Annotated in this window: 191 protein-coding genes and 9 pseudogenes (2 of these 200 running past the window's edge); 103 read left to right on the top strand and 97 right to left on the bottom strand. The window is 70.7% G+C overall.

Going from position 1 to position 229,517, the window contains the following annotated elements; genetic code table 11:
* A protein-coding gene (locus ACIQU3_RS21420; RefSeq protein WP_403731442.1) for a TetR/AcrR family transcriptional regulator crosses the window boundary here: on the bottom strand, nt 1–216 show its 5' end (the start). 402 nt of this gene lie to the left of the window's left edge; 216 of the gene's 618 nt are visible here — the first part of the coding sequence; its start codon is at nt 214–216; its stop codon lies off the left edge, out of view.
* A 135-nt stretch (nt 217–351) separates the two neighbouring features.
* Between ACIQU3_RS21420 and ACIQU3_RS21415 the strand changes: the two genes are divergently transcribed.
* Nucleotides 352–3,141 carry an AAA family ATPase gene (locus ACIQU3_RS21415; RefSeq protein ID WP_403927108.1) on the top strand — a complete coding sequence of 930 codons (2,790 nt, stop codon included), beginning with the start codon at nt 352–354 and terminating at the stop codon, nt 3,139–3,141.
* A gap of 1,206 nt (nt 3,142–4,347) precedes the next feature.
* Here ACIQU3_RS21415 and ACIQU3_RS21410 read toward each other — a convergent pair.
* Complete coding sequence (locus ACIQU3_RS21410; RefSeq protein ID WP_403927105.1) at nt 4,348–5,037, bottom strand: class F sortase; 690 nt, start codon at nt 5,035–5,037, stop codon at nt 4,348–4,350.
* Nucleotides 5,038–5,140: 103 nt separating this feature from the next.
* Entirely contained in the window at nt 5,141–5,632 is a 492-nt protein-coding gene (locus ACIQU3_RS21405; protein WP_403731433.1) for a sortase, read from the bottom strand.
* Nucleotides 5,633–6,146: 514 nt separating this feature from the next.
* Here ACIQU3_RS21405 and ACIQU3_RS21400 point away from each other — a divergent pair.
* On the top strand, nt 6,147–6,623 hold the full coding sequence (locus tag ACIQU3_RS21400; protein ID WP_403731430.1) for a hypothetical protein: 477 nt from the start codon (nt 6,147–6,149) through the stop codon (nt 6,621–6,623).
* Nucleotides 6,624–7,005: 382 nt separating this feature from the next.
* On the opposite strand, the gene ACIQU3_RS21395 is transcribed toward ACIQU3_RS21400, so the two are convergent.
* Nucleotides 7,006–10,080 carry an NACHT domain-containing protein gene (locus ACIQU3_RS21395; RefSeq protein ID WP_403731426.1) on the bottom strand — a complete coding sequence of 1,025 codons (3,075 nt, stop codon included), beginning with the start codon at nt 10,078–10,080 and terminating at the stop codon, nt 7,006–7,008.
* A 486-nt stretch (nt 10,081–10,566) separates the two neighbouring features.
* Here ACIQU3_RS21395 and ACIQU3_RS21390 point away from each other — a divergent pair, with 486 nt between their 5' ends.
* Together ACIQU3_RS21390 and ACIQU3_RS21385 are read left to right on the top strand one after the other, a co-directional pair.
* Nucleotides 10,567–11,145 (top strand): hypothetical protein, encoded by a 579-nt coding sequence (locus ACIQU3_RS21390; RefSeq protein ID WP_403731423.1) that lies wholly within the window; start codon nt 10,567–10,569, stop codon nt 11,143–11,145.
* 537 nt (nt 11,146–11,682) lie between these two features.
* On the top strand, nt 11,683–12,018 hold the full coding sequence (locus tag ACIQU3_RS21385; protein ID WP_403731420.1) for a hypothetical protein: 336 nt from the start codon (nt 11,683–11,685) through the stop codon (nt 12,016–12,018).
* A gap of 94 nt (nt 12,019–12,112) precedes the next feature.
* Here the strand turns inward: ACIQU3_RS21385 and ACIQU3_RS21380 are convergent, their stop codons facing one another.
* Nucleotides 12,113–12,751, bottom strand: a complete 639-nt coding sequence (locus ACIQU3_RS21380; protein ID WP_403731416.1) for a hypothetical protein — start codon at nt 12,749–12,751, stop codon at nt 12,113–12,115.
* Nucleotides 12,752–12,757: 6 nt separating this feature from the next.
* Between ACIQU3_RS21380 and ACIQU3_RS21375 the strand changes: the two genes are divergently transcribed.
* The 3 genes and pseudogenes from ACIQU3_RS21375 to ACIQU3_RS21365 all read left to right on the top strand — a co-directional run.
* Entirely contained in the window at nt 12,758–13,210 is a 453-nt protein-coding gene (locus tag ACIQU3_RS21375; RefSeq protein WP_403731413.1) for a hypothetical protein, read from the top strand.
* An 83-nt stretch (nt 13,211–13,293) separates the two neighbouring features.
* The gene (locus ACIQU3_RS21370) at nt 13,294–14,688 is read left to right on the top strand and encodes an alpha/beta hydrolase family protein (protein ID WP_403927103.1); all 1,395 of its coding nucleotides are present in this window, start codon (nt 13,294–13,296) and stop codon (nt 14,686–14,688) included.
* A 69-nt stretch (nt 14,689–14,757) separates the two neighbouring features.
* Nucleotides 14,758–15,148 (top strand): annotated as a pseudogene (locus tag ACIQU3_RS21365) (IS701 family transposase); the annotation flags it as partial.
* A gap of 77 nt (nt 15,149–15,225) precedes the next feature.
* On the opposite strand, the gene ACIQU3_RS21360 reads toward ACIQU3_RS21365, so the two are convergent.
* Both ACIQU3_RS21360 and ACIQU3_RS21355 read right to left on the bottom strand, forming a co-directional pair.
* A complete protein-coding gene (locus ACIQU3_RS21360) occupies nt 15,226–16,263 on the bottom strand; it encodes a MerR family transcriptional regulator (protein WP_403927101.1) in 1,038 nt (345 codons plus the stop codon).
* Nucleotides 16,257–17,030, bottom strand: a complete 774-nt coding sequence (locus ACIQU3_RS21355; protein WP_403927098.1) for a HEAT repeat domain-containing protein — start codon at nt 17,028–17,030, stop codon at nt 16,257–16,259. Before ACIQU3_RS21355 ends, ACIQU3_RS21360 begins: the two co-directional genes overlap by 7 nt.
* A 273-nt stretch (nt 17,031–17,303) precedes the next feature.
* On the opposite strand from ACIQU3_RS21355, the gene ACIQU3_RS21350 reads away from it, so the two are divergent.
* The 4 genes from ACIQU3_RS21350 (at nt 17,304) to ACIQU3_RS21335 (ending at nt 21,220) form a co-directional block, all read left to right on the top strand.
* A complete protein-coding gene (locus tag ACIQU3_RS21350) occupies nt 17,304–17,783 on the top strand; it encodes a hypothetical protein (protein ID WP_403731398.1) in 480 nt (159 codons plus the stop codon).
* A gap of 647 nt (nt 17,784–18,430) precedes the next feature.
* Nucleotides 18,431–19,546, top strand: coding sequence for a hypothetical protein (locus tag ACIQU3_RS21345; protein ID WP_403927095.1), 1,116 nt, complete (start codon nt 18,431–18,433; stop codon nt 19,544–19,546).
* Nucleotides 19,547–20,654: 1,108 nt separating this feature from the next.
* Nucleotides 20,655–20,840, top strand: a complete 186-nt coding sequence (locus ACIQU3_RS21340) for a hypothetical protein (RefSeq protein ID WP_403731392.1) — start codon at nt 20,655–20,657, stop codon at nt 20,838–20,840.
* Nucleotides 20,837–21,220, top strand: a complete 384-nt coding sequence (locus tag ACIQU3_RS21335; protein ID WP_403927093.1) for a hypothetical protein — start codon at nt 20,837–20,839, stop codon at nt 21,218–21,220. The genes ACIQU3_RS21340 and ACIQU3_RS21335 overlap by 4 nt, the downstream gene beginning before the upstream one ends.
* Nucleotides 21,221–21,541: 321 nt before the next feature.
* Here ACIQU3_RS21335 and ACIQU3_RS21330 read toward each other — a convergent pair whose 3' ends face one another.
* The 3 genes from ACIQU3_RS21330 to ACIQU3_RS21320 form a co-directional block, all read right to left on the bottom strand.
* On the bottom strand, nt 21,542–22,486 hold the full coding sequence (locus tag ACIQU3_RS21330; RefSeq protein ID WP_403927090.1) for a hypothetical protein: 945 nt from the start codon (nt 22,484–22,486) through the stop codon (nt 21,542–21,544).
* Nucleotides 22,487–23,016: 530 nt separating this feature from the next.
* The gene (locus ACIQU3_RS21325) at nt 23,017–23,676 is read right to left on the bottom strand and encodes an SMI1/KNR4 family protein (RefSeq protein WP_403927087.1); all 660 of its coding nucleotides are present in this window, start codon (nt 23,674–23,676) and stop codon (nt 23,017–23,019) included.
* Nucleotides 23,677–23,712: 36 nt separating this feature from the next.
* Nucleotides 23,713–24,150, bottom strand: a complete 438-nt coding sequence (locus tag ACIQU3_RS21320) for a hypothetical protein (RefSeq protein ID WP_403927084.1) — start codon at nt 24,148–24,150, stop codon at nt 23,713–23,715.
* Between the two features lie 75 nt (nt 24,151–24,225).
* Here ACIQU3_RS21320 and ACIQU3_RS21315 point away from each other — a divergent pair, with 75 nt between their 5' ends.
* Genes ACIQU3_RS21315 through ACIQU3_RS21305 form a run of 3 tightly spaced genes read left to right on the top strand, consistent with a single transcriptional unit; the run spans nt 24,226 to nt 29,149 of the window.
* Nucleotides 24,226–24,615, top strand: coding sequence for a hypothetical protein (locus ACIQU3_RS21315; protein ID WP_403927081.1), 390 nt, complete (start codon nt 24,226–24,228; stop codon nt 24,613–24,615).
* Between the two features lie 7 nt (nt 24,616–24,622).
* Nucleotides 24,623–25,597 carry a hypothetical protein gene (locus ACIQU3_RS21310; RefSeq protein ID WP_403927079.1) on the top strand — a complete coding sequence of 325 codons (975 nt, stop codon included), beginning with the start codon at nt 24,623–24,625 and terminating at the stop codon, nt 25,595–25,597.
* 45 nt (nt 25,598–25,642) lie between these two features.
* Nucleotides 25,643–29,149: a CHAT domain-containing protein gene (locus tag ACIQU3_RS21305; RefSeq protein WP_403927076.1), complete on the top strand. Its 3,507-nt coding sequence runs from the start codon at nt 25,643–25,645 to the stop codon at nt 29,147–29,149.
* A gap of 29 nt (nt 29,150–29,178) precedes the next feature.
* Here the strand turns inward: ACIQU3_RS21305 and ACIQU3_RS21300 are convergent, their stop codons facing one another.
* Nucleotides 29,179–30,438 (bottom strand): tetratricopeptide repeat protein, encoded by a 1,260-nt coding sequence (locus tag ACIQU3_RS21300; RefSeq protein WP_403927073.1) that lies wholly within the window; start codon nt 30,436–30,438, stop codon nt 29,179–29,181.
* A 184-nt stretch (nt 30,439–30,622) separates the two neighbouring features.
* Entirely contained in the window at nt 30,623–32,905 is a 2,283-nt protein-coding gene (locus ACIQU3_RS21295; protein WP_403731365.1) for a collagenase, read from the bottom strand.
* A 713-nt stretch (nt 32,906–33,618) separates the two neighbouring features.
* Between ACIQU3_RS21295 and ACIQU3_RS21290 the strand changes: the two genes are divergently transcribed.
* On the top strand, nt 33,619–33,942 hold the full coding sequence (locus ACIQU3_RS21290) for a hypothetical protein (RefSeq protein ID WP_403731362.1): 324 nt from the start codon (nt 33,619–33,621) through the stop codon (nt 33,940–33,942).
* 224 nt (nt 33,943–34,166) lie between these two features.
* Here ACIQU3_RS21290 and ACIQU3_RS21285 read toward each other — a convergent pair whose 3' ends face one another.
* Entirely contained in the window at nt 34,167–38,435 is a 4,269-nt protein-coding gene (locus ACIQU3_RS21285) for a hypothetical protein (protein WP_403927070.1), read from the bottom strand.
* Nucleotides 38,436–39,091: 656 nt separating this feature from the next.
* Here ACIQU3_RS21285 and ACIQU3_RS21280 point away from each other — a divergent pair.
* The 4 genes and pseudogenes from ACIQU3_RS21280 to ACIQU3_RS21265 form a co-directional block, all read left to right on the top strand.
* Nucleotides 39,092–40,492, top strand: a complete 1,401-nt coding sequence (locus ACIQU3_RS21280; RefSeq protein WP_403927068.1) for an esterase/lipase family protein — start codon at nt 39,092–39,094, stop codon at nt 40,490–40,492.
* Complete coding sequence (locus ACIQU3_RS21275) at nt 40,473–45,860, top strand: tetratricopeptide repeat protein (RefSeq protein WP_403927065.1); 5,388 nt, start codon at nt 40,473–40,475, stop codon at nt 45,858–45,860. Before ACIQU3_RS21280 ends, ACIQU3_RS21275 begins: the two co-directional genes overlap by 20 nt.
* 53 nt (nt 45,861–45,913) lie before the next feature.
* The gene (locus tag ACIQU3_RS21270; RefSeq protein WP_403731346.1) at nt 45,914–46,468 is read left to right on the top strand and encodes a hypothetical protein; all 555 of its coding nucleotides are present in this window, start codon (nt 45,914–45,916) and stop codon (nt 46,466–46,468) included.
* Between the two features lie 628 nt (nt 46,469–47,096).
* Nucleotides 47,097–47,237: pseudogene (locus tag ACIQU3_RS21265) on the top strand (IS630 family transposase); the annotation flags it as partial.
* A 30-nt stretch (nt 47,238–47,267) separates the two neighbouring features.
* On the opposite strand, the gene ACIQU3_RS21260 reads toward ACIQU3_RS21265, so the two are convergent.
* Complete coding sequence (locus tag ACIQU3_RS21260; protein ID WP_403731343.1) at nt 47,268–47,897, bottom strand: NADPH-dependent F420 reductase; 630 nt, start codon at nt 47,895–47,897, stop codon at nt 47,268–47,270.
* Between the two features lie 219 nt (nt 47,898–48,116).
* Nucleotides 48,117–48,347 (bottom strand): hypothetical protein, encoded by a 231-nt coding sequence (locus ACIQU3_RS21255; protein WP_403731340.1) that lies wholly within the window; start codon nt 48,345–48,347, stop codon nt 48,117–48,119.
* A gap of 423 nt (nt 48,348–48,770) precedes the next feature.
* Between ACIQU3_RS21255 and ACIQU3_RS21250 the strand changes: the two genes are divergently transcribed.
* Complete coding sequence (locus ACIQU3_RS21250; protein ID WP_403927062.1) at nt 48,771–49,934, top strand: WD40 repeat domain-containing protein; 1,164 nt, start codon at nt 48,771–48,773, stop codon at nt 49,932–49,934.
* A 266-nt stretch (nt 49,935–50,200) separates the two neighbouring features.
* Here the strand turns inward: ACIQU3_RS21250 and ACIQU3_RS21245 are convergent, their stop codons facing one another.
* The gene (locus ACIQU3_RS21245) at nt 50,201–51,340 is read right to left on the bottom strand and encodes a PucR family transcriptional regulator (protein ID WP_403731334.1); all 1,140 of its coding nucleotides are present in this window, start codon (nt 51,338–51,340) and stop codon (nt 50,201–50,203) included.
* 86 nt (nt 51,341–51,426) lie between these two features.
* On the opposite strand from ACIQU3_RS21245, the gene ACIQU3_RS21240 reads away from it, so the two are divergent.
* Entirely contained in the window at nt 51,427–52,482 is a 1,056-nt protein-coding gene (locus tag ACIQU3_RS21240) for a ferredoxin reductase (protein ID WP_403731331.1), read from the top strand.
* A 7-nt stretch (nt 52,483–52,489) separates the two neighbouring features.
* Nucleotides 52,490–53,608, top strand: a complete 1,119-nt coding sequence (locus tag ACIQU3_RS21235; protein ID WP_403731328.1) for a fatty acid desaturase family protein — start codon at nt 52,490–52,492, stop codon at nt 53,606–53,608.
* Nucleotides 53,609–53,790: 182 nt separating this feature from the next.
* Here ACIQU3_RS21235 and ACIQU3_RS21230 read toward each other — a convergent pair whose 3' ends face one another.
* The 3 genes from ACIQU3_RS21230 to ACIQU3_RS21220 form a co-directional block, all read right to left on the bottom strand.
* Nucleotides 53,791–55,542, bottom strand: a complete 1,752-nt coding sequence (locus tag ACIQU3_RS21230) for a serine/threonine-protein kinase (protein WP_403731325.1) — start codon at nt 55,540–55,542, stop codon at nt 53,791–53,793.
* A 152-nt stretch (nt 55,543–55,694) separates the two neighbouring features.
* The gene (locus ACIQU3_RS21225; RefSeq protein WP_403731322.1) at nt 55,695–56,204 is read right to left on the bottom strand and encodes a hypothetical protein; all 510 of its coding nucleotides are present in this window, start codon (nt 56,202–56,204) and stop codon (nt 55,695–55,697) included.
* Nucleotides 56,205–56,298: 94 nt separating this feature from the next.
* Complete coding sequence (locus ACIQU3_RS21220; RefSeq protein WP_403731316.1) at nt 56,299–56,946, bottom strand: winged helix-turn-helix transcriptional regulator; 648 nt, start codon at nt 56,944–56,946, stop codon at nt 56,299–56,301.
* Between the two features lie 69 nt (nt 56,947–57,015).
* On the opposite strand from ACIQU3_RS21220, the gene ACIQU3_RS21215 reads away from it, so the two are divergent.
* The 4 genes from ACIQU3_RS21215 to ACIQU3_RS21200 all read left to right on the top strand — a co-directional run bounded on the left by ACIQU3_RS21215 (nt 57,016) and on the right by ACIQU3_RS21200 (nt 61,950).
* On the top strand, nt 57,016–57,504 hold the full coding sequence (locus ACIQU3_RS21215; RefSeq protein WP_403731313.1) for a PaaI family thioesterase: 489 nt from the start codon (nt 57,016–57,018) through the stop codon (nt 57,502–57,504).
* 208 nt (nt 57,505–57,712) lie between these two features.
* Nucleotides 57,713–58,423 carry a FadR/GntR family transcriptional regulator gene (locus ACIQU3_RS21210; protein ID WP_403731307.1) on the top strand — a complete coding sequence of 237 codons (711 nt, stop codon included), beginning with the start codon at nt 57,713–57,715 and terminating at the stop codon, nt 58,421–58,423.
* A 207-nt stretch (nt 58,424–58,630) separates the two neighbouring features.
* Nucleotides 58,631–60,085 (top strand): hypothetical protein, encoded by a 1,455-nt coding sequence (locus ACIQU3_RS21205; protein WP_403731304.1) that lies wholly within the window; start codon nt 58,631–58,633, stop codon nt 60,083–60,085.
* Nucleotides 60,082–61,950 carry a GMC family oxidoreductase N-terminal domain-containing protein gene (locus tag ACIQU3_RS21200; RefSeq protein ID WP_403731299.1) on the top strand — a complete coding sequence of 623 codons (1,869 nt, stop codon included), beginning with the start codon at nt 60,082–60,084 and terminating at the stop codon, nt 61,948–61,950. The genes ACIQU3_RS21205 and ACIQU3_RS21200 overlap by 4 nt, the downstream gene beginning before the upstream one ends.
* Before the next feature lie 112 nt (nt 61,951–62,062).
* Here the strand turns inward: ACIQU3_RS21200 and ACIQU3_RS21195 are convergent, their stop codons facing one another.
* Nucleotides 62,063–62,284, bottom strand: coding sequence for a hypothetical protein (locus tag ACIQU3_RS21195; RefSeq protein WP_403731296.1), 222 nt, complete (start codon nt 62,282–62,284; stop codon nt 62,063–62,065).
* A 140-nt stretch (nt 62,285–62,424) separates the two neighbouring features.
* On the bottom strand, nt 62,425–62,604 hold the full coding sequence (locus ACIQU3_RS21190; protein WP_403731293.1) for a hypothetical protein: 180 nt from the start codon (nt 62,602–62,604) through the stop codon (nt 62,425–62,427).
* A 605-nt stretch (nt 62,605–63,209) separates the two neighbouring features.
* Here ACIQU3_RS21190 and ACIQU3_RS21185 point away from each other — a divergent pair.
* From ACIQU3_RS21185 to ACIQU3_RS21150, 8 genes are all read left to right on the top strand, one after another.
* The gene (locus ACIQU3_RS21185) at nt 63,210–64,790 is read left to right on the top strand and encodes a radical SAM protein (protein WP_403731290.1); all 1,581 of its coding nucleotides are present in this window, start codon (nt 63,210–63,212) and stop codon (nt 64,788–64,790) included.
* A gap of 111 nt (nt 64,791–64,901) precedes the next feature.
* Nucleotides 64,902–66,785 carry a carbamoyltransferase C-terminal domain-containing protein gene (locus ACIQU3_RS21180; protein WP_403731287.1) on the top strand — a complete coding sequence of 628 codons (1,884 nt, stop codon included), beginning with the start codon at nt 64,902–64,904 and terminating at the stop codon, nt 66,783–66,785.
* A gap of 47 nt (nt 66,786–66,832) precedes the next feature.
* Nucleotides 66,833–67,765, top strand: a complete 933-nt coding sequence (locus tag ACIQU3_RS21175) for a phytanoyl-CoA dioxygenase family protein (protein WP_403731284.1) — start codon at nt 66,833–66,835, stop codon at nt 67,763–67,765.
* A complete protein-coding gene (locus ACIQU3_RS21170) occupies nt 67,758–69,038 on the top strand; it encodes an MFS transporter (RefSeq protein ID WP_403927060.1) in 1,281 nt (426 codons plus the stop codon). Before ACIQU3_RS21175 ends, ACIQU3_RS21170 begins: the two co-directional genes overlap by 8 nt.
* Before the next feature lie 3 nt (nt 69,039–69,041).
* Nucleotides 69,042–69,977: an NAD(P)/FAD-dependent oxidoreductase gene (locus ACIQU3_RS21165; RefSeq protein ID WP_403927058.1), complete on the top strand. Its 936-nt coding sequence runs from the start codon at nt 69,042–69,044 to the stop codon at nt 69,975–69,977.
* Nucleotides 69,978–70,020: 43 nt separating this feature from the next.
* Nucleotides 70,021–70,938, top strand: a complete 918-nt coding sequence (locus ACIQU3_RS21160) for an Inducer of phenazine A (RefSeq protein WP_403927055.1) — start codon at nt 70,021–70,023, stop codon at nt 70,936–70,938.
* Between the two features lie 10 nt (nt 70,939–70,948).
* Nucleotides 70,949–71,140 carry a hypothetical protein gene (locus ACIQU3_RS21155; protein ID WP_403927052.1) on the top strand — a complete coding sequence of 64 codons (192 nt, stop codon included), beginning with the start codon at nt 70,949–70,951 and terminating at the stop codon, nt 71,138–71,140.
* Between the two features lies 1 nt (nt 71,141).
* Nucleotides 71,142–73,010, top strand: coding sequence for a carbamoyltransferase (locus ACIQU3_RS21150; RefSeq protein ID WP_403927049.1), 1,869 nt, complete (start codon nt 71,142–71,144; stop codon nt 73,008–73,010).
* Nucleotides 73,011–73,198: 188 nt separating this feature from the next.
* Here ACIQU3_RS21150 and ACIQU3_RS21145 read toward each other — a convergent pair whose 3' ends face one another.
* Nucleotides 73,199–73,822, bottom strand: a complete 624-nt coding sequence (locus ACIQU3_RS21145) for a class I SAM-dependent methyltransferase (protein ID WP_403927136.1) — start codon at nt 73,820–73,822, stop codon at nt 73,199–73,201.
* Nucleotides 73,823–73,960: 138 nt separating this feature from the next.
* A complete protein-coding gene (locus ACIQU3_RS21140) occupies nt 73,961–74,662 on the bottom strand; it encodes a family 16 glycosylhydrolase (RefSeq protein WP_403731258.1) in 702 nt (233 codons plus the stop codon).
* A 530-nt stretch (nt 74,663–75,192) separates the two neighbouring features.
* On the opposite strand from ACIQU3_RS21140, the gene ACIQU3_RS21135 reads away from it, so the two are divergent.
* Both ACIQU3_RS21135 and ACIQU3_RS21130 read left to right on the top strand, forming a co-directional pair.
* Complete coding sequence (locus tag ACIQU3_RS21135) at nt 75,193–76,446, top strand: ATP-binding protein (protein WP_403731255.1); 1,254 nt, start codon at nt 75,193–75,195, stop codon at nt 76,444–76,446.
* A gap of 693 nt (nt 76,447–77,139) precedes the next feature.
* Nucleotides 77,140–79,482: an NACHT domain-containing protein gene (locus ACIQU3_RS21130; protein ID WP_403927047.1), complete on the top strand. Its 2,343-nt coding sequence runs from the start codon at nt 77,140–77,142 to the stop codon at nt 79,480–79,482.
* Between the two features lie 329 nt (nt 79,483–79,811).
* Here ACIQU3_RS21130 and ACIQU3_RS21125 read toward each other — a convergent pair whose 3' ends face one another.
* The 3 genes and pseudogenes from ACIQU3_RS21125 to ACIQU3_RS21115 all read right to left on the bottom strand — a co-directional run.
* On the bottom strand, nt 79,812–80,717 hold the full coding sequence (locus ACIQU3_RS21125) for an LppX_LprAFG lipoprotein (RefSeq protein WP_403927045.1): 906 nt from the start codon (nt 80,715–80,717) through the stop codon (nt 79,812–79,814).
* 316 nt (nt 80,718–81,033) lie between these two features.
* On the bottom strand, nt 81,034–82,236 hold the full coding sequence (locus ACIQU3_RS21120) for a heparin lyase I family protein (protein ID WP_403927042.1): 1,203 nt from the start codon (nt 82,234–82,236) through the stop codon (nt 81,034–81,036).
* Between the two features lie 221 nt (nt 82,237–82,457).
* Nucleotides 82,458–82,637 (bottom strand): annotated as a pseudogene (locus tag ACIQU3_RS21115) (IS5/IS1182 family transposase); the annotation flags it as partial.
* A gap of 558 nt (nt 82,638–83,195) precedes the next feature.
* Between ACIQU3_RS21115 and ACIQU3_RS21110 the strand changes: the two are divergent.
* On the top strand, nt 83,196–84,338 hold the full coding sequence (locus ACIQU3_RS21110; protein ID WP_403927039.1) for an FG-GAP repeat domain-containing protein: 1,143 nt from the start codon (nt 83,196–83,198) through the stop codon (nt 84,336–84,338).
* Nucleotides 84,339–84,370: 32 nt separating this feature from the next.
* On the opposite strand, the gene ACIQU3_RS21105 is transcribed toward ACIQU3_RS21110, so the two are convergent.
* From ACIQU3_RS21105 to ACIQU3_RS21075, 7 genes and pseudogenes are all read right to left on the bottom strand, one after another.
* The gene (locus ACIQU3_RS21105; protein WP_403927037.1) at nt 84,371–84,940 is read right to left on the bottom strand and encodes a hypothetical protein; all 570 of its coding nucleotides are present in this window, start codon (nt 84,938–84,940) and stop codon (nt 84,371–84,373) included.
* 132 nt (nt 84,941–85,072) lie between these two features.
* Nucleotides 85,073–86,086, bottom strand: coding sequence for a peptidase (locus ACIQU3_RS21100; protein ID WP_403927034.1), 1,014 nt, complete (start codon nt 86,084–86,086; stop codon nt 85,073–85,075).
* A 34-nt stretch (nt 86,087–86,120) separates the two neighbouring features.
* Nucleotides 86,121–86,648, bottom strand: coding sequence for a hypothetical protein (locus ACIQU3_RS21095; RefSeq protein ID WP_403731234.1), 528 nt, complete (start codon nt 86,646–86,648; stop codon nt 86,121–86,123).
* Between the two features lie 259 nt (nt 86,649–86,907).
* Nucleotides 86,908–87,375 (bottom strand): annotated as a pseudogene (locus ACIQU3_RS21090) (hypothetical protein); the annotation flags it as partial.
* Between the two features lie 4 nt (nt 87,376–87,379).
* A protein-coding gene (locus tag ACIQU3_RS21085) for an IS5 family transposase (protein ID WP_403737808.1) occupies nt 87,380–88,188 on the bottom strand; the annotation gives its coding sequence in 2 pieces (ribosomal slippage) (nt 87,380–87,838 and nt 87,841–88,188; 807 coding nt in all).
* A gap of 39 nt (nt 88,189–88,227) precedes the next feature.
* Nucleotides 88,228–88,542, bottom strand: a pseudogene (locus tag ACIQU3_RS21080) (hypothetical protein); the annotation flags it as partial.
* Between the two features lie 353 nt (nt 88,543–88,895).
* Nucleotides 88,896–89,432 (bottom strand): AAA family ATPase, encoded by a 537-nt coding sequence (locus ACIQU3_RS21075; protein WP_403927031.1) that lies wholly within the window; start codon nt 89,430–89,432, stop codon nt 88,896–88,898.
* A 430-nt stretch (nt 89,433–89,862) separates the two neighbouring features.
* On the opposite strand from ACIQU3_RS21075, the gene ACIQU3_RS21070 reads away from it, so the two are divergent.
* On the top strand, nt 89,863–90,672 hold the full coding sequence (locus ACIQU3_RS21070) for a hypothetical protein (protein ID WP_403927028.1): 810 nt from the start codon (nt 89,863–89,865) through the stop codon (nt 90,670–90,672).
* A 162-nt stretch (nt 90,673–90,834) separates the two neighbouring features.
* Here the strand turns inward: ACIQU3_RS21070 and ACIQU3_RS21065 are convergent, their stop codons facing one another.
* Both ACIQU3_RS21065 and ACIQU3_RS21060 read right to left on the bottom strand, forming a co-directional pair.
* Nucleotides 90,835–92,532, bottom strand: coding sequence for an NUDIX domain-containing protein (locus ACIQU3_RS21065; RefSeq protein ID WP_403927026.1), 1,698 nt, complete (start codon nt 92,530–92,532; stop codon nt 90,835–90,837).
* 76 nt (nt 92,533–92,608) lie between these two features.
* Nucleotides 92,609–93,220, bottom strand: coding sequence for a hypothetical protein (locus ACIQU3_RS21060; RefSeq protein WP_403927023.1), 612 nt, complete (start codon nt 93,218–93,220; stop codon nt 92,609–92,611).
* Between the two features lie 639 nt (nt 93,221–93,859).
* Between ACIQU3_RS21060 and ACIQU3_RS21055 the strand changes: the two are divergent.
* Both ACIQU3_RS21055 and ACIQU3_RS21050 read left to right on the top strand, forming a co-directional pair.
* Nucleotides 93,860–94,440: pseudogene (locus ACIQU3_RS21055) on the top strand (DinB family protein).
* Nucleotides 94,441–94,740: 300 nt separating this feature from the next.
* On the top strand, nt 94,741–95,592 hold the full coding sequence (locus ACIQU3_RS21050; protein ID WP_403927020.1) for a CAP domain-containing protein: 852 nt from the start codon (nt 94,741–94,743) through the stop codon (nt 95,590–95,592).
* 9 nt (nt 95,593–95,601) lie between these two features.
* On the opposite strand, the gene ACIQU3_RS21045 is transcribed toward ACIQU3_RS21050, so the two are convergent.
* The 3 genes from ACIQU3_RS21045 to ACIQU3_RS21035 all read right to left on the bottom strand — a co-directional run bounded on the left by ACIQU3_RS21045 (nt 95,602) and on the right by ACIQU3_RS21035 (nt 97,933).
* Nucleotides 95,602–96,927 carry a sensor histidine kinase gene (locus tag ACIQU3_RS21045; protein ID WP_403927017.1) on the bottom strand — a complete coding sequence of 442 codons (1,326 nt, stop codon included), beginning with the start codon at nt 96,925–96,927 and terminating at the stop codon, nt 95,602–95,604.
* Nucleotides 96,924–97,613: a response regulator transcription factor gene (locus ACIQU3_RS21040; protein ID WP_356447073.1), complete on the bottom strand. Its 690-nt coding sequence runs from the start codon at nt 97,611–97,613 to the stop codon at nt 96,924–96,926. The genes ACIQU3_RS21045 and ACIQU3_RS21040 overlap by 4 nt, the downstream gene beginning before the upstream one ends.
* A 113-nt stretch (nt 97,614–97,726) precedes the next feature.
* Nucleotides 97,727–97,933 carry a hypothetical protein gene (locus ACIQU3_RS21035; protein WP_403927016.1) on the bottom strand — a complete coding sequence of 69 codons (207 nt, stop codon included), beginning with the start codon at nt 97,931–97,933 and terminating at the stop codon, nt 97,727–97,729.
* Between the two features lie 22 nt (nt 97,934–97,955).
* Between ACIQU3_RS21035 and ACIQU3_RS21030 the strand changes: the two genes are divergently transcribed.
* The 3 genes from ACIQU3_RS21030 to ACIQU3_RS21020 all read left to right on the top strand — a co-directional run bounded on the left by ACIQU3_RS21030 (nt 97,956) and on the right by ACIQU3_RS21020 (nt 100,978).
* A complete protein-coding gene (locus ACIQU3_RS21030; RefSeq protein ID WP_403731202.1) occupies nt 97,956–98,225 on the top strand; it encodes a hypothetical protein in 270 nt (89 codons plus the stop codon).
* Nucleotides 98,226–99,225: 1,000 nt separating this feature from the next.
* Complete coding sequence (locus ACIQU3_RS21025) at nt 99,226–100,311, top strand: alkene reductase (RefSeq protein WP_403731196.1); 1,086 nt, start codon at nt 99,226–99,228, stop codon at nt 100,309–100,311.
* 178 nt (nt 100,312–100,489) lie between these two features.
* Nucleotides 100,490–100,978, top strand: a complete 489-nt coding sequence (locus tag ACIQU3_RS21020; protein ID WP_403927133.1) for a MarR family winged helix-turn-helix transcriptional regulator — start codon at nt 100,490–100,492, stop codon at nt 100,976–100,978.
* A gap of 169 nt (nt 100,979–101,147) precedes the next feature.
* On the opposite strand, the gene ACIQU3_RS21015 is transcribed toward ACIQU3_RS21020, so the two are convergent.
* Together ACIQU3_RS21015 and ACIQU3_RS21010 are read right to left on the bottom strand one after the other, a co-directional pair.
* Nucleotides 101,148–102,347, bottom strand: coding sequence for a S8 family serine peptidase (locus ACIQU3_RS21015; protein ID WP_403731193.1), 1,200 nt, complete (start codon nt 102,345–102,347; stop codon nt 101,148–101,150).
* Between the two features lie 1,269 nt (nt 102,348–103,616).
* Entirely contained in the window at nt 103,617–103,940 is a 324-nt protein-coding gene (locus tag ACIQU3_RS21010) for a hypothetical protein (protein WP_403731187.1), read from the bottom strand.
* Between the two features lie 75 nt (nt 103,941–104,015).
* On the opposite strand from ACIQU3_RS21010, the gene ACIQU3_RS21005 reads away from it, so the two are divergent.
* Nucleotides 104,016–104,420, top strand: coding sequence for a DUF6336 family protein (locus ACIQU3_RS21005; RefSeq protein ID WP_403927013.1), 405 nt, complete (start codon nt 104,016–104,018; stop codon nt 104,418–104,420).
* Between the two features lie 178 nt (nt 104,421–104,598).
* Here ACIQU3_RS21005 and ACIQU3_RS21000 read toward each other — a convergent pair whose 3' ends face one another.
* A complete protein-coding gene (locus ACIQU3_RS21000; protein ID WP_403927011.1) occupies nt 104,599–105,123 on the bottom strand; it encodes a hypothetical protein in 525 nt (174 codons plus the stop codon).
* A 155-nt stretch (nt 105,124–105,278) separates the two neighbouring features.
* On the opposite strand from ACIQU3_RS21000, the gene ACIQU3_RS20995 reads away from it, so the two are divergent.
* Both ACIQU3_RS20995 and ACIQU3_RS20990 read left to right on the top strand, forming a co-directional pair.
* Nucleotides 105,279–106,316: a DUF2332 domain-containing protein gene (locus tag ACIQU3_RS20995; protein WP_403927009.1), complete on the top strand. Its 1,038-nt coding sequence runs from the start codon at nt 105,279–105,281 to the stop codon at nt 106,314–106,316.
* A gap of 426 nt (nt 106,317–106,742) precedes the next feature.
* Nucleotides 106,743–107,312 carry a DUF6328 family protein gene (locus ACIQU3_RS20990; RefSeq protein WP_403731173.1) on the top strand — a complete coding sequence of 190 codons (570 nt, stop codon included), beginning with the start codon at nt 106,743–106,745 and terminating at the stop codon, nt 107,310–107,312.
* A gap of 204 nt (nt 107,313–107,516) precedes the next feature.
* Here ACIQU3_RS20990 and ACIQU3_RS20985 read toward each other — a convergent pair whose 3' ends face one another.
* Entirely contained in the window at nt 107,517–109,793 is a 2,277-nt protein-coding gene (locus ACIQU3_RS20985; RefSeq protein WP_403927007.1) for a catalase, read from the bottom strand.
* Between the two features lie 448 nt (nt 109,794–110,241).
* On the opposite strand from ACIQU3_RS20985, the gene ACIQU3_RS20980 reads away from it, so the two are divergent.
* Nucleotides 110,242–111,429, top strand: coding sequence for a spermidine/putrescine ABC transporter substrate-binding protein (locus ACIQU3_RS20980; RefSeq protein WP_403731165.1), 1,188 nt, complete (start codon nt 110,242–110,244; stop codon nt 111,427–111,429).
* An 84-nt stretch (nt 111,430–111,513) separates the two neighbouring features.
* On the opposite strand, the gene ACIQU3_RS20975 is transcribed toward ACIQU3_RS20980, so the two are convergent.
* Entirely contained in the window at nt 111,514–112,950 is a 1,437-nt protein-coding gene (locus tag ACIQU3_RS20975) for a serine/threonine protein kinase (protein ID WP_403927004.1), read from the bottom strand.
* Between the two features lie 131 nt (nt 112,951–113,081).
* Nucleotides 113,082–113,360 (bottom strand): annotated as a pseudogene (locus ACIQU3_RS20970) (aminoglycoside phosphotransferase family protein); the annotation flags it as partial.
* Between the two features lie 538 nt (nt 113,361–113,898).
* Here ACIQU3_RS20970 and ACIQU3_RS20965 point away from each other — a divergent pair.
* The 3 genes from ACIQU3_RS20965 to ACIQU3_RS20955 all read left to right on the top strand — a co-directional run bounded on the left by ACIQU3_RS20965 (nt 113,899) and on the right by ACIQU3_RS20955 (nt 116,903).
* Nucleotides 113,899–115,713: a S8 family peptidase gene (locus ACIQU3_RS20965; protein WP_403927002.1), complete on the top strand. Its 1,815-nt coding sequence runs from the start codon at nt 113,899–113,901 to the stop codon at nt 115,711–115,713.
* A gap of 85 nt (nt 115,714–115,798) precedes the next feature.
* Nucleotides 115,799–116,290 carry a DUF2975 domain-containing protein gene (locus ACIQU3_RS20960; RefSeq protein WP_403731156.1) on the top strand — a complete coding sequence of 164 codons (492 nt, stop codon included), beginning with the start codon at nt 115,799–115,801 and terminating at the stop codon, nt 116,288–116,290.
* Between the two features lie 172 nt (nt 116,291–116,462).
* Nucleotides 116,463–116,903, top strand: coding sequence for an ATP-binding protein (locus ACIQU3_RS20955; RefSeq protein ID WP_403731543.1), 441 nt, complete (start codon nt 116,463–116,465; stop codon nt 116,901–116,903).
* Nucleotides 116,904–116,985: 82 nt separating this feature from the next.
* On the opposite strand, the gene ACIQU3_RS20950 is transcribed toward ACIQU3_RS20955, so the two are convergent.
* Nucleotides 116,986–117,564, bottom strand: a complete 579-nt coding sequence (locus tag ACIQU3_RS20950; protein WP_403731153.1) for a TetR/AcrR family transcriptional regulator — start codon at nt 117,562–117,564, stop codon at nt 116,986–116,988.
* An 81-nt stretch (nt 117,565–117,645) separates the two neighbouring features.
* Here ACIQU3_RS20950 and ACIQU3_RS20945 point away from each other — a divergent pair, with 81 nt between their 5' ends.
* On the top strand, nt 117,646–118,239 hold the full coding sequence (locus ACIQU3_RS20945; protein ID WP_403731150.1) for a dihydrofolate reductase family protein: 594 nt from the start codon (nt 117,646–117,648) through the stop codon (nt 118,237–118,239).
* Nucleotides 118,240–118,309: 70 nt separating this feature from the next.
* Here ACIQU3_RS20945 and tpg read toward each other — a convergent pair whose 3' ends face one another.
* From tpg to ACIQU3_RS20930, 3 genes are all read right to left on the bottom strand, one after another.
* Entirely contained in the window at nt 118,310–118,867 is a 558-nt protein-coding gene (tpg, locus tag ACIQU3_RS20940) for a telomere-protecting terminal protein Tpg (RefSeq protein ID WP_403927000.1), read from the bottom strand.
* A 27-nt stretch (nt 118,868–118,894) separates the two neighbouring features.
* The gene (gene tap / locus ACIQU3_RS20935; protein WP_403731144.1) at nt 118,895–121,192 is read right to left on the bottom strand and encodes a telomere-associated protein Tap; all 2,298 of its coding nucleotides are present in this window, start codon (nt 121,190–121,192) and stop codon (nt 118,895–118,897) included.
* A 113-nt stretch (nt 121,193–121,305) separates the two neighbouring features.
* On the bottom strand, nt 121,306–121,926 hold the full coding sequence (locus tag ACIQU3_RS20930) for a pyridoxamine 5'-phosphate oxidase family protein (RefSeq protein ID WP_403731140.1): 621 nt from the start codon (nt 121,924–121,926) through the stop codon (nt 121,306–121,308).
* A gap of 338 nt (nt 121,927–122,264) precedes the next feature.
* On the opposite strand from ACIQU3_RS20930, the gene ACIQU3_RS20925 reads away from it, so the two are divergent.
* Nucleotides 122,265–122,876: a TetR/AcrR family transcriptional regulator gene (locus ACIQU3_RS20925; RefSeq protein ID WP_403731134.1), complete on the top strand. Its 612-nt coding sequence runs from the start codon at nt 122,265–122,267 to the stop codon at nt 122,874–122,876.
* Nucleotides 122,877–122,878: 2 nt separating this feature from the next.
* Nucleotides 122,879–123,283 (top strand): DUF6069 family protein, encoded by a 405-nt coding sequence (locus ACIQU3_RS20920; protein WP_403731129.1) that lies wholly within the window; start codon nt 122,879–122,881, stop codon nt 123,281–123,283.
* 68 nt (nt 123,284–123,351) lie between these two features.
* Here ACIQU3_RS20920 and ACIQU3_RS20915 read toward each other — a convergent pair whose 3' ends face one another.
* On the bottom strand, nt 123,352–123,768 hold the full coding sequence (locus ACIQU3_RS20915) for an ATP-binding protein (protein WP_403731126.1): 417 nt from the start codon (nt 123,766–123,768) through the stop codon (nt 123,352–123,354).
* A gap of 219 nt (nt 123,769–123,987) precedes the next feature.
* On the opposite strand from ACIQU3_RS20915, the gene ACIQU3_RS20910 reads away from it, so the two are divergent.
* Together ACIQU3_RS20910 and ACIQU3_RS20905 are read left to right on the top strand one after the other, a co-directional pair.
* Nucleotides 123,988–124,353, top strand: coding sequence for an STAS domain-containing protein (locus ACIQU3_RS20910; protein ID WP_403731123.1), 366 nt, complete (start codon nt 123,988–123,990; stop codon nt 124,351–124,353).
* Nucleotides 124,354–124,438: 85 nt separating this feature from the next.
* On the top strand, nt 124,439–125,368 hold the full coding sequence (locus ACIQU3_RS20905; protein WP_403731120.1) for a MerR family transcriptional regulator: 930 nt from the start codon (nt 124,439–124,441) through the stop codon (nt 125,366–125,368).
* Between the two features lie 162 nt (nt 125,369–125,530).
* Here the strand turns inward: ACIQU3_RS20905 and rph are convergent, their stop codons facing one another.
* A complete protein-coding gene (gene rph, locus ACIQU3_RS20900) occupies nt 125,531–128,131 on the bottom strand; it encodes a rifamycin-inactivating phosphotransferase (protein ID WP_403731117.1) in 2,601 nt (866 codons plus the stop codon).
* A gap of 455 nt (nt 128,132–128,586) precedes the next feature.
* Here rph and ACIQU3_RS20895 point away from each other — a divergent pair, with 455 nt between their 5' ends.
* Nucleotides 128,587–130,221, top strand: coding sequence for an ABC-F family ATP-binding cassette domain-containing protein (locus ACIQU3_RS20895; RefSeq protein WP_403926997.1), 1,635 nt, complete (start codon nt 128,587–128,589; stop codon nt 130,219–130,221).
* A 305-nt stretch (nt 130,222–130,526) separates the two neighbouring features.
* Here the strand turns inward: ACIQU3_RS20895 and ACIQU3_RS20890 are convergent, their stop codons facing one another.
* From ACIQU3_RS20890 to msrA, 3 genes and pseudogenes are all read right to left on the bottom strand, one after another.
* Nucleotides 130,527–130,718: a hypothetical protein gene (locus ACIQU3_RS20890; protein WP_403731111.1), complete on the bottom strand. Its 192-nt coding sequence runs from the start codon at nt 130,716–130,718 to the stop codon at nt 130,527–130,529.
* Nucleotides 130,719–130,830: 112 nt separating this feature from the next.
* A pseudogene (locus tag ACIQU3_RS20885) lies at nt 130,831–131,124 on the bottom strand (aldehyde dehydrogenase family protein); the annotation flags it as partial.
* A gap of 74 nt (nt 131,125–131,198) precedes the next feature.
* A complete protein-coding gene (msrA, locus tag ACIQU3_RS20880; protein ID WP_403926994.1) occupies nt 131,199–131,708 on the bottom strand; it encodes a peptide-methionine (S)-S-oxide reductase MsrA in 510 nt (169 codons plus the stop codon).
* A gap of 260 nt (nt 131,709–131,968) precedes the next feature.
* Here msrA and ACIQU3_RS20875 point away from each other — a divergent pair, with 260 nt between their 5' ends.
* From ACIQU3_RS20875 to ACIQU3_RS20830, 10 genes are all read left to right on the top strand, one after another.
* Nucleotides 131,969–132,457 carry a TetR/AcrR family transcriptional regulator gene (locus ACIQU3_RS20875; protein ID WP_403927130.1) on the top strand — a complete coding sequence of 163 codons (489 nt, stop codon included), beginning with the start codon at nt 131,969–131,971 and terminating at the stop codon, nt 132,455–132,457.
* A 326-nt stretch (nt 132,458–132,783) separates the two neighbouring features.
* Nucleotides 132,784–133,293, top strand: a complete 510-nt coding sequence (locus ACIQU3_RS20870; RefSeq protein ID WP_403926991.1) for a hypothetical protein — start codon at nt 132,784–132,786, stop codon at nt 133,291–133,293.
* 400 nt (nt 133,294–133,693) lie between these two features.
* Nucleotides 133,694–135,823, top strand: a complete 2,130-nt coding sequence (locus ACIQU3_RS20865; protein ID WP_403926988.1) for a hypothetical protein — start codon at nt 133,694–133,696, stop codon at nt 135,821–135,823.
* A gap of 97 nt (nt 135,824–135,920) precedes the next feature.
* On the top strand, nt 135,921–137,438 hold the full coding sequence (gene pelF, locus ACIQU3_RS20860) for a GT4 family glycosyltransferase PelF (RefSeq protein ID WP_403926985.1): 1,518 nt from the start codon (nt 135,921–135,923) through the stop codon (nt 137,436–137,438).
* A complete protein-coding gene (locus ACIQU3_RS20855; RefSeq protein ID WP_403926982.1) occupies nt 137,435–138,853 on the top strand; it encodes a hypothetical protein in 1,419 nt (472 codons plus the stop codon). The genes pelF and ACIQU3_RS20855 overlap by 4 nt, the downstream gene beginning before the upstream one ends.
* Before the next feature lie 48 nt (nt 138,854–138,901).
* On the top strand, nt 138,902–139,903 hold the full coding sequence (locus ACIQU3_RS20850) for a GDP-mannose 4,6-dehydratase (RefSeq protein WP_403731091.1): 1,002 nt from the start codon (nt 138,902–138,904) through the stop codon (nt 139,901–139,903).
* A gap of 72 nt (nt 139,904–139,975) precedes the next feature.
* Nucleotides 139,976–140,689, top strand: coding sequence for an NDP-sugar synthase (locus tag ACIQU3_RS20845; protein ID WP_403926979.1), 714 nt, complete (start codon nt 139,976–139,978; stop codon nt 140,687–140,689).
* Between the two features lie 7 nt (nt 140,690–140,696).
* The gene (locus tag ACIQU3_RS20840) at nt 140,697–141,599 is read left to right on the top strand and encodes an NAD-dependent epimerase/dehydratase family protein (RefSeq protein ID WP_403926976.1); all 903 of its coding nucleotides are present in this window, start codon (nt 140,697–140,699) and stop codon (nt 141,597–141,599) included.
* Entirely contained in the window at nt 141,596–142,258 is a 663-nt protein-coding gene (locus ACIQU3_RS20835) for a spherulation-specific family 4 protein (protein ID WP_403926975.1), read from the top strand. The genes ACIQU3_RS20840 and ACIQU3_RS20835 overlap by 4 nt, the downstream gene beginning before the upstream one ends.
* Nucleotides 142,255–143,076, top strand: a complete 822-nt coding sequence (locus ACIQU3_RS20830) for an endo alpha-1,4 polygalactosaminidase (RefSeq protein ID WP_403731078.1) — start codon at nt 142,255–142,257, stop codon at nt 143,074–143,076. Before ACIQU3_RS20835 ends, ACIQU3_RS20830 begins: the two co-directional genes overlap by 4 nt.
* Before the next feature lie 156 nt (nt 143,077–143,232).
* Here the strand turns inward: ACIQU3_RS20830 and ACIQU3_RS20825 are convergent, their stop codons facing one another.
* Both ACIQU3_RS20825 and ACIQU3_RS20820 read right to left on the bottom strand, forming a co-directional pair.
* On the bottom strand, nt 143,233–143,511 hold the full coding sequence (locus ACIQU3_RS20825; RefSeq protein WP_403731075.1) for a GlsB/YeaQ/YmgE family stress response membrane protein: 279 nt from the start codon (nt 143,509–143,511) through the stop codon (nt 143,233–143,235).
* Nucleotides 143,512–143,636: 125 nt separating this feature from the next.
* Nucleotides 143,637–144,452 carry an alpha/beta fold hydrolase gene (locus ACIQU3_RS20820; RefSeq protein ID WP_403926972.1) on the bottom strand — a complete coding sequence of 272 codons (816 nt, stop codon included), beginning with the start codon at nt 144,450–144,452 and terminating at the stop codon, nt 143,637–143,639.
* Between the two features lie 314 nt (nt 144,453–144,766).
* Here ACIQU3_RS20820 and ACIQU3_RS20815 point away from each other — a divergent pair, with 314 nt between their 5' ends.
* A complete protein-coding gene (locus ACIQU3_RS20815) occupies nt 144,767–145,651 on the top strand; it encodes an NAD-dependent protein deacetylase (RefSeq protein ID WP_403731068.1) in 885 nt (294 codons plus the stop codon).
* 59 nt (nt 145,652–145,710) lie between these two features.
* Here ACIQU3_RS20815 and ACIQU3_RS20810 read toward each other — a convergent pair whose 3' ends face one another.
* Nucleotides 145,711–147,687 carry a glycosyltransferase gene (locus tag ACIQU3_RS20810; RefSeq protein WP_403926970.1) on the bottom strand — a complete coding sequence of 659 codons (1,977 nt, stop codon included), beginning with the start codon at nt 147,685–147,687 and terminating at the stop codon, nt 145,711–145,713.
* Nucleotides 147,688–148,212: 525 nt separating this feature from the next.
* On the opposite strand from ACIQU3_RS20810, the gene ACIQU3_RS20805 reads away from it, so the two are divergent.
* Nucleotides 148,213–149,400 carry a type III polyketide synthase gene (locus ACIQU3_RS20805; RefSeq protein WP_403731062.1) on the top strand — a complete coding sequence of 396 codons (1,188 nt, stop codon included), beginning with the start codon at nt 148,213–148,215 and terminating at the stop codon, nt 149,398–149,400.
* A gap of 100 nt (nt 149,401–149,500) precedes the next feature.
* On the opposite strand, the gene ACIQU3_RS20800 is transcribed toward ACIQU3_RS20805, so the two are convergent.
* From ACIQU3_RS20800 to ACIQU3_RS20790, 3 genes are all read right to left on the bottom strand, one after another.
* Entirely contained in the window at nt 149,501–151,657 is a 2,157-nt protein-coding gene (locus tag ACIQU3_RS20800; RefSeq protein ID WP_403926967.1) for a SpoIIE family protein phosphatase, read from the bottom strand.
* Between the two features lie 170 nt (nt 151,658–151,827).
* The gene (locus tag ACIQU3_RS20795) at nt 151,828–153,909 is read right to left on the bottom strand and encodes a SpoIIE family protein phosphatase (protein WP_403926965.1); all 2,082 of its coding nucleotides are present in this window, start codon (nt 153,907–153,909) and stop codon (nt 151,828–151,830) included.
* Between the two features lie 262 nt (nt 153,910–154,171).
* Entirely contained in the window at nt 154,172–155,632 is a 1,461-nt protein-coding gene (locus tag ACIQU3_RS20790) for an MFS transporter (RefSeq protein ID WP_403926962.1), read from the bottom strand.
* Nucleotides 155,633–155,977: 345 nt separating this feature from the next.
* Here ACIQU3_RS20790 and ACIQU3_RS20785 point away from each other — a divergent pair, with 345 nt between their 5' ends.
* Nucleotides 155,978–156,718 (top strand): YoaK family protein, encoded by a 741-nt coding sequence (locus tag ACIQU3_RS20785; protein WP_403926959.1) that lies wholly within the window; start codon nt 155,978–155,980, stop codon nt 156,716–156,718.
* 106 nt (nt 156,719–156,824) lie between these two features.
* Here ACIQU3_RS20785 and ACIQU3_RS20780 read toward each other — a convergent pair whose 3' ends face one another.
* Nucleotides 156,825–157,424 (bottom strand): TetR/AcrR family transcriptional regulator, encoded by a 600-nt coding sequence (locus ACIQU3_RS20780; protein ID WP_403731050.1) that lies wholly within the window; start codon nt 157,422–157,424, stop codon nt 156,825–156,827.
* Nucleotides 157,425–157,594: 170 nt separating this feature from the next.
* Between ACIQU3_RS20780 and ACIQU3_RS20775 the strand changes: the two genes are divergently transcribed.
* Nucleotides 157,595–158,479: an NAD(P)-dependent oxidoreductase gene (locus ACIQU3_RS20775; RefSeq protein WP_403927128.1), complete on the top strand. Its 885-nt coding sequence runs from the start codon at nt 157,595–157,597 to the stop codon at nt 158,477–158,479.
* Nucleotides 158,480–158,540: 61 nt separating this feature from the next.
* On the opposite strand, the pseudogene ACIQU3_RS20770 reads toward ACIQU3_RS20775, so the two are convergent.
* From ACIQU3_RS20770 to ACIQU3_RS20760, 3 genes and pseudogenes are all read right to left on the bottom strand, one after another.
* Nucleotides 158,541–159,749, bottom strand: a pseudogene (locus ACIQU3_RS20770) (acyltransferase).
* Nucleotides 159,750–159,864: 115 nt separating this feature from the next.
* Nucleotides 159,865–160,626, bottom strand: a complete 762-nt coding sequence (locus ACIQU3_RS20765) for a ZIP family metal transporter (RefSeq protein ID WP_403731044.1) — start codon at nt 160,624–160,626, stop codon at nt 159,865–159,867.
* 54 nt (nt 160,627–160,680) lie between these two features.
* Nucleotides 160,681–161,385 (bottom strand): Type 1 glutamine amidotransferase-like domain-containing protein, encoded by a 705-nt coding sequence (locus tag ACIQU3_RS20760; protein ID WP_403731041.1) that lies wholly within the window; start codon nt 161,383–161,385, stop codon nt 160,681–160,683.
* A 402-nt stretch (nt 161,386–161,787) separates the two neighbouring features.
* Here ACIQU3_RS20760 and ACIQU3_RS20755 point away from each other — a divergent pair, with 402 nt between their 5' ends.
* Complete coding sequence (locus ACIQU3_RS20755; protein ID WP_403731038.1) at nt 161,788–162,363, top strand: dihydrofolate reductase family protein; 576 nt, start codon at nt 161,788–161,790, stop codon at nt 162,361–162,363.
* A gap of 25 nt (nt 162,364–162,388) precedes the next feature.
* On the opposite strand, the gene ACIQU3_RS20750 is transcribed toward ACIQU3_RS20755, so the two are convergent.
* The 4 genes from ACIQU3_RS20750 to ACIQU3_RS20735 form a co-directional block, all read right to left on the bottom strand.
* A complete protein-coding gene (locus ACIQU3_RS20750) occupies nt 162,389–162,682 on the bottom strand; it encodes a hypothetical protein (protein WP_403731035.1) in 294 nt (97 codons plus the stop codon).
* 246 nt (nt 162,683–162,928) lie between these two features.
* Nucleotides 162,929–163,372 carry a hypothetical protein gene (locus ACIQU3_RS20745; RefSeq protein ID WP_403731030.1) on the bottom strand — a complete coding sequence of 148 codons (444 nt, stop codon included), beginning with the start codon at nt 163,370–163,372 and terminating at the stop codon, nt 162,929–162,931.
* 175 nt (nt 163,373–163,547) lie between these two features.
* Nucleotides 163,548–164,282 carry a hypothetical protein gene (locus ACIQU3_RS20740; RefSeq protein WP_403731027.1) on the bottom strand — a complete coding sequence of 245 codons (735 nt, stop codon included), beginning with the start codon at nt 164,280–164,282 and terminating at the stop codon, nt 163,548–163,550.
* A gap of 320 nt (nt 164,283–164,602) precedes the next feature.
* Entirely contained in the window at nt 164,603–165,085 is a 483-nt protein-coding gene (locus ACIQU3_RS20735; protein ID WP_403731024.1) for a MarR family winged helix-turn-helix transcriptional regulator, read from the bottom strand.
* Between the two features lie 107 nt (nt 165,086–165,192).
* Here ACIQU3_RS20735 and ACIQU3_RS20730 point away from each other — a divergent pair, with 107 nt between their 5' ends.
* Nucleotides 165,193–165,939, top strand: a complete 747-nt coding sequence (locus ACIQU3_RS20730) for a dienelactone hydrolase family protein (RefSeq protein ID WP_403731021.1) — start codon at nt 165,193–165,195, stop codon at nt 165,937–165,939.
* Between the two features lie 195 nt (nt 165,940–166,134).
* Nucleotides 166,135–166,551, top strand: a complete 417-nt coding sequence (gene coaD / locus ACIQU3_RS20725) for a pantetheine-phosphate adenylyltransferase (protein ID WP_403926956.1) — start codon at nt 166,135–166,137, stop codon at nt 166,549–166,551.
* Here coaD and ACIQU3_RS20720 read toward each other — a convergent pair.
* Nucleotides 166,530–166,826: a hypothetical protein gene (locus ACIQU3_RS20720; protein WP_403731015.1), complete on the bottom strand. Its 297-nt coding sequence runs from the start codon at nt 166,824–166,826 to the stop codon at nt 166,530–166,532. The genes coaD and ACIQU3_RS20720 overlap by 22 nt on opposite strands.
* A gap of 104 nt (nt 166,827–166,930) precedes the next feature.
* Here ACIQU3_RS20720 and ACIQU3_RS20715 point away from each other — a divergent pair, with 104 nt between their 5' ends.
* A complete protein-coding gene (locus tag ACIQU3_RS20715) occupies nt 166,931–167,329 on the top strand; it encodes a nuclear transport factor 2 family protein (protein ID WP_403731012.1) in 399 nt (132 codons plus the stop codon).
* Nucleotides 167,330–167,396: 67 nt separating this feature from the next.
* Here ACIQU3_RS20715 and ACIQU3_RS20710 read toward each other — a convergent pair whose 3' ends face one another.
* Complete coding sequence (locus ACIQU3_RS20710; RefSeq protein WP_403731009.1) at nt 167,397–168,056, bottom strand: maleylpyruvate isomerase family mycothiol-dependent enzyme; 660 nt, start codon at nt 168,054–168,056, stop codon at nt 167,397–167,399.
* A 100-nt stretch (nt 168,057–168,156) separates the two neighbouring features.
* Here ACIQU3_RS20710 and ACIQU3_RS20705 point away from each other — a divergent pair, with 100 nt between their 5' ends.
* From ACIQU3_RS20705 to ACIQU3_RS20695, 3 genes are all read left to right on the top strand, one after another.
* The gene (locus tag ACIQU3_RS20705; RefSeq protein ID WP_403731534.1) at nt 168,157–168,606 is read left to right on the top strand and encodes a MarR family winged helix-turn-helix transcriptional regulator; all 450 of its coding nucleotides are present in this window, start codon (nt 168,157–168,159) and stop codon (nt 168,604–168,606) included.
* Nucleotides 168,607–168,743: 137 nt separating this feature from the next.
* Nucleotides 168,744–169,715: a helix-turn-helix transcriptional regulator gene (locus ACIQU3_RS20700; RefSeq protein WP_403731006.1), complete on the top strand. Its 972-nt coding sequence runs from the start codon at nt 168,744–168,746 to the stop codon at nt 169,713–169,715.
* Nucleotides 169,716–169,810: 95 nt separating this feature from the next.
* Nucleotides 169,811–170,146, top strand: coding sequence for a hypothetical protein (locus tag ACIQU3_RS20695; protein WP_403731003.1), 336 nt, complete (start codon nt 169,811–169,813; stop codon nt 170,144–170,146).
* Between the two features lie 102 nt (nt 170,147–170,248).
* Here the strand turns inward: ACIQU3_RS20695 and ACIQU3_RS20690 are convergent, their stop codons facing one another.
* Nucleotides 170,249–170,557: a hypothetical protein gene (locus tag ACIQU3_RS20690; RefSeq protein ID WP_403731000.1), complete on the bottom strand. Its 309-nt coding sequence runs from the start codon at nt 170,555–170,557 to the stop codon at nt 170,249–170,251.
* 357 nt (nt 170,558–170,914) lie between these two features.
* On the opposite strand from ACIQU3_RS20690, the gene ACIQU3_RS20685 reads away from it, so the two are divergent.
* The gene (locus ACIQU3_RS20685; protein ID WP_403730997.1) at nt 170,915–171,721 is read left to right on the top strand and encodes a restriction endonuclease; all 807 of its coding nucleotides are present in this window, start codon (nt 170,915–170,917) and stop codon (nt 171,719–171,721) included.
* A gap of 411 nt (nt 171,722–172,132) precedes the next feature.
* Nucleotides 172,133–172,558, top strand: a complete 426-nt coding sequence (locus tag ACIQU3_RS20680; RefSeq protein ID WP_403730994.1) for a DUF6003 family protein — start codon at nt 172,133–172,135, stop codon at nt 172,556–172,558.
* A 324-nt stretch (nt 172,559–172,882) separates the two neighbouring features.
* Here the strand turns inward: ACIQU3_RS20680 and ACIQU3_RS20675 are convergent, their stop codons facing one another.
* The 3 genes from ACIQU3_RS20675 to ACIQU3_RS20665 form a co-directional block, all read right to left on the bottom strand.
* Nucleotides 172,883–173,554 carry a hypothetical protein gene (locus ACIQU3_RS20675; protein ID WP_403730991.1) on the bottom strand — a complete coding sequence of 224 codons (672 nt, stop codon included), beginning with the start codon at nt 173,552–173,554 and terminating at the stop codon, nt 172,883–172,885.
* A 304-nt stretch (nt 173,555–173,858) separates the two neighbouring features.
* Complete coding sequence (locus tag ACIQU3_RS20670; RefSeq protein ID WP_403926954.1) at nt 173,859–175,064, bottom strand: glycoside hydrolase family 64 protein; 1,206 nt, start codon at nt 175,062–175,064, stop codon at nt 173,859–173,861.
* An 89-nt stretch (nt 175,065–175,153) separates the two neighbouring features.
* Complete coding sequence (locus ACIQU3_RS20665) at nt 175,154–175,753, bottom strand: DUF998 domain-containing protein (RefSeq protein WP_403730985.1); 600 nt, start codon at nt 175,751–175,753, stop codon at nt 175,154–175,156.
* A gap of 139 nt (nt 175,754–175,892) precedes the next feature.
* Here ACIQU3_RS20665 and ACIQU3_RS20660 point away from each other — a divergent pair, with 139 nt between their 5' ends.
* From ACIQU3_RS20660 to ACIQU3_RS20635, 6 genes are all read left to right on the top strand, one after another.
* Nucleotides 175,893–176,891 carry an anion permease gene (locus tag ACIQU3_RS20660; protein ID WP_403926952.1) on the top strand — a complete coding sequence of 333 codons (999 nt, stop codon included), beginning with the start codon at nt 175,893–175,895 and terminating at the stop codon, nt 176,889–176,891.
* 133 nt (nt 176,892–177,024) lie between these two features.
* The gene (locus ACIQU3_RS20655; RefSeq protein ID WP_403926949.1) at nt 177,025–177,525 is read left to right on the top strand and encodes a hypothetical protein; all 501 of its coding nucleotides are present in this window, start codon (nt 177,025–177,027) and stop codon (nt 177,523–177,525) included.
* 27 nt (nt 177,526–177,552) lie between these two features.
* Entirely contained in the window at nt 177,553–178,356 is an 804-nt protein-coding gene (locus ACIQU3_RS20650; RefSeq protein WP_403926947.1) for a DUF817 domain-containing protein, read from the top strand.
* A gap of 123 nt (nt 178,357–178,479) precedes the next feature.
* Complete coding sequence (locus ACIQU3_RS20645; protein ID WP_403926945.1) at nt 178,480–179,310, top strand: PP2C family protein-serine/threonine phosphatase; 831 nt, start codon at nt 178,480–178,482, stop codon at nt 179,308–179,310.
* A 60-nt stretch (nt 179,311–179,370) separates the two neighbouring features.
* Entirely contained in the window at nt 179,371–180,369 is a 999-nt protein-coding gene (locus ACIQU3_RS20640) for an MASE1 domain-containing protein (protein ID WP_403927125.1), read from the top strand.
* 221 nt (nt 180,370–180,590) lie between these two features.
* Nucleotides 180,591–181,088, top strand: coding sequence for a molybdenum cofactor biosysynthesis protein (locus ACIQU3_RS20635; protein ID WP_403926942.1), 498 nt, complete (start codon nt 180,591–180,593; stop codon nt 181,086–181,088).
* Nucleotides 181,089–181,123: 35 nt separating this feature from the next.
* Here the strand turns inward: ACIQU3_RS20635 and ACIQU3_RS20630 are convergent, their stop codons facing one another.
* From ACIQU3_RS20630 to ACIQU3_RS20620, 3 genes are all read right to left on the bottom strand, one after another.
* On the bottom strand, nt 181,124–181,786 hold the full coding sequence (locus ACIQU3_RS20630) for a YceI family protein (protein WP_403926939.1): 663 nt from the start codon (nt 181,784–181,786) through the stop codon (nt 181,124–181,126).
* Between the two features lie 190 nt (nt 181,787–181,976).
* Nucleotides 181,977–182,831: a transferase gene (locus ACIQU3_RS20625; RefSeq protein WP_403730963.1), complete on the bottom strand. Its 855-nt coding sequence runs from the start codon at nt 182,829–182,831 to the stop codon at nt 181,977–181,979.
* Nucleotides 182,828–184,093 carry a glycosyltransferase family 4 protein gene (locus tag ACIQU3_RS20620; protein ID WP_403730960.1) on the bottom strand — a complete coding sequence of 422 codons (1,266 nt, stop codon included), beginning with the start codon at nt 184,091–184,093 and terminating at the stop codon, nt 182,828–182,830. Before ACIQU3_RS20620 ends, ACIQU3_RS20625 begins: the two co-directional genes overlap by 4 nt.
* A gap of 217 nt (nt 184,094–184,310) precedes the next feature.
* Here ACIQU3_RS20620 and ACIQU3_RS20615 point away from each other — a divergent pair, with 217 nt between their 5' ends.
* Nucleotides 184,311–186,029: a VanW family protein gene (locus ACIQU3_RS20615; RefSeq protein ID WP_403926937.1), complete on the top strand. Its 1,719-nt coding sequence runs from the start codon at nt 184,311–184,313 to the stop codon at nt 186,027–186,029.
* Between the two features lie 113 nt (nt 186,030–186,142).
* Nucleotides 186,143–187,531, top strand: coding sequence for a Tat pathway signal sequence domain protein (locus tag ACIQU3_RS20610; RefSeq protein ID WP_403926935.1), 1,389 nt, complete (start codon nt 186,143–186,145; stop codon nt 187,529–187,531).
* A 137-nt stretch (nt 187,532–187,668) separates the two neighbouring features.
* Here the strand turns inward: ACIQU3_RS20610 and ACIQU3_RS20605 are convergent, their stop codons facing one another.
* The 4 genes from ACIQU3_RS20605 to ACIQU3_RS20590 all read right to left on the bottom strand — a co-directional run bounded on the left by ACIQU3_RS20605 (nt 187,669) and on the right by ACIQU3_RS20590 (nt 192,393).
* Complete coding sequence (locus ACIQU3_RS20605; protein WP_403730951.1) at nt 187,669–188,451, bottom strand: carbonic anhydrase; 783 nt, start codon at nt 188,449–188,451, stop codon at nt 187,669–187,671.
* A gap of 164 nt (nt 188,452–188,615) precedes the next feature.
* Complete coding sequence (katG, locus tag ACIQU3_RS20600; RefSeq protein WP_403730948.1) at nt 188,616–190,841, bottom strand: catalase/peroxidase HPI; 2,226 nt, start codon at nt 190,839–190,841, stop codon at nt 188,616–188,618.
* A gap of 68 nt (nt 190,842–190,909) precedes the next feature.
* Nucleotides 190,910–191,347 carry a Fur family transcriptional regulator gene (locus tag ACIQU3_RS20595; protein WP_366711694.1) on the bottom strand — a complete coding sequence of 146 codons (438 nt, stop codon included), beginning with the start codon at nt 191,345–191,347 and terminating at the stop codon, nt 190,910–190,912.
* A gap of 179 nt (nt 191,348–191,526) precedes the next feature.
* Nucleotides 191,527–192,393, bottom strand: coding sequence for a hypothetical protein (locus tag ACIQU3_RS20590; protein ID WP_403730944.1), 867 nt, complete (start codon nt 192,391–192,393; stop codon nt 191,527–191,529).
* A gap of 161 nt (nt 192,394–192,554) precedes the next feature.
* Between ACIQU3_RS20590 and ACIQU3_RS20585 the strand changes: the two genes are divergently transcribed.
* Nucleotides 192,555–194,000, top strand: coding sequence for a glyceraldehyde-3-phosphate dehydrogenase (locus ACIQU3_RS20585; RefSeq protein ID WP_403730941.1), 1,446 nt, complete (start codon nt 192,555–192,557; stop codon nt 193,998–194,000).
* Nucleotides 194,001–194,048: 48 nt separating this feature from the next.
* On the opposite strand, the gene ACIQU3_RS20580 is transcribed toward ACIQU3_RS20585, so the two are convergent.
* Nucleotides 194,049–197,228 (bottom strand): RICIN domain-containing protein, encoded by a 3,180-nt coding sequence (locus tag ACIQU3_RS20580; protein ID WP_403926932.1) that lies wholly within the window; start codon nt 197,226–197,228, stop codon nt 194,049–194,051.
* Nucleotides 197,229–197,367: 139 nt separating this feature from the next.
* The gene (locus ACIQU3_RS20575; RefSeq protein ID WP_403730935.1) at nt 197,368–198,366 is read right to left on the bottom strand and encodes a helix-turn-helix domain-containing protein; all 999 of its coding nucleotides are present in this window, start codon (nt 198,364–198,366) and stop codon (nt 197,368–197,370) included.
* A gap of 302 nt (nt 198,367–198,668) precedes the next feature.
* On the opposite strand from ACIQU3_RS20575, the gene ACIQU3_RS20570 reads away from it, so the two are divergent.
* From ACIQU3_RS20570 to ACIQU3_RS20550, 5 genes are all read left to right on the top strand, one after another.
* Nucleotides 198,669–198,860, top strand: a complete 192-nt coding sequence (locus tag ACIQU3_RS20570) for a hypothetical protein (RefSeq protein WP_234849300.1) — start codon at nt 198,669–198,671, stop codon at nt 198,858–198,860.
* A 72-nt stretch (nt 198,861–198,932) separates the two neighbouring features.
* Nucleotides 198,933–199,484, top strand: coding sequence for a MauE/DoxX family redox-associated membrane protein (locus ACIQU3_RS20565; protein WP_403730931.1), 552 nt, complete (start codon nt 198,933–198,935; stop codon nt 199,482–199,484).
* 178 nt (nt 199,485–199,662) lie between these two features.
* Entirely contained in the window at nt 199,663–200,217 is a 555-nt protein-coding gene (locus tag ACIQU3_RS20560) for a redoxin domain-containing protein (RefSeq protein WP_403730928.1), read from the top strand.
* Nucleotides 200,214–202,097 (top strand): ABC transporter ATP-binding protein, encoded by a 1,884-nt coding sequence (locus ACIQU3_RS20555; RefSeq protein WP_403730925.1) that lies wholly within the window; start codon nt 200,214–200,216, stop codon nt 202,095–202,097. Before ACIQU3_RS20560 ends, ACIQU3_RS20555 begins: the two co-directional genes overlap by 4 nt.
* Nucleotides 202,097–202,600, top strand: coding sequence for a S26 family signal peptidase (locus ACIQU3_RS20550; RefSeq protein WP_403730921.1), 504 nt, complete (start codon nt 202,097–202,099; stop codon nt 202,598–202,600). Before ACIQU3_RS20555 ends, ACIQU3_RS20550 begins: the two co-directional genes overlap by 1 nt.
* On the opposite strand, the gene ACIQU3_RS20545 is transcribed toward ACIQU3_RS20550, so the two are convergent.
* Together ACIQU3_RS20545 and ACIQU3_RS20540 are read right to left on the bottom strand one after the other, a co-directional pair.
* The gene (locus ACIQU3_RS20545) at nt 202,590–202,763 is read right to left on the bottom strand and encodes a CsbD family protein (RefSeq protein WP_078885282.1); all 174 of its coding nucleotides are present in this window, start codon (nt 202,761–202,763) and stop codon (nt 202,590–202,592) included. The genes ACIQU3_RS20550 and ACIQU3_RS20545 overlap by 11 nt on opposite strands.
* A gap of 141 nt (nt 202,764–202,904) precedes the next feature.
* Nucleotides 202,905–204,590 carry a hypothetical protein gene (locus tag ACIQU3_RS20540; protein WP_403730917.1) on the bottom strand — a complete coding sequence of 562 codons (1,686 nt, stop codon included), beginning with the start codon at nt 204,588–204,590 and terminating at the stop codon, nt 202,905–202,907.
* Nucleotides 204,591–204,721: 131 nt separating this feature from the next.
* On the opposite strand from ACIQU3_RS20540, the gene ACIQU3_RS20535 reads away from it, so the two are divergent.
* Entirely contained in the window at nt 204,722–205,030 is a 309-nt protein-coding gene (locus tag ACIQU3_RS20535) for a family 1 glycosylhydrolase (protein ID WP_403926929.1), read from the top strand.
* A gap of 29 nt (nt 205,031–205,059) precedes the next feature.
* Here the strand turns inward: ACIQU3_RS20535 and ACIQU3_RS20530 are convergent, their stop codons facing one another.
* Nucleotides 205,060–205,551 carry a hypothetical protein gene (locus ACIQU3_RS20530; protein WP_403926926.1) on the bottom strand — a complete coding sequence of 164 codons (492 nt, stop codon included), beginning with the start codon at nt 205,549–205,551 and terminating at the stop codon, nt 205,060–205,062.
* A complete protein-coding gene (locus ACIQU3_RS20525) occupies nt 205,548–207,938 on the bottom strand; it encodes a molybdopterin oxidoreductase family protein (RefSeq protein WP_403926922.1) in 2,391 nt (796 codons plus the stop codon). Before ACIQU3_RS20525 ends, ACIQU3_RS20530 begins: the two co-directional genes overlap by 4 nt.
* A 232-nt stretch (nt 207,939–208,170) precedes the next feature.
* Between ACIQU3_RS20525 and ACIQU3_RS20520 the strand changes: the two genes are divergently transcribed.
* Nucleotides 208,171–208,998: an SAM-dependent methyltransferase gene (locus tag ACIQU3_RS20520; protein ID WP_403730905.1), complete on the top strand. Its 828-nt coding sequence runs from the start codon at nt 208,171–208,173 to the stop codon at nt 208,996–208,998.
* Nucleotides 208,999–209,047: 49 nt separating this feature from the next.
* Here ACIQU3_RS20520 and ACIQU3_RS20515 read toward each other — a convergent pair whose 3' ends face one another.
* Both ACIQU3_RS20515 and ACIQU3_RS20510 read right to left on the bottom strand, forming a co-directional pair.
* Nucleotides 209,048–209,962 carry a helix-turn-helix domain-containing protein gene (locus tag ACIQU3_RS20515; protein ID WP_403730902.1) on the bottom strand — a complete coding sequence of 305 codons (915 nt, stop codon included), beginning with the start codon at nt 209,960–209,962 and terminating at the stop codon, nt 209,048–209,050.
* 151 nt (nt 209,963–210,113) lie between these two features.
* The gene (locus ACIQU3_RS20510; protein WP_234849312.1) at nt 210,114–210,344 is read right to left on the bottom strand and encodes a DUF397 domain-containing protein; all 231 of its coding nucleotides are present in this window, start codon (nt 210,342–210,344) and stop codon (nt 210,114–210,116) included.
* A gap of 230 nt (nt 210,345–210,574) precedes the next feature.
* On the opposite strand from ACIQU3_RS20510, the gene ACIQU3_RS20505 reads away from it, so the two are divergent.
* The 5 genes from ACIQU3_RS20505 to ACIQU3_RS20485 all read left to right on the top strand — a co-directional run bounded on the left by ACIQU3_RS20505 (nt 210,575) and on the right by ACIQU3_RS20485 (nt 216,744).
* Entirely contained in the window at nt 210,575–211,159 is a 585-nt protein-coding gene (locus tag ACIQU3_RS20505; protein WP_403926919.1) for an ATP-binding protein, read from the top strand.
* Between the two features lie 28 nt (nt 211,160–211,187).
* The gene (locus tag ACIQU3_RS20500) at nt 211,188–211,733 is read left to right on the top strand and encodes a hypothetical protein (RefSeq protein ID WP_403926916.1); all 546 of its coding nucleotides are present in this window, start codon (nt 211,188–211,190) and stop codon (nt 211,731–211,733) included.
* A gap of 129 nt (nt 211,734–211,862) precedes the next feature.
* The gene (locus tag ACIQU3_RS20495; RefSeq protein WP_403926913.1) at nt 211,863–214,598 is read left to right on the top strand and encodes a SpoIIE family protein phosphatase; all 2,736 of its coding nucleotides are present in this window, start codon (nt 211,863–211,865) and stop codon (nt 214,596–214,598) included.
* Between the two features lie 128 nt (nt 214,599–214,726).
* On the top strand, nt 214,727–216,091 hold the full coding sequence (locus ACIQU3_RS20490; RefSeq protein ID WP_403926910.1) for an FAD-dependent oxidoreductase: 1,365 nt from the start codon (nt 214,727–214,729) through the stop codon (nt 216,089–216,091).
* A 158-nt stretch (nt 216,092–216,249) separates the two neighbouring features.
* On the top strand, nt 216,250–216,744 hold the full coding sequence (locus tag ACIQU3_RS20485) for a lamin tail domain-containing protein (protein ID WP_403730888.1): 495 nt from the start codon (nt 216,250–216,252) through the stop codon (nt 216,742–216,744).
* A 31-nt stretch (nt 216,745–216,775) separates the two neighbouring features.
* Here the strand turns inward: ACIQU3_RS20485 and ACIQU3_RS20480 are convergent, their stop codons facing one another.
* The 6 genes from ACIQU3_RS20480 to ACIQU3_RS20455 all read right to left on the bottom strand — a co-directional run bounded on the left by ACIQU3_RS20480 (nt 216,776) and on the right by ACIQU3_RS20455 (nt 223,429).
* On the bottom strand, nt 216,776–218,290 hold the full coding sequence (locus ACIQU3_RS20480) for an FAD-dependent monooxygenase (protein ID WP_403730885.1): 1,515 nt from the start codon (nt 218,288–218,290) through the stop codon (nt 216,776–216,778).
* A gap of 108 nt (nt 218,291–218,398) precedes the next feature.
* Nucleotides 218,399–218,773, bottom strand: a complete 375-nt coding sequence (locus ACIQU3_RS20475; RefSeq protein ID WP_031136637.1) for a hypothetical protein — start codon at nt 218,771–218,773, stop codon at nt 218,399–218,401.
* A gap of 59 nt (nt 218,774–218,832) precedes the next feature.
* Nucleotides 218,833–219,354, bottom strand: coding sequence for a roadblock/LC7 domain-containing protein (locus ACIQU3_RS20470; RefSeq protein ID WP_403926907.1), 522 nt, complete (start codon nt 219,352–219,354; stop codon nt 218,833–218,835).
* Nucleotides 219,355–219,392: 38 nt separating this feature from the next.
* Entirely contained in the window at nt 219,393–220,241 is an 849-nt protein-coding gene (locus ACIQU3_RS20465) for a hypothetical protein (protein ID WP_403730878.1), read from the bottom strand.
* Nucleotides 220,238–220,708: a hypothetical protein gene (locus tag ACIQU3_RS20460; RefSeq protein ID WP_403926904.1), complete on the bottom strand. Its 471-nt coding sequence runs from the start codon at nt 220,706–220,708 to the stop codon at nt 220,238–220,240. The genes ACIQU3_RS20465 and ACIQU3_RS20460 overlap by 4 nt, the downstream gene beginning before the upstream one ends.
* Before the next feature lie 312 nt (nt 220,709–221,020).
* The gene (locus ACIQU3_RS20455; RefSeq protein ID WP_403926901.1) at nt 221,021–223,429 is read right to left on the bottom strand and encodes a SpoIIE family protein phosphatase; all 2,409 of its coding nucleotides are present in this window, start codon (nt 223,427–223,429) and stop codon (nt 221,021–221,023) included.
* Nucleotides 223,430–223,580: 151 nt separating this feature from the next.
* Here ACIQU3_RS20455 and ACIQU3_RS20450 point away from each other — a divergent pair, with 151 nt between their 5' ends.
* Nucleotides 223,581–225,044: an aldehyde dehydrogenase family protein gene (locus tag ACIQU3_RS20450; protein WP_403730866.1), complete on the top strand. Its 1,464-nt coding sequence runs from the start codon at nt 223,581–223,583 to the stop codon at nt 225,042–225,044.
* 278 nt (nt 225,045–225,322) lie between these two features.
* Here the strand turns inward: ACIQU3_RS20450 and sigJ are convergent, their stop codons facing one another.
* On the bottom strand, nt 225,323–226,231 hold the full coding sequence (gene sigJ / locus ACIQU3_RS20445; protein ID WP_403730863.1) for an RNA polymerase sigma factor SigJ: 909 nt from the start codon (nt 226,229–226,231) through the stop codon (nt 225,323–225,325).
* Nucleotides 226,232–226,331: 100 nt separating this feature from the next.
* Between sigJ and ACIQU3_RS20440 the strand changes: the two genes are divergently transcribed.
* Both ACIQU3_RS20440 and ACIQU3_RS20435 read left to right on the top strand, forming a co-directional pair.
* Complete coding sequence (locus ACIQU3_RS20440; protein WP_403730860.1) at nt 226,332–226,700, top strand: hypothetical protein; 369 nt, start codon at nt 226,332–226,334, stop codon at nt 226,698–226,700.
* A gap of 566 nt (nt 226,701–227,266) precedes the next feature.
* A complete protein-coding gene (locus ACIQU3_RS20435; RefSeq protein ID WP_403730855.1) occupies nt 227,267–227,869 on the top strand; it encodes an acetoacetate decarboxylase family protein in 603 nt (200 codons plus the stop codon).
* Nucleotides 227,870–227,879: 10 nt separating this feature from the next.
* Here the strand turns inward: ACIQU3_RS20435 and ACIQU3_RS20430 are convergent, their stop codons facing one another.
* A complete protein-coding gene (locus ACIQU3_RS20430; protein WP_403730850.1) occupies nt 227,880–228,065 on the bottom strand; it encodes a YbdD/YjiX family protein in 186 nt (61 codons plus the stop codon).
* Nucleotides 228,062–229,517 carry the 3' portion of a carbon starvation CstA family protein gene (locus ACIQU3_RS20425; RefSeq protein ID WP_403926898.1) on the bottom strand. It continues 734 nt past the right edge of the window, so the window shows 1,456 of its 2,190 coding nt (coding positions 735–2,190); the start codon falls outside the window, past its right edge; it ends in the stop codon at nt 228,062–228,064. The genes ACIQU3_RS20430 and ACIQU3_RS20425 overlap by 4 nt, the downstream gene beginning before the upstream one ends.

Here is a 229,517-nt window from a genome sequence, read left to right as displayed (position 1 = left end):
AGCTGCCAGACCGCGATCGACCGCCTCGGCGAGAAGTTCGGCCTTGTTCCGGAAGTTGCCGTAGATCGCGCCGGTGGAGAGCCCGGCACGACGGGCTATGTCCTGTACCCGCGCACGGTCGTAACCCTGCTCTCCGAATTCGTGAACGGCTGCCTCGATCAGCCGGTCACGGATCTCGGGACCGCACTGCCTTGAGAGGGAATCAGGCTCTGCCACGACCCAAGCGTAACCGCGCAGCGAGGTTCCAAGAGGCCCTGACAGAAAGGCACTTCGGGCCGCACCAGTATTGCGCTCACCCTCGAGAATAGTCATTATTCTCGACCTGAGGCGTCGAGCCGGGAGGCGTGCGTCATGACGTACGGCACCGAGCAACCCCACATCATCGGCAGACAGGCCGAGCGCCGGCAGCTGGCGGCGGCGGTCGAAGCCTGCCGCGGAGCAGGCGGCGGCGCCCTGCTCCTCACCGGTGACCACGGAATCGGCAAGACCGCGCTGCTCCGGTACGCCTCCCACCTGGCCCGTGGCTTCCGCCCTGTCAGGGCCGACGGGGTACCGGCGGAACAGGACCTGGTGTACGGAGCGGTGCAGCGGCTGGTCAGGCCGCTGGCCTCCGACATCCCTCAACTGCCCGCGCGCTCCCGTGAGGTGCTGGAGCGGCTGCTGCTCGGGCACGTCCCGTCGCCCGGGGACCGATCGCTGATCGGCGTCGCCGTTCTGGCGCTCCTGGGCAGGGCGAGCGGCCGCAGTCCGGTGCTGGTCGGCGTGGACGATCTGCACTGGGTCGACGCAGAGTCCCGTGACACCCTCGGTTTCGTAGCCCGCAGGATCAGCACCGAGCGGGTCCTGATACTGGCCGGGACGGAGAGCGACGGGTGCGCCGCCGTGTCGGGGGTGCCGGTGCTCCGTCTGGCGGGCCTGCCCGACCAGGACTGCCTGCGGCTCATCGCACGGATCCGGTCCTCTCCGGTGGCGCTCCCGGTTCGCGAGGTGCTCCTCCACGCAGCGGGCGGCAATCCCCTGAACATGCTGGAGTTGATGCGGACGCTCACACCCGCGGAACTGAGCCAGGTGTCCCGCCTGCCCGACCCCCTGCCCCTGGCACCTCGTCTGGCGCGCCGCCGGCTCACCGAATTGAGCCGGCTTCCCGGCGACTGCCGGAGATTGCTGTTGCTGCTGGCAGCGGAACCGGGCCTGGCCCCCCAGACACTCCTGCGTGTCGCCCAACGGACGAGCATCGACCCGTCGGCCCTGAAACCGGCCGAGACCGCAGGTCTGATCACTGTCTCGAACACCGTGATCTCCTTCCGGCACGACGATCTCGGCCGGGCCATCTACCAGGGAGCGGATCTCGCCGAACGGCACTGGGCGCACGACATGCTGGCTCGAGCGTTCACCGACACCCACGACGATCGTCGTTGCCGGCACGAGGCCGCCCTGTTGTCGGAGCCCAACGCCGAACTGGCCGACGAGCTGGAACGTCAGGCCGTAACCGCCCGTCGGCAAGGCAGCCCGGCCCACGCGGCAGAGCTCATGGAACGCTCGGCCCACCTGACCCCGGAAGACGGCCCCCGGGGAAGCCGCCTGGTGGCCGCGGCCGACTGCTGCCGACACGCCGGGCACCCGCGGCGCGCCGTCCGGCTACTGGAACGCGCGGAGCCGCTGATGGGCAGCGATCAGCCATCCCTACGGGGACACATGACCTACCTGAAAAGCGTGATCGCCCTCCAGCACGCCCCTGCGCCGGATGCCTGCGACGGACTCCTGACCGCCGCCGACCTGCTGGCCGGTGAGGACCCGTCGCTGGCCGTCAAGGCGCTGGTGGCAGCGGGGGAGGCAGGCCTGTACGCGGGAAACGCGGCCTTGCCCGTGCAGGCCGGCCGGCGTGCGCTGGCGGTGCTGAACAGCACGGGACACGAACAGCCGGCGAGCCGGTTGGCCGCCGATGTTCTGCTTGCGGTCGCCGATTCGCTTCAAGGCCGGCTCTCGGCCGCGGTGCCCCGGTTACGTGAGCGTCTCGACACGGCGGCGCAGGTCGACGATCCTCTCCTGCTCGCCTGGGCGTCGCACGGTGCGCTGTTCATCGCCGACGATGCCCGCGCGCGTGCGCTGGCCACCCGAGCGGTGACGCTGGCACGCACGGCAGGTGACACACCCACGATGGCGCACGCCATGCAGTACCTCGCGTACCCGGAATGCTGGCTGAGCGGACCGGAAGCCGCGACGCTCACCGCCGCCGAGGCACTGCGGCTCGCCCGCGAGACCGGCCAGCTCAACTGCGTCCGCAATCTGATGGGGATACTGATGCTCGCGGCCGGGATCACCGGAGACTCGGCGGCCTGCGGGCAGTACGCGGACCGCGTCGTCGGCGAAGCGCAGGCGCACGGCCTGGGCCTCGCTTCCGCCCTTGGCCTGTGGGGACTGGCCCACCTGGATCTCGCCTCCGGAGACTGGGCCGAGGCTGCTGCCAAGCTGCGCCGACTCGCCCGCACGAGGCTCGGACATCCCGGTGTCGCGATCGAGGCGGTGCCCAGTTACGTGGAGGCCGCGGTCCGAGCCGGGGACCGGCCGCGGGCGGAGCGCGCCGCGACGACTTTCGCTCCTTGGGCGGAGGCGATCGGCCGTGGGTGGCCGACCGCGTTGGCGGCCCGGTGCCGCGCGCTGCTGGAAACCGGCGACACCGAGGAACACTTCCGGTGCGCTCTGCGTCTGCACCCGATCGGCGATCGGGAACTGGAACTGGCCCGCACAGGCCTGCTCTACGGCGAGTACCTCAACCGTGAGCGCCGACGCTCGGACGCCCGCGCCCAGCTCCGGGAAGCAGCCGACATCTTCCGCAGGCACGGAGCGCGGCTGTGGCTCGAGCGGACCCGGGCCGAGCTGCGCGCCACCGGGGACGACTGGGATCCCGCGGAGGACGAGTCCCCTGCTCTTGAAGTCCGGTCCGGAACACTGACCTCCCGTCAGCACCAGATCGTCCGGCTGGTAGCCCAGGGCGCGACCAACAAGGAGGTGGCAGCCCGGTTGTACCTGAGCCCCCGCACCGTCGACTATCACCTGCGTCGCATCTTCGAGCGCCTGGGTATCACCTCGCGTGCCGACCTGATCCGCTGGTCCGCAGCCGGCACCGGTTCCGGCACATGATCCCCGGTTGGCCGCCGCGCCGGACTCGAAACCGACTCGGGCCCGTGCTGCTTTCGGACTGCTGTCACTGAATACGCCGGGCCATCCCGGTCCCCCTGCCCGTCAGCCGTTCCAGCGGCCCCCGCCGGAAGAAGCGGGACCAGAGGGTGGCCAGGACGGTGACGGACGCGACGAAGCCGAGCAGAGGCGGTGATGTCCCTGCCGATGAGTGGGTACGACCCCAATGGCTGGAGCTGCCGCCCCTCGGACCGCCGGGTCTCCGCATGGCCTCGGTGTCGAGGCACATGGGCCCGACGGCATGAAGGAAGGTGAGGCGGAGCGCGCGTGAGCCGGGTAGTGGTGGTGGACGGCGAGGCACTGGTCCGCTCGGGCTTCCGACTCATCCTGGGCGCCTCGGAGGACATCGAGGTCGTCGCGACCGCGAACGGCGGCGACGCAGTGGAGCTCCTTCGCCGGGAACGGCAAGGTACGCGGCGCGGCGAGCGACACCGCGTGCGGGGGACGGTTCGCGGGGCGGGTGTCATACAGGGCGCCGGCGCAGGTGGTCGTCCCGGCCCACGGCCGCGGGACCCCGACGAACAGCAACCGCCCCTGCCCGGGGCCGTCGTAGACGAGAGCGTTCCGGCTGCGGTACGGGCCGCCATGTCACGTGCGGCGGGGCTCAGGGCTTCGCGGGTGGCACGTTGGACGAGGTTGTGGACGCGCGCCGCCTGGTGAGGGGTGTTGGGGGTGTGGTCGGCCAGGCTGAGCCGGTGCAGGCAGCGCAGCGTGTCGGTCGCCTCGTCCACCCCTACCGCGCGCGGGGATACATCGAGGTCGGTGCCACCGTCGGGGGTGCGCTGTTCGGTGAGGCAGGCGAGGGCTGGGGGCGAGGTCAGGACGGTGGGCGCCCAGGGGGATGCCGTTGGGGTCGAGCAGGGCCACCAGGTGGAGCATGGGGCGGGCCAGGCCCGTGGGGCGGAGCCGGTCAGCGTGTTCGATGGACAGGGACCAGGTGGCTGCCACCGTGGCGCGGTGGGCGTCGGGCAGGCCGCTGTCCGCAGGGACCAGGTCGGGCAGCGTACAGGCGCGGTCGGCCAGCCGTACGCGGTATGCATCGGGAGCCCTGGTCGTGGTCGAGGGACAGGACCTGCTTCTGACGCGCCGTCACTGGCACCCACCTACCGTCACCGAACCGGCGCATCGCACCGTCGGCCTCTTATGGCGCTATTCCACCGCGGTGAGCGTCGCGTAGACCACGACGTTGCCCCGGTATCCGGTGTGCTCGGCGTAACCGCCCCCACAGGTGATCACCCGCAGCTCGGCCCGCTCGGAGTCGCCGTAGACCTTCTCGCTCGGGAAGCTGTCTTTGGCGTAGACCTCCACGGCGTCGACGGTGAAGACGGCCGTGCGCCGGTCCTCCCGGTCGATCTCGATCGTGTTGCCCTTGGCCAGGGCGCCGAGGCCGTAGAAGACGCCGGGCCTGCCGGTCCGCAGGTCCACGTGCCCCGCGGTGATAGCCGTGCCGACGGAGCCGGGCGTCGTGCCCCCGCCGTACCAGCCGGCGAGGTCGGGCTCGTCGGCGGGCGGGGGGCGCAGCGCCCCCGCCGAGTCCAGGCTCAGGTTCGTCAGTGGGGCGTCGACCTCGATGGCGGGAATCCGGATCCGCAGGGGTTCGGAGGGCCGCAGCGGCTGCATGGCGGAGTCGGCCGCGGCGGTGCGGCCGGCCGAAGGGGCCGCGGGGGCCGCGGGGGCCGCCGGGGCGGAGAAGGCCTGGCCCGCCGAGGGCTGCGGCGGCTGTCCGTCGTGCAGTGCGCCGGTCATCAACACCGTACCCACCACCAGGGTCCAGGTCAGAAGCCTGACCGACGGGATGCACGGGGGCGGGGAAGCGCTGTCGTCGTGTCTGGATGTCATCGCGGTGGTGCCTTTTGCGTACCGTGAGGTGGGTGTCCCCGCCTCACGGCCTCCGGGGCGAAGGGGGCCCGGGGTGCCGTGAGGCGGGGGGGTGGGAGGGCGGTCAGGTGCGGTTCGCACTCGAACGGTGACGCATCCTCACCGTCCACCCGGCGGCAGCCGCGGTGACCAGCGCTCCGCCCAGGGCGAGCTGCAGGGCCGAGTCCCGGGGACTTCCGAATCCGGCTTCGACGGCCCCGTCGGGCTGGCGCTTCCCTAGCTCGTACGAATCCGTGATCTTGGTGCGGGGTGGGCACTTGACGGTGATGGTGTCGGTGTCCGGCAAGGTCCCCTCCGGCAACGTGAACTCGCCGGTCAGCACACCCTTGCTCTCGCCCTCGAAGAGATGGAACTTCCCCGCCACCTCGGACTCGCCCTTGCCGTAGGTCACACCGTCGCCGCAGGCCGCGGTGGAGACCGTGACCTTGGATCCGGGCGAGGCGCCCCGCGACCTGATGTCGAGACCGGAGCCGTCCGCGGCGGCGGCGACCGGAATCTGCAAGGCCAGGGCACCGACCACCAAGCCGATACCGATGCCAATACGTGTGTTGCCCAAGGAATCCTCCAGTGAAAGAGCGTCCGGCCGGCCTGTACGGCGTCTCGTTGTACGTCACTGACGAGGCAACCGACGCTCCGTCACCTCCGCAACACGACGGGTGGCACCTGAGTCGCCCGGGCAGCGGTACTGATCACCCGCACGCGATCATTTGCGCAGGTCACGGAAGTCGCCGCCGCCGCGGCGGAGAGAATGTCAAGGGTCGGCGAACAGGCTAACGAAGTCCCACGGCCGGGGTCGTGTGCCGGGCGGTGGCCGGCGGGGCCGCGACGAGCGGGTCCCGCGATCGAGGCCCGCCCGGCCGGACCGACAGCGTCACAAACCGAGCACACCCTCCACGCTGCCCACCCGGCCGCATCCACCAACTCACCACAACCGTGCTGACCCCGCACAGACGAAAAGCCCGGCAGGGACGATGGTTTCCAGGCCGCCCGCCCCACTGCCCGTCCACGCGGGGAGGTCCACCAGCTGACAAAGATCGGACTGTCAGCCGTGAGTACTAGCGTGTGCGGCTGTGGCTGACATCTTTGAACTCATGCTCACTCTGGAGCTGCGCGACGAATTGTCGGAGGGGGAAGTCGCCGAGCTCCGATGGCACCTCGGGCTGGGCCGCAAGCCGGAAACCCTCAGTATCGTCACCGAGTTCCCATTTGCGGTGGTGGATGATCACGGAAACCTCGTCATCGAGGACGATCCTTATCCTCTTCTGGGTGGCAGCGGCGAGGCATCCAAGGTGGATGGCGCACTTGTCTCGATCCTGCTGCGCAGGCAGAAGACTTCGCTCGGTACCTGGGCTCTGACCAGCCGACAGGAGATCCACCCCGATGAGTTCGAACGCATTGGCGAACTCCTCAGCTGGCTGGCGACCAAGGTCGATGACTCTCACCGGCGCCACGACGGCAGCCTCCACCTGGGATGGACCCGGTTCTGCGAAGAGCACCGGCCCGAGCCGTTGGCGGTGCGTGACAGCACAGTCATCTGGCCGTCGTAGCTGGGTCTCTTCTGTGCCGATTGGGGGTGGCGAGTCGCGCGGAGGAAATCTCACTCCACCTTCAGAGAGAAACAGCAGGTCACAGCCGTCTTCGCATTGTGATTCTCAGTGAACTGAACAGGGCGTTGCCGAGCAGGGGGTGGTGCTCAGGGTCGGAGCACTCGCTGGGCTGCCCGCCTAGGTGGAAGGCGTGCTGCGTGACCTGGACGCTGCTGTGCCTCTGCTCTGGCGTGCGGTTTCCCGTCCACTTGGGTCTCTCTCACCAGTGCGGCCTGACTCGGTGCAGCCATAGCTCAGGTCGATGTGCGTGCCGTCGGTGCGGGCGTTCTTATGGGTGCGCGGGCAGTGCGGCGCGCGGTCCGCACGGCTGGGTCCGTCGTGATCACGGCTGGGCCGGGGGAAGGCCGAACAGGTCGGCGTGGTGTCTGTTCATGTGCTCCCTCACTTCCGCGGGGAGGCAGGAGACCAGGGCCTCCACGATGGGGCGGGCGTGGGAGCCTAGCCGGTCGCGGTCCCGGTCGACCAGGTCGCACAGCAGGGGCAGCAGACGCCGACCCACCGTGACGTCGGGCCCGGCGGTGTTGACTCCTTCGGCGACGCGCGCGTACAACAGTCTGACTTCCTCGTCCGGTAGTGCCGACCCGGCGTCCAGCCAGAGCCGCAGCAGGTCGTGCACGACGGAGGTCGCGGGACGGCCCCCGCCACCGTTGAAGGTGGTAACCAGCGGCCCCAGCGACTCCAGCAGCGGCTGAGCGACCTGGAGCAGCACGCCTTCGGTCGTCCCGGCAGCGAGACGGGCCTTGTGCCACATGTCGTCCCAGTAGGCGACGTGCCAGGTCACATGCCCTGCCTCGCGTGGTGGCACCTGGTACATCCAGTGGGCGTCGACGACTTCGGGGCGTGCGTTGTCGTCCTCCTGCCGCAGGCGGATGTGCAGGTCCCGGCCCGCAGCGTTCCTGACGTGACTGACGTTCAGGGCAAGGGCGAAGTCCGCCCACTCCACTTCCGGTAGCGAGGCGCGCCACAGCAGTGTGTGGGCATGCCAGGCCTCACCGGGGTCGTCCTCGGCGGGGAACAGGGTTGCCGCCGTCGTCTGGCCGGTCAGCAGGACGACCAGCATGACGAGGTTCGCACTGTAGATGCCATGCCGCGAGGAGACACGCATGCGGCGCGGGCTGTACGTCGGGTACGACTGCTTGTCCCTGCGTTCCTCCCGGCTCCGCTCCCAGTGCACGCGCACCACCAGGTCGGCGATCCGCTCCCGCTCCTCCGCCGAGAGCCGGGCGACGCACGCGCGCGCGAATCTCAGCATCTGCCGTGAGAACAAGGGCGCGAACGACACCAGGGCGTAGAGGAGGTCGTCGTCCAGGGGCTCCGCGCTCCGCAGCAGGGCGGGCCGATGGCCGAGGAGCCGTACCAGTTGCTGGACCGCCAGGCGCACGGCGAGGTATTCGCCGAACGTGGCGTGCAGGAACTCGTAGCTGGACAGCCGCTCCCCGTCCCGGATGGACTGGGCCCGCTGGACGAAGAAGAACCGGCCGAGCGCGGCCTCGGCCTGGTCCAGCGGCTTGCGAAAGCTGTCCGACCGTTCCTCGGAGTGTCCGTAGATGGCTCCGAGGTCGTCCTCCAGTTCCTTGCTGGACACCCATTGGCGTCTGCGGTTGAGCATGGAGAAGGCCACGATCGACAGCCGCTGCAACTCGCTTTCGACGCGCTCGTCGATCTGGCTGTCCCAGGGGGCGCCCCCGGCGCTCTTGCGCACCTCTCGCCGTGCGAACGAGATCAGCAAAGCCTCGTAGAGTTCGGCCTCGTCCAGGGGACGGCCGTCCTCGCCCTGGAAATCGTTTCCGGCGCCGTGAAAGAGGGCGAGCATGGTCAGCAGCAGGGGCTGTTCGGCCAGTTTGCGATGCGGTGCCAATAATTCCCAGCTCAGGGTGGACAGTCCACGGGCGAGGAGGCTGCGGGCGTTGCGGTTGTTCCACTGCTGGATCCACACCCTGATCTGGTCCGGCTGGAAGGGTTCGAGCCGGAGGGCGACCGTGCCGGGCGGATGCTGGGCCCGGTCCGCGACCGCGGTCCGGCTGGTCACCAACGCCAGTACAGGCCTGCCCTGTTCGCGCTCCCTCTCCTGGAAGCGGGCGACGCGTGTGAGGAAGTCACTCTGCCGCACTCCGGTGGTCTGCAGGAGTTCGTCGAAGCCGTCCAGCAGCAGGACGGGAACCGCCGTCCCGGCCGAACGGACCAGTTCCGGCCAGCCGACCCGCTCCCCCGTCGCGTCGCGCACGGCCTGTTCCAGCTGGTCCTGGAGGTCGTGGTCGGCCCGCACATCGCGCAGCGCCACCCGCACGGGCAGGAAGCCCGTGGCGGGCAGTCGGGCCGCGAGGATCATGGTGAGGACGGACTTGCCCGCGCCCGGCTGGCCGAGCACCAGCAGCGGAACGTCCCAGAGACCCGGTGAGGTGAGGGCGCCGGCCAGATAGTCCGTCAGGTCGCTGCGTACTGGTATCCCGCCCCACCACCCCTCGTCGGCGGGGTTGTCGCGGTCGCCGACGGCGCGCACCCTGAAGTCGGGGTCCAGGTAGACCTCGTCCAGGGTGGGCATGCTCATGCCTTCGGGAGGCGAGTCGGCGGCGAGGATGCGGCGGCCGAGCGCCGCCTGGTGGGCACGTGCCAGCGCCTGCGCCGCATGCTCCGGGGGGTGGTCAAGAGCAGCGGAGGACGCCAGGATATGTTCCAGTTGCGCGAGCGCCCGGCGCAGCTCGGCCCTCGTGGCCTGGTGCTCCAGCTGACCGGTCCAGTAGAGGAACTCCGGTGCCTCCTGGACGAGTCGGCGGTACAGCTCCTCGTACCGCTCCACCGCGCGGCGCGGCAGGGTCCGGTGCACGGTTTCCGTGGCCGCCTGCCTTTCACGGCTCGGCAGCCGGGCCCACAGGTCGAGTCCCTCCAGGAAGTGCGTGATGCGGCCGCCCAGGGACTCGTACCACTGCCCGAGCGCGACGAGGGTGTCCTCGTAGGGGAGGTGCGGGGCCGGGCAGGGTGCGTCGACCTGGGCCAGGGTCTGCGCCAGCCCCTCCGGTGCGGGCGGCTGGCCGGCCACGAGCCGCATCTGTTCCCGGTGGGTGAGGCGTACGTCGTCCCAGGGGAAGGGGAGTTCCGTCTCCTGGAGCACTTCGAAGAATGCCAGCACGACGATGACCGTGTGGGCCGCCTCCAGCAGCCGGGTGCGCGCCGCGCGCCCGTCGGCGCCGCGCAGGCGGTCCCCCAGGCTCCGGGCCGCCGCACGGCCCAGCCCCAGGATGCGTCCGCGTTCGCCCAGCATGCCGAGCACTTCGCCGCTCAGGCCGCCCGTGGCCAGGTTCAGCGCGCCGCCGACCGCCCGGTCCACGGTGGCCGTCGCGGGGGGATCCTGCCCGAGGAGCACCAGCGCGTCCCCGAACGAAAGCAGCCTGCGCGACACTGTCGCACCCCCCGTGATCGCCCGCGCACCCAAGGTCAGCATCGTGTCACGGCAGCCCCGGCGGGATCAGCGGATCACCAACTTCCGTGCCGGGCGCGGGATGCGGCGAAAGCGGCTCCGGGCGGATTGAGCGTCCGGTTTTGCTCCCAGCCCTCGCGCGCCCCCGGCAGACAAGCACCATGGCTGCCGGGTCGAAACACGTGGGGTGCAGGAACTCGTTGGCGCCGAGACGACAGCGGAGGCCTGCGCAGAGGCATCCGCAGGACAGACGGTGGATGGGAGTGGATGGGCCGGGAAGATCCGGTCATCACAGAGTCGAAGGCGCACGACTATTTCTCCGCCGCCTGGGGCGTCTCCGACTGGTTGGGTGGGAGCTGCGTTGGTTGGCCGATTGCCTGCAGCCTCCGCGACGGAACTCGCCAAGCCTGTCCGCTGGTTGTCACGAGGGGCCGGGACGTTGTCGGTGGCGGCAGGTACGTTGCGATCATGGGTGTCTATCTGGTGAGTGTCGCCGCGCAGGACTGGTCGCAGCCGGGTGAGGACGGGTACGGGGACGTCGCCGCCGCGCTGAACACCGAGCTGGAGCGGCGGGGGCTGCCCCCTTACGAGCCGCGGCAGGCCGCACGGGAGGCACCGGGCTGGTTCGAGGAGAAGGTCAGCCCGTCCATGGACGGCTTCGTGGCGCTGTGCAGGACGCGGCTGACCGACGCGGAGCTGTCGACTCTCCTCGACTGGAGCGTGCTGGTGCCGTTCGCGCTGGAGGAGGAGATCGTGCTCCCCGTCGGCACCGCGTACTCCGGCGAGGAGACAGCAGTCGCCGGCGCCCCGCGGGTGCTCGCCCTGGCCGAGCGGCTGGCCCGTGCCATCGGACTGCCAGTGGACGCGATACCGGCGGGCGAGAACCTCGCACTGAGCCTGTGGTTCCTGGAGGGCGAGGCGGAGCGGACCGCCCCGATGCGGCCGGGACCGTGGGCCCAGGACAAGGACGCGGCCTTCTACGTGGCGCTCTACCTGCGCGCCGCGCAGTACTCCCTGCGGCACGGCTGCCCGATGACCTACGTCTGAGCCACGGTGGCCGACCGGCCGGAGAGGCCGTAACCGGAGAGGCCGTGAACGGTCCGGGTCGGGGCCGTGTCCACCGCGCGCCCGAGCCCCTGTCCTACCGGAACACCGCCGCGTCACATCGCCACCGGGAACCCGGCGCTGCACGCGCCCGACCGACGAGAGGCCCCGCTCCGGCCCCGGGCGCGACGCGGGCCCGTCGAAGGACACCCGGCCCGGCCGTCGGGCTGGACGCCGGTTCGGCGCGGCGGCGCCGGCCGAAGCTCAGCCTTGTACTGGTTCTGGTGCTTGATGGCCTGCTGGGCGGCGAGTTCTTCCATGACCGTCCACGGGATGGCAACCCGTTCGCCGGCAAATGCCGGGATGGCGCGGAGCAGGTCAGAACTGCCGCCCTCCGGGATCGGGTTGCACAAGATGTGGTGTCGAGAATGATCAGCGCGGCTCACCTCTCCCGCCGCCCGGCTGCTGGCGGCTCTGCAGTGCGCGCTGCGTGTCGACACCCGCGGTCATGTCCGGCTGAGGCGAGCCGTGTTGCGGGGCATGCGGCTGCGCCAGAACCACGAGTTGTGGCTGGAGCTGGCCCATGCCGGGTGGCTGGAGCTGCCGGACGTGCGTGCGCTGCCGTGGCAGGTGCGGCTGCTCGATGCCACAGTGCTGGACCAGGCGCCCAGCCGCCGTACCCGCTGCCGTGCTGCCGACTGGGGGCTGCGGCCCGTGCCGTTGGTCCTGCTGGCCACGACGCCCGCACTGCGGCCGCTCTCGTGCCGGCCTCCCACTCCCCCACCGAGATCGAGCACAGCAGCGACATGGACGTCCTCGCCCGGCTGTGCGGGCACTCTGCGCAGCAGGCCGGAGAACTGCTCGACCGGCTGGTGACCACGCGCACCCTGAGGGCATGGCATCACAACCGGGAGACCGAGGAGGTGTTCTGGTAACAACCTTGCCGGCCTCGCAGCCGGGGCCCACGTGGTCATCGGTCGGAGCGGCTGGCGGTCCCGGGGCCCGCGAGCCAGGCAGCGATCCGCTTCTGCAACTCCTTGTCGGCGCGGGGATAGTCCCCATGTGCGTACCATTCCAGGTCTTGCAGGATATTCTCAGAGCGGGCCGGGTGGGCCACCGCACGCACGTCGACACCAATCTCGCCCGTCGAGCAGCCGATGTACACGCTGCTGTCGAGCGCCATCATGGCGAACCCCGGGTGGCCCGCACGTATGCCGAGGAAGGCCGAAGCCGCACCCCGGCCCATGATGTCCCAGCGGTCGAGGAGCCGGACCCGCGTCCAGACCGGTGAGGGGACATGGCGGCCGTAGTGCAGGTACTCCTTCGGCAGAAGGGCCTGGTGCGTGTAGGTGCCGTGAGGAAGCAGGACGAGGAACTCGCGCCGGTGGTCGAAGAGGCCCGAGGAGACCGCCAGGTCATACCAGTCTTCGTTGAGGCGCTCGACGAGCCGTGGGGTTTCGTACGGGTGGGAGAAGCCGCCGACGATGTCCTCGGGACGATATCCGGAGACGAACGGCATCGTGCCGGGCGGCACGGCGTTCGGGATCACCTCGAGGCCGGCCCGCCGCAGCGGCCGGTACATCTTGCGTTCGCGTTCCTGGATACCCACGGGGCAGTGTTCTACCAGGTGTGGCGCGCCAACCATTCCGCGATTGCAGTGGTGGCGGTGTCGAGGAACGCGTGGCCGCGCGTCTGCCATAACGGGCGGCGATGCACCGCCCTGCCCTGTGTGCTGATCGACGAGGACGGCATGATGGGGATCATGGAGTCTCTGGCCGCTGCGGGCCTGCGGATCGTGGACGGGTGCAGCGAGCCCGACGGGCTCATTCCGCCCATCGTCACCGGGCAGGCCCCGAGCTGCCCTCCCGATGAAGCTCGCGTCGAGGCCATGCTCGATGTCCTCGAGCCGCAGTTGATACCCGCCGCCGCCCCTGAGGCCCTGGGCCAGGCAGCAAACTCACCGACCACCGCCCAAGAGACCCGCTACAGGGAAACACCCCCACTGACCCGGCGAAACGTCCCTGTACAGACAAAAAAGTGTGTCCTACGCACCCCGTGCGGCAGCTGACCGGGCCCGCGCGCGGGCCCGTTCGGAGTATGTGAGGGCGCGCCACATTTTCGCGCGGGGTGGAGCGTCGTAGCGTCCCCCGCATGATCGCAAGCACACCGCTCCAGCCTGCTTCCCTCACCCGCCGCGCGGCCCTGACCGGGCTCGCCGCGGGGGCGGGCGCGCTCGCCGTCGGGAGCACCGCTCCTACCGCGGCCGCCGCGCCCACTGCGCCTTCGGCGGCGCCCGATCCGACGCCGGGAGCGATGCGGCTCTTCGCCGATCCCGGCTTCAACTTCGCCGGGTTGCTCGCGTTGGGCGCGGCAGGCATGCGTGCCTCCGAGGTCGGCGAGGTGCTGACCGCGGTCAACGCCATCAATGCGGCGGGGCTGTCCGAGCAGACCTACACCGACACCTTCCGGTCCTGGGGCGACCGGCTCTCCGCTCCCCCGGCCGTGGGCCGGGACGACCGCGGGACGCCGTCGCAGACCCGCCGTTTCCGCTCGCTGCGCGCGGCCCAGTACTACGCCCAGGCGCTGTTCTACGTCCTGGGCACCGACCAGCCCGGTGACGAGGAAGCGGTCTACAAGGCGGGGCGCAGGGCCTGGGACACCTTTGCCCGGCTCTGCACGCCCGCGGCCGTCACCGCCCGGGTCCCGTGGGGCAGGACCCGGCTGCCGCTGTGGTTCTTCCGCCCAGACGGCCCCGCCGAGCGGCGCCCCACTGTCATCCTCACCAACGGCAGCGACGGGCAGAACGTGGACATGTGGACCTACGGCGTGCCCGCAGCCCTCGACCGCGGCTGGAACGCACTCGTCTACGACGGCCCCGGGCAGGGGCAGTTGCTGTTCGTCGAGGAGATCCCGTTCACCACCCGCTGGGAGACGGTGGTCGCCCCGATCGTCGACTGGCTGCTGCGGCGCGAGGACGTGGACGGCCGGCGGATCGCCCTCACCGGCCTCAGCATGGGCGGCAACCTCGCCCCGCGCGCCGCCGCCTTCGAGCACCGGCTCGCCGCCTGTGTGGCGATGCCCGGTTGCCTCAGCCCCTGGCTCGGATTCGACGAGGCGCTGCGTGACATCGTCACACCCGACAAGGAGGAGACCAACCGGGTGTGGAACGAGGACGTCGTCCCGGAGCTGAGCCCGCAGGAGGCCTTCTCGGTCAAGAAGCGCTTCGAGATCTTCGACCGGAAGGCGCTGCGCCAGGCGCGCCGGGGCAAGGTCCTCACCGATATCTGGACACCGGCGCAGGTGGCCATGGGCCTGGACATCACCGGGATCGTCGGCAGGATCAAGGCCCCGACGCTCGTGCTGGACTACGACTTCGAGCAGTTCTACCCGGGCCAGCCGCGGGAGATGTACAACCTGCTGCGCACGCGGCGCGACTACGTCAAGCTGACGAAGGCGACCGGGGCACAGTTGCACTGCTCCCCGATGGCCCCTCAGCAGCACTGCGACGTCGTTTTCGACTGGCTCGCCGACGTGCTCCGCCGTTGAGTGCTCGGGCGTGCGCCCCTGCAGCGTTGTTCGTCGTGATGGGTGGCCAGGTCGATCGCTGGTGTGGTGCTGGGTGCGGCCTTTGGTGATGTCAGGTCGTGCCCAGGTGAAGTGACCGCCCTGCATGAGCGGTTCGCACACTGGTTCGGCAGGTCGGGGCCTCGTGAATCGGCTCCAACCTGTATGCCGGGACTGATTGCTGCGCTGGTGCGGGAGAACGGCTGGACGCCGGCAGAGGCCGGTCATCTAGGGCCCGGACCGGATCCAGCGGATGCTGGACCGGATCGGGCAGGACGCCGAGGAGGCCCTGGACGACGTGCGTGACTACGTCGTGGAACACCTCGGCGACCCGGATGCCGTGCTGATCGTGACGCCGGCTTCCTGAAGAGCCTCCAGTCGGCCGGAGTGCGAAGGCGGCTCCGGGGCCGCCGGCCGCACCGGGAACTGGCAGATCGGTGTTGCCTGTCCCTTCAGCAGGCGAGCCCCTCGGAAGCGCTCTTGAGATGCCACGGCTAACCCCTCGTTCAGGTCCCGCTTTCAGGAATGCCCGTCAGCTTGGTCTTCGAGGGAGCGCTCTTTGAGAACTCCGACAAGCGCCGTGGCAACGAGGGCGACATCGCTGTCGTCGTCGTGGACCAGTTGACGCAGGACCTCCTGCCCGGTGGCACCCGCTAGCTCGACCAGCGCCTGGGCGAGACGGATTCGCGTCGCGGAGTCCGCGGTGGGCGCGGCCAGTTCGTCGACCAAGGCGGTCGTGATCCGGTCCGCGCACCCGGGGTCCAGGGAGAGCATTCCCAGAACCTCCGCCGCGTCCACGTCGTTGCAGCCCTCCACCACCATGCTGACGAGGCAGGGCACGGCCGTGGCCACGCCCTGCCTGCCCAGGGCCAGAGCAGCGTGCCTGCGCACCGTCGTGTCCAGGTCCCCGAGAGCGTGCGTGAGCACCTCGAGAGCGCCCGGAGCCTCGGGCATCTCGGCGATCGCCAGCACCGCTCGTCGTCGGATTCCGGCGTCCTCCGCGTGCGCACCGGCGCGCAGTGTCGCCACGCCGTCGCCCCCCGAACGGGCGAGCGCCCAGCGAAGGGCACCAGCGACGTGCGTGTCGGGCTCGGTCAGGATCGCGCCGGCCAGCAGAACGGCGGGTACCGGCACGTCCTCCGGCCGGGCCAGGACGGCCTGTTGCCTGCGCGCGGCACTGGGCGAGTCGAGTTCCCGCACGAGTTCGACGATGCGCAGCACTTCCTGCCAGTCGGTGGGCGTCGACGCGTCGATCGCATGGAGCCGCTCGAGCAGCTCCTTCTCCCGCGCCAGGCGCTTCTCCGTCTGCCGGATGAGGTCGCTGACCAGGGCGGACGGGGTGAAGGCCGGGTCCTCCAGCGCGCGCCCGATCTGCTTGAGCGACAGCCCGAGGGACCGCAGGCTCTCCACGTGGAAGATCCTGCGGACGTCCTCGGCCGAGTACTCCCGGTACCCACCGACAGTGCGGCCGGTGGGCCGCACCAACCCCAGGGTGTCGTAGTGCCGGAGCATCCGGGCGCTCACCCCGGAGCGGCGGGCCACATCGCCGATCAGCAAGCTGCGCCCTCCGCCTCTGCGCCCTGCGCCTCTACGGTCTTCGCGGCCTCGACCGGCTCGGTCGTATCCGCGGGTCCGGCGGTCTTCGCGGGCCGGGCGCACTCTGGGGGCTCGGTGCGTGCCGACGCCGCCGCGACGGCAGCGGCTCGTTCCGGGCCGAGTGCGACCACGCGCTTCGCCTCGTCGAGGGCCGCGTCGAAATCGGTCTCCGGGTTCTGCCGGAGCAGCTCGGTGGCGCGGGCGTGCGCGGCCACCGCCGGGGCGGTACTCGCCGCGGCCCTCTCCAGTGAGGGGCCGATCACGTCACCGAGGTCCACCAGGGCCCGGCTCAGACTCAGCTGCACATCGCGATCGCCACGGCCGAGCTGCAGAACCAGCTCGGCTGCCAGGTCCTTCTCCTCGTTCTCGGGCACGAGGACGACCGCGACGCGCCACCCCGTCCGCGCGACCTCGTCATCGGCGTCCCGCAGCAGGTCGCGGGTGATCCAGGCCCACGTGCCCGTGTTGCCGATCTTGGAGAGTGTGTGCAGCGCCTGACTGCGGGCCTGGGGACGCTCGGAGTCGAGCTCCTGGCGGATCCGCGGCAGGCTGATCTCCGGAGGGAGACGGGTCAGCGCCCAGGAGAGCATGTCTCGTACGAAGAAGTCCGGCTCGACCGCACACCGTTCGACGAGCGTCTCCAGGAACAAGGGGTCGGGGTTCGAGCCGACCGCCAGGGCCGCCCGAAGCCGGACCGACGAGTCGTCAGCTCCCAGGGCATCGGTCACACGGGTGTTCTGCGAGTTCGCGTCGGTCGGGTTGATCGGGACCACCTCCTGCGCCCAAGTGAAAACCCTGCCACCGTGTCAAGGTCAAGTTCGTGACCCGCGAATCGGGAATCCGCTGGTCACGGACGACAGACCAGCGACTGCTGTGACCGGGGCACTGGCGGCGCCGTCCCTGGGAGCCCGGGGTGACCGGGAACGCCGTCGCCATCCCCACAAGGGAACCGACTACCCGTTCATCCGCGTCAAGCCAAACTGGCAGTGAGGGGAAGAAGCGTGAAGAAGCGAGTCATCCTGCTGTGCGGTGGCGTACTCATCGTGACCGGGATCGCCGCGGCGGTGTGGTGGAACTGGTTGCGGGCACCCTATGCCCTGGCCAATTCACCGACAGTCGATGTGACCGTGCGTGCAGAGAAGTCCGTGTACCCCGACGTACAGGAGACGGCCCAGGAAGTCGACACTCTCATACGGGTCTATGTGCAACGCCTCAAAGACGGCGACGCCCAGGCCCTCGCCGAGCTCGCAGGGCCGGCCTACAAACAGCCCGGACCGGCCGCCGCCAAGCAGGTGCGCGAGTACGGCAAAGCAGCGAGCGGGCAGGTCGAGGTCACTGTGCTGGAGGGGCCCGTCGACTACTTCACCCCCGTGACGGTGGCGTACGAGGAAACCGGGCAGCGGCAGAACTTGCTGTTGGTCAAGGATGACGGACACTGGTGGATCGGCCTCGGCGAAGGCGACCCGGCAGCCGGCAAGTAACGAAACCCGCGGAATCGGCACCGAGGTTGCTTCACCCGAACCTCCGGGCCGTTCACCGTCCCTCCGGCCCCGCCGGGCGCGGTAAGACCATCTTCTTCCCCTCGACCGGCGAATCCACGGGGGACGATCCGTCGGCTGCCATGCGTGGCCGAAGGGGCGGGCAACGAGCGGCCGGATGCTTCACCTCCCGCACCACCTCCACCAGCAGATCGATCAGCTCGGCCCAGATCCGAGCGTTCCTGACCTGCTTGCGGGAGCCCTTTTGGCAGGTGGCGGCATCTTGCGTGCTTCCACGGCATGGCGATGCGCCCGCACGGTCGCGGAGTCGACAGCAATGTCCCAGCCAATGCCGCCGACGGCGCGCTGCAACAGCCCTTCCCACCTCCGCCGAACAGCGATGATGCCGTTCGTGAACTGTCTTGCACGCCCCGTATCGCTCCGACCGGAATCCCGCCACTGCACCCCCGGCCGGATGCGGCACAACACCCCGTGGACCACCCCGAAGGGATCCAGCCGGCCTGGCCGACGCAGGTCGGTTTCGCAGGGTCGCGCAACACCCACCACAGCCTCCAGGCCGTGGTGCAGTCCTCGCTCCCGGGCCGTCGAGAGACAGCGCAGCCGCCGGTGACGCTATACGCTGCGGGCCTGTGACCGGAATCGATCTTGTCAACGGGATAGTCGGGGCCGCCCTCGGCATCATCTTCGCCACACTGTTCCAAGAGCCCTTCCAGAACGCCTGGTTCAGGGTCCGACGCAAATCCGCCACCACGGTGCGCAGCCTGACGTATCGTCCGGGCAGCTCCCCGCTCTCCACATGGACGACCTTCTCGATCGGGCCACTGCACACGTCGGCGCTCATCGTCGAAGGCGACGGCGAACAGGCCATCGCGCCGGAGTCGGTCCGGGTCCAGGTGCTGGACGGGGAGGTGGTACTTCCAGACGACATGGCGCCGTGGCGGACGGAAATCGAGGAGGAAGAACAACAGGCCGAAACAACCGGCACCCGTGTGCGCATCTGGAACGGCCCCCGTTACGCCGTCGAGGGCCTGGAAATCTCCCGCACCAGACTCGAGGAACACCCGGACGTCCGACTGCGGCTGCGCCCCACCGACTACTTCACCTTCCTCGCGGCACAGCAACTCGACCGCAGACTGCCCGACGGGGGCACCCCGAGAGAGCGCTACCTCGACCCCGACCACCCCCTGGCCGCCCCGGCCTTCCTGCAGTGCAGTTTCGGCGTAAACGTAGCCGTGATCACCGCCGACCACCTGCTCGTCATCACCAGACGCGCCGACCACGTACGCTCCGGACCCGGCCTGTGGGGTTCCTCGGTGAACGAAGGACTCTCCCGGCACATCGACTCCGCCGGCCGCAACGCGCCCGACCTGCACGACGTCGCGCGCCGCGGCATGCGCGAGGAACTCTCCCTGGAGCCACACGAATACAAGCTCACCATGCTCGCCTTCGTCCTCGACGTCGAACGCCGGCAGTGGAGCGCCCACTTCACCGCACACCTCACCACCCTGACCGGTCAGGCCCTGCGAACACGCATCGCACACGGCGTCGCGGACCGGTGGGAACACCAAAGCATCGAGTACGTGCCGTTCCGCCCGGCGGACGTGGTGCGCCACCTCCTGCGCCCCGACCGTGTCCGCCGCTGGGCCCCGGTCACCCCTGCCCTGTTCCACCTGGCCCTGGTGCATACGCATGGACGCAGCGCCGTGGAACGAGCCGAGGCCCAGGCCGTCCGCCGGCTGCGCTAGACCGTGACCGAATGCTCGCGGGGGTGATGGTGAGCCTTCCCGCCCTTCGCCAGGCGGGGACGGAGTAACCACCAGGCCCCACCACTCACCTGTGACGCCGTTCGGGATCCTGGGTGAGAGGGAACCGTTTGGGCGTCACGCCATCCCGTCTGGAAGGCGCGCGGGTTTCCTCGTGACCGCACCAGGTGCGTGGAGCACCGCCGCCCTGGTGAGCCCGCTGGTCTCGATCAGTCGCTGTGCAGGGACGGGGCGGTGCTGGGCTGGGAGTCGTTCCTCCCGGCCTGGGAAGCGGGCGGCGCGCCGGAGCCGGACCTGCGCAGGATGCGGACACGACGGATCACTGCCGCAGTCGTGAGGCTCAGGCACAGCAGGGTCAGGGCCGACGTTCCGTACGCCGGCAGATTCGCCGGCGGATTCTCGGCCCAAGCACGGGAGAGGGCCCGGGACGGCTGCTGAGGGTCGTACGTGACGAGCATTGCCTCATCACGGTGGGCATCGGGATACATCCCGGCGTAGTCCGAGATCTTGACCTCTTCTCCGGCCCGAGGGCCGCTTACGAGGCGAACCTTGATGTATTTGGGCCTGGAGTCGACGCCGACGACGGTGGCAGCGGAAGTGACGCCCCTGGAGCGCAGGTCCTCTACCAAGGCGTGTGAAGGGAACCAGAAGGCGGCAGTCATACCGAGGCACAGCAGAGATATGCCGAATATAGCCAGGATCACTCGGCGTTGTGGAGGCTTCGGACGCGGCTTCCACCCCGCTGCCCTGCTGGCCGCCTGGCGTGCCCTTTCCACGTGTGGTGGCAGCTGATACCCGCTGGCCGGGCGCCTGTTCTTCTTTTTAGCCACAGTTGCAAAACCTCGTGAGGATCATACGCTCACCGTATTCGACCTGGTGCAGCCTGGATGAAGGGGCGCTGGAGCGGCTCCGGGGGGCGACGTGGGCAAACAGAAGCATCTCGCCCCGTCCCTGGCCTGGGTGTTCCACTTGCGTCGGAGACGCATGACGGCGGAAACGGCACCGAGTGCGGCGATCGCCGTGACCACGGTTCCAGCCGGGCGAATCGAGCAGCACGAGCCATCCACGCCCTACTGGCCGGGTCCTGGCCATGAGGCGTTTCGAAGATAGCGGCCCGGCAGGCCATGCCATCGGCCTCGTCCACACCGGTGAAGGCCACGACTCCTGCAGCGACCTGTCCCGGGAGCACGTCTGCGGCTCCATCAAGGATAATGCGCGGGCAGCCCACATCCCCCTGGATGAATGGCTGAAGTGGAAGGCCTGGAACAAGCCGTGACAGCACGACATGACATCACGCTCCCCGAGATGCGTGCGGAGATCATCGCATCCGTACGTGCTCTGGCGGATCCGGCGTACCAGCAGCGTGTATGGGTCGACCGCGAGTACCCGTCGGCGGACTACTACGACGACCTCACGTTGACCGTCAACATCCTTTACGACGACACCACGGTGCTCGCCGACCCGCGGACCGCGCTCGGCAGGACCCTGGCCGGCGAGGCGGAGGTCGAGGCCATGAGCAGACTGGCCGGCGAACTGACCGGTGCTCTGGACGAGGTCGGCCGTGACGAGCCGGACGAACGGTTTCTGGCCTCCCCTGCCTGGCCCTCCGTGGTGGGCGCCGCGTCTGCCGCTCTGGAGGTGTTGACGGCCGGGTAGGTGAGCAGGCCACACCGCCCTCCGCGCCCCGTTGGCGGAGGGCGGTAGGTCAATCTCACAGGCTCTCGCCCTTGAGCGGCAGGGGCAGGTGGGAGGAGACCAGGTGCCCGGGCGAGGACTCCGCCCAACGACGGGATCAGTCCCGGCAAGTCGCCGAGCGGATCAGCCTGGGCGCGGCCGCACGCGAGGCGAGCGGCCGCGCCCAGTGCAGCAACGCGCTCGGAAGCCCGCCCCCCCCATCAGCCAGGAGGGGGTCGCTGTGAACTCAGTGCCCGGCACTGCCTCAATCAATGTCGCTGCGAACACGCGGCTCGAGCCCTGTCAGTCCTCTCCGTACCCCGGCCCGTCCGGGGCAGGCGGGAAGGCCAGACCGGTCGGTGTGCTGAGGCCCGTGAAGGCGAGTGTCACCTGTCCTCCTCCCGTCTCGCGGACGCGCACCACACGGTTGTTGAACCCGTCGGCCACGTACAGGTGGCCGTTGCCGTCGAGAGCGAGTCCGAGCGGGGAGTTCAGTCCGGTGACGGGAACAGTGCTCTGCCGTCCGCTTCCGGTGGCGACCTTCACCACGCGGTTGTTGCCGCTGTCGGCGACGTACAGGTCGCCGTCGGTGCCGAGTGCCAGTCCGGTCGGCTGGGAGAGGCCCGTCGTGGGCACGGTCTGCTGGCCGCCGCCGTCCACCGCGACCCTGACGACCCGGTCGTTGACGAAGTCGGAGACATACAGATGGCCGTCGGGTGCCCAGGCCAGCCCCCAGGGGTGCAGCAGTCCCTCCGTGGCCAGCACCGTCCGGCCCCCGCCGTCGGCGGCCACCCTCACGATCCGGTCGTTGAAGCTGTCGGCGATGTACAGGTTCCCGGCAGGGTCGACCGCGAGACCCAGCGGGCGCGACAGATCGCCCGCCGGTACGACCGACTGCGCCCCGCCGTCCGGAGGCAGGACGACGACCCGGTTGTTGCCGGTGTCGGAGACATAGAGCCGGCCGCCTGCGTCGAAGGCCATGCCGGTCGGACGCACCAGGCCGTCGAGCGGGACGGTGACCTGTTCACCGCTGTACCCGGACAGGGTCACCACCCGGTTGCCGCCGTAGTCGGACACGTACGGGGCCGGGCCGACGGGCGTGCGGGCGTCACCGGCCCGGACGGCGTCCGTCGCCCCGGCGGGCAACGCGCAGAGCAGGACCAGTCCCAGCGCGGTGGCCAGCCGCCGGGACCACCTCCGGGCCGACCCGCGGCCGCTCGTCGCCGATCCGGCCGTCATCCGTTCCATGACCCACCCGCCTGTGTGCTCCATCGGTCGGCCCCGTGCCGTACCCCTCGCCGACCCTAGGAAGCACCGCGAGCCCGCGCGGGAGCCACGCCACCGGGCCGATCACCCGCCACTCCAATGCCCCCGGAGCGCGTCGGTCGGGAGAGGCGCCACGCCGGTTCCAGGTGCTGCGGCGGTGGGTCGAGGCGGTGGCGGAGGGAACGATGGGGAAGCCGGACGAGCTGCCGTTGAGCCTGGCGGTACGCCGCTGGCTCGACAGTGACCAGGAAACTCGTCCGACCGGTCGCATGCGGAGCCAGACGGCACGAGCGGCCGCTGCGGCAGTGCCGAGGAAGCCGTATCCCTGCCTGGCCCGCCGCGCCACTGCCGTGCGGTCGAGGCGGCACGGCAAAAGCCGGCGCACTACGTCGCCTTCGCCCTGGTCCCCCAAGGTGACACCGACATGACCCGGTGGTCCTAACGGCAGCAGCCTGCAGCCGTGGAAGCGCGGTTCGCCGATCACCGCGGTCTCTGGTTGGTCAGTACCCTTGTCAGCCGCTTCGCCGGACTGGGCGCCGGCGGCTCTCATTTCGTCCAGTGGCTCCGTACACGAGAACGGAAGTCGTTGGTGGACGGCTTCGGGACTCACTGGGGCTCGCGACGATCGCCGGGGAGGACAGCCCCAGCGCGGCGTTGTCCTTGCCGTCCCGCATGTGGTTGAGCCAGCGCTCGTACCAGCTGAGGAAGTCCCGTGCCGAGGAGACGTTCGGAGACCAGAAGCCGTCCGCGTTGCCGGTCACCACACGGCCGGCAAGGGGACCGGTCACTCCGATGAGGCACAGATCGCTACAGCCCATCTCGATGATGTGGAGGAACAGGTCACCCTGCAGCGCGTACGGGTGGCCCACATGAGTGAATCCCCTCGGACTGCCGTCCACCGGCTTCCGGTTCATCGTGAACAGCCTGCACTTCTCCAGCGGAAGAAGGCCGTAAAAGGGGCCGGCACCGCTGCCCCCGAGTTCGATGAGGAACGCTCTGTAGGCCGCCGGCAGGGCAATGTGGTGCTCCGCCTCGAAGGCGTCGGCTTCTGAAGAGCTGACGCGTGGGCCAAGGCGGAACTGGTGGCCCTCTCCGCACACGGAGTGGCTTCGTTGGGCCTGGTACGGCATCTTCGCCAGCTTGGAGCGTATGCGGGATATCCGGGAGTCCATGAAGGATCTCTTCTCTCGTCTCCGAGACCCTACCGATCAGTCCGGCAGAGACACATCCGAGGGTCTGGAGAGCTCCTGCCTGAGGGCGCAGTCGCCGGCCTGGTTGCAGCTGGTGACGTTGTCGGCAGGACGGTCACGATGCTCGGGCCCCTGGAGTCTGTTACCGGGGTCTTCGTAGGCCCCACCGGTGATCAGCACGAATCGGCCGCCGCGCAGCGCCTCGTAGAGCCGGCCGTCCTTCAGGGTGACGAGCTCGCGCAGTGCCTTGAGCTCATAGGCGCGGGCGGCGATCCGCTGCGCCTCGCGTAAAACGGCCTCCCGTTCGGCGGCGGCCTCCGCCTCGGCGGCGAGCTCGGCCCGGACGACGTCGTCGTCGGTGTCCGGGTCGTAAACACGGTGCCAACACGGTGCCCGGCGCCGCGGCGGTTCTCCGGCCGGGGCGTGGCCGCCGCCATGGCCCACCGGCTGCACCATCTCCAGGAAACCGTCTGAACGACCGCACCGAGCGGGCAGACTGGGAACCGAGCGGAAGCCGTTGGGGGAGCCGGAATGAAGTATGCGATGTTGGTGGGATCGGGCGCCGCGCCGGACGGCGCCATGCGGCTCGAGGTACCGGACGGCGCCACACTGGACGACACCGCCGACGCGCTCGGCTTGCTGCTCGCGACCCGGCCGACGCCGGACCGTGTGGTCCTCGTCGTGGGCGGCACGGTCGTCGGGGTCACCACCCAGACCCACCTGAGCACCGTGCGCGCGCTCGGGGTGGTGCGGGGCGCGGGCGAGGAGGACCGTGGCCGCCAGCCGGTCGAATCCACCCAGTACACGCTGCTGAGCTTCCGCTGCCCGTCCTGCGAGCGGACGGCCTGGACCGCCTTCTACGACGAGCGGTACCGGCCGACGTGCGAGACGGACGGCCACGGGCCGATGGAACTGTGGTGAGCCGCCGATGAGCCAGGCCGGCCTCGCCGCCGTCGCCACGGCACCCGCGGGCCTCGCCTCGGGCAGCTCGGGACGGTTCTTCCTCGTCTCCTATCTCCCTACCTACGCGGGAGCGTTGAGCATCCTGTGGCTGGTCTGGGCGGGCGCCCCCGGCGGCGCCCTGTCCATGCGCCGCGCCTGGCGCACCGCTGCCGGTCTCGGCGTCGGCGAGATCGTGCTCATCGCCGCCGGCATCACCGTCGTCGCCGTCGTCTTCCAGCCTCTGCAACTGGCCATGGTGCGGCTGCTCCAGGGCGGCTGGCCCGACGCCCTCGGCGCGGGGTTGTGCCGCGCCCGGCAGCGCCGCCGCAAGGCCCGGCTCGAACGCCGTACGGTCCTGCTTCCGGCCACGGGCGACGCGACGCCGGCGGAGGTGACGGCGGCAGCCGTGCAGCGGGCCGGTGCGTCCGCCGCACGCCTGCGCCGCCGGTACCCGCTGCCCGACCACCTCGTCCGGCCCACCGCCCTGGGCAACGTGCTGACCGCCACCTTCGACACCGCCGGCCGCGACCACGGCTGGGACGCGGCGGTGGCCTGGCCCCGGCTCTACCCGGTCCTCGGCGACCGGTCGCGTGCCCTAGTCGACGACTCCCGCGACTCCCTCGACGGTGCCGTGCGGCTCTCCGTCACCGGAGGAGCCACCGCGCTCACCGCCGCCGTACTGCTGAGCTCCAGCGGGTGGTGGCTCGCCCTCGCCCTGATCCCGCTGGCGGTCGCCCGCCTCGCCTACCACGGAGCCGTCCAGGCGGCCGTCGCCTACGGAGAGGCCGTACACACCGCATTCGACCTGCACCGCTTCGACCTGCTGCGGGCTCTGCACCTTCCGCTGCCGGCCGGCCTCGACGAGGAGCGCACGCGGGCCTCGGCCCTGTGCGCGTCCTGGCGACAGGGGCTGCCGCCGCCGGACACCTACGAGCACCCCGAAGTACCGCCCGCCGTCTGACCCGTTGAGGCACCGGCCCGCGCCGGAGCGCCCTACCGTGGCCCCATGTCAGCGATGGGGGAACACCGCCGCAACGATCGCGTCCGGGCTCTGCACGAGCGCGGACTGCGCGAACTCGACGACTACATCCGCTCCCGTGACCCCGCCGCCCTCGAACGGGCCCGGCTCGTGTTCCACACGACCGTGGCCTCCCTCGGCCCGCACTCCCCCGACCGGCATGTCCATCTCCGGAACCTCGCCTACACCGAGGAACTGACGTACGAGGAGACCGGCGGCTCCGGCCCGCTGCAGGACGCCGTCGCCTTGTACCGCCAGGCTTTCGCCGAGGCTCCCGCCGGCCACCCCTACCGGCCCGCCTACGCCTACGGGCTCGGACGCGCCCTGCGCCGACTGTACGGAGCGACCGCCGACCCCGCTCACCTCGACGAGTCCGTCGAGTGGCAGCGGCGGGCACTGTCCGGCGGACCGGGCGCCCGGCTGGAGGCCGCCGCCCAACTGGCCGGTCTCGCCGAAACACTCCTGGACCGCAACCTCCTGACCGGCGACCGGGGGGACCTGGAGGAGTGCGTGGCGCTGTATCGCCAGGCCGTACAGCTCACGCCCGAGGCCGAACAGGAGGACCTCGCGATCCGGCTGGTCAACTTCGGCTCCGCGCTCGGCGCGCTCCACGAGGCGACCCGGGATCCCGGCCACCGCGACGAGTCCATCGACGCCCACTCCCGGGCTCTCGCGCTGCTGCCCGCCGACCGCGGGCAGCAGCGGCAGGCCCTTCTCGGCGTCCTCGCACAGGCAGTACAGGACCGCTACGAAACCACCGGCCGGCTGGAGGACCTCGACGCGGTGATCGCCCTGCGCCTGCGCGCCGTCGCGAACACCGATCCCGGCACCACCGACCACGGCGAGGCCGCCCTGCATGCCGCCGACGCGCTCCTGGACCGGGCCGTCACGACCGGCCGGCCCCACTTCGCCGACCAGGCGATCGCCGTGCTCCGGCGCGCCGTCGGCGGCCGGCCCGCCGACAGCGCCGAACGTGCCGTGCTGACCGGCGTACTCGGTTCGGCGTACGACACCCGGTACGAGCTGACCGGGGAAGCGGCCTCCCTGGACCAGGCCGTCGTCCTGCTCCGAGCGGCCGTGGACACGCCCGGTATCGGGCACCACAACGCCTGCGGCCTGCGCACCAAACTCTCCGCCGCCCTGCGGGCCCGGCACTCGGCGCGCGGAGACCTCGCCGACCTCGAAGAGGCGATCGCCGTCCACCGCGACGCAGTGGCCGCCGGGACCGGCCTGGACGCGGCACGCCGGGCCCTCCACCAGGTGAGCCTCGCCGCGGGCCTGAACCAGCGCTTCGGCGTCCACGGCGACATCACGGATCTCGACCGGTGCGCCGAACTGTGCCGCCGGGCCCTGCTGGTTCTGCCCGAGGGGGATGCGAACCGTCCGGTCGTCCTCATGCTGCTCGGCGACACCCACCTTGCCCGGTTCTTCCACACCGCCCGTCCGGAGGCGCTGGGCCCGGCGCTCGGCGCCTTCCGGCAAGCTCTCGACGCCGCCAACCCCCAGCTGCGGGCGGCCGCGATGGGCAACCTCGCCCGCGCCCTCCTCGCCCGCTTCGACCACGCCGGCGGCACACCGGCAGACCTGGACGAGGCGATCGGCCTGCAACGCCACGCCATGGGCCTGCTCCCCACGCAGCGGGAGGTGAGCGGATACAACCTCGCCCAGTCCCTGCGCAGCCGCTACGAGATCAGCCACGACCTCACCGACCTCGAGGAGGCCGTCGCCCTCCTGCGTACCGTGGTACGGGACCGCCCCCGCGACGACCCCGACCGCAGCAAGCCCGGCACGGCCCTCGCCGAGGGCCTGTACAGCCTGCACCTGCGGACCGGGGACCGCGACCTGCTCACCGAGGCCCTCACCGTCGCCCGCGACATCACGACGGTCACCTCCGCCCCGGTGCGCGAACGGCTCGCCGCCCACGTCACCTGGGGGCAGGTGTCCGGCGTACTGGAGGACTGGGAGACCGCGTGGCGCGCCCTGCGCACGGCCACGTCGCTGCTGCCCGAGCTAGCGACGCGCAGCCTCACCCGCAGCGACCAGCAGCACGCTCTGGCCCGTCTGCCGGGCATCGCTGCGGAGGCCGCCGCCTACGCCCTCCAGGCCGGACGGCCCCGGGAAGCCCTGGAAGTTCTCGAACACGGCAGAGGAGTGCTCCTCGGCCGGCTGCTGCGCACCCGCGATCTCGACCTCGACCGGCTGCGCCGGCAGGCACCCGCACTTGCCGACGAGTTCCTGCGGCTGCGCGAGGAGGAGACCGGCGGGCCGGCCGGCCCCTCCGGACCGACGGCCACCACCGAACAGGCCGCCGAACGGCGGCGCGCCCACGCCGCCGCATGGCAGCGACTGCTGGGCCGGATCCGGGCACTGCCGGGATTCGACGGCTTCCTGCGCCCGCCCCCGGCCGAGGAGATCCTCCGCCAGGCGGGCGACGGACCCGTCGTGCTCCTCAACATCAGCATCCGCTGCGACGCCGTCATCGTGGCCGACGGCACGATCGACGTCCTGCCGCTGAAGGTGCGTTCCGGCACCGTGGCCGAGCAGGTGGCCGTCTTCCTCGACGCCACGCGCGCCGCCTCCCGGCCCGGAGCCTCCCTGGAGGAGATCTGGTCCGCGCAGGAGACCCTCTCCGGCGTACTGGAATGGCTGTGGGACACCATCACCGGACCCGTGCTTCAGCGTCTCGGACACACCGAACCGCCCGCCCCCGGGGAGCCGCCCCGGCGGGTCTGGTGGTGCCCGCAGGGCACGCTGGCCTTCCTGCCGCTGCACGCCGCCGGCTACCACGGCGCCCGGGCCGATAGGGACCGGCCGCGCTGCGCCCTCGACCTCGCCGTCTCCTCCTACACCCCGACCGTCGGCGCCCTGCACCACGCGCGCCGACGTCCCGAACCCGCCCCGTCAGGCGCGCGGCCGCCGCTGGTCGTGGCCATCCGCGACACGCCGGGGGCAGCGCCGCTGCCGAACGCCCCGCACGAAGCGGAGGCGGTGCGGACGCTGCTGCCCGGAACCACCCGGGCAGCCCTGCTGACCGGCGCCGAGGCCACCCGCGAGCGGGTGCGGGAGGGTCTGCGCTCCAGCCCGTACGTCCATCTCGTCTGCCACGCCGTCACCGATCCGCACGACCCCTCCGCTTCGCGCATCCTCACCCACGACCACATGGAAAGGGCGCTGACCGTCGCCGACATCTCCGCGCTGCGACCGTCGGGAGCCGACCTGGCGTACCTCTCCAGCTGTTCCACCTCCGGGACCCGCCCCGAGCTCGCGGACGAGGCGATCCACATCACCAGCGCCTTCCAACTCGCCGGATACCGTCATGTCGTGGGCACGCTGTGGCCCGTGACGGACGAGATCGCCCCGCGCGTCGCCCAGTCCTTCTACGGCCGGCTCCCGCACGGCGCCGCGTATGCGCTGCACGCGGCCGTCCGGCAGGCGCACACGGAGTATCCGCTGCTCCCTTCGCTGTGGGGAGCGCACATCCACATCGGTCCGTGAGCGCCCGTCCGCGCCGGCCGCCTCGTCTCCTAGCCGCGAGCGGCGCGGACCATGCGCAGGTTCTCCCGGGCCTGCGCCGTGCGAGGGTCGGCCGTGCCGTAGAGGCGTTCGTAGCCGGCGACGACGAGGCGACATTCCTCCTCGGCCTGGGCGTGCCGGCCCGCGTTGAAGAAGGTGGCGGCCAGGCTGGTGCGGTACTTCAGGACGTCCGGATGGTCGGGGCCGTGCAACCGCTCCATGCCCACGACGGCCGCCCGCAGCTCCGCCGCCGCCTCATCGACCTTGCCGAGCGCCTGGAGCATGGCGCCCAGGGTGGCGTGTGCGGAGAGCGTGTCCGGGTGGCCGGCGCCCTTGATCTTCACCGACTGCCGCACCGCGTCGCGCATCGACCGCGCGGCCTGGGCGACATGCCCCAGGTGGTGCTGGACGGCGGCGTGGTTGATCCGGGCCGTCAGGGTCAGCTCCGAGTTCCGGCCCAGCAGCCGCTCGGCGTCGCGCAGCACCGAGAGGTAGAGCGCCCCAGCCTCCTGCAGCGTCCCACGGGCTCGCAACACCCCGGCCAGGGTGTTCCGGCTGCCGAGCGTGTCCTCGTGCTCGGGCCCCAGCACCCGCGTCCGGCGTTCGAGCGCGGTGCGCGCCAGTCGCTCCGCCTCCTCGTGCCGCCCCAGGGCGAGCACGACGAGGGCCAGATCCCCGAGGGCGGTGAGCGTGTCCGGGTGGTCCGGTCCCAAGGTCGCCTCGCGCTGGGCGAAAACGGAACGACGCAGCCGTTCCGCGTCCTCCGGCCGTCCACGATCCCGTAACAGGGAGGCGAGAGCGGCCTCCGCTGCGAGGGTGTCCGGGTGGGCGGGCCCCAGGTCCGCCCTGCGCTCCGCCAACACCCAGCGGAAGACCTCCTCAGACTCTTCGAACTCTCCTTCCTGGCGGAGCTGCTCGGCCAGCTCGAACGAGAGCCGTACGACCTCCGGATGATGCGGGCCGTGTTCGGTCGCGAGATGCCCCAACCTCATGCGCGTCATCCCGGACGGCGTCAGGGAGAGCTTCACATTCATCACGGGGATGCCGTCCTCGCCCTCGTGATGGGTGATCCGGTACGAGCCCAGGCCCTCCAGCTCACCCTCGGCGGCCGTCCTGTCCGGTGCCGGTGACGGCGGTGCCGGTGACGGCCCGGGCACGGGGCCCGAGGAGGGCTGAGTCCGTACGGCCGGGCTCTCCGTCTCCGAGTGCGCGCCCCGTCCGCGCCGCCGGAACGGCCATCTGCCCCAACCCGCCCTGTCCGTGTCGCTCATCCCCACTCCTTCGTCGACCGAGGGAGTCGTTCCCCGTCCACCGGGGGCCCACCCCCGACTGTCCGCCCTCTCACCTCGCGTTCAGCCGGAGGATCCTGCCGTCACCGGGACCGAAAGGTCACGAACCGTCTACCTGTGAAAGCAGCGCTCTGTGTGGCGATCGGCAACTGCGCCCCCTTGCCGATCAGCTTCGCAGTGGTCCTTCGCACCGATAGTCCGAGGTGCCTGCCTCCCGGTCGGACCAGATCTCCACCTCGCCGAAGGAGCAGTTCATGTCAGCGAAGTTGGTCGAGGCCGCTGAGGTGCGGTCGAGCAGGAAGTGGTCGACCGTCTCGGACATGTCCCGGAAGACCACATCCGGGCTGCCGGCGTCCTCGAGGCGGGCGGTGACCCGGCCGGTGCAGACGAATCGCCGCATGCCCGGGTCGCCGTTGTCGGTGCAGAGCGGCGTCATCCCGGTCGCTGCAGCGAAGGAGGAGCCCACCGCGGCGGCGGTGGCGTCCCTCAGCCGATCGTTGGGCTGGTACCGGGTGTTCGGCACGAACAGGTCGTCGACCTCGGCGATCCGGGCGTCCAGGAAGGCGTCGTAGCCCCGCTGGACCGCGGTGTCCCTGCCCAGCCTGTCGCGCCAGGCGTCGAAGGCGGTCGGGTCGTCGGCCCTCAGGTGTCGGTACATCTCCTTCAGCTCGGCCGGATGTTCGCTCCACAGGTAGGTGAAGAAGGTGCCCGCGTAAGCGTAGAAGCGGAAGCCGTCTCCCCCGTAGGTGGCGTGCAGCAGCCGGTCGACATCCATGCGCGGGCCGCCGTTCGCGGTGTCGGCGATGATGCTCCTGACCAGTGACCTGCGTGCGGCGACACCGTCGTCGCGAGTGGCCCCGCCGAAGAACTCGGCCGTCCCCTCGTCCATGGCCGTGGTGCGGTCCCGCTCGTACCAGGGTCCCTCACCGAAGTAGCCGGGCACGGCGAATCGGCCGTTGAGATAGTGCACGTACTCGTGCCGGAACAGTTCCTCCAGGGCGAGCGAGGAGTCCTGTGGGACGCGGCGCTGGTACGTGTAGAAGGTTGCGCTGCGCTCGATGTAGATGCCGCCGTTCGCGGTGTCCATGCCGGTCAGCAGCGGATGGTAGTTCTCGTAGTCGGCGCGGGAGGCGTACAGGACGATGGTGAGGCTGGTATTGGTGTCGCCGACGAGTGGCTCCTCGGTGCCCAGCACCCGGTGGAACTGCGCCTTGACCTGCTTGCTCGCATAGTAGAGCTGGTCGACGGTGGCGAGGTCGAGGCCCGTGCGCACCTTGATGGCCCCGTTGTCGTAGCGGTACGTCCGGGGGAAGATCTCCCGTTCGATGTCGTCCTTGCAGACGGCGTAGGGCCTGCAGGCTCCGTAGAAGCCGAGCCAGGATGCGAGCCGCGCCCAGGGCGCGCTGCCGCGACCGAAGTTACGGACGACCGGGGTGAGGAGCGCACCGAGGTCCGGCACGATCGCGGGTGTCAGGGACGCGATCTGCCCGAAGCGGCCGTACTCGGCGAGGGCGTCGCGCGCGACCCACTCGTTGGGCGTGCCCTTGAGGTGGGTGTGGGTGGAGAACGCGCGGAAGGCGTCGCGGTAGGGGGCGTTGCGTGCGACGAGTGTGTGGAAGGCGGTGTCGTTGTTTCCCGGATAGACGCCGAGGTAGTTCACGGAGAGCGCAGCGAGGGCCGCTCCACCCCAGGAGGGGTCCTTGTAGGTGGTGGTGTGGTACTGGTTCATGGTGGCCAGCACCTTGCGTATCAGGCCGAGTTGTGAATGGCGCAGTCCGGTGGCGCCTCCCGCGTAGAGCGCCTCGCGCAGCGACTCGGCGTTGGTACGCGTGGCGTCGAAGGACCGGCGGGCGGTGCCGAAGGCGTGGATGGCGCGGCGCATCGCCTCGGTCGTAGGGGGGTCGGTGAGGTCGATCTCGCTGCGGGAGAAGTCGTGGTAGGCCACCGCGTGCAGGTAAGTGAGCATCTCCAGCAGGTGGCTGCCGTTCTTGCCGTCGTGGGCGGCGGCCAGGGCGGAGATGCGGCGGGAGACTGCCTGGACGTGTGCATCGGACATGACCGGCGCCAGACGCGCGTCCCAGGTCCAGAGGATGTCGCGCAGGCAGCCGTCGGCGGTGACGGCCGGGTCGGCGAGGAAGTCGGCGAACTGCTCCGGTCCGAGGCGCACGATGTCCGCGAGGGTGCACGCGACGGCCGGGGAGGACGCGGTCTTTGCGTCACCGGCGGCCGTGGGGGTGGTCGGCGTGTGTGGGCCGGGGACGCGGGTGCCGGTGCGTGCACCGGGGGCGGGTGCCGGTCGCGGGGTGGGCCGTGGGGCGGAGGCGAGACGTTCGACCTCGTCGTGGGGGTGGCCGGCGGCGGGGGCGGCTGGGCCGGTGAGGGGGCGGGGTGGGGGCAGGGTGTGCGCCTCGGCGGTGGGCGCGTTGCAGACGCCGGTCCCGAGCAGCATCACCGTGGTAACTGCGGTGAGGAAGGGTCTACGGAGGGAACGGCGGCGGCCGTTTGATCGCTGGGACACCTGCGGCTCCTGTGTCGGAGTGGAGGACGGGTCCTTGCAGCGGTGCGCACGGCGAGCGACAGAACCACTGATGGGTACATGCCACTACTGTGTGACGTGTAACATAGTAATGTGACATTGCACTGACAATCCCCCGGTCGGTATGCGATGCGGAGAGCTGCATTCTGGGGGCGCCGGAGGGTGCCGACCGGACACTGTCGGCCTCGCCGTCCGGCAGCATGAGGGTCACCCCCGTTACTGTGCCGCCGGTGGCCGGCCGCGCGGCCGCCACGACGGTACCGCTCGGCCCGCCGCGCGCAACGGCCCGCCCCGGACTTGCATGGACATCGCGTGGCGACCAGAGCCCTGCCCATGGCAACGGGCTGCTCCTCTACAGCCGGCCTCACAAGGGGCGTTCCCGTCGGCGGCTCTCGTGTGCCCCGACCCCTCGGCGCTCGCCCGGTGGCCCGGCAGGAGACGCAGCAGGTTCGGCCACAGCGAGCGCGTCCCGCGTCCAGATGCCCCGGGCCGCCACGACGTGGTGTCATCCAGCAGCCGCGCCAGGCCACGTAAAAAGTGGCGCCAGGCCACGTTGAGAGTGCGGATCTGGCAGGCTGTGCGGCTGCTGTGTCCACGCCTGCAGACCTGCCCCGATCGGGAGCCCCATGAACAGCCGGAACCGCGTCCCGTACTTTCGCTGGCAGCGCCACTTGCCGCGTCTCATTCAGGACCGGGCCGCGGGCCTGGTGTTGGCCTGGGCGGCAGCCATCGCCCTCTCGTTCAGCGCCGTCGGCGCTGTCGCCGAGCTGTCCGACCCATCATCAGATCCGTGCCGGCGGGCCCGCGACATCGCCGACGACGCCCGCCCCGCTGACGGGAAGGTGGACTCCGGCATCGAGCGCGAACAAGCCATCGAACCGGCGGGCGACTGGCTCGACGCCGCGAACGAATGCCTCAAGCGCGGTGGCGATCCGGGGCCGGGGTTCTGAAGTCGCGGCGGGTGACCTGCCCATCCCGCCGCGTCCAGCAGCTTGATCCCGGATGGTCCTGGAGAACCCAACAGTGGGGTCAGGTGGCCGGCGCCGAGGGTCTGGACACCCTCATTCCGGTCCGGCAGCGTGACCTGCCCGGCCGGCGAGATCATCTCGCTCTCGACGCACGTGCTCGCCCCGGGGTGTGATCCTGTCGACGGCAGATCGACCCACCCGCGCTGTCAGCCGCACGGCGGTTGTGTCGGCGTCCCCTCGGGCAGCAGCTTCCTCTCGGCGTCCGTGTAATCGCGCCCGGCGGCGCACAGCGTGCGGAACTGCTCGTCGGGACGCAGGTCGAACGTCTGGCGCAGGGTGCCGGTGTCGACGGTCAGGCGGTGGTTGCGCACGTAGCCGCCCACCCAGTCACCGTCGGCGATGGGCAGCGTGCTGGAGGTCTCGTCGCCTGTCAGGTCGTGGATCCGGACCGCGTCCTTGCCGAACACGGACGTCACGACGCTGTGGCCCGGACCGAACCCGATCAGGGCGTCGTTGCCCGTGGCGGGTGCGCCGCCGAGCAGTGGCCTGCGGCGGTCGACGTCCCAGACCCGGATCTGTCCGTCGGTGTTCTGCACGGCGAGGCGTGAGCCGTTCGTGTCGAAGGCCAGCGGTCCGGTGACGTAGGAGGTGCTGAACGGCACGCTGACGGACCGGCTCGGCAGCGTGCCGATGCGCCGGGGAACTGTGACGTCCCACAGCAGGATCTCGCCGGCCAGGGTGCCCGTCCGGGTGATCGCAGCGACCTGCCCGGGGTGGCCCGGGCGGCCCACGAGCTGGCCGCGCGCGAAGATCTCCCTGTCGAAGCCGCCGCCGCTCCAGTTGGGCTCCGGATGGACGAGGAAGGGCGGCGTGAGCACGGTGCCGTCCGTCGCGTCGACGCGGGTGAGTCTGCCCTCCACGGTCAGCAGAGCGATCTCGCTGCCCTGCAGCGCGGCGACCGCGTCCACCTCGCCGCCCCGCGTGGCCCTGACCCGATCGAGCTCCTTCGCTTTCGGCACGACGTCGTCGAGCTGCACGCCGTCGTTCAGGTCCCGCACGGGATAGGACCCCTGCAGGTTGCCCTGCTCGCCCCACACCACGATCCGCTGCGAGTCGGCTGTCCACAGAGGCAACCAGTCCACGCCCTCGGGAGGAGGCGGCAAGGACACCGCCCGGTGCCGGGTGCGGGAGGCGTCGAGGACCTCCAGGCGCCGGCCTGTGGTCAGGGCGATGTGGCGCCCGTCGGGTGACACGCTGTACTTCCCCGCGTCCTCCAGGAACCGTTCGCCGCCGGCCGGTTCGGCGCGGACGGCCATGAGTGCCGTGCCGAGGGGCACGAGGACAGTCAGCCCGCCGCCGGGGCGCGGTAGGGCCGCGACGCCGTGGTAGGCCGCGGTCCCGCCCCCGGTCGGCACGCGCGTGCGGTAGGTCCGGCCGGTGCGCAGATCGGTCAGCGTCGCCTCGGCGTAGTGGGCCTCGGCGTTGTCCGTCCCGAGGTCGAGGCCGTAGCGCGCCGTCGCGTCCACCGTGCCGACGTCACCGGGCAGTGGGATCCTGCGGCCGGGTGCCCTACCGAGTTGCTGCGCGTATGGTTCCCTGGTCTTTGTCCTGATCAGAAGCTCACCGCCGTCCCGCAGCAGCGCGCCGCCCAGGTCCGAGGTGGTGGAGGCGTATCGCAGGCGGCCGGTGGTGAGGTCGCGGACCTCGATGCGCTGGCGCAGCCCGTCGTGGGTGTAGCTGATGGTCGCGAGGCTCTCCCCGTCGGCGGTGAACGCGGCCTCGTAGAGGCCCGTCTCGGGTAGCAGGCCGTCCGGCAGGGGGATGCGGGCCCCGGAGGGGACGTGCCAGGCCTCGATGAAGGCGGGGACGCAGGGCCGGTCGCCGTTGGCACACGGGATGCCGTGGTCGTCCGTCGTGCGCAGCAGTCGTTTCCCGTCGCTGCTGAAGTCCAGGGCGCCACCGGCGTCCTCGGGGAGTTCGTGGTCGCCGAGCTTCAGGGTGACGGGATGTCCGGGGTCGCGCAGCCGCCACAGTCGCACCTCCTCACCGGCTGTCGCGGCGAAGTGGCGGCCGTCGGGGCTCAGGGCGGTCAGCAGCTTCCCACCCGGGACGCCGGTCAGGTGCCCTTGCGCTCTCGGTTTGCCCTGGAGCGCCCCCGTGACCACGGTCATGGTCGGCCGGTCGCCGCCCCCCGGCTTCGACTGCACGACCAGGACACGGCCGTCCGGGGTGGCGTTCATACCGGTGACCCGTCCCCGCCACACCGACGGGTGGCTGCCCACCAGGAACTGTCCTCGCGCGTACTGCTGGAGCAGGGCCTGCCGGGTTCGCGGGGTCTGTTCGGTCCTCCACCCGGCCAGGGCGAGTTGCAGCGCGGTGGTGGGATCGGTGGCCGGGCGGTCCTCGGAGAGCTGGGCGAGCAGGCCGGCTGCCTGGGTACGCAGCTGCTGCTCGGCGAGCCTGAGGCCGTGCCAGGTGGAGATCGCCAGGACGAGGGCGAGCACCGTGAGGACGGCCAGCGCGCCGACGGCGGCCTGCCGGAGGCGGGTGCCGCGCCGGGCGTGGCGGCGACTGAGCAGGATGTAGGCGCGCTCGTCGACGGAGATGTCCTCGGGGTGCTCGGCCAGTGAGCGGGCGGCCTGCGCCAGGTCGGATCCGCTCAGCAGCCGGGCGGGCTCCCGGTTCCGGGTCCGCCACCGGTGCAGGTCGGCCCGCAGCTGTTCCTGCCAGTGGCGGAAGTCCCGGGACGCGACGAGCCATTCCCTCAGGCGCGGCCAGAGCCGGGTGAGCGCCTCGTGCGCGAGGTCCACGATCTCGTCGCGCTCGGCACCTCCCGGTGCGCGGGAGAGGACGACCAGTTTGCCAGGGGCCAGCTCCCGTGCCAGGGCGAGGAGTTCGGGCGCCAGGTCGCTCGTGCGCACGGGCCTGCGGGTGAAGGTGTCGCCGTCTGCGGGCCGGGCCAGCTGCACGAACAGGCGCCGCGCACGCTCCTGGCGGGCTCCGGTCAGCTCGGCCAGGGCGTGGTCCGCGTAGGTGACCAGAGCGCCCGCCACACCGCCGATTTCGTCGTAGGCACTGTGAGTGAGCATCGACCGGGTGCGGCGATGCCACAGCTCGGTCAGGGCGAACTGGACCAGCGGCATCCGTCCGGGCTCCGCTCCGGCGTCGGCGACGATCCGCTGCGGAAGTCCGGGTTCGAACCAGAGCCCCGGTACGGCATCGACCGGTGCGGTCACCGCACGCTCCAGGTCCTCGTCGGCCAGCGGGGCGAGGAACTGCACGGCGTCGCTGAGCAGGTCGGAGGTGCCGGTCGTCACCAGCGTGTCGAGGGAGTCGGGCCGCGCGGTGGCGACCACCCTCAGCACCGCACCGTCCTGTCCTCCCGCCAGGGCGGCGAGCAGACCCAATAGGTCGCGTGCGGCCTCCGGTTCCGCGCCCGCGTACTCCTCCAGCTGGTCGACGAAGAGGACGTGCCCGGCGCTTCCCGCGTGTGCGAGGACCCTGACGCGCACCTCGGCGGGCACGTCGTCCCCGGTCTCCAGCAGTCCGGCCAGCTCCTCGGCCTTGACGAGCCGGTCGACTTCACCGAGCCGCGGCTCCAGGACGCCGGCCAGCGCCCGGGCGACCACCGCGGATGCCCGCACCCCCGGCACCGGCCGCAGCTCGGAGACACTCATGCCGTCGTCCCGTAACCCCGGCAGCACACCTGCCCGTACGAGGGACGACTTCCCGCACCCCGACGGCCCTGCCACCAGCGTCACCGGCCGTCCGCGCACGGCGGCGCGCACCCGGGCCATGTCCTCGTCCCGGCCGTGGAAGAACTCTGCGTCCTCCTCCGTGAAAGGCGCGAGCCCCCGATACGGGCAGCGCGGCGGCACCGTCCGCTCGTCGACCAAGTCGGCCGAGGGCAGCAGATATGCAGTCCGGTCGCCCCGGTCCGCCGCGACCGTCATACCGACGACACCGTCCTGGGCGTCGTCCCAGACCGGAGCCCCGCTGAACCCCTCGGCGATCACCGGCCCCGGCTCGTGCGCCTCCATCTGGGTCCAGCCCAGGCCCTGACCGGCCCGCAGGATGCCCGACGCCCACTTGCCGTGGTCGGCGCCGACCGGATAGCCCTGCACCCGGAACGTGTGCCCCCACACGCCGGTGCCGTCGACGAGCGACGCCGGGCGGGCTCCCGTCACGGGCGCGTCCAGCCGCAGCAGCGCGACGTCCGCCCCGCCGTGCCGCCAGGACACCACGGACGCCCGGGCCCGGGGGCGGCCCTCCAGCAGTGGGAAGTCGAGGTCCACCGGCCGGTCGGGCACCCGCTCCTCGCTGTCCGGCGTCCGGACGGCCCGGGCCACGACATGGGCGCAGGTGCACACCACGTCGGCAGCGATGAGGAATCCCGCCCCCACGACCCCGCCGACGGCCGAGTGGATCCGCACCTGCGACGCCTCCAGGACATCGCTCCCCCGTCCGACGGCCATGCATCTCCCCCTCACCCAGTGGCGCACACGCACCGTGGAGAAGCATCGTCCGCCCCTTGCGGCACTCGGCTCAAGAGCGCCCGGCAACCATCGAACGCCCCCGCTCTCTCCCCCACCCGACGATGCCACGCCACACCCGTGCGCCCCGCCGGACAGACGAGATCACGGGGCGAGCCCTCAACCTCTGGGAAAGCGTTGCCTATTGGGATGCCCAGGACGTGTGGGAGGAGTACCGGATCCGGGTCTCCGCCGCTCCTGGGCGAAATGACGGCCCTGCGCGCGGAGTTGGCCGGTGGTTCCGAAGCCCCTCCTTCCACGGACATGGACCGCGAGATCCAAGGACGGATCTTCGATGACGAGGCCCCTCTCAACTGTTGACCTTTCGCGTCGTCGGCCACCACCGGCTTACCGGCCCCGCTCCCGGCGGTGCGCACGCTCGTCCGTCCCCCGTCCCTGACCGCGGGTGCGCGGCTGGCCGGCCGGAGCCCGCCGGGGACACGGTGGGCAATGGCGTGTTTACTATTAGTGCAACATCGAGGGGACTGGGCGGGGCTGGGGGGCGTGAGTTGGGGGGTCTCAAGCACTTGGTGGTCGTTCTTCCGGGGCTCGGAGGGACGGTTCTCGCTGTCCCCGATCGACGCGGGCGTCCTGGGAAGGTGGTCTGGGGCACGGCGGCCAAGGGTTTCGACCTGCTGAAGGAACCCGAGAGGCTGAGTACGGGAGCCTATCCACGGCTGGCACCTGCGGGGCTCGTCGCGACCGCCAGGGCCTTCGGGATGTGGACCGTGGTTCCCGGCTATGACCGCCTCCTCGCCAGGCTGGGGAAGTGGACCGGAGGCGTCGTCGACGACGGGTCGGCACCGGAGCCCGATCTCGACGCCGGCGTCGTCGCGGTCGGGTACGACTTCCGCCTCGGAGTCGCGGACGCAGCGCGGACTCTGGACGACCAGCTGCGGCAACGGCTGGAGCACCATTGGCCGGACGAACGGGATCGCGAGGCCCGTGTCGTCATCGTCGCCCACTCGATGGGCGGCCTCGTGGCCCGGTATTGGGTCGCCGAGCTCGGCGGTGCGCCCTGGTGCCGCGGCATCATCACGCTCGGCACACCCCACCGGGGTGCGCCGAAGGCCCTCGCGGTGCTGACGCAGGGGCTGCCCGTAGGGCCCTTCTTCATCAGGCGCCCCCTCAACGTGGTGCGCGACTGGCAGGGGCTGGCGGACCTGCTTCCGCGCTACCCGGCCGTCCACGACAGAAGTGCGGCCGGCGCGGCGCACCTGCCCGAAGGCGGCCTCGCTCCCGGCCGTCCTCACCTGCTCCGGCCGCACGAACTGCCCCTGCCCTGGCTGCGGGAGCCGGCCCGACGCGCCCACGCCATGCACCGGCAGATCGAAGAGGGATGGCGAAGACTGCCCGTGGCTCCGGCCGTCATGCCCCGCATCGGGTTCGGCCATGCCACCCTACGGGCCTGCTCCTGGAACGGCAGCGAGGTCACCGTCACCAAGGACGCCCCCTCCGGGCCCGAACTCGGAGGCTGGGCCGACGGGCTGGGCGACGGCACCGTCCCCGCGTTCTGCGGTCTGCCCGTGGAAATGGACAACTATCCCCGGACCCACCTGCACGTTCACCGACGCCACGGGCCGATCGCGGAACTGCGGGAGACGGCAGAGCTGCTCGACGCCTTCCGCACCCATGCCGCTCTCTCCGCGTACCGGGCCGGGCAGGAGAGCCCGGTCGCCCTCGGCATGGACCTGGACGAACTGCACATGCGCGACAGGCCGATCGACGTCGCCGTCACCCCCGTGACCCTTGCCGGAGAGCATGCCGACGCCGCGCGGGCGACGGTGTGGGCCAGCGCGGAGCCGGTAGCGGACAACCAGCAGGAGGTGTGGCGAAGGATCGACGCCCGGCTGGCGTGGGACCCCGGGCGGCGGGTCTTCCACGGCCAGTTGCCGGGACTGCCGCCCGGCCTGGTGAAGGTGAGCGTCACCGCACGTGACCTGACCGACTCGATCGCCGTTCAGACGGTGCAGGTGCTCGATGACAGCAGCCTCGAGTGACCGCCGGACCGCGTGGCCGCCATGGTCGGCCGACGCGGCACCCGCCGACCTGGCCCGTTACGTCGTGCCTCACGCCATCCGCATGCACACACAGCTTCCGGGGCCTTCGGACGCTCCGGCCCTGCGGCGGGTACGCGCGGTCTGGGACCGGCTACGGGAGGCCGGCATCGGGTACGCGCTCGAGCCGCCCGACAGCGGGCCGTGCGGACAGTGGATCAGGCCCCCCGCCGAGGTGCTGAGGGCGCCCCGCAACGGCACGTGCCTCGACCTCGCCGTCCTGCTCGCCGGTGCCTTCCGGCACACGGGGCTGCTCACCGCGGTCGTCCTCCTCGACCCGGTCGAGCCGGGGCGCCCCGGGCATGCCCTGGTCGTGGTCGCGCTGACCCGCACCTGGCCCGAAGGCCTGCCCGGTGACGGCGTCTGGCCCACACTGCCGCAGGAGCTTCTGGACCATGTGCAGGCCGGACTGGACGGCCCACCGCGCAGCCTGCTGATCCTGAATCCGAACGGAATCTCCCAGCCGCTGGGCGCGGCCGGCTCCAAGACGGACACCGATCTCGCCACAGCAGTGGCGACGGGTTACACCCAGCTGACCTCCGGTACGTACCGCTGGCGGGTCGCAGTGCCCGCCGACCCTGACGTCGAGCCCTACACGCCCGCGGCCTTCCCTGCGGTACTGCCCCTGAGAGATCCGTACCGCGAACCGGGAACGGCCGAGTCGGCACTGCGACTGCTGAGAGCCGAGTACCAGGTCACGCCCTTCCAGAGCCGGGACGAGATGACGGTGCTGTCGGGGTTGTGCGAGGAGGCCGTCCTCGGTTCGCGCACCACGATTGCCGTCATCACCGGTCGCGGCGGCTCCGGCAAGACCCGGCTCGGACTGGAACTGGTCGACCGCATGGCCCGCGCCGGGTGGTACGCCGGTGTGCTGCGGGAGCGTGCCGGAGCGGACCGGCCGTGGGACTGGCTGGCCGAGGTCACCGCACCGCTGCTCGTGCTCGTCGACTACGCCGATGCCCGAGCCGGGTCCACCATCGAGCTGCTGCGCGTGGTGGCGCGCCGTCCGCGCCCGGCAGTCGTCGTGCTCACCGCACGAGAACGCGAGGGAGAATGGCTGACCCGGATCACCGACGCACTGGAGTCCGACGCCCACCCCCACAGGCTGGAGAACATCGAACTGCCGGACGCCCACCCCCGGCCCGAGGATCTCTTCCTCCGCACCTGCGCGGCGGTCCGGCCACGCCCCTGCGACAGCCCTCCCCGCCTGCCCCGTGCGGACAAGGGGACACGGTGGACCACTCTGGACCTGGTGCTGCTCGGCTGGCTCGCCGCACGCGGAACGGACCCGCTGCCGATCACCCCGGCCGAACTGTACGACGAGGTGCTGCGCCACGAACGCCGCTACTGGAACACCACCTTCGAACACCGCACCGGCTCGCCCCTGCGGTACACCGGTCTCCTGGCCGAGGCCGCCGCATGCCTGACCCTTCTCGCACCCGCCCCGCACCGGGTCGCCGAGGCATTGACCGCGGTGTCCGCGCTCGCCGGGGCGCACGACCTCCGGCAGCAGATCGCGCACACTCTCGTCACCTGCCTGGACCCAGGGGCCGGGGAACACGTCGCCATCCGGCCCGATCCCGTGGGTGATCATCACCTGCTCACCACCCTGGAACGCCGTCCGGAACTGCTGGAGCGCTGCCTGCGTGCCGGCTCGCTGCTCGACGAGGACGACCTCGGCGAGGGGCTGCGCAACGCACTCACCGTACTGACCCGCGCCGGACGCGACGACGAACCGGCGGCTGTCGCCCATATCGAAGCGCTCCTGCGGTCAGAGCCGGGACGCTGGCCGCTGGCCGCCGCCGTGGCCGCGGCCATGGGGGGCGTTGTGCGCAACGTGCTCGAAGCACTCGCCGCCGCCTCCGACACCCCCCTCCCCCTGGACGACATCTCGGCGGCCCTTCCGTTCGGCGCCGCCAGCTTGTGGAAGCTGGCTCTCATCGTCGACGAACGCAGGCTGGCGGGCGTCCGGGCCGGCGATGGGGAACCGGAGGAGTTGGGTGAACTGCTGTTCCTGGTCAGTAGGCGCCGCGACGACGCCGGGGACCGTGCCGGCGCACTGGCGGCGATCGAGGAAGCCGTCCCCCTCTACAGCGACCTCGCTCTCGCCGACCCGGAGGGGCACCTGCCCAATCTGGCGGCGGCGTGGAACGATCTGGCCACCCACCGAGGTGCCACGGGCGACCGGTACGGTGCCGTGGACGCGGCCGAGGGCGCTGTGCGGCTGCAGCGGAAGCTGGTGGACGAGCTCGGACGGGAACACCAAGAGGCCCTGGCGAGGTCGCTGAACACCCTGGCGACCTGCAGGGCCGCCACCGACGACCGGGCCGGCGCGCTGTCCGCCGCTGAAGATGCGGTACGGATCTACCGCGACCTCGCACACGGAGTCCCCTCCGCTCACCTGCGTGACGCGTACGTGTCCGACCTCGCCGCATCCTTGAACAACCTCGCCCATTGCCGCGCGTCGATGGGGGACCGTCAGGGAGCCCTCGCCGCCGGGGAGGAGGGCGTGGAACTCCGGCGCCGGTTGCTGTCCGGACAGACCGACGACACCCTCGCCGACCTGGCACACGCCTTGAACAACGTGAGCGGACACCGATCGAACATTGGGGACGACTCCGCCGCACTGGCGGCAGCCGTCGAGGCCACCAGCCTGTACCGGCAGCTACTGGACATGAACCAGGCCTACTTCGCGCCCGAGCTGGCGGGCTCGCTGAACAACCTGTCGGTGTCCCGCTCACGCACCGGCGACTTCGAAGCGGCCTTGGCCGACGCCGAGGAGGCCACCGCGCTGTACCGCGCCCTGGCCGCGGACGAGGACGGTGCGTTCGCCGCCGACCTCGCGATGTCGCTGAACACTCTGGGGAACCGGCGTGCCGAGACCGGCGACCGCGAGGGGTCGGTGGCGGCGGCCGCTGAAGCGGTGGACCTGTACCGGACGCTGTTCGACGAGGACCAGGACGTGTTCGCCCTCGACCTCGCGGCATCCCTCGGTAATCTGTCCGCCGGCAGAGCGGCTGCCGGGGACGTCCGCGGGGCGCTGGATGCGGCGGAGGAAGCCGCGCGGCTGTGCCGGTACGCCTCGGACACCAAGGGCGGCGCTTTCGCCGCTGAAGTGGCCCGGGCGCTGAACACGCTGTCGCTGCGACGCTCCGACGCCGGCGATCAGACCGGTGCACTCGCTGTCGCCCGCGAAGCGGTGACCGTACGCCGGCAACTGGCGTCGGCCGAACCCGGCGCTTTCACCCGCGAACTGGCCATCTCCCTGAACAACCTGTCCCATCGCCTCTGGCTGGTGGGAGACCGCCGCGAGGCCGCAAGGGCCGGAGAGGAGGCCCTCGCGCTGTACCGCCGTCTGGCATCGGCCAACAGGACGGCCGTGCTGCCGGATCTGGCCGCCGCAGTGAACAACCTCTCGGTTCTGGCGGACGACGTGGGTGATCGCGAGCGTGCCCTCGCCCTCGGCCAGGAGGCCATCGGCCTCTTCGGTGAGCTGGCCGCGATCAACGGGGCCGCCTGGAATCCGGGGCTCGCCGGGGCGCTGAACAACCAGTCGGTGAAGCTGACCGAATCCGGTGACTTCGACGCGGCGTCGGAAGCCGCCGAAGCAAGCGCCGCCCTGTACCGGGAACTGGCCGCGGCCGACCGGGCTGCGTTCCTGCCCGACCTCGCGATGGCCGTGAACAACCTCTCCCGCTGCCGCTACGAGTCGGACAACATCCCAGCGGCGATCTCCTCGGCCCAGGAGGCGGTCAGCCTGTACAGGGAGTGCGTAGCGCAGAAGGGAGCCGCGTTCACCGCCGATCTGGCAAGGGCGCTCAACAACCTGTCCGCGGTCCTGTCGGACACGGCGGACCACGTGGCGGCACTCGACTCGGCTGAGGAAGCCGTGCGGTTGTATCGGGCCACGATGGGGGCGCACCCGACAGCCCTCGTGGTGGACCTGAGCAAGGCGCTGAACAACATCGCCTCGGCTCGACTCGCCCTGCGGGACCCCAGGGGGGCACTGACAGCCGTCGGGGAAGCGGCAGAGCTGCTACGCGCGCTGGTCAGGACCGAGCCCGCCTACATGTTCGATCTGGCGCGCACCCTGAACGCCCTCGCCTCCGCGCTCTACGCCACACGGGACTTCGATGGAGCCCTGGCGGCAGGGCGAGAGGGGGTGGAGCTCCTTCGGATCCTCGCGGGTGACGATCCGGCTTCGTACGCTCCCGAACTGGCCCTCGCCACTTGGAATTTGGCAGACCTGCTCATGATCCGGTCGCCGGCCGAGGCGGCCGCGGCCTGGGACGCCTCGGCGCAGGCCGTGCCCGAGGGTCACGGGCAAGCGGAGGTTCTGGCGGGCACCGCCGATTGGCGCACCAGCCAGGGAGACCAGCGCACAGCGGCCGAGGTTCTGCGCCGTGCCGCCGAGCTGGCCCACGGCGACGACGCCCGCGCCCCGGGGTACCTGACCCGCCGGGTACGGGAGCAGATCCGCGCCGTCGCGCTGTCGCTCGATCCCCCTCCGTCCACGCTGCCCGGATGGGCGGTGGAGACGGTGCCCGAGGCCGACCTGGACCTTCTCCGCTCGTGGCGGACCACCCGGGACTGGCCGGACGCCGAGGCCGTGCTGACCGCCCGGGCCGACGTGGTCTCGGGCCCCACCGTCGCCGCCAGCGTGGACCTTCACCTTGTACTGCGCCCGGACGACGAGAGCCTGGGGCGGCTGCGGCAGCTCGTGGTCTCCATCCAGGACCGGGGCCTCGAAGCCGTACTCGCGGAACAGCGCCGACGCTACGCCGTCCAGGCACTCGTTGACGCCTGGATGACCCAGCCCACCCGGGCGCGGTGGCTGGCCCACCTCGCCACGCACCGGGAGGAGCTGTGCACCGGCGAAGCGGCCGAGATTCTCGCCGCTTCCGCCGAGCCGTCCGCGCGGGAACACGCGGCGGTGCTCGCTCTGCTCGAAACGATGCCGCTGGAGACGGTGAGCGACGTCGTCACTCATGCGGCGACAGCGGCGGACCTTGCCCTGGAGGCGCTGGAGCAAGCGGACCCGAGGCGTATGAGGACGCTCACCGAAGCCAACCCGGCCGCCTTGGACGAACCAGGTGTCGGCTTCGTACTGAGGGCGGTTCTGGACTTGGAACGCGGGGACGCCGAGCAGGCCGAACGAGTGTTGCGGGCCGGTGCGGCCACTGCCACTGCGATGCAGCGAAGAGCGCGGGCGGTGAACCTGGCCCGCTGGGCGAGGCACGCCGACAGCGACGATCTGGCAGCCATCGAGGCACTCATCGCCGCACTGGGCCACGCGGCCGACCAGAAATGAGCTCACGCACGGCCGTCACGGTGCCCTGACCGTCCATCAGCAGAGGAGCGGAGTTGTCCGAGCGTCTGCACGTTCTCACCGCCATCTACCAGTCGGATCGGTCCGACCGCGCCACCGCTCTCACCGTGAGCCTCGCCACCATGGCGGCCGCCGTCACCTACCTCATCGGCATCATCGCGTTCTACGACAAGCTCGATCTCCTGGGCTGGGCCATCAGTCTCCTGCCGTCTCCACTGTTCTGCGTCGCGGCCTTCCAGGCCCACCTGCTCAACCTCGCCGCCGTCCGTGCCCGGTCCATCCTCACTCTGGAGAAGACACTTCTCGACGCTGTCGAGCCGGCCGGCAGCACGCTGGACCGCGACAAGATCGGCGTCACAGCCAGTGAACGAGCCACCAACCTCCACACCGCACCGGCAGCACAGCGGGCTGTGATCCTGCTGTCCTACGGAGGCGTCGGCCTCATCTACCCGACCTGCACGGCCCTGCTGCTCGCCAAAGCCACCGACCACATCGGCGCCTGGATCACCGTCCCCTCCGTCTGCTACGCCGTGATGCTGGTGTGCCTCGTCGCGGCATGGCGTGACTGCGTCAACGGCCTCGACTTCTGATCCGGCATCCGTCAGCCGCCCCCGCCCGCCCGCCCGGATCGGTTCGGTTCGGTCGTCGTGCCCCTCCGGGGTCGTCCCGAGGAGGAGTTGCGTGATCGGAGTCCCTCGGCCGAGGTCGACCGGAGCGTGCAGGTGATCCCCGCCGGGGAGCCAGGGCACCCCCGATCGTGACGGAGTCCGGTACATCAAGGCCGACCTCGCCGACGCCCCGGGGCGGACCGAGCGGCTGGTCCAGCTCGGTGGGGTGACAGCGAGCGCAACGTGACCGTGTGAGACCCACGGACGTCCGACCGCCCGGTGAGCACCTTCACGGGCCACACCATCGCGGTGCGCTCCGTCACGGCCTTCACCGGCCCAGACGGCCGTACCCTTCTGGTCCCCTCCGCCAGCGGCCCCCTGCCGATCCGGACCCCATCGCCGACACCGAGCCGAGGCCCCCCTCGTCGTCCACGCCCATGCGCCCATGGCCGTGACTGCGTTCGCCGGGCCGGACGGCCGGCCCCTGCTGGCCACCGGATCCGACGACGGTGCACGGATCTGGGAACCCACCACGGGCGCCGCCCTGTTGACCCTGATGAGGGCTCCTGCTCGTCATGGGTGGCCATGCGGGACTGGCCACGCTGGAACTCGACCTGGAACGCCTTTCGTGATCCTCGACGATCTCTCCGCCCATCTGAAGTGGAAGATCGGCAGTTGGGCGACGAAGAACAAGGTCGGGCTGTGCTTCACACCCGCCCACGCGTCTTGGGCCACCCCGTTCGAGGCCCACTCAGTGGATGGGCGCGGACTGCCCACGGGGTCAGGCCGTGGGACCGACGAGCTTCCAGCCGCTCTGCCATGGCCAGCCGTTGCGGGCGTTGAGGCTGATGTTCAGGAAACCGAGTTCCTCCAGTGAGCGGGCCATGCGCAGACCGCCGGCGTCGATCGGCCGGAACCCCAGAGAGCCGAGCAGCTGCGCCACTGTGTCCTTGGCTGCCGCATCGTCGCCCGCGTAGAAGCCGTCCAGCGGCTGACCGTCCTCACTGGGGGTGCCCAGCCGCGAAGCCAGGATCGTGTTGAACGCCTTGACCAGGTTGGCCTGTGGCGCACGGGCAGCCAGCTCCTCGATGTGGCTGGTTCCGGAAGTGGTCAGGTCGCTGTAGGTGTCATTGAGCGGGTTGGTGACGTCCACGATCACCAGACCGACGGCGGCATCGCCCAGTTGGTCCAGCACCTCGGAGGCCGCTGCGGCCGGCACGGCCAGCACCGCCACATGCGCACCCCGGACCGCCTCCGCCGTGTCGGGCGCGACCCTGGCACCGGTCTGCTCGGCCACCTTCGCGGCGTGCTCCTGGTGCGTGGCGGTAACGGTGACCTCGTGTCCCGCCGCAGTGGCTGCCGAGGCGAGAGCACCGCCGACGTTGCCAGCACCGATGATCCCAATACGCATGATGATCTCCTTGCCTGGTGCTGTGACGCAGGACACACCAAGTACCCGTGAGGGCGGACGGGACACCCGGAGGCGTCAACCTCGATCACCGGCACTCACCGCATGGGCTGCCTGTTGGCTGCGCATGAACGAGGGACCCTGCCAAGGTCGGCAGGGCCCAGCTCGTGAAGGGTCAGCGGGCGGGTGGGGCACGCGGACCGGCACGCACCATTCCGGAAATCACTGGATGAGGGTCCGCAGAGCGACGGTGCTGGCGCCGGCGGCGGTGAGTCCGGCGATCGCGGCGGTGGCCGGGTGGGCGCCGGTGAGGGCGGTAAGCCCTCCGATGACGAGCCCCAGGACCAGCGCAGTGAGCAGGACGACAGCTGTGCGGAGAGGGAGGAACAGCCCTGAGTCGAATGCCGCCGGGACCGCGGGCGGGGTGGGCTGGGAGTTCTGCCGAGGTGTCATGGCTCGACCGTGCGGCCTTGCGCGCTGCCGACCTCACGGATCGAACGATGAAGATTGAACGCGATCGGGTGGAGGCCAACGCGGCACATCCCACCCGTTCCGCGGAACGATTTTGGCACCGGCGCAGGCTGTTCGGAGTGGTTCGTGCAAGTTCCGTACTGTTCCGTGGAGCGGCTTCTACCCTGCTGGGTACGGAACAACAGGGGGACACAGGGCATGACAGCAATCATCGACGCGGAGCACGGGCCGGATACGTACGAGGCTCGGCTGCTACAGCAAGCGCGGCACCTTTGCCGACTGCGAGTGGAACGCGGTAACCCGCCCCTGCGCCGGATTGAGAGGCGGGCGCGAAGGATTGGCAACGGGGCGCAGTTGCCCATCGCCACCCAGAGCGCTGCCTTCCATGGCAAACGGTTCGTGAGCGTGGACAAAGTCATCCTGCTCGTCCGGACTCTGATGTCCTGGGACGCGGATGGCGAGGAGATCCCCGCCCCCACTCGCACGGACCCCGTACTCGACGCATGGCGCAGCCGGTGGCGGGCAACGGCAGAACTGCGTCCCACCCGCCGAAGAGCCGTCCCCCGTGCGCTCGCATCGGAGTCGTCCCTCGCGCTCCGAGCAGCCCTGCATGCGATGCAGGCAGGAGAACTGGTCCTGCCGCCCGTTCGCACCGGCTCGGTGGTCGCGGTGGCGTTCTCACCTGACGGCGCCCTCCTCGCCACCGCCACCGCCAGCAGCGCCACCGCCAGCCGCGACGGGACAGTGCGTTTATGGGACCCGGTCACCCGCACCCCCGCCGGCCGGCCCCTCACCGGGCACTCCGGTCCGGTGTACGCGGTGGCGTTCTCCCCCGGAGGCACCCTCCTCGCCACGGGCGGCTATGACAGCACGGTAAGGCTGTGGGACCCGGCCACCCGCACTGCCGTCGGCGAACCCCTCACCGGCCACAGGCAAACGGTGTTCGCGGTGGTCTTCTCACTCGACGGCACCCTCCTGGCCACCGCCAGCCGCGACAGCACGGTGCGACTGTGGGACCCGGCCACCCGCGCTCCCGTCGGACAGCCGATTACCGGCCACGGCGCAGCGGTGCATGCGGTGGCGTTCTCACCCGACGGCACCCTCCTCGCCACCGCCGGCGATGACGGCACGGTGCGACTGTGGGACCTAGCCACCCGCGCTCCCGTCGGACAGCCGATTACCGGCCACGGCGCAGCGGTGTACGCAGTGGCGTTCTCACCCGATGGCACCCTCCTCGCCACCGCCGGCGATGACGGCACGGTGCGACTGTGGGACCCGGCCACCCGCACCCCCGCCGGCCCGCCCCTCACCGGCCACAGCAAACCGGTATACGCAGTGGCGTTCTCACCCGACGGCACCCTCCTCGCCACCGCCAGCCGCGACGGCACGGTGCGACTGTGGGACCCGGCCACCCGCACCCCCGTCCGCCCGCCCCTCACCGGCCACAGCAAACCGGTATACGCAGTGGCGTTCTCACCCGACGGCACCCTCCTCGCCACCGCCAGCCACGCTCCCAGCGGCGACAACGACGGCACCGTGCAGCTGTGGTCCGTTCCAGATGCCGGATAGGTGTGTGTCATGAGTCGGGCTGCACCGGCCGATGCTGGGAATGGAGCACTGACTGTGCCGTCCCAGCGGTCATCCCCCTGCTGCTCGGGCGGCTTCGACTCGGTCGGCGTAGACCCGGTCCCGGTAGGCCTTCCGACCTTGAACGGGTTCTCCGGCGGCCCGACGGCCCGACGGCCCGCTGAGGAGCCTTCCCGCGGTCCGTCAGCCCTCACCATGTTCGTGTCACAAAATCAGGTGCGTGGCCGCTGACAACGGCACCGTGCGCATCAGCCGGTCCGGAGACCGACCGCCAGTGTCAGTTCAAGGACCCGATGCGGCGATGCGAGATCCGGGAACAGCTCCCGCAGTTGCGACATCCGGTAGCGGACGGTCTGGGGATGGATGAACAATGCCGCCGCCACCTCCTCCCGCCTGCCCTGGTGCAGCAGCCACTCCCGCAACGTCTCCTCCAGTCGCCGCGCGGTCGCGGCAGGCAAGGCCCGCAGCGGTGCAAGGGCCCGGGCACGCAGATCGGCCAACGCGTCCGCGTCGGCGCTCAGCACCAGCTCGGGCAGGTGGTCCTCGGTGTCGCGAACATCAGCGGAGAGGGAGCGCGCGCGTACGGCTCGTGCGTACGAAGCGGACGCACGAGTCCACGGCCGGGCCGGGCCGACCACGGCGGTGCGGTCGGTCAGCTGCCGCAAGAGACGTGATCGGTCGGCATCGGGGACGAGCAGCACGCCCAAGCCATCCGGCAGATCGTCGAGGACGAGGGTGCTCGGGTCGAGCGAGCGGTAGGCAGGCCGGGCCTGGGCGGCGGGCAGCAGGACCGCGGTCAGCGAACCCGGCGGCTGCCATCCGGCCCGTTGTGCAGAGACAAGCAGCACGTCCGGGCTCGCGCCGGCGAGCAGGTCGCGGGCCAGGTGTTCCAGGTGGCGCTCGTGGGCGCGCCCCCGGGCGGCCAGTTCGTCGGCGTGGCCCGCGGCGCTCGCGGCGGAGAGCTCGTCGATGTAGGCGAAGGTCAGCTCGGCGAACTTGGCGACCTCGGAGGCGGGCAGACCAGCCGGTACGGCGCCCGCTGCCAGACATCGCCAGGCCACGCGGGCACCCACTCGGTAGGCGCTGAGCAGGGCGTCCATCGAACGGCCGTCCCGGACCTCGCCGCGGCCCAGCTCGTAGGCCGCGTCACCGCCGTCGCCCCCGGTGGCGTTCCCGCTGGCGAGGTCCAGATAGTGCCCCAGGGCGGTGCGGACGGCCCGGCGGATGGTGGCGCCCATGTGGCCCGAAAGGGCGCCTGCGTAGGAAGGGACCTCGTCGATGATCGCCTGGACGATCTCGTCTGCGGTGGTCTTCAGCGCGGCCCGCAGCGCGGTGACCGTCGTCTCATCAAGGGCCAGTTCGCTGGCCCTCCGGAGGGCATGGCTCATGTTTTGTTCCCTGTGAACAATTTTGCCGATCAGATTTACGTCCTACGGTCAGGACTTTACGCCCTGAGGCACAGCAAGCTGGAGTCATGACGAGTGCAGCCCTCCGCAGCAGGGCATGGAAACTGCTGGAGATGGTCACGACACCGCTGCTGCCGTCGGACTACCTCGACCTGGTCAGCCCGCTGCGTGCGGGCGCCGACCTGCGTGGACGCATCGAGGCCGTGCACCCCGAGACGCGTGACGCCGCGACCATCGTGATCAGGCCGGGACGGGGCTGGCGCGGCCACACGGCCGGTCAGTACGTGCGGATCGGGGTCGACGTCGACGGAGTGCGCCTGTGGCGTGCCTACTCGCTCACCTCACCGGCAAACCGCCCGGACGGCCGCGTCACGATCACCGTGAAGGCGGTCGAGGACGGCAAGGTCAGCAACCATCTTGTTCGCAGGGCGCAACCGGGCACCCTGATCCAGCTCGACCAGGCGACCGGCGACTTCGTGCTGCCGCAGACCAAGCCCGCCAAGGTGCTCTACCTGACCGCCGGCAGCGGCATCACGCCCGTGATGGGCATGCTCCGCGACACCGAGCTCGACGACGTGGTCATGGTCCACTGCGCGCCACAGCCGCACGACGTGATCTTCCGCAACGAACTGCACGACTTGGTCGCAGACAAGAAACTGCAGCTCACCGAGGTGCACACCGACACCGACGGCATGCTCGACATCGCCCGTCTCGACGAACTCGTGCCCGACTGGGCCGAGCGCGAGACCTGGGCCTGCGGGCCCGCGGGCCTGCTCGACGCCGCCGAAAAGCACTGGAGCGAGCACGGCGTCCCGGAGCGCCTGCACACCGAGCGATTCCGCCCCGGCGTCGTCGCCGTTGGCGACGGCGGCGAGGTCACGTTCAGCACCACCGGCAAGACCGTCGACGCGGACGGCGCCACGCCGCTGCTGGACATCGGCGAGGAAGCCGGCGTGCTCATGCCTTCCGGATGCCGCATGGGTATCTGCTTCGGCTGCGTCACACCGCTCAAGAAGGGCGCCGTCCGCGACCTGCGCACCGGCGAGATCACCGAAGCCGAGCCCGGCGTCCTCATCCAGACCTGCGTGTCCGCCGCGGCGGGCCCCTGCGACATCGAACGGTAGGAACACCTTGACCGCCATCGACCCCACCGCCCACCTCACCGCGGAGCAGATCGAAGAGCTCGGCCGCGAGCTGGACGCGATCCGCGACGAGGTGATCGCCGGCCGCGGCGAGAAAGACGCCGCGTACATCCGCAAGGTCATCGCCGCGCAGCGCAAGCTCGAGCTGGTCAGCAGGGGCGTACTGCTGTTCTCGATCTTCCCGCCCGCGTGGCTGATCGGCACCGCCGGCCTGTCCGTGGCGAAGATCATGGACAACATGGAGATCGGCCACAACATCCTGCACGGTCAGTGGGACTGGATGCGGGACCCGAAGATCCACTCCACCACCTGGGATTGGGATCACGTTTCGCCGGCCGACCAGTGGAAGCACTCGCACAACGAGCTGCACCACAGGTACACCAACGTGATCGGCAAGGACAACGACCTCGGCTACGGCATCATGCGCGTCGACGAGGACCAGAAGTGGCACCCGTTCCACCTCGGCCAGCCGCTGTGGAACTTCATCAACGCCTGCTTCTTCGAGTACGGCATCGCAGCCTACGACCTGGAGCTCGGCAAGAACCTGAGCAAGCGCCGCCGCAAGAACCCGGAGTTCCGCGCGCGGGCCAAGGACGTGGGCCGCAAGATCCGCAAGCAGGTGCTCAAGGACTACGTCATCCACCCGTTGCTGTCGGGCCCCTCGTTCCTCCCCACGCTCGCCGCGACCTTCACCGCGAACCTGGTCCGCAACGTCTGGTCCCACTCGGTGATCATGTGCGGCCACTTCCCCGAGGGCGTGCAGGTCTTCGAGCGCCGGTCGATCAAGGGCGAAACCCGCGGCCAGTGGTACCTCCGCCAGATGATGGGCTCGGCGAACATCAGCGGCAGCAAGGCCATGCACTTCATGACCGGCAACCTCTCGCACCAGATCGAGCACCACCTGTTCCCGGACCTGCCGAGCAACCGATACGCCGAGGTCGCGGTGAAGGTGCGCGCACTGTTCGAGAAGTACGAGCTGGAATACGTCACCGGGCCGCTGCCCAAGCAGGTGTTCTCCGCGTGGCGCAAGGTCTTCCGCCTCTCACTGCCGAACAGGAAGCCCAAGGCCAAAACGCCGGCCCGTGAGCAGGAGCTCGTCGCGGCCTGATCCCCGCGCAGCAGCGCATACCCGCATACGGATCTGCGAGCGTCGCCTGATCGAACAGGACTGGCTCTCCTTTGGCCGCCACCACCCGACACGTGACCGGGCACTTCGCCCAGCTCACACCTGGGGCTCGCTCCGCACAACGGTCGGGCGTGGTGCGGTGGCAGGGGTGAGCCTGCGACCGATCAGTCCTGGGCCGGCATGACCCGGGTCACCTTGCCCTTGAGATCCGAATCCAGGTAGCCGGTCACGTGCTCGTCGGCGAGATAGACGGCCAGTCCCAGCGGGGTGCCGAAGGTGTCGTCCGCCGGGCGGACCAGGACGTAGCGCATGGTCGGCCGCTTCACGTTCAGGTCCTTCTCCGCCCGCTTCAGCAAGGGCGGAAGGACGTCCCAGTCGAAGTCATCCAGGCTGAACGGGCGTTCGCCGCCGATGAGCGCGCTGCTGATGATGCCCTTCTTGACGCCTTCGCCCGGGCGGTAGGTGTAGCTGTCGTACTTGGTGTCGCTGCCCTTGACCATGATTTCCGCGGACACGTAGCCCGGGTAGACGGTGAGGTCGCACGCCCGGTCCGTGCCCGTCGCGGCCTTGATCTCCTTCACGGCCGTCCGGATGCCGTCCGGGGTCAGCAGGTCCGTCTTGGCGTCGGCCTGGGGCACCGATGCCGACCGGGATGCTCTCGGCGTGGGGGCCGGGTTCTTCGCGCCGGTCGAGGCCGAGGCGGTCGGATCAGCTGCTTTGACGTCGTCGTTCTGCCCGCCGTCGGGCAGCAGAGTCCACGTCAGGACTCCTGCCAGCACGGTCGCGACGACGGAGGAGACTATCGTGACGCGGCGCTTCGTCCGCTTTTCCGGTCGTGGCCGCGTCGGCCGGGTGGGGCCCATCGGGTAGGGGGTGGGGGCTGGGGTCGGGGGCCCGATGGGGCGGGGCACGGCGTCGTGCGGTCCCGTGGGTCCGAAGCCGGTCGGCGGGCCGAATCCCACGGGCGGTCCGAACCCGTCCGGCACCGAGGGTGTGGGGGTCTGGACCGGCGGAGGGGCGAGCCGGTACGAGCTGGCCGCGCCCGCCCCCTCGGGAGCGCCGGGAGCCGCGCCGCGGCCCTCGGCCGCTTCGGCGAGCATCCGGTCGGCGGTCTCGGCGTCCGCTCTGCGCGCCGGATCCTTGACGAGCACGGCGTTCAGGAAGCCGGTGAGCACTCCGGCCCGCTGGGGCGGCGGAAGCTCCTCGCTCAGGAGAGCCGCGAGCGTCGCGAGGGTGGTTCCCCTGCGCAACGGGTGGTGTCCTTCGACTGCGACGTACAACATCATCGCCAGCGCCCACAGGTCGGAGCCGGGGCCGCCCTCGCCGCCGGTGATGCGCTCGGGTGCCATGTAGTCGGGTGTGCCGATGATGGACCCGGTCATGGTCAGGGAGGTCGACTCCCTGATGGCCGCGATGCCGAAGTCGGTGAGGACGGGGCGGCCATCGGGCCGCATCAGGACGTTGGCGGGCTTGACGTCCCGGTGCTGGATGCCGACGTCGTGCGCGGCCCGCAGCGCGGCCAGCACCTCGCGGCCGAGCCGGGCGGCCTCGACGGGCTCCAGCGGCCCCTTGTCGAGCCGGTCCTGGAGCGATCCGCCGGTCACCAGCTCCATGACGAGCCAAGGGTAGGCGTAGGCGTCGGTGTCGACCACGTGGTGGATGGTGACCACGTTGTGGTGGTCGACGCGGGCGAGTGCCCGTGCCTCGCGCAGCACCCGGGCCCGGAGCATGGCCGCGGCCTGCGGATCGTGTTCGGCGAGTCCGGGATCGGAGGGCCGTACTTCCTTGAGCGCCACGTCTCGGTCGAGGACGAGATCGCGCGCCCGCCACACCATGCCCATGCCGCCGCCACCGAGCCGCCCTTGCAGTTCGAAGCGCCCGTCTATGACCCGTCTGCCGGAGTCCCCGTCGTTCATGGCCGGGAGCCTACGGGATGCGTGGGACGCGGCTCCGCGGAGGTGAGGGGCACGGCCCCGGTGGAGAGATGTTCGCCGGCGCGGCGGTCTCGTCCGATGGTGTGGCTGCTCGTCGTTCTTCTGTCGTACGTGGGGGGGTGCGGTGCTCGGGTTCAGCCTTGCTTTGCTTCCGTCACTGCTCTGCGCAGCGCTTGCAGGAAGAATTCTCCGTCGGCGTCGTCGCCCAGCGCGACGTGGTAGGAACTCGTCTCACCGTGGCCGGACCACTGGGCCGTGATTCTGACACCGCTGTCCTCGGGCAGCTGGACGTTGCGGGGCGACCGGGCGATCAGGGCGCTGTGCTCGGCCAGGGTCACGCCGTCCAGCCGTGCGGACAGGACTGTCGTTCCCGTCGATGCCCGTGTCACCGTCACGACGAGCCACCGAGGTGTGCACAGGGTCAGGGTCCGGTGCTCGGGGTCGGGGTCCGCCATGCCCTTGAAGCGGGAGCGCAGACTCGGCTTGTAGGTGCGGGTGCTGACGGTCACGCAGCAGGCGACGGCGTTGGCCAGGACGTCTCCGAGGGAGCATGCCTCCGCGTGGGCGGTGATCACCGCACGCAGGCCCGGCTCGATGTCATCCGGTTCGCAGTAGCTGCTCTCACGCCGGTACGGCCTCGCCATGGCGCCCTCGCTTCACGGTGGGGATCGGTGACACGAACGCCAAGGTAGGCGTTGTCCCTCCCGTTATGAAGCGTCCCGCGGAATGGCGCTGGCCTCACGCCCGGGGCCGGAGCAGGTAGCCCGTGAACCAGGTCGGGAATTCCCGCCTGAGTCCGGCCGGTCCGGTGAGCGTGACCAGTTCGGACCGCAAGAGGCTGTCCCAGGCGCTTTCGCCGAGCCAGAATCTCGTGAGCGCCTCCAGGTCGGCATCGACGTGCAGAGCGATGTCGAATCCCCCGTCCTCCGCGCACACTTGCACCCCGGGGCGCTTCGCCAGCAGGAAGTAGGGCGTACCGGCGTCCCGGAATCGCAGCTCGACCATGGTGGGGTGCTCCGGGAGGCGGTGAGGAACGACACGGCGGTGCATGTCCCACGTCAGCACATCCGGACTGAGGTCCTCTTTCCGCAGTCCACGGGGGTCCGATTCCAGGGCCCAGTGACCGAGTTCTCGCAGTACGGGAGCGAGGTTCTCCCCCGCCTTCGTCAATTGGTATGCACCGTCGTTCCGCTTCACGAGACCCGCCGATTCGAGCCTCTTCAGCCGCGCCGAAAGCATCGTTCTGGAAATGCGGGGGATGCCGCGCTGAATGCCGTTGAAGTGCCGCTCCCCCACCATCAGCTCCCGCACCACCAGCAGGGTCCACCGTTCCCCGAGGACGTCGAGAGCGCGGGCGATCGGACAGAACTGCTGGTAACCGGCCATGGAGCAAGGGTACCGGGGCAGTACGGAATCTGGACTGGCCTGCGTGCGCGGTCGACCTAGGGTGAAGGCATGAGTGACGACAACAGCATGCGCGGCCCCGATGGCGAGTTCGACGGCAAGGGCGTGAGCGGACTCGATTACCTTCACTCCATCATCGACGGGCGGCGGCCGAGAGCCCCCATCTCGGCGACTCTCGGGTTCGACCTCGTCGCGGTGGAGCCCGGAACGGCAGTTTTCGAAGGGAAGACCGGAGAGCATCTCCGCAACCCGATGGGATCGGTGCATGGCGGATTCGCCGCCACTCTCCTGGACTCGGCGCTCGGTTCGGCCGTTCTCACGCGGCTTCCGGCCGGACTGGCCTACAGCACGGCACAACTCAACGTGAATATGATCAGACCGATCATGCCGGAGACGGGAACGCTGCGCGCGACCGCCCGGGTCATTCACCTCGGCCGCACCCTGGCGACCGCCGAGGCGCGGCTCAACGGAATCGATGACGGAAAGACGTACGCCCACGCGACTGCCACATGTGCGGTCTTCCCGATGCGACGCACCTGACCTCGGAGACGCCTCCCACCGCGCGCTCGTCGTGGGTCCGCGTCCGGCACCTCTCGGCGTTCGGCGCCCGAAGACTCGAGCGGTGGTCGGCTCAGCCGGCCGCCGCTTGACGGTGCGAAGCCCGCGCTGGTCCACTGCCTGCGAAGATTCGACATCCGGTCCCCGATTTCGCCGGCGGGAGCGCGGACCGAACCGAAGGAGTGCGGCCATGCCAGCCGAAGCGATCGTCCGCCAGTCCGTCGTCGACCTCCTGGAAGAGCGCCTGCGTACGAACATCCTGGACGGCACCCACCAGCCCGGCTCCCTGCTCCCGCCGGAGCGTGAACTCGCCGCGTCCTACGGTGTCACCCGCACCACCCTGAAGCATGCCCTGTCCCGGCTGGAGCAGGCTGGCCTGCTCCGCACCAGGCACGGTGTGGGCACAAGGGTGCTGGACTTCCTCAGGTCCGGCGGCGTCGACCTCCTTCCGCTGCTGGTGGGCCAGGACGGCCGGTGGTTGTCGGACGTGTTCGAGGCCCGCCGGGCGATCGGCGGACTGATCGCGCGCAAGGCGGCGTCGCAGTGCAGCACGGCGCAGGGCGCTCGGCTCCGTGCCGCGGTGGACGCGGTGGCTGACGCACCGGACCCGGCCGAAGCCCAGCTCGCGGAGGCCGAGGTGCACCGGGAACTGGCCCGCACCACGGGCAACCGTGTGTACCTGTTGCTCACCAACACCTTGCTCAACGCATATCTGCCGGTGCGTCACGTCATGAGCACCCCCTTCGCGGACCCGGCGGTCGCCGCGGAACGCATCCGGCAGGTGGTGGAGCCCGTCGCGAAGGGCGAGACGGAGGAGGCCGGGCGCGCGGCGGAGACCTATCTCCAGCTGACCGCCGAGGAGATGACCGCGGATCTGGTCAGTCGCAAGCCCCGGAAGTGATCCCGGAGCCACCGGGCACCACTGGAGTCGCGGACGAGGCCGGGGACTTGACCTACGAGGAGTGGGCTGGTTCTCTGCCGTCAGTGGATGAGCCACTGAGCCAGTGAGTCACTGGATCGCGGGGGCTCGTCGTGACCTCCGTGGTCTCCCTACGGCTGCCTTACGCGTCGGACGGCCCGGACGATTCGGAGAGGAACGGTGCCGTACATGGCAGCACGCCGGGGAGCGCACTTCGCTGAGACCATGACGGGCAGGCTGCGGCTCGACACCGACGGGGGCGGGAGCCGGCCCGTGACGCTCGACCTGCGGGTGGACGCTCCCGGCCCGGTCCGCCTCCGTGGGGCGACAACCGCCGTCGTCACGGGCCGCGTTCGCGTCGACGGCTGGGCCGACGACCGACATGCCTGCGGGAGCATGCTCATCGCCCCGCTGTCCGGGGGCCGGATCGACTACCACGTGCGTTTCACGGCCCTGGACGGCCGGGAGTACGTCCTGGAGGGCCACAAGTCCCCGACCTGGCGCAGTCCGCTGCGCTCCATGACGGTCCTGCCGATCCGCCTGCGACCGGCCGGGGGGACGGCGGGCGAAGTGGGCTCGGGCTCTCCAAGCTCTGTCGGTGAGGGCCGGTTGCGGTTCCGCCTGCGCACCCTGCCGTCGTTCATGGCGAGTTGGCGTTTTCCCGGATCCACCGACTTCGCCGAGACGCTCAACGCGGCTCGCCCGGACCGCCTGAACGTCTGGTACAGCACCTTCACCGACCCGAAGTCCGGCACCGGATTCTGGCTCCATCACGAACTGGTGCGCCCGGTGAACGGCACGCCCTACACCCATGGTTGGGCCGCGGTGTACAGGCCGGACCTGCCTCCCGTCATCGACCGCTTCGGCCCCCACGCGCTGCCGGAGGGCGCTACCCCTTCGGCCGGGGACGGCGCCCCTTCCCAGTTGCCGGGCTTCCACTCCCCGTCCGCCGTCGCCACCGCGCACGAACTGCGCGGAAAGACAGCGCAGTTGGCCTGGGACCTCCGGGTGGCCTCGGATTCAGCACCCCTGCGCACCTTCCCCCGGCTGGCCTGGAAGCGCCGGGTGCTGCCCGCCGTCCACGTCATCCCGCAGGCACAGGCTCGCTACCGCGGGTCCGTGTGCCTCGACGGGCAGACGTTGCTCGTGGCCGACGCCCTGGGGGCCAGCGCCCGTATCGCGGGCCGGGGCAACGCCCACCGCTGGGCCTGGCTGCACGCCGATCTGGACGAGGACACCGTTCTGGAGGTGGTGGCGGCCGTCTCCGGCCTGCCGCTGCTGCGGCGTCTTCCGCCGCTGGTGTTCCTGCGGCTGCGCAGAGCGGGATGCGACTGGCCGCGCGGCGACTGGCGCAGCTCACTGGGCGTCATGGGGATCGGTCGGTTCCGGGGTGCGCCGGTACTGCCGACGTGGACCGTGCGGGGCCACGCGGGAGGGCGCCGGATCCAGGTACGGGTGCATCTGCCCGAGGAGAGCCGGACCGCTGTCTGTTACACGGACCCGGACGGCGGCAGGGCCACCTGTCACAACAGTGAGCGGGCCGATGTGCGGGTCTGCCTGGAGCAGTGGCGGGACGGCGGGTGGCAGCCGGAACAGGTCTGGGACGTACGGGGCACCGCGCACGCGGAGGTGGGGCTGCGATGAGCGCGGTTCACGGCCGGGCACTGGCGGCGGTGCTGCTGGATGTCGGCGCGGGCGCACACCGTCCCGAGTGGGAGCGGCAGGTCCCGGAGCGACTGCACCGCTTCATGTCGTCCCTGCCGCCGTACCTCCGCACGGGTCTGCACGCCACGGACATGGCGCTCGACGGGTTCTCCGTCCTCACCACGGGTCGGCGTGCGCACGGTCTGCCGCCCGACACCAGGGCGCGGCTCCTGCGGCGGCTGACCCGGCTGCCTGGATTCGAAACCCTGATGGACAACGTCAAGATCCCGCTGTTGCTGGCCGCGGGGGCGAGCCGGCACGGCTCCCGGCCGATCAGGCCCTTCGTCCGGGCCGATCCCCCGCTGGACATCTGCCCGTCCTCCGACTGGCCCGACGAGCACCGCGTCGACGCCGTGGTGATCGGTTCAGGCGCGGGAGGTGCCGTGGCGGCGCTGACCCTCGCGTCCTCCGGGCGTTCGGTCGTGGTCCTGGAGGAGGGACGGCACTTCTCGACGAAGGAACTCGCCTCCCGGCCGCCCCTGGACCGGTTCGCCGACGCCTACCGGGACGGCGGTGCCACCCTCGCCTGGGGTCTGCCGCCCGTGCTGCTGCCGCTCGGCCGGGCCGTCGGCGGCACGACCCTGGTCAACTCGGGCACCTGCTTCCGCACACCCCCTCATGTACTGGACCGATGGCAGCGCACCCACGGGGTCGAGCTGGCGGACCCCGCCTCCTTCACCCGTCACATGGACCATGTGGAAAAGCTGCTCGGCGTGGGTGTGCCCGATCCGTCCGTCCTCGGGCGCAACGGCGGGCTGGCGCTTCTCGGTGCCGGCCGCCTGGGCTGGTCCGCCGCTCCCCTGCGCCGTAACGCCATCGATTGCGGGGGATGCTGCGAATGCGTCGCCGGCTGCCCGAGCGGCGCCAAGCAGGCGGTACAGCTGTCGGTGCTGCCCGCGGCGTGCGCGGCCGGCACTCGTATCGTCACCCGCGCCCGCGCCACCCGCATCGTCACCGAGCACCACGCGGGCGCCCGACGCGCCGTCGCGGTGGAGGCGGTTCGCCCGGACGGCACGAGCTTCACCGTCAGCACCGGCCTCGTCGTCGCGGCGGCCGGCGCCCTGCACACCCCGGCCCTGCTACGCCGCTCCGGGCTGGCGGAGCATCCACGGGTGGGCCGTAATCTGGCGATCCACCCGGCCGTCAGCGTCGCCGGGCGTTTCACCGAAGCCGTCACCGGCCCGGGCGCGGGCCCCAACATCCTGCAGAGCGTCGGGGTCGACGCGTGGCACGACGAAGGCATCCTCATCGAGGCGACCGCCGCACCTCCGGGCATGACGTCCTTCGTCCTCCCGCACCTCGGCCAGACACTGAAGCGCGAGCTGGACGACGCCGGAAGGCTCGGGCTCCTGGGCGCGATGGTCTCGGACCGCTCCTCGGGGCGCGTGCGCGGCACGCGTCGCCCGGTCGCCTCCTACACCCTCGACGCCGAGGACGGTCGCCGCCTCCTGCGGTCCATCGCCCACATGGGGCGCATCCTCTTCGCCGCGGGCGCGCGCGAAGTCCTCACCGGTATCCCGGCACACCCGTCGGTCACCTCACCCGCCGATCTCGACGAGGTCGTCAGCCGCACCGGTCGCCGCCGCCTCCACCTGTCGGCGTTCCACCCCACGGGCACCGCCGCTCTCGGGGCGGACGACCGGCACTCCCCCGTGCGCCCCGACGGGCGACTGCGCGGCACGGAAGGGGTGCTCGTCGCCGACGCGTGCCTGCTGCCGTCGTCGCCCGGTGTGAACCCTCAGATCACCATCATGGCGCTGGCGCACGCCGTGACCGAGCAGGCCGTCCGCCGCGACGGGGGATGACAGGGCGCCTGCCGCCTGTCCGGCACGGCATCGGCTTCCGGAACCCTTCCGGTTCCCCTGCGTCCTTGATCCGGACTCGGCCCGAGCGCTTCTCCCGGGATTCCTGCGGCAGTCAGCCGAGGCCGAAGTCCTTGCGGACAGCGACGAACTCCTCGACGGTCAGGGGCCGCTTCGCGGAGATGCGCTCGATGTCGATGGCTGCCCTGTTGAGAGCCGGGACATCGTCGTGGTCGGCGGGGGCGCCGCGAGGGAGGAAGCCACCTTTCTCACCCGCTTCGTCCGCTCGGTCACCATCGTTCACCGCCGCCTCCACGCTGCCGGCGTCGAAGGTCATGCGGTGCGGGGCCCTGTCCGACGCCCGCACCAGCGGCGCTGACCGGCCAGCAAGCCGCTGACGGGCACAAACCCGCACCAGCTTCGGGCCCCGACTCCCACCTCAGGCCACGCCCACCGCACCGGCCACGCACCCCGGAATCAGAGGAGGGCGGCGACCGCAGCCGCCGCCTGCCGCAGCCGCGCCTGGCCGCGAAGGACGACGATTCCAGGCGTCTCTCCTGCTCGTTCGCGCACTCGCCGACGACTGGGGCGTACGGCGAGGGGGTGCCGCACGGCGAGAATGCCGATCGGCGAGTCCGCGTTGACGATCCTTGCCACATCCCCTGTGTGACCAAAACCCTTCGGCGTGCGGCACTTCGGCCGACGCACAGCAGGACGGCCCCCCATGGATTGATCAAGCAGGAGGAGCAGGTGAGCCCGTTTCAAAGGCAGCCGGGCGGCCCGTAATGCATGATCGATATCGCTGCCGTCCCTCGACAAACGGGCAATTCCAGCATGACCGGTTGACGTCTTATTGAGCCTCACTCACTTCTGCTTCAGTGGGTCGCATTGTTTGCCTCATCCACTGAGGAGGGCCGTATGGCCGAAGTCAGGAAGGTCGCCCGACCCGCGGTCACCGCGTCGAGCCGTCCGTGCGCGTTCGTATCGCCGGACCGGGGAAACGCCCCGACCATCACGCCCCAGCGTCAGCGGACGGAGAGCACCTCGGCCTCCGCCGACCAACGAAAAGAGTGTGAGCCGGCCTGACGGCTGACCCACCCACCCGGGGCCCCGCTCGCCGGCTGGGCCCCGGCACCGCGCGCGCCGGGAACTGCCCTGTTCCGCGCCGCGCGCATGTGACCGCGGCACCGCCGTCCCGGCCCTCGTGCCTACGCCTTTCCGTCGCGCCGGAATTCGTGACCCGCAGGGAGAAGGCTTCAGCCATGCAAAATTCGATGTACCAGTCCTCGCGCTACATCCGCACCCTGCGCGGCGCGGATGATCGGGATTTCAGCTCATTCGGCGGCCGGCTCGACGCATTCTCGGGCGGCGAGCGGAACATGGCCTTTCATTCACTCTTCGGAAACGCGCGGCTGATCGACCGGGACATCGTGGAAATTCTGCGGGAGGCCGCCGGGGGAATCAGCTGGCAGCGGCTACGCGAACGGGTGGACGAGGAGTCGCTGCGTGACCTGGTGGAAGCCCGCTTCCTGGTCGAGGTGGGGCAGGACGAGGCCAGGGAGATCGACGCCCTGCTCGAGAGCAGGCGTGAAGTGCTCAGCAGCGGCGTCTTCCACTCCTCCATCCAGCTCGTGCTCACCAACGCCTGCAACTTCTCCTGTCAGGGCTGCTTCGCGTACAACTTCGACGGTGGTGTGGAGGAGCGCAACACCTCCGGAGAGTCGGTGAAACCCGGTCCGGTCCTGGTCGAGCTGCGCCGCTCCCGCGAGGACGCGCCGGGCCGTACGGACTCAGGACCCACGCTCGCCCGCGGCGACTGGAACCACGGCTCGGACGAGGGCCGCAATCCGTCGATGCACATGTCGCGCGAGGTGGCAGAGAAGACCGTCAGGGAGGCCATCGAGCTACGCAAGGCCAACGGGGGCGGCCATCTGTCGGTGTCGTTCTTCGGCGGCGAGCCGACCCTGGCCCGGAACACCATCCTGCACGTGCTGCGCACGTTCGGCGACCGCCACGACGGGGTCTCCCTCACTTACGACCTGACCAGCAACGGCTCCCGCATCGACGCCGAACTGCTGGCGGCGCTCGCCGAGCACCGCGTCGACACCACCGTCTCCATCGACTACCTGGTCCCGGAGACCGGCGAGTTCCGCGGCGGGCAGCAGCAGCGCACTCCCTGGGCGGTGGTCCGCAAGGCGATCCTCGACATGAAGGCCGCGGGCGTGCCCGTCAGCATCACCTCGGTGCTCTCCCAGTACACCTGGGACAAGTGGGGCACCCCGCTCATCGACTTCGTCGCAGAGGCCGGCCTGGACAGCCTGGACGTCATCGTGTCCTTCCAGGCGAAGGAATTCTTCCAGCAGCACAGCCCGCACGACGTGGCACAGCGGCTGCTGGCCGCGGTGGACTACGGGCGCGAGCGCGGCGTCCAGCTCAGCGGCTACTGGTATCAGACCTTCCAGATGATCATCGACGAGGCCAAGTGGGCCGAGCAGGCCGACTACAAGACGTGCCCTGCGGTCGGCCGTCAGCTCTCCATCGAACCCAACGGCAGTGTGTTCGCCTGCAAGGCCACCGCCCGCAAGCTCGGCACCATCGACGACTGGCGCGGCATCTTCGCCTCGCCCGCCTACCAGGACTACGGCATGCGGGCCTACACCAACGGCCCCGGCTGCCAGGGCTGTGAGCTGCAAGGCACCTGCTCGGGCGGATCCGCCGGCGCTCTGGAGGAGGAGAACGGCTCGATCCAGGTGATGTCGCCCGGCTACTGCGCCTATATGCGCGAGGTGGTGCAGGGACTGCTGGAGCGCCATCACGCGCGGAGCCTCGCCGGCTTGTCCTGACCCCGGCCCCCACGTACTCCCCGACGGGTCGCCCGCACGGTGCGGCGGCCCGCCGGTCCACGACCCGGCTCCCGTGACCCAGTTCCGGGCCGAGGAAGGGTGACTGGTTCCATGGCAACGATCGGACTGCACTTCGGCCATGACGCCGGGGCCGCACTCACCGACGCGAACGGCTACCGGGTCATCGAGGCGGAGCGACGGCTGGGCCTGCGCCACGTGTGTGGCGGCAACGGAGACTTCCCGCAAGCCGCCGCCGAGTGGCTGGCGGAGTTGCGGGAGCGGGCGGTGAGCCCGGTGACCCGGATCGCCGTGGCGGACTGGTACACACCGCGATGCCAGGTGGTGCCGCCCGCGCTGGTCGAGCTGGTCAACGAGGACGCCCGCTGGGCGGCGCCCGGCGTCACCGGCCTGGCCGAGGCGGTGTCCCGTGTGATCAAGCCCGTCGACTGGCCGCTGGCCCACGGTCTCGGCGACATCACCCTCGTCGCGGTGCGCCATCACTACGCGCACGCTGCGCTCGCGTATCACACCTCCGGCGCCCGGAGGGCCCTGGTGCTGGCGCTGGACGGGACGGGCAACTACGCCGAGTGCGGCATGGTCTGTCTCGGCGACGGCGACCGGCTCACCCCGGTGATGTCCCTCACCAACCGCGGCGGCCCGCGCTTCGGCCTGGTCTACGAGGCGCTGTCCCGGCGGGTCCACGGCAGCCAGTTCGACACCGGCAAACTGCTCGGGCTGACGGCCACCGGGGAGACGGACGCGGCCCTGCTGCCGGTGCTGCGCGCCATGCTGGTCCCGCAGTCCACGCGGCGTGCCGCACCGGATCTGTACGAGGTGCTGGACGAGAAGAAGCTGACCGGGACCGCGCTGCGCTACGCCGACACCTGGTGGGAGTACGACTCGGTCAGCGGCGGCTACCTGGACGCGGGCCTCGCCGACTCCTCGGACGACGACGTCGTGCACTCCTTCGGCTCGGTGTTCCCTGACGAGATCCGGAGCGCGGACGGCGGTACCACGCTGGTGGGAACCTCTCCCGAGGACCGGGTCTGCCGGGACCTCGCGGCGACCCTGCAGCACGCCGTGGAGGAGGACCTGCTCCAGCTGGTCACCGGCATCAGCCGCCGGTTCCCCGGTTACACCACCCTGTGCTACGCGGGTGGCTGCGCCCTCAACATCACCGCCAACACCCGTCTGGCCGAGTCCGGCCGGTTCGCCCGGGTCCACATCCCGACGTGCTGCGACGACTCGGGAATCGCGCTCGGCGCGGCGCTTGCCGTCGCCGACCCGGCCGACCGCCCCGCGCTGCTGGGCGGTTCACGCTGGGCTCCGCTGGCCTATGCCGGACCTCCGCTGACGGGGCTGGAGGCCCTGGACGGCGACGGCACTGATCCGGCGTTCCGCCCCGCGGCGGCACCGGTCGAACCGGCGCTGTCCGTGCGACGCGCGGTGGACGACGAGGAGTTCGTCGAGCGTGTCGCCGAACTGCTGGCCGAGCGGCGGTGCGTGGCCTGGCTGGAGGGTGGTCTGGAGACCGGGCCGCGAGCCCTCGGTCACCGTTCGCTGCTCGTCTCGGCTCACTGGAGCGGCGCCCGCCGGTACGTTTCCGAGACGATCAAGCAACGTGAGTGGTTCCGGCCGGTCGCGCCGATCTGCCCGCAGGAGGTGGCCGACCACTTCTTCACCGGCCCCCTGGACCACGCCGAGACCATGTTGTTCGCGGTGCGGGTGCGGCCCGACCGGGCCCGGCAGCTGGCGGAGGCTCGGCACATCGACGGAACCGCCCGGCTCCAGACCGTGACGCCCGGCGTTCAGCCCCTGCTGCACCGGCTGTGCCACGCGGTGGGAGCACGCACGGGCCTGCCGGTGCTGATCAACACCAGCGCCAACGCCGGCGGACGCCCGCTCCTCAATCGCCTCGGCGAAGCCTTGGAGCTGCTCACCGGCACCGAGCTGGACGCCGTGGCACTGCCGGAACACCGCCTGATCGTCGAGTGAGGCCCGCCCCGTCCAGCAACCTGTGACCCCTGACCTGGAGAGTACCCGTGGCCGTCGTTCCCCTGCGTGACATCGTCAAGACCCAGCCGCTGCGCGTCCTGTCCCCTGCGGACTGGCAGCAGTGGGTCACCCAGGGCTATGTGATCGTGCGTCAGGCGGTGGAGCCGCAGACCGTGGCCGGCCTGGCCGAGGGCCTGTACTCCTTCCTGGACATGCGTACGGACGACCCCTCGACCTGGACCTCGCCGCACACGGGCAACGACCGGCTCCCGGGGCACAGCGGCCTGGTGGAGATGTACAACCACCAGGCGCAGTGGGACGTGCGGCAGAGCCCCCGGGTCTACGACGCCTTCGCCGACATCTGGGACCGCACCGACCTGTGGGTCACCATCGACTTCGCCAACGTCAACCCGCCCAACCGGGGGCCGCGCGCCTTCGAAGGGTTCGTCCACTGGGACGTGGACACCTCCACCGATCCGCTGCCGGTGAGCTGTCAGGCGGTGCTCTCGCTCACCGACGGCGACGAGGAGATCGGCGGGTTCCAGTGCGTGCCGGAGATCTTCGCCGAGTGGGAGAAGTGGGTGAGCGAACAGCCCGCCGACCGCGACCCGTTCACGCCCGACATCACCGGCCACTCGATCACCATGCCCCGGGTTCATCCCGGTGACCTGATCATTTTCAACAGCCTGCTGCCGCACGGTGTGCATCCCAATGTCTCCGAGGACCGGGTGCGCATGGCCCAGTACCTGACCATGGCACCCGCCTGGGAGGAGCACACCGAACTGCGCGAGGCCCGGGTGCGGTTCTGGCGGGACCGGGTCCCCCCGCATCCCCCCGAGGGCGGGGTGCGCAAGGACGAGGCCGAGCTGTGGGGACCGGCGCGGCTGAGCGATCTGGGCGAACGGCTGCTGGGCCTGCGGACGTGGTCCGACGACGGTGTGCCGCAGGACAGCGCGTCCCGGGGAGGCGTTGTTGACTGACACCGCGCGGCCCGCGACCGGACCGGGCCGGCGGGCGGACCTCGGCCGCCCGTTCCGGTGGCTGTGGGCCTCGACTGCCGCCTCCAACGCCGGCGACGGCATCACCCGTACCCTGCTGCCGCTGCTCGTGGTGGCACACCATCCCGACCCCGCGGCGGTCGCCGGGCTGACCACCGTCAACATGCTGCCCTGGCTGCTCTTCGCACTGCCCGCGGGCGTCCTGGTGGACCGCTCGGACCGGCGCCGGATCGTCCTCGCCAGCAACGCGGTGCGCGCCGCGGCTCTGCTCGCCGCCGCCGTGGCCCTCGCCGACCACCGCCCCCTGGCCCTGTTGTATGCGCTGGCGTTCGTGCTCGGTATCGCCGAGACCCTCGCGGACACGGCGGCGCCCGCGATGCTGCCACGGCTGGTCGACGAGCGGCAGCTGGAGCGCGCCAACGGCCGGCTGTCCGCGGCACAGATCGTGCTGAACGAGATGGTCGGGCCGCCCGTCGCGGGCCTCCTGGTGGCAATGACCGCCGTCGCGGCGGTGGCGACCGGCGGCACGATGTACGCGCTGGCCGCGCTGCTCATGCTCGGCCTCGCCCCGCTCCCCCGCGCCGCCCGCCCGAACGTCCCGCCGGGCACGCGCGGCGGAGTGCTGCGCGACATCCGGGCGGGCCTCGGGTTCGTCCTCGGCCATCGCACGCTCAGGCTGACGCTCGCCGCGAGCACCTTGTACGGGCTGGTGTTCTCGGCGACGTTCTCGATGCTGGTCCTGCTCAGCGACCGTGCTCTCGGACTGGACGGCACCGGGTACGGACTGCTGCTCGCCGCAGGTTCGGTGGGCGCCGTCGCGGGCAGCTGGCTGGCGCCCCGGGCCGTCGGCCGGCTGACCGCGCTGCGACTGGCCCGCTGGTCACTGGCAGCGTCGGGCGCCGCGTACGTAGCGCTGGGTCTCCTGCGGCAACCGGCGCTGGCCGCTCTCGCGCTGGCCGCCAACGGCGTCTTCATGATGGGCTGGAACATCCCCGTGATGTCGCTGCGCCAGCGGCTCACGCCGGAGCCGTTGCAGGGCCGGGTGATGAGCGTGTCCCGGCTGTGCTCCTGGGGCTCCATGCCGGTCGGCGCCACGCTCGGCGGTCTGCTCGCCGAAGCCCTCTCCGTGCCCGCCGTCTTCGTGGTGTGCGGTGCCGTCCTGGTGGCGGGCGCGCTGCTGCTGCTCGCGCCGCTGCGCGAGGACACCGCGGCGGCCGGCCCGTCCCCGCACAGCGACCTACTCGACAAGGGGTGACCGTTGGACACACAGCTCTACGACACGGTGATCGTCGGAGGCGGCCCGGCCGGCCTCAACGGCGCGCTGTACCTGGGCCGCTCACGCCGAAGGGTGCTGCTGATCGACTCGGGTGACGCCCGCAACATGGCGGCCGGGGTCATGCACAACGTGCTGACCAATGACGGGGCGACGATCGCGGACTTCCGCACCCGTTCCCGCGCCGAGCTCGCTGCGTACGACGTGACCTTCCGCGACGACGAGGTGACGTCGGCGGGATGCGACGGCGACCGGGTGGTCGTCACCACCAAGGAGTCCGGCACCTTCCAGGCCCGCACCCTGCTGTACGCGGCCGGGGTGCGCTCGGTGCTTCCTGCGGTCCCGGGCCTCGCGGACCTGTGGGGCAGGGCGGTGTTCGAGTGCCCTTACTGCCATGCCTGGGAGGTGCGTGGGCGCAGCTTCGCCGTGTACGGCGGCAACGTGCCCAGCGAGTGCCTGGCCGCGACTCTGACGGTGTGGTCCGAGGACATCACCTACCTCGCCGACCGGCGCGTCCTCCCGCGCGACGAACGAGACCGGCTCGTCGCGGCCGGCGTGCCCGTGGTGGCCGACGGGATCAGCGCGTTCAAGCCGCACCCGGCAGGGGTCGAGGTCATCTTCGAGGACGGCCGGTCCGCCTCCTACGGCGCCCTCTTCCTGCATCTGGACATCGAGCCCCGGGTGGACCCGCTGCGCCCCTGGCTGCAGGCCCCGGACCTGGAGTCGGTACAGGCAGACGAGCGCGGCCGCACCAGCCTGCCCCGGCTGTACGTGGCGGGTGACCTCGGCAGGAACATGCAGCAGGCCGCGATGGCAGCCGCCAGCGGCGGGCTGGCCGGCATGGCCATCAACGCCGACCTGATCCGGGAGGACCGGCCCGGTTCCCTGCCCGAGCCGCCGCCCCCGCAGCCCGCCCGCTGAGCGCACGCCGACCGCCCCACCCAGCCACGGGAGCCCCTTCGCGATGACCTCACCCCGCGCCGAGTTCACCCCGCACATGGAGCACTACACCTTCGTCCTGGAGGACCAGCCGTACCTGGGCTATTTCCAGTACGGAAACGAGAAGACACCCGTCTACACGACCGACCGGCACGGCTTCCGGGTCACGCCGGGGCCGGCCGGGCTTCGGGTCGGCGTCGCCGACGACCGCCCAGACGGCCCGGCGCGGGTGCTCGCCGGCAGTTCCGCGGTCTTCGGCGTGGGCGCCACCGGCGACGCGGCAACCATCTCCGCCCGGCTGTGGAACGCTCACGCGCCCCGGCTGCCCTGGCTGAACGTCGCCGGGCAGAGCCACAACTCCGCGCAGGAACTCATGCTGTTCACCCTGTTCCTGCACGAGCTGCCGCCCGTGGAGGACATCGTGCTGGTGTCCGGAGTCAACAATCTCGTGCTCAGCCGACTGCCCGAGGAGAAGCAGGGTCGACACGGCGCGTTCTTCGACTGCGGGCCCGCTCCCGATGTCGTCCCGCCACCGGAGCGGCGGGTGGCGCACGCCGCGGAACTGACGCTACGCCACCTCGGGGCGTGGAAGACCCTCGCGGACGGCCTCGGCGCCCGGCTGACCTTCGTCCTCCAGCCGCTCGCGCCCTGGGTGCGCGAGGAGCCGCTGCCCCGGGAGAAGCTGCTGTTCGAGGAGCTGGACGAGGTGTCCAACTTCCGCCGGTTCCACAACGACATCTCCACCATGGCGGTGGGCCGCGCCTACGCGGACCGGCTGGCCGCCGGGTGCGCCGGTCTGCACGTACCGTTCCTCGACATGAACGTGGCGCTGGCCGACGTGGCCGGCCCGGAGGACTGGCTGTTCATCGACCGGGTGCACTGCACCGATCTGGGCTACGACCTCGTGGCCCGGCAGCTCGCCGACCGTCTCGACCTGGCGTGAGGAGCCTGTGATGCCCGAGTCCCCGCACGAGGCGGCCCACGACACGGCCCCCCGGGAAAGCGGCCACGCGTCCGTGCCGGCAGTGCGCCGCCTGGCCTCCTGGCTGCGCCGCCGGCACCGGCCCGCCCCCTGTGCCACCGCACCCCCGGACGGGCTGCGCCCCCAGCCCGAGGACGACGCCTCCGTCTACCCCCTGTTCTGAGATGGCCCGTTCCGGCAGCGGAACCGGCCCGAACGGCCCGGTCCTGGGCATCTCCGCCTACTACCACGACAGCGCGGCCGCCGTCGTGGCCGGCGGCGTCCCGCTCGTGGCGGCGCAGGAGGAGCGGTTCACCCGGCGCCGCCACGACGCGGGCTTCCCCGCCCACGCCGTCGCGTCCTGTCTGCGTGAGGCCGGGCTGCGCCTGGACGACCTGGCGGCGGTGGCGTTCTACGAGGACCCGGCCCTGAAATTCCGCCGGGTGCTGGCGACCTGGCTGGCCACGGCCCCCCGCGGCTACCCGGTGTTCCGCCGGGCGTGGCCCGAGTGGACCGGCTGGAAGCGGCGCGCCGTGGACGACGTGAGGGCGAGGCTGGGTGAGCTGGCCCGCGGGCGGCCGCTGCCCCCGGTGGTGGCGCACCGGCATCACGCCTCGCACGCGGCATCGGCGTTCTTCCCGAGCCCGTTCTTCTCGGCGGCGGTGCTGTGCGTGGACGGCGTGGGCGAGTGGGAGACCACGACGCTCTGGCACGGGAGGGACACCGAGCTGGTCCCACTCGCGCAGCTGTCGTTCCCGCACTCGCTCGGCATGCTGTACTCGGCGTTCACGTACTACTGCGGCTTCAAGGTCGACTCGGGCGAGTACAAGCTGATGGGCCTCGCGCCCTACGGCACCCCGCGGTACGCGCCGCTCATCCGGGAGCGCCTGATCGACGTGAAACCGGACGGCTCCTTCCGCCTGGACCTCGGATACTTCACCTTCCAGTACGGGCTGACCATGGTCGGCCGGGCCTTCGAGGAGCTGTTCGGCGGGCCCCGCCGGACTCCCGAAGGCCCGCTGACCCAGCGGGAGTTCGACCTGGCGGCGTCCGTGCAGCAGGTCACCGAAGAGGTGCTGCGGCGGCTGGCCCGCACGGTGCTGGAGCGCACCGGGGAACGGCGGCTGTGCCTGGCGGGCGGTGTCGCGCTCAACTGCGTGGCCAACGGGCGGATCCTCACGGACGGGGTGTGCGACGAGTTGTGGGTGCAGCCGGCGGCGGGGGACGCGGGCGGGGCGCTGGGCGCCGCACTGGCCGAGTCGCACCACCGGGGAGCGCCCCGCGCCCACGCGGGCAGCGGCCGGGACGCGATGGCGGGGGCGCTGCTCGGCCCTGCCTGCTCGGACCAGGAGATCGAGGACTTTGTCACGCATGGCGGTTACCCCGCCGTGCGGATGCCGGAGCGGGCGCTGGTGGAGCGGGTCGCGGCGGAGCTGGCGGCGGGCCGGGTGGTGGGCTGGTGCCAGGGGCGGATGGAGTTCGGGCCGCGTGCGCTGGGCAACCGGTCCATCCTCGCGGACCCGCGGGATCCGGCTATGCAGTCCGCCCTCAACCTCAAGACCAAGTTCCGCGAGTCCTTCCGGCCGTTCGCGCCCGCGGTGCTCGCAGAGGACGCGAAGGACTGGTTCGAACTGCCGCAGGAGAGCCCGTACATGCTGCTGACCGCGCAGGTCGCCGCCGCCCGGCGGCAGGAGTGCGGGCCCCCACCAAGGGGGGCGACGGGACTGGAGCTGTTGCGGGTGCCGCGCTCCACGATTCCGGCGGTCACCCATGTCGACGGCTCGGCGCGCGTGCAGACGGTGACGGCCGAGCACAACCCTCGCTTCCACGCGCTGCTCACCGCGTTCCGGGAGTGGACGGGCTGTCCGGTGCTGGTGAACACGTCGTTCAATGTGCGTGGGGAGCCGATCGTGCGGGACGCCCGGGAGGCGTACGCCTGCTTCATGCGCACGCGCATCGATCTGCTGGTCCTCGGCGACTTCCTGCTGAGCAAGCGTGACCAACCCGAGTGGCGGGAGGAGGGCGACTGGCGTGCCGCGATCCCGATGGACTGAGCGGCTTCGGCACCTGGGGGCGGCCGTACTGTACTTCGCGCTGGTCACCCCCGCCGGGCTGTGCGTACGAGCCGTCCGCGATCCGCTGCGGCGCTCCTGGGACGCCCACCGGCCGACCTATCTGGAGCCGCCGGTGCGTACCCGCCGCCGCACGGTGTCGCCGTCCGGCCGAATCCGTGGACCGGGCGTCAGAATCCGGCGGGCGCGCTCGCCACGATGACGGCCACCCGGCGCGCTCCGAGGTCGAGGATCCGGGAGGTGGCCCCGGAGAAACCGCATGAAGTCGCCCAGGCGTCGGCCTCCCGCACGGTGCGGGGCAACGGCACGTCACGAGAGACGTGACGGGCGAAGCGTTCCGATGGGCGGAAGTGCGTGGCCAGCGGCAAGGTGAAGCCCACCCGGCCCCCGGGACGCAGGGCGCGCAGCCAGTCGTCCATCACCCGACGGCCGAGAAAGTGCAGCGAGGAGGCGCAGAGCACCACGTCCAGGGAGTGATCGGGGACGGGCAGCGGTACGGCGTCGGCGACCCGCCAGTCGATCGCGCCGGCCGGGACGAGGCCGGCGGCTCGGTCGCGGCCCGTGGCGACCATGCCCGGGGACAGGTCGACGGCCAGGACGGCCGGTGCGGTGTCCGGCCGGTCCCGGGCGACTTGCAGCGCGACCGCGCCGGCCCCGCACGCCACGTCGGCGATCCTGGCGGTGGCACCGGGATCAACCCATGCGATCAAGGCCCGTGCGATCTCCTCATGGTGCCCGTGGTCATAGCTGTCGGCCAGCTCGTCGAAGACTTCCGCAAGCGTTGCGCTCTCCATCACCGGCTGATCCTAGGCGGTTGTCCACCACCCGTGTGGAGGTTGGTGCATTGCCTGGGCATCGGCGGGGTGATGTCAGCGGACGATCCGAAGTGGATCAAGCCGCTGTCCGGGGCGATGTTCAGATGTGCTGGTAGGTCATGACCGGTGCTCGGTGGCGGTGAGGACGGCGACGTGGTCGACGAGCATGGGATGGCCGGGGCGGGTCTGCGTCGTGGGGGTGGCGTGCCCGGCCAGCGCGTCGGGGAATCCGCCGCCGACAGCGAGGTTCAGCAGGAGAAAGTGGCCTTGAGCGGTGGCTGCTTGCCAAGCGGCCGGGGCGACCTGCGTGGAGCTGACGGTGTGGTAGCGCCGTCCGTCGACGAACCAGTGGAGCCGCTCGGTGGAGGTGCGGCGGTCCCATTCCAGGGTGTAGGTGTGGAAGGTGCCGGTGCACCGTGTGCCGGGGCAGGTGGTGCCGGCGGCCAGGCCGGTGCTCTCGTTGCAGGGGCCTGCGGTGGGCGTGCCGCAGTGCATCACGCCCCAGATGCGGTTCAGGCCGTTGGCGTTCTCCATGATGTCGAACTCACCGGACGTCGGAGAGGGGACCCCGGCCCGGTATGAGGCGCCCAGGGTCCAGAAGGCCGGCCAGTAGCCCTCGGCCGCCACGCCGGTGACGGCGGGCAGTTGGATGCGGGCCTCGATGCGCATACGTCCGCCCGCAGGAGGGCGGAAGTCACTGCGGCGGGTCTCGATGCGCCCGGAAGTCCACCGTCCGGCGTTGTCGCGCAGGGGGGTGATGCGCAGGTTGCCCCGGCCGTCTTGGCTGAGGTTGGCGGGATCGGCCGTGTAGGTCTGCACCTCACCTGTACCCCAGTTGGGCGGGCCGCCGGGGTACCCGGTGCCGATATCGATAGTCCATTTCTCGCTGTCGGGCAGGGTCCCAGCCGGGCCGTTGAAGTCGTCCGCCCAGGCAGTCCTCCACACATGTGTGGCTGACGCGGGGGTGCCGCCTGCGACAAGCGGGACCAGGCCCGCGCACAGAGTAGTCAGCGCGGCCGCCAGGCCCACCCGGGCACGGCGGGCATGCAAGAGCATTCTCATGGGGTTGCACCTCGCTGGGCTGGTGGTCAACGATCTCCGAACACACGGTTTGCACCATATGTCCATAACTGTCGATCCTGCTCGGTGACAGGGCCTCCCCATGCGGCGCATGGCCCATCACCCGCACCCTGGTGCGGGCCACTCAGACCGCTGAGACAGACCGTCGGCGCCGTCCGCGCCTCAACCCCGAGGGGACCCGTCGGGTGATCCGCGTATCGACTCCGTGGCCGCGGGTGTCGCAGGGGAAACGATCTCTCGACCCCACCAGGCAGGAAAGGACGGCCGTCGTGGCCAAAGCATCGTTCCCGGTATCCGCTGATGAGCCCGAGCGTCTACGCGTCCTGCATCGGTACGGCATCCTGACCACACCGGTCCCACCGGACCTGGCGCCGATCGTGGAACTCGCCTCCTATGTCTGCCAGGTCCCTCATTCGGTGATCAACATCATCTCCGCCGAAGAGGCCAACCTGATCGCCGCGGTCGGCTTCGAACCGACGGTGTGCGCCCGCGGCGACTCCATGTGTGCGGTCACACTCGTCGAGCCCGAGCCGGTGTTCGTTCCGGACGCCAGGCTGGATGTCCGCTTCGCCGACAACCCCTATGTGAGTGGCGTCCTCGGCGACATCCGCTTCTACGCCGCTTCTCAGCTACGCACCCCCGAGGGAGCGGTCCTCGGTACCCTCTGCGTGTTCGACACCGAGGTCCGCCGGCTGACCGCCTCGCAACGTGGCGCGCTGGACAAACTGGCCCGCATGGTCGTCGACGTCCTCGACCTGCACCGTCACCAGGCGCTGCTTCATCAGGCACTGCAAGCCGCCGATGAGGCACGCCGCGAGCTCGAACGCTCCAACCGCGCCCTGCAGCAGTTCGCCGGACAGGTCAGCCACGACCTCAAGAACCCGCTGACCGGCGTCCTCGGCCACGCCGAGAACCTCATCGACATCCCGGCGATCGCCAAAGACCCCGACGCCTCCTTCTGCGCCCAACGGGTCATCGGCTCCGCACACCGCATGCACACCATGATCGAAGACGTGCTGGCCCTGGCCAGCGCGGGTGGACGACTCCACCTCGAACCCGTCGACCTGAACACCCTCGCCCACGCCGTCATCGAGGACCTCGACAGACCCATCAGCACCCATGGTGCGCGCGTCACCGTCGAGAACCTGCCCCTCGTGACCGCCGACGCGACCCAGTTGCGCGTGCTGCTCCAGAACCTCGTCAGCAACGCACTGAAATTCCGCAGAGCCGACCGCCCCTGCCAGATCGTCATCGCAGCCCGAGCACATGGGCACGGCTGGGACATCGCCGTCGTCGACAACGGCCGCGGCATCCCGCCGCAGGACCGCCAACGTGTGCTGGGCCTGTTCACCCGTGTGCACCCGGACGTCGAAGGCTCCGGCATCGGCCTGGCCACCTGCCAGCGGATCGCCGCCGCACACGGCGGCACCCTCCGCCTCGAAGAGACACCCGGCGGCGGCACCACCGCAGTGCTCACCCTTCCCACCGACACCACACCGAACTGTCCGCCGCCCGGGGCTTGACCCTGTGATTCACGGGTCCGCACATAGCCGTCACCGTCGAGGACGCGGCACTAAGCGAGAGCGCCCTCTATGACGACCTGTCCGCGCTGCTCATCACCGAGGAGACCGGCGGCACGATCCAGCTGTACGACCTCTCCGAGCCCGCCCGTCCGGAACAGGGAGCGCGGATCCCTGCCGCTCCCGCTGGCTACTTCCCCGCCGGGAAGGACCAGCTCGCGTCCGCGGTCGCCGACACCACGATCGAGTTCTGGGACGTGTCCGACCCGCGCAAGCCGACGAAGGAGGACGAGACCGTATGCCTCGACCGCGCCATCACGTCCCTCGACCTCACCCCTGACGACCGCCAGCCATCACCGGCCACCCCAACCGCATCTGATCCTTGGGCCGCGACGGCCGCTGGGTGACCCCGGAGTTCGCCACCCTGGAGGGTGCGGAGTCCGTCCGGCTGCCCTCGGACGCGAGCTGGCTGGTCGTCACCGCCACGGACCGGCCCCTCCCCCCAGTCTGCGATGGGCCTGAGGTGAGTTGACGACAGGGACGTCCATCCATGCCAAGTCAGCTAAAAGATCACATGACCGGGTCGGTCATGGTCGAACGCGGTCAACATGATCGGTACGGCATCTCGTCCGGTAAACCATCCCGCTTTTCAGATAAGTCGGGGTGTAGCGGGCCGATTTGGGGCACGATTCCGGGATGGCTTGGGTACGTGGAAGGCGCAACGCGAGCATCGCAGCCGTATGCGTCAACGGCGTGATGGTCCTGCTGACGTTGGTATGGGCTGGCAGCAAACTCGGAGATGCGAACTCGGCATCCGACACCTCGGCGGTCGTGGGGCTTCCGCTCAGCGTGGTGAGTCTCTTCGTCTCCGTAGTCAGCTTAGCTGTGTCCATCGAGGCGATGAACCGCCCCGCCACCGCCTTGGCCATTGCCGAAGAGGCTTCCAAGAGGCTCGCCAGACAGATCAAGGCGACGGAGAAACGGCAGCTGGCCGTCCTAATCGGCGACGTCACTGACACACGTGTCAACCTGCACTACTCAATACGCGACACCGGGCAGCCGGCAGCGATGACGGCTACGGAAGGGTGGCTGTACGTCGTCGAGGGTTCAGGAACGACGAACATGGACGTTGCTTCCTTCTACCGGAGCGTGCCACATGGCCGGCTGGTCATCGTGGGCCCACCCGGTGCAGGGAAAACGGTTCTGGCTATGGAACTGGTCCGGAAACTGATCGAGTCCAGGACTGACCTCACCACCTCCGTCCCTCTTCGGCTGTCATTGGCCGAGTGGGACCTGACAAGAACCCCGCAACTTGAGGACTTCGTTGTAAGCCGGATCGTCTCCACCTTCGACTGTTCGCGGACGCTGGCGAGGGATCTGTTTCAGTTCGGCCTCATTCTGCCGGTCCTTGACGGCCTCGATGAAATGGATCCACCTCTGAGTGACAGCGGAGGCATCGTCCGAGACACCTTCGGCCGCACACGCCCTGACCCGAACGCCCCACGAGCTCTTACCGTTCTAAAAGCACTTGAAGAGTACGCCTGGTACAAGCCCCCGGGACCACTGGTCCTTACCTGCCGCGACACCCACTACGACGCACTGCCTGATGGGGCCAGACTGCGCGACGTCGCACTTGTGCTCGTCGACGGCGTCGACACGGGGCGGGCGGCGGCCTACCTTCACGCGCGCTGCACCCTGAGGGCTGACTGGCAGCAGGCCGACTGGGAGCAGCTGCTCAGGACCCTGGCGCAGAGGGCAGTTGAGCACGGGCACGCGCTGTCGACGCCGTGGCGACTGTCGCTGATTGCCGCTGCCTACCGTGACGGGGGCGACCCGGCCGAGCTGCTTGCGCTGCACTCGCCTGAGGCGGTGGAGGAGCATCTGCTGGATCGGTACATTCCAGCGGTCACAGCAAGCAATGCTTGTGGTGGTGGCCGGTACGACGCGGTCAAGGTGCACCGCTGGCTGCACCACATGGCCAAATCCCTCACCAACCCACGTCTGGGACGTCGGCCCGACGCACCGCCAGAGCCAGGGGCAGATCTTCTTCTTCACCGCCTGTGGCCGCTGGGTGGAACGACTCTCGTACCATTCGTCGAGGGTGCACTGACCTTCGTCCTCTTTGTCGCATTGTGGTCACCGGCCATGGTCGTGGCGCCACCTCTGAGTACATCGAACGTCTCTATTGTCGGTCTGGCGGGGCTTCTCGGGGTCGTGAACGCTGTTGGCACGATGCGGGAACCTCAGCCTTTGAGCCTGCCTTCTCACTCGAGGCACCCCCGCCTGCGGCCACTGGAGGGGCTCATGACCGCCTATGACGAGGTTAGGTGGGGCCCAGCCCCAGAGGACCTCCCAAAGGCCGTCCCCATGTTCTCTTTCGGGTACCTGGTCTTCTCCTTACTCGTGCACGTGTTCCACGTCGTGGACTTCCCCTCTCGCACTCCTTCTGTTCTCCGGATGAACTTCCTGGACGCGGAAGCCAACCCTGTATTCCGTTTCATCACCACGACCGTGTTCAGCTTCGGGTACGGTGCTGTCATCGGGTATGTCCTGGTACGCCTCGTCTGCCTCCCCTTCCGTGTGGCAGCCCTGCCAACTGCCTTCGTCCGTGGGGTCACCGTCGCGGTCACAGATCCCACGAACCGCCCCCGCCCGCCTGGTACCGACATCCGGGACGATGTGCAGTCAGCCCTGGGTGTGGCCCTCGTGACAGCGGCTACAGTCGCGGCCGGCGCCACGGCTGTCAGTGGTTGGTATGCCGCGACAGGCCTCGGCTGGCTCGCGTTCACCGTGACCCTGCTGTCCCTCGGACCTAACGCGTGGCGGCGCCATCTGGCGTTTCGGCTTTGCACGTTGGGGGGCCAACGGCTCCCTGTCAGGCTGCGGTCCTTCCTCGACTGGGCCAGTACAGCGGGACTTCTGCGGCCGTCCGGCATCGGCTATCAGTTCCGTCATCAAGAGTTCCAGCAATGGATTGCAGCCCGCCCCGTGGCCCCGGAGCCGCGCCGCGTGCCACCGCCGGATGCGGGCCGCGAGTGAAGAGACGGCGCCGGACTGGGCGCGGGGCAGGACTGCCACACAGCCGCGGCGGGTTCGCAACTCAACGACGTCCTCTATGGTCCCGATCGCTGTCACAGATCACAGCCTGAGGTCGACCGACGTACCGCTCGTGGGACGCGCCGGCATACAGCCGACGGGCCCACCGACAGGCCGCGGCCTGAACCTTGACCGCCAACCTGGAGACATTCTCCGGGTGCTGCCGGCTAGCGAGGTGTCCGGCGACGCCCGTGCTGTCATCCCGGGGAGGCAGCCGCCCCGTACTGCTGTTCCATCATGGAGAGTGAAGAGGAGTCCCAGGAGGCCGGCGCTCAGGCCAGCAGGACATCCTCACCCGCCGTCACAGGGACGATCCGCTCGGCCGACGGCGCCTTGGCCTTCACCGGCGTCCCGAAGTTCGAAAGCGTCATCGTCGTCATGGCCTTCACACCGCCGAAGCAGGACAGCCGAACCTGAACGGCGCGCCCCTTTCCATCGACCCACACGTCCGCGTAGACGGGCATGTCGTCGCCCAGCTTTTCGCGCAGGTCGTTCAGCCCTCGCTTCGTCTCCGCGGTCATCCGGAGCGTCGCGGTAACGTGGTCGATCGTGCCCCGGTAGTGCACCGCAGGGCTGCCGTTCACCTGTTCCTTGCCCTCGTTCGAAACCTGCCGCATCGCCTTCACCTGGCGCAGCAGGTGCTCCGGGTCATTCAGCGGCGCCCGCAGGAAATAGCGGGTGAGTGCCTCGCTGCGAACGGCCGAGGCCCAGCTGCCCTCGCCCACCTGCCGCGAGCCCCGCACATAGACGGTGTCGCCGACAAAGACCTCCTCGACGGGATCCATGCCACTGTCCTCGAACTCCACCGTTAGCCGGCCCCTGTCACCCGCCAGGTCGAACGAGCCGTCGATCGAGAAGACGTAAGTCCTGGGGCTGTCGGCGGACTTCAGCTCGATCTTCTCGTCCACGCGGGCGCTGTCAGCGCTCGTCCGCTCGATGGCGGCACGCACGGCCGCCCCATGATCCACGGCCTTCTCCGCGCTCTCCTTTGACCCACTGTCCGCGCCGCCGGAGCAGGCGGTGCACAACAGGAGGACAGCAGCGGAGAGGAGGTGGGCGCGGCGCATGTGTTCTCCGGGGAAATCGTTATTGCGGCGGGGGGAGGCCCAGGAGGGCCTGTAGATCGTCGCACGAAACCGGTTACGGGACCCGAGAGTTTCGGCCTTGGCCTTGTCCACGAGAACGGACAGCAGCTCTTCACCACTTCGGGAGGCTTCAGAGACCGACGAGGAGTCGACCGGGTGAGGACCGCCGCGAAGATCGGCGGCGCGATCCGGGCCAGGGGCCTGCCGCAGGGACGAGAATCGGCCCGAACAGGGGAGCCGTGTTCCGACCAGGGATGCGGTCCCAGAGGGGCGCGAAGGCCTGGTCCGAGACCGCTTCCCTGCGAGTACGTACCTCTGCCAGGGCACGGCGTGGATACCTGCGCTGTGCTGGTCAACCGTTTGGACCAGATTCCTCACGGAATTGTCGAGGCGATCCCACCGAGGACGGTCAGAGGCTCAGAGGGCTCGTTTCGGTGATGCTCGCCCAGTCGTTCTCGGGGTTCGCCCAGAAGGAAATCTTCAGATAGCGGGCGTCCACGGGTCCCGCGGTGAAGAGGACGGTCTCGGGCGCGGTGGTCGTCCCCGAGCTGCGGCCTTCCCACACCTTGGTGTAGGAGACGCCGTCCTGCGATGCATGGATGGTGTAGTCGTTCCATCGCAGGTCACCGCGGTGCCAGGCCACCGTCGCGCCGCACAGGTGGCGCTGCGCACCGGTGTCGAGGATCAGCGCGGCGCCGAAGCCCTGGCCGGACCAGCGGGTCGTCAGGTCGCCGTCGACGGCGTTGGCGGGTGGGTTCGCCGCTTCGTAGGTGGTGGCGGTCACGGCGGTCACCGGTGCGGCTCGCGTGCAGGTCCGCTGCGGTGCGACGTCCTTGTGAACGGCGCGCTCATCGCCCAGGCGCAGGGCGTCGTAGTACATCACGCGCTGTGTGGTGCTGGAGGGGGCGCCGGTGTTCCAGTCCCACTTGTAGATGCCGAACTTGAAGTAGGGCGAGCGGGGGCCGCCGTCATGGGTGGCACCGGTGCGGTTCACGACGCGCTCGCCGTTCTTCCAGACCTGCAGCACACCGCTGCTGTCGGTGCGCCAGGTGACGTGGAAGACCCAGTCCACCCAGACACCGGTGGTATACGCACCCAGATCGAGGAACTGGCCACGGAAGTCGATCTTCCAGTGTCCTTCGTCGGTCAGTAGCGCCAGGGGCGGTGAGCCGCCCGGGCAGCCGGTGTCGCACTGGTGCCATTGGCTCACGATCTCGGCCGAGGTGTCATGGGCCCAGCTCGACGCCAGATTGATGCTGAAGCCGTACCACCGCTCGGCGTTCGCCGGCTGCTCGTCGCGCTGTGATATCTCCGCCCGTTTGCTGCTGGAGACGACCGGATCGGTCTTGCGCAGCTCGAACCGGGCCGCGTGGGAGCCGTCGCGTGTGGGGGCGGTGACGTTGGTGGCGCCGTACGAAGTGCCCCATTGCTTGAGGAAGGTCGCGGGGGCGGTGGCCGGGAGCGTACGGTCCGCCGCCGCTTCCCAGTCGAGGGTACGCAGGACACCGATGGGGTCGGACGCCGCCGGCTGTGCGGGCGATAACGCGAGGGCAGCGGTCAGTGCAGCCGTGACAACGGCCAGGAGCCAGGCTCTTGGGCGCGATGGTTTCATGGTGCGACTCCTTCCAGGGACGCTGAACGAACAGTCGCGGATGCGCGACGTCCGATGGCGGGCCCCGACTCTTCCGCCGGGAGAGGGTGCGGGCAAGGCCCGGCCGCACGGCGCGCGGGAGCATCCGGGCCCCGGCCCGCACCACCGACCGATCGCTTACGCCGCCGCCGACGATGGTCGTAGGCGTTGCGCGACGCCACGTAGACGACGGGGCGCGGCGAGCGGCCCTGCCATTCGCAGGCAGCGTGGATCTTCGTGGTCAGCCCACCGCGGGACCGGCCGATCGTCTGACCCCGCCAGAGCCACTGTTCGTGCCCCGGCAGCGTGCCGTCCGCCGACCAGCGGCGGTAGGGTTCCTGGTTCGTCCTCGCCGGCCCGTAACCTTCGGGCAGGTCGGACCAACGCCCCGCACTTTGCGGACACGCCCCCATGAACATGACCGGCCGACCGCCAGACGCAACCGCAGCCGTGCGCCCTGAGGTGGCAGAAGCAGTGGGTGTGACGACTGTGTGCGATCGCCTCAGCCGTGTTGACCTGACGGCTTTCCCGGGACGCCATGGCCGCCCGGCGCCGCCCTTTTGTCTGGGGGTGGGGTATGAGGACTGCGGCCGTATCGTGGTTGGCTCCGGCGTGCGCTGACGGATACTGCACAACCATTGTGCGAAGCCTTGTGCTCCAAGTAGGACTGTCCGCCGACCGTTCCCTTATTGACGGTATGTCAACATCGAGAGACCGTTTCAATGGTTTCGGCGTGGCTGCTTGTTCCTTCCACCAGGCATTCAGAGAAGATCTTTCTGCTGCCGGGCCACCGAACGGCTGCGGTGTCCGTGCGGTGAGAACGAGCAGTGGCATTGCCTGAGACCTTCACCTGAGCGTGGTTCCTGGTACGTCGATACGCAGCTGTCTTGCATCCCCCGGGGCCCTGTTCAGAACCGGTGTACGGGTGCCAAGGAGGAAGCATGTCGTGGAGTCATCGCAGCATCCGGGTCGGCAAGGGCCGAAGATGTCTGGTGGTCGTCCTGGCGGCGGCTGGGCTGTTCGTCGCTCAGGGCACCGCATGGGCCGGAGTGCCGACGTTCGCGTCGCACGTCGAGTACGGGACCGGCGGTGCACCGGTGGCGGTGCGGGTGGCCGACTTCGATGAGGACGGTAACGCCGATCAGGTCACGGCCAACTTCGACGACGCCACGGTGTCGGTGCTGCTGGGCAACGGGGACGGCACCTTCGACACCAAGGTCGACTACGGGGTGGGCAGCGTCCCGGACGGAGTGGAGGTCGGCGACTACGACAAGGACGGCAATCTCGATCTGGTGACGGCCAACACCGGTGACAACACGGTGTCGGTGCTGCTGGGCAACGGGGACGGCACCTTCGACACCAAGGTCGACTACGGGGTCGGCACTTCCCCGTACAAGGTTGCCACGGGCGACTTCGACGAGGACACCAACCCCGATCTCGTGGTCACCAACATCGAGGACAACACCGTGTCGGTGCTGCTGGGCAACGGGGACGGCACCTTCGACACGAACGTCGACTACGGCACGGGAACATGGCCCTACTCGGTCGCGGTGGCAGACGTCGACGAGGACAGCAACGTTGACCTGGTCGTCTCCAACGTCGGGGACAGCACCGTGTCGGTGCTGCTCGGCAACGGGGACGGCACCTTCGACACCAAGGTCGACCACGGCACGGGCGCCCAGCCCACTCGGGTCGTGTTCGAGGACTTCGACGAGGACTCCAACGTCGACATAGCGGTCGCCGACCTGGAGGACAGCACGGTGTCGGTGCTCCTGGGCAACGGGGACGGCACCTTCGACACCAAGGTCGACTACGCCACGGGCGCGGGCCCCATCGCGCTCGAAGCGGCGGACCTTGACGGTGACTCCGTCCTCGATCTGGTGACGCCGAACTCATTGGGAGAGTCTGTATCCGTGCTGCCCGGCAATGGTGACGGCACGTTTGCCACCAAGGCGGACTTCGGCGTCGACAGCGCCCCGTTCTCCGTTGCGGTGGGCGACTTCGACGAGGACACCCGACTGGATGTGACCACCGCCAACTACAGCCCGGACACGGTGTCCGTCCTGCTGAATACCAGCTCGTAGCAACGCTGACGTCCCTGGCCTGGGCCGGGTCGTCAGGCAACCGAGTGGATGATCGTCCCGGTGTAGGTGCCTGTCACGGCGGTGACAGGCACCGACACGTTCAGCGTCGGCTGCCAGATGACAGAGCTGGAGGTCGAAAGTGTGGTGGTGTAGCCGAACGCTTTGCGGCCGCTTTCGAGGGGTTGCGCGTTGTTCGCGGTGGGCTGGCCCGGAGACCAGTTCCCGGGGCCCGTCTTCGACACCAGCGGCCCCGACCAGTACGAAAGGTTGCTGCGCGCAATGGTCTCGGCGGCCGTGCCGGCGCCTGTGGTGAAGTCGCTCGCCGCCACCGTCGCTGACCATTCACGGACGGCGACGGAGTTCACCCGCACCTGACCGAGCTTCACCGTGGCCGTCCGTCCCGCTTCCACCGACCCGAGGTTGGCCGTACCGGGGGCCGTGATGGAAGCGGCCATCCGTGCCTGGGGAATCAAGAAGACCCCCGTCGCGGCCTGCGCGCGCCGGCCATTTCCCGGGGGCCAGAGTAGACAGCTCATCAGCAACATCACTGCCGTCCCGATCCGCACAGGCAGTGCGGGCCATGACAGGTATCGCGACGCCACCCGGATTCCTTTCTGGGTCACCGAAGCCGGAACGCCTCCCCCCTTCGTCGGCTCCTCGGGCGGGGAACTGACGCCGACCGACCGTCGGCGGCTGGATCGTGGGGTGCAACGGTTCAAACTGCCCAGCGGCGCTCAGGCCTGGCCGGTGGAGGCCCTGCGGCGGCGATAGCTCATCAGCGACAGGCCGGCGCCACAGGTGGCCAGCACACCGGCCGAGGCGTACCAGAAGCCTGGTCCCGACGCCGTGATGATCGTCGCGAGGCTGGTGCCGCCGGGGGCCGGGAAGGTCAGCCGTGCCGACAGGGTGTGCTTGACCGTTCCGCTCTCCAGTTCCAGTCGAGCGGTCCATGGTCCTGCCGGTAGCCGCTCGTCCAGGCCGTCCACGCTGACCGTGCCCCGTCCGCCGGGAGGCAGCGTCGTGCCCTGGGTGACGGGCCGATTCGGTGAGTCCAGCCCGCCGGGGCCGTCGAGAAGGCGGAGCTTGCCTTGCAGATCCAGGGCTCGCTTGCCCGTGTTGTGCACGTGGGCGACCACACTCGGTCTGCCCTCCTTGTCCCGGCGGGCCACCAGCTTGGTGATGCGGAAGTCGGCGTATTCACCGCTGTCACTGATGTCCAGATACACCCGTGTACCCACCCGCATAATGGAGCCGATGTTGTGCCGGGCATCGGGCGGAGTCTCGTTCTGCGCCCACACCACCGCATACCGCTCTCCCGGCGCCGCCTCCTTGGGCACCCTGATGGTGACCTTCGCTTCGGCCTTCTCCCACGGTTCCAGCACCATCACACCCGGTCGAACGCTGGTCCACTCGGACAATGCGTTCGGAGTCCTGCCGTCGGCGAAAACAAACCGGTTCTTCGCGATTTTCGCCGCAGCCGCGTACAGCTTCACCTCACGCCCGGTATCGGACTGGTTGGCCACCTCGAACCGGCGCTCGATCGTCGTTCCCGGCTTCAAGTGGTCGACGATGTACTTCAGCGCACGCGGATCATCTCGCCTCACGACAGGCGCTTCAAGAAGCCGGAACCCGATATACCCCGCATCGAGCCCGTCGTCGGACGACGCCGACACGGCCGCCGCGGGCACGCAGAAAAAGGCGCCGGCCGACACGGTCACAGCCAGGGCCACAGCCATGAGCTGCTGCAAGGATGTCGCTGCTCTGCGCACGGCGTCGACCCCTTCAGGCCACCGAGTGGGTCACAGTGCCCTGATAATCACCAGAGACACTGGCGGCTGGGACACTGACCGTCAGCGTGGGATTCCAGGCGACGGAATTGGCCCCGTTACCACTGGCCCGGGCGAACGCCGTGCGAGACGCGGCCAGGGTGCCCGCAGTCCCGGGTGTGAACGGGGGGTTGACCGGATTGATGGCCGCTCCCGGATCGTAAGTGACGTTACCGCCAGTGATCGTCTCCGCAGACGTACCGGCCCCCGTGGTGAACGGCGCCGACAACGACACCGTGGCCGTCCAGGTCGTGTTGAGCTGGGACCGCTGGTCATTCACCGCCACATTGCCCAGAGCGCCGGTAGCCTGACCGCCCGGTGCAGCAGCGGAGAGAGAGGCGTTTGCCGGCGCAGTGATGGTCAGCCCCGTCGTGGCCGTCACAGTGAACGTGGTCACGGTGTCGACAGCCGACGCCGGCATAGAGGCGGCCATAACCGCGCCGAACGCGCCCGCACAGGCAATCGCAGCATTCCGAAGGCGCATACCCGCTCCTCACGCACATGATCACCGAACAGATTCATGCATATCCGCCCCTGGCAGCGAGGAACCAGGAATTAACCGTTTGATCACGCTATTGGACTATCAGACGGGACCGGTGGCATCGGCGGCTGTGTGACAGGGCGATCCAGAGACGGGCGCAGCGTGTCTGTGGCCCGGGCGTGGTGCTGGTCGGTGGGCGTGGCGGCCGACGCCGTGTTGCGGTCGGCGTGAGAGTGCGGGCAGCGACGTTGTTCGCAGCCCTTCAGCCTGCCGAAACGTCGTGTGTCACCTCGCGGGCTTCGGTGAGGGCTCGCTGCCTGAGATTGGCGCCGAACAATTGGATCGTTGTGGCGGCCAGGATGTCATCCCTGCCGATGGTCCACCCGTCTCCCCTGCGTGCGGACAGCTTCCGGCGAGAATCCTTGAGGAACGGGCCTGGGGCCGGTTCGCCCGACATCGCCAGGGTGACCGTGCCGATACGTTCGGCCCCGCGCACGACCAAGGCCGCGTCCCGAGCGAGGTCTGTCAGGAACACGCTCGCAATTCCGTCCAGCTCGCGGACCATGGCTGGGATGGCCGTCGCCTTCTGGCTCCGCAGCAGCTTCTTGACCCCGGCCTCGAACCGGTGGGCGCCGACCACAGCACTCTGCTTGCGCGACCTGCTGCGTTTACGGGAAGGCACGACGACACCCTCTGCGTCGTACAGGACACCGGTCAGGCCCTTAGACGTTGTTTCAGTTGGTGAGTCGGCGGTAGCTGATGAGGGCTGCGGCTATGCCAACGAAGGCCAGGAAGTGCTCGGCCTTTCGCTCGTAACGGCGGTGCAGCCTTCGGCATCCGGCCAGCCAGGAGACCGTTCTCTCGACAACCCAGCGGTGTCGGCCGAGCCGCGTGGACGACTCAACGCCCTTGCGGGCGATGCGGTGGCGGATGCGACGCTCACGAAGCCACTTCCGCAGGTGGTCGTAGTCGTAGCCCTTGTCGGCGTGGAGCTTGGCCGGGCGCCGGCGGCGCGGTCCGCAGCGGGAGCGGATCGGTGGGATGCCGCGCACGAGCGGCTGCAGGCCGAGGCTGTCGTGCATGTTGGCGCCGGAGATGCCCAGCGACAACGGCACGCCGTTTCGGTCGGTGATGAGGTGGATTTTCGATCCCGCCTTGCCGCGGTCGGTCGGATTCGGTCCCGTCAGTGGCCCCCTTTTGCCGCCCGGACGCTGACCGAGTCGATCGCGCACCGCGACCAGTCCAGCTCGCCCCGGGCGCCGAGTTCGTCGAGGATGACGCGGTGCAGCCTGGCCCAAACCCGGTCCCGGCTCCACCGGGCGAAGCGGCGGTAGACGGTGGGCCAGGCCGGCCCGAACACCGGCGGCAGCTGCCGCCAGGTGCAGCCCGAGGTGGCCACGAAGATGATCGCCGCCAGGCACTCGCGGTCGCCGGCCCTCCGTTTGCCGCCGCCCTGCGGGCGTATGACCTCTGCCGGCGGGACCACCCGCCGGAACAGCGTCCACAACTCGTCCGGTACCAACCGCTCCACCAGATCCGTCATGCACGACTCAACGAACGATCACGCCATTAGAAACGGCGTCTTAAAAGTCGGGCTGTGGTCGTACCACTTGTTCCCCACCTCGAGCTCGACGTTCCGGTCGATCGCCGAGAGAAGGTCCTCGGGGATCAGCTTCTCCCGGAGGTTTGCCGCCGCCGCTGTCTTCGCGCCGTCGATGATCTCCATCAGCACGGTCCGCGTCACCGACGCGGCGGCCCACGCGGCCGACCGAGAGATGTGCATCGGGGTCACGTCCCTGAACACCGCTTTGACGAGACAAGGCTTGAATGGCGGGGCATCCATGGCCGAGGCGGTCTTGGGACCGCTGAGCTCAGGGCGTACGGGCTGGGTGGCCATCGGAAGAGACGCTCCCTGCTTTCGTGGTTATGAAAGGCCCACACTTCACCACGTAGACGGCTCTCTTCTCTCATCCTCCGTCGAACGGCACGAGGTCAAGGGCCCCAGAGGCGCATTCCGACGGGCGGGGCGAGTCATCTCCAAGGCGGAGACCCGGACGGCGGACGGGCCGAGCGTGCCACCATTCGTCAGGCCTTGAAGGGGCTGACCGCGCCGTCGGGCCAGCCGGGCATTGGATCGATCACCCCGCCCTACGGTGCGGTACCGGGCTAGGAAGTTGTCCTATGCGGTTTGCCGCGCGCGTTGGCCTGCCGTGCCGGTGTCGATATCGGGCGCGGCGAACGTGGACCGCCTCAGGAGGGGCCGAGGCGGGCCAGCACATCGTCGGCCAGCTCCCCCGGGCTCAGCTCGCCGTCCAGGAACACGGTGTCACTGGGCAGGGTGTCCACTGCGGCCATGCACGACTCGATCTTGGACTTGCACCACGTGCGCACCCGCTCATCCTGCACGGGGTCGTCAGGCGTGAAGCTCCGCCCGTCGATCCGCTTCACCAGCACATCCTCGGAAACCTTCAGGAAGAAGTGGTGAGCCGGCATCCCCGCGTCCTTCAGCGCGCCGAAGATCTCCTCGGCATAGCCGGGGTTGACCAGCGTCATGGGCACCAGGACGGGCCGCTGATACTCCTCGACGAGTCCCACCGCCAAGTCCGCGACCTGCCGCCTCCACAGCCGCAGATCCTGGAAATCGCCCGTGGGGACCTCCACGATCTTGCGCAGCACATAGCCGACCATCTCCGGGTCATAGACCAGCGCCTCGGGCCAGCGCGGACGTAGTTCATCCACCAGCGTGCTCTTCCCGCTGCCGAACGCGCCATTCACCCAGACGATCACAACATCTCCCCCTCGATGGCACACCCCGCGGGGGCACACCCGTCCCCCAAGCCACACACCGCGACGCGAGGCGCGAGGGCGGGGCCGAAGCACCCTGACAGATCATGCCCGAACGATCGCCAAATGGGCGGAAACTCAATGACGCCAGTTCCGACGCACGAGCAAAGCCTGTCCCCCACGTCCGACACCCGCAATCTGGCAGGAGCGTCACTGTGGTCAGCATCGTATTCGGCTGCGATGACTCAGGGTGAGCCCGGGATCAGCAGCCCCGAAGCCGATGATGGGGTAGGAGAGTTCGGTGTGGCGGCCTGCTGCGGTGAGAGTACGACAGTGAAGGGCGCAACCGCGCCGCATTCAGCATGAGCTCGGCGGCTGATCGATCTGCGGCTGGCGTTGGAGGCGCCCGACGGCGACAGCGTAAAGTGGCGGGGTGGTTTCACTTGCCGGCTCGGCGGCCCTGGACCTGCTGGATGCTCATCTTGAGGCACTGTGGAGCGGGGCGGACACCGCGCTGCCGCCAAAGCTGCTGGGTCTCGCGGCGGAAGAAGAGGACGAGCTCGTCCATTGGGCCCTCGGCCGGCTCCGAGGCGTCCCGCGTGAGCCGAAAGACGCCTTCGTCCGGGAAGTCGGCGGTTTGCTGGTGGAGTTCCGTTCCCGCCGTAGCCCCTGGAACGCGGCGGTGTCGCGGCTGCTGGACGACACGTACACCTTCGTGGCCACCGGTCCCCGAAGGCACGAGGACTGGGCGCACGACGTCCATGCCGTGCTGCACCGGAAGGTCGCGGATCCCCGCGGCTGGGTCCGGCTGGACTCGGACCGCACCAACCCCGCCCGCCGGACGGTGCCCGCGTATCCTTTCGACCCGCCGGATCCGGCGGATTTGCCCTCCCGTCTGTACCCCCTGGAGACGGAGGCGGCGGTCGCCGCGCTGGCCGTCATGGCGGAGGAATGGCAGGGAGAGTCAGACCCCGTCCGCTCCCGCCCCGACCGGGATGTCCTGCTGGCGGATGCCCGGTTGCTGCTCGACCGGTACGGGTCCGGCGCGCGCTACTGGACCAACGCGAGGGCCGCCGCCTCCGATCCGGCACCGGACTTCCTGGCATCCGGCCTTCAAGGCACCGCGTCACACTGCTTCCACACCCGCCAGTACATCGCCGGCCTCGACATATTCGAGGACCTGGGTGTGATCGCTGTGAACGACGAAGAGACAGGCGTCTTCTGGTCGTTCGGGGCGTACTGACACCCCTCACGGGACACGCTCCCCCGCCAGGACGGCACTTCCTACGGTCGGAGGCCCGGCGACGGGTGTGTTGAGGGCGTCTGGGCGTGTTGGGCGGCGTCGGGGCTGCGGCAGGTCGGCGCGCGACTTCGCCGGTGCCCGACTGATGTGTGCTCACGCCGCTCACCAGCCCAGTTCCGAGTAAGTACGGCCCTCGGCGATGCCCAAGATTGCTGTCCGGGTGTAGGGGACGAGCTGGTCCGGGAGCTGCCGCTTCGGCCACCATCGCCAGGCCTGGCACTTGTCGGGCTCGCGGACCTCGGGAGTGCCCTTCCACCGGCGAGCCCGAAACACCAGCTGCATCAAGGGCTGTCCGCCCGGGGTGTCCACGACGTGGACGACGTGCGCCAGATCCACGTCCGCGGGATCGATGACCAGACCCGCTTCCTCCCATGCCTCGCGGAGCAGACACGCGATCGCGGACTCCTGCTCGCACCGCCCGGCCAGGTAGTGCCAGGTGCCGCCCGCGTATCGGGATGCGGAGTGGCGCAGGCCCAGGAGCACCCGGCCCTCGTCGTCCTCCAGGTGAAGATGGACGCCGATGCCGTTCAACACGGTCCGGCTGTCCCCGCCCCACAACGGAGGGGTCGCGGTCGGCGGGCCGTCGGAGGCCCTCTCGGCCGCGTGTCGGCGAATGAGGTCCCGTGTAGTGGGACACAGACGTAAGCGGTCCAGCTCGTCGGGTGTGAACCAGCGCAGCAGCACCCCTTCGTGCAGCCGGAGCCGGTCGGGGTTGCCGCGCCAGCGACCGGTGAACACCTGAACCGGGACGCTGAGACCGTCGACGCTCGTGGTCTCCTCCACGACGTAGGGCTCCAGGTACTCCAGAGAGAGGTCGGGGACCTCCTCGGACAGTTCACGCAGCAAGGTGGCCTCGAGGCTCTGATCGTCATGTGCGCGGCCGCCACCGAGAAGGTCGAACGCCCCAGACCCCCAAATGACGCCGGGCTTGTGATCACGCAGATGGAGCAGGTAGCGGCCGGCGTCGTCGTGAACCAGTACGGACGCGTTCACCGGCTCCGGCTGCCCGTCCAGCTGCGCGTGAAGAAGTTTCGCGCGGAGCGTCGGCGAGGTGACTTCCGGCAGGGCCAGCCAGCGGGCGCCGGACACTTCCTCGTCCTGCAATGTGATCGTCGGTGGTTCCTCACCAATGAGGTAGAAGGCGTAGCGGAAGTCGTAGTGCTGGTGCGCCGGTTCGCCTTTGGCTGGGCTGGCGTCGATGTCGTGGATGTCGATGTCGATCGGAGTGCCGAGCATCTGCCGGGTCAGGCACAGGGCGCCCGGCGCGAGGCCGGCTTCCTCCCAGACCTCGCGCAGGGCCGCGGTGAGCAACGTGCGGTCCCCGGGTTCGATATGGCCGCCGGGGGTGAGTAAGAGGCCGCCGGTGGCCCTGTGTCGGATGTGCAGAACCCGGCCCTGGCGGTCGATGACGACAGCGCTGCAGGTGACGTGCCCGGGCAGCGTCGTGCGGCAGGTCACATCGAAAGGGCGGTCCAGGCCGGCGAGCAGCCCGGCCAGGGCATCCCGTTCACCAGGATGGCGGCCGAGGTACGTCTCGAGGGTCTTGCGAATCGCGGAAGAGCAGGGCGGCATGAGGGTCATCTCGCCTTCGATGTGGGGTAGTTCTGAGGGCCGGGTGTGGGATTCCGCGCAGCAACGCAGCGCATCGGGCTCGACGCGGACCATGAGCGTCCGGGCGTCCAGGCCGCTCTTGCCCTGGCGGCGAATTTGCTCGCAGATACGCCGCGCCGCGTTCATCTGCTCCCGCCGGCTCCAGTCACCGGCCGCGCGGCCATCAGCATCGGCACTGCTGACGTTCACGGCGATCGTGAGGGACGCGCGAACGCCATCGACGACGTCATCGGTCATCGGGCCCGAGCAGCTATGCGTGAGATCGTCATCCGCAGTATGGAGACTTATCAGGCTTCATGTTCCAGGGTTCGTCACTGACCAAGCGCACCCCTGTGGGCTTCTGTGTCCAGTCTTCCGCCTCTTTGATGAGCCCTCCGCTGTCTCGGCGCCATACTTTGCCGTTGGGGTCCAATACTTCCAGTCGGAGTCTGCTCAAATCTTGCTGAGTCAGATGTTTCCTCACCCAGGGTTCCTTGGCCGACATGGCGCTTATCAGAAGTCCGGTGGGAATGTCGAACTGCTGGCATGGTGGGAGTGCCTGGAGATCCCACCACACGTCAGGACTCTTGAGGACGAGGCGCATGTCCATGATCCGAGTACTGCCATTGACAATGGTCAGTGAGTTCATGCCCCGGTAGAAGTCCACGCGCCGCACATACGTCGACTTGTCGCGTTTGCTGGCCTGTTGCTGCTCATCCTTCGCGCGCGACTCGGCTCGGATGGCGCGCCTCTCCTCCGATTTGGCTCGCTGCTCGGCTTCGACAGCACGTTTCTCCTCTGTGATGGCTCGTTGCTCAGCCCTGATGCCGAGAACAAGCCCACCCAGGGCTGCCAAGACGGTTACGACCGTCGCCGCGATCGTTCCAAGCCGAGCCATGTCCATTACCGGGGAGGCGGAAGTGTCCTCCGCCTCGTCATCGCCCTGAGGCTGTCCCCCGTCGGGATCTCTCGTGTCTTCGTCCTCGCCTGATGCTCGTACCCCCTCGCCCGGACTGGCACCTGTTGATGGGGCCGAAGGGTCGTCGTTGGGCGTAGACAACCTCACATCATCGTCGCCGCGCTGTCCTGCCGTGCTCTGGTCATCGGACGATGACCTCGCGGATTCCCCGCTTCCGCCGGAACTACGGTCTTCATCGCTAGGTGCAGCCATGACTCATGGCTGTCCCGGCAGCGGATCATCCAAGCGCTGTATTCAGGGGAAACATCTTGGAATTCGTGCCGCACAAATTACCTGACGCGCCGTCAAACCGGGGTGGAGCCTGCTGGACCGCCCCGGGGTCCTGGTGGCAGTTGGAAGGCCATTTCCCAGATCGGCGAACTGCCGTATGCCTGGGGTCGTCGCGATCACCTCGAGCGTGCTGTCAGCACCTTTGCTACCGCCGACCTCGCGGAAGAGCACCCGGATAGACGCGACGTTCATGACCGTGTTCTGTGGACGCCACAGCACCCTGGTGCCCGCACGGGGCCATGTACGGAATCTTGAGAGCACAAGCAGCGCATGGCAGGCTCATGCCGCATGATCGATTCATTCGCGAAAGACAGCCTGCACGGGAGACTGCGGCGGGACCGCGAGGCGCTGCTCTGGAAACTCGACGGCTTGTCCGAGTACGACGCCCGCCGGCCGTTGACCGCGACGGGGACCAACCTTCTCGGCCTGGTCAAACACGTGGCCACCGTCGAGGCCAGGTACTTCGGTGAGGTCTTCGACCGCCCTTGTCCGGAACCGCTGCCCCGGTGGCAGGACCACAACGGCAGTGATCTGTGGGTGACCGAGGACGAAACCCGCGAACGGATCATCGGGTTCTACCGGCGTACGTGGGAACACTCGGACGCGACGATCAACGAGCTTCCCCTCGACGCCCCCGGCCACGTGCCGTGGTGGCCGGAGCCGTATCCCAACACGAACTTGTTCGCCGTCATGGTCCATGCCTCGGCGAGTCCATCCGGCATGCCGGGCACGCCGACATCCTGCGCGAGGGCCTCGACGGCCGGACCGGGGTGCGTGCCGAGAACGAGCAGCAGATCGACGCGGAAGCGCGTGCAGCCTACTGCGCGAAGATCGAGCAGGCCGCGAGGTCGGCCGCACCAATCAGCTGACACGGTGTCTCACGTGACGTGATGTTGGCCCGGGGTCGGCCTGGGGCACAGAGTGCGTTCGGCGACGGGCGCTTCGCGACGCGCGCCCTACGTCGCCGCCTGACAGGTCGGGACGCTTCCAAGCGTTCCTCAGCGGACTTTGGCGGCTGTCTTAAGGCTTCTTGAAGATGACCTTCGAACGGATGTCTGCGCCCCGGCCGGGTCCTAGGCTCTCGAACACCCCCCACAGGTCCGGTGGCCGCGATCGCGGCCACCGGATTCGGGGCCGAGTCAATCGACCGACCAACCGAGGTGTCCTGCATGGGTTCCCGCCGAGCCGCTCGTCCGTCCCGCTTCCACGCCCGCCCCCGCGGTGGGCCGAAGACGCGCGGTCCCGCGCTGGCCATGGGAGCCGTCGCCGCGATCGCGGGAGTCGGGATCACCGTGGCCGTAGTGAGCGGCGAGGACGGTGGCTCGTCGGACCGGGTCGTCGCGAACAGCACGGACAGGACGCCGGGCGCCGGGGACGCTTCCGGTAAGGCTGCGCCGCTCGCCTCTGCTTCGGCGAGCCCGAGCACCACGGCGAGCGGCTCGCCGAGCGCGAAGCCGAAGGAGAAGCGGAAGAAGTCGGCGAGTCCCACCCCCCGTGCACGGAGGTCGACCGTCCCCGCGTCGAAGGCACCGGCGGGGACAGCGGCGAAGAGCAGCGGCGGCGGAGCGGCGAGCGGTTCCGGCAGCAGGCTGCCGGGCGGCACCGGATCGGGCTCCGGGTCGGGCTCCGGGAGCGGTGGCGGGCCCGAGGCGCAGGTGCTCGCGCTGGTCAACAAGGAGCGGGCCGCGGCGGGATGCTCGCCGCTCACGGCCAACGACCGGCTCACCCGGGCCGCCGACGACTACAGCGACGTCATGGCGAGCAGCGGCGTGATGTCCCACACCGGCCCCGACGGCTCGACGATGACGACCCGGGTCGAGGCGGCGGGATACCAGTGGTCGACCCTGGGCGAGAACATAGCCCAGGGTCAGGCGGACGCGGCCTCGGTGATGAAGTCCTGGATGAACAGCCCCGGGCACCGCGCGAACATACTCAACTGCTCGTTCAAGGAGCTGGGCGTGGGCGTCCACTTCGGTGACGGCGGCCCCTGGTGGACGCAGGACTTCGGCGCCGGTCGCTGACGCCGGTCATCAGACCTCGGTGCCGGTCCCGCCCGAGTCGGCCAGTACGAATGACACCCGCACCCGGGCGCCGCCCAATGGCGCCCGGGTGATCGTCAGTTCGCCGTCCGCCGCGCGGGACGCCCGAGCCACGATGTCCAGGCCCAGCCCCGTCGAACCACCGACGCTCACACCCCGCGTGAGCGCTGCGTCGGGGTCCGCCACTCCCGGTCCCGCGTCGTCGACCGTGAGGAACACGTGACGGTCCGCCCGCTCCACGCGCACGGCGAAGGCGGTGCCCTCCGGGGTGTGCCTGAAGACATTGCCGATCAGGGCGTCGACGACGGCCGCCAGGTCGTCCTCGGGGAAGGCGACGGGCACCAACCGCGGCGTGAGGGAGCGCTCGTAGGGCCGTCCTTGCTTGGTGGCGAGGACCGACCAGAAGTCCAGACGCATGGCGACCACCTCGGCGACGTCGCACGCCTTCGCCGCGCCGGCCGCCGTACGGGCCGGCCGTGCCGACGCCAGCGGTGTGCGGGCCGCTGCGATGATCGAGTCCAGTTCGCTCTCCAGCTGGCCGGCGGCCTCCGCGACCCGCCGGGCGCTGGGCGTCGACCCCATCCGGTCGGCCTCCAGGTAGAGGGCGGTCAGCGGGGTGCGCAGCCGGTGCGACAGGTCTGCCACCAGCTCGCGTTCGACGGCGAGCAGGTCGAGGACGCGGTCGGCCATGGTGTTGAACGCCGCACCGGCCTCCCGCAGTTCGGGCGGGCCGTCGGGTTCGACACGCGCGTCCAGATCGCCGGAGCCCAGAGCCAGTGAGGCACTCTTGAGACTGCGCGACGACCGGACGACGCGGGCGCCGAGCCGGTCGGCGACGAGTACCGAACCGCCGACCAGACCCAGCGCGAGCAGCACCATGACGCCCCAGGAGGCGGCCACGCCCCGGGTGAGGTCTGCGGCGGGCACGAAGGCCTCCACGACCGCGACCCGGTCGCCCTGAAGGACCACGGGCTGGAGGTAGACCCAGCCGCCGGTGGTGTCCACGGCCAGCGTCTCGCGTCCGCGCACGGCCCGGTTGAGCGCGTCCCGGGGCGCGTGCGGCGTGCCGACGAAGCTGCCGTCGGGCAGACGCACGGCCAGCTGGTCGGAGGAGCCGAGCTCGGCGACGGCCTGCTGCACGTCGGCGCGCCGAGTGGTGAGGGCGAGCACCGGGGACAGGGCTGACGCCCGCTGCTCGGCAGCCGTGGTGGCCCGGTCCCGTACCTGTTCGCGTACGAGGAGGGCGAGGGGGATGAGGAAGGACAGGGCCACCATCGAGGTGACGGCCAGGGCGATCCCGGCGAGTGCGCGTCTCATGGCGAACTGACCAACTTGATGCCCAGGCCGCGAACCGTGCGCAGATAGCGGGGCTTTCGCGCCTTCTCGCCCATTTTGCGGCGGAGTGCGGAGAGGTGGACGTCGACCGTCTGATCCTCGACGTACGGCTGCTGCCACACCTCGGCGAGTATGCGCTGGCGGGTGACGACCTGGTCGGCGTGGGCGGCGAGGTAGGCGAGCAGATCGAACTCGCGGCGGGTCAGTGGAAGTTCCCGGCCGGCCAGGTGCGCGGTGCGTGCGGCGGGGTCGATACGCAGGTCCGCCACCTGCAGGACGGGCCGCCGGGCCGCCTGTACGTCGGCGGGCACGGACCGGCGCAGCACGGCGGCGAGCCGGGCGGCGAGCTGGCCGCCGGAGAACGGCTTGACCAGGTAGTCGTCGGCCCCCGCGTTGAGCAGCCGGATGATCTCGCTCTCGTCGTCACGGGCAGTGGCGACCAGGACCGGCACGCGGGAAATGCCCCGGATCATGCGCAGCACGTCGAGGCCGTCGAGATCGGGCAGCCCCAGGTCCAGCACCACGATGTCCGGCGGGCTCTGGGTGATCTCGCGCAGCGCCTCGAAGCCCTGGTGGGTGGTCCTGACCGCGTAGCCGTGCCCGGTCAGGACCTCGATCAGCGCGGCCCGGATGACGGGGTCGTCCTCGACGACAAGTACAGAGGCCATGAGCGAGCACGTTAGCCGGTCCGTCACTATGGTGCCGTGTCCCGTCTCCTGCGCTACCTGATCATATGGCTGGGCTGCACGGCAGCCAGCGTCACCGCTGTCATCCTCACGATTCACTTCGTGGTGGGGTCGACCCGGCCGACCGCCCCGGTCGCGCAGTCCGCGCCGAGTGTGCCCCTGAAGTCCCCGCGGCCCGGCCCCGCCACCACGAAGCCCTCCCCCAGTCCGTCGGCGAGCAGCCGCAGGCCCAGTCCGCCGCCCCGCAGCAGCGAGCCTGCGGCCGATCCCAGCCCGACACCCAAGCCCACGCCGACGCCCACGGCCCGCACCAGCGCGCCGTCCGTGCCGGCCGGCTCGGACGGGGCGGGATGCCAGGAAGGCGGCGCCGGCGTCTACACGGTGCCGTCCGAGGGAGGCAAGGCCACCGTGCGGTTCGGCGACGACGCGGTGTGCCTGATCTCGGCGGTACCGAACCAGGGGTTCACGGTGAGCACGAGCCGGACCGAGGCGCAGACGCTCACAGTGACGTTCTCGGGGAGCCGCCACCGGTCGGAGATCACCGCCACGATCCAGCCGCAGAGCCGGGCCGACGTCCGCGAGGTGTCGTGGTGACGCCCCTTTAAGTGAACGCACGTGAGGTCACCGGTTCGCCCCGAAGATGTCAGGGTGTCGAGCATGACCGCCCCGAGCGAAAGCCGTTCCCGTGCCGAGGAGTTGGAGAGCTGCATGCCCCCGTCTGCGGCCGGACCGTGAACTGACGAGGAGCGCATGTGGCTGGACCGGGCCAGGAAACGTTGGTGTAGGCCGCCCGTCTGGAGGCCGCCGGCGGCAACCGAGGACACCGGGCATGCCGCTCACCCAGGCAGGAGTACGTCTCCTGCGACCGCTCGGGTTGCCGGTGTCGCGTCAAGCGTCCTCCAGAACCCGAACGAGTGCCGCCCGTCCCACGGGCCCCCAGTGTGGCTTGCCACCGGGAGGACCCCGCTCTCCGTTCTGCCCCATGAGCATCAATAAAAGGCTCCTCATAGCGGCCCGCCCACGGGCGCGCCGGATCGCCGCGGCGTCTGCTTGCTTGTACATGTCGAAGAACCGTGAGGCCGTACCCGCGGGAAGAAGCACCCTGTTCCTGGGATGAGCGCCGCGGTCCGTTGAGATCGGTGCTCCGGCGGGCGCCTCCACGGGGAGCGCTTGGCGGAAACCCGCCAGTGCGTCTGCCGCGTGGCCGCCGCGACTGATCGAGCCGTGGTCCAGTGGCTCGCCGGGAACCCACCTGGATGTGCCGCTGAAGGGGCTGCGCAGCTGAGTCGCCGCCCCTCCCCGCACAGCTCCCATCGATGGTGAGTCGGGTGCGGGGCCGCTTCTCATCCACTTCCGATCTGCACACTCTGTTCGGGCAAGTAACCGTGCGATCAGCGCCACGGGGCTGTAGTCGCCTAGAGCAGCTATCCCATTCGCCGACAGCAGGGCCTTCCGATGCCAACCCAGTGATGCAGCTCACACAGGACTCAGGGAAGGTCGAGCATTACTTGCCTGTTCGAACAAGTAATGACCTCGGGGGGTGCACCCGCGCGGTCGTCTGAACCGCTTCCCTTCGCCGTGAAAAGAGATGATGATGTCCAAGGCATTCGAGACCTACGAGCTGGGTGGCACGCGCCTGTCCAACCGTCTGGTCATGGCCCCGATGACTCGCAGCCGCGCCTACGGGCCGGGGCAGAGCCCCACGCCGTTGATGGCGGACTACTACGCGCAGCGTGCCTCCGCCGGGCTGATCGTCACCGAGGGGGTCCAGCCCTCCAGGGTCGGCCAGGGCTACCCCGACACCCCCGGCATCCACACCGCCGAACAGATCGCTGCCTGGCGCCGGGTGACCGACAGCGTCCATGCCCAGGGTGGTGTCGTCTATCTGCAGATCATGCACACCGGACGGGTCGGACACCCCGCGCTGATGGGCTTGCAGCCCGTCGGCCCCTCCGCCGTCGCGGCCGCCGGCCAGGTGTACACGCACGAAGGTCCCAAGGACTTCGTCACCCCGCACGAACTGACCGACGCCGAGATCCGCGCCACCATCGCCGACTACGTCACCGCCGCCCGCAACGCCGTCGAGGCGGGCTTCGACGGCGTCGAGCTGCACGGCGCCAACGGGTACCTCATCCACCAGTTCCTCGCCCCGAACAGCAACCGGCGCACCGACGCATGGGGCGGAAGCCCGGACAAGCGCATCCGCTTCGCCGTGGAGATCGCCAACGCCGTCGCCGAAGCCGTCGGCGCGGACAAGGTCGGCTTCCGCCTCTCCCCGGGCAACCCCTACAACGACATCGACGAGTCCGACACCGCCGAGATGGAGGCCACCTACACCGCCCTGGTCGAAGCCCTCGCCCCGCTGAACCTGGCCTACCTGCACCAGCTGGAGGCCCCCGGAGTGCGCGACCTGACACTCCGGCTGCGCAAGGCATGGCCCTCGACTTTCATCCTCAACCCGTTCACGGGCCGGGAGCCCACCGGACCGGCCGAACTGGAACTTGTCGAGGACGGCACCACTGACCTGCTGGCCTACGGCGCCCTCTTCCTGGCCAACCCCGACCTGCCCGCCCGCCTGGCCGACGGTGGACCGTTCAACACGCCCGACCCCGCCACCTTCTACGGCGGCGACGAGAAGGGCTTCACCGACTACCCGACGCTCGAGGAAGCCCGCGCCTGACGGTTCGGCGACTGGCCCAGCCCCCTGGGCTTGCGGAACCTGATGGCGCATACCCTGCTCTCAGGAGGCAGACCTGGAAGCCTGTGTGCGGGAGTCGGCGGCGTCGGCTCCCGCGTGCAGGCGCCGCGAGGACGGCCGCACGTGAGAAGCAGAAGGAAGCACCGTGGAATCCGAGGCAATGCCCGAGGTCCCCGAGACCGGGGAACTCCCCGAGGCCGCACGCCGCGGACCGATCAGCCACGCGATCTTCCGGGTGGCCCGTCTGCACCGTATGCTCGCCGGCCAGCTGCTGCGCGAGGTCGGTCTGCATCCGGCCCAGGAGCTGGTCATGATGCAGTTGTGGGACCGCGGCAGGATGCGCCAGACCGACCTGGCCCGGCACGTGGGCGCTGATGCCGCGACCATGACCCGCACCATCCAGCGCCTGGAGAAGGCCGGCTTCGTGCGTCGTGTGCGTTCCACCAGTGACAAGCGTTCCGTCCTGGTCGAGCCCACTGCCGCCAGCCAGGCTCTGCGCCGACAGGTCGAAGACCTCTGGGCCCGCCTGGAGGACTATGTGGCCGGCGATCTCACGGGTGCCGAACTCGGTGAGACCCTCGCCGTCCTGGAACGCCTCGAAACCAACCTAGCCGCCCACGCCGGCAACGCCGGCGACGCAGAGAATTGACGTGCTCCGGGACTGACTCGCGGGTGGCGGCATCGGCACGTGCATCGCCGGCTTCCTCACCGGGGCGGGCGGTTCAGACCCTGCGGCCGTTGCCCGCCTGCCGCGCGCAACGGCGTCGGCGCTCGCCGTGCCTCGTCAGGACAGCACAGCGAGCGCCGGTCGAGGACCCCTACTCGACGATCTTCAGCAGCTTGTTCGCCGTGCCCTGCGAGGGGTTGGAGATCTTGTCGGCTGTGGCGCCGTCGGTGAGGGCCTTGGCGACCTGTTCAGGCGTGGCGTCCTTGTGACCCGCCAGGTAGACGGCCGCGGCGCCGACGACGTGCGGCGTGGCCATGGACGTGCCCGAGATGGTCTTGGTGCCCTCGTCGCTGTCGTTCCACGAGGAGGTGATGTCGGAGCCGGGGGCGTACACGTCCACGACCGCGCCGAAGTTGGAGAAGTCCGACTGCTTGTCGTCCTTGGTCGAGGAGGCGACGGTGATCGCTTCCTTGACGCGGGCCGGGGAGCCCTGGCCGGCGTCCGCGGATTCATTGCCGGCGGCCACGGCGAAGGTGACACCGGACGCGACGGCCTTGCGTACGGCTTCGTCGAGGGCCTCGTCGGCACCGCCGCCCAGGCTCATGTTCGCGACGGACGGGCCCTGATGGTTCTTGGTGACCCAGTCGATGCCGGCGACGACCTGCTCGGTGGTTCCGGAGCCGTTGTCGTCGAGCACCCGGACGGCGACGATCTTCGCCTTCTTGGCGACACCGTGGGACGTGCCCGCGATGGTGCCGGCGACATGGGTGCCGTGGCCGTTGCCGTCCGTGGCGTCGTTGTCGTTGTCGACGGCGTCGAAGCCGGAAGCGGCCCGTCCCCCGAAGTCCTTGTGCGTGGTCCGTACGCCGGTGTCGATGACGTACGCGGTCACGCCCTCGCCCGCGCCGTCCGGGTAGGTGTACTTGCTGTCACCGGCGGTGTCGGCCTGGTCGAGGCGGTCGAGGCCCCAGGACGGCGGGTTGTCCTGCGTGGCGTTGATGCTGAACTTCTTGACCTGCACCACCTTGGCGACCGACGGGTCGGCGGCGAGGCGCTTGGCCTCGGCGGACGAGAGGCCGCCTGCGGAGAAGCCGTCGAGGGCGGCGCTGTAGTTGCGCTGGAGCTTGCCGCCGTACTCCTTGGCGAGCGCGCTCTTGTTCACCTTGTCGTCCAGCGTGACGATGAAGGTTCCCGGTACGGCTCCCTTGGCGCCGAGGCCGTACACGGTGCCTTCTGCGGGGGCGGGTTCCGGAGCTATCTGCGCGTGTGCCGTCCCGAAGGTCGTCAGGGTCGCGACGACAGCCGTGGCGGTGAGGACCTGCATTCTGCGTGTGAATGCGCGAGCTGACATCTGAGGGTTCTCCTCGTCACTTTCGTGGGGGGTGTGGGGGGTTCGGACCGGAACTGCGTTCGGCCCGCCTAGAACCTGACTCATTGATGTGCGCAGATCAAGAGCTTCACGCCAACCCACGCCGTCTCAGCAGGTCAGCAGCGCACGAATCGGCCACCCTTCCCGGCGCGTTCATTCCTCACATGCCTGACGCTCATACGGACGTTGTGTCGAGAATGTGTGACCATGCGTCCGGAGGGGCGGTGGCTTCGAACAATCTGGGTAGACAGGGCCAGTTCCGCAGCAAGCGATTTCGGACCGGCAGTTCGTAGAATCCGAAAATTGCTGCGGACCGCGTCTCGCAGCATGAACCAGACCGATTAGTTACCCCGGCCTGACGCCCCCCGCGCGATGTGCCCGACGGCATGTGTTGCCTGCCTCAACGACTCGCTCGCGAAATCGCCTTCCTCGCAAGCGGGTTGCGGGACCACCCCGTCGCGTGCCCCTCGTCGGCTCCCGGGTCTCAGGCGGAGCGTGGCGTCACGTCACACGGCGACCGCTCACGCGGGGCCTCGGCATTCACCCATCGTGGGTGGGGAGGGATGCCCGCATGACCCGACTCGACGTGGCTCTGCGGGAAGCGTCGGCCGCCCTGGCCCTGCTGCGTGACGCGCGCTTCCCGTCGCTCGGTGGGAGCGCGTGGAGGCGATCGTGACCCGGCTGGAGGAGACGAGGCGGGACTCCGACGCCGCCGCCGTCCTGGGTGCGGCCCGGAACCTGTAGGACTACTGCTCGCACTGGCGTGCTCGGCGCGCGGCCGAGCCCGCGTTGACCGGGCCGCCGCCGGTACTGGAGGAACGGGTCAACCGGCTGATCCACGACGAGGTAGCGGCGTCCGCCATCCAGCCGCCGGCCGACCAGGACGACCCCCGTCCCGACCCCCATCCCGGCCAGGGCGTGCCCCTCGCTGATGGCCCGCACCTCGCTGGTGATCCACGTGTTCGCGGCCACGGAGTTCTGTTCCCGCGCCCGCCCGGAGCAGGCGGGCACCTTCCTGCGCCGTGTGGGACGGCTGTGTCACCCGGCTGGGCATAAGCGTCCCCGCACTGCCCGCCATCGGAGGGGACTTCCCCTCGGAACCGGCCTGGACCGGCACGCTGCGGCTGAGAGCGGCGGTCGAAGACCCCGGACGGTATCGCCGCGCACGAGGCACTCGTTGCGCTGCGCATCGCCAGGCCGGACGCCCCGTACTGTGGGCGCCGTATGTGCACGTCGGTCCCTGACACCGCCTCAGCTCTGCGCCTCGGAATCAAGAAGCGCAAGCCCCTGTTCCCAGCGTCGTCGACGCTCGTCATCAGGTTGGTCCCACCAGGGGGTTCCGCGTTCGCCCAGCGCGGCCTTTGCCTGGTGCACGCGCGCACGCGCTGCCCTCTCGGCGTTCGTATCGCCCGCAGTCGTCGCCGAGCGCACCGCCCTGCGAGCCGACATGAGGTGATGGCGGAGACGCGCTGCGATCTCCTCGGGGATGGAGGGATCGGTCGCCCGCCACTTCCTTCCGCGGATGACGACGTAGTGCCCGTCGGGGGTTGTCTCCGGGGGCCGGTGTGCATTCACGCGAACGATTCTGCCCACCCGCGCCCACTTGGCGTGGCCCCCGTGCTGTGGTGCGAGCGGGCCAGGGTGTTCGGCATGGCCTTGGATCAGGACGGCGTGATGTTGCCCCGGCTGCGGTCGGCGGGCGTTGCGCGACGCGGCGTGACCTACGGCTTGCTGGGTGTGGTGCCGCTCGCGGTGACGGCTTTGAGTATCACTCACCGCAGCGACCGGCGAGAGTTCCTGTCCGTCATCGGTGGTCTGAGCGGCCTGTTCGGTGCAATGCTGCTTGTGATCGGTGCCGGGTTCTGGTGGGCCAGTGCGGAGGACGTCCGACGCCTGCGGGACTGGAACACTGTCTCGACACAGGGCGCTGCGATAACCCTCATCGGTCCGCTGTTCCTGCGCTCCGGGCTGTTCCTGGTTGTCTTCGGAGCCGTCGCCTTCGGTCTGTACCAGCTCGTGGCCGCTGCGCCCTACGGCAGCTGGTGGAACAGCTAGAAGCACCACCCTCCGCGAGGTGGGTCGCAGGGCTTGAGCAGCCTTACCGATCGGGCCTCAGACGTCTATGCGCCGTATGTGCAAATGGCTTTCGCGGGGGGGGAGGGCGACGCCGCGGGCAGGGCTGAGTCGAGGGTTTGCCAGTGGCCACCTCTTTCCGGACGCGTGGGTAGCGATGTCACTCCGGCGCTGACACGCCCAGGTCGCGACGCATCATGGTCCTCATGTCGCGCAGCATGTCCCAGATCTCAGTCTGGGCATGGAACGCGTCAGCCATCGTCTCCCCCGGCTCGGGTTCTCCTCGTTCCAGGCGTTTCACCTGACCGTAAACCCTGTTGAGAGCTTGATTGACCGTGCCGGCACAGGCGAGCACATCGTCCGGGGCAATCATCTGGGCTGCCGAGTAGCGGTCGCGGTGGGCTCTCTTCGCTTCTTCGAGGGCATCCTTGTCGGCTTCCTCGACACCGTCTTCCCGCAGGAGATGCAGATGACGGTTGAGCGCGGTGGTGAACTGTCGTGCATCCCGGTTGAGTTCCGCGTAGCAGGTGCGCCGGAGGAGCAGGTACTCACGGACCTCCTCTTGGTCCCGGACCAGCTCAAGCTCCCTGTGTCGCGCCCGCTCGGCAGCTCGTTGGGTGAGGAGCGAGCCGCCCAGAGTGCCCGCCACGCCTGCCACAGCGATGATCACCGCACTGAGATCCACGGACCTCCCTCGAAGCCGTTGAAGCCCCCACCACCGTCCCTCCGGCGGGATCATCATGAGAGCACAGCACGTGCGTTCTCAGTAGGATCGTAAGGGTGCCGAAGCCGACTGCAGGAAGTGTTGCACCCGGGGATGGGGTTCGCAGGCTCGCTCAGGTGTACCGGCGCTTCGGTCAGGTCGACGCAGCCGGAACATCGCCGCTGTACGAGCGCGTGGCCGTCGCCTTGAGCGAGTGCGAGGAGGTGCTGCGCGCCATCGAGGCGGTGCCGGCGCGTAAGCGGCATCCCGCGATGATCCTCGCCGCGCTGCACGACCTCGCTCTGGGCGGACGTGCACCTGCGCTTGCCGCAGCTTATGCCGCTGCGGATCGTGACGCCGCCGCCGACGCGGCGATCGACACGCTGCTGCACATGACCGACGATGTCGTGGCCATCGCCGTGCGGCGCAAGATGCGGCCGGACGAGGCCGGACGCCACGCCGTGCTGTATCCGGCCATTGCCGAGGCGGCGCGCCGGACAGGGGCGCGTGCGGTCGGATTGATCGACGTCGGCCGCGCTGCCGGGCTCAATCTCCAGGTCGATCGCGTCGGCATCGCGTACGGCGACGGCCGGTCGCTGGGCGACCCGTCGTCTCCCGTGCAGATGACGTCGTCGCTCGTGGGAGACCGGCCTGTCCCGGCGCGGGTGATGCCCGAGGTCGTGGCCCGGGTCTGCGTCGACGCCGATCCGGTGGACGTGACCGACGTGGCGGACAGCCGGTGGCTGCGTGCCTGTGTGTGGCCGGATCAGCCGGAGCATGCCGCGACACTCGACGCGGAGTTGGCGTTGGCGGCGACGGCCCCTCCCCTGCCGCTGCGTGGTGCCCCCGTCGAGGTGCTGCCCGACGCCGTCGCCTGCGTGCCCGCGGACGCGCTGCCTGTCATCACCACGACCTGGGCCCTGTCCCGCTTCCCTCTAGAGGGCCGTCGCCGCTTCCTCGAGCGTCTCGTGGAAGCCTCGGCCGAGCGGCCGGTGGCGTGGGTGTCAGCGGAGGGAGTCGGAGTCGCGCCGACGGTCCCGACCCTTGGTGATCGCCGCGCTTCCGGCCACAGCATCATCGGCGTTGCCGTCTTCGACCGGACGGCTCGGCGTGCCGAGGCCGTCGGTCGCTGCTGGTCTCGTGGCCGTCTGCTGTCGTGGCTGGCGAAGCAATGAGCAGTTCCAGACCCGAGTAGCAGGCCCGCGCACCAGCACATACCGCTGGTGGCGATCCAGGAGGTCCGGCTCGCCACGAAGCCGGCACGGTGTGTCGAGGTCGACTGGCTGGTCCTGAACCGCCGGGGCATCTCCGTCATGGCCACCTACGAGCGCGGCTTCGGGACCGAGCGGGTCTTCACCTACGGCGATGCGGAGGGCCACGAGCACGAGGTCCTGCCGTACCTTTCCCCCAGGCACCACCGTGGCGACCCCTCGCGGATCGAGACAGATGGTCGACTTCCTCCTGTCGTGAGGCCGGGCGACCGCCGGGTACCGCGGAGATCACCTTGCATGCCGACGGCCGACGTACGCCTCTCCCCCACTCCACCTGCATGGAACCCTGCCGGGCGGGGCAAACGGTGTCTCTGAAATGGGGAGGATGACATGGCCGTGACCGAGCACTCCGTTGAGCCCGAAGGTCAGAACAGCGCCGGCTGCCGGCGGCACGACAGCCCGCAGGCGAAACCGGAGAAGGAAGCGCCCGAGACACCGCATGAACGGGTCAACAGACGCTGGAACGAGATTCTGCAGGAGACACGAGTCACTCAGACCGGTGTGCAGATTCTCTTCGGTTTTCTGCTCAGTGTCGCCTTCACGCCGCTTTTCAGGGAGTTGGAGGCCTTGGACCGCGGCATCTACGTCGCCACCGTGGTGCTCGGTGCGGCGGCCACCGGATCGCTCATAGCGCCGGTCTCCATCCACCGCTTCCTGTCCGGTCAGCGTATGAAGGACGACGTGGTGGAGATCGCGAGCCGCTTGATGATGTGCGGCATGGTCCTCCTCGCCCTGACCATCGGCTGCACGCTCCTGCTGATACTCCGTTTCGTCGTTCCCGGTGTGCTCGCCGAAATGCTGGTCGCCGGGGTGATGCTGTGGTTCGGGCTGTGCTGGTACGCGCTGCCGCTCTGTCTTCGACGCCGTGCCGATCGGCGCTCCCGCGCAGGGGACGCCTGACGCGCCCCCCGGCGGCCGGGGGCGCGTCAGGCGTCCCCGCCGCCGGGGGTCGGACCTCTCGTGCCGTGAAGTGACCGGCAGCACAACCGGGTCCGGGCGGTCCGAGCGCGCCCCCATACGCCTGGTGCGACGAGCCGCCGTCACCCTGACGTCGGCTCGTCAGGGTGACGGCGGTGGTGTCCGTAGGTGTGTCCGCCGTGTCGTTCAGGGGGTCGTCGTGAACCGATCCCATACGCGGTGTTCGGCCATGAGCCCCTGAATCTGTTCCAGTACGGGGGTGCCTTCCCGGCCGACGATCACGCCCGGGGTGTCAGCCGGGATGCCGAGTGCCTCCAGAGCCGCGTCGCCGCCCGCCCAGGCGCCGATCGCCTTGCCATGGCGGAACGCCTCCGACAGCAGCAGACTCACCCTCGGATCGACTGCCCCGCGCGGGCCGCTGGGCAGGGCCTTGGCGTCGCGGGAACCGTAGGAGTCGCCGCCCGCCGTGGGTGTGCCGGCCAGCAGCAGTGCGTCGAACTCGATGGACCGCGCGGTCGCGAACGTCCGCTGCACGGTCACGGCGTCGTCCCCCGTGCCCAACTTGCCGCCGTTGGGCGCGATGACCAGCGGCACCATACCCGCGCCGAGGACCGCCTCACGCACCGCACGCACGCCGTCCAGGTCCCCCTCAGGGCCGGTGACGATGCCGATGAGGCGGCCGTCGGTGGGCCAGGACTGTCCGACCTGGGACAACGCGGGGCTCGGTTCGACATCGGCCGGCGGCACCGTCGGCTCGGGCACCGGCAGGCCGAGCCCCTCGGCCACACCCGCGCACAACTCGGCGTCGATGTTGGCCAGCACCTGCAACGCGCGCTCCTTGACGGCCTGCTCGTAACATTTGCCCAACTCGAAGGTGTAGGCGCCGATGATGTGCTCGCGCTCCACCGCGCTCATGCTGAGCCAGAACCGGCGGGGCTGGCTGAAGTGGTCGGAGAACGACTCGGGGGCCTCCCGGACCTTCGTCGCCTCCGGCACCCGTACCGGGGTCTCGATGTACGCACCGGTGTCCGCCCCGGCGAGGAACGGGCAGCCGCCGTCGAGGGAGTTGGGCCGGTACGGTGCGACGCCCCGGTGCACGGCGTCCTGGTGGTAGCCGTCCCGCAGCATGTCGTTGACCGGCGAGTGCGGCCGGTTGATGGGGATCTGCGAGAAGTTCGGACCGGCCAGGCGGGTGATCTGGGTGTCCAGGTAGGAGAACAGCCGTCCGGCGAGCAGCGGGTCGTCGGTGATGTCGATGCCGGGCACGAGGTGACCGACGTGGAAAGCCACCTGCTCCGTCTCGGCGAAGTAGTTCGACGGGTTGCGGTTCAGGGTCAGCAGCCCGATCGGCTGCACGGGGGCCAGCTCCTCGGGAACGAGATTCGTCGCGTCGAGCAGGTCGATACCCTCGAAGGTCTGGTCGGGGGTGTCGGGGAAGGTCTGGATGCCGAGCTCCCACTCCGGGTAGGCGCCCGCCTCGATGGCGTCGGCGAGGTCGCGGCGGTGGAAGTCGGGGTCGACACCGCCTGCGATCTGCGCCTCCTCCCACACCAGGGAGTGCACACCGAGCTTGGGCTTCCAATGGAACTTCACCAGTGTCGTGGAGCCGTCGGCCGCCACCAGACGGAAGGTGTGGACGCCGAACCCCTCCATCATGCGGTACGAACGCGGGATGCCCCGGTCGGACATGTTCCACAGGGTGTGGTGGGTGGCCTCGGTGTGCAGGGTGACGAAGTCCCAGAAGGTGTCGTGCGCACTCTGGGCCTGTGGGATCTCCCGGTCCGGGTGCGGCTTGCCGGCGTGGATGATGTCCGGGAACTTGATCGCGTCCTGGACGAAGAAGACCGGCATGTTGTTGCCGACGAGGTCGAAGACGCCCTCCTCGGTGTAGAACTTCGTCGCGAATCCGCGCGTGTCCCGCACGGTGTCGGCGGAGCCCCGGGATCCCAGCACCGTGGAGAAGCGGACGAACACCGGTGTCTCCGCGCCCGCCGCCAGGAACGCCGCCTTCGACACGCCGGACGCGGTTCCGTAGCTCTTGAAGACGCCGTGTGCCGCAGCGCCGCGGGCATGCACGACCCGCTCCGGGATGCGCTCATGGTCGAAGTGCATGACCTTCTCGCGCAGGTGGTGGTCCTGCAACAGCACCGGCCCGCGCGGGCCTGCCTTCAGCGAGTGGTCGGTGTCGTACAGCCGGGTGCCCTGAGCGCCCGTGAGGTAGGCGCCGGACTGGGCCACTCGCGCCTGAGCCGCGCCGGTCGCCTGCCCGGTGGGCGACATGGTGTCGGGCCCGCTCTGGTCCGGTTGGGGCGGCAGGGGCTCGCGCGGCTCCGTCGGCTCCGCCACGCTCGGGGACTGTGGCGCCGGCTTGCCGGGAATCCCCTCTTCCGGTCCCGCGCCCGCGCCCTGGATGGCTTCGGTGACCTTGTCCGCCGCCCGCTTGATGGGATTGGGCTGGCTCATCGCTATCGTTCCTCTGCTTCAGCCGGCCATGGCCGGCACGGCCACGTAGATCGGATGCTCCGAGTTCCGGCGCCGGGTACCCGGCTGCGCCGGACGAATCCCTGGTCATGCTGACGGGCGCGACTGCCGCCAAGCTCTCATGGGGCCGATCCCCGCGCACCCGGTAGCTGTCCCGGGGGTGAGAGCGCTGCCGTGTCGCGGACGGGTTCCATGATTCGGCATCCCATGGGCACACCCAGCCGGGCACAGCACCACGAAGGTGGACCACATGACGGCGAGGACGATCCGATCTTTGCCACGGCACGATTTGCGACTGCAGTGGGCCCTGCGCAGAAGGAAGCCCCGGCGGATGGTGAGCCCGGTGACAGACAAGGTGTCCGGTGACCCGGCCCCGCCTCTCGACGCGGTGTCAATTGTCCGGCCACGGCTGACTCGGCATGCTGCCTCCATGCCCCTGAAGACGATCCCTCCGCTCTCCCGCCGGACGCTGCTGCGAGCGCTGGGCTCCGGCGCGGTGCTCGGCGGACTCGCCGGGTGCGGTGTGCCGGCCGCGTACGTACGTCCAGGCGATCGCGCCGCAACCGATCTGTCCTCCACCGACCGGCGGCTGAACTGGGCGAACTGGCCGCTGTACATCGACACCGATGACGAACGCCCTTCGCGGCGGCCCACTTTGGAGGCCTTCGAGAAGCGCACGGGCATCGAGGTCGAGTACGTCGAGGAGATCAACGACAACGACGAGTTCTTCGGCAAGATCAGTCCGGCGCTGATGAACCATCAGTCAACCGGCCGCGATCTGATCGTGATCAGTGACTGGATGTGCGCGCGGTTCGTGCGGCTCGGCTGGGTGCAGGAGATGGACCGGGACCGGCAGCCGAACGTCACCCGGTACCTCGACCCGCAGTTGCGGTCGCCCGCGTTCGATCCCGGCCGCACGTACACAGTGCCGTGGCAGTCCGGCATCACCGGGATCGCCTACAACCGGCGCCGGATCGGCCGGGAGATACGGCAGGTGTCGGATCTGTGGGCGAGCGACCTGAAGGGCCGGGTCACGCTGCTGTCCGGTCTGGACGAGGCCTTCGCACTGCTGATGCAGGGCAACGGCGCAGACATCACCCGTTGGACGGCCGACGACTTCCACACCGTCTGTGACCAGGTGGAGAAGCAGGTGAAGAGGGGGCAGATCAGGCGCTTCACGGGCAACGATTACATCAAGGACCTGTCCAGCGGTGACGTCCTGGCCTGCCAGGCGTACTCGGGGGACGTGATCCAGCTCCAGGCCGACGATCCGGACATCGAGTTCGTCGTTCCCGAGGAAGGCGCGGAGCTGTGGGCGGAGTCGCTGATGATTCCCAACCTCGCCCGCCACAAGGCCAATGCGGAGCGGCTTGTCGACTACTACTACGATCCCGAAGTCGCCGCCGGGCTGGCCGCCTGGGTCAACTACGTGTGCCCGGTCCCCGCAGCCCAGGACGTCCTGGCCTCCGCCAAGGACGAGGAGAGCGCCGCCCTCGCGGAGAACTCGCTGATCTTCCCCGACGAGGAGATGCGCAGCCGGCTCGCCATCGCACGGGACATCGACTCGCAGGAGCGCGTGGAGTTCGCCAGGCGGTGGAATCGGATCGCGGGATTGTGACGGCGGTGGCATGACCCCTGCGGAGAACTTCTTCGGCGCGCTGCCGGACGGGCTGGACTTCGGCCGGGCCGCTCTGCTCGCTTGTCACTTGGAAGGTGCCGCGTGCTTGCCCTTCTGGCCTTTTCGCGCGTGAGCCGGCGGGTGGGCATGGGTCTTCGGCTTGTTCTTCGAGGCTGCCTTCACAGCGGTGCGCTCCTTGCCGGCCCGAGAGGCGGGGAAGGGGGTGCGCTCCGGGCTGTCGGAGGGGGAATGCGCGGTCCGCATGGGGGCGGGGTCGCTCAACGGCCGGGCGGAGGCTGTAGGGGAACGCGAAGGCTGCGTCGTCGATGCAGGGGGCGTGTCGTCGCTGTGATCGGCGGTGCCCCGCTGTGTGGAAGGGGCGACCGCATCAGGTGCGGACGGGGCCGCCTCGTCCGTCGCGTCCTGGTGTGAGAAACCGCTCGCGACCACCAGGCCGGAGGCCAGCACCGCGGCCAGCGCGGCCGCTGCTCCGCGCGTTCGGACGCGGGCGCGTGTCGGGACGGACCGCAGGATCCCCTCTGCGCGCCCTGCCGTGACGCTCGGGCTGCCGCCGGGCTCCCTCCCGGCGGACGGCACAGCCCGGTGCGTGTTGCCGGTGCGGGCCGTTACGGGTGTGCGAGGAACGATGCTGAACGCGGGCCGGGCGCCGGGTTCGGCGGAGCTCGCCGGGCTCGTGGCGGGCAGGCGCTTCAGGGCCTGGGCGCAGTCGTGCGCCGTGGGGCGCAGCTGTTCCTCCAGGCTGGTCATGTCCCGCAGGAGTGTGGCGAAGCCGTCGGGCAGGGTGTCCGGGAGGGTGGGTCGGCGGTGCAGGCGCGCTATGGCCGCCTCCAGGGGGCCGCCGTCGTATTCGAGTCGGCCGGTGATGCTTTCGAGGAGGACCAGGCCGAGGGCGTAGATGTCGGCGGGCGTGCCGACTTGCCTGCCCAGCACCTGTTCCGGGGACAGATAGGCGGCCGTGCCGGTCAGGGTGTCGGTGGCCGTGTGGGTGGTCGCGCCGAGCAGCCGGGAGATGCCGAAGTCTGTCAGATGAGGCCGTCCGGAGGAGTCCAGGATGATGTTGGACGGTTTGACATCCCGATGGACGATCCCCTCCTCGTGGGCGTGGGCCAGCGCCTCGGCCAGTGCCTCGCCGAGTCCGGCGGCGGCCTCCCACGACAAGGGGCCTTCGGCGATACGGGCCTTCAGGGTACGACCGTCGATCAGCTGCATGACCAGGAAGGCTTCGCCGTCGTGACGTCCCGCGTCGAAGGCGGTCACCAGCCCCGGGTGCTGCAGGCGGGCAAGGATCACCGCCTCGCTGCGGAATGCCTCCTCGGTGTCGAAGCCGGTGCCGGCGCGGAAGACCTTCACGGCGACCGGTCGACGCAGCCGCAGGTCGAACCCGCGGTACACGTCAGCCGCGCCACCGGAACCGATCAGCGCATCCAGACGGTAGCGGCCCGCCAGAATCCGGGCACAGCCCCGAAGGGCCCGGATTCCCCGCACCTCGCGCAATCCCATCGATCTCCCCACTCCACACACTCACGCCGCTCGCCGGACCCGTCGTCGACGGGCCGCCGTACGCGGGTACCCATCCGGCCGCACCTTGCACAACGATCGGCGCGAACCGCAGCACCCTGCCCTGGCTGCGTCTACACCACCGAGACCAGCACCAGCGCCGCGTCGCGGTGATGCTCGGCGATTGCGCGCATGGATGCCCGGTCGGGGAAGTCCCCCTCGAGCAGCCGGAGCGGTCCTGCTGTCAATGACAGTCGCTGGACGAGGGTATAGAGCGCGAGCCTGTCCTCGTCGAGCCCCTGCACCGCCAACCGCCTGTGCACACCTTCGTGGTGACGGAGCCGCAGGAAGACATGCTCCCACTCGACGCCGAAGTACATCAGGTCCTCGATGTCGATCAGAACAGGATGGCCCACCCCGGCAGGGCGAGGAAGGGACATGCTCAGCCGGTCCTTCACGCCGGGATCGCTGACCGGTCTGCCCGTCGGGCTGTACGGCCATCGGGGTCGCTGAGGCCATCGGTCGGATTCGATCGGAGCAGGAAGCCCCGACCGGACGGGGGGGATCACGGTCGGGGCGGTCTCGATGTGGGTGCGGATGGCGGTCGCCTCTCGGCGGAAGGCTCCACAGGGCTTCAGCCGAACGATCGTCCCTGTGGGCGAATGGTGAGGCCCGGGGACACTGTCCCATCCGCACCCACAACTCGTTCAACGGGCAACCAGTGGTGGTTGTTCCCCACGCGGTCGGCGTGTGTGGTGATCCGCGCCACTCCCCCACGCATCCGGCTGCGAAGTGTAAATCCGGAGCCGTGTCACTTACTTGTGCGCTCACGACGATCCGTGCACCACAGGCCCTTCCCTTGTCATGCACTCATCTGAAATCTTGCGTCGACCCATTTCAGCCCAACGGTCCGCCGGCGCCACCCACTGCCCCGGGCCTTCGGAGGATGCTGTGACAACCCCCCGCATATCCCGGCACCGTCTCAGACGGTCGCTGTTGTCCCTCGCCGCCGCCGGAGCGGCTCTCGCGCTCGCCACGCCCGCCGGCGCGGCCGATGTGGACACCGGCCTTCCGCCCGGGCCGGCCGCGGCCCACTCCGTCACGCTCGCCGAGAGCGCCGCCGGATGGGCGGCCGGCACCCGCTCCTACCTCGTCGTCACCGCACCCGGCGACACCACGGCCGTACGCAACGCCGTGGCGTCCAACGGCGGTTCGGTGTTCGCGCACTACGACGCGATCGGCGTGGTGGTCGCACACTCCGCGTCGGCCGGTTTCGCCACCGCGATGCGCTCGGTCGCAGGCGTGCAGAAGGTGGGCGCCACCCGCACCTCGGACGTCCCCGCGGACGCCTACTCCCCCACCCTGCCGAGCGCTCCTCCGCAGTCGACCACGACGCTCACCGAGACCGCCCGGTGGGACATGACCAGGATCAACGCCGACAAGGCCTGGGCAGTCAGCACCGGATCGGCGTCCGTCACCGTGGGTGTTCTCGACACCGGAGTGGACGACCGGCACCAGGACATCGCGCCCAACTTCGACGCGGCCGACTCGGTCTCCTGCGCCTACGGCAAGGCCGACGCCCGCGCCGGCGCGTGGCGTGACGTCGGCAGCCACGGCACACATGTGGCGGGTACGATCGCCGCCGCGAAGAACGGCAAGGGCGTGGTCGGTGTCGCGCCGGGAGTGAAGATCGCCTCCGTGCGCATCGCCGAACCGAGCACCAGCATGTTCTTCGCCGAGAACACCATTTGCGGGTTCATGTGGGCCGGTGACCACGGCTTCGACGTCACCAACAACAGCTACTACACCGACCCGTGGATGTTCAACTGCCCCGACGACCCGGACCAGGCGGCCATCATCGAGGGCGTGCGCCGGGCGCAGGAGTACGCGGAGGGCAAGGGCTCGCTGCAGGTCGCGGCGGCGGGCAACTCCAACTACGACCTGGCGAACAAGCGCACCGACAGCTCCAGCCCGAACGACTCCACCCCGGTCAACCGCACGATCACCAACGCCTGCGTCGACATCCCGACGGAGCTGCCGGGCGTCGTGACCGTCGCGGCGATGGGCAACGGGAACATCAAGGCGTCCTACTCCAACTTCGGCCGGGACGTCATCGACGTGGCGGCCCCGGGCGGCGACGGAGCCAACGGCGTCTACTCCACCCTCCCCGGTGGCAAGTACGGGAACATGAACGGCACGTCGATGGCGTCGCCGCATGTGGCCGGTGTCGCCGCGCTCCTGAAGAGTGCCGATCCTGCCGCCACCCCCGCTGAACTCCGCGCGCGACTGGGCACCCAGGCCACCGACATCGCCTGCCCGTCCGACAGCCGCTGCACCGGCACCACAGCGAAGAACGCCTTCTTCGGGGAGGGCCAGGTCGACGCGCTGAAGGCCATCGGCGGCACCACCCCGCCGCAGCCCGGGCGGTACTTCGAGAACACCACCGACGTCACCGTCGCCGACAACGCGACGGTGGAGTCACAGATCGCCGTGACCGGCCTGGCGGGCAACGCCCCGGCGGCGTTGAAGGTCGGCGTGGACGTCAAGCACACCTACCGCGGCGACCTGGTGCTGTCGCTCGTCGCCCCCGACGGATCGGTCTACCCCCTGGAGGACTTCGCCGACGGCGACAGCGCGGACGACGTGGTGAAGACGTACACGGTCGACGCCTCGTCCGAGGCCGCGTCCGGGACGTGGAAGCTCCGCGTCCGCGACATCGCGACGCAGGACACCGGGCGGATCGACGCCTGGAACCTCACCTTCTAGCAACGCCCGTCGCCCCCACCTCACACCTTGCGCCACCTATCGACATTCGATAGTTTCCCATCGTAAGTCGATTGAGGGATGGCTCATGGGGAAGCTGACACTGTGCGCGCTGCGCGCCGTGCTCGTGGTGTTGCTCGTCGGCACCGTGCTCGTACAGGCGTCGATGGTGTGGGCGCTGGTCAGCGGGAACGACCCGGAGGACGGGTCGCTCCCGCTGACTCCGCTGCGTGTGATCACGATCCTGGGCCTGGCGTCGGCCCAGGCCGCCCTGGTCTGCGTATGGCGCCTGGTGACGATGGTGCGGGGCAGGACGGTGTTCTCCCGCGCCGCCTTTCGGTACGTGGACGTCGTGATCGGCGCGATCGTGCTGGCGGCCCTCGTCTGGTTCGCGGTCACGATCCTCAACGCGCCGGGCCAGCGGGCCGACCCGGGCGTAACGGTCATCATGGGCGGGATCGGCCTGGCCATCCTGGGGGTCGCGCTCATCGTGCTCGTCCTGCGGATGCTGCTCGCCCAGGCCGTCGCGCGCGACGTCGAGGCCTCGCAGATGCAGGCCGAGCTGGACGAGGTGATCTGATGCCGATCGCCGTCGGCCTCGAGGTGACGCCCCCGGAGGAAGATCTCCGTCGGCGGCCGGTCAGCGGCATGAGCTGACACTTCGCGGGTATGCGTGGCCCGTGTCGTACGAATACTCGAAGAACCCGGCGGACTCCACGGAGCAGGAAGTGGAAGGCGACGGCCGCCATCCGGTGTCCACCGGCGTCGTTCCCGCCGCTGCCGCGTTCGACGACGACACCGGGATCGCCGAGGCCCGGGACCTGGCCCGGGCCTTCCTGACCCGGGTCCAGTCCGAGCACGGACTGCCGGTGTCCGGCCGGGCCATGGGCATGGTGCAGCTCGTCGTCAGCGAGCTGGTCACCAATGCCCGCAAGTACGCTCCCGGCCCCTGCCTGCTGACCCTGGACATGGTGGACGGGGCCGTACGGATCAGCGTGTGGGACAGCGGTACCGACCTGCCGACGATCCTTGCTCCCGATCCCGGGCGGATCGGGCAGCACGGCCTCGAGATCGTGGCAGCGGTCTGCGTCGGCTTCGCCATCCACCGTGAGCCGGTCGGAAAGCGCGTCACCGCCGACGTCATGCTCGCCGACGACCCCGGCGGGTCCGCGGCAGGCCGCCAGCTGCTGTAGACCCGCGCGAATGACCCGGGCCGACGGAGCACGCCCGGGCCTTCGACGGTGACGGCCTCCTGCCGCGCCGCGGACGCGTCACCTACCCGGCCGCCACGATGCGCTCCACCGCGGCCGTCACCAGCGCCTCACGCTCCGCCTCCGTGAAGACGTCCGGCAGGGTGAGCTGCTCGACGATCAGCCAGTTCAGCGTCAGCATGAGCAGCTTGACAGCCGTGGCGTCGCCGGGGAGGCCGGAGGCCTCGTGATAGGCGACGTTGGCGTCGACGTCGGCCCGGACCCGCTCGGTGAGGACCTTGCGCAGTTCGGGACGGCGAGTGGCCTCGAGACGCAGTTCCAGCAGCGCCAGGTAACCGGTGCGGAAGGCGGCGACACGGCCGACGAGCTCACGCATCAGTCCGACGTAGGTCTCCCGGTCGCGACCGGCCTCCCGCTGCCGGGCGATGGTCTCCTCGTCGGGCTGGAGCCGCTCGTAGACCCGGGCGCCGGCCTGGGTGAGCAGGTCGTCGCGGCTGGCGAAGTAGTTGGACGCCGTACCGACGGGGACGGCGGCTTCGGCGTCCACGGCGCGGAACGTCATACCCCGCGCACCCTCTCGGGCCAGCACCTCGATCGCCGCGTCGACGAGAGCCGCGCGCCGCTGGTCGTTCCGCCTCGCCATTGACACCACTCCATGTGTAGTACTACATTCAAACCACTTCAAGCAGAGTACTACATGTATGGGCCACCAGGGGAGATCACTGTGCGAAAGCTCGTGTACTACATCGGAGTCACGCTCGACGGCCGTATCGCGGGCCCCGACGGAGAGTTCGATTTCTTCCCGCAGGGCGACGAACAGCAGGCCGCCGCCTACTCGACCTGGGTGAACGCGCTGTACCCGGAGACCGTCCCGACGGCCTACCGCGCGGCCGTGGGCCTGGATCAGGTGCCCAACAGGCGCTTCGACACGGTCGTCATGGGCCTCGGCACATACCGCCTCTCCCTCGACAACGGGATCACCAGCCCCTATGCGCACCTGCGCCAGTACGTCGTGTCGAGCACGCTCAAGCCGGACACCGACCCGGCCGTCACCGTCGTGGCGGGCGACCCGCTCGGCCTCGTCCACGAGCTGAAGGGTGCGAGTGGTGCGGGTCGGGACATCTGGCTGTGCGGAGGGGGCCGGCTCGCGGGCGCCCTGCTGCCCGAGATCGACGAGCTGCTGATCAAGACCTATCCGGTCGTCGCCGGGAGCGGAATCCCGGTCGTCGAGGGCCACTTCGACCCCACCGTGTTCGATGTCGCGGAGCGCACCGCGTTCCCCAACGGGGTCACCCTCACCCGCCTCACCCGCCGCTAGTGCAGACCGCCTGCACAGGCGGGTGGCAACCCGCAGCATGGTCCTCACGCCCCGGCCGGGCCGGCCGGCTTCAATAGTCGAGGTCGATGTAGTCGATGTCGTTGATGGCGACGTCCGAGAGGCCGGGCGCACGGGTTCCGCCGTCCTGGAAATAGGTCTCCCTGAACCCGTCGGCAATGATCTGACGCAGTTGCCGGTCGTCGGCGCCTGCTTCACGGGCGTCGAACAACTGCTGCGCGTACGCCGGGGGGAGGTGCACGGTGAGACGGCGGAAGCGCCCGTCGTCGGTGGTCCCGATCGGCGCCGTGTAACCGAAGCGTGCTCTCGTCTCCACGGTGATCCCGCCCCTGGAGGCAGCCTCCTCGCGTCGGCGTCTGCGGACCTGGGGCTGCCACCGGGACCGGACGGCGGCATCGATCCGCTGCTGGATGTCCTCCGGCGGGCGCTTGCGCTCGCCGGTGCGGTAGCGCTCCACCGACCGCTGGCTGACCCTCAGCTCGGCTGCGACGGCCCGGGTCGTCTTCAGCTGCCTCAGCAGGAAGTTGATCCGGCCCTTGAGGGTCTTCGGTGGAGTGCGGGTGAAGGCCTCCTGGTCGGCGCGCTCGATGGCGTCGTCGATTTCTCCCACGGTGTGCGTTCCTCTCGCAGGTCGGCCCTACTCACCCTCGTCCAGGACGGCGTCGCCGCCCTTGACGTGGCGGGCGGGGTTCAGGCCCTTCTCCATCAGGTCGACCGCCCAGAGCATCTCCTGGACGCCTTCGGGCTTCGCCAGGCCCGGGGAGGGGCCGAGGCGGAAGCCGCCGGGCTGGGCCTTGCCGGAGGCCGCGTAGGGGAGGAAGTCCAGCGGCGAGGGGCCGGGACTCGGGTAGACGACGCAGTCCGACAGCACCGCGAGCGGGTACCGGCCCGTCAGCTTGGCCATGTTCAGCAGTTTGCGATGCATGTTGACCCGCGCCTTGGAGATGACGGCCGCGCGGATGTCCGGGCGCCAGGTGGGCCGTTCAAGAGCCGGCCACCGCTCCCCCTGTTTGTAGTGGCGTCCCTGCGGGCGCTCGCGGAGCTTGCCGATACCGCCCTTGACCGTGGCCTTGATCGCGGCGAGGACGGCGGCCAGGGCGGGGTCGGCGTCCTTGTGCCGCTCCATCGCCACGAGGAACTGACGGTCGTCCAGGTCGCGGGTGACGCCGAGGTCGGCGAGGGTGTCGAGGTAGGCACTCTTGAGCCGGTCGTGCCACGGGTCCAGGTACGCGCCCGTGTCACGGCGCAGGTAGGCCTCCAGCGGCTGCACGTTGTAGCCCAGCTCCTGGGCGTAGGCGACCGTGTGGGTCTGGTACCAGGCGGGGCCGGACGGCCGTACACCGGTGGGCGTGAACGGGCTGGGCAGGCGCGGGTCCAGCTCCACGTGGCTCAGATCGACGAGCCAGGAGCCGGGGATCTTCGGATTGAACCGGGGGCCGACGAAATGGTCCGGGCCCGACAGTCCGACCGTGAGCCGGGCGGCCGCCGCGAGGAACGCGGTGTTCAGGTCCAGACCCACCGCGTAGGGCAGATGGCACTCCTCGTCGCTCAGCAGGTCCACCTCGCGCACCCACTGGTAGGCCTCCTCGTCGAGGAAGCCTCCGCTCCAGCCGGAGTCGACGACCACGGGATGCTCCGGGGTGGCCTCGGGCGGCGCGGGGTCCACGGGTTCCGTGCCGAGCGAACCGGGGTTGTGGCCGGGCACCCAGTTGCCCGTGGTCTCGTCCCGCACCGCGCGGGTGGGCGGACGCAGTGCCGTCATCAACTCCAGGCCCGACACAGCCGTACTGCCGCGGGGTGTGATGACGCGCTGGGCGTAGACACCGAGCACCCGGGCGATGTCCGCAGGTTCCATCTCCGCCACACCCGGCCAGGACCGCTCGTCCAGGGCGTCCCACGACAGGACCGCCAACTGCACGCACTGCCGCCGGCCTTCCTGGGCCTTGCGGTAGATCCGGGGCCAGGGGCCGAATCCACGCTGCGTCAGCTGCCACCCCGCCTTCAGCACCTGCACGACGACCGGGTGATCACCGGGCAGGCGCAGCGAACGCCGCTGCTCGTGGCCCTCCAGGCGCTCGGGCAGTCCCAGCCGCACCGCGGCAGCCGGAGTCAGCACCACCAGCGGGTCGGCGTCCTTGCCGTTGCGGTGCAGGCGCGGCGCGCCGAGGCCGGACTCGCGCAGCGTCCACTCCGCCAACTGCGGCACGGAGGTGGCGGGGCAGTCGAGAACGATGCCGTCGACGCCGTACGCCGAGCCGTCGCCGTCCAGCACGACCAGCGGTCCGTGGGGGTGACGCGGGTCCGCGGCGGGCACGGCGGTCGTCCTCGTGCCGGGCCCTCGCGACGAGGTCGCCGGGCGACGGGCGGGGCGTGCGGATGCGGTCGGCTGTTGCGGCGGTGGGGGGGCCGTCCGGGCCGCCGGGGGCTTGGTGGACCGGGCGGACGAGTGCGGAGGAGACTCCTGGTGGGCGGAGGTTTCGGCCGGGGCCGGAGTACGGGCAGGCGCCGGGACCGGAACCGACGTCGAAGGTGTCGGGGTGGGGACGCTGTGAGCAGCGCCGGCCTGAACGGGCGCGCTGTGAACGGGCGCATCGTGAGTGGAACCGCCGTGGACGGGCGCGCCGTGGGCGGGGCCGCCGTGGACGGGCGCATCGTGAGCGGGACCGCCGTGGGCGGGCGCGCCGTGGGCGGGGTATCTCGCCGCCCAGCCCTTCAGCAGCCGCTGGTACGCCTCCAGGCGTGGCGACTTCGGCTCCGACCTGCCGTTCTCGTAGTTCTTCACCGTCTGCGTGGAAGTCTTCAGCGCGAGCGCGAGACGCGCCTGGGTGATGCCGGCGGCCTCCCGCAGCCGGGCCCGCTCCGCGGGCGGCGGGAGCTGCGGCTCCTCCTCCAGCAGCGCGTCCACGGACGCGAACAGCTCTTCCTCGGAGGCCACGTCGATCTCCTTCAGCGCTTCCCGGGTTCCTGCGGACCTTAGCCTAGAATTTATCCCGCTCCTTTAACCCTGCCGGATCGCCGAGTGTCGGTGACGTCCGATCGGCGCGTGCATCACCGCACCGTCTGATCGCGCTTCGCCTCCGCGGCCTTGAAGTAGTCGCCGCCCTTGCGCTTGACGTCGTCCGTGCCCCAGGCCTGCTCCGCAACCGTGGCGGTGGTGCCGTCCGCGTCGAGGTGCGGACGCAGCGGCGCCTTGAGCAGTCTCGGTATGTGCTTCGAGCAGTGGATGTAAGCCTCTTCCACCTCGACTTCGACCCACATCTGGGGGCGGCGCCCGGGCAGCGGATCGACGGGCAAACCGGGATGGCCGCGGCGCATCGTATCGTCGGGGACCAGGCGGGCACGGCCGTTGACGTGCAGGCCGATACGGTCCTCGGAGAAGTCGATCATCAGCAGGCCGACGTTCGGATTCTCCCGGATGTTGCCGAGGGAGGCCATGACCCCGTTCCCCCGGTACTCGGGATATGCGAGGGTCGCGTCGTCGAGGACGTGGAGAAAGCCGGGCGGACCGGCCCGGAACGTACTGTCGCACTGGCCCTGCGCGTCAGAAGTGGCGAGAAAGAACATCTCCTGACGGGCGACGAACTCCCTCATTCTGGGGTTGAGGCGGTCCAGCACCTGCTCGTCGTAGAAGCGATCAGCGCGGCCGGTGGTCCCCAACTCGTGCTGCATCTCGTGCTCTCCGTGGCTTCCGGGCCGGTCCGCCCGCTGATCCTGGTGCAACGGTCCTCCTGCAAGGCGCGTCAACGCCTGTGTCCGAGTCCTGCTCCGGTGGTCCGTCGGCGCAACTGACTCTGCCGATCCCGCGGAGGCCGAATAGCGTCAACCGGCCACGCACACGAGGGTAGAGCAGACTCGCGACCGCTCTGGCACACCCCCGCTCTCGGTCGGCGAGGCGGTTGGGCATCCCGGCGTCCGAGCGGCCGCCGTGGCAGAAGCGGCGCGGGAAATGGGCGGAGTGAGTCCTCACTCATTGACGGAGTGAGGACTCACTCCGTACTCTCGCAGTCATGACAGCCGCCAAGGGGAACCAGACCGCCCGCCGCCGTGCTCCCGGGATGTCGCCGGAGCAGCGCCGCGAAATGATCATCCAGACCGCCATCCCGCTGATCGCCGAGTACGGCGCCGCCGTGACGACCGCGAAGATCGCCCGCGCGGCGGGCATCGGTGAGGGAACCATCTTCCGGGTCTTCGCCGACAAGGACGCGTTGCTCCAGGCATGCGTGGCCGAGGCGCTCTCCCCGGAGCACGCGGTCCGGGAACTCGACGCGATCGACCTGTCCCAGCCGCTGCCCGAACGGCTCGCGGAGGCGGCCGAGGCACTGCAGGCCCACATGTCCAGGATGGGAGCGATCCTCGGGTCACTGGGGCATCGCGGAGGCAAGTACCCCGGCACCGTGCGCGGCGCGGGCCGAGAGGAGTCGACGGCCCGTATCCGCGCGGCTCTCGTCGAGCTGCTGGAGCCCGACAAGGCCGCGCTGCGCAGGCCGCCGGAGCAGGTCGCGGCCCTGTTCTTCGGGCTGCTGTTCACCCAGCCCCGTACCGACGAAGAACCCGATCTGACCCCCCTGGAGCTGGCTGACGTCTTCCTGCACGGGGCGCTCTCGGCAGGTGCCGAGTGAGCGTGCGGAAGAGACGTCCTGGGGTGGCGGCTCCGGCCGTCCTGTCCCCCGTCCTGGTATGGCTGGTCGCGGACCCGCTGTTGGGGCACCCGTTACGGATCGTCGACGGCGCGCGGACGCTCGACGTCGGCGCCGGACCCGTGGCGGTCGTCGCCCTGCTCGTGTCCCTCGCCGGCTGGGGACTGCCGGCAGCCCTGGAGCGGTTCGGGGTGCGGCACGCCCGCCTCATCCGGACCGCGGTGGCCGTCGCCGTACTGGCCCTGTCCTTCCTGCCGTTCACCGGCGACGGCATGGACGGCGGCACCCGGGCATCCCTCGCCGTCATGCATCTGGCGGTGGCGGCGGTACTGATCCCGGGGTACGGCGGCGGGACGCGCTCCCCGGCAGCCGGTACCGCCGGGGCGTAAGCCGCCGGGATCGGTACGCCGGTGGTCCGGGACTGCGGACCCCTGGACAGTCGGGCCGGGCCCTGGGGTCACGCCCCGCAGGACGCGCCGGGGCCGTCGGTCAGGGCGATGATGGCGGTGATGCGTTTGCCCACCGGCTCCCGCTGCACCACGAAGTCCTCGACCACGGCCTGCACGATCTCCAAGCCGTGCTGGCCGATCCTGCTCGGGTCGGCGTCCCGGGGTGCGGGGACCGTCGGGTCGCTGTCCCAGACGGAGATCTCCACGGTGCGGGCGGTGACACGCAGTTCCAGCAGGACGGGCCCGGGAGCGTACTTGCGGGTGTTGGTGACCAGCTCGCTGACCACCAGCTGCGTGAGTTCCCTCGCCCGGGCGGAGACGGGAAGGTGCTGCTCGTCACTCGCCCGGTCGAGGAAGGCGACGGCATGGTGGCGGGCGTCCGCGATGCAGCTTGCGCCCTCCCCCAAGGCGTATCCGACACGCATGAGATGGTCGTCCGGCGTTGTACAGCCCTCACCGTCGGCATCAGATTTCACTGGCCTCGCCCTCACTCCCCGTTCACGCGCGCCGGTACCCGTTTCGCCGCCCCGCATGCACGCAGGTGTTGTTCGGCACACCCGCACGGGTGCATGTGGCCGGGTCCGTGGGGCACAATCAGTCGCGCGCATTGTGATCGGGTAAGCCTAAGCACAGTTGAGGAGACGGTGTCCCCACTTGAGGAAGCAGACCGGCCGGGCCGGCTGCACGCCGAACACCGCATCGCCGGAGGTATCCGTGTCGTGACGTTGCGGGGCGAGATCGACCATGACGTCCGGGACGTGCTCAGCGACGCCCTGCGGGTCGAGGACGAGGCGGTCCCACCGCGGATAGTGGCCGACCTCAGCGGAGTCACCTTCATGGACTCAAGCGGCATCAACGTCTTCGTCGCCGCCCACCAGCAGGTGAGCGACGCGGACGGGTGGGTGCGCATCGCCGGCGCCCAGGAATCGGTCCTCCGCGTCCTGCAACTGGTCGGCGTCGACACACTGATCCCCTGCCACCCCACCACGGAACAGGCCCTGACCGCCTGATTCAGGTCGGGGTCCGTGCGATCCGCCGTCGGCAGGAGGGGACTGGGCTTGAGTCTCCCTCAGGGGGAGACGTCAGGGTGAGGGCATGGACGGCGACACGCTCTACTCGATCGGCGAACTGGCCCGGCGGACCGGTCTGACGGTCAAGACCATTCGGTTCTACTCCGATCGCGGGATCGTGGCGCCTACGGACCGCAGCCCGGCCGGCTACCGCCTTTACGACCATGACGCCGTTCCGCGCCTGAACCTGGTGCGGACCCTGCGGGACCTGGGAGTGGACCTGCCCACGATCCGCAGGGTCGTGGACCGGGAGCTCTCGCTTCCCGAGGTCGCCGGGGCGCACGCCGAAGCCCTGGCCGTACAGATCCGCGTCCTGCGCCTGCGGCATGCGGTGCTGACGGCGGTGGCCGAGCGCCGGCTCACTACCGAAGAGACGGATCTCATGCACAAGCTGGCCCAGCTCTCCGAGGACGAACGCCGACGTCTGATCGGAGACTTCCTCGACGCCGCCTTCGGAACCGACTCCGCGTTCGCGGGGATCAGGCGCTCGATGACTCCCGAGATTCCCGACAGCCCCGAGGTGGAGCAGATCCACGCGTGGGTGGAGTTGGCCGAACTTGCCGCAGACCCGCAATTCCGCGCCGGGGTGCGGCGGATGGCGGAGGACCACACGGCCGAACGGGCAGAACGCGCCACCGCGGGCCTTGCCCGCGAGTTCGGGGCGGTCGTCCGTGACCGTGTCGCCCCCGCATTGGCGGCGGGCATCGACCCGGCTTCGCACGAAGCCGATTCGATTGTTGCGGCCCTTGCGGCTGACTATGCACAGGTCCTCGGCCGCCGCGACGACGCCGAACTCCGCCGTCTGCTGCTGGTCCGGCTGGAGGGTGTGAACGACCCGCGCTGGGATCGGTACCTGCAGCTGCTCGCAGTGATCAATGGCTGGCCCGCGCCGGAGTGCCTGGTGCCGGCGTTCACCTGGTCCACGGAGGCCGTGCGCGCGCGAACGGCACGGTAAGGGGTGCGATGGTCGCCCCGTCACGAGTGCGGCACCGGAGGGGCGAGCGGGAATGCCGGTCGGCAGCGGACGGGTGGGCGGAGTTCCTGAAGGGGAACCGCCTACCCCGGCAGCCACCGACCGGCAGCCACGGATGCGCCCTCCCGTCGGGCGGTGGCGCTGTCAGGGCAGGATCTCCACGTACCCGTCGCTGCCGTGCACCCGGATCCGCTGACCGTCCCGGATGAGGCGGGTGGCCCGGTCGACACCCACAACAGCCGGCAGGCCGTACTCGCGTGCGACCACCGCACCATGGGTCATCAGGCCGCCCACCTCCGTGACCAGACCCGCGATGCCGACGAACAAGGGTGACCAACTGGGGTCCGTGTAGGCCGTGACCAGGATGTCGCCCGCCTCGAGGTCGGCGTGTGCCATGTCGAGGACGACGCGGGCCCGGCCCTCGATCGTCCCGCCCGACACCGGCAGACCCACCAGGGCGCCGTGCGGCACGTCTTCACGCCGGTACGCCCCGTTGACGGTCTCGCCCTCCGACGTGAGCACGCGGGCCGGTGTGAGCGCGTGGTAGGTCCGGAACTCGTCCTTGCGTCGACGGAGGAGCCCGTCGTCCACGTGGTGCGAGCGGACGACGTCCTGAAGCTCCTGGAACGTCAGGTAGAAGATGTCCTCCCTCTCGGCGAGCACTCCGGCCCGCACGAGACGGCCGGCCTCCTCCAGCAGGGCCTGCTTGTAGACGAAGTAGCGGCTGATGATGCCGTACTTCGGGTACTCGCGGTAGCCGATGAAGGTGCGGACCCGGTCGATCATCCGCTTGGTCTCGGCGGCCTTGGTCTCCCCGTCGGGCAGGGCCCGCAGGCGGGACAGCATGTCGTGTTCCTTCTGCCGTGCCTCCTGCCGGCCCTGCTCGAATCGCCGTGCGGCGGCGCCCGGTTCAAAGTTCCTGACGTTGTCCAGGATGGCCGGCACCAGCGTGCCGGGACGCTCGCTCCACCGCGGCCTGGTGATGTCGATCTCCCCGGCACAGCGCATGCCGTAGCGGTCGAGGTAGGTCTCGATGGCGTCGCGCGCTTCGGTGCCGCCCGCCAGCTTCGGCAACTCGTCCAGGAAACCGTCCTCGTCGGCGGCGTTCCGCAGGTACGCCACCACCTCCGGGTGGCGGCGGATCACGTCCGCGACGTCGAGCAGCGCCAGTCCCATCTCGGACGTGACGTTGCCGGGGGCGGACAGGGTGAGGGTGTCAGCCGCGTTCTTCTCCCCGAGCCATTCGTGCAGCTTGTCGTTGAGCCACCAGGTGGCCTCCATCCCCGCCATGATCGCCTGGATGCTCACCGGGTCGCTGAGCAGCTCCTTGTGCTCCTCGAAGGCCTCCCACAGAAAGTCGAACAGGGCCGGACCGGTCTTCGTCGCGATGTCGCGCCGCAGGGCGGCGAGGGACGTCCGGCTGCGCTCGATCAGCCCGGCGACGATGGCCGGGTCGGTCTCGATCGGGGTGGGCGCGCCACCGGTTCGCACTCCGGAGGGGCCCGGGTCCGGGCGCGAGGGGACGAAGTCGTCGCGCGCGAGGACGGTTTCCAGCGCGTCCCGGGTCAGGGGATCGCCTCGGCCCACGAGGTCCAGGAGGCCTGTACGGCTCGCCGGCGAGGACAGGGCCCGGGTGGCGTCGACGAACAGCCTTCCGCCGGCGTCGGTCATCGGAGCCATGGCCGTCAGCTTCCAGACGGAGAGCCCCAGGGGTTTCATGGGGTCGGTCATCATCTGCTGATGGCCGACGGAGACGTAGACGTGGTTGTCCTCGTCGTCGGTTTCGGGAGTGGGATAGAGCGTCGTGATCGGCCGGCTCTGCACGATCTGGAACCCGTCGTCGCCCAAGCACCACTCGATGTCCTGCGGGCGGCCGAAGTGTTCTTCGATCCGCCGCCCGAGCCGTACGAGCTGCACGACCTGCGCATCCGTGAGCGCCGGTTGACGCTGCTGCCGCGCGTCGACGGCCACTTGCTGCGTGCCGCCGTCCGGCAGGGCGTGAACGGCCCGCTGTTTGGCGGCGATCGTCTTCTCGACGACCTCGCCGCGGCGCACCTTGTAGACGTCCGGGTTCACCAGGCCGGAGACCAGCGCCTCGCCGAGGCCGAAGCCCGCGTCGACGGTGGCGACCTTCCGGTTGCCGGTGACCGGGTCGGCCGTGAACAGGATGCCGGCCGCGTGCGGGAAGACCATCTTCTGCACGACCACGGCCATGTCGACCGTACGGTGGTCGATGTCGTTGCGCTGACGGTAGGTCACCGCCCGCTCGGTGAAGAGCGAGGCCCAGCACCGGCTGACATGCCTGAGGATCGCCGCCGGGCCGACGATGTTGAGGTAGGTGTCCTGCTGGCCGGCGAAGGAGGCCGTCGGCAGGTCCTCCGCGGTGGCGCTGGACCGGACGGCGCAGGCCGCGTGTTCGCCGAGCCGTGAGAGGGCCCCGGTGATCGCCGCGGCCAGGTCGTCCGGGACGGCGATCTCCTCGATGGTCCGGCGAAGCCGCTCGGCGAGCGTGCGAGCCGACTCCCGGTCGTCCGGGTGCGAGCGACTCAGCTCATCCAGCAGATCGTCGATCGACGGCGACTCCTTCATGATCCGCCGGAAGGCTTCCGTCGTCACACAGAACCCTCCCGGCACGCCGACGCCGTCGATCCGCGCGAGCGCGCCCAGGTGGGCGCCCTTGCCGCCGACGACGGCGAGCTGCGTCTCGTCGACCTCGTGGAGGTCCAGCACGTACCGCTCGGTCATCGCGATACCTCCGGCCCTGCCGACTTCCTGGACGAGCACGTCCCCATGTCCGACACACGCACCTCGTGTCCCCGTTTCCGCAGGTTGTGGCTTCGGCCGACGATTGTGTGGCAGGACCGGGGCCTTGCCGCAAGCCCCCCTGTGCGCTATAACTTGAGAGAGGCAAGGAGAGATCTCCTTGCCTTTGTGCTTTCCGGGACCGCCCCTGCCGTTGTGAGCGCTCGAACTGTGCGCGTCCCGTTGAACGGCTGTTACGCTGCACGTGACCTTGACCTTGTACCGAGGAGTCACAGACGTGGTGGGTGAAGACGACATCTCCGGGTGAGACCCGGATCTGACGGCCACCGGACGCGCTGCGGAAGCGCCACCGATGTGGCCGGTTCGTCGTACCCCCTTTTCCCACGCCTGCCCAGGGCAGAGCTCTCTCTGCCCGCAGTTCTCGCGAGGTCATCTCCATGTCCGACGCCGCCGTCGTGTGCTCCAATCTGTCCTTCGCCTGGCCCGACGACACCCCGCTCTTCAGTGACCTGTCCTTCAGCCTCACGACCGGCCGTACCGGCCTGGTCGCCCCGAACGGTGCCGGCAAGAGCACTCTGCTCAAGCTGATCGCCGGTGAACTCACGCCCCGTACCGGCTCGTTGACGGTCCAGGGGACACTGGGCCACCTCCCCCAGCACCTCCCCCTGACCGGCGGGCTCACCGTCGCCGAGGTCCTCGGCGTCGCCGCTGTGATCCGCGCCCTGGACGCCGTCGAGTCCGGGGACGTCAGCGAGGAGCACTTCACCACCATCGGCGACGACTGGGACATCGAGGAGCGCACCCGCGCCCAGCTCGACCGGCTCGGCCTGGCGGGTCTCGCCCTGGACCGCAGCCTGAGCACCCTCAGCGGCGGGCAGATCGTCTCGCTCGGTCTCGCCGCCCAGTTGCTCAAGCGTCCCGACGTACTGCTGCTCGACGAACCGACCAACAACCTCGACCTGGAGGCCCGGCACCAGCTCTACGACGTGCTGTCGGACTTCACCGGTTGTCTGCTGCTGGTCAGCCACGACCGCGAGCTGCTCGACCGCATGGAACGCATCGCCGAGCTCGGCAGCGGCGAACTGCGCTTGTACGGCGGCGACTTCTCCGCGTACGAGGAGGCCGTGCGCAATGAGCGGGAGGTCGCCGAGAAGAACGTCCGCAGTGCCGAGCAGGAGCTGAAGCGGGAGAAGCGCGAGATGCAGCAGGCCCGCGAACGAGCCGAGCGACGTGCGGGCAACGCCGCGCGCAACCTCAAGAACGCCGGCCTGCCGCGCATCTTCGCCGGCACCATGAAGCGGGGTGCGCAGGAGTCCGCCGGACGGGCCGGACAGATGCACTCGGCCCGGGTGAGCGAGGCCAGGGCCCGGCTCGACGAGGCCGGGCGCGCCGTGCGCGAGGAGCCACGACTCGCCCTCGACCTGCCCGGCACCCAGGTGCCCGCCGGCCGTACCCTCTTCCTGGGCGAGGGGATGCAGGTACGGCTCGGTGGCCGGCAGGTCTTCGCGGAGGGCGGTGTCGATCTGACCGTCCGGGGGCCCGAGCGCATCGCGCTGACCGGGCCGAACGGCGCGGGGAAGACCACACTGATGCGCCTGATCACCGGTGAACTCGCGCTGACGAGTGGGCATGTGCGGCACAGCGACGGCCGTGTCGCCTACCTCTCGCAGCGACTGGACCTGCTGGACCCGGACCGCACCGTGGCCGAGAACCTCGCCGGCTTCGCTCCGGAGCGGCCGGAGGCGGAGCGCATGAACCTGCTGGCCCGTTTCCTCTTCCGGGGCGCCCGCGCACATCTGCCCACGGGGGTCCTCTCCGGTGGTGAACGGCTGCGCGCCACGCTCGCCTGCGTCCTGTGCGCCGACCCGGCTCCCCATCTGCTGCTGCTCGACGAACCGACCAACAATCTCGATCTGGTCAGTGTCGGCCGGCTGGAGAGCGCGCTCAACGCCTACCAGGGCGCCGTGCTGGTGATCAGTCACGACGAGAGGTTCCTCGCCGAGATCGGGGTGGACCGCAAACTGCGCCTGGCGGACGGCACGCTCACGGAGGCGGGAGCCCCCGAGGTGTGAGCCGTCGACACGTACAAGGGCGCGCGCCCGCGGCCGCGCGCCCGGCGGGCCCATCACCGATCACCGATCCCGATCACCAGTGGACGGACACCTGTGCCCCGGCATGCCGAAGCAGACCTCGGCAAGCCCGTCGAGGCGCTCTCGGTGGGTCGGCGACGGCGTCTGGCCCTGGCCCTGCTGGTGGCCCGCCCTCCGCACCTGCTGGACCCTGGAGACGGGCGAGTTCCGCGCAGGTTCACCGGCTGAGGCGGTGACGCATTCCGCGTGAGGGGTGCCGATCGCCTGAAGCCCTGAGCGGGCCGGGCCTACAGACCCAGGTCGAGTGCGAGGCAGGAGTAGAACTTCCACGAGCCCTCGGGATCGTAGTCCTGCGCGCCGCCGCCCGGCCTGGCCTCCACCTCTTCGGCCATGTCTGCGAAGCGGATGCGCTCGGGAAGCCTTCCGTAACGCGCCCGTCGTGCCACTGCGGCGGCGTCCGTCGTCAGATCCTCGCCCATGACCGGTCTCCCCTTCGCGCATCACGCTGTCACCTTGGACGAGCATCAGCCTGCACCCTTCTGCGTCACCAGTCAAGACGGTGACGATGACTTCTCCGAGCGAGTCAGACGGTGTCTTGAACTCGGTGTAGGTGCCGAGGCCCACCGCGCCGTACTCGCGCCCGATGCCACTGGCCTTGGAGCCGCCGAAGGGGCCGTCGAAGCCGAGTGGGGCGCCGTTGACCGTGACGGTGCCGGTGCGGATGCGGCGGGCGACCGCCAGGGCGTGGGCCTCGTCAGCGGACCAGACACCGCCGGGGAGTCCGTACTCGGAGTCGTTGGCGATGCGGACGGCGTCGCCATCGTCGTCGTAGGCGATGACGGCCAGCACCGGACCGAAGATCTCCTCCCGCGCGATGCGCATGGTGCCGCACGCAGGTGCCATGAACGACGAATGGCCGGGAAGGGCGACGCCCTTCCCGGCCACGCCGGCGTACAGAACTAACCGCGCCTGGGCAGCCGCCAGTTCGGGCGCGGGAAGTGGCAGGTGTAGCCCTCCGGATAGCGCTGGAGGTAGTCCTGGTGCTCCGGCTCCGCCTCCCAGAACGCGCCTGCGGGTACGACCTCGGTCACCACCGGACCCGGCCACAGACCGGATGCCTCGACGTCGGTGATGGTGTCGAGAGCGACGCGCTGCTGCTCTTCGTCGAGGTAGAAGATGGCGGAGCGATAGCTCGCGCCGATGTCGTTGCCCTGCCGGTCCCGGGTCGTCGGGTCGTGGATCTGGAAGAAGTACTCCAGGATCGCGCGGTAGTCGGTGGCGGTCGGATCGAACACGATCTCGATCGACTCCGCATGCCTGCCGTGGTCACGGTAGGTGGGACGGGGCTTGTCGTTGTCGCCGCTGTAGCCGACCCGGGTACGGATCACTCCGGGGAGCGATCGGATCAACTCCTGCATGCCCCAGAAGCAGCCGCCCGCCAGCAGCGCCCTCTCCTCGACGTCACTCATGGCGCATCACCTTTCCTGCCCGTATCCGTCCGCACTCGACTGTAGTCACCATCTTGACAGGTGACGGGCAGGGCTGCCACGGCCGGGCCACCCAGCGATGCACCCTGGTGATCCGCTACATTCATGAGACGCTTGAGCCACCTACAGTCGCATCAGTGAGTCACGAGTCGCCTCAGGTTGCACGAGGCGCCGTTAGACTCGGTGCGGTGAGAGCCGACGCCGCCCGCAACCTGGAAGCCGTCCTGGCCACGGGAGCGCGCATGCTCGCCGCCGACCCGGGCGCGAGCATCGCGAACATCGCGGCCGAGGCGGGGGTGGACCGGCGCACCGTCTACCGGCGCTTCGCCTCCCGCGAGGACCTCCTGACCGCGATCCACGCGTCCCGCCTCACGGCCATCGAGCACGCCATCGCCGACGCCCGGCTGCGCGAGGCCCCGATCGCCGTCGCCCTGCACCGCTACGTCGAGAACATCATCGCCGTGAACCGCACCTGGCCGGTCGACCTCGCCCGCATGCTCGCCGACGACGGCGTCCGCGCCCGCCAGGACGCCTGCGTCCGGGAAGTCGACGCCTTCCTCGAACGCGCCACGAGCGAGGGGCTCCTGCGCCCGGACCTCCCCCCGGGATGGGCGAGCGCACTACTGCCCCAGCTCATGCACCTGATGTCCCGGCAGATGCCCGACCTGAGCCCCGCACAGGCGGCGGACGTCGTCGTCGACACGCTGCTGCGCGGCCTCGGGGCGTCCTGACCCGCCGGTGGCGGGCAGGCCGGAAACCGGCGGGTGGCCGGGAATCCCGGGGTGAGCGCGGGAGCGACAGCGGGAGGACGGGCCCGATATGCGCCAATGTCATCTTCTCGCGCCGGGAAAGGGCCCGGCAGCGCCCGCCCCGCACAGCAGCCCCGGACCGGCACAGGCTGCCTGGGCAAACACGACCTCCGTCACTCCTTCATATTTTCAACATGGCTCCCTCACGTCATGAACACTTCCAGCCGAGTGCGGAGCCGCGCCCGGACCGCGGGGCAGACGCTGCGCCCGGCCGCTGCCTAGCCTCCCTGGCCATGCGATCACCCCAGATGAGACGTTTCGGTCTCGGCGCCGTCCTCGCCCTCGCTCTCGCCGTGTTCGGCCTGGCGCCCACCGCGAGTGCGGCGCCGGCACCGGCGGAGCTGACCTTCACCACCGACAGCGCCACCACCACCCCGGGCGGTTCGGTCAAGCTGTCGATGACCCTCACCAACAACAACACCTACGACGTCTGGTTCGTGTACCAGACCATCGAACCGACGTGGCTGACCACGCAGCGCCCCGACCTGAAGTACCACTTCTCCGGGTGCAGTCTCACCACGGCGAACGGCGCCGCTCCCTGCACCGGGACCGGCCCGGCCAACCTCGGCGGCAACTACGGCACCACCATCCCGCCCGGTCAGAGCCGCACGGTCACCCTGACCCTGGACGTCGCCGCCGACTCCGGCTGCAACGGCAACATCGGCTTCTACTCCTACTTCTACGCCGAGTTCAGCGACTCCACGAACGTCAGCGGCGGGCCGGTCTACACGCCTGTCACACGCGTGCTCTGCTCCTGACGCCCCGTCCGCGGAGCCGACGGCCGTGACCTGAAAGTTTCGCCGTCCGGGTATCGGCTCCGGTCTGGACCACTGGCAATCCGACCGGCGGGCCCACCAGGCCCGCCGGTACGCCGCGCAGGGCCCGGACCAGCACGCCGGGCCCCGGCGCCCACCGGGCCCGCCCCGACCCGGCGGCACGGAACGGCTCGTTTCGCTTTCGGAACCGCCCTGTTGGACACCTGCGCTTTTCCGTCATGTTCCGCAACATGACCGCGAAATCTCCACACAGACATCACTATGTGACCCGAACGGATGCGTGACGAACTGGCTTCTGAGGGGGACGCCGGCGGCACGCAAGGGGGTGCGTCCGCTCCACGGGAGCCGTGCTCACCCCTGCCCGGGGAGGGGACCTCACCGCATGAAGCGGACCTTTCGCACCACCGTGCTCACGGTGGGTGCGCTCATCGCCGCCCTCGGCCTGCCGGCCGGCACGGCACACGCCGACTCCACGCCCCGCGTCGACCTGCGGGTGCTGGTGGTGAGCGACGGCGGCCCGTCGACCGACGCCATAGCCGCCGAACTGGCCGCGGCCGGAACGCCGTACACGCGGATCGACCTCACGCAGGCCGGCCGGCGGGTGATCGACGCCGACTTCCTCGCGGACACCGTCGACGGCAGGCCGCGCGCCAAGTTCCAGGCGATCGTGCTGCCCAACGACAACCCGTTCCCGGCCGGTTCAGCCGAGATGGAGGCCCTCACGGCGTACGAGCGGACGTACGACGTGCCGCAGGTCGACGCCTACACCTACGCGCGTCCCGAGGCCGGACTGCAGTACCCCGTCCACGGGGGCTACTCCGGCAGCATCGACGGCAAGCGGGCGGAGGTGACCGCCGCCGGCAAGTCGGGGTCCTTCGGCTACCTCGACGGCTCGGTCCCCTTCGAGGACAACGACCCCGCCGTCGGTGAGAGCTACGCCTACCTGTCCAAGCCGCTGGCGGGGGCCGACTTCACCCCGTACGTGGAGGCGGCGATCCCCGGGCAGGCCGCCAAGGGCACACTGGTGGGCGAGTACCGGCACGACGGGCGGCGCGAGCTGGTCGTCACCTTCGTCTACAACCAGTACCAGCAGCAGTTCCGGCTCCTGGCCCGCGGCATCGTGGAGTGGATGACCGGCGGGGTGCACCTGGGCGCCGCACGGAACTACTTCTCCGTCCACGTGGACGACGTGTTCGCCGCCGACGACCGCTGGAACAGCCAGCTCAACTGCACACCCGGCGACGTCGACTGCGAAGACCCCGCCGCGACGCCCGACCCGATCCGGATGACGGCCGCCGACGTCGACCACGCCGTCGAGTGGCAGAACGGCAGGAAGTTCACCCTCGACTTCGCCTACAACGGCGCCGGCAGCGCCGACCACCGCGAGGACCACAACGGCGCCGACCCGCTCGCCGACCGGCTGATCGCGCGGCGGGGCGAGTTCCGGTGGATCAACCACACCTACTCGCATCCCTTCCTCGGCTGCGTGCAGGACACCACGGTCGTGCCCTGGAAGTGCGCGACCGACGCCGGCGGCAGCACCCGGTGGATGAGCCGCAACGACATCTCCGACGAGATCGCCACCAACCGGGTCTGGGGCGAGAGAGCCGGACTTCCCCTGGTGAACGACGAGTTGGTGACCGGCGAACACTCGGGCATGAAGGTGCTGCCGCAGCAGCCCGAGGACAACCCCAACCTCGCGCTCGCCCTCGACGACAACGACGTCGCCTGGCTCGGCTCCGACAACTCCCGTGAGCCCGACCAGCGCCGGGTCGGTCCGGCCACGACCGTGCCCCGCTACCCGATGAACGTCTTCTACAACGCCGGCCGGGCGGCCGAGCAGGTCGACGAGTACAACTGGATCTACACCGGCCGCGCCCAGGGCGGCAGCGGCATCTGCGAGGACAACCCGGCCACCACCACCTGTCTGCCGGCGCCGCTGAACCCCGCCACCGGCTACGCCGAGCACATCGTCCCGCTGGAGACGCGGATCGCCCTCGGGCACGTCCTGGCCAACGACCCCAAGCCGCATTTCATCCACCAGTCGAACCTGGCCGAGGACCGCATCGCCTACCCCGTGCTCAACGGCGTCCTGGACGGCTACGAGGCGTTGTTCGCCGAGGACACACCCGTGGTGAACCCGCGGATGAAGGACATCGGCGTCGAGCTCCGGCGCCGGGCCGACTGGCAGGCCGCCCTGCGGGCCGGGCAGGTCACCGCCTACCGCATCGGCGACACGGTGACCGTCGACGCGCCGAACGGGCTGGCGGTCACCGCGACCCTGCCCACCGGCACCACCCTCGCCGGCACCGCGTTCGGCGAGGCGTACGCCGGTGCCGTGTCCGGCTGGACGCCCTCCACGGGTACGCCCCTCGCCCTCACCCTGCCGACGACCGCGGCGGCACCGGCCCTCGACGCCGGGGCCGGGCCCGCCCCGGCCACCGGCACCGCACCGCGCACCCGGCTCCCCGCGGGTGTCACCGACCCCGTGGGTCACACCACAGCCGGCTGAACGGCGCATCCACCGCAGTCCGACCGACGGTCCCGGCCGCTCCGCAGCGGCCAGGACCGGCCCGAACCACCCCACTCCTCGGCCGTGGAGCACATCGATGCCCGTTCCCCAGGGCGCGCGACGTACCGGAGCGACGCGCGTCACCCTGCTCACCGAAGGCACCTACCCGCACAGCCACGGCGGCGTCAGCGTCTGGTGCGACCAGCTCGTCCAAGGCATGCCCGACCTCGCCTTCGACGTCATCGCCGTCACCGGCACCGGGCGTGAGCCGGTCGTATGGGACCTGCCCGCGCATGTCTCCGGCGTGCGGTCCGTCCCCATGTGGGGAGCCCCGCCCGAGGGACGCGCGCCGCGGGGCCGGGCCCGCAACCAACTCGCCGCCGCCTACGAACGGTTCCTGGCCGCGCTGCTCGACCCGCACGCCGAGGACCAGTTCGCGCCCGCCCTGTACGCCCTGGCACGGGCCGCCTCGGCGGGGACACTGAGCCCCTTCCTGCGCGCTGACCGGGCGATCGCCATCCTCACCGCGGTGTGGAACCGCCCCGGTCTCGCCGTGCGCGAGGCACAGCCGACGCTGCACGACGCGCTCACCGCGACCGCCCTGCTGGAGCACGCCCTGCGCCCGCTGGCCGCCCCGGTCCCCGAGCGCGGGGTCGCGCACGCGGTCAGCGGCGGGGTAGCCGTCCTGCCCGGCCTCGCGGCCCTGGAACGCCACGGCGTTCCGCTGCTGCTGACCGAGCACGGGGTCTACCTGCGGGAGCGCTACCTCGGCTACCGCACGGCCCCCTACCGCTGGCCGGTGAAGGCCGTGATCCTCGGGTTCTTCCGGCTGCTCGCGCAGGAGAGCTACCGCCGGGCCGCGCTGATCACCCCGGGCAACCGCTACAACCGGCTGTGGGAGGAGGAGGGCGGCGCCGACCCGGAGTCGATCCGCACGGTCTACAACGGCGTCGACCCCGCCGCGTTCCCGGCGGCCGGGCCGGAGCCGGAGGCCCCCACTCTCAGCTGGGCGGGCCGCGTCGACCCCATCAAGGACCTGGAGACCCTCATCCGGGCCTTCGCCCTGGTCCGTGCCGAAAGCCCGCACGCGCGGCTGCGGTTGTTCGGCGGCACACCTCGGGGCGGAGAGGCCTACCGTGAGCGCTGCGAAGCACTGGCCGCCGAGCTCGGACACGCCGACGCCGTCACCTTCGAGGGGCGCGTCGACGACATCAAGGACGCCTACGCCGCCGGGAACGTCGTGATGCTCTCCAGCATCAGCGAAGGCTTCCCCTTCACCCTGATCGAGGCCATGTCCTGCGGCCGGGCGACCGTCTCCACCGATGTGGGCGGAGTGCGCGAGGCCGTCGGAGACGCCGGGCTCGTGGTGCCTCCGCGCGATCCGGAGGCCATGGCCGCGGCCGCGCTGGAACTGCTGGGCGACGCCGGGCGGCGCGGGGCGATGGGCGAGGCGGCCCGGCTGCGGGTCATCGAGCAGTTCACCCTCCGGCAGACCATTGACACGTTTCGATCCATCTATGGGGAACTGGCCCACCCGGAACAGGAGTTGACGGTCATGCCCTCGGTGAGGATGTCGGCCCCGGCCGTCCACGGCACCGGAAGCCTCGCCCTGTGAGCGGGCCGATATCCCTCGAACCCGGGGGCGCGGAACAGGACACGCTGGCCATCCGGCTGGCCGGCGCCCGCCCGCCCCGTCGGCGGCCGCGCTGGGCCCTCGACGACACCACACTCGCGATGCGGCTGCCCCGGCGCGGCCCCGACGACGAGGCCGTCAGTGAACTCGCCGCCGAACTCGCCGACCGCGTAGGACCGGCCGTCCACCCCTACGAGGTGGCCGCGCTGCTGGAGGCCGAGGGGCTGTCCGCCTCCGTGATCAACGAGCGGTACGGTCACCCGAACCTGTTCTCCCTCGCCTCCGCCCTGTACGAGCGGGTGCCGCGGACCTTCCCGGAACCTGCGCCGGCGGCCGACCCCTGGCGCCCCGACACCGTGCGCTGTCTGCTGCGGGGCGTGCTGTTCGCCCTGCCGGGGCTCGCCTACCTGCTGACCGCACCGCTGTGGGACGCCGGTGGACATGCCGCCGCCCTCGTCGTGGCCGGACTCGTCTCCTGGGCGTGGGGGCAGGCTCTCGGTCACCGCGCGCACCTGCGGATGGCGACCGGACGGCGGGAGGCCGGCCGTACCCTCCTGGCCGGTGCCCCCGTGGGCGCGGCGGTCGCCACGGCGGTGGCCGCGCTGCCCGCCGACGGCGGGCCGGTGACCCTGGTGGCCGCCGCGCAGTCCGCGTACCTGGCGGCCGCCGGTGTCCTGCTGGTGCTGGGCCGCGAACGGCTGCTGCTGGCCGCGCTCAGCCCCCTGCTCGCCGGGGCGGCGGTCCTTCCGTGGTGGGAGCCGGGCCCTCTGGTCCGGGCCGGGCTGCCCCTGCTGGCGTTGCTCGGCACGCTCGGCGTCACCGGCTGGGTTTTGAGGGGCGCCCTCGCCGTCCCGGCCGTGGCCGGCGCGGCCCGGCCGCGGCTGCTGTGCTCCCTGCCGTACGGCCTGTTCGGGCTGGCCGCGGGGGTGCTGGTGCTGCTGGAGGGGCGGGAGGAGCCCTACGCGGTGATCGTGCTGACGCTGAGCATGGGGCCGGCGGAGTGGCTGCTGTACCGCTACCGCGGGCTGTCGGTGGCCGCGCTGCGCGCCACCGCGACGCCCGCCGGGTTCCTGCTGCGCTCGGCCGGCGTCCTCGGCTTCTGCCTGCTCGCCTACCTCGCACCGCTGCTGCCCGCGGCCCTGCTCACCGGGGCCGACCCGGCCGCCCTGCTGCTGCTCGCGGCCGCCCTGTGGACCGCATTGCTGCTCCAGGCGTTCGGGGCGGCCTGGTCGTCGGCAGGGATCTGCCTGGCGGCGGCCGGTGCCGCCGGAGCGGTCGTCCTGTTCGGGCTGCCACCGGGCGCCGCCCTGGCCCTGCCGGCCGGCTGCGGCGCCGCCGCCCTGTGTCTGTCGGCGTGCGTGCTGTGGCTGCTCGGGCGGCCCGCACCGCACGCCTGAGCCCCGCTCCTGGCCCGCACCTCTCACCTCATCGAAGGGACAACCCCGTTGACCTCCGCACCGCTCGCCGCCGTCACCGGAGCCGAGGGCTTCATCGGCTCGCACCTCACCGAGGCGCTGGTCGCCTCCGGACACCGGGTGCGGGCCATGGCCCAGTACAACTCCTTCTCCTCCTACGGCTGGTTGGAGACCCTGCACCCGGACGTCCTGGACCAGGTGGAGATCGTCCTCGGCGACGTCCGGGACCCGGGCTCGGTCCGCGGTCTCCTGGAGGGCGCCGACACCGCCTACCACCTGGCGGCCCTCATCGCGATCCCGTACTCCTACCAGGCCCCGCACAGCTACGTGGACACCAACGTCACCGGCACCCTCAACGTGCTGGAGGCGGTGCGCGCCCTCGGCACGCCCCGGCTGGTGCACACCTCCACGAGCGAGACGTACGGCACCGCGCAGACCGTGCCCATCACCGAGGACCATCCCATCAACACGCAGTCCCCGTACGCCGCTTCGAAGGCGGGCGGGGACCGGCTGGCGGACAGTTACCACGCCAGTTTCGACACCCCAGTCGTGACGCTGCGTCCCTTCAACACCTTCGGGCCGCGCCAGTCGATGCGCGCGGTCATCCCCACCGTCATCGGGCAGGTCGCCGCGGGAGAACGCACGATCACCCTCGGCGATCTGCGGCCCACCCGGGACTTCACCTTCGTCAAGGACACCGCGCAGGCCTTCCTCGCCGTCGGCACCGCGCCCGCCGAGCGGGTCGTGGGCCGGACCTTCAACGCCGGAACCGGCGGGGAGATCTCGGTCGGCGATCTGGTCGCACTCATCGGCAAGGTGATGGACAGCGCCCTCGACGTGCGCGAGGACACCGCCCGCATCCGCCCCGCCAACTCCGAGGTGATGCGGCTGGTCGCCGACGCGAGCCGGCTCGGCGCGGCCACCGGCTGGCAGCCCGCGCACTCCCTGGAGGAGGGCCTCGCGGCCACCGTGGAGTTCTTCCGCGACCCGGCCAACCTCGCCCGGTACAAGACCGGCATCTACAACATCTGACACGCAGCGGATCTCGTCCGTCACGTCCGCGCACCGCGCACGTCCATGAAGCGTTCACGAAGGAGGACTCCCATGCACGCAGTGATCCTGGCGGGAGGCAAGGGCGTCCGGCTGCGGCCGTACACCACCGCGCTGCCCAAGCCGCTCGTGCCCATCGGTGACCAGCACGCCATCCTGGAGATCGTGCTGCGCCAGCTGTCCACGGCCGGTTTCACCAGCTGCACCATCGCCATCGGCCACCTCGGGGAGATCATCCGTGCCTATGTCGGCGACGGCTCGCAGTGGGGCCTGGCCGTCGACTACGCCACCGAGGAGAGCCCGCTGGGCACCATGGGCCCGCTGCTCAACCTGCGCGACCGTCTGCCCGAGACGTTCCTGGTGATGAACGGCGACGTCCTCACCGACCTCGACTACGCCGACGTCCTGCACCGGCACCGCGCGTCCGGAGCGCCGCTGACGATCGCGACGTACGCCCGCAAGGTGCACATCGACTTCGGTGTGCTGACGACCAACTCCAGCAAGGTTGTCGCGTTCACCGAGAAGCCGAGCATGGACTACCGCGTCTCCATGGGCGTCTACGGCCTGTCCCGCGCCACCCTGGACGGCTACACGCCCGGACTCCCCCTCGGCTTCGACGAGCTGGTGCTGGACCTGCTCAAGGCCGACAACCAGCCGCACGCCTACGACTTCGACGGCTACTGGCTGGACATCGGCCGCCCGGACGACTACGACCGGGCCAACGCCGAGTTCACCACCCGCAAGTCGCTTCTGCTCAAGGGAGCCTGAGCACGTCATGCGCATTCTCGTCCTGGGCTTCACCGGCTATCTCGGAGCTCACGTGGTCGAGCGGCTGCGCGCCCTGCCGGGCGCGCAGATTCTCGGCGGCGGCCGGTCACCGGCCGCCGACCTCGACGTCGACCTCGCCCGTGTCCGCCCGGAGCGGCTGGTGAAGGCCCTCGCGTCCGCCGCGCCCGACACCGTCGTCAACTGTGCGGGCGCGACCGGTGGTGACGCCGTCACCCTCGCCGAGGTCAACACCCGTGGGCCCGCCGTGCTGTGCGCCGCCCTGCGCGAGGCGGCACCCGCGGCCCGCCTGGTGCACCTGGGCTCGGCCGCCGAGTACGGCCCGGGCACGCCTGGCACCCCGGTGGCGGAGTCGGCTCCCACGTGCCCGGTCGGTCCTTACGGTGCGACCAAGCTCGCGGGGACGGTCGCGGTGACCAGCTCCGGTCTGGACGCGCTGGTGCTGCGGGTGGGCAATCCGGTGGGGCCCGGAGCTCCGCCCACCGGGCTGCCCGGCCGGATCGCCGCGCTGCTGCGCGAGACCGGTTCGGGCCCGGAGGCGGTGCTGCGGCTCGGCGATCTGTCCGCTCACCGCGACTTCGTCGACGTACGCGATGTGGCGCGGGCGGTGGTCCTCGCGGCTACCGCCCCGGGGCCGTTGCCGCCCGTCCTCAACATCGGCGGGGGCGCTGCCGTCCCGGTGCGCGATCTGGTGCGGGGCCTGGCCGCGCTCGCCGGTTTCCGGGGCCGGATCGAGGAGAGCACGGCGCGTGCGGCGGGCTCGGCCCGTTCCGCGCAGGTGTCGTGGCAGTGTTCCGACATCGCCGCGGCCGAGCGGGCCCTGGGCTGGCGTCCGGCTCACTGTCTCGACGACGCGCTGACCGCACTGTGGGAAGGCGGCCGCACGCCGTGAGCCTGCTGATCCCGCTGTACGTCCATCCGGCCGAGGACCCCGGTGCCTGGCACCGGCTGATCACCGCCGCCACCCGCACCTACGGTGTCGTCCTCAACCCGGCGAGCGGGCCGGGCGAGGTGCCCGACCCGGCGTTCACCGCGGCGGCGGGGGCGCTGCGGGCCGCGGGTGCGCGTCTGCTGGGCTACGTCGACACCGACTACGGGGTGCGTGCGCCCGAGGACATCGCCGAGGACGTGCGCCGGCACCAGGAGTGGTATGCGGCGGACGGCTGTTTCCTGGACCGGGTGACGGCGACCCGGGAGGGACTGCCGGCCTGCCGCAGGCTGGTGCGCGCGGTACGCAGGCTGGGTGCGGGGACGATCGTCCTCAACCCCGGCGTCCATCCGGCGCCGGGCTACGCCCGCCTCGCCGACCTGACCGTGACCTTCGAGGGCCACTGGTCGACGTACGTCGCCGCCTTCAGCCGGCCGGCGTGGACCGCGCGGCACCCGCCCGAGCGGCTGTGCCACCTCGTCTACGGCGTGCCCGAGGCCCTCGTGCCCCTCGCCGTGCGGACCGCGCACGACCGGGGGGCGGCGGTGTGCGGCCCCGTGACGGGCGAACCACCCAATCCGTGGGCCGAGTTGACACCCGCCCTCATGGGAGCGAGTCGATGAGCGGGCGGGCGGTGACCTGCGCGGCCCTGCTGACGGCGCTGACGGCCGCCGCGCTGACGGGCTGCTCCGGCGGTGCCGGACGTCCCGACGGCGGACACGGAACGGCGTCGCCGTCCCGGGCCGTGTGGAAGCCCCGTCCGGGCCTCGCCTGGCAGTGGCAGCTCGACGGGAGGGTCGACGGGTCGGCCGACGTGCCCGTCTACGACATCGACGGCTTCGAGAACTCCGCGGCGGACGTGGCCCGGCTGCACCGCGCGGGGAGGAAGGTCATCTGTTACATCAATGTGGGGGCGTGGGAGAACTTCCGGCCGGACCGGGGCGCCTTCCCGCATGCCGTGCTCGGCGAGCCCAACGGGTGGTCGGGTGAACGCTGGCTGGACATCCGGCAGCTGACGGTGCTGCGACCGATCATGGAGCGCCGTTTCGACATGTGCCGCGACAAGGGCTTCGACGCCGTGGAACCCGACCTGGTGGAGGGCTACGGCAACGACACCGGCTTTCCCCTCACCGCACACGATCAGCTCCGCTACAACCGCATGATCGCGGACATCGCCCATGAGCGAGGGTTGTCGGTCGGGCTGAAGAACGACCTTCCGCAGATCCCCCGGCTCGTGCGCGACTTCGACTTCGCGGTCAACGAGGAGTGCGCCCAGTACGACGAGTGCGGCGAGCTCTCGCCGTTCATCGCGGCGGGCAAGGCGGTGTTCCACGTGGAGTACGCGGAGCCACGGAGCGCCTTCTGCGCCGAGTCCCGCCGCCTTGGCCTGTCGTCGATGCGGAAGGAGCCGGAGCTCGGGGTGTGGCGGAGCCCCTGCTGAGCGTGTCGCACGATCAAGGCTGTGCCGAACCCTGCTGTCTGCGCGCGGGCCTCCGGAACGGGTCGGCCGGCGACTCGGAACAACCTGACGGCTCCTCCCTCGTGTGGAGGGGAGGAGCCGTCCAGGTGTGTTTTTCAGGTGTTCGCCGTCAACGGATCATGCGTGACGGTGGGAGTGCCGGCTCCCCGTGACGAGGCGGTAGAGGGCGAGCAGGATGAGGGAGCCGACGACCGCGGCGATCCACGTGGAGAGGTCGAAGAACCCGTCGATGGAGTCCACGCCGAAGATGACCTTGCCGAGCCAGCCGCCGAGCAGACCGCCGACGATACCGATGAGCATGGTGATGATGATGCCGCCGGGGTCCTTGCCCGGCATCAGGGCCTTGGCGATGGCGCCCGCGAGAAGGCCGATGATGATCCACGCGATGATGCCCATGGTGCGTCTCCGCTTCCTCGTATAAGGATTCTGTTAAGACATCGGGTGTGCCGATCCCGCCCTCCCAAACGTCTCCATCTGATATCGGGTCTGTCCGCCCTGGGGCACGAGGGGTTCGCGGGAGCTCAGTGAGAGCCGGAACGGTCGAGGTCGGCCACCTCGCGTACGGCGTCGGCGATGGCGGGGTAGTCCTTCCTCAGGATCGCGCCGTGGTTGCTGTCGACCTTCACGCTGCGGATGTCGGCACGGCGAGCCGTAACCGCTTCCAGGCTCGCCCGAATCCGCTCCTGCTCGTCGCCGCGGCTTCCGAACGACGCCCCCGAAGCGACGACGTACCGCACCGGGACGTCGATGCGGTCGAGCACGGGTCCCAACTCGCGCTCGCGGGAGAGCCTGCCGAGCTCGATGTTGCTGTTCGCCTGCTCCTCGGCGGTCATCCGCGGGGCGAGGCCCGTCGGGCGCAGCAGCGGCATCACCCAGGACAGCCGCCGGAAGAGCTTGCGGATCCGCTGCTCCATGGCGTCGTCGAGCCAGTCGTGGGGGAAGGCGCCGTCGACCAGGATCGCGCCCACGGTGCGACGGGGGTTCCGGGCGGCCCAGTGCGCCGCGACGACCGCCCCGTAGGACCAGCCGACCACCACGGCCCGGTCCACACCCCTGGCCGCGAGGACGGCGTCGACGTCCCGGACGGCCGCCGCGAAGGAGTAGTCCGCCGAACGCCTCGACTTGCCGCGAGCCCGTTCGTCGTAGGTGATGTGCCGCCATTGCGGACCCAGTTCGGCGAGGGTCCGCCGCCAGTATCCCTGGGTGGCGAACTGGCCGTTGAGGTAGACCACGGGGGTGCCCGGGCCGCCGGTGTCGGTGACGGCCAGGGCCGTGTCCTCGACCGGCACCATGCCGGTCCAACGTCCGGCGTGCGGGGTCGTGTTGTTCTCGGGCATGTCCTGCTCCTGTTCGTGTGAGCGTGCTGCTGGCTGCCGGAGATCGGCGCGCCGCCAGAGGCTGCGGGCGGGGCGTCGCGCTTCCGCGTCATGCTCTTCTTCGCTTCGCGCCTCGCACTGTTTCCAACGATGGAAAAGCTACGTTGCATTCACTTATGTGGCAACACGATTCGCACGCACTATTTGCATCACCGCAGACCGGAGACGTCCAATCATTGCAACAGCCTTGCCGCTTAACGCAATGACCTACCTACTTCGTTGCAATGGAATGAAGGTGAAAGCTCCGCCGGGCCGCCGTTCCGTACCCTGGCGACATGCGCATGCGTCCCACCCTGAGCTGGACCCCTGCCGGTGACCTGCCGCCCGGGAGCACGGACCTGGAGCCGGTCACGGATGCGCTGCGTGCCGGTGGAGTGCTGGTGCTCAGCGGAGCGGGTATCTCCACGGAGTCGGGCATCCCCGACTACCGGGGCGAGGGCGGGAGCCTGAGCCGGCACACGCCGATGACCTACCAGGACTTCACCGCCGCCGCCCAGGCGCGGCGCCGGTACTGGGCCCGCAGCCACCTCGGCTGGCGCACCTTCGGCCGGGCCCGCCCCAATGCCGGGCACAGGGCCGTGGCGGCCTTCGAACGGCACGGCCTGCTCTCGGGTGTCGTCACCCAGAACGTCGACGGTCTGCACCAGGCCGCCGGCAGCGAGGACGTCGTGGAACTCCACGGATCCCTGGCCCGGGTCGTCTGTCTCTCCTGCGGCGCCTTCGGCCCGCGCAGCGAACTGGCCGAGCGGCTGGAGGAGGCCAACCCCGGGTTCGCGCCCGTGGCCGCCGGAATCAACCCCGACGGAGACGCCGACCTGACGGACGACCAGGTCGCCGGCTTCCGTGTGGTTCCCTGCACGGCATGCGGCGGCGTCCTCAAACCGGACGTCGTGTTCTTCGGTGAGACCGTTCCGCCCCAGCGGGTGGAACACTGCCGCACGTTGGTGCGTGCCGCGACCTCCCTGCTGGTGCTGGGCTCCTCCCTGACCGTGATGTCCGGACTCCGCTTCGTCCGCCAGGCGGCCCAGGCCGGGAAGCCGGTGCTGATCGTCAACAGGGATCAGACCCGGGGCGACCGGCACGCCCTCACCAGGGTCGCTCTCCCGTTGGGCTCGGCCCTGAGTACCGTCGCACTGCAGTTGGGTCTTCCCCTCGACTGAGCGGGAGACCGCGGCCTCGCGCCGTGCCCTCGGTCGGGTGACCGCGCGGCCGTCCGGTGTCAGCCGAGCCGGCGCCGGACGGCCGCCACCAGCCTGATGGGCGCCACGCGCAGCATCAAGGCTCCCTGTCGGCCGTTGCGCAGCGGCTTGGCGTAGTAGGGGCGGCCGAGCCGGGAGGCGCGGAGCCAGCGGGTGCCGGGCAGCTCCTGCGGGGCCGGGACGGGGAGGTGACACCCCGGGGCGTCCGTGCGGAGCGTCAGCGTCCACCGCCCCGGCCGCAGCTTCCGGACCGGCATGCGGCCGGTGAAGGAGCGGCTGTCGTCCTGTGCGTACAGCAGGGGCACCTCTCGCACCGTGCCCCGGTCCGCTGCGGCGCGCAGTGTGGTGGGCCGGGGGCCTGCGGCTTCGTCGGTCAGTTGGCCGCTGACGACGAGGGTGGCGCGTCGGGAGGCGTCCCAGGCGACTTCCGTCACGGGAGACGCCGCACCGGCGCCGGGGCGCCGGACGTCCAGGGAGAAATGGCCGTGGGCGGTGAAGGAGGGGCGGACGGTGGCGGGTTCCTCCCCCGGCCGGACGCCGCGGGTCAGCTGTCGCTGCGGCGGTGTCGGCCGTCGGCCGTCCGTGTCCGTCGTGGTGTTCCGCAGCCTGACGGTTCGGCTGGCTCCTTGGGCCCGTACGTCGAGGTGGACGTCCCACAGGCCGTCGCCGAGCGGCGCCCCCGCGTCCACGGTGCGCAGGTCCACGTCGACGGTGAACCCGGCCGCCGGGTCGTCGCCGGGGTGCCGGGCGGTGCCGACGGTCGCCGGCACGTGGATGTCCGGGTGCCGGAATCCGTTCGGGCGCAGGACCAGGCGGGTCGTGGGCTGGAGCGGGCCGAGGGACTCGATGCGGGCGTGTCCGGTGAGCCGGAGCACGTCGCCGTCGCCCGTCCAGGCCACCTCCGCCAGTTCGTGATGGACCGGGATGTGGTCCGTGACATCGAAGCAGGCGTCCGGGACCGCCTTCGCCGGGTCGCGGAAGAAGGGGTGGGACCAGTAGACGCGGCCCTTGTCCACGACGTTGCCACGCGCCGCGTCCTCCTTGGCGTTCCGCGCCACGGCCATGAGGTCCTCGAAGCGGTCCGTGCGCAGCAGATGGACGATCAGCCGGTCCGGCGGGGTGAGCGACCGGAAGAGGCCATCGGTGACGTAACTCCGCGCCCACTGCCGGAACTGCGGGTAGAAGTGCTCCCTCGCCCGCCGTTCGCTCTCGCGGGGCAGCAACGCCCGAAGCGGTCCGCACAGCTCCCACTCCACATGCCGGCGCATGATCCGGTCCCGGCGCGGACCGGGGTCCAGGTAGCGGGCGACCGTTTCGAAGCAGAGCCGGGTGCCGTCCATGCGGTGGACGAGGTCTGCGGCGGTGAGGGTGAGGTTGTTGCCGTTCTGACGGTTGCGGGAGTAGTAGCAGTCGTAGTCGGCGACGACGGAGATGCCGTCGGCGTTGAGGTAGGCCGCGGCGGTGAACGGCTTGTCCTCGCAGTTGCGGTACGGCGGGAACCGCAGGCCGAGGCGTTCGATCAGCGAGCGCCTGAACAGCTTCCAGCAGCCGAGGGTGCGGTAGGCGGCGGAGGAGAAGATGTCCGTGCGGGGCTGGTTGTGCGAGAAGACGGCCGTCGGCACGGCTCGTCCGCCGACCGACACCATCTTGCCGAGGACCACGTCCGTGCGGTTCTCGTCCGCCATCGCGACCATGCGGCGGAGGGCGTCCGGGCCGAGGTAGTCGTCGGAGTCGAGGAAGAAGACGTAGTCGCCGCCGGCCAGGTCCAGGCCGGTGTTGCGTGGGCCTCCGGCTCCTCCACTGTTGGGCTGGTGGACGACACGCATGCGGGAGCAGGCCCGTGCGAGCCGGTCGAGTTCGGGTCCTGTGCCGTCGGTCGAGCCGTCGTCGACGGCGATGATCTCGATCTCGTCGGGGCCGAGCGTCTGTTCCATGACGGAGGTGACGCACCTCGTCAGTTCCGGCATGGAGTTGTAGGCGGGGATGATCACGCTCACGCGGGGAGGGTTCGCAGGGGACAAGGTGGGCTCCCGGACTGTGAGGCGGTCGGAGGCGAGGGAGGCGGTCGTTCCGGCAGGGAGGGGCAGATGGCCGGGCCTCACCTCGGAGCTTCCGGCCCGACCGGGTTCCGCCGCGCTGCGTGCGGCGTCCTCCTACGCTGTCGGAGTGCGGGAACCACCCGTTCGGGTGCGCGTCAGGCCCTTCCCGCCCCCTCCCCCGCATCTCCCGTCTGCCGCGTGCCCTCCCGGCTGGATCTCGCCGGGACCCTCGACGGGACGGCAGACAACTCCTGTGCTGTGGCGCGCCATTCGGAGACAACGGTGTGCGCCGTGTCACACCCTCGAAAACCCGCCTAAGTTGTCTGCATCACAGCGGAAATGTCCTTTTGGCGTCCATGCTCGAAACGGATGAGCGCTTCTTAACTGGGGCCTATCGACATCCTCTTGGGCACGACGTTCAGAAGTGACCCATGACACAGCACTCTCGACATTCCCCCGCATCCCCTCGGAAGGTGCCCCCTCATGGCCGCTTACCTCTGCCCGCCAGCCGTGATACACGGCGAGCACACCGTGAAGACCAGCCAGATCGTGGCGGAGGTGAGCGACCGGCACCCGCATGCGGCATGGGCGCCGCGGATCGACGGCATAGCGGCCAGTACGGGGATCGACACGCGCGGCTGGATGCTCCCGCTGGAAACCGCGGTCGCCCCGGGCGAGGGCGGCGGCCTGCGGGCTTTCGGCGTCGAGTCGGCCCAAGAGGCTTTGGCCCGCGACGGGTTCACCCCTCGGGACGTGGAGCGCGTGATCGCCGCCTTGGAGTCCATACCCGCGCCGCAGACCGTCCAGGAGCGCACCGCACCCGCCTGGGACGCCGTGCAGGCCTACGGTGAGCGTGCGGCGCGCGGGGCCCTGCAGACCGCCGGGCTGGATGCCGCCGACGTCGACTGCCTGATCACCAGTCACTCCACGACCCCGGCCCTGCCCGGCCTGGACATGACCCTCGCCAACAGGCTGCCGCTGCGCAACGACGTGATGCTGCTGCCGGCCACCCAGTGGGCGTGCATCGCGGGGACGCGTTCCCTGGCGCTGGCGGCGGACCTGGTCGCAGCGGACCCCGACCGGGTGGTCCTGGTCGTCATCTCGGAGGCGCTGAGCACCACCTACCAGCCCGGGGACGACACGCTCGAGTCCTTGATCGTCCGGCTGCTGTTCGCGGACACCGCGGTCGCCGCGGTCGTCACGGGTCGCCCACGGCCCGAGGCGGTGCTGCGTCTCGACGCGGCCTGGCACCACACCCTGCCCGGCACCCAGGACCTGCACCGGCTGGAGACACGGGCGGACGGAACCCACTTCGTGATGGACCGGCGTGGGCCACGCGCCGTACAGGAGACGGTCACCGCGATGTGGGAGTGGCTGCGCACCCGGTACCAGGACCACCCCGACTCCTGGCACCCGGACGTACTGCTCGCGCACCCCGGGGGCACCCGCGTGCTGGAGTACATGGAGCAGACGATGCCCGACGGGTGGCCGTCGGGGCTGCTGGACTACAGCCGGGACAGCTACACCAGCGGCAACCGCGGAGGTGCGGCGGTCTTCGACATCCTGCGGCGGGCGCACGACGCGGGGCAGCAGAAGCCGGGCGACCGCGCGGTGCTGTACGCGGCGGCGCCGGGACTCACCGCCACCGCTCTGGAAGGGCAGTGGCTGTAGTACGCCGGAGGGTGCCGTCGGCTCCGGGCGGCGACTCCCGCCCGGGGACGAGACCGGCCACGGGGGCCGCGGCGTAGGTACGGCGGACGGATGCGCCGCGTCACCTTGCGATCTCCGCCCAGACCACCTTCCCGGTGTCGGTCCACCGCACGCCCCACCTGGTGGTGAGGCGGTGCACGATGCCCAGGCCACGACCGCCGTTGTCGAGCAGGTCGCCGCGCCTCAGCCGGGGCCTGCCGTTTCCGGTGTCGCCCACCTCGCACAGCAGGCCGTGACCGGCCCTGATCAGCCGTACGGTGATGGGGCCGGTGGCGAACCGCACCGCGTTGGTGACCAGCTCGCTGACCAGCAGCCTGGCCTTGTCCCGGGTGTCGTCCCCGACGCCCCACTGGCTCAGCAGCGCCGCGACCTGCTCGCGGGCCCGGGCGGGGGCGTCGCTGCGGGCGGGCAGCCGCCACGTCGCCGTGTCGCCCTTGCGGTAGCCGATCATGCGCGCGAGCAGCAGGGTCACGTCGTCGCGCTGGGGGGCGGGCGCCAGTGCGGAGACGACGTCCCGTGCCGTCTGCTGCAAGGCGTCCCAGGGGTGCACCCGGGACACGATGTCCGCCAGCCGGTCGATTCCCTCGTCGATCGAGAGGGCGGGATCCTCCACCAGGCCGTCGGTGTACAGGGCGAGCACCGAGCCCGGGGGCACGCCGATGGTGTACACGTCGAACGGCTCCCGCAGCGCGAACTCGGCGCCCAGGCCCGGGTGGGGGCGGATCGAGAGCGCCCCGGCGTGTCCGTCCGGGGAGACCAGGATCGGGGGAAGGTGACCGGCGCTCGACAGCGTCACGTGGTGGCCGACCGGGTCGTAGAGGGCGATGCAGCAGGTCGACCCCAGCGCGCTGTAGCCGGCGGCCAGCCCGGACTCCGCGTCGTCCAGCAAGGTCACGGTCTCGTCCAGATGTTCCAGCACCTGGTCGGGCGCGAGCCCCGCGGACAGCAGGGCGCGGGCCTCCATGCTCAGCTGGCCCATGGTCGCCGCGGCCCCCAGGCCGTGCCCGACGACGTCGCCGACCACCAGCGCGGTACGGCCGTCGGGCAGGGGAAAGCTGTTCACCCAGTCGCCGCCGACGCCGGCGCTGTCGGGAGTCGCGGGCTGGTAGATGCTGGCGATGTCGATGGTGTCGCCGCCGGCGCGAGGCAGGAGCCGGCGCTGCAGGGCCAGCACCTGGGTGTGCTCGCGCTGGTGCTGGCGGGCCAGGTCCACGTGGTGGGCGGTTCTGGCCACCAGTTCCTGCAGATCGAACAGCTCGCTGTCGCGGAAGGGGCAGTCCGCCCGCCGCCACACCTCCGCGACCCCCAGGACGACGGGCGGCACGCCGTCCAGGACCAGGGGTATGCACGCCACACCCGCCGACCGGCCACTGGGCACCAGCGCACGCACCACTCGAGGGCTGCCGAAGACCCGTTCGACCGCCTGCCGGTCGGGGATGACGATGGTCTGCGGGGCGTCGTCGCGCAGGACCGCCTGCGCCAGCAGCCGGCTCGCGTCGCCGGGCAGGTCGTCGCCCGGGGTCAGGTACCCCTCGGGCCACACCCGATCCGGGACCAGCGCCGCCCGCCGCAGGTGGATGCGCCCCTGCGTCTTGCCGGTCACACCCTCGCCCGTCCAGACGGCGAAGTCGAGGTCGACGGCGGCGACGTCTCCCCAGGCCAGCAGGGACTCCGCCAACGACTGCGCGGTCTCGCCGATGTCCAGCGAGGTGCCGATGGCGGTCTCCGCGGCGTAGAGGTGCAGTCTCCGGGCCATCGCGATCACGGAAACGGTCAGGCCCTCCTCGGGCGACGCGGCGGGCAGGATGCTCATCGACACGACCAACTCGGACCCGTCGCCGCGCCTGAGGCGCTGGATCCGGGCGACGTGCGCCTCGCCGCTGTCCACGACCTGCCGCAGACGGCGGGTGACCGTCGGCACGTCCCCGGGGGGCAGGAGATCGACGAAGGGCTTCCCGGCCCAGACCTCCAGACCCGCGAACACGGGGGCGTCAAGGTTGCAGCGGGTGATGACCAGATCCCGGTCCAGGTTGACGGCTCCGAGGATCTGCTCCTGCCCGCCGGCCGCCGAATCCTCGGGGGCCCGCTCGCGCGGGGCGTGCTCGCGGGGCGCGTCGGCCGCCGGGGCGCCGCCTTGCGGGAAGTAGCGCCCCAGGGCGCGGCTCACCAGTTCGAACGCCGAGGAGGGCGAGGGCGAGGGCGAGGGTGTGGAGTCCATGCGGCTCTCTCAGCAATCCCCGGCACGGTGCCGGGGCCGTAGGCGGACCCGTGCGGGTGGGCCCCGAGATCCCTGACCGCACATCTCATTGAATAACACCGGAGACCGGTTCGCACACACCAGCGATTGCACGGTCCGCCGCGGGCGCCGGGCACGGCAGCTTGCCGTGCTCAGGGCGAGGTCAGTGGCCGGGCGCGGGCGATGAGCAGGGCGACATCGTCGTGGTCGGCGGGCCCCCGGAGCTCCCGGAGCAGCCGGTCGCAGGTCTCCTCCGCCGTGCCGCAGGGCGGGGAGAGCAGGCGCAGGAGTTCGTCCAGACGCTCGTCGATGGGGTCGTCCCGGGTCTCGACCAGTCCGTCCGTGTACAGGACGAGTTGATCGCCGGGATGCATGGCGACGGCAGAGGTCTCGAAATGACCGCTGCCGACTCCCAGCGGGGTGCCGGTGGGCAGGTCGAGCAGTTCGGGGGCCCGGCCGGCCCGCACCAGGACCGGTGGGAGATGACCTGCGCAGGCCACCTGCAAGCGGCCCGCGTGCGGGTCGTGCACGGCGTAGACGCACGTGGCGATGTACGGGTCGAGTCCCTGTGTGATCTTGTCGAGGTGGGTGAGGATGCGGCTCGGTGCGAGGTCGAGGTCGGCGAGCGTGGAGGTCGCGGTGCGCAACCGGCCCATGGCGGTGGCGGCGGGGATCCCGCTGCCCATGACGTCGCCCACGGCGAGGGCGGTGCGGTCCCCGCTGAGCGGGATGATGTCGTACCAGTCGCCGCCGACCTCGCTGAAAGCCACAGCGGGCCGGTACCGGGCGGCGAGCTCCAGACCGGGGCGGCGCGGCGAGGGCCGGGGCAGCAGGCTGCGCTGCAGGGTCTCGGCGGCCTTGCGGATGTGCTGGTGCAGGACGGCGTTGTCGATGCTCAGCGCGGCGGACGACGCCAGCTCGCAGGCAAGGGTGAGGTCGTCCTCGTCGAAGGGTTGCGGGTTGCGCGCACGGGCCAGCCCCATCACTCCGATGATCTCTCCGCGGGCGATGAGGGGGACGGCCATGTCGGTGTGGACACCGGCCTCTGCGAGCAGCCCGGCCGCGGCGTCGTCGGCCGCGATCCGCAGGAGCTCGCCCCGGTCGAGGTGCGTGATCAGCTGCGGTCTGCGGGTGCGCAGGCAGTGGGCTGCCGGATGGTCCGCGTGGTACGTCGTGAGGTGGCCCGGCGCGATGATCGCCTCGGAGGCCCCGGTGGGGTAGGCGGTCTTCACCGCCAGCGCCCGGAACAGCGCCGGACCGTCCCCCTGGTCCGGGCGGCCCGTGCGCAGTACGGAGTCCAGGATGTCCACCGCGATCATGTCGGCCAGATCGGGCACCAGCACGTCCGCCAGTTCCTGGGCGGTGCGCTCCACCTCCAGGGTGGTCCCGATGCGTGCCGAGCCGTCGGCCATCAGACGCAGGCGCTGCTGGGCCCGGTCGGCCTGCCTGGCGGCCTCGTACCGGTCGGTGACGTCCACCACCACGTTCGCGATTCCCAGCACCTGCCCGCCCTGGTCCTCGAGTCGGTAGAGCGACACGGCCCAGGCGTGGTCGCGGTCCGGGTCGGCACGGGTCCGGCCCACCACCTGTTCGTCCACCAGGGGCCGCCCGGTCTCCAGAACCTCCCGCATCTGGTTCTCCGCGGTGGTGAACGGCGCGCCGGGCAGGATCTCCCGGAAGTGGCGGCCCAGATGGTCGGCCTCGGGAACTCCGTGCATCGCGGCGAGGGCGCCGTTGACCGCCACGTACCGCAACCCGGTGTCCAGGACGGACAGCCCGATCGGCGCCTGGGTGACGAGCTGGCTGGAGAGGGCCACCTTGCGCTCCACCTGCTGCACCGTGGCCCGGTCGGTGGCCAGCCCGAGCCCGTAGTGGTCGCCGAGGTTGTCGGTCAGCCGCATGTTGCGGAACTCGACGGTGCGGGTGCTGCCGTCCTTGTGCCGGACGGGGAACGATCCGGCCCAGCCCCGGCCGGTTTCCATCACCTCGGCGAACAGTCGCAGCCCCGCCTTCCGGTGTTCGGGGTGGAGGAGCAGACCGGCCGCGTACTGCCCGACCGCCTCGTCGCCGGTGTAGCCGAACAGAGCCTCGGCCTGCGGACTCCACATGTCGATCCGGCCGTCGGCCTCCACCAGGACCGCGGCGATGCCCAGCACGTCCATCAGCGCGCTCGGGCCGGAAGCCGACTCCTCCGGATCTCCCGCCTGCTCGGAAAGTTGATTCGCTCGGCTCATCACATTCGCCCCTTAGGCCTGTCGACCTCACCGGCGCACCCGCCTGCCCGAGCAGACGTCCGCGGCGGCCTCCTTGCAGGTCAGCAACCCGTTCACGATGCGGTACCCGACCTGGGAACGGCCAGGGGACGCGCCGGGAGGGCGCCGCGCCCCGGTCGAACCTCACGGTCCGGTGGACCAGCACGTGATCCGTACTCGGTCCGGCTCGCAGGTCGGTCCGTACACCTCCAGCCTTCCACAGGTCCGGCTCCGGCCGAGGGCGTCACGGTTCGCGGGGCCTCGTCCTTCCAGCCCGGTCCGGCGGGTCTGCGTCGAGGAGCCGGTGCGCAAGCACCGCCGGATCGGGGCTGCGGCCCTCCGGGCGGGCGGCCATCGGCGGACCGCCCGGAGGGGCCGGGAGCTGCCGCCCCAGGCGGCCGAGCGGAGACAGGGCCATCACCCCCGGGGACAGCATCATGCCCGTGGCGGTCACCAGCAGGCCGGTGCGCAGCCCCCACTCCCCCGCGAGGAATCCGCCGGTCAGGGAGCCGAGCGGGGTCAGTCCCATGCCGGCACACGTGATCGTCGCCGCCACGCGGCCCTGCATCCCGTCGGGGGCGGCGGCCTGCCGGACGGCCATGACCGTGACGTTCACCAGCTGGCCGCCGCACCCGAACAGGAAGCCCACCCCGAGGAGCACGGGGACCGTGACGGCACGCGAGCCGTCCAGCGGGGCCACGAGCAGGAACGCGCCGTCGCCGAGCACCGCCGCACCCACGAGGACCGTGCCGTGTCCGAACCGGCCCGGCAGACGGGCGGCCGGCAGCGAGCCGAGCAGCGCGCCCGGTCCCGACGCCGCGAGCACCAGCCCCACGACGGAGCCCGGCAGGTGCAGCTCCCGGGGCAGGAACAGGAGGTAGACGGTCATCATGGCGGCGAACGAGAACTGGAACGCGGCCGAGGCCAGGCAGACGGACCGCAGCAACGTGTCACCGACGACGAAACGCAGCCCCTCGTGGATCCGCCGCCCGACCTGCGCGGGCTTCTCCTCCTGGCCCGACTTGGGCGATTCGGCTCGCCGGATACGCCGGATCGACAGGAACGACAACGCGAAGAACAGCGCGCCGGAGGCGGCGGCGACGGGGGCCGACAGCAAGGACACCAGCGCGCCGCCGAGAGCGGGACCACCGATCTGCGCCGCGGACCGGCTGCCCTCCAACGCGCTGTTGCCCCGCACCAGCCGATCGCGCTCCACCAGCCGCACGAGAGACGCCTGGTACGCCACGTCGAAGAACACGGACAGGGCCCCGACGACGAAGGCGAGCGCCAGCAGGGCGGGCATGCCGAGCCCGCCGACGAGAGCAGCGAGGGCGATGGCGCCCAGAGCCAACGCCCTGCCGAGGTCCGAGAGCATCATCGTCGTGCGGGTACGCCATCGGTCGACCCACGCACCGACGAACAGCGACAGCAGCAGGACAGGCGCCTGCCCCACCGCGCGCAGGACCCCGAGTCGGCCGGCTCCGGCGTCGAGCGTCAGGACGGCAAGGAGCGGCAGCATCACCAGAGTCGCGTGTTCACCGAGTTGGGACGCCGTCTGGCCGCACCAGAGTCTGCGGAAGTCGGCGTCCCGCCACGGACCGGACGGAGCGGGCCGAGCGGAACCGGATCCGGCGGACGAGGCAAGGCAGCGAAACGAACGAGAGGAGCGAGAGAGGCGAGATGAACGAGAGGAAACGGACGGCACGGATGCCCCTTGGGTTGCCGGCGACGAGGCCCGCCACCGAGCGCGTGGACCGTGCGCCGGCTGTTCGGGCGTAAGAGGACTCGCTGTGCCGCAACCTCACGGGCAGCACGCGATGACAGGCCGGTCGTACGGCCTACGGCGTCAACGCGTGCTCGGGTGACCGACCATGTCTCAGCTCCTCGTGGGTGACTCGCTGCGCCCGAACCCCAGTGGCCGGAGAGCCCGCTGTGGAAGGCGGCATCCGCAGCCGCCTCACGTCGGCCGTGGTAGCCCGCCCGTAGCCATCGGTCGCGTGTCCCGGCCGTGGTCCGGTCGGCGACGGCGGGTGCTGATCACACTGGCCGCATGTCCGATGCGTCCCCGGTCCTCGCGACCGATGCCCGGCGGGTGGCCGTCATGACCGTGCTCACCGTGCTCGCGGGTGCCGTCGACGCCGTGAGCTTTCTGACGATGGGCAAGGTGTTCTGCGCACTGGCCACCGGCAACGTGCTCTTCCTCTCCTTCGCGCTCGCCGGGGATGGTGATGTCCCCGTGGCCAGGCCCGCCACGGCGATCGGCGCGTTCGTGACCGGAGCGGCCCTCGCGAGCCTCCTGCTGAAGCGCCTCGCGGATCGCGGAGGGCCGTGGTTCCCGGTCGGGCTCGTCTGCGAGGCCGTACTGCTGGTGTGCGCCGGTGCACTGGCCCTGGCGCGACACGGCACGGGGGCCGTCCCCGCCGCCGATGACCACGGGGTCGTGGCACTCGTCGCGCTGGCCATGGGAGTACGGGCATCCACCGTGCTGCGCGTACATGTGCCGGGCATGCCGACGCTGCTGAGCCAGACGGCCATCGCCGAGCTCATCAACGACGTACTGAGACGCCCGCGGGCCGCGCTGCGCGGGATGACGGCGAAGCAGCGGCTGGCCAGGACGCGCTGGACGGCCACCGTGGGGGGCATCTTCACCGGCGGTGTGCTCGGCACGCTGCTGCTGGTGCCGCTGGGCACCGGGCGTGCACTGCTCGTCATCGCGGCGGCGGTGCTGCTCCTCGCGGTGGCGGGCACGGTCACACGCCCGGGTGGGGCGGGAGCGGTCCGGGTCGCGTGACGCGAGGCCGGTGACCGCCTCCTGACCGGGCGTCACCGGGCCGGGTCCTCGCCGCGGTCGGGTCCTCGCCGCGGTCGGGTCCTCGCCGCGGTCGGCCTCGGCCCCGTCAGGGATCCTCCTGCCGCACGGCCGCGTCGAGCAGGGGGCCCAGTTCCCGGGCGACGGTCGTCAAGGCACGGACGTCGCGTTCGGCGCGGGCGAGCAGGATCGCTCCCTCCAAACTGCTGATCATGAGCGTGGCCAGCGCGCCGGCCCTTTGCTCGGGCACGCCCATCCCGGTCAGGGCCTCGGCGACCGCACCGGTCCAGGTCGTGAAAGCCGCGGACGCGGCCGTCCGCGTGGAGGGGACCGACTCCGCGCACTCCACCGTGGCGGCCGCCACCGGGCAACCGCCCGCGAAGCCGGCCGCCTCGTACTCGTCGGTCCACTGGCGCACCATCTCGGCGAAGAGCCCGCTCGGCGTGGGCTCCGGCAGCGCGGTGAGAAAGCGCGCAACACGTCGTGCCGCATACGCCCCGGCCCAGCCCACCGCCTCGTCGACCAACTGCGTCTTGCCGCCGGGAAAGTAGTGTTGGAGGGATCCGCGGGGCGCCGCGGCGTCGACGGCGACCTGGCGCATGCCGGTGGAGTGCACTCCCTCTCGCCGGATCAACTGGGCCGCGCTGAAGACCATCCGCTCGCGCGGCCCCCGTTCGGCCTTCGCCATCCTCGACCTCCGTCCGCTCTCCGCGTTCCCGGGACTCTCTCGCGCCGTTCTCTCGCGCTTCGTCCCGGAGTCCGCAGTCTATGACCGTGGTCATAATCGCCGCTACTATGACCGCGGTCATAGTGGAGGACGGCTCGGCCTTCGCGCAGAGCCCGGGAAGGCGGTGCGTCATGTACGTCGGTTTCATCGGACTGGGGGTCATGGGCCGGCCCATGGCCCTGCGTCTCGCGCAGGCCGGGACACCTCTGGTGGTCTGGAACCGCACCCCGCAGCGCTGCGAGGCGCTGCGGTCCGCCGGCGCCGAGGTGGCGGCGAGCGCTGCCGAGGTCTTCCGCCGGGCGGCGACCGTGTTCCTCATGCTGGCCGACGAGGCGGCCGTGGACGCGGTGCTGGGGCGCGGCACACCGGACTTCGCCCTGCGTGTCGCCGGCCGTACCGTCGTGCACATGGGCACGACCTCGGCCCGCTTCTCCCGCGATCTCCAGGAGGACGTCCGGGCCGCAGGCGGGCAGTACGTCGAGGCCCCGGTCTCCGGCAGCCGTGTCCCCGCCGAGCGGGGCGAACTGGTGGGGATGCTGGCCGGCGACGAGGCGGCGGTGGCGACCGTACGGCCCCTGTGCGCGCCGATGTGCCGGGAGACGTTCGCATGCGGGGCGGTCCCGGGCGCGCTGCTGATGAAGTTCTCGGTGAACCTGTTCCTGATCACCTTGGTCACGGGACTCGCCGAGGCGTTCCACTTCGCCGAGCGGCACGGGCTCGACCAGCGCCTCCTGCGGGACGTCCTGGACGCCGGCCCCATGGCCAGTGCCGTCTCCCGGGGCAAGGCACCGAAGCTGCTGGAGCGGGACTTCTCCGTCCAGGCCGCCGCCGCGGACGTCCTGAAGAACAACCGTCTGATCGCCGAGGCCGCCCGCGGGGCAGACCTGATGTCGCCGCTCCTCGACGTGTGCCACGCCCTGTTCGACGAGACCGTCCAGCAGGGCCATGGCGACCAGGACATGGTGGCCGTCCTGCACGCCCTGGAGGCCCGGACAGCGAAACGGCGACACTGCTGAGCCGACATCGGAGCAGAAGTCGGCCGTCAGGAACCGGCCGTCAGGCATCGAGCGTCAGGCGTCAGGCCCGCATTCCGAACAGGAATCGCGTCACGCGCGTCCGGCGAACCAGCAGTTCGTATGCGGCCAGGGTCAGGGCGAGGGAGACCGTCACCAGCACCACGTACTCCACCGCGATCGGCGCCGACCATCCCACCACGACATAGGCGACGGCGACGACGATCGGCTGGTGGAGGACGTACAACGGCAGGACAGCGGCGGCGAGATAGCCGTAGGCACGGCGGCGCGAGGCCCTGTCCGGTGATGTCACAGGCTCCCGTGGCAGGCGGTGTCCCGGGCGGTCGAGAAGGCCCGGGATGGCGACGACCAGGCACCATCCGGCCGCCCCGAACAGGGCGCGCGACGCCGTGGCCAGGGCGGTCGTCTGCGTGAAGGGGTCATCGGCTGTGATGAAGCCGGGGGCCGCGGAGACGAACAGCAGCACGCCGAGCCAGGCCGCCGCGGCCGCGTCGCGCCGCATGGCGGTGCGCCAGCGCGTGTCGGTGGCCAGGACGAAACCGGCGGCGAAGAAGAGCAGATACGACCAGCGGTGCCAGCCCGCATAGTCCTCCTCCATGCCGGCGAAGGCGCAGAGTGCGGCGAAGACGACGGCGGGAAGCAGCACGAGCCCCCGCCGCACGGACGCCGCGGCCGCCATCCGGTCCATGGCACGCCGGGCGGGCGCGTGCGGCAGCCATCGGTGGAGGGGGGCCAGCATGAGGGAGAACGTCAGCAGCAGCACGACGAACCACAGGTGGCCGGTCTCGAAGTACCGCCCTTACACCAGGAAGGGAAACTCTTCGAACTCCACGCGCACATCGAAGAAGTGGGGCAGGAAGTCGAGGTACGGCTCGTCGTAGCCGGGGTCGGACGAGCGTTGTCGCAGCCACTGCGGCAGCGGGTTCAGGAGGACGGTCGCGATGACCAGGGGAACACCCAGTCGTAGCAGACGCTCCGTGACGAAACGGCCCTCACCACGGCGCCGTAGCGAATGCCGGGCGCCCAGGCCGGAGATCAGGAACAGGAGGGGCATCGCCCAGACCACCCCGAACCCGGCGATGACGGTGACGACTTCCGTGGTCTCGGAGTTCGTGACGTAGAAGTCGCCCTCCGTCGCGAACACCAGCGCCGAGTGGAAGAAGATCAGCCCGATCACCACGAGCATGCGTATCGCGTCCAGCTCCGGCCGCCGCTCCGGTGAACCGGCTTGCGATTCCGTACGCGTCGCCATGCCGCGTCCTCCCCCGACTCGCGTGCGTGGTGCCCTCCATGGTGGCGGGGAGGGGGCGCGCAGGACCATACCCGCCCAGGCCGGTCGCCAGGAGGACGGTCCCCGGGATGCGGCGTCAGGCGTGGGACAGCGCGAAGGCGACGAGGAAGCCGCTGACCGTGACCAGTCCGATCGCCAGGTGCGCTTCCTGGAAGGCCTCCGGGATCATCGTGTCGGCGATCATGGCGAGGATCGCACCGGCCGCCACCGCCGTCACACCCGCGATCACGGTGGGCGAGAAGCCGCCCAGGACGGCGTACCCGAGTACGGCGGACAGGGTGCTCGCGACGGCGATGGCGCCCCACACGGCGAAGACGTACCCCTTGCCGCGCCCGGACTTCTTCATCCCCGCCGAACTGGACAGACCCTCCGGGATGTTGCTGATGAACACCGCCGCGACGGTCACCAGACTGACCGCGCCGCCGTCGAGCAGGCTGACGCCGATCACCGCCGACTCGGGCACACCGTCGAGCAGCGCGCCCAGCGCCAGCGCCAGGCCCGAGCCGCTCTGTTGCTCCTCGGACGGCTGGGTCTGCTCGCTGTGATGGCCGGATCGCTTGCGATGGCGAGCGCCCCGGCGTGCGAGCCAGAGATTGCCTCCCGTGTAGGCCGCCGCTCCGGCCAGTGTCCCCACAGCCGCCGGCCCCAGTCCGCCCTGTTCGTAGGCCTCGCCGACCAGTTCGAAGGAGACGGCCGAGAGGAGCACGCCGGCACCGAACGCCATCACCAGCGCGATGACCTTCTGCGAGACGCGCATCCCGTAGCCGAAGACGGCGCCCAGCAGGAGAGCACTTCCTGCCAGCAACCCCCAACCACCTGCCTGGATCACCTCGGACATGCGGCGCGTGTACCCGCGAGAGCGCGATCGGCACCCGGGGCCGCCCGCCGCGTGTCAGACGGGACCACCGAGCAACCGGCACGACACCGCCCGCTCAACGACCCCGCGGTCTCCGGCCTCGGCTGCCCGCACCCGGAACAGACGGGCTGCCTCCGTCGTGCTGACCGCTTCGACGAGACGCCCGTCCGAGAACAAGGCTCCCACCCCGTCCTCGACCGCCCACCCGGCGGGCAGCACCCCTGAGACCACGGCTTCTCGGTAGGAAGTGCGGCGCCCCGGTTCGCTGTCGTAGTGCGGGCATGTCGAACCGGGCAGCAGGCCCAGCCCGTCCGGCAGGAATGTGAGGGGGCCGAAGGAGTCGGTGTGTGAGCCCTCGGCCCAGCAGTTGGCGCCCGCGCTGATTCCGCACAGCAGTGTCCCGCTGTCGTAGGCGTCGCGCAGGATCCTGTCGACTCCGTGCACACGCCAGACCGCCAGGAGGTTCGCGGTGTTGCCGCCGCCGACGTAGATGACGTCCTGGCCGAGCAGAAAGGTCCGCAGAGCCTCGTCGTCGAGTTCCCGCCGGAACAGTTGCAGGACGGACGGCTCACAGTCACGTGACCCGAACACACGCAGGAACCGGTCGATGTATGCGGGCGCGTCTCCGCTGGCCGTGGGGACGAAGCACACCTTGGGGCGGTCGGTGCTCGCGTGGCCGAGCAGCCAGTCGTCCAGCAGTCCGTCCTCGTCGGTGGAGAAGCCTCCTCCGAGGAGAGCCACACGACGAACCGTCGCGACCACCACCCGTGCCTCCCGAGACGTAGTTGCCGCCGAACCGACGGCGCTCAGCGGCATCCGCCGGCGTCCGAAGAGTTCATCCACCGCGACGCAGACGCCCCGCGCCGACTGCGTTCAGGGCTCGGCGCACCCGCCCGCTGCGCTCGTACACGGGAGATCATGCCCGGGTCGGGAGACGGCCGCGAAGGCTTTTCCCCGCGGGGCCGGGCGTCCGGTGTTCCGCATGCCTTCCGCCGTTCGAGGGGTCGGTGGTCCCGTGTGGTGGTCATGGCGATGAGTTTCAAAGGCGCGGCCGGTCCAAGAGTGCGACGGTCGCCGAGAGTCACCGGAACAGATGATCACCGGCCGTGCGCACCCCGATCGGCCGCTCGCGAGGAGGACGACATGACCGCCACCTACACCTTCGACGTCTTTTCCAGCCTGGACGGCTACGGCGCCGCCAGCGCCGACTGGACCGGGTACTGGGGCAAACAAGGACCCGAACTGCTCGACCGCCGCCTCGCCCTGTACGGCGAGGAGCAGCGGATGGTCTTCGGGGCGAACACCTACCGGGCGTTCGCACAGATGCTGGCCACGAGCACGGAGGGCTCCGACGTGCGTGACCCGTGGGTGACGCGGATGAGGAACCTGCCGACGACGGTGGTGTCGAGGACGCTCGAAGGCCCCCTCGACTGGCCGGACGCCACCGTCGCGAGCGGTGACGCGGTCGACGTGGTCGCCCGTCTCAAGGAGGAGTCCGACGTGCCGTTGCGTTCGCACGGCAGCCTGTCGATGAACCGGGCGCTGATGGCCGCCGGCCTGGTCGACCGCTTGCAGGTGACGCTCTTCCCGGTCATCACCGGCCGGACCGGCCTGGACCCCGTCTTCCGGGACGCGGCGGACTTCGACCTGGAGCTGGTCGAAGCCCGGACGCTCGACGGTCACATCCAGGAGCTCGTCTACCGCCCCACGCTGCACTGACCCCTGTGCTGCGCGGCGTCCCCGCTCAGGCGTTGGCGTGACGTCGCCAAGCCGTCCGGCGGGGAGCCGCATGGTGGACGGGCTCCTCGACCCGGCCGGCCTGCGAGCGCCTCAGCCAGAGGGCCGTCATGGCCAGCAGAGAGGCGAACACGACCAGGAACACCACCGACACCCACATCTGCCTGCTTCCCGGGTCGGCCCACCCCGCCGACGCGGCGGAAGCGGCCCACAGCGCCGCTCCCCCGGCGTAGAAGGTGCGCATCCTGCGCAGCTGCCGCAGGGCTCGTACGGACTCAGCGTGATCAGTTTCCGAAGCCATGCCGACGCAGGTACCCCGATCCGCGCCACCTATCAGCCCTCGGTCGCCCACACGCTCCCGAGGGTCGCGTCGAACCCGGATCGGGTGAAATCCGCCCTGCCGTCGGGGCGGTGAGTCATGGTCGCCCCTGGTGGAGACCTCGCTCCCCGGGCCGGGCCGACGGTCGGCCCGGGTGAACGAGCGGCCGTGCCGCTTCGGGGAGCTGCGCCGCGAACTGCCCGGCGTCACCGAGAAGTATTGCGCGCGTCACAGTCCGGCCACCTGCATGAGTGAGTCCCGCTCGTCGTCCCCCAGGCGGAGGTCCGCCAGCAGGTCGTCGTCGGCCAGGAGGCGGCGCACCCATGCCGCGTCGGCTACGAAGGCCGCACGGCACAGGGCCCGTTCGGGGTGGTCCTCCTCAGGGCCGCCGACCGCCATGTCCCACGGGTTGTCCGGATCGGCCGGCGCGGATAGGGCGGCCGCTACGAGCACGAGCCCGAACAGTTCACCGCGGCGCGGAGTCGATGGTTCGGCGGCCAGGCGCAGCAGGTACGGGACGACCGCCGGCATCACGGCACTGATGGACATCGGCCCTGTCATCAGCAGCCAGTCCAGTGCCCGTTCGGCCATCTCGGCCGCGTCGGGATCGACCAGCCCGCGCAGGACGACCGGGACGTCGACCGGGCATCCGGGGATGGACGACCACTCCACGTCCTCGCACCCTTCCAGTGCCGGATGCGGAGCGGTCCGCTGTGTCAGGTGGGGGTGGGCAGCCGTCAGGGCCGCTGTCGCGGCAACCGCTGCGGCCTCGTGATCCACCCTGCACACCGGAGTGCCTCCCCACCGCACCGGACGGTCGCCGATCCCCACCTCCACGGGCCTTCGATCATGCCAGAAGGGATGGTCCCTCCGGCAGGTCCGGCCGGTCGGGGCGGCTGTTCGCCCAGTGGTGTTCGCGGAGGTACGGCTCGTCGAGCCGGGTGTCGGCGGCGCGGTCGTACACGTCGGTCAGGAGCCAGCTCAAAAGCTCCGTACTGGCGTCGTACTCGTCGTAGAAGCCCATACGGAGGTCGGTGATCTCGTACTCGACCAGCACGTCGTCGATGAAGTCGGCCAGTTGGGCGTCGGCGGCCGGTGTACGCGTGGTGGTCCAGATGTCCAGCCAGGGGCGCAGAGTGCCCGTGGCGACGGTGATGAGGCTGAGGGTCGATCTGACGGACACGGGGCTCGGGCTGGTGTGCAAGGTGGCCGCCCACCAGGCGTTCCAGACGTCGCGAAGTGCCTGCGCCAGGGGCGCTTCCCAGGTGGTCCAGCCCGCCGCGAGCAGACGGGAGCCGATGAGGTTCTCGTCGATGTGGAGCCGGCCGGTGACGGCGGGGCGGACGATGCGGGGGGTGAGCCGGCGGTAGAGACGCGGGAAGTCGTCCCAGTGGCTGGGGACCTCCGCTGCGACGGCGGACACCAGGTCGTCGGATATCCGGTCGAGCGGTCCGGAGAGTTCCGCAAGGTCCTCGGCGCCGTAGCAGTGCGTGCACCCGGAGACGGGGAAGGGCTCTTCCGTGGCGAAGACGCGGTCCAGGGCGTCGAGCGCTGTCATGAGCTGCTGCTGGTGGCTGGACATGGGAACCTGCCGAGGTACTCCGACCGGGTCACCGGCGAAGAGCGCAGATTATCAGTCCGGGGCCGCTCCCGGTGCCCCGGACCTCGCGCGGTCGTGATCGGTCCTCGTGGCGCCGGCGTGCGAGAGGGACGGTGAGATCGGCGGTCATCTCGACCCGGTCCGGAAGGACCCGCACGTCCCGTCGGGCTCGGTCGCGGTGACCGTGACCCCCTGCTGAGCCAGGAGCCGGGTCGCCTTGCCGGTCCCGGACGTCGTGGCACGAGCCGCTCCGCCGGTGGCGGTCCTTTGCACAGCCCTGGCCCGGGCCGGTGTGCCAGGCTTCAGGAGGGCTGGGTGTGGTGGTCCAGCAGGCGGGTGAGCAACTGCACGAAGTGGTCGCGTTCGGCCGGACTCAGCGGCGCGAGCAGTTCGTCGTGGAGGTCGTCCAGGACCGTGTCGAGCCGTTGCAGGTGGCGGCGGCCTCGCGCGGAGATCGTGATGACGTTGCGGCGCCGGTCACCGGGGTCGGGCGCCCGTTCCACGAGGTCGCGTCCGGCCAGTTCGTTCAGCAGCCCCACCATGTCGCTGCGGTAGATCCCGGAGCGCGTGCTCAGCTCCGCCTGGCTGGCCGGACCGTACTCGTGCAGTGAGGCGAGGACGGCGTAGTGCCACTTGCGGGCGTCTGCCCGGGCCAGTCCCTCGTTGATCAACCGGTCCGACCGCACGGCCAGTTGCGACAGCAGTCGGCTCGCTCTCCGGCGCAGCCTGTCGGGTGTCTTGCGCGCGCCGTCGCCGGGGATGTCCGCTGCCTCGCCTCTGGTCATATGGCCGACCCTACCGTTGTGTTAGTCACACTAACGATGTAAGTTCACCCGGACCTGAACCGTTAGTGCGACTAACGCCGGTCGAGTGAACGACAGAAAGGCAGATCTTGCCCCTCAAGGCACTCCAGATCCCCACCGCGGACGGTACGTCCGACGCCTTTGCCGCCTACCCGGACGGGGGCGCGCCGCACCCGGGGGTGCTGATGTACATGGACGGCTTCGGCATCCGGCCCGTGTTGCGGGACCTGGCCAGCGCACTGGCCGCGCACGGGTACTACGTACTGGTCCCGAACGTCTTCTACCGGCACGGCCCGGCACCGGTGGTCGAAGTACCCGACCACATCGGAGAGGAGGCCCGGCCCGCGCTCCTCGCCCGGCTGATGCCCCTGATCAAGGCGCACACCACCGAACGGGTCCTGAGCGACGCCGACGCCTATCTGAGGTTCCTCACCGGTCGGCCCGAGGTCTGCGCGGGGCCTGTCGCCGTGACCGGGTACTGCATCGGAGGCCTCCTGGCGATGTCCACCGCGGCGGCACACCCCGGCCGGGTGGCCGCCGTCGCCGGATTCCACGGCCCCGTGGGGGGTGCGGGGCCCGACGGTCTGCGGCGTCTGCTGTCCACGATCACCGCGGAGGTTCATCTCGGGCACGCCGCCTCCGACCTGACGCCCGAGGCTCTCGGCGAGCTCAACGAGGCGTTGGACGCCGCAGGGGTCGACCACACCTCCGAGATCTACCCCGGCACGGTCCACGGCTTCACCATGGCCGACACCGACGCCTTCGACCCCGCCGGCCTGCAACGCCATTGGGACCGGCTGCTCCCGCTCCTCGACCGTGCCCTGGCCGGCAGCTGAACGACCGTGAATCGCGCTGTCCGTGTCCGCCCTCCGCACGACACGTGGGGCCCGAACCCGCTCGCCCTGTTCACCGGACCGAGGGATCCGCTGCGCGCCGACGTCTGATGCGAGTGCCGTACGGTACTCGCCGCTGCTTCGACCCGAGGCGACGGTGAACCGGCTGCCGTTCTGGCCCTGTTAAGTTCTCCGGTCATGCGAGCCCTCTTCCCAGGATCCTTCGACCCGGTCACCCAAGGGCATCAGGACGTTCTCCGCCGCACAGCAGCCTTGTTCGACGAGGTCGTGGTCTGTGTCATGTTCAACCCGAGCAAGACCGGCCGCTCCCCCGTCCCCGAACGACTGGACCGGCTCCGCGGGGCAGCGAGCGGCCTGGGCAACGTCACGGTCGACTCCCACGCCGGCGGCCTGTTGGTCGACTACTGCCGACGCGTCGGCATCGACGTCGTCGTCCGCGGAGTCCGCGGCGCCGGCGACCTGGACTACGAGATGCCGATGGCCCGCATGAACCACGAACTGGCCGGAGTCGAGACGTTCTTCATCCCTGCGGACCCGGCCCTGGCCCACATCTCATCCACCCTGGTCACCGGTCAAGGGGTGTCGCCGCGGTAGTGGAAGCGGCACGTCACCCCGGGGCCGGGCAGGCGCGGTGCACCGGCGTCGGGGTCGTACAGCGCGCGGCCTCCGGGGAATCTTCCGAGTTCGGTGGAGAGGGCGGCACCCGTGGCGAGCTCGTCCGGTGTCCAGCCCGTGACGTCCAGCAGCAGCCCGTCCAACGGCCCGCCGATGAGCTGGGCATAGGTGCGCCCGGGGCGCGGGCCCGGGTCGGGGTCGTCGTGGTCGTGGCCGTAGACCCGGCCGCGCAGCAGCTGCTCGTCGCCGTTCATCCGTTCAGCCTCTCAGCCACCACTGACAACGCGCTCCGTGGAGTCACCGCGTGCCGCTGCCCGAAATGGCCGGCAGCGCGTGTGTCCGGGCCCATGATGACGGCATGACCGACCGTGACGAATTCCTGGGGTGGGTCAGTACCGCCCTGTACGAGGCGGAGCTTGCGCTGCACAACGGTGACGCGGCTCCCCGGCGGGCGCTCTGGTCGCGCAACGAGCCCGTGAGTGTCCTCGGGGCGTGGCGCAACGCCCGGGGGCAGGGGGAGCTGGGCAGTCTCTTCGCCACACTTGCGGGGAGTTTCTCCGACTGCAGGTCCTACGTCTTCGAACTGCTGGCGTGCGACGTTTCGGGAGACATGGCCTTCACTGCCGGCCTCGAGCACACCTCCGCCTCCGTGGACGGAGAGCCACGCACCTACACCCTGCGCGCCACCCAGGTGTACCGCCGCGAGGACGGCGAGTGGAGAGTGGCTCACCGTCATGCCGACACGGTGACCGAGTGAGCACGCCGCGGGGTGGACGGCACCCGGCGCCTGCCGGAGTCCGGGGCGCTGGACGGCGCGCGGGGCGTCACCGGGGAGCCGCGCCCCCCGTCCACGGCTCCCCGGTGCGCTCGGCCCACTCCCGGGCCGCTTCGGGGCGGCCGGTGAGCTGAAGGAGCAGGGCCGTGATCGGACCGCGGATCTCCGGGCCGTCCCCGCGTGTGAAGTCGATGTCGGTGGCTACGAGCCGGGCTTTCGGCAGGGGCCACGGGCGGGGCGGCATGCGCATGGTCCACACCCGGTCGGCGGCGTCACGGGCGGCGGCGGGCGGCATCCGGCGCGTCCGGCCGAGGGCCAGGGCGATGTCCTGTCCGTGGACGAGGAGGTCGAGGAGCGGCTCGCGGGGCGAGGTGATGGGGGCGAGACGGCGGGAACCGACGATCGAGCGGAGGTGGGCGACGATCTCGGTGACGGGCACCGCCGCTTCACGCACGGCCGAGTCATGGATCATCCGGTTCCAGTCGCCCCGGGCCCGGACCATCTCACGTACCACCTGCCGGTGGGAGAAGCGCGCCGCGACGGTCAGATGCGCGGCCACGTCCCGCACCCGCCAGTCCCCGCACCGCGTGCGTGTCTCCCACTCCTCGGGAGTCAGGCCGTCCAGGAGGTCGGCGAGGCTCGTCCGCTCCTGGTCGATGATCCGCCAGAGCTCGTCGTTGTCCAGTACCGCACCCACGACATCACCCACCCAAATGGTAAGCTTCACTGACCAAAGTAGTCAGGGAAGCTGACCACTGTCAAGGACGGCGGGGTGTACACCGACCATGGGTGCGGGAAGTGAGCCGGCGATGATCACGGAGAGCGGTCCCAACACGGGCGTGCTCCTGTTCCTGCCGTACCGGGCCCTGGAGAACCGCGTCTTCGCCGCGCTCGCCGACGCCGGCTTCGACGACTTCACGCCCGCCCAGGCCCGGGTCGTGCAGCGCATCGGCCCCGAGGGCACCCGCCTCACCGAGCTCGCCGAACAGGCCCAGATCACCAAACAGACGGCGGGCTTCCTCGTCGACCAGCTGGAGAAGGCCGGCTACGTCATGCGCGTGCCCGATCCCACCGACAAGCGCGCCCGCCTCGTGCGCCTCGCGGCGAAGGCCTGGGCGGCCAAGGAGGTGGCCGATGCCGTGGTCACCGAGGTGGAGAGGGAGTGGGAGGAGCACATCGGCAAGCGGCGAATGAAGCAGCTGCGGGAAGCTCTCACCTTGCTCCGGCAGATCACCGACCCATGGGTGCAGTCGGAGTAGCGAACGGCCCGGCCGTTGCCGGAAGATCAGCGGAGGGTGCGACTCTGCGGCGCGCCGGCACCGCTGTACCCGCTCAGGCTCACGAGCGCGCACATGAAGGAAGACCCCCTCGGTCATGCATTCGATACGGTTTCCCCATGCGCGCTGATCGGCTGGTATCGCTGGTGCTGCTGCTGCGTCAGCGCGGCCGGATGACCGCGGACATGCTGGCCCGCGAGCTGGAGGTGTCCACCCGTACCGTGCTGCGGGACATCGAGGCGCTGTCCGCGGCCGGTGTCCCGGTCTACGCCGAGCGCGGACGGCGCGGCGGTTTCGCGCTCCTGCCCGGATTCCGGACCGAGCTCACCGGACTGAACCACGACGAGACCCTTGCCTTGCTGACCGCCGGATCCGGGCGCGGCGAGCAGGTGTTCGGCCTCGGTCAGGCGCTCGCTTCGGCACTGCGCAAAGTGGCGGACTCTCTGCCCGAGAGCCATCGGGCCACTGCGTACGACGCCGCCCGGCGCCTCCTCGTCGAACCGGAGACCGATCTGCTCTCCCGCCGGCCCGTCACCCAGGAGGTGCACGGCGCGACCATGACCGAGGTTCGGCGCGCGGTGCTGGCCGGACACAAGCTGCGCATCCACTACGCGGCCACGGAACGGCCGCCGCGGTGGCGCACCGTGGACCCGATCGGCCTGGTCACGGTCCGCGACCGGAGTTATCTGCTGGCCACGCGGTCCGGCGCGGACCGCACCTACCGGCTGTCGCGGGTGCTGGCCGCCGAAGAACTTCCCGAGCAGGCACAGCGACCGGCTCGAGTCGACCTGGACCGGCTCTGGCAGGAACGCTGCGCGCGGTTCCTGTCCAGTGATCACATCGCCGTGCGGGTGCGGGTGGACCCGGAGCGGCGGGAGGAACTGCTGAGCAGTGCCGTCGCCGTGCGCGCCACCGAACGCGATCCGGACGGCCGGCTGCGGCTGGAGGTGACGTTCGAGGATTTACGCCACGCCGAGTGGGCGCTGTGGCAACTCGGCACGGACGCGGAAGCCCTGTCCCCTCCGGCGTTGCGCATCCGCCTGCGCGACCGGGCGGCCGAAATGGCCGCCCGTTACGCGGAGCCCTCCTGACACCTGTCCACTGACAGACGCACTCCGGCCACGCCGAGGCTCCCCGCCGTCACTCGGCGACTTCGGCTCGGCGCAGGCCACTGAACACCGCTGGGGTGGGCGCCGCCGCCGGCCTCCGCATCCAGCGGACGGTCAAGGAGTCGCCCTCCCTCGCCCGGCGACTGCAACAGTCGCGAACGCCCGCGATGCTGATGATCGCCGAATGCTCCTCACAGGTCCGCCGATGGGCGACCGAGATACTCGTTCACGACCCCGCCGTCCGGCGGACGCAGTTCATGCCCGGAGTCGGACACCACATGTGGAACGGTCTGGACGGCAACAACGACCGTGCGGCCGCCGTCGTCACCGCGTTCCTCGAGGACAAGCCCGCCCCCTTGCCGAACCATCCCACCCACGACGGGATCGCCGCCTTCCTGCGCGGCCACGAGTAGGGGCGGTTGCCACCACGGTGGGGTGCGGCGGCCAGGGGGACGTCCGCAAAAATCGCGCCGTTCGCCCGAACGCCGCCGGTCAGCGGGACTTTGCGGACACCCCTAGGCGTGCCAGAGCGAGTTGCGGCGATGGCGTGCCGGTGGGATGTCCACCGCCTCCACGGCCTCGAGCGCGTGTTCGTCGAGGCCCGCGTGCACCAGGCCCAGCAGCAGCCCCGCCCGGAATCGCAGCCGCTGCCGCTCCCGGCGTTCCTCCAGTGCCGACCATGCGGCGATGGAGCGATCCCGCCCGCGCCGGGCGAACGAGTAGACCTTCACCGTGCGGCGGACCAGTTGAGGTTGCGGCTTCCGGGACGCTCGCCTCGCGTCGGTGAGGCTGCGTGCGCTGTACCTCAGGTCGTGGAGGAGCACCGAACGCCAAGAGGTTCCTGACGGGACGTCGCCGGCGCTTCGACTCGATGAAGGGGACAGGTGGTGGGCGGTGCGGGACACGGGACTCCGTTCGCAGCCACCGCCAGGTATCTCCTGGCGGGCTACCTGAAGCCCGTCGAACCGGTCGAACGTACGTTTCCCATGGACGTCACCCTAACCCGCTGATCCGGTGTGCGGGCCTGAAGCGGCTTCCCTCACCGGTACTTCCCGGCGCGTTCGAGGCCGCAAGTGGGGCTTCGCACACGGGGCTTGGTGATGAAGGTGGTGATCTTGGGCAGACGGTGGAGGTGATCTTGCTGTTGGCCCCCTGAGGGGGCTCCCGTGAGGGGGGATGTCGTGACAGTGCCTGTGCGCCGTACACCGTTCGTGAAGCGGAGCCGCTACCGGTTCGATCTTCGGTCGACGGCCTTGTTCTTCGTGTTTCTCGCCGTGGCCGTGTGTGCTCTGGGACTGGCCGCCCGCGTGGCGGCGGGCGCGGTGGAGCGGCGCCCCGCCTGGGTGTTCGTGCTGGTCGCGATAGGTGTCGCCGGCTGCCTGGGCCTACGACGCCGGTGGCGCCTGGCAGGTGTGGCGCGTCGGGCGGCGGCCGCCCTGGACGAAGCGGCCAGGGAGGCGGCCGAGGTGCTGGAGGCTCCCTCGGACCCCGCCCGGCCCGTGCCCGCCCCCGCGTCCACCACCACCTCCGCCACCCTCCCCGTCGCCGTCGCCCCCGTCGACTACGACGCCCTGACTCCGGACGGGTTCGAGGAGGCGATCGCCGGACTGTGCGAGCGCGACGGCTGCACGGAGGTCGAAGTCGTCGGCGGTGCGGGGGACTTGGGTGCAGATGTCATGGCCGTGACACCCGACGGGCGACGGGCCGTCATCCAGTGCAAGCAGTACGGCGAGTCCAACCGCGTCGGCTCGCAGGATCTGCAGCGTTTCGGCGGCACGTGCTACAGCGTGCATGAGGCCGATGTCGCCGTACTGGTCACCACCAGCGACTTCACGGCGCCGGCGGTGGAGTACGCCGAGCAGTGCGGGATCGTGTGCGTGAACCGGGAGGGCCTCGAGGCGTGGACGGAGGGCACCGGCCCCCGGCCCTGGGAAGTCGCGCTGGAGGGCGGAGCAGCGGGGTGGGAGACAGCCGGATCCGGGTGCTGACTAGCGCGCGGCCCTGGCCCGTGTGTATACGGAAGTCACGGAGCAACTTGCGCGGTCGCGGCTTCGACGCCGCCTTGGACCCGGCCCGGGCCGAGGGCCTGCTCCCGGCCCTGGGCTGGTGCGATCCGACACCGCGCGCGGCGCCCGCCTCGACGTCGCGCCGCTGCCCTGCTCTTCGTCCTCGCCCGCGAAGGCATCGCCCTCGACGGTGTCATCCTGCTGCGCCGTGTCTCCTTCCGGGCCGACGAACCCCGGGACGCGCTCATCCGGGCCTCGCGCATCGACCTCCACAACACCGAGACCCGGCGCCGTGCCGTCTCACTCGATCGAGTGCCGGATGATCCGGCGGTAAGACGGGCGCGGCGGGGTAATGGGATGTCGTTCAGCACGCTTTTGCAGAAGGAGCCGAGGATGACCGACGACGCCTACCTGTTCCTGCTCGACGACGCGTCCACGCAGCTCGGCGTGTCGCCGGCCGCCGTCGGTGAACTCGCCTGCATGGACACGCCCGCGGTCCGCGCCTGGCTCGATGCCCAGGGAAGCACGCCGACCTCGCCGCATCTGCGCCTGCTGCCGCCGGAGGAGACGGCGGCCGTGCCCGAGGGCGCCGAGCGGCTGCCCGTCCCGCTGAGCGAGGAGGAGCTGAGCCGTCTGCGCCACGAGATGGTCCCGCAGCCGCTGGCCCGGGTCGAGCAGGAACTGCTCGCCTACCGTGACTGCGCGGACGGGCGGGACGGCCTGATCGGCAAGGCACTGGCCGCCGGTGTGGCACCGCACCGCATCGTCGAGTTGACCGGCGTCGACCCCGCCACGGTGACCGCCGCTGCGAGCAGGTGACGACACCGCGGACATACCTGCGGTCCCGCCAGGCCACGCGATCGGCCCCGCCGGGCGAGAACCGTCCGGCGGGGCCGATCCGCCTGCCCTCGGCAAGCATGCCGTTCCCCGGGGGATGTGCCGCTACGGCGAGGATCACCACCACGGGGCCCGCTGCGAGAGCGGTCCGGATCAGCTGCGAGCAGCTCCGCCATCAGGGCGGCTCGCCGGGACAGGCCTGATCAGCGGCATCAAGCTCCGCCATCAGGTCGGCTGCCGGGGGGCGGTCCTGATCAGCGGTAACAAGCTCCGCCATCAGGTCGACTGCCGGGGAGGCGGGCCGGATCAGCGGCTGCGGGTGAAGACCTTGTCGCGGGTGGAGCCGCCGGCGCACAGCTTCTTCTCGTCGGCCGTCATCTTGCGGGACTTGACCACGACGGCGCTGTGCTTGCCGTCCGTGCCGTTCGGGGCCGGGCCGGTGACGGTGTCGGGCACGAACCAGTAGTAGTGCCCCCACTTGGGGTCGTCGTAGTGAGTCTGCCACGTGCCGGATATCCGCTGCATCACCTGGGCACGTGAGATCCAGCCCACCTCTCCCGGCTTCACGGTCACGGTGAAGGAACTCGTCTCCGTGTGCGAGCTCTGCCAGGTGTAGTTGTACGTCGCGGTCACACTCGCCGTGATGATGCCTTCGATGCCGCCACCCGCCGTTACCGAGCCTCCCACCGAATGAGAGGACCCCACGGTGTCGGCCCAGGACATCGACTGGGACGCGGGCGAGTCGGTGCAGTTGAAGAGCAGTTCGGAGACCTGGCGGGGTTCACCCAGGTAGGCCTCGCCGAGTTTGGGGTCGTTGAAGCTGCACTTGCCCTCCCCGGAAGCGCAGTCGGCCATGATCTGCTCCGGAGTGGGCTGCTCCTCGGCCGCCGCGGGCACAGCCGTAGCGATCACCCCGAGTGCGGTCGCCGTCAACGCCAGCGTGCGGCTGCCGTACCGCAGGGCGTGGTTCCTCGTCATCGTTGCTGCCTCGCATGTGCGTGGGGGGAAAGTGGCCGCAATTGCCCTTGTTCCGGGCGGGATTGTGGTCACTGTGTGATGCCAACGAGGCTCACGTAATCGACGGTCCAGCTACACCAAGAGATGGCAAAGTTGTAATTGATTACCAGAACTGATGAATAGCCAACTTCCCCTGCGCCGCTTGCCTTTCGAGCCGCTCTGGCAGGGCGGCCCGGGGAGCTGCGCATACCGGAGGCCGCGCACGACGAAGGCCGCCGGTGCCACGCGGAGTTCGTGGCACCGGCGGCTCCCGGGGGCAGGCGGGTCAGTCGAGGGGGTCTAGCGTCAGATAGGCCTGGCGCGGGTTGCCGTCATGGACGAGCGATTCATGGTGACCGACGTCGTCGAACGCGAAGGCGTACGCCTTTCCGTCCGCCGTCTGGGCGTGGATCTTGCGCGCGTAGTGGTTGGTGACGCCGTCCTTGTAGAAGTCGGTGGCGCCGGCATCGGGCTGGTTGGGGTTGACCAGCAGGGTCGAGCGGTTGAATCCGGCACACAGCGTGCGTGAGATCGGGCCGCGCACCTGGTCGTTGGGGGCGTCGAGCCTGCGGTGACAGCCGAAGACGGAAGAGGCGTCCGGCTTCTGGAAGCTCGTGACGACCGTGCCGGAGCCGTTGGTGAAGTTCATGACGCCACCGGAGACCCGGCCGTAGTACTTGGTGCCGGGCTGGTCGGCGAAGGGGGACACCGTCAAGGTCGAGTTGGCGTACTTCTGCCAGACGCGGTTGATGTAGTCGTCCATGACGGTGGCCGGCAGAGCACCGGTCTCCACGCCGTACAGCGGTGAGAGCGCGCGCAGCACGGTGCCGTCCGGACGTGTCTGGATCAGGTTGGCCCAGCCTCCTGGCTGTCCCCGCAGGGCGTTGAAGAACCCTTTGTACCCGCCGGGCTTGAGCCGGCCCGTGCTCGTGGTGCTGCCGTCGGCCCGCTGCACTCCGACCGCGTAGGGAGCGGAGAACATGTCCACCTGAGTGCTGTTGATCCACAGGCCCGAGTCGTTGAGCGTGTACTCGGACCAGTTGAACAGGATGTTGCGGTTGGGGTCGGTCGGGTTCTGTACGGCGGGTTGGACCAGGCCGCCGGTGGTGAGCTTGAAGACCAGCTTCTGGCCGTAGGAGAAGTAGACGCGGCCGGAGAACCTGGGCATGCGGATCGTGGTCGACTGCCCTGCCGCCGGGCCCGTTATCGACGCGTCGGGGGCGGGTGAGGGCGGGTTGCCGCCGGCGGGCCAGGGGTGGAAGGTGCCGCTCGCGTCGGCCCAGCCCTGCCGGCCGGTCGAGAGTTCCGTGCCGAGGTTGTAGAGGTACAGCTGCTCGCCGCGGGCCGAGTTGTTGGTGATCTTCAAAGGGATGGTCGCCGGGACGGCGGCATGGGCCGGCGCTCCCGTTCCGGTCGCCAGCAGTGAGCCGGCGAGGACCGTGGCCAGGGACAGCCCCGCGGCCGTGGCCCGGTTCCTGAGAGTTCGCAACACGCTCTGCCTCCGTTCGACGAATGGCCGGTGTGAGAGCGCTCTCAATGTCCCGCCTTGGTCCGTACCTGTCAACAGATGTGCGGCCCCGGTCAGTTCGGGCACCCTGCGCGCAGCGGCCCGCGCAGACAGGAGAGGACGACGACGAAGGGCCAGACCGACTGAAGGGTCGTCACGGCACGCTCGGCGACTCCGGCCACGCCGTGGAGGTGCAACTCGACCAGGAACCAGGCTGCGCCGACCGCCATGACGGTGGTCGCTCCCAGGCACGGGAACGGACGCAGAGCCCACGGCACGGCCGTACCGGCCCGGGCGGCCAGCACCGGCCACGCCGCCAGGACGGCGAAGCCCACGGCGGCCACCGAACCATGACCCAGCGAACCGCCGCTGCTCGGCGCCGGGAACACGGCCACCGCCAGCGCCGCCACCCCGCCGGCCGCGAGAGCCACCCGCCCCGCGGCGGCGGCCGGGCGCAGACCCCAGGCCGTGAGCAGGTGGCAGAACCCCAGGGCGACGAAAGCCGCCGTCATCACCCAGGATCCCTGGTTCCCGGGAGCCGCGAGGACGCTGATCGTCTGGGCGGCGGGGTCGTACGGGGGTCCCTGCAGCGATGCCGCGATCAGCCAGCCCATGATCAGGAAGATGGGCGCACACCCCGATGACACCAGCGCCCATGTAGGTACAGATCGCATCAGGACACCGTAAAGCCGGGCAACCGTCTCCTTCGGGTTCCCCCGCAGGGCCTGCCTCACGTGGCGTAGTCACCCGGCCCGCTCCGCCGGGGAAGCGCACGATGGAACGGTGCGGCCGGGCGTGGAAAGGTGATCGGGCATGGAGCTCACTCTCGTGGTGCTCATCATCATCGTGGGGCTGACGTTCGACTTCACCAACGGCTTCCACGACGCCGCGAACGCGATCGCCACCTCCATCTCCACCAGGGCCCTGACGCCCCGTGTGGCACTGGCCATGGCCGCGGTGATGAATTTCTGCGGCGCCTTCCTGGGCACCGGGGTCGCCCAGACCGTCGGCAGCGGCATCATCGAGGCACCCGAGGCGATCTCGGGTCTGCTTCTCGTGCTGTGCGCACTCCTCGGCGCCATCGCGTGGAACGTCTTCACCTGGTGGCGCGGGCTGCCCACCTCGTCGTCGCACGCCCTGATCGGCGGGCTGGTCGGTGCCGCGCTCGCCGCGTCCGCCACGGTGCAGTGGTCGGGCATCCTCGACAAGGTCATCCTGCCGATGCTGCTGTCCCCGCTGGTGGGGGTGGTACTCGGCTACCTGTTGCACACGGGCATCCTGTGGGTGTTCCGCCGCGCGACACCCCGTCGCACCATGGGACGCTTCCGCGTGGCGCAGACCTTCTCCGCCGCCGCCATGGGTCTGGGACACGGGTTGCAGGACGCGCAGAAGACCATGGGGGTCATCGTCCTGGCCCTGGTCACCGCCGGCTGGCAGGACGACTTCTCGGTGCCGGTGTGGGTGATCGCCGCCGTCGCGATCGCGATGGCGGCCGGCACGTACACCGGCGGGCGCCGCATCATCACCACCCTCGGGCGGCGCATCGTGCACCTCGATCCCCCGCGCGGGTTCGCCGCCGAGACCGCCGCCGCCGCCGTCCTCTACACGACCGCCTTCCTGGTGAAGGCTCCGATCTCCACCACGCAGACGATCACCGCGGCGATCCTCGGCGCCGGCGCCACCCGGCGCTTCTCCGCCGTACGCTGGCAGGTGGCCCGTTCGATCGGTACCGCCTGGATCCTCACCTTTCCCGGAGCGGGGATCCCGGCCGCGGCGCTCTATCTGTTCCTGCACGCCGTCACCGGTCTGTGATCACAGCCGGAGGCCGCCCATGAACGCCCTTCCTGACCGTCGGCGACCCGCGGGATCCCCCGCGGGGGCCCCTGACGGCCTTCCCTCGCCCGCTCGATTCGCGCATCTGCACCCGGAGGACGGCGCCTGCCTGATGGAGGCCGCCGCCCTGCTGGCCTCGGGCCGGTTCACCGACAGCCCGGCCGGGACGCATCCGGCACTCGCGGCCCTGGCCCGGGTGGTCAACGACAGCGTCGGGGACGACGCCCGGCGCGAGCTGTGGCCGCTGGCCGCCGACCTCGCCGACGCCCGCCCCCCGGGCCGCGACTACGCGCCGCTGCTCGTCGGCACGGTGGTGGACGCCGCGCTTCGGGTGCGTCCCGCGTCCCGGCCTCTGGCGCGGTACGGCCGTGCGTGCCGCCGGCGGGCGCAGCGGCTGACCCACGCGCCCGCGGGCGGTGCGGCGTCCCGGGTCGCCGATCCGCTGTGGTGGCGCGGGCCGGGGCGACGGCACCTCGAAGCGGCTCTGCGCGTGCTGTGCGCCGCGCCGGACTCCGAGCGGCTGCTCACCCGGCTGCTGCGGCAGGCCGTGGCGCAGGCGCGGGAGTACACCGACGACCGGGCCGCGGGCCGGGAGGTCTCCTGCAACCGGTAGTCGCGAGGGGCCGTCCTACAGGGCACCATGATCCTCGCAAGCATCGCCGGCCCCCGGGCCGCACCGGTTCGTCAGCTGCTCGCGTTCGCCTGGACCCAGACGCGGGCCTGCGCTTTCGCCATCGCCCTGCTGTCCGGCGTCGCCGTCTCCGCGCTGCTGCCCGAGCTGCCCGTGGCACGCTACGACCTCCTGGTCGTCTACGGCGTGCTGCTCACGCTGGTGTTCTGGGCGCGCGGCCGGGAGAGCGCGCGGGACGTCGCCGTCATCACGGTCTGCCACATCATCGGTCTGGCCTTCGAGTTGGTGAAGGTGTCGCTGGGCTCCTGGAGCTACCCGGAGCCGGCCGTGCTGAAGTTCGCCGGTGTCCCGTTGTACGGCGGGTTCCTGTACGCGGCGGTGGGCAGCTACGTCTGCCGGGCCTGGCATCTTTTCGACCTGGGCCTCGTGCGCTACCGGCCGCGCGCGACGGCCCTGGTCGCCGCGGCCGTCTACGTCAACTTCTTCAGCCACCACTGGCTGCCCGACCTGCGCTGGGTGCTGGCGGGCCTGCTCGTGGCCGTGACGCTGGGGACGTCGGTGCGGTTCACGGTGCGCGGGGTGCGCCGGCGGATGCCGCTGGCGCTGTCGTTCGTGCTGATCGGGTTCTTCCTGTGGGTGGCGGAGAATCTGGCGACCTTGGCCGGCGCGTGGCGGTATCCGTATCAGGAGCACGGATGGGAGCCGGTGGGGGTGGAGAAGTTCGGCGCCTGGGCGTTGCTCATCAGCGTGACGTTCGTGCTGGCGGCGGTCGGACGGCGTACGGGTTCCGAGGCGGCGCGGGACACCGGGTGAGGGCTGCCGGAGGTTGCGGAGTCGTCGCGGAGGCACTCGCCTGAGTATCATCCTATGGACGTAAATCGGGTGATTTGCCTTCGCGGTCGTCACCTACCGTGGCCATCATCGCCGGAGTGAACCATGTCCCGCACCGGCACGACGGACGACGGCGACGAGCTGCTGGCCAGGCTCGGGGCCCTGACCGCTCAGGCGCGTGCGCAGGCCGAGATGCAGAGGTCCCGGGTCGAGCTGGCGATCGCGCTGCAGCGCGGCATGCTGCCGGGGGACCTGCCCGTGGCCCGCCGGCTGCACCTGGCCGTTCGGTACGCGCCCGCGTACCGGGGCCTCGACGTGGGCGGCGACTGGTATGACGCCTTCACCCTGGGCGACGGCCGGATCGGGTTGTCCATCGGCGACGTCCAGGGCCACAACATCGAGGCAGCGGCCTTCATGGGGCAGGTGCGGGCAGGTCTGCGGGCACTGGCGTCGGTGACGAGCGATCCGGGCGAGGTGCTGGCCCGGACCAATGATCTGCTGCTGTCCCTGGGCTCCGATCTGTTCGCCACCTGCACGTTCATGCGGCTCGACCCGTGTGCGGGCGTGCTGGAGAGTGCGCGGGCCGGGCATCTGCCCTGCGTCTGGGCCACGGCGGACGGAAAGTCCGGCCTGACGGAGGACGAGGGCGGGCCGCCGCTCGGGGTGCAGGCCGGGACACCCTTTCCGGTGACCCGTTACGAGCTCGCGACGGGTGGTGTGTTCGTCCTGCTCACGGACGGTGTCGTCGAGGGGCCGTCCATGCGGCTGGAGGAGGGCCTGGACCAGGTGACACGACTCGCGGGCGTGGCAGCGGTGGCGGGCATGGACGTGGACGCGCTCGCAGGCGCGGTGATCAAGGGGGCCGAACGCGTGGGGCATGACGACGACGCCGCCGTGCTGGTCGTCGGCCTGGACGGGCCGGACGCTCAGCCATAGGGCCGCAGCAGGCACGCTCCTGTCTCGCCGAGGCGGCGGCCCCGGTGTCTCATGGCTGCTGTGGTGGGTAGCCGGGATCTGCGTACACGCGCCGTCGTCGCTCTGCAGACGCCGGCCGTCGCCGCCTGTTACTACGTCTCCGCCCAACTGGGGCTGCTGCGGGAGCTGGTCGTCGAGGGCGCGGTCGTCACGCCCATCTGGCCTCCCACCGGCGTCTCGGTCGCCTGCCTGCTGATCCTCGGACTGCGCTGCTGGCCCGGGATCGCCCTGGGAGCCTTCCTCGTCATTCTGTCCCTCACCTCCCTCACGCCCTCAACCTTGTGCGTCCTGGCCGGCAACACGGCCGCCCCCGTCGTCGGCTGTCTGCTGCTGCGACGGGCCGGCTTCCGCACCGATCTCGCACGGCTGCGGGACGGGCTCGCCCTGGTGTTCCTGGGCGCCTTCACCGCCATGCTGATCAGCTCGACCACCGGCGCCGGCACCCTGATCGCCACGGACAAGATCGAATGGCCCGGCTTCTGGGCGGTGTGGCTGGCCTGGTGGGTCGGTGACGCGATGGGCGTGCTCATCGTCACGCCGGTGCTGCTCCTGCTGTCCCGCGTCCGTCTGCCGCTGCCCACGTCGCGCTGGAAGGAGGCGATGGGGCTGGCGGTCATCGCCTGCTGTCTCGTGCCGCTGGCCGCGCACAGCTCGGTCAGCCTGCTGTTCCTCGTCTATCCACTGCTGATCTGGGCCGCGCTGCGGTTCCAGCTGGCGGGGAGCCTGCTGTGCGCGCTCTTCGCCTCGGTCATGACCACGGTGGCGGCGACCGACCGGGTCGGACCCTTCGAACGGCTCAGCCGGGTCGAGGTGATGATGAAGCTGCAGGCCTTCAACGGGGCGATGGCCCTCACGGCTCTGATCCTCTCGGCGGTGATCACCGAGCAGATCCACACACGGCGGTCCGTGGAGCGCGCGTGCCAGGAGCTGGTCGAGGTGCTGGAGCACCTCACCGCGGGCGAGACGGCGGACGGACGGCTTCCGCTGGAGGAGGGCGGGCGCGGGCGCCGGGAGGAGTGAGGACCGGCCCTCCGGCAGCCCGGAGGCCCGGGCTGCCGGGGAGCTGGATCGTTCGGGCCCCCAGGACTGCCGGCGACCTGGCTCGGTCGTGCCCCCGGGACTCTCGGGAACCTGGCTGGCCCTGGATCCGGCTGTCGGGAACCTGGCTGGCCCTGGATCCGGGCTGTCGGGGACCTGGCTCGTCCGGAACCCGGCTTGCCCGGGACCTTAAGCTGGACGTCATGACCCGGGTGGAGGTGCTGCAACTGCTGGTCTCGCCCGCGCACCGGCTGGCCGGACGGCCGTCGGACGGGCCGTCTCCGGGTCCGTCCGACGAGCGGGTCACCCGGGTGGAGGTACGCCGCGGGCTTGGCCTGGTGGGCGACCGCTACTACGCGCGGCCCGCCCACCGGAACGCGGCCGTGACCATCATGGCCGCCGAGAGCCTCCCGGCCGGCGCGGACCTGCGGCACACCCGCCGGAACATCCTGCTCCAGGGCGTCGACGTCGACTCCCTCGTCGGGGCGACGATCTCGATCGACTGCGGCACCGGGCCCGTGGTCTTCGCCGTGCGGCGTCCCGCCCGGCCCTGCGCCTGGATGGACGTGACCATCGGATCCGGCGCACAACGCGCCCTGCGCGGCCGGGGCGGCGTGCGGTGCACCCCGCTGAGCGACGGGGTGCTCACGCTCGGCCCGGCAACGTTCCGGGTCATGGCCGGGGCGGAAGACGGGTCCTGAAGGGCCCGGGCGGTGGGCGCTGGCGGGGCCGGTCGTCAGCCGCCCGAGGGTGGCGTGCGGATGGCCGCGATGTCGAGTTGCAGGCGCACCTTCTCGCTCACCATCGCGCCGCCCTCGGCCAGCCTGCTGTTGTAGGTCAGGCCCCAGTCGGAGCGGTTGATGGTGGTGGTGCCGTCGAAGCCGACGCGGTCGTAGCCGAACGGGTCCGTGACATTCCCGATGTAGGTCATGTCGAGGACGACGGGACGCGAGACGCCTTTGATGGTCAGCTCGCCCGACATGCGGAACAGGTCGGCGCCGGTCTGCTCCACCGCCGTGCTGGTGAAGTGCATTCGCGGATAGGTCGCGGCGTCGAGGAAGTCACGGCCGACCAGGTGCGCGTCACGTTGTTCCACGCCGGTGTCGACGCTCGATGTGAACAGGGTGATATCGGCCCGTGACCGTGTGGGGTCGTGTGCGTCGAAGTACAGCCGGCTTTCGTACTCCAGGAAACAACCGCGCACGGTGGTCACCATGGCATGCCGGACGGAGAAGCCGATCCTGCTGTGCGCGGGGTCGACGACCCATTCACCGGACAGATTGGCCAGCTTGGGGTCCGGCAGCACGGCGGCCGAGGATGCCGGTGCGCCGGTGCGGTGCTGTGGGGGGAAGGGCGCTGCCTGCCGGCGGGACGGCACAACGCGGTTGAACAGGTTCATGGTTCATCTAGGTACTTGAGTTTGGTTATAGCCGCAAGTCCCCTTCCGTTTTGCGGCTGTTGAGAACCGGCCCCTGCCCGCTTTTGCCGTCGCTTTGCACAGAATCCACACACGGTTGTCGCGGCGCATCACCGAATCGACCATGCGAAACTCCCGGAATTTTCATGTCGGGCATATCGGCGAATCGGTGTCACGTCACCTCTATCGCGAGGTCGTTGTCGACGGTGTAGTAAGGGCGGAGCGTGGATCCGTCCGCGTCGACCGACGGGTAGACGTACACGTGCTTGCGGTCCGCCACGTCGTCGAGCAGCCGGCCGACCCTGACGGGCGGTGCCCCGGCGGTGGGGCGGACGAAGACGTCCCAGACCCCCGCCGCTCCCCCGCTGTCGGCCGTCAGGTCCCCGGCTCCGGCGGTGAACGACAAGCCCCTGCCGTCGCCGTCGAGCCGGGGGCCGACGGTCCGTACGGTGTCGGTGCCCCGCAGGCGCAGGCGCACGGTGGCGTCCTGACGGAGCTCGCCGCCGTGCAGACGGACCGCGACCGTGATGGTCCCGTCCCCGAGATCGATGCCGCGGGCTTCCGCGTGGGCGGTGCGCCGCCAGGCCCTGAGGGCGAGGAAGCCGTCCTTCGTGGCGTACGGGATCCGGACCGCGACGGGCGACGGGCGATCGCGCAGATGGCCGTCGACGAGGGCGCGCAGGTCCCGCAGGCCGTGGCGCAGCCGACGGCGCTCCGCCCCGGGTTCCGGCAGCAGGTACACGTCCCAGCGGCCCTCGTCGAGGACCGGATGCGGGTCCAGCACGGCGTGGTGGCCGCCGGCCGGGTCGGTCTCCAGGCCGAGCATGTGGCGGGTCGACTCTGGCAGGCCCTTCTTCGGCCGCAGCCGCAGGAGCAGTCGGGGGTCTGCGGCCGCGACCGGCGGCAACCGGAAAGTGATGCGGCCGTCGGTGTCGATCGTGCAGTCCGCGCGCGGGTGAGGCTCGTGCTGCGGGCCCGGGGGCGCACCCTCGTGCGTGCGGGTCGGCTTGTCCTCCGGCGCGTTCATCGGCGTCCCTTCCGTATGGAGCGCAGTACGCCGGTGGCGGCGGCGTGTGCGGCGTCGCGGGCGGCGTGGCCCCGGCCCGCCAGCGGGCTGTGGCCGCGGTGGTGCCGTGCGGTGGCCGTCCGGCCGGAACTCCTGGCCGCGGCGGCGGCCTCCAGCAGGCGTTCGGCCTGGGTGACGACGGGGCCGGGGGCGAAGCGGCGCGCGTTGTCCAGGGCGGCCCGGCTCATACGGCCACGGCGCTCGTCGTCAGCGACGAGTTCGAGCAGGGCCGCCGCGAGCGCGTCGCGGTCCCCGACCGGTACGAGCCGGCCGTCGACCCCGTCCTCGATGATCTCGCGGGGGCCGTGGGGGCAGTCGGTACTGACGACGGGCAGCCCGCAGCGCATCGCCTCCACGATGGTCATGCCGAACGGCTCGAAGTTCGACGCGGCGGCTCCGATCGACCCCTTGGCCCATTCGGCCTCCATGGGGGTGGCGGCCCCCATCAGGAACACGTGGTTCCACAGCCCGAGCCGCTCGATGAGCAGGCGCAGATTCGCCTGTTCCTCGCCCTTGCCGTAGATGCGCAGCTGCCAGTCCGGGTGGACCGCGGCGACCTGGGCGAACGCCTCGATGAGCAGGTCGTAGCGCTTGACCGGGACCAGGCGGCCCGCCGCGATCACCACCTTGGCGGTGCTGTCGGAGGGAGGCAGCGCGGGGTCGGGGACGCTGTTGGGGAGAGCTTCGACGTGGACCCCGGGCAGCCACATCTTGCGCCGGTAGGCGGCGGCGTCCGCCTCCGTCACGGTGGTGATCACGTCGAGGCGCCGGTACGCGCGGCGCAGGGCGGTGCGCAGCCGCGGCGAGTGGTTGTCGAGCGTGAGGTGCTCCTGGCCGACGCGCAGGACGTGCTGCGGAGCCTGGCGGGCGATGTGCACGTTGAGGCCCGGGCGGGTGCCGATGACGGCGTCGGCGTCGAGCGCTGCGAGGCACTCGCCGATGCGCTGGTCGGTCAGCTCGCTGTACTGGTGGTGCCGGTACTCGGCGGCCGGGAAGACCTTCGCCGGTCTGCCGTGCAGCGGATGGTCCGCCTCCTTGCGCAGGTCCACCAGCGCCCGCAGCCGCACACGTGGGTCCAGGACGAGATGGGGGCGTTCCCGGTGCCGTAAGGCGGAGACGATCTCCACCTCGTGCCGCTCGGCCAGGGCTCCGGCCAGGTTGAACGTGGTGGTGATCGTGCCTCCGATTCCGTAGGCGTTGTGGATCAGGAAAGAGATCTTCATGGTGGCCTAGACCGTGCCGGCGACCCGATCGTTGTTCGCCGTTACCACTCTGTGGCCGTGCCCGGTCGCCGGGCCGAGACGGCCGATTCCGGAACGATCTCGGACAGAAGTGGTCTGGGCCATACCGTTTCGCTCCGGATGTGTGGATAGCTTGATGTGTTTGCCCGCGCATCGTCGCGTCCTCGGGTGCACCCTCGTATCGATCTTCAGGAGACCCATGCGCCCCCGCACCACATCGGTCCCCCGCATAGCCTCCCTCCCGCCCGTCGCCCTGGCCGGCGGTGCGCTGGCCGTGGGGGTCGGCGGTCTGTATCTCGCCGGGCTGCTCCTCACCGGCGGCCAGATCGACTCGGGCACGACCGTGCGCGGAGTGGACATCGGAGGGCTGAGCCGGGCGGAGGCGGTGCGGAAGCTGGAGCGGGAGCTGGGCCCCGCCGGCGCCCGGGAACTGCCCGTGAAGGTCGGCGACCGCACCGGCGCGGTCGATCCGCGACACGCGGGGCTCGCCTACGACGTCGAGGAGACCGTGGACCGGGCGGCCCGTACGGGGGCCGATCCGGTCAGCGTGTTCGGCGGGTTCTTCCGCTCGGGGGGCGACATCGAACCGGTCGTGCGCCTCGACGAGGGCAAGGCCCGGACGGCCCTCGAACAGCTGGCGGAAGGACTCGACCAGACGGTACGGGACGGTGCCGTGAGCTTCGACCACGGGCACGTGCGGACCGTCGCGCCGCGGACGGGGTACGCCCTGGACGTGAACGCCGCGGTCGAGCCCCTGCGCGAGTCCTTTCTGCGGGGCGGTACCGGTACGGCCACGGCCCTGCCCACCCGCGAGACCCGGCCGAAGGTCACCGCCGGCGAGGTGCGGCGGGCCGTGCGCACCTTCGCGGAACCCGCCATGTCGGGCCCCGTCACGCTCACCGCGGCCGGCCGGCGCTTCACCGTCGGCCAGGACACGCTGGGCGAGCACCTGACCATGCGGCCGGACGGCGCCGGCAGGCTCCAGCCGCAGCTCGACGCCAAGGGCCTGCGCGCCGAACCCACCGTGGCCGGCCCGCTGGACGCCGTCACCACGACCGCCGAGAACGCGAAGCTGCGGCCGCAGGGCGACAGGGCCGTGGTGGTCCAGGACGCCACGGTGGGGCAGTCGGTCGACGACAAGGCGCTGGGCAAGGCCGTACTGCCACTGCTCACCGAACCGGTCGCCGACCGCAGCGGCGACGTGCAGATACGCCGGACCCGACCGGAAGTGACCCGGGAGAACGCCGCCCGGTTGGGGCTGACGGAGAAGATGTCCTCCTTCACCGTCCACTTCGAACCGGCCGAGTACCGCACCAAGAACATAGGCCGGGCCGTGGAACTCATCAACGGTTCCCTCGTACGCCCGGACGAGACCTGGAGCTTCAACCGGACCGTCGGTGAGCGCACCGAGGCCAACGGCTTCATGGACGGCATCATCATTCTCGACGACAAGTTCACGAAGGCCTCCGGCGGCGGGGTGTCGTCCGTGGCGACGACCGTGTACAACGCGCTGTTCTTCGCCGGGGTCAAGCCCGTGGAACACGGTGCGCACTCGTTCTACATCGAGCGCTACCCCGAGGGCCGCGAGGCGACGGTCGCCTGGGGCAGCCTGGACCTGCGGTTCACCAACGACTCCGGCAAGGCCCTCTACATCCAGGCCGAGTCCACGGACACCTCCGTCACCGTCTCCTTCCTCGGCACCCGAATGTACGACGAGATCAAGTCGGTCACGGGGCCGCGCACCAACGTGACGAAGCCGGAGAAGACGGTGAGCGACGACAAGGAGTGCGTGCCGCAGACACCGCTCGAAGGGTTCGACGTGACGGTGGAGCGGGTCTTCTACAACGACGGCCGTGAGGTGAGGCGGGAGCCGTACCGCACGCACTACACGCCGCGTGACGAGATCGTCTGCGAGTGACCTCCCCGTTCGCCCCCGTCCGCAACTCTCCCTTCCGACGCGAGCGTTGACCCCGCTCGCAAGCGCCAGCACAATGAGCCACCACTGATTGAGAGCGCTCTCAAGGGAGATCCATGACTGGCAGACAAGGCCCGGCGCTCAGCCGGCGTTCGCTGATCGGTGCCGGACTCGGTATCAGTGCCGCAGGGCTCACGGCCGGCCCGGGGCAGGCCTTCGCGGCCGACCGCCCCGTGGCGCGGCGCGTCTCGGCCCCGGTCCGGGGGTACGCCTTCCTCGCCGCAGCCATGGACGCCTACCCCGACCACGGCGACATCCGCCTGGCGCAGAGCTACACCGACCAGGCGGGTCTGTTCAGCACCGCGTTCACCTACGACAACGCCCTCGCGCTCCTGGCCCACCTCGCGACCCGGACCCCGGCCGGCTTGATCAGGGCCAAAGCCCTGGGCGACGCTCTGCTCCACGCCCAGAACCACGACCCGGCCCACGACGACGGCAGGCTCCGGCAGGCCTACAACACCGGGCCGTACACCTTCTACGACGGCTCGCCGCAGCCCGACGGCTTCGTGCGGGCGGACGGCACCGCCAACGTCGGTACGCAGTTCGGCTTCACCGGCACGGCCGTCGGCGACATGGCCTGGGCGGGTATCGCGCTCGGCGCCCTGGCCCACCGCACCGGGGCGCGCCGCTTCCTCGACGGTGCGGTGCGCATCGGCCAGTGGATCGAACGGACCGGCCGGACCGACGAGCCCCTCGGCGGCTACAAGTTCGGGGTGGACGGGGCGAATCAGAGGCTGCCGTTCACCTCGACCGAACACAACACCGACCTGGTCTGCCTGTTCGGCCGGCTCGCCCGGCTGACCGGCGACCGCGTGTGGCTGGAGCGGCGCGGGCGGGCCGAGGCGTTCGTGCGCCGGATGTGGGAACCGTCCGGGGGCTTCTTCTACACCGGCACGAACGACGGTGTGACGGTCAACAAGTCCCCGGTTCCGGAAGACACGCAGACCTGGACGCACCTCGCGCTCACCTCCCGCCGCCACTCCCGCTCGCTGGACTGGGCGGTCGCGGAGCTGGCCGTCCTGGACCACTCCGGACGCACCAACAGCACCGTGCCCGTGGGGCAGTCGTACGAGGGGGTCACCTTCAGTTCGGCGAGTCTCCTCGCGAACGAGGACGCGCCGATCGCCGACGGCCGGCCGAAGCCCGACCGCAACGGGGTGTGGTTCGAGGGGACGGCACACCTCGCGCTCGCCCTGCGTGATCGCGGGAGGCCTGGCGACGAGGCGCGTGCCCGGCGTCTGCTCGCCTCGATCGAGCGGGCGCAGGACCTGCTGGGCGACGGTCAGACCGTCGGGGGCAGACCACTGCCCGGGCGCAGCGGGGTCGTGTCCGCCAGCAGCCCGTTGGACACGGGCTTCGGCTTCGGTTACTACCCCTACCGTCACACCGGCGCGACGGCCTGGTACCTGATGGCCGCTGCCCGGTTCAATCCGCTCCGGGTGTGACGGCAGGCCCGATCCGCGGCCGGGCGAGACCGCAGGGCCCGATCCGCGGCCGGGCGAGACCGCAGAGCCCGATCCGCGGCCGGGCGACCGCAGGGCCGTATCCGCGGCCGGGTGCGGCGGACCGGGCCGGCCGCCCGTCAGGCGAGGCGGTGGACCGCCTGGGTGGTGAGCTCGTAGCGGGCTCCGACGATCGCCAGCTTGCCGGTGCCGATCCGGGCGGCGAGTTCGGGTTCCGCGGCCAGCCGGGAGCGCACGAGCCGGACGTTGGCGCTCACGGTCGCGTCGATCCGGGCGTCCCCCTCCTGGCCGTGGTCGATGGCGGGGCTTATCCGGTCGACGAGGTACTGCATGTGGGCGGGCAGACGCTCCCCGGACTGCTCCGCCTGCACGGCGGCGCGCACCGCGCCGCACGACTGGTGGCCGAGGACGACGACCAGCGGTATGCCGAGCTCCAGTACGCCGTAGGCGACACTGCCGAGCACGGCCTCGTCCAGGACCTCGCCGGCGGTGCGGACGGTCATCAGGTCGCCCAGACCCTGGTCGAAGACCAGCTCCGGGGGGACACGCGAGTCGATGCAGCCGAGCACGACCGCGAAGGGGTGCTGGGCGGTGACCAACGTCCGCCGGACGGCCGGGCTCTCGTGCGGATGGCGTTCGCGGAAGGCCCGCCAGCGGCGGTTGCCCGCGGCCAGCTCCCGCAAGGCCTGGACCGGGGTGCCGGGTCGCGGCTCCGCTGGGCCGGTGGCGGGGACGGCGGTGGCCGTGTGCGCGGCGCCCAGGCCCGCGCCCAGGACCGCGGCCCCGGTCAGCGCGCTGCGCAGCAGGGTCCGGCGGACGGTGCCGTCGGCGGGGGGCCGTGAACCGGCGGAGGAGTGGGGTTCAGGGCCGGTGCCTCTGTGGGAGGTGGCATGTGAGTTCACGGCCAGAACGTATGCCCGAATGCGCTGCCGGCCGGGTTCCTTGCCGTTTCATGGTGTGAGTTGGGTGAGTGATGTTCTTACCTTGAACGGCCTTTGACGGTCCCTCAGGCAACCAGCGGGAACGCCCGGGCCTTCCGGCCCGGGCGTCCTGTCATGCGGGGCGATCAGACCAGGTCGAACCGGTCCAGGTTCATGACCTTGACCCACGCCGCGACGAAGTCCTGGACGAACTTCTCCTTCGCGTCGTCGCTCGCGTAGACCTCGGCGAGGGCGCGCAGCTCGGAGTTCGAGCCGAAGACCAGGTCGGCGCGGGAGCCGGCCCACTTGACCTCGCCCGTGGCGGCGTCGCGGCCCTCGAACGTGGTCTGGTCCTCGGTCGTCGACTTCCACTCGATGCCCAGGTCGAGCAGGTTGACGAAGAAGTCGTTCGTCAGCGAGCCGGGGGTCTTGGTGAAGGCGCCGAGCTGGGACTGCTGGTAGTTGGCGCCCAGCACCCGCAGGCCACCGACCAGGACGGTCATCTCGGGGGCGCTCAGGGTGAGCAGGTTGGCGCGGTCGAGCAGCAGGAACTCGGCCGGCAGGCGGTTGCCCTTGCCGTGGTAGTTGCGGAACCCGTCGGCGGTCGGCTCGAGCGCCTCGAACGACTCGGCGTCGGTGTGCTCCTCCGTCGCGTCCACACGGCCCGCGGCGAAGGGCACCTCCACCTGGTAGCCCGCTTCCTTGGCGGCCTTCTCGACCGCGGCGGTGCCGCCGAGGACGATCAGGTCGGCCAGGGAGACCTTCTTGGCGCCGGCGCCGGCGTTGAAGTCCTGCTGGATGCCCTCCAGGACGCGCAGGACCTGGGCCAGCTCGTCGGGCTCGTTGACCTCCCAGCCGCGCTGCGGCTCCAGGCGGATACGGGCGCCGTTGGCACCGCCGCGCTTGTCGCTGCCGCGGAAGGTGGACGCAGAGGCCCAGGCGGTGGACACCAGCTGCGAGACGGACAGGCCCGACTCCAGGAGCTTGGTCTTGAGGGTGGCGATGTCACCGTCGTCGATGGTCTCGCCCTCGGCCTCCGGCAGCGGGTCCTGCCACAGCAGGGTCTCCTCCGGGACCTCGGGGCCGAGGTACAGGGACTTGGGGCCCATGTCACGGTGGGTCAGCTTGAACCAGGCGCGGGCGAAGGCGTCCGCGAACTCCTGCGGGTTCTCGTAGAACCGGCGGGAGATGGGCTCGTAGATCGGGTCGAAGCGCAGCGACAGGTCGGTGGTGAGCATCCTCGGACGGTGCTTCTTCGACGAGTCGTGCGCGTCCGGGACGATCTCCGGGGCGTCCTTGGCGACCCACTGGTTGGCGCCGGCCGGGCTCTGCTCGAGCTCGTACTCGAACTCGAAGAGGTTCTTGAAGAACCCGTTGCTCCATTGGGTCGGGGTGGTGGTCCAGGTGACCTCCAGGCCGGAGGTGATGGCGTCCCCGCCCTTGCCCGTGCCGTAGGTGCTCTTCCAGCCCAGGCCCTGCTCCTCCATGGAGGCGGCCTCGGGGTCGGCGCCGACGTTGTCGGCCGGGCCGGCGCCGTGGGTCTTGCCGAAGGTGTGGCCACCGGCGATCAGCGCGACGGTCTCCTCGTCGTTCATCGCCATGCGGCGGAACGTCTCACGGATGTCGCGGGCCGCGGCGATCGGGTCCGGGTTGCCGTTCGGGCCCTCGGGGTTGACGTAGATGAGGCCCATCTGGACGGCGCCGAGCGGGTTTTCCAGCTCACGGTCGCCGGTGTAGCGCTTGTCGTCGAGCCAGGTGGTCTCGGGGCCCCAGTAAACGTCCTCCTCGGCCTCCCAGACGTCGGCGCGGCCACCGGCGAAGCCGAAGGTCTCGAAGCCCATCTGCTCCAGGGCGACGTTGCCGGTGAGGATCAGGAGGTCGGCCCAGGAGATGGACTGGCCGTACTTCTTCTTCACGGGCCACAGCAGGCGGCGGGCCTTGTCGAGGTTGCCGTTGTCCGGCCAGCTGTTGAGCGGGGCGAAGCGCTGCTGACCGGCGCCGGCGCCGCCGCGGCCGTCGCTGATGCGGTACGTGCCGGCGCTGTGCCAGGCCATGCGGACCATGAGCGGGCCGTAGTTGCCGAAGTCGGCGGGCCACCAGTCCTGCGAGTCGGTCAGCACCTCGGCGATGTCCTGCTTGACGGCGTCGAGGTCGAGATTCTTGAACGCCTCGGCGTAGTCGAAGTCCGTGCCGAGGGGATTGGCCACATCGGGGTTCTTGGCGAGGATCTTCAGGTTGAGCCGCTCGGGCCACCACTGGCGGTTGCCACCGCCCTGGGTCGGGTGCAGGGCGCGGCCGTGCGCCACGGGGCAGCCGCCTCCCGTCTCCTCCGACTTCGAGTCGGTGACGATCGCGTCGTGGTTCTCAGTCATGGAAATCCTTCCGGACGGGGTGGATCACAGTGCTCGGGTGGATCACGGTGCTCGGGTGGATCACGTACTCAGGAACTGCGAGCGGTGGAACAGGCGGGGCACAGGCCCCAGTAGATGACCTCGGCCTCGTCGACGGCGAAGCCGCGGTCGTCGGAGGCGGTCAGGCAGGGGGCGTGGCCGACCGCGCAGTCGACGTCGGCGACGGCTCCGCACGAACGGCACACGAGGTGGTGATGGTTGTCGCCGACCCGTCCCTCGTAGAGGGCCGGGCTGTTGGGTGGGTCGAGGCGACGTATGAGTCCGGCCGCGGTGAGGGCGTGCAGCCCCTCGTAGACGGCTTGGACGGAGATGTGGCCCACGCGGCCGCGCACCTCGGAGGCGATGGCCTCGGCACCGAGGTGGTCACCGTCCCGCACGGCTTCGAGCAGCGCGACGCGGGCGGCCGTCACCCTCAGGCCGGCACCTCGCAGCTCCTCGGCGGTGGTCGGGTTCCCGGTTGCGGTCATGGGGGCCAACCTAGCCACACAAACACGATCCGTTCAAGAAAACGAACGGTTCAATTTTGATGTCGGGCACGTGGGGCCTTTGTGGGGTGGGCTACTTGAGGGATGTGAGTTCAGTCACAGACGCATGATGGCGCCACGAGATGCGTTCGACGTCGCGCACCGCCGTGCCGGCCGGTGGATCACGCGTCCGGCGAGGTGAGGCGCTTGAGGCCGGCGGCGGCCGTCGCCGCCTTGCGCCCGGCTTCCCGGGCGTGGCGTTCGGCGGTGCGCATCCGCTCCCGGGCGGCCCGTTCGGCGAAGCGGGCCTGCTGGTGTTCGCTCTTGGCGCGTTCCAGTTCACCGGTCAGCTCCTCCACGCGCCGCTGGAGGCCGTCGACCTGTTGTCTCGCCTCCGCCGCGGCGCGGCCCGCGGCCTCCGCCTCGCCTTGGAGCTCCCGCAGCTCGCGGTCGGCGGCTTCGGCGTCCTTACGGGCCTGTTCCAGTCGGCGCCGCTGCTGCTCGCTCGTCTTCTTGGCGGGACGGTCGGCTGCGGGCGCGGGTGCGGGACGCTGCGGCCGGGCGCCTTCGGCGACGGCGGGGAAGCCGACGGCCGCGCTCAGCGGCTTGGTCAGGCGACCACCGGCCCAGGCCCGGGCGGCCTCGGGGTCGGCCAGGACGGCGTGCAGGGTGTTCTCGAGCTCGCGCTGGACGCTCTCGCCGATCGGGTGACCGGCCTCCTTCGCGAGCTGCCGCGCCTGCATGGAAAGGGCTCGGACGAGTGCGTGCTGCCGACGGCTCAGCTCGCGCAGCTGTGCGCCGTCCAGGTCCTGGTGGGCCTGGCGCAGCCCCTCCCCCAGGCGCAGCAGGGGCTCGACCTCTCCAGGGCTGCCGCGGACCAGGAGGTTGCTGACCCAGGCGGCGAGGCTGGGCTTGCGCAACACGCGAATCCGCTCGGCGAGTTCCCGGTCACCGGCGGTGCGGGCGGCGGCGACGGCGGAGGCACGGGCGGCGGTGAACTCCTCCGGGCGCAGGGCGTACAGCTCGTCGGCCACGGAGTCGTAGTCCATGGGAACCCCTTTTCCGCACGGAAGGTCCGATTTAGATCGTCTCAGGCACCGCCCGTCGCGGCGCGCGGAGAGGCCGCCGGACGCACCGGAGGGACCCCGTTCATGATCCGGAAAATCGACGGTTTAACATATGAGCGCCGCCTAGCTCGAAAGATGGACTCGTGACTGTCAACGACGACTCGTTCACCAACTGGAAGATCCGCGAGGAGATCGCGGAGTCGATGATCCCGATCATCGGGAAGCTGCACCGGGAGCGGGACGTGACGGTCCTGCTGCACAGCCGCTCCCTGGTGAACAAGTCGGTGGTCAGCATCCTGAAGACCCACCGGTTCGCCCGCCAGATCGCCGGCGTGGAGCTGTCGGTCACCGACACCCTGCCGTTCCTGCAGACCCTCACCACACTCGACCTCGGCCCCTCCCAGATCGACATCGGTCTGCTCGCCGAGGCGTACCAGGCCGACGACCGGGGCCTGTCGATCGCGGAGTTCACCGCCGAGGCCGTCGCCGGTGCCACCGGTGCCGACAAGATAGAGCGCCGCGAGGGCCGCGACGTCGTCCTGTACGGCTTCGGCCGCATCGGCCGCCTCGTGGCCCGGCTGCTCATCGAGAAGTCCGGCTCGGGCAACGGTCTGCGGCTGCGGGCCATCGTGGTGCGCGGAGGCGGCGAGCAGGACATCGTCAAGCGCGCCTCGCTGCTGCGGCGTGACTCGATCCACGGCCAGTTCCAGGGCACCATCACCGTCGACGAGGCGAACAGCACGATCGTCGCCAACGGCAACGCCATCAAGGTGATCTACGCCAACGACCCGTCCGAGGTCGACTACACGGCGTACGGCATCAAGGACGCCATCCTCATCGACAACACCGGCAAGTGGCGCGACCGCGAGGGCCTGTCCCAGCACCTGCGCCCCGGTATCGACAAGGTCGTGCTGACCGCGCCCGGCAAGGGCGACGTCCCCAACATCGTGCACGGCGTCAACCACGACACGATCAAGCCGGACGAGCAGATCCTGTCCTGCGCGTCCTGCACCACGAACGCGATCGTGCCGCCGCTGAAGGCGATGGACGACGAGTTCGGCGTCCTGCGCGGCCACGTCGAGACGGTTCACTCGTTCACCAACGACCAGAACCTGCTGGACAACTACCACAAGGCCGACCGCCGCGGCCGGTCAGCTCCTCTCAACATGGTCATCACCGAGACCGGTGCCGCCTCCGCCGTCGCCAAGGCGCTGCCCGACCTCAAGGCGCCCATCACCGGCAGTTCGATCCGCGTCCCGGTCCCGGACGTGTCGATCGCGATCCTCAGCCTGCGGCTCGGCCGTGAGACCACCCGCGAGGAGGTCCTCGACCACCTGCGCGACGTCTCCCTGACCTCGCCGCTCAAGCGCCAGATCGACTTCACCACGGCGCCCGACGCGGTCTCCAGCGACTTCATCGGCTCACGCCACGCCTCGATCGTCGACGCCGGCGCCACCAAGGTCGACGGCGACAACGCGATCCTCTACCTGTGGTACGACAACGAGTTCGGTTACTCGTGCCAGGTCATCCGCGTCGTGCAGCACGTGTCCGGCGTGGAGTACCCGACGTACCCGGCCCCGGCGGTCTGACCCCGGAGGACGAAAGCGCGGGGCGTGCGGGCCCCGCGCTTTCGTGTGTCACCGGCGGGTCAGCTCGATCCGGTACTCCCGTTCCTGTGAGCCGTCTTCGCTTGTCACGGAGACGGTGTGGGCCTTCTTGCCCCCGGCCGTGTCCCGCCGCACCGTCACCTTCGCGTAGGGGTCACGCGGTGTGGCGGTGATCTCGGCGCGGTGCGGGCGGTCGACCGCCACCCGGTAGCCCGTCCGGTCCGGATCGAAGCCGCTCAGGAACTCGCCGTCCACCGCGATCGAGCCGGCCGCGGCGTCGGCGGAGACGCCCGGTGCCTTGGCGAAGACCTCGATCTCACCGAGGGTGACGTAGCCGCCAGGACGGGCCGTCATCACCACGCGCACACCCGTCACCGGCCCGGTGGCACGCACCGGGACGTCGGCAACGGGTGTCCCCTCGGTGCCGACGGCGACCTGGTCGCTCGCGTCGGACCAGCCGCCGTCGGCGCCTCTCACCTGCACCTTGAGGGACTCCGCGAAGCTGACGTTCGTGCCGTCGCGGTGGAAGTGGGTCACGACCCGGGTCAGATCGCGTGCCTCCGGCAGGGTGAAGGTGATGGTGTCGGACGCGTTCTTCGTGCCGGACTTCCAGTTCGACCAGGCCTTCTCGGAGGTGGTGCCGTTGCGCAGGGCCTCGGCGGAGTAGCCGCCCTCGGTGTAGGTCGCGCCGACCGTGACGCCCTCGCCGCGCGCCGCGTTGGTCTCCTTCGGCGCGGTGACCTGGACGCGTACGTCCGCCGCGGCCGTTTCACCGCCGGGTACCCGGGCCGTGCCGCGCAGGGTCACCACACCGGTGCCGTCGAACGCTCCCTCGGGGGCCGGGTCCCAGGTGACCGGGAGGTCGGCGGTCCCGCCGTGCCGCCCCACACCGGTGACCGTGGCGGGCAGGCCGGGCCGTCCGCCGGTGTAGGTCTTGGCGCGGGCCGGGAGGGTCGAGGCGATCGTGTCCACGGTGACGACCGCCTCGGCCGGGACGGTCCTGCCGAGCGCGTCGGTGGCCCGGCCCTTCACCCGCACCGTGCCGGGTTCGCGCCAGCGCGACTCGGAGGCCATCGCCCACTCGACCGGGAGCGCGCCCCGGGCGCCGTCGCGGAAGACGGGCGTCACGGTGCCGGGCAGTTCGGGGGCGCGCCCGGGGACGGTGAACGCCTGCGCGGGTTGCGTACGCAGAACGGTCTCGTCGGTCACACCCCAGCGCTGGTTCGCGTTGGAGGTCGGGAGGAAGGCCGAGACGCGGGCGCCGTCCGTGGTCGACTGGTTGACGACGTCGAGGAGGCGGCCCGTCGCGGCGTTGACGAAGGTCCAGGTGCCGTCGCCGGTGGTGGACATGATCCACTGTGCGGCCGGTGTGTCCGCGTCCTCGAGTACGGCCTCGTCGTCGCGTACGGCCAGGCGCTTGCCGTCGGCCGCGTTGACGAGGGCGTAGCGGTCGCGGTTGCCCTCGCCGCGGGTCAGCCGTTTCACGCTCCACAGCTGGGACTTGGCGGCCGGGTCGGACGTACGGACGACGACGCCGTCGCCCTCGGCGGACGGCGCCAGGGACTTGCCGCTCTGGGCGCCCTGGAGGCGGTAGACATGGCCGGGCTGGACGAGCGCGGCGTCCTTCGCGGTGCCCGACACGCCGTCGACGAGGAAGGTGGTCACCGACTTGGCGGGGACCGTCACGGTGGCCGCGCCGTCCGCCGCCTTCACGGGTGCCCCGCGGACGAGGGCACCGTCGTTGCTGGTCACCACCGGCGTCACGGTGGCATCGCGGGCGACCCGCCGGAACCCGGAGAGGTCCAGGGTCACCGCACGCGGCGTCGTGCCGTTGTTGACGTGCACCACCGACGCTCCGCGGCCGGACTTGCCCACGGCGGCCACGCTGGAGGGATCGTCGACCTTGACGAAGTGGTCGCCGGGGCGGATGTGGTGGGTGAAGTTGCGCAACGTGTGGAACTTCGTGTTGGCCTTGACCGGACAGGTCCGGAGGGTGTCCTCGGCGGTGCAGTTGAACGGGATGTGGATGCTTCCCCAGTTCTTGCCGGCCTGCCCCTGCGGGATGGAGTCCTCGATCGGCTGCCACAGCACCCAGGCGGACGGCTCCAGTTCACGGATGTCCTCGACGATCCGGGTGGCGATGCCGAGCCCGGGCTCCATGCCGGTGAAGTCGGTGCCTGTCCCCCAGGTGCCCTCGACCTCGCTCATCCAGAACGGCTTGTCCGCGGCCTTGGCGCTGTCGCGGGCGCCGGTGCGCATGCCGGTGCCATAGGTGTGCACGTTGAGCTGGTCGACGGCGGCCCGGGCGGAGCCGTCGTAGGCGTTCCAGTTGTGGACGAAGGTGCTGGGGTTGGTCTCGTCCATCGCGGAGATGCCGGCGCGGGTTTGTGCCTTCCTCAGTGCGCGGTGCAGGGCCAGGACGACCTTCTGCTGGAGTTCGGGGCCCGCGTGCGCCCCCTCCTGGCGGCCGCCGGTGGGCTGTCCGTCGGGGCCGATCCGGGTGCCCCAGTAGGTGGTGTTGGGCTCGTTGAGCGGGGCGATGGTGTCGAATCTGATGCGGTGCTTCTTCTCCAGCCGGTCGGCGACCTTGACGAGGTAGGTGGCGAAGTCGTCGACGCGGTCGGCCCGTATCTGGTCGGTGCCCGCGTCGAAGCCGCCCGAGACGTAGCCGCTGACGGTCTGGAACCAGGGTGGTGAGTTGCTGAAGGCTTCCCACTTGGTCACCTTGCTCTTGACGCGGTCGACCCACCAGCGCTGGCCCGCGTCCGCATCCCAGTTCCAGTGTGCGGGGTCGTCCGGGTTCCACCAGTCGGTGTCCTCCCGGGTGGTGCCCTCGGGGGCCCTCCAGAAGCCTTCCATCGTCGCGCCGCTCTTCATGTAGTCCTTGCGGACGTCGGGGGCGTTGCCACCGCCGATGTTGTAGCGCGCGATGTTGAGGCGGAGCCCCTCCTCCCCGAACAGCATGTCGGCGAGCTTCTGCCGGATGGGTTCCGGGTAGCGGCCCGTGATGTTGGCGAACCAGACGAGGCTCGTCCCCCACCCCTCGAACTCCTGCTGGCGGTAGGACGGGTCGATCCGTACCGTGACCGCACTCGCCGCCGGGTCCGCGGCAGCGGCGGCGGCGGGAGGCACGGCGACGAGACCCGCGCCGAGTGCGAGGGGGACGGTGATCGCCAGTGCCGTCCGGGCGAGGCGATGTCTGCTGGACATGGATTCCCTTCGGGAGCGAACAGAACCGCGCAGAACCAATCGAGCTTCCCGAATGTTTTAGGACGGCAATCAACACGTCAAGAGGTGGGGCGTGTTGGGAGCGGGAGCGCTCCCGGGGGCGGGGGCCGGAGGGCCGCCGTCACTCGACCTCGTCCACCAGGAATTCCTGGTCACGTGCGCCCGTGCAGCGCTGCTGGGTGATCTCGGCACCCGCCGTCCGGTCGTCGGCGCCGTTGACGCCGAGGCACATCCCGTTCTGCACCACGTGGACGCGGTATCCGTCGGCCCGCGCGTCGCCGACCGGTTCGAAGAAGAAGTGCTGACTGGTCCGGTCGGCCGAGCAGCTCTCCCAGGGCCAGGGCTCCAGCATCCCCTCGACGACGTGGCCGCTGCCGAGCGCGGTGAGGCAGCCGTCGCCGTACACGGGATGCCGCCACTGGAGGTAGTACGAGCCGGTCGTGCCGACGGTCACCAGGGAGAGCTGGGGCGGTGTGGCGTCGGCACAGGGGCGCTGGACGGCGACCTGGCTCCGATAGCGGCCCTTGCGGTCATGGCCCTCGGTGACACACAGCCCGGGGGCGAGGGCCGGCCGGATGCGGGACCGTCCCGGTGCCGGGCCGTCCACGGCGGTCGTGGAGTCCGGGGACGGCGAGGAAATGCGGTGCGGCACGGCACCGGCAGCGCGCGTCGCCGCGTCACGGTCGCCGCCCTCGCGCGGCAGCAACGCCCAGGCCCCGACGGCGGCGAGCAGCAGCGCGGCACCCGCGGACGCGGCGAGGACGCGGCGATTCCGCATGGGTCCCGCGCCCCATGACCGGCGGGAAGGCTCCGGCGCCGGGGCCTCCTCGGGGCGCGGCGGCCCGGCCGCGGCCAGCCGGTTCCTGGCAGCCAGCCAGTCGGAGGCGTCCTCGCCCCTCCCGCAGGCCCGGACGAACGCGGCGACCACCTCCGCTCGGGGCAGTGAGTCCCGGCGCAGCACGTCGGCGGCTGTGCTGCGCGCCAGTACGTCACCCTGCTGCTCGGCATTCGCCTCCAACTGCCGGTAGGTCAGCCCGGCTTGTTCCTTGAGCCGGCGCAGGCAGGCCACGAACTCGGCGGCGCTGCACGCCTCGAGCGGCGACGGACGCTGTGTCCCCATGTCCGGGCATCCTGGTCCAGCACCGGGCACGGGACAATCCGGGATTCTGCCAATCCCGTCCCGGGTCTTCGGGGCGACGGCGCACTCCTTGCGGACGTCCGCGCGAGGGGCCGGACAGGTCCCGGACAGGGCTGTGAACGGCCCGGACAGCACGGCGGTGTCCGGGACAGCCGTGGTCCCTGGCGGGCGCCGCCCCGGTCCGCACAGGCTGGGTGTGCCGGCAGAGCCCGGTCCCGAGGCCGAGCGGCCGGATCGACCGCCCGTGCTCCACGGGGGGACACCCGACGAAGGGACATCGCCCGATGAAGACGATTCGCACTCTCGCCGACCGGATGCTGGACCGCCTGGTGCCGCGGGAGACGGCCGGGGCGTGCGAGTGGTGGTACCGCTGCATCCGCAACCAGCCCTGCGCCTCCCACAACCAGTACACGCAGCGCGTCTGGTCCTGTGACCTGAACCGCCGCGAGTTCGTGCGGTGCGGCTGCACGTCGTAAGGCCGCCCTGCCCCAGCGCGGCCGGGCCTTCGGGGGACGGGGCCCGGCCGCCCCTTCCGTGAGGAGCATCCCGTGAACTTCCTGTCCGCCACCTGCCAGGCCCTGCTGGCGCTGGTGTTCTCGATCGCCTGCGTGAGCAAGGTGCGGACCCCGGGCGCGTACGCGGCGTTCACCACCGCCGTCGAGGCGCTCGCGCGAATCCCCCGCCATCGGGCGGGCCGGGTGGCGGCGGGAGTCGTCGCCCTGGAGGCGGCGACCGCGCTCCTCCTGGTCCTGCCGGGGGCGGGCGGCGCGGGGCTGCCGGTGGCAGCGGTCCTGCTGACCGGCTTCACGTATGTCGTCGCCCGCGCGCTGAGGGACGGAACAGCCGTCGCGTGCCGGTGCTTCGGCGCCTCGGACGACCGCCCGGCCGGGCCGGCCCAGCTCGTGCGCAACGCGCTGCTGCTCGGCGCCGTGGTGGCGGCCGTGCCGGGGTGGCCGGACGCGGGGTCACTGCCCTGGCAGGGCTGGTTCGCGGCGTGGCTCACCGGTGCGGTGTGCGCCGTGCTGGTGATGACCGGGGACGACGTGGTGGCGCTGGTTCGCACCGCCCGGTCCCCCGGCAGCCGGCACGCCCCTTCGTGAAGCGTGCACCCGTCCGATTCGTGAAGCGTACGGCCGGTCCGGCCCGTTGCTGTCGCCGGGTCCGTCCGGCCAGGTGGGTCCGTCCGATGCATCCGTGCCGTCGGGTCCGGCCGGTCGGGGCCGGCCGATCCGTTCGACCCCTTGGATGAGTCCGATCCGTCTATCCGGGAGAGGCCCCATGGTCTACCTGGCCGTCGCCCTCGTGGCCGTCGCCGCTCTGTGCACGCTGGATCTGCTGCTGACCCTCGCCGTCCTCCGCAGACTCCGCGACCGGGTGCGCGACGCACCGGTCGCCGACTCGGGCGGGATCCCCGTGGGGGCCGCCGTGGGCTCTTTTACCACCCGCTGCACGGACGGCACTCCCCTCACCGAGAGCGACCTCACGGACGGGGCACTCGTGGCGTTCTTCACCACCGGCTGTCCGCCCTGCCGGACCGAGCTGCCCGCCTTCGTCGAGGAGGCCGGGGCACTGGACGGGCGGCGTCAGGTGATCGCCGTGGTCGTGTCCCCGGGCGGCACGACGGACGAGACGGCGGAGTCCGTTTCCATGGCACGGCACCTCTCGCCGGTGGCGCGGGTGCTGACCGAGACGCCCGACGGCCCCTGCACGTCGGCCTTCGGTGTCACGGCCTTCCCGTCCCGGTTCGCCGTCTCGGCGGGCGAGGGGACGGCGCCCACCGTGCTGGCCGTGGGGAAAGCCGCGCTCGCCGTCTCACCGGTGGGGTCGCCGTGAACGCCAGGCACGCCGGCTCCGCACGCCCCGGCCGTGCTCCCGCCGCCCCCGATGCCCGAGCCCTCGCGCGTGCCCTGCGGGCGGCCCTCGCCCTGGCGTTCCGCTCGTCCCCGGGGGTGCTGGTGTGGCACCTCGGCGTGACGCTGCTGTCGGCCGCCACTCCCGTGGCGGCCACGTGGCTGGTCAAGGACATCCTCGACACCCTCACGTCGGGGACCTCCACCGCCGGCATCGCCGCTCCGGCGGCCGCACTGGCCGCCGTCAGTACGGTGGCGGCGGTCTCCCCGCAGCTCACCGGCTATCTGCGTGCCCGGATGATGCGCGCGACCAGCCTGCGCGCCCACGAGGACCTGCACACGGCGGTCGACACCTTCACCGGACTGAGCCGCTTCGAGCACCCCGAGTTCCTGGACCGGTTGCGGCTGGCCCAGCAGTCGGGCGGACTCGCGCCCTCGCAGGTGGTGGAGGGGGCGGCCGGTCTGACCCGCAGCGCGGTGCTGCTGACCGGGTTCGTGGGTTCCCTCGCGGTCCTCGACCCTGTCCTGGCCGCCGTGGTGTGCCTGTCGGGCGTTCCGGTGCTGTGGGCGGAGATCAGCCTCAGCCGGCGGCGGGCCCGCACGTACTGGGACATCAGCCCCTCCGAACGCCGGGAGATCTTCTACGCCACACTGCTCACCAGCGTCGAAGCCGCCAAGGAGATCAGGCTCTACAACGCCGGGGGCTTCCTGCGCGGCCGGATGCTGAATGAGCGCAGGGCCGCCGACGCCCAGCGGGAACGACTGGACCGCAGCGAACTGCGTATCCAGTCGGCGCTCCAGACCGCTGCCGCGGCCCTGGCCGGGGCCGGTCTCCTGTGGGCGGTCGGGGCTGCCGCGCGCGGGGCGATGACCGCCGGGGACGTCTCCCTCCTCCTGGCGGCGATCCCGGCTGTGCAGAGCGGCATCGGCGGCCTGGCCGGCGAACTCGGCCAGGCACACCACTCGTTGGTGATGTTCGACCACTACGTCGGCGTCGTCCGCCTCGGGCCGGACCTCCCCCCGCCGCGCCGCCCCGGACGGGCACGGCCGCTGCGCGAGGCGATCGAGATCCAGGACGTGTGGTTCCGCTACGAGGACGAACTGCCCTGGGTGCTGCGGGGCGTGGACCTGCGGATCGAGCACGGCACCGCACTGGCACTCGCCGGCGTCAACGGCTCGGGCAAGTCGACGCTGGTCAAGCTGCTGTGCCGGTTCTACGACCCCACCCGAGGACGCATCCTGTGGGACGGCACGGACCTGCGCGACATCCCCCCGGCCGAACTGCGGGCACGCATCGCCGCCACGTTCCAGGACCCCATGCGCTACGACCTCACCGCACGGGAGAACATCGCGATCGGCGAGTTGTCGTCCCTCGGCGCGCCCGGGCGCTGCGAGGAGGCGGCGCGGCTCGCCGGGATGCACGACGACATCGCCCGGCTGCCGGGCGGCTACGCGACCCTGCTGAGCCGGACCTTCCGCTCGGCGGAGGGCGACGGAGGCGACAGCGGAGTCCAGTTGTCCGGCGGTCAGTGGCAACGGCTGGGCCTCGCCCGGTCGTTCCTGCGCGCCGACGCGGATCTGCTGATCCTGGACGAGCCCAGTTCGGGGCTGGACCCGGCGGCCGAGTACGAGATCCACGCCCGCTTGCGGGAACGCCGTGCCGACCGCACGAGCGTGCTGATCTCCCATCGGCTCGGTGCGGTCAAGGACGCCGACGTCATCGCGGTCCTGGCGGACGGGCGAGTGGCCGAACTCGGCGACCACCGGGGGCTCCTCGCCCGATGCGGCACGTACCACCGGCTGTTCACGCTCCAGTCGAGCGGCTACCGGGACGAGCCCGAAACGGAAGGGATCCACCGGTGATGGCGGTCGGCGCCGCGTTGGTCGCCGCCGGGCTGGTGGCGGCCGCCCTGCGCACGTCGTGCGTGCTGCTGGAGGTCAGCGGGGGGAGCATGCGGCCGGCCTACCGGGACGGGGACCGGCTGCTGGCCGTCAGGCTGCCCGTCGGCACGGCCGGTGCGTCGTCGTCCGCGGCGAAACTGGCCCGGTCGACGGTGCGGCGCGGGACGGTGGTCGCGATCAGGCTGCGACCGCCGACTGCGCCGACCACCGCGGGTCGGGCGGTACCGACGTGCATGATCAAACGGGTGGCGGCCCTTCCGGGCGAGCCGGTGCCGGTGGCGGACGGCGGAGCAGGCGTGGTGCCCGCTCGGCATGTGTACGTCCTGGGTGACCACCGTGAGACCAGCTGGGATTCGCGGCATGCCGGTCCGGTCTCCTGGGACCGGCTCACCGCCGTGGTCGTGTGCCGCGTCCGCCACGGGGACGCGGCACCGCCACGGGACCTCGGTGCCCTCAGTGCTTGAAGACGTCCTTGGTCTTCTCCTTGGCCTGGCGGGCGTCGCCCTTCGACTGCTCCGCCTTGCCTTCGGCCGTCAGGCGCTCGTTGCCCACCGCACGGCCGATCGTCTCCTTGGCCTTGCCCTTGGCCTGCTCGGCCTTGGCCTTGCCCTTCTGGTCACCAGCCACGATCTGTTCACTCCATGTCGTATCCGACTACGGGGTCACCGCACCGAGTGACCGCGAAAGGGGCAGTTCAAACGTGCCGCGGGGTTGTCGGGTGCATGAAAGCTTTGTAGCGCGCCGGGTCAGGCCCGCCGTGCCCCCGGGTCAGTGGCAGCACCCGCCGCTCGCCGCCGCTGGAGCGGCCATGGTGTCCAGACGGCAGAAGCAGGACGCTTCGACGGGCACGTCCGCGAGCGCGGTCGCCAGCTTGAGCTGGTGGGCCACGAGGGCCGCCTCGCCGGTCTTGCCGGTCCGCAGCAGGCACTCGTGGAAGCCGTGCAGCGCCCAGACGTTGTTCGGGTGCTGGAGGGGCCGGGGCAGGGTGTCGTCGAGGCCGAGGTCGGCGCGGTAGACGGCCTCGGCCTCCGCGACGCGGCCCTGTTCCAGCAGCAGTGCGCCGTAGGCGTGGCGGGTGGGCTGCATCCAGCCCCAGGGCTCGTCGTAGGGCAGGTTGTCGTCCAGCAGGATGGAACGCTCCAGGGCCGCGAAGGCGGCGTCGTAGTCGCCCCTGCGGTACGCGAGTTCGCCGTCCAGCATGGCGGATGCGATGGCGAGGATGTCGTGGCAGGTGTTGTTGAACAGCATCCGGGTCTCGGGCACCCTCGCCACCGCTTCACGGAAGAGGCCGCGTTCGGTCTCCGCCCGGTCGACCTCGCCGGTGGCGGAGAGGGCGACGCCCCGGGCGTAGTGGCGCATGGCGACGGTCGTCGCGTACAGCTCCGGGTCGGCGGGGGCGGGCAGTTCCAGGATCTCGCTCCAACGGCCGAAGCGGATCAGCACGTGGACGCGCATGGCCAGGAAGGCCTCCAGCCAGTCGGCCATCGGAGGGCTCTGGACGCGGAGCAGGTCTTCGGGGATGGCGGCTTCCAGCTCGGCCGCGGTGTCCAGGGCGACCTGCGCCTGGCCGAGGAACATCGCGCCGTAGATCTTGAAGTGGTGATTGTGCGCCCGGTAGAGGGTGTAGAAGTTCATCGCGCCGGCCTGCCGGTGGTACTTCTCGTCGGCGGCGATCGCGTCGCTGTTGGCGGAGACGACCTGGCGGTAGTCGCCGCACAGTACGTCCAGGTGCGAGGGCATGTGCAGCAGGTGCCCGGCATCGGGCACGAGACGGCGCAGGCGGTCGGCCACGGGCAGGGCCTGCTCGGGGGTCGGCGACATCTCCATCAGGTGGATGTACAGGTGCAGGACGCCGGGGTGCCGCACGCCGGCCTCGGTGGCGAGGGCGCCTTCCAACACGGCCCTGGCCTCGGTGGTCCGGGCGCCCTCGGCCGGCCGGCCGGTCCTGAGGTCCCACAGCTGCCAGGGGGTGAGGTTCATCGCGGCGTCGGCGTGCAGGGTGGCGATGTCCGGGTCGCCGGGAGCCAGTTCGTAGACGGCGCGCATCGCGTCCGCGTAGGGCTCGTTCCACACCGAGCAGTCCTCGACGGCCTGCGACTGCGGGTAGCGGGCCCGCAGCGCGCCGATGAGGGCCTGCTCGACGGGGTCGGCGCGGACGGCCTTCTCATGGGCCCTTTCCACGGCGGTGTGCGTGCGCTCGACGGTTTCCGCGAGTTCCGCACCGTCGAAGAATTCCCAGGGCTTGTTGTAGTTCGGGCCGAGCGCGTAGGCGATACCCCAATAGGCCATCGCGCAGTCCGGGTCGGCCTCGGCCGCCCTTTCGAAGCAGGCGACCGCTTCCTCGTGGTGGAACGCGTACGTCCACATCAGGCCCCGGTCGAACCAGAGTTGGGCGTCGGCGGAGGACGTGGTGACGGGTCGGCGGTACGTGCCGAGGTCGTAATAGTCGCCCATGGGTTTCTCCTGGGAATGCGGCCGGGGCCGTGAGAACAGCGGTCGCGGACACGCCCTCCGACATGTGATCCATCCTCGAATTTCCAGATTAGCGGTTTTCGCAACGACTGCCCCGACCCCCGGGCACGGTGATGAGCATGACCGAGTTCGAGGGAGCGGTGCGTGAGGACGGGCGCGGGCCGTCCATCTGGGACACCTGCGGCCGTACCCCGGGGCTGGTGGCGAACGGGGACACCGGTGATGTCGCCTGTGATCACTGCCACCGGTATCCGGACGCCGCGCCGCTGCGCGAGCTGGACGTGCGCGGGTCCTACGTGGGGTCCCTGTTCGACACTTTCGAGTGGGTCTTCGGTTGCGGCAAGCGCTTCGGGATCGTCCGTGGCGACTCCGCGACGCAGCAGCGGACGCCGAGGGACGGCCACCGCTGGTGCGGGCCATGATCGCCGCGCAGCGGCGGTGACCGGCCCGGTCAGACGCTGGTCAGGAGCTGCGGCGCCAGGACCTTGACCATGGTGTTGGTCCAGCGGAGCTGCCGGAGGGTCTGCGGGTGGCAGTCGCCGGCCAGCGCCAGGAGCCGCTCGTCCCGGGTGGCCTGAGCCGCCTGGGCGAGCATCTCCCAGTGGAGCGAGTTGCGTGTGGCCGCGAGGTGCAGGTCCCGCAGGTCGTGCAACAGGAGCAGTCCGGTCCCGGGGCGCCGGCCGAGGGCTTCGGAGGCCTTCTCCCGCAGCGCGGCGAGCGCCCCGGGCGACGGGTGATCGCGTGGGCCGGCCAGGTCGAGGCCGTGGTCACGGCCCGCGTCGGCGAGGCGGGCGGCGTGCTCGCGGGACCAGCGGGCGACGTCGAGAGCGACGTGGTGGAACTCGTGGTCGGTACGGTGTCGTGCGGCGGCGGCCAGCAGGTCCTGCTCCAGATCGCGTTCGCCGTCGTGCAGAAGTCGCAGGGTGATGCCGATGCCGCTCATGATCCGCTCCCGGCCGCGTCGGTCCGTGCCGTGGTGTCACTCGCGCGGCGGCTCACGAGGGTCACGCGCGCCGCGCCGGTCTTGAACAGGGGCTGCTTGGAGACAGGGTCCCAGTCGGTGACGGTGGTCTCGTTGGCGGCGCGGCCCGGGCCGTCGTCGGGCGGGCGGTGTCCCTCCGGGGTGTCCCAGTAGCCGTAGTGGAAGGGCACGAACACCATGCCGTCGCGGATCGCGGTGGTGCGCAGCCGGGCCCGGACCGTCCCGCGCGGGGTCGTGATCTGCACCAGATCGCCGTCGGCCAGCCCCTGGGCCGAGGCCTCGGCGGGCGAGATCTCCGCCCAGACGTCCGGCGCGGCGGCGTTGAGCTCGGGGGCGCGGGCGGTCTTCGTACGGGTGTGGAAGTGGTACACGGTGCGCCCGGTGATCAGCTGGAGGGGGTGCTCGGGGGAGGTGTCCTCGTGGGGCGGCAGGTACTCGGCGGCCTTCAGGACCGCCTTGCCGTCCGGGTTGAGGGACCGGTACTCGACGGGCTCCACACTCGCGCCGGTGACCAGATCCCGGCCGTAGCTCTCGCAGACGTCGGGGTGGGCGAAATCGATCCCGTCGGTGTAGAGGCGCGCGGTGCCGTCGGGGGCCCCGTCGGTGCAGGGCCACTGGATACCGCTGCCGCCGCGCAGCCGGTCGTAGCTCAGGCCGGTGTAGTCGCAGGGGCGGCCCGCGCTGCACCGCTGCCACGCCGCGAACGCCGACTCGGGATCGTGCCAGGTGATCAGCGGCCCGTCGTCCTTGTCGCGGAAGTCCATACGGGCGGCGAAGTCGAGGAGGATGTCCAGGTCGGGCCGGGCCTCTCCGGGCGGCTCGACGGCCTTCTCCGCGAGGTGCACGGTGCGGTCGGCGTTGGTGAGCGTGCCCGTCTTCTCGCCCCAGGTCGCGGCGGGCAGCACCACGTCGGCGAGCTGGGCGGTCTCGGTGAGGAAAAGGTCCTGGACGATCACGAACAGGCTTTCCCGGGCGAGGATCGAGCGGATGCGGGACAGCTCGGGCAGGGAGACGGCCGGGTTGGTGCCGGTGATCCACAGCATGCCGATCGAGCCCTGCTCGGCGTAGCGGAAGATCTGCATCGCGTGGGTGGGCGGGGCGAAGTGCGGAATGGTCTGCGGCGTCACGTTCCACACGGCGGCCAGCTCGGCCACGTGGTCATCGTTCTGCCAGTTGCGAAAGCCCGGCAGGTCGCCGTCCGCGCCGCACTCGCGGGTGTTCTCGGCGCTGGGCTGGCCGTTCATCTGAAGCAGTCCGCAACCGGGGCGGCCCAGCATGCCGCGGATCAGGTGCAGGTTGTTGACCTGGACGGCGGCCGCGGTGGCCTGGTGGGACTGGTAGACGCCCTGGAGGACGGTGGACAGCAGCCGCTCGGCGCCGCCGAGGATCTCCGCCGCCCGCTCGATCTGCGCGGCCGGCACGTCGCAGATCCCGGCCGCCCACCTGGGGGTGCACTCCTCCACCGTGGCCGCGAGTTCGTCGAAGCCGACGGTGTGCGCGTCGATGTAGGCCCGGTCGACGCGGCCGGTGCGGATGATCTCGTGCAGCAGTGCGTTGAGCAGCGCGACGTTCGTGCCCGCGCGCGGCGCCAGGTGCACGTCGGCCCGCCGGGCGACCGGGGTGTGGCGCGGGTCCACGCACACCAGGCGGGGCGGGTCGCCGCCCTCAAGACGGTCCAGCAGGCGCATCCACAGGACGGTCTGCGTCTCGGCCATGTTGTGCCCGAACAGGGCGACGGTGTCGGCGTGGTCGACGTCCTCGTAGGAGCCGGGCTGTCCGTCGCAGCCGAACGTCTCCTTCAGGGCCTCGGCGGCCGTCGCCGTGCACAGCCGGGTGTTGCCGTCCAGGTGGTTGGTGCCGATGCCGGCACGGGCGAGGACGGCCAGGGTGTAGTACTCCTCGAGGAACAGCTGGCCGCTGGTGTGGAAGCCGATCGAGCCCGGCCCCTTGTCGTCCAGCAGCCGGCGGGTCCGGGCCGTGATCCGGTCCATGGCCGTGTCCCAGTCGCACTCCACCAGCCGGCCGTCCTCGCGGACGAGGGGCCGGGTGAGCCGCTCCGGCGAGGCGTTGGCCTGCCAGCCGTACAGGTCCTTGGGTCCCAGACGCCCGCGGTTCACCCGGTCTTCCTCCCGCCCCCGTACACCCACGATGCGGCCCCGGCGCACCGCGATGTCCATCGCGTCGCCGTTGGAGTGCAGCAACGAGGCGGCCTGCACCCACCGCTCCACGTCCCGCTCGCCGAGCCCCGCCGCGAGATGCGTGTCGGTCCGGGACGGCCAGGGCGTGCCGGGCTCGTACGGTGTGCGCGAGCCCCAGACGTCCGCGATCCGGTCTGCCGAGGTGTCCACGGCCGCACCTCCTACAGAAGACGACTCCGTGGACCGCGGGTACCCATCCGAACACCCATGACACAAAGCGCACGGATGGTTACACAAGGAACATAAGCGCCGCGTGCGTCGATCATCTTGTCGTTCGATCGTGGGGACCTTCGACGACGGGCTGGCACCGCCCAACTCCCGCTCCCTAGGATGTACTTCCCGTCCAGCCAGTCCGTTGGCACGGCACCTTGCAGGGGGAACGATGCACTCCGAGAAGCAGCTGTCCACCGAGATCGACGCGACCGTGCCGACGGCAGCGCGCATGTACGACCACTACCTGGGCGGCAAGGACAACTACGCGGCCGACCGCGCGGCGTGCGAGGAGCTCGACAAGGTCGTGCCCAGCACGCGCCGCCTGGCCCTGAACAACCGGCGCTTCCTGCAGCGGGTCGTGAAGACCCTCTCCGCGGAGTACGGCATCCGGCAGTACCTGGACCACGGATCCGGTCTGCCGACGCAGGACAACGTGCACCAGGTCGCCCAGCGCATCGACCCCACCACTCATGTGGTCTACGTCGACAACGACCCGATGGTGCTGGTCCACGGCCGGGCGCTGCTGGAGCAGGACGAGCGCACGACCGTCATCCACGCGGACATGCGCGAAACCGACCTGATCTTCGGCCACGCGGACACCAAGCGGCTCATCGACTTCGACGAGCCGGTGTGTGTGCTCTTCAACTCGGTGTTCCACTGCATCCCGGACAGCGACACCGACGGACCGCTCGCGGTGGCCCGCCGTGTGCGGGAACGGCTCGCGCCCGGCAGTTTCATGGTGATGTGCCAGCTGGTCAGCGAGGACCCCGAGGTGCGCGCCTTCGTCACGAACTTCATGGACCAGGCGACCCAGGGCCACTGGGGCCGTGTACGGGAACCGAAGGACGTGGAGACGTACTTCGAGGGCCTGGAGATCCTCGAACCCGGGCTGGTGGAGGTGTCCACCTGGCGTCCGGACACCGAGGTGGCGCCACGTCAGCTCACCCACGAGTGGATCGAGTTCGGCGGAGTGGGTCGGATACCCCTGGAGAAGTGACGTGTTGCCTCGTGCGGGACGGCGACGTCCCGCACGAGGCATCTCCATGTCACGGGTAGCGCTGCTCCATGGTCTGCCGCAGCAGTTCCAGCGAGTCACGGGGCTTGAGCGCCTCGTCAGCGAGCCGGTCCAGCGCGATCCGGTACTCCTCGGTCTCGTCGCGGTCCTCGAGGAAGTTCGCGCTTCTGATGTGCTCCAGGTAGACCACGTCGGGCAGATCGAGTCCGCCGAAGCGCAGATACGTGATCGGAATGGCCGGCGCCGAGGCATTGGTGACGCTCAGCGGCACGATCTGCAATGTCACATGGGGGCGTTCGGCCATGTCGACGAGGTGCGCGAGCTGCTCCCGCATCACCTCTGCACTGCCCAGGACCCGCAGCAGCACTGATTCGTCGATGATCGCCCACAGCTGCGGTGCGTCCGCCCGGGACAGCAACCGGGCCCGCTGCATGCGCAGTTCGACGCGTCGCTGCACCTCTCCGGCCGGGGCGTTCGGCAGGCCGCGCTCCACCACGGCCCTGGTGTAGGCCGAGGTCTGCAACAGGCCGGGCACGTACTGGATCTCGAAGGTGCGGATGGTGGCGGCGGCCTCCTGCAGTCCGACCAGCCGGTCGAACCACTCGGGCATCAGCCGCTTGTCGTACCGCTGCCACCAGCCCGGCTCGCCCGCGCGCTGCAGCAGCTTGAGCAGCACCGAGGCCTCGTAGTCATCGGTGCCGTACAGCTCCAGCAGCGCCCGGACGTCGTTCTCCGTCGGCGGGCGGCGGCCCTTGCCCGACTCGATGCGGGACAACTTCGCGGCGCTGAACCCGGCAGCGCGCGCCGCCTGGTCCTGGGCGAATCCGGCGTCCTCGCGGAATCCGGCGAGCTGTACACCGACCAGCATCTTCAGCAGAGTCGGCGCCGGCTCGGTCCTGTCCAGGTAGGGTTCCAGACGGGAGATGCGATGCGACGCGGCGGACATCCTGACTCCCAGCAGACCGGCACAAGGGCGACTTACACTATCGCACTTCACCGGGTCTTCACGCATCCGCCCGCAACACCCCCGCAGAAGTAGGGAGTTGGGCTCCACTTCTCCCCGGGGTGCCGCACCGCACGCGAGTCGTCACCGGCCGTCAGAGCAGGTGGTCGAACTCGCCGTCCTTGGCGCCGGCCAGGAAGGCCGCCACCTCCGCCGACGTGTACACCAGGGCGGGTCCGTCGGGGTCACGGGAGTTGCGCACGGCGATCCCGCCGTCCACGAGGGGGGCGACTTCGACGCAGTTGCCCTCGGCGTTGCTGTGCCGGCTCTTGATCCAGCAGGCTTCCAACGAGCTTGCCTGCACTCCGTTCCGCACTGGTGGCACCGCAGTCTCCTTGCTGTTCTCGTTCCCCGCCGCGCACGGTGTGCCCGGCCGTCCGGCCGAGAGCGGCCGCGTCCCTTCGACCGCACTCGCCCCGGCTTGCGTACCCTCAACGGCCGGCTTTTCACGCAATTTCTCGTGCAATTGCACGCGAGCGCCTTCAGCGTGGATAATAGCTGCGGCGTCAACCCCCGTGCTGACGCCCCGTCCTGACGTCGCATCGGGGAGATGCCGTGTCATCACCTGCGCAGCACGTGCTCCAGCCACCGAGTGGGGCCGCGGCGCACGCGGGCGCCCCGGGGGCGGGCCAGGCCGTGCCTGCCGGCCGGCCCACTCCCTCGCCGTTCGGGGCCCCGCCCTCGGTGCCGACGACACTCCCGCAGTTCTCGGGGGCCCTGTCCGCCTCGGTAGCCCTGCGGGTCGAGTGCAGCCGGGAGGGGTTCGCCCGGGCCCGGTCGTTCACGCGCGACACACTGCACGACTGGTCACTCGACCACCGCTGTGACGACGCGACCCTCGTCATCACCGAGCTCACCGCCAACGCCGCGACGCACGCGGTGCCGAGAAGCCCGGGAGCGCCGGAGATCCGGCTCGGATTCCTCCTGGACCCCGGCCATCTGCTGGTCACCGTCTCCGACCTCGACGACCACCCGCCCGTGTTCTCGCCGACCGGCGCCGCTCTGGAGGAGCACGGACGGGGTCTGTGCATCGTCGACGCCCTGTCCGAGGAGTGGGGCTGGACCCCCAGCCCCCCGGCAGGCAAGACGGTCTGGGCCCGCCTGGCCACCCGGCCGGCCACCCCCTGTCCACCCATCTGACACCACTGCCGCGGAAAGGCCCTTCGCCATGCGCAGCGCTTCGACGGAACACCCGAGCAGCGAGCGCCTCCAGCGCCCCGACGCCCCCACCGGGGCGGCCCGGAACACGCCGCTCACGGCATTGGACCGCGTGCCGTGGGGCGACATCCAGGACTCCACCGGCTCGGCGGCGGCCATCCCCCTTCTCCTCAAGGGCATCGCCGGGGGCGATGCCGAGACCGCCCGCTCCGCCCTCGAAGACTTGCGGAAACGGATCTGCCAGTTCGGTTTCGTCGTGGAGCAGGCGACCGCGGCCACGGTTCCGTTCCTGTGGGAGCTGGCCAAGCTGCCGCAGGTCACCTGCCGTGCCCAGATCATTTGGCTGCTCAAGAGCATCGCCGAGGCGCGGCAGTGGGAGAGCACCGCCGCCGTCTATCCGAAGCTGCTGAACCACCGGGAGAATCCGGTGGTGTGGGAACGTGCGGCGCGCCAGGCCGTACGGGCCCGGCGCGGCGAACTCGGCCGGCTGATGGTGGACCAGGACCGCGAGATCGCCCGGGCGACGAACGAGCTGGCACGGTCGCTGGGCGCCTGAGACCGTCGTACGGTGTGCGGTGGGCAGGGAGCCCGCACCGGCCCTCGGACGTGACGAAACGGTGAGGACCCCCTGTCACCATGGGTGATGCCCCTCGCCTCGCGGGGCCCGGCAGTGTAGACATGGCACATGGTCCGACTCTTGGGTCGATCCGCGACTCGATCGCCCCTGCGGTCCGGCGCTGCGCCGTCGGCCCGGCAGCCGCGGGAGGCGGGCCCGTCGCGGTGGCAACCGGCGGCGGGGCTGCGGTCGGTGCTGGGCGGACGCAGCGTCGCCGGACAGGTGTTCCTGCTCGTCGTGGTGATCGTGCTGCTGCTCGTCGTGGCGGCCGTCGTGGCGTTGGTGCTGCAGGTGCGGCACGACACCACGCAGGAGGCCCGCAACCGTTCGCTCGCGGTCGCGGAGACCTTCGCCAACGCGCCGGGCACCGTCGAGGCGCTGCAGAGCCCTGATCCCACCGCCGTGCTCCAGCCGCGCGCCGAAGCCGCCCGTGAGCTCTCGAAGGTCGACTTCATCGTCGTCATGAACACCGACGGCATCCGCTACACCCACCCCAAGCCGGACCGCATCGGGAAGAAGTTCGTCGGTACGATCGCCCCGGCGCTCGCCGGGAAGTCCTTCACCGAGGAGATCGACGGCACCATCGGCCCGCTCGTCCAGGCCGTCGTGCCGGTAAAGGACCAGAACGGCAGGGTCGTGGGCCTGGTCTCGGCGGGGATCACCACCAAGAACGTCGGCGGGACCGCCGACCGCCAGCTGCCGCTCGTACTCTCGGCCGCCGCCGCGGCGCTCGCGCTGGCGACCGCGGGCGCCGCGCTGGTGAGCAGGCGGCTGCTGCGCCAGACCCACGGTCTCGGGCCGCACGAGATGACCAGGATGTACGAACACCACGACGCCGTGCTGCACGCGGTGCGCGAGGGCGTGCTCATCGTCGACGACGGGGGCACCCTGCTGCTCGCCAACGACGAGGCGCACCGCCTGCTGGGACTGCCCGCCGACGCGGAGGGCCGGCACGTCCTGAGTCTGGGTCTGGACCCGGGCATCGCCGACCTGCTGGCCTCGGGGCGGGTCGCCACGGACGAGGTGCACCTGGTCGGGGACCGGCTCCTGGCCCTCAACCAACGGACCACGGACCGTGCGGGTGTCCCGCCCGGCAGCGTCGCGACCCTGCGCGACTCCACAGAGCTGCGGGCCCTGTCCGGGCGGGCCGAGACCGCCCGGGAGCGGCTCAACATGCTGTACGACGCCGGGGTGGGCATCGGGACGAGCCTGGACGTGACCCGCACGGCCGAGGAGCTCACCGAGCTGGCCGTGCCCCGGTTCGCCGACTTCGTCACCGTGGACCTCTTCGACGCCGTACTGGGGGGCGGACAGCCGAACGCGGCGGCGACGCTCAGCCGGACGGCGGTGAGCGGGATCCGCAAGGACGCGCCGCTGTACCCGACCGGAGAGCGGATCAGGTTCGTCGACTCCTCCCCGCAGGGCCGCAGCCTCGCCACCGGCGGCCCAATCCTGGAGCCCCGGCTGAGCCACGCTCCCGGCTGGCAGGCGCAGGACGTGGAGCGCTCCGCGCAGATCGTCGCGTACGGCATCCACTCGCTGATCACCGTGCCGCTGCGGGCCGGTGCGCTGGTGCTCGGCGTGGTCAGCTTCTGGCGTTACGAGAAGCAGGAGCCCTTCGACACGGACGAGCTGGCCCTGGCGGAGGAACTGGTGGCGCGCGCCGCCGTCTCCATCGACAACGCGCGCCGCTACACCCGTGAGCACAGCATGGCGGTGACGCTGCAGCGCAGCCTGCTGCCCCGGAACCTGCCCGAGCAGGGCGCCCTGGAGATCGCCTACCGCTATCTGCCGGCGCAGGCCGGGGTGGGCGGCGACTGGTTCGACGTGCTGCCGCTGTCGGGCGCCAGGGTGGCGCTCGTCGTCGGGGACGTCGTCGGACACGGGCTGCACGCCGCGGCCACGATGGGCCGGCTGCGCACGGCGGTGCACAACTTCTCCGCCCTCGACCTGCCTCCCGAGGAACTCGTCGCCCTGCTGGACGAGTTGGTCGGCCGTATCGACCAGGACGAGACAGCGGACGACGGCAGCGCCCCGGTCACCGGCGCGACCTGTCTGTACGCCGTCTACGACCCGGTCTCCCGGCGCTGCACCGTCGCGCGGGCCGGGCATCCCCCGCCGGCGCTGATCCACCCGGACGGCAGCGTGGAGTTCCCCGAGGTGCCCGCCGGTCCTCCGCTGGGCCTCGGTGGTCTGCCCTTCGAGACGGCGGAGCTGGAGCTGCCGGAGGGCAGCCGGCTCGTCCTCTACACCGACGGGCTGGTCGAGGACCGGGAGCGGGACATCGACGAGGGCCTGGAGATGCTGCGTGAGGCGCTCGGCCGGGCGGGGCAGTCGCCGGAGGACACGTGCCGGGTCGTGCTCGACTCGCAGCTGACGGCACGTTCCAGCGACGACATCGCGCTGCTCGTCGCGCGCACCCGGGCGCTGGCAGCCGACCGGGTCGCCGAGTGGCCGGTGCCGGCCGACCCCGCAGCCGTGGGCGAGGTGCGGGCTGCGGTCAGCCGGCAGCTCGAAGCGTGGGGCCTGGAGGAGCTGACGTTCAGCACGGAGCTGATCCTGAGCGAGCTGGTCACCAACGCGCTCCGCTACGGCGACGGACCGATACGCGTGCGCGTGCTGCGCGACCGCAACCTGATCTGCGAGGTGTTCGACAGCAGCAGCACCTCGCCGCACCTGCGGTACGCGACGATGACGGACGAGGGCGGGCGCGGTCTCTTCCTCGTCGCACAGCTCGCGGAGCGCTGGGGGACGCGCTACCTGCCCGCGGGGAAGGTGATCTGGGCGGAGCAGCCCCTGCCATAAGTACTGGTAGGGACTTCCCATAAAGTAGCCTTATGAGCTCATAGACCGGACCCTCGTACCGGGTTAGGTATGCCTTAGTTTAGGCTTCCCCTCGAGATCGCTTGTCGCCGCTCGAAGGGAACCTGACCATGCCCCGCCCCCTGCGGGTCGCCATCGTCGGATCCGGCCCCGCCGGGATCTACGCCGCCGACGCCCTGCTCAAGTCCGAGGTGGCCGCCGAACCCGGCGTGTCCATCGACATCTTCGAGCGGATGCCGGCGCCGTTCGGACTGATCCGCTACGGCGTCGCCCCCGACCACCCGCGGATCAAGGGCATCATCACCGCCCTGCACCAGGTGCTCGACAAGCCGCAGATCCGACTCTTCGGCAATGTGGACTACGGCACCGACATCGGCCTGGACGACCTGCGGGCGTTCTACGACGGCGTGATCTTCGCCACCGGCGCGACGGCCGACCGGGCGCTCTCCCTGCCGGGCATCGACCTCGACGGCTCGTACGGCGCCGCGGACCTCGTGTCCTGGTACGACGGTCACCCGGACGTGCCGCGCACCTGGCCGCTGGAGGCGGAGAAGGTCGCCGTGCTCGGCGTCGGCAACGTCGCGCTCGACATCGCGCGCGTCCTGGCCAAGACGGCGGACGAGCTGCTGCCGACCGAGATCCCGGCGAACGTCTACGAGGGTCTGAAGGCCAACCGGGCCAAGGAGATCCACGTGTTCGGCCGCCGCGGCCCGGCGCAGGCGAAGTTCAGCCCGATGGAGCTGCGGGAGCTGGACCACTCCCCCAACATCGAGGTCATCGTCGACCCCGAGGACATCGACTACGACGAGGGCTCGATCGCCACGCGGCGCGGCAACAAGCAGGCCGACATGGTGGCCAAGACCCTGGAGAACTGGGCGATCCGCGACGTGGGCGACAGGCCCCACAAGCTCTTCCTGCACTTCTTCGAGTCGCCGGTCGAGGTCCTCGGCGAGGACGGCAGGGTCGTGGGTCTGCGTACCGAGCGCACGGAACTCGACGGCACCGGCAACGTCAAGGGCACCGGCACGTTCCACACCTGGGACGTCGGCGCGGTGTACCGCGCGGTGGGCTATCTGTCCGACAAACTCCCCAAGCTTCCCTGGGACTTGGACTCCGGCACCGTTCCGGACGAGGGCGGCCGGGTCATGCAGGAGTCGGGCGAGCACCTGCAGTCGACCTACGTCACCGGCTGGATCCGGCGCGGCCCCATCGGCCTCATCGGGCACACCAAGGGCGACGCCAACGAGACGGTGGCGAACCTGCTGGACGACTACCGCAACGACCGGCTGCACAGGCCCGCGACGCCCGGACCCGAGGCCGTGGACGCGTTCCTCGCCGAGCGTGGCATCCGCTTCACCACCTGGGACGGCTGGTACCGGCTGGACGCCGCGGAGAAGGCTCTGGGTGAGCCCGAGGGCCGCGAGCGCGTGAAGATCGTCGAGCGTGAGGACATGCTGCGGGCCAGCGGCGCCTGACGCCTCGCCCTGACGTCTCATCACCTCCCGTGGGGCGGGTTCGGTGGCAATGTCACCGGACCCGCCCTTCTGCGTACTTGAAGCGTGTACGATCCAGATGCTTCACCGAACCATCACATTGCCTTCACCCGAAGGCCATGCAGGGGGGACGAACGTCCATGCGCATACGCCTTGTCACCACCACGGCCCTCGCCGCCGGGGCCCTGACCGCCCTGTCGGCGGTCCCGGCCCAGGCCGCCGAGTACGACTCCGCGCTGAAGATCCGCGGGATCCAGTACGACGCTCCCGGCAGCGACTCGAACCGCTGCTCCGGAGGGAACACCAAGGACGAGTACCTGACCATCAAGAACTACTCGCGTTCCACGACGGTGAACCTCAAGGGGTACGTCGTGAAGGACGCCGCGGGCAACAAGTTCACCTTCACCGCCGGCCACACCCTCCAGCCCGGCGACTACGTGAAGCTGCGCGGCGGCAACGGGACCGACTCCGACGCGAACAACGTCGTCTACCGCGACAACTGCAACTTCATGTGGAACAACGACAAGGACACCATCTACGTGTACAAGCCGTCGGGCAGCCGCGCCGACGTGCACTCGTACACGAGGAGCGGCTCCGACGCGGACCGCAACGGGTACATCACGTACCACGGTTGATCCTTAGCCGCTCCGGCGCCGGTCCTCCGTGTCAGGGGGCCGGCAGCCAGCGGTCGAGGTAGGCCCGCAGGCCCGCGAGGTCGGTGCCCCGGCCCACGTAGCCCACGTATCCGTCCGGCCGTACGAGAGCGTGGGTGTTGCCCGACCAGGGGCTGCGCGGGCCCAGGTGCTGAACGTCCAGCAGATCGCGCCGTCCGCCCGGGGGCAGGTCCTCCGGCCGGTGTCGGCCGGGGCCGGTGAGCAGCAAGTGGTAGCCGGGCCCGGCGACGCGTCGCTGGAGACCGGCCGGAGCGTCGGGCAGTCGGTCCCCGGCGCGGGGGCCCCTTGGCGGGCGGTGCGGCCCGCTGACGGACAGGGGGCCGCGGCGGTAGTGGATGCCGAGTTCGGAGACCGTGCGGAACAGGCGGGCCCGGGCGCGGGTCGCGTGCAAAAGCAGCGGGGCCGCGTGCGGGACGAGACGCGTGCGGGCCAGCCGCAGGGCCGGGTGGCTGCTCGTACCGGCGGTGAAGGCACGGTCGGTGAGACGGCGTACGCCGTGTCCGACCGGGGCGCGCTCTGCCTCGTACGTATCCAGCAGTTCCGCCGGCGCCGCGCCGCGGCAGACGTGGGCGAGTTTCCAGCCCAGATTGAGCGCGTCCTGGATGCCGGTGTTCATGCCCTGTCCCCCGGCCGGGCTGTGGATGTGCGCCGCGTCGCCGGCGAGGAAGAACCGGCCCCTGCGGTAGCGGGTGGCACCACGGTTGTGGATGCGGAAGCTCGTCATCCAGACCGGATCGCGCAGGGACACCTCGTCGGCGGTCCAGTCGTCGGCGATCCGCTGGAGAAGGTCCAGTGTCACCTCGTCCCCGGGTGCGCCCGGCGGGTGCATGGCGATCATCCGCCAGGTGGCCGGAGTGCCGAGCGGGAAGAAGAACAGCAGCCCGGCGCCGCTCATGTACGTGTGTGCGGCGCCCGGTTCGATCCCGTCGGCCTCCAGGTCCGCCAGCAGGAACGTCTGTGGGTAGGCGTGTCCCTCGAAACCGATGCCCGCCAGGGAGCGCACGGTGCTGTGTGCGCCGTCGCAGCCGACGACGTGGCGTGCCCGCACGGTTTCCTCGGTGCCGTCCCCGTGTCGCAGGCGGCAGGTGACGTACGCGCCCTCCGGTTCGGCGCTCAGCAGTTCCGTGCCCCGCTCCACGGTCACGTCCCGCGTGGCCAGATGAGCCGTCAGCGTCGCTTCCGTCTCCGACTGCGGGAGGAAGAGCAGGAAGGGGTACGGCGTGTCGTCGCAGCCCACGTCGAACAGCGGGACGTGCAGCACCCGCCGGGGCAGGTGCAGGTGCAGCCCCACCGCCGCGTTGCCCCGGTCGACGAGGTCGTCCGTCACGCCGAACGCGGACAGCATCTCCAGTGTGCGGGGCTGGATCGCCGGGGCGCGTGACTCCCGGGCGCGGTCCAGCGAGCGGTCGACGATGCGGAACGGGGTTTCGTACGCGCGCAGTTGGGTCGCGAGTGCGAGTCCGGTGGGCCCCGCTCCCACCACGAGCACGTCCAGGGGTGCCGTCATGGCTCATACCGTAGACGCGGCCGGTGGCGCGCGGGTGTCGCCGTTGCGGCGTGCCGGGGCCCTCCGCGACGCGTGCGTGGCGGAGGGCTCCCGTCCGGTGTCCTCGGCTCAGACCTCCAGGTCGGCTTCGATGCGGCGCAGCTGGTGGCGGGCCATCGCGAGGTTGGCCCTGCTCCCGTCGAGCACGAGGTAGAGGAAGAGTCCGCTGCCTCCGCGGCCCTTCAGGAGGCGGATGAGGTGGTACTGGGTGTTCAGGGTGATGAGGATGTCCTCGATCTCCTCCTTGAGTCCCAGGTGTTCCATGGTGCGCAGCTTGGACCGTACGACGTCGGTGTTGCCCGCGGCGGCGACTTCCAGGTTGAAGTCCTTGCCGCCGCCGAGGGTGCCGAGGGCCATGCCGCTGGTGTAGTCGACGAGGGCCACGGCCGTCGCTCCGTCGATGGAGCTCAGGCATTCCTTCAGCGCGGTCTCCGTGTTGGCCATGCGCTCGGTTCCTTTCTTCGGGTCTGCTACTTCGGTGGGTCGGAAGGTTCGGGGTGGGCTCAGCTGCCGGTCTGGGGACGCGGCTGGTGCGTGGGCCGCTGTGGCGTGCGGACGGGGAGGGTGCCGATGGGACGGTCCGTGGCCGGGGGCACCGTGGCGAGGTGCTCCTCGGGCACCGGCCGGTCGGCGTGGCGGCCGGTGCCGGGGCCGACGCGCGTGGCCAGCAGGTCGGCGATCCGGGCACCGCTGCGCCGGCCTTCGAGGTGGAGACGGCCGACGTTGACGCGGTCCTCGGCGAGGAGCGTCAGGACGGCGGTCGTTCCGGCGGCGTAGGTCGCGACGTAGCCCCTTGAGCCCCGCACCAGCAGTTCGCGGAAGTCGCCCCGCGAGGCCGCGTCGGTCATGCGGTAGGCGACGCCGAGGGCGGCGGCGGTGAGCGCGGCGAGGCCCTCCGGTTCGGCGTCCGGCACGTCGTGGGCGAGGACGAGTCCGTCGACGGTGGCCGCGAGTGATCCTGTCAGCCGGGGTATGCGGGTGCGCAGCCGCCGCAGTTCGTCCAGGACGTCGGTCTCGACGACCATGAGCAGTCTCCTTTCGGCACGCTGCCTTCGCGCGCGGATCACAGTGCCTCCAAGGCGTGCAGGAGCCGTCGCAGCAGTGCGGTCTCGGGCTCGTCCGGTGCGGTGGGACGAGGAGGGGGGCCCGGTTCGGCGGACACGGGAGCGGGGGCGGGGGCTGGGGCCTCGACCGGGGTCGGGGAAGGGGGCGAGGCCGGGACGGGGACGAGGGGGGCCACGGGCGCCACCAGCCCGGCGGCGGCGAGGCGGCGGAGTTCGACGAGGGTGTGGAAGGTGCGGCAGGCCAGGGCCGTGGCGATCTGGGCGGCGGTGCGGACGCCGTCGACCTGGGCGAGAGTCCGGCCGCGGCGGGCCGGCAGGTCGGCCGCGCCCGAGCCGGGCACGCGGGCGAGGGGCGCGCGGTCGACGGCGGGTTCGGGCCATATGCGGTGCAGCAGTTCGCGACGGCGTCTGGACTCGCGCAGGACGGTGTCCACCGGGACGGAACGGACCGCACCTAGCCAGTGCGCGGCTCCGGGCCGGAACCGGAGCGCCGGTCCGTCATGGGCGAGGAGAAAGTACGCCGCGTCGAAGAGGGCGCCCAGGTGGCACAGTTCCAGGGCGCCGGCGGCGAGGTGTCCGCTGTCCACTAGTTGCCGCCCGACGCGGCAGCGGCGTCCGGCCTGGTCGATCGCCTCCCACCAGCCGTCCGCGGCGAGCGCACCGCTGTGGGTGAGCAGATCGCCGAGGTCCGGGGTGACGGCGGATTCGACGTGGACGACGCGTCCCTCGGCCAGGTAGACGATTCCCGACGCGGTGGACAGGGCGCCGGTGGCGCCTTGTGCGGCCAGTGTGCCCAGCAGGGCCGAGGCGGGCTCGTCCGTGGGCAGGGCCCGGGTCGGTGCGGTCATCCGAGTACCAGCCGGTCCGTCATCTCGGCCAGCCGGATGCGGGCCAGGGCCAGGTTTCCCTCGCTGCGGTCGAGCCACAGGTGCACGAACACGGTGCTGTCGAACGTCGTCGTGACGAACCTGAGCAGGTGGTACGAGTCGGCGTTCGTGATGATCAGGTCCTGTACGGGGGGTTCCTTGCCGGACGGCCCGTCGGCGCCACCGGGGTCACCGGGGTCTCGGCCGGACGGCGCGATCGCGTCGTCACCGGACGGTCCGCCCGGGGCCGTGCCGGTCAGGGCGAGGGCGCCGCTCTCGGTGGCGAGACGGGCGAGTTCGGCGGTTTCCGCCGCCGTCGCCTCGACATCACCACCGGGTGCGTCACCCACCGCGCCCAGCGCAAGACCACTGATCCAGTCGACCACCGACGCCCCTCGAGCACCTGGCAAGCGCATGGCTTCCAGCAGACTCTCGTCGATTCCGGGCACGCCGAATCCCCTCCCCCTGCACGGCAGTTCCCGCGAACGTGAGCACGACACTACGGAATGTGCTCTGCGCAGGTGAACGCTTTGGCATTTTCCAAATGAATGTGCAGTGGAGCGGGCACGGGCGCGATGAGATCGATCCGAAATGTGCAGGACCTGTCCTGTTGTGGTGCGATACCGCATCGATACGGACCGGCGATGCGCGGCGGGCCGCGGCCCGGTACGTACACTCTCCGGCACCGTTCCCCACGTCAGCGAAGGGCCCGGGACGGCGGCCCGGGCGGGGCGGCGTGAGGCGGGTGACCTGTCGCTGCGTCACGGCAGCGGCTGCTCCGCCCAGATGACCTTTCCGTCGCTCGTGTGCCGGGCACCCCAGCTCTGGCACGTCTGGGCCACGAGGAGCAGGCCGCGGCCGCCCTCGTCGTAGGTGCGGGCCCGCCGCATGTGCGGGGCGGTGGTACTGCCGTCCGACACCTCGCAGATGAGGGAACGGTCGTAGATCAGCCTCAGTTCGATGGGGGGTCCGGCGTGCCGGATGGCGTTGGTGACCAGCTCGCTGACCACCAGCTCGGTGACGAACGCGCAGGCGTCCAGGCCCCATTCGGCCAGTTTCCGGCAGGCGTTCCTGCGTGCCACGGCGACCGCGGCCGTATCGGGGGGCACGTCCCAGGAGGCCACGTGGAAGGTGTCCAGGGCACGGGTGCGGGCCACGAGCAGGGCCACGTCGTCGCCGGGCCGCTCGGTGAGCATGGTCCCCAGCACCGCGTCGCAGGTGCCCTCCAGAGAGCTGTCGGAGCTCCGCAGCGTGCGGAGCAGGGTGTCCATGCCTTCCTCGATGTCACGGGACCCCGTCTCGACGAGGCCGTCGGTGTACAGCGCCAGCACGCTCCCCTCGGGCAGCTCCCGTTCGACGGCCTCGAACGGCAGACCGCCGAGCCCCAGGGGAAGTCCCGCGGGGACGTCGAGGAACTCGACCTGCCCGTCCGGGGTGAGGAGCGCCGGGACGGGGTGCCCCGCGCGTGCCAGGGAGCAGCGGCGGGAGACCGGGTCGTAGACGGCGTACAGACAGGTGGCCCCGATGTCGCCGGTGCCGTCGGCCCCCGCGGCCAGGTGACCGACCAGGTCGTCCAGGTGGGTGAGCAGCTCGTCGGGGGGAAGGTCGACGTCGGCCAGGGTCCGGACGGCGGTCCGCAGCCGTCCCATGGTGGCCGAGGCCTGGATGCCGTGGCCGACGACGTCGCCGACGACCAGTGCGACGCGGGCGCCGGACAGCGGGATCACGTCGAACCAGTCGCCGCCCACCCCGGCCTGGGTGCTGGCGGGCAGGTACCGGGAGGCGATCTCGAGGGCGGACTGCTCGGGCAGCCGTTGGGGCAGGAGGCTGCTCTGCAGGGTGAGCGAGGTGGCGCGCTCCCGGGTGAACCGGCGGGCGTTGTCGATGCAGAGGCCGGCCCGGTCGGTGATCTCCTGGCCGAGCAGCAGGTCGTCCTGTTCGAAGGGCTCCGGGTTCCGGTGGCGCGAGAAGGTGGCCACCCCCAGCGTGAGGCCGCGTGCCCGCATGGGCACGGCCAGCACCGAGTGGAAACCGAACCGCCGCATCCGGTCGCCCCGCTCGGGGGTCTGGCGCAGGACGTGCTCCATGGCCTCGCCCGTGATCTGCTGGATCAGCGGTCGGCCGAGCGCCAGGCACTCGGCCGCCGTCGACTTGTCCGGGTAGACGGCCACGGTCCCGTTCGGCACGACGGCCTCGGGGCAGCCTTCGAGGACCGACTGGTGGGCCACGCGGCGCAGCCGCACGGGGCCTCTGGGGGAACCGGTGGGCGGGTCCTCGCCGTCGTCGATGGAGGGCAGCAGGTCGACGGTGACGAAGTCGGCGAGCCCCGGCACCGCCACGTCGGCGAGTTCCTGCGCGGTGCGGACCAGGTCGAGCGTGCTGCCGATGCGCAGACTCGCCTCGTTGACCAGGGCCAGCCGCTGTCGCGCCAGGTGCTGTTCGGTCATGTCGTGCGCCGAGAGCAGCACCCCCTGCGTCCGGCCGTCGTCCGCCCGGACCGGGGCGAGGGAGACGGTCCACACGCTCGGGCGCTCGTGGCCCGCGAGCTGCAGGGAGACCTGGAGGTCCTGCCGCTCGCCGGTGTCCAGCGCTCGACGCATGGCCTGCTCGGTGCGGTCGGCCTGCGGATGGTGCACGATCTCCGAGACCCGCAGTCCCCGCATCGCCTCCTCGGGCAGGCCGATCACCCGTTCCATGTCGGCATTGGCCCGGACCAGCCGCAGGCCGGTGTCGTACAGGGCGGTCGTGCAGGTGGACTGGGTGAAGCTCCTCCTGAGGAACGCGTCGTCCTCGGGGCTCGTCCCGAGGCGGCCGGCTGCCGTGAGCAGCAGCCACTCGCTGCGGGCGCCGTCGTGCTGCCGGAGGTGGGCGAGGAGGTTCACGGTGAGGGGGTGGCCCTCGCGGTGCAGGAGCGTCACCGCTCCGCTCCATCTGGGGAGCGTGAGCAGGGAACTCAGGACGGCGGGCGGGACCTCGTCGGCGAGCAGCGCCGCACCCGGCCGGCCGATCACTTCGGAGGCCGGGTAGCCCAGCAGCCTGCGTGCTCCTTCGCTCCACTGTGTGACGACGCCGCGCTCGTCCACGACGGCCCTCGCGGTGGCGGCCTCGTCGACGAGGTCGTCGGGCGGTGCCCCGCTGCCCTCGCCCGGGACGGACGCAGATCTCGCCATGGAGCCTCAACCCGCCTCACCCACTAGGCATCCTTACTACTTCGTTCCGATATGCCCCAAGAATGACAGATATCTCCTGTGCCAGTTGAATGGCCGGAGAGGCTGGTGAGCAGCGTGCGCACCAGCCCGACCAGGGGCGGAGGTCGTGATCATGCCTGTCGACGGCGAGCGGATCTGGCCGGACGCGGCCGAGTGGACCGGGAAGATCTACAGCGAGGGCTGGCGGACCGCCGGGGGCGGCACCCGGCTGGTCGTCGAACCGGCCACCGGTGAGCCGCTGGCGGAGGTGGGTCTGGCCTGCGCGGCGGATGTCGAGCGGGCGGGGACCCGGGCCGCGCGGGCCGCACCGGAATGGGCGGCGACCCCGGCGTCCGACCGCTCCGACCTGCTGATGCGCGCCGCTCGCGCCCTGGGTGAGCACAGCGGAGCGGTCCGCGCATGGATCGTCCGGGAGACAGGGGGCGTCCCGGCCAAGGGCGACTACGAGATCGCCGCCGGTCTCGCTCAGCTGCGGCACGCGGTCGGGCTCGCCTCACAACCCCCGGGCGAGGTCCTCTCGCCGCAGGTTCCGGGCGGGACGAGTCTGGCGTGGCGGGTCCCGCTGGGGGTCGTGGGGGTCATCACCCCGTGGAACGCGCCGCTGCTGTTCGCGATGCGGGCGCTGGCGCCGGCGCTGGCCCTCGGCAACACCGCGCTGCTCAAGCCCGACCCGCTCACCCCCGTGACGGGCGGCGTCCTGGTGGCGCAGCTGTTCGCGGAGGCCGGGCTGCCCGAAGGCGTACTGCACGTCCTGCCGGGCGACGCGGCGACCGGGCGCGCGGTCGCCGCCGACCCGCAGGTCGCGATGGTCTCGTTCACCGGCTCCACCGAGGCGGGGCGGGAGGTGGCCCGGATCGCCGGCGAAGGGCTCAAGCGGGTGTCCCTGGAACTGGGCGGCAAGAACTCGATCGTCGTCCTGGAGGACGCGGACGTGGAGGCGGCCGCCGCGGCCGGGGCCATGAGTGCGTTCGGCTACCAGGGCCAGGCCTGTGTCGCGGCCGGACGCCATGTCGTCCACGCGGACCTCGTCGAGGAGTACACCGAGGCGCTCGTACGGCAGGCGAAGGCGCTGCCGGTCGGCGATCCGCGGGACGAGGGCGTGGCGCTCGGCCCGGTCATCAGCGAGCGGCAGGCGGCCCGGATCGAGCGGATCGTGGACGAGAGCGTGGCCGCCGGCGCACGTGTCCTGGCCGGAGGCAGGCGTGCCGGGTTGTTCTACCCGCCCACCGTGCTGGACCGCGTCGAACGGTCCATGCCGGCCTACCGCGAGGAGATCTTCGGACCTGTCGCCCCCGTCGTCCCGTTCCGCGGCGAGGCCCAGGCCGTGGAGATCGCCAATGACACGGCGTACGGACTGAGCGCCGCCGTCCACTCCCGGTCCGTGCCCCGGGCCACGGCTCTCGCGCAGCGGTTGCGCACGGGCATGGTCCACATCAACGACGTGTCCGCCAAGGACGCCGCGAACGCGCCCTTCGGTGGCATGGGGGTCTCGGGCAACGCCTCCCGCATCGGCGGCACCGCCAGTCTGGAGCAGTTCACGCAGTGGCGCTGGATGACGGCGCCGGGGCCGGTGTGACCCCGCCCGGGGCGGGACCACCCGGTTCGCCCTGTTCGGGCGCTTCATGAGCCGCCGCGCCGGGTGTCCCGGACCAGCCGCCGGTCCTGCGCACCGTCGCTCCTCGGGGCTGGACCCGCGCGTGATCCACCGGACGCTCAGGGTCCGGACGGTGGGTCGAGCTCCGCAGGCCGGCGCGCCGACGTGGACTTCCCGAGCCCGTGCCGTGCCCCTGCGGAACCCCGGAGCGACGGCCGGCCGCGGGGCCGCCCACGGCTTCGCGCAACTGGCGGTCGGGCCTACGCCCCCCGCCCCCACGGTCGTAGTTTCTCCGGGTTGCGGACCGCCCAGATTCGGGTGACGCGGCCGTCGGAGACGGCGAACGAGGCCACTGTCATGACGACACCGGCGCGCCGGGCCACCAGGCCCGGCGTGCCGTTGACCGACCGCTCCAGGAGTTCGAGCCCCGGCGCCCGGTCGGCGATGGCGACCATGTACTGGGCGATGCGCGCGCCGCCCTCGACGGGGCGCAGCGCGGCACCGGCCTTGCCGCCGCCGTCGGCGGTCATCACGGCGGCCGGGTCGAGGAGGCGGACGAGCGCGGCGATGTCCTTGCTCTCCCACGCCTCCTTGACGTGCCTCACCACGTCGGCGCGTCCGGGCGCGGTCCGCTGGGAGGGGGCGGCGCTCACCCGCCGCCGGGCGGAAGCCGCAAGCTGCTTGCAGGCGGCGGGAGTTCGGCCGAGGACGTCGGCGATCTCGGCGAACGGGTAGCGGAAGACGTCGTGCAGGACCAACGCCACCCGCTCGGCGGGCGTCATCGTCTCCAGGACGACGAGGAAGGCCACGGAGACCGACTCGTCCAGGACGATCCGGTCGGCGGGGTCCGCGGGGCCGGAGCCGTCCGCGGGGCCCCACTCGGCGCGATCGGGAAGTGGCTCGGGCAGCCACGCGCCGACATAGCGTTCCCGGCGGGCCCGGGCCGATCCGAGTACGTCCAGGCAGATGCGGCTGGTCACCGTCGTCAGCCAGGCCCCGGGGGACAGGATCTCCTCCCGTCGGCTTCGCGGCAGCGCGTACCAGCGTGCGTAGGCATCCTGCACGGCGTCCTCGGCCTCGGTGACAGAGCCGAGCAACCGGTAGGCGACATTGAGCAGTTGGCGTTGCTCACCGGCTGTGCCGTCCGTGCTCGTGCCGACCGTCCCCATGGCGTGGCGTCCCCCTCGCCTCACCTTTCGCAGCCCCGCGTCGTCGGGCTGTCGAGACCTTATCGATCTCTCGCCCCGGGGCGGAAGAGAGGACTGTGACATGGCTACTCAGGTGACGGCGACGGCACGGCGTGGTGCCGCGTTCCTGCAGATCGCGATCGCCCTGCAGACCCTGACCATCTTCCTCCAGGCGGTCTCCGCCGGATTGCTGCTGACCTCGTCCTACGGGGAGACGCTGCACAGTGCCGGGGCGCGGGTGATGTACGGGGCGTCGATGTTGTACGTGCTCGCGGCGGTGCTGGCGTGGAAGCCGGGCGGCGGCTCGCCCCGCCCGGTCTGGCACGCGTCGGGTTTCCTCGCGCTCGCCTCGCTCCAGGTCGTGCTCGGCATCGCGCACGTCCCGTCGCTCCATCTCCCCCTGGGCGTGCTGATGTTCGGCCTGAGCGTGCTGGCGCTGGCCCGGCGCTGAGGTCCGCCGGGATCCGAATCGGCCCGGCCGGCGGGGAGTCGGGGCAAGCGGATCGGCGTCTGCAGTGATCGCAGTGGACGAAAGTGTCTGCGTCCGGCCAACGACGGGAGACCGGGGAACTGCGAGCGTTCTGGTGGGCCGTGATCGTCGGCCCGCACCTTCGCGCAGTCCCCCGAAAGGCCCCGTCATGTTTGTTCCAGCCCGCTGGTGTGATCGCCACCGGCTCGCCGTCGTCCTGATCTGGTCGGCATGTTGTTCCCCCTGGGGAGCCGGGCTTGGCGCCTTCGGCAACAGCTCCACCTCGCAGGACACCGGTTCCTGGAGGGCGGGAGGCCGCGCTCCCTGCCGGCCCGTGCTGCCTGGAGTGAGGGAAGGGAACTGCCCACCGGCTTGGTGCGCGCGGGAGAGCGGCAGGGCTGAGTCGGGCTCCGGCCGCGCGAGCCCGCCCCGGTCCCTCCGGAGTGGAACAATCGGCTTCACGAGTCCGAGCCGAGGAAGCCGGTCAGCACAGCGTGGAACGAGCAGACCTCCCCTTTCCGCCCTCTCCGTGGCACCTCACCGGTGACATGATCGTCTCACTGTGGCGCGTCCCCGTGGGCGATCTGCCGTCCTGGCGGCTGCCGCCCGGAGCCCGCCCGTGGATCGTGCGGCGCCGTGCCACCGTGGTCACGTTCTGGGTCGACTACCGGCCCGGTGGCGTCCTCGCCTACCGTGAGTTCCTCATCGCCCTGGCCGTGCGTCAGGGTCACCGCCTCAACGCCTGCGCCGTGTCCGCCTGGGTCGACGACGAACGGTCCCTCGCCGGGGGACGCGCGCTGTGGGGCATTCCGAAAGAGCTGGGCACGGTCACGGTCCGGGCGGACAGCCGGGGCGCCCGGGGCGAGCTGGCCGCTCCCGGGATTGCGGCGGTCCGCCTCGCGTACCGGGACGTACTGCGGCTGCCCTTCCGGCTGCCCGCCCGAGCCCACCTGGTCCAGCAGTTGTCCGACGGCTCGCCGTGCCGTGTCCCCATGCGGATCACGGGACGACCGGCCCTGGGCCGCGGCCGCGTCACGACCGCACCCGGGGCCTCCCTGTCCGTCCTCGGACGGCACCGGCCGTTCCTCTCCCTCGCACTGCGTGACTTCCGCGGCGTCGTGGGCGGCCCGGCCGATGCCGGCCACGCGTGACGCGCACCGCTCAGCAGCAGCGGCTGTGGGTGCGGGTCTCCTGCTGCCTCAGGCGCAGCACCTGGTACTCGCGGCGGGTCGGGACCGGGGCGAGCGGGTGGTGGCGCCGGTGCCGCTCGCAGTGACGGTCGTACTCGGCCTCACCGGTCAGCTCGCGCAGGTACCAGCGCACGGCCCGTACCCAGCGCCGGATCACGAGCGTGCTCCGGCTCCGCCACCGGCCCCGGCCCCGGCCCCAGCCCCGGTCAAGGGCTCGACGGGGCTGCCCGACGTGTCGATACGGGACTCCACGTACGGGGCCTCGGTCGTCGGCAGCGGCGTCGCGGACCGTATCGCGCGTACGCAGACCACCGCCGCGTTGCCGATCACCACCGCGACCAGGAGCAGGAAGAGGGCGATGAGGACGCCGTCCACGGTGGAGTTGGTGACCACGGTGTGCATGTCGGCGGACTTTTTGGCGGGGGCGAGGACCTGACCGGCGTCCAGAGCTTCGGCGTAGTGCGCCCGTTGGGCGAAGAAACCGATCTTCGGGTCGGTGGAGAAGATCTTCTGCCAGCCGGCGGTGAAGGTGATCGCGGTGACCCAGACGAGCGGGACACCGGTGACCCAGGCCCAGCGCAGACGGCCGGACTTGACCAGGATCGTGGTGCAGACGGCGAGGGCGATGGCGGCGAGGAGCTGGTTGGCGATACCGAAGAGGGGGAAGAGCTGGTTGATTCCGCCCAGGGGGTCGGTGGCGCCGGTGTAGAGGAAATAGCCCCAGGCGGCGACCACCAGGCCGCTGCACAACCAGATGCCGGGCTTCCAGTTGACCCGGCCGAGCGGCTTGAAGACGTTGCCGAGCATGTCCTGGAGCATGAAGCGCCCGACGCGGGTGCCGGCGTCCACGGTGGTCAGGATGAACAGCGCCTCGAACATGATGGCGAAGTGGTACCAGAAGGCCTTCATCGCCGTGCCGCCGAAGACCCCGGAGAAGATCTCGGACATGCCCACGGCCAGGGTGGGCGCACCGCCGGAGCGGGCGATCAGCGTCTGTTCCTCGACGGCCTTCGCGGCCTGGGTGAGCTGATCCGGTGTGATGGTGAAGCCGAGGCCCGCGACCGCGTGGGAGGCGGACTCGGCCGTCGCGCCGAGCAGGCCCGCCGGGGCGTTCATGGCGTAGTACAGGCCCGGTTCCAGCGTCGCCGCGGCGATCAGGGCCATGATCGCGACGAACGACTCCATCAGCATCGCGCCGTAGCCGATCAGCCGGACCTGCGACTCCTTCTGGATCAGCTTCGGGGTCGTGCCCGAGGAGACCAGGGCGTGGAAGCCGGACAGCGCGCCACAGGCGATCGTGATGAAGAGGAAGGGGAACAGCGACCCGGCGAAGACGGGGCCCGTTCCCGACGTCGCGAAGTCGGTCACCGCGTCCGCCCTGAGCACGGGCGCGGCCACGATCACGCCGACCGCGAGCAGCGCGATGGTGCCGATCTTCATGAAGGTGGAGAGGTAGTCGCGCGGTGCCAGCAGCATCCACACCGGCAGCACGGAGGCGACGAAGCCGTAGCCGACCAGGCAGAAGACGAGGGTGGTGGGGCTGAGGGTGAAGGTGTCGGCCAGGGAGGAGTTCTGCACCCAGCCGCCGCCGACGATGGCGAGGAGGAGC

Origin of the sequence: Streptomyces sp. NPDC101110 (assembly GCF_044759525.1) — a bacterium.
Classification (GTDB): Bacteria; Actinomycetota; Actinomycetes; order Streptomycetales; family Streptomycetaceae; genus Streptomyces.
This window is presented reverse-complemented; position numbering and strand designations above follow the sequence as displayed.

Bases quoted from the DNA above. Each gene is read 5' to 3' on its own strand.
- ACIQU3_RS21415 (WP_403927108.1), top strand. From the start codon at position 352: ATGACGTACGGCACCGAGCAACCCCACATCATCGGCAGACAGGCCGAG.
- ACIQU3_RS21410 (WP_403927105.1), bottom strand. From the start codon at position 5,037: ATGACATCCAGACACGACGACAGCGCTTCCCCGCCCCCGTGCATCCCG.
- ACIQU3_RS21390 (WP_403731423.1), top strand. From the start codon at position 10,567: ATGGGTGTCTATCTGGTGAGTGTCGCCGCGCAGGACTGGTCGCAGCCG.
- ACIQU3_RS21385 (WP_403731420.1), top strand. From the start codon at position 11,683: ATGCGGCTGCGCCAGAACCACGAGTTGTGGCTGGAGCTGGCCCATGCC.
- ACIQU3_RS21370 (WP_403927103.1), top strand. From the start codon at position 13,294: ATGATCGCAAGCACACCGCTCCAGCCTGCTTCCCTCACCCGCCGCGCG.
- ACIQU3_RS21340 (WP_403731392.1), top strand. From the start codon at position 20,655: ATGAGGCGTTTCGAAGATAGCGGCCCGGCAGGCCATGCCATCGGCCTC.
- ACIQU3_RS21330 (WP_403927090.1), bottom strand. From the start codon at position 22,486: ATGGAACGGATGACGGCCGGATCGGCGACGAGCGGCCGCGGGTCGGCC.
- ACIQU3_RS21325 (WP_403927087.1), bottom strand. From the start codon at position 23,676: ATGGACTCCCGGATATCCCGCATACGCTCCAAGCTGGCGAAGATGCCG.
- ACIQU3_RS21320 (WP_403927084.1), bottom strand. From the start codon at position 24,150: ATGGTGCAGCCGGTGGGCCATGGCGGCGGCCACGCCCCGGCCGGAGAA.
- ACIQU3_RS21315 (WP_403927081.1), top strand. From the start codon at position 24,226: ATGAAGTATGCGATGTTGGTGGGATCGGGCGCCGCGCCGGACGGCGCC.
- ACIQU3_RS21310 (WP_403927079.1), top strand. From the start codon at position 24,623: ATGAGCCAGGCCGGCCTCGCCGCCGTCGCCACGGCACCCGCGGGCCTC.
- ACIQU3_RS21305 (WP_403927076.1), top strand. From the start codon at position 25,643: ATGTCAGCGATGGGGGAACACCGCCGCAACGATCGCGTCCGGGCTCTG.
- ACIQU3_RS21300 (WP_403927073.1), bottom strand. From the start codon at position 30,438: ATGAGCGACACGGACAGGGCGGGTTGGGGCAGATGGCCGTTCCGGCGG.
- ACIQU3_RS21295 (WP_403731365.1), bottom strand. From the start codon at position 32,905: ATGCTGCTCGGGACCGGCGTCTGCAACGCGCCCACCGCCGAGGCGCAC.
- ACIQU3_RS21290 (WP_403731362.1), top strand. From the start codon at position 33,619: ATGAACAGCCGGAACCGCGTCCCGTACTTTCGCTGGCAGCGCCACTTG.
- ACIQU3_RS21285 (WP_403927070.1), bottom strand. From the start codon at position 38,435: ATGGCCGTCGGACGGGGGAGCGATGTCCTGGAGGCGTCGCAGGTGCGG.
- ACIQU3_RS21275 (WP_403927065.1), top strand. From the start codon at position 40,473: ATGACAGCAGCCTCGAGTGACCGCCGGACCGCGTGGCCGCCATGGTCG.
- ACIQU3_RS21260 (WP_403731343.1), bottom strand. From the start codon at position 47,897: ATGCGTATTGGGATCATCGGTGCTGGCAACGTCGGCGGTGCTCTCGCC.
- ACIQU3_RS21255 (WP_403731340.1), bottom strand. From the start codon at position 48,347: ATGACACCTCGGCAGAACTCCCAGCCCACCCCGCCCGCGGTCCCGGCG.
- ACIQU3_RS21245 (WP_403731334.1), bottom strand. From the start codon at position 51,340: ATGAGCCATGCCCTCCGGAGGGCCAGCGAACTGGCCCTTGATGAGACG.
- ACIQU3_RS21240 (WP_403731331.1), top strand. From the start codon at position 51,427: ATGACGAGTGCAGCCCTCCGCAGCAGGGCATGGAAACTGCTGGAGATG.
- ACIQU3_RS21230 (WP_403731325.1), bottom strand. From the start codon at position 55,542: ATGAACGACGGGGACTCCGGCAGACGGGTCATAGACGGGCGCTTCGAA.
- ACIQU3_RS21225 (WP_403731322.1), bottom strand. From the start codon at position 56,204: ATGGCGAGGCCGTACCGGCGTGAGAGCAGCTACTGCGAACCGGATGAC.
- ACIQU3_RS21220 (WP_403731316.1), bottom strand. From the start codon at position 56,946: ATGGCCGGTTACCAGCAGTTCTGTCCGATCGCCCGCGCTCTCGACGTC.
- ACIQU3_RS21215 (WP_403731313.1), top strand. From the start codon at position 57,016: ATGAGTGACGACAACAGCATGCGCGGCCCCGATGGCGAGTTCGACGGC.
- ACIQU3_RS21210 (WP_403731307.1), top strand. From the start codon at position 57,713: ATGCCAGCCGAAGCGATCGTCCGCCAGTCCGTCGTCGACCTCCTGGAA.
- ACIQU3_RS21205 (WP_403731304.1), top strand. From the start codon at position 58,631: ATGGCAGCACGCCGGGGAGCGCACTTCGCTGAGACCATGACGGGCAGG.
- ACIQU3_RS21200 (WP_403731299.1), top strand. From the start codon at position 60,082: ATGAGCGCGGTTCACGGCCGGGCACTGGCGGCGGTGCTGCTGGATGTC.
- ACIQU3_RS21195 (WP_403731296.1), bottom strand. From the start codon at position 62,284: ATGACCTTCGACGCCGGCAGCGTGGAGGCGGCGGTGAACGATGGTGAC.
- ACIQU3_RS21185 (WP_403731290.1), top strand. From the start codon at position 63,210: ATGCAAAATTCGATGTACCAGTCCTCGCGCTACATCCGCACCCTGCGC.
- ACIQU3_RS21180 (WP_403731287.1), top strand. From the start codon at position 64,902: ATGGCAACGATCGGACTGCACTTCGGCCATGACGCCGGGGCCGCACTC.
- ACIQU3_RS21160 (WP_403927055.1), top strand. From the start codon at position 70,021: ATGACCTCACCCCGCGCCGAGTTCACCCCGCACATGGAGCACTACACC.
- ACIQU3_RS21155 (WP_403927052.1), top strand. From the start codon at position 70,949: ATGCCCGAGTCCCCGCACGAGGCGGCCCACGACACGGCCCCCCGGGAA.
- ACIQU3_RS21150 (WP_403927049.1), top strand. From the start codon at position 71,142: ATGGCCCGTTCCGGCAGCGGAACCGGCCCGAACGGCCCGGTCCTGGGC.
- ACIQU3_RS21145 (WP_403927136.1), bottom strand. From the start codon at position 73,822: ATGGAGAGCGCAACGCTTGCGGAAGTCTTCGACGAGCTGGCCGACAGC.
- ACIQU3_RS21130 (WP_403927047.1), top strand. From the start codon at position 77,140: ATGGCTTGGGTACGTGGAAGGCGCAACGCGAGCATCGCAGCCGTATGC.
- ACIQU3_RS21120 (WP_403927042.1), bottom strand. From the start codon at position 82,236: ATGAAACCATCGCGCCCAAGAGCCTGGCTCCTGGCCGTTGTCACGGCT.
- ACIQU3_RS21110 (WP_403927039.1), top strand. From the start codon at position 83,196: ATGTCGTGGAGTCATCGCAGCATCCGGGTCGGCAAGGGCCGAAGATGT.
- ACIQU3_RS21095 (WP_403731234.1), bottom strand. From the start codon at position 86,648: ATGCGCCTTCGGAATGCTGCGATTGCCTGTGCGGGCGCGTTCGGCGCG.
- ACIQU3_RS21060 (WP_403927023.1), bottom strand. From the start codon at position 93,220: ATGGCTCGGCTTGGAACGATCGCGGCGACGGTCGTAACCGTCTTGGCA.
- ACIQU3_RS21050 (WP_403927020.1), top strand. From the start codon at position 94,741: ATGGGTTCCCGCCGAGCCGCTCGTCCGTCCCGCTTCCACGCCCGCCCC.
- ACIQU3_RS21045 (WP_403927017.1), bottom strand. From the start codon at position 96,927: ATGAGACGCGCACTCGCCGGGATCGCCCTGGCCGTCACCTCGATGGTG.
- ACIQU3_RS21040 (WP_356447073.1), bottom strand. From the start codon at position 97,613: ATGGCCTCTGTACTTGTCGTCGAGGACGACCCCGTCATCCGGGCCGCG.
- ACIQU3_RS21025 (WP_403731196.1), top strand. From the start codon at position 99,226: ATGTCCAAGGCATTCGAGACCTACGAGCTGGGTGGCACGCGCCTGTCC.
- ACIQU3_RS21020 (WP_403927133.1), top strand. From the start codon at position 100,490: ATGCCCGAGGTCCCCGAGACCGGGGAACTCCCCGAGGCCGCACGCCGC.
- ACIQU3_RS21015 (WP_403731193.1), bottom strand. From the start codon at position 102,347: ATGTCAGCTCGCGCATTCACACGCAGAATGCAGGTCCTCACCGCCACG.
- ACIQU3_RS21005 (WP_403927013.1), top strand. From the start codon at position 104,016: ATGGCCTTGGATCAGGACGGCGTGATGTTGCCCCGGCTGCGGTCGGCG.
- ACIQU3_RS20990 (WP_403731173.1), top strand. From the start codon at position 106,743: ATGGCCGTGACCGAGCACTCCGTTGAGCCCGAAGGTCAGAACAGCGCC.
- ACIQU3_RS20985 (WP_403927007.1), bottom strand. From the start codon at position 109,793: ATGAGCCAGCCCAATCCCATCAAGCGGGCGGCGGACAAGGTCACCGAA.
- ACIQU3_RS20980 (WP_403731165.1), top strand. From the start codon at position 110,242: ATGCCCCTGAAGACGATCCCTCCGCTCTCCCGCCGGACGCTGCTGCGA.
- ACIQU3_RS20975 (WP_403927004.1), bottom strand. From the start codon at position 112,950: ATGGGATTGCGCGAGGTGCGGGGAATCCGGGCCCTTCGGGGCTGTGCC.
- ACIQU3_RS20960 (WP_403731156.1), top strand. From the start codon at position 115,799: ATGGGGAAGCTGACACTGTGCGCGCTGCGCGCCGTGCTCGTGGTGTTG.
- ACIQU3_RS20950 (WP_403731153.1), bottom strand. From the start codon at position 117,564: ATGGCGAGGCGGAACGACCAGCGGCGCGCGGCTCTCGTCGACGCGGCG.
- ACIQU3_RS20930 (WP_403731140.1), bottom strand. From the start codon at position 121,926: ATGCAGCACGAGTTGGGGACCACCGGCCGCGCTGATCGCTTCTACGAC.
- ACIQU3_RS20925 (WP_403731134.1), top strand. From the start codon at position 122,265: ATGACAGCCGCCAAGGGGAACCAGACCGCCCGCCGCCGTGCTCCCGGG.
- ACIQU3_RS20915 (WP_403731126.1), bottom strand. From the start codon at position 123,768: ATGCGTGTCGGATACGCCTTGGGGGAGGGCGCAAGCTGCATCGCGGAC.
- ACIQU3_RS20905 (WP_403731120.1), top strand. From the start codon at position 124,439: ATGGACGGCGACACGCTCTACTCGATCGGCGAACTGGCCCGGCGGACC.
- rph (WP_403731117.1), bottom strand. From the start codon at position 128,131: ATGACCGAGCGGTACGTGCTGGACCTCCACGAGGTCGACGAGACGCAG.
- ACIQU3_RS20895 (WP_403926997.1), top strand. From the start codon at position 128,587: ATGTCCGACGCCGCCGTCGTGTGCTCCAATCTGTCCTTCGCCTGGCCC.
- ACIQU3_RS20890 (WP_403731111.1), bottom strand. From the start codon at position 130,718: ATGGGCGAGGATCTGACGACGGACGCCGCCGCAGTGGCACGACGGGCG.
- msrA (WP_403926994.1), bottom strand. From the start codon at position 131,708: ATGAGTGACGTCGAGGAGAGGGCGCTGCTGGCGGGCGGCTGCTTCTGG.
- ACIQU3_RS20875 (WP_403927130.1), top strand. From the start codon at position 131,969: ATGCTCGCCGCCGACCCGGGCGCGAGCATCGCGAACATCGCGGCCGAG.
- ACIQU3_RS20870 (WP_403926991.1), top strand. From the start codon at position 132,784: ATGAGACGTTTCGGTCTCGGCGCCGTCCTCGCCCTCGCTCTCGCCGTG.
- ACIQU3_RS20865 (WP_403926988.1), top strand. From the start codon at position 133,694: ATGAAGCGGACCTTTCGCACCACCGTGCTCACGGTGGGTGCGCTCATC.
- pelF (WP_403926985.1), top strand. From the start codon at position 135,921: ATGCCCGTTCCCCAGGGCGCGCGACGTACCGGAGCGACGCGCGTCACC.
- ACIQU3_RS20845 (WP_403926979.1), top strand. From the start codon at position 139,976: ATGCACGCAGTGATCCTGGCGGGAGGCAAGGGCGTCCGGCTGCGGCCG.
- ACIQU3_RS20840 (WP_403926976.1), top strand. From the start codon at position 140,697: ATGCGCATTCTCGTCCTGGGCTTCACCGGCTATCTCGGAGCTCACGTG.
- ACIQU3_RS20830 (WP_403731078.1), top strand. From the start codon at position 142,255: ATGAGCGGGCGGGCGGTGACCTGCGCGGCCCTGCTGACGGCGCTGACG.
- ACIQU3_RS20825 (WP_403731075.1), bottom strand. From the start codon at position 143,511: ATGGGCATCATCGCGTGGATCATCATCGGCCTTCTCGCGGGCGCCATC.
- ACIQU3_RS20820 (WP_403926972.1), bottom strand. From the start codon at position 144,452: ATGCCCGAGAACAACACGACCCCGCACGCCGGACGTTGGACCGGCATG.
- ACIQU3_RS20815 (WP_403731068.1), top strand. From the start codon at position 144,767: ATGCGCATGCGTCCCACCCTGAGCTGGACCCCTGCCGGTGACCTGCCG.
- ACIQU3_RS20805 (WP_403731062.1), top strand. From the start codon at position 148,213: ATGGCCGCTTACCTCTGCCCGCCAGCCGTGATACACGGCGAGCACACC.
- ACIQU3_RS20800 (WP_403926967.1), bottom strand. From the start codon at position 151,657: ATGGACTCCACACCCTCGCCCTCGCCCTCGCCCTCCTCGGCGTTCGAA.
- ACIQU3_RS20795 (WP_403926965.1), bottom strand. From the start codon at position 153,909: ATGAGCCGAGCGAATCAACTTTCCGAGCAGGCGGGAGATCCGGAGGAG.
- ACIQU3_RS20785 (WP_403926959.1), top strand. From the start codon at position 155,978: ATGTCCGATGCGTCCCCGGTCCTCGCGACCGATGCCCGGCGGGTGGCC.
- ACIQU3_RS20780 (WP_403731050.1), bottom strand. From the start codon at position 157,424: ATGGCGAAGGCCGAACGGGGGCCGCGCGAGCGGATGGTCTTCAGCGCG.
- ACIQU3_RS20775 (WP_403927128.1), top strand. From the start codon at position 157,595: ATGTACGTCGGTTTCATCGGACTGGGGGTCATGGGCCGGCCCATGGCC.
- ACIQU3_RS20765 (WP_403731044.1), bottom strand. From the start codon at position 160,626: ATGTCCGAGGTGATCCAGGCAGGTGGTTGGGGGTTGCTGGCAGGAAGT.
- ACIQU3_RS20755 (WP_403731038.1), top strand. From the start codon at position 161,788: ATGACCGCCACCTACACCTTCGACGTCTTTTCCAGCCTGGACGGCTAC.
- ACIQU3_RS20750 (WP_403731035.1), bottom strand. From the start codon at position 162,682: ATGGCTTCGGAAACTGATCACGCTGAGTCCGTACGAGCCCTGCGGCAG.
- ACIQU3_RS20740 (WP_403731027.1), bottom strand. From the start codon at position 164,282: ATGTCCAGCCACCAGCAGCAGCTCATGACAGCGCTCGACGCCCTGGAC.
- ACIQU3_RS20735 (WP_403731024.1), bottom strand. From the start codon at position 165,085: ATGACCAGAGGCGAGGCAGCGGACATCCCCGGCGACGGCGCGCGCAAG.
- coaD (WP_403926956.1), top strand. From the start codon at position 166,135: ATGCGAGCCCTCTTCCCAGGATCCTTCGACCCGGTCACCCAAGGGCAT.
- ACIQU3_RS20720 (WP_403731015.1), bottom strand. From the start codon at position 166,826: ATGAACGGCGACGAGCAGCTGCTGCGCGGCCGGGTCTACGGCCACGAC.
- ACIQU3_RS20715 (WP_403731012.1), top strand. From the start codon at position 166,931: ATGACCGACCGTGACGAATTCCTGGGGTGGGTCAGTACCGCCCTGTAC.
- ACIQU3_RS20705 (WP_403731534.1), top strand. From the start codon at position 168,157: ATGATCACGGAGAGCGGTCCCAACACGGGCGTGCTCCTGTTCCTGCCG.
- ACIQU3_RS20700 (WP_403731006.1), top strand. From the start codon at position 168,744: ATGCGCGCTGATCGGCTGGTATCGCTGGTGCTGCTGCTGCGTCAGCGC.
- ACIQU3_RS20680 (WP_403730994.1), top strand. From the start codon at position 172,133: ATGACCGACGACGCCTACCTGTTCCTGCTCGACGACGCGTCCACGCAG.
- ACIQU3_RS20675 (WP_403730991.1), bottom strand. From the start codon at position 173,554: ATGACGAGGAACCACGCCCTGCGGTACGGCAGCCGCACGCTGGCGTTG.
- ACIQU3_RS20665 (WP_403730985.1), bottom strand. From the start codon at position 175,753: ATGCGATCTGTACCTACATGGGCGCTGGTGTCATCGGGGTGTGCGCCC.
- ACIQU3_RS20660 (WP_403926952.1), top strand. From the start codon at position 175,893: ATGGAGCTCACTCTCGTGGTGCTCATCATCATCGTGGGGCTGACGTTC.
- ACIQU3_RS20655 (WP_403926949.1), top strand. From the start codon at position 177,025: ATGGAGGCCGCCGCCCTGCTGGCCTCGGGCCGGTTCACCGACAGCCCG.
- ACIQU3_RS20650 (WP_403926947.1), top strand. From the start codon at position 177,553: ATGATCCTCGCAAGCATCGCCGGCCCCCGGGCCGCACCGGTTCGTCAG.
- ACIQU3_RS20645 (WP_403926945.1), top strand. From the start codon at position 178,480: ATGTCCCGCACCGGCACGACGGACGACGGCGACGAGCTGCTGGCCAGG.
- ACIQU3_RS20635 (WP_403926942.1), top strand. From the start codon at position 180,591: ATGACCCGGGTGGAGGTGCTGCAACTGCTGGTCTCGCCCGCGCACCGG.
- ACIQU3_RS20630 (WP_403926939.1), bottom strand. From the start codon at position 181,786: ATGAACCTGTTCAACCGCGTTGTGCCGTCCCGCCGGCAGGCAGCGCCC.
- ACIQU3_RS20625 (WP_403730963.1), bottom strand. From the start codon at position 182,831: ATGAACGCGCCGGAGGACAAGCCGACCCGCACGCACGAGGGTGCGCCC.
- ACIQU3_RS20620 (WP_403730960.1), bottom strand. From the start codon at position 184,093: ATGAAGATCTCTTTCCTGATCCACAACGCCTACGGAATCGGAGGCACG.
- ACIQU3_RS20615 (WP_403926937.1), top strand. From the start codon at position 184,311: ATGCGCCCCCGCACCACATCGGTCCCCCGCATAGCCTCCCTCCCGCCC.
- ACIQU3_RS20610 (WP_403926935.1), top strand. From the start codon at position 186,143: ATGACTGGCAGACAAGGCCCGGCGCTCAGCCGGCGTTCGCTGATCGGT.
- katG (WP_403730948.1), bottom strand. From the start codon at position 190,841: ATGACTGAGAACCACGACGCGATCGTCACCGACTCGAAGTCGGAGGAG.
- ACIQU3_RS20595 (WP_366711694.1), bottom strand. From the start codon at position 191,347: ATGACCGCAACCGGGAACCCGACCACCGCCGAGGAGCTGCGAGGTGCC.
- ACIQU3_RS20590 (WP_403730944.1), bottom strand. From the start codon at position 192,393: ATGGACTACGACTCCGTGGCCGACGAGCTGTACGCCCTGCGCCCGGAG.
- ACIQU3_RS20580 (WP_403926932.1), bottom strand. From the start codon at position 197,228: ATGTCCAGCAGACATCGCCTCGCCCGGACGGCACTGGCGATCACCGTC.
- ACIQU3_RS20575 (WP_403730935.1), bottom strand. From the start codon at position 198,366: ATGGGGACACAGCGTCCGTCGCCGCTCGAGGCGTGCAGCGCCGCCGAG.
- ACIQU3_RS20570 (WP_234849300.1), top strand. From the start codon at position 198,669: ATGAAGACGATTCGCACTCTCGCCGACCGGATGCTGGACCGCCTGGTG.
- ACIQU3_RS20560 (WP_403730928.1), top strand. From the start codon at position 199,663: ATGGTCTACCTGGCCGTCGCCCTCGTGGCCGTCGCCGCTCTGTGCACG.
- ACIQU3_RS20550 (WP_403730921.1), top strand. From the start codon at position 202,097: ATGGCGGTCGGCGCCGCGTTGGTCGCCGCCGGGCTGGTGGCGGCCGCC.
- ACIQU3_RS20540 (WP_403730917.1), bottom strand. From the start codon at position 204,590: ATGGGCGACTATTACGACCTCGGCACGTACCGCCGACCCGTCACCACG.
- ACIQU3_RS20535 (WP_403926929.1), top strand. From the start codon at position 204,722: ATGAGCATGACCGAGTTCGAGGGAGCGGTGCGTGAGGACGGGCGCGGG.
- ACIQU3_RS20530 (WP_403926926.1), bottom strand. From the start codon at position 205,551: ATGAGCGGCATCGGCATCACCCTGCGACTTCTGCACGACGGCGAACGC.
- ACIQU3_RS20520 (WP_403730905.1), top strand. From the start codon at position 208,171: ATGCACTCCGAGAAGCAGCTGTCCACCGAGATCGACGCGACCGTGCCG.
- ACIQU3_RS20515 (WP_403730902.1), bottom strand. From the start codon at position 209,962: ATGTCCGCCGCGTCGCATCGCATCTCCCGTCTGGAACCCTACCTGGAC.
- ACIQU3_RS20500 (WP_403926916.1), top strand. From the start codon at position 211,188: ATGCGCAGCGCTTCGACGGAACACCCGAGCAGCGAGCGCCTCCAGCGC.
- ACIQU3_RS20495 (WP_403926913.1), top strand. From the start codon at position 211,863: ATGGTCCGACTCTTGGGTCGATCCGCGACTCGATCGCCCCTGCGGTCC.
- ACIQU3_RS20490 (WP_403926910.1), top strand. From the start codon at position 214,727: ATGCCCCGCCCCCTGCGGGTCGCCATCGTCGGATCCGGCCCCGCCGGG.
- ACIQU3_RS20485 (WP_403730888.1), top strand. From the start codon at position 216,250: ATGCGCATACGCCTTGTCACCACCACGGCCCTCGCCGCCGGGGCCCTG.
- ACIQU3_RS20480 (WP_403730885.1), bottom strand. From the start codon at position 218,290: ATGACGGCACCCCTGGACGTGCTCGTGGTGGGAGCGGGGCCCACCGGA.
- ACIQU3_RS20475 (WP_031136637.1), bottom strand. From the start codon at position 218,773: ATGGCCAACACGGAGACCGCGCTGAAGGAATGCCTGAGCTCCATCGAC.
- ACIQU3_RS20470 (WP_403926907.1), bottom strand. From the start codon at position 219,354: ATGGTCGTCGAGACCGACGTCCTGGACGAACTGCGGCGGCTGCGCACC.
- ACIQU3_RS20465 (WP_403730878.1), bottom strand. From the start codon at position 220,241: ATGACCGCACCGACCCGGGCCCTGCCCACGGACGAGCCCGCCTCGGCC.
- ACIQU3_RS20455 (WP_403926901.1), bottom strand. From the start codon at position 223,429: ATGGCGAGATCTGCGTCCGTCCCGGGCGAGGGCAGCGGGGCACCGCCC.
- ACIQU3_RS20450 (WP_403730866.1), top strand. From the start codon at position 223,581: ATGCCTGTCGACGGCGAGCGGATCTGGCCGGACGCGGCCGAGTGGACC.
- sigJ (WP_403730863.1), bottom strand. From the start codon at position 226,231: ATGGGGACGGTCGGCACGAGCACGGACGGCACAGCCGGTGAGCAACGC.
- ACIQU3_RS20440 (WP_403730860.1), top strand. From the start codon at position 226,332: ATGGCTACTCAGGTGACGGCGACGGCACGGCGTGGTGCCGCGTTCCTG.
- ACIQU3_RS20435 (WP_403730855.1), top strand. From the start codon at position 227,267: ATGATCGTCTCACTGTGGCGCGTCCCCGTGGGCGATCTGCCGTCCTGG.